The organism is Brevundimonas sp. (genome assembly GCF_035935935.1).
Lineage (GTDB): Bacteria > Pseudomonadota > Alphaproteobacteria > Caulobacterales > Caulobacteraceae > Brevundimonas.
In genome coordinates this window covers 1-171,057 of the sequence record NZ_DASYWO010000011.1, presented here as the reverse complement: position 1 = coordinate 171,057, position 171,057 = coordinate 1, and the positions used below count along the sequence as shown (strand labels likewise).

The following is a 171,057-nucleotide window of genomic DNA, read 5'->3' as shown; positions in this document are numbered from 1 at the left end:
CGTCCGACCGCCGACGGCGTCCGCGAGCCGCTGAACCGTCGCGCCACCATCGACATCAACTTCTAAGCGCAAGCACAGAAGCCAAGTCGAAAGACCGAATGCAGGGGCCCGCCGGATCACTCCGGCGGGCCCTTCGCTTTGGTTGCCGACGTTGAGCCGCGGGTGGCATGGCGGCGGCCTGGGTCAGGCCTGAAGCCGACCCCGCTGAAGCAGGACCTTAACGACCCGCTCCGCCGCGTCTTCCGCCGACACCGCATCGGCGCGCAGGTGCACTTCCGGCGCCTCGGGACGTTCATAAGGGCTGTCGATGCCGGTGAAGTTGGCCAGCTGGCCCGCCCGCGCCTTGCGATACAGGCCCTTGACGTCGCGGGCCTCGGCCACCGCCAGGGGCACGTCCACGAACACCTCGACGAAGCGGCCGTCGCCCATCAGGTCGCGCGCCATGCGGCGTTCCGCGGCGAAGGGCGAGATCAGCGACACCAGCACGATGAGGCCGGCGTCGGCCATCAGGCGGGCCGTCTCGGCCGCGCGGCGGATGTTCTCGACCCGGTCCGCGTCGGTGAACCCGAGATCGCGCGTCAAGCCATGCCGCAGGTTGTCGCCGTCGATCAGATAGGTGTGGCGGCCCATGTCGTGCAGCCGCCGCTCGACCGCGTCCGCGATCGTCGACTTTCCGGCGCCGGACAGCCCCGTGAACCAGAGCACGGTCGGCTTCTGGCCCTTGGCGGCCGCGCGCGCCGTGGCATCGACGGTCAGCGCCTGACGATGGACGTTGTGCGCCCGACGCAGCGCGAACCGGATCATCCCGGCGCCGACGGTGTCGAGCGTCGCCCGGTCGATCAGAATGAAGCCGCCCAGCGTCCGGTCCTCGGCATAGGGCGCGAAGGCGATCTCCGCGCCCAGCGAAAGATTGCAGACCCCGACGTCGTTGAGTTCCAGCGTGCGGGCCGCCAGCGGCGCCAAGTCCTCGACCGACACGCGGCGACGGATTTCCGTGACCTGAGCCGCCACCGTCCGGGCGCCGATCTTGAGATCGTAGACGCGGCCCGGCAGCAGCGGGTCGTCGCCCATCCACACCAGATCGATCTCGAACTGATCGGCGACCTCCAGCGGAGCGTCCGCGGCGGTCAGCACATCGCCGCGCGCCACGTCGACGGCCCGGTCGAGGGTGAGGGAACAGGTCAGTCCGGCCTGGCCGACGCGCTCAGGGCCGTCAGGGCCGGCCACCTCGACGACGGTCGCCGTACGACCCGACGGCTGGACGCGGAGGACGTCGCCCGCCTGAACCCGCCCGGCCGCGACCTTGCCGACGTAGGCCCTGTCGACGCCGTCGCGTCGAACCCACTGCACGGGCATGCGGAAGGGAACGTCCGCAGCGGCTTCGCTCCCGACCGCTTCCAGCCGGTCCAGCAGGGTCCCACCCTCGACCCAGTCCGCGCCGGCCGATCGCGCGACGTTCTCGCCCGTCACGCCGGACACCGGCAAGATCTGCATCGCCGGAAGCTCGAGCGCCGACGCGAAGGCGGCGGCCTCCCCGGCCAGCTCGTCGAAGCGCTGCCGGTCCCAACCCATGGCGTCCATCTTGGTCACCACGAAAATGACCGTCGGCACGCGCGTCAGGGCCGCGATGAGGGCGTGGCGGCGGGTCTGGGCGGTCGTGCCGCGCACCGCGTCGATCAGCACCAGGGCCACGTCGGCCTGGCTGGCCCCGGTGACCATGTTGCGCGTGTACTGTTCGTGCCCCGGCGCGTCGATCAGGTGCAACTCGCGACGGGACGTGGAGACGTAGCGGTGCGCCACGTCGATGGTTATGCCCTGCTCCTTCTCCGCCATGAGCCCGTCCACCAGAGCGGCGAAATCGAGGGCGCCGTCGGGACGGGCGGCGGCGGCGGCGACGTCTTCGGGCACAGCACCGACGTCGTGCATCAGCCGTCCCATCAGGGTGGACTTGCCGTCGTCGACGGAACCGCAGGTCAGGACGCGGAGGCGATCCCCGGGCGCGCGGGCCATCAGAAATAGCCCTCCTGTTTCTTCCGCTCCATCGATCCGGGCCGGTCGCTGTCGATCAGGCGTCCGGCGCGTTCGGAGGTCCGGGCGGCGCGCGCCTCGGCGGCCACGGCCTCAAGCGTGTCGGCGTCGCTCTCGACCGCGGCGGTCAGGGGCCAGCACCCGAGGGTGCGGAAGCGGATGCGGCGCATGACCGGGGTCTCGCCCGGCAGCAGGCGCATGCGGTCGTCGTCGATCATCAGAAGCTTGCCCTCCCTGACGACCGTCGGCCGTTCCGCGGCGAGGTAGAGCGGCACCACCGGGATGTTTTCGGCGACGACGTAGTCCCAGACGTCCGCCTCGGTCCAGTTGGACAGGGGGAAGACGCGCAAGGTCTCTCCGGGCTTCAGCCGCGCATTGTAGAGATCCCACAGCTCCGGCCGCTGGCGGCGCGGATCCCAGCCATGGCCCGGGCTGCGCACGGAGAAGACGCGCTCCTTGGCGCGGCTGGCGTCCTCGTCGCGCCGGGCGCCGCCGAACGCGGCGTCGAAGCCGCCCGCGTCCAGCGCCTGCTTCAGGCCCTGGGTCTTCCACAGGTCGGTGTGCGTCGAGGAGCCGTGATCGAAGGGGTTGACGCCTCGCGCCTCGGCCTCGGGATTCCGGTGGACGATCAGGCGCAGGTCGGGATCGGCGGCCACACGGTCGCGCAGCGCATACATGTCCCGGAACTTCCAGGTCGTGTCGACGTGCAGCAGGGGAAACGGCAGAGGTCCCGGCCCGAAGGCCTTTCTGGCCAGATGCAACAGAACGGCGGAGTCCTTGCCGATCGAGTAGAGCAGCACGGGACGTGCGCACTCCGCCGCCGTCTCGCGCAGGATGTGCAGGCTTTCGGCCTCCAGCGCCCGCAACAGGGGCGACAGACCGCGTGCGGGCGTCGTCATTCGCCCTGCGTGGCATCCCGCGTCGTGCGCCACAAGGGGCGGCGGCTCAGTGCGAGGTCAGGATGATCCGGGGTTCGGCCCGGACGGTCGCGTCGTTCCGGACGGCGGACCCGATCTGGATGACCAAGGTCGCGGCAACGACGGCGCTGACGACGGCGACAAGCGTCAGCCTTGCGCCTTCGATCCAGCCCCGGTCGTCCCCGTTCACGCGAAAAAGCCCCCGACTCCACGCCCGTCAGGTGCAGACAGCATGGCCGGCGTCCGGCCGCAAGCGTGACATCACGGCGATCGACCAGAAACCGGCCGGAGCGGGCTCCGGCCGGTTCGATCGTGCGTCAGTCGTCGATCAGCCCGTGAAGGGACGGATCATGATCTCGACGCGGCGGTTCTGGGCCTTGCCGTCGGCCGTGGCGTTGGAGGCGATCGGCTGGCTCTCGCCGCGGCCTTCGACATACATCCGCGCCGGGAGGACGCCGCGGTCGATCAGATAGCGCGCGACGTTCGAGGCCCGACGCTGCGACAGGTCGAGGTTGTAGGCGTCGGCGCCGTCGGAGTCGGCGTGGCCGATGATGTCGATGGTCGAGCGGTCGTACTGCTGCAGCACCCCGGCGACGTCGTCGAGCACGGCGTAGAAGCTGCGGTTCACGGCGTCCTGGTTCGAGCCGAAGGTGACGTCCGACGGCATGCGCAGGACAAGCACGTCACCCTGACGGACCACGCCGACGCCGGTGCCGGAGAGCTGCTCGCGCATGGCCTGTTCCTGACGGTCCATGTACTGGCCGACGGCCGCGCCGGCCAGGGCGCCGACGCCGGCGCCGATCAGGGCGTTCTTGCGGCCCTGTTCGCTGTTGGAGGTGTTGGTCAGGTAACCGACCAGTGCGCCCCCGACGGCGCCGACGATGGCGCCCGTGCCGGTGTTGTTGCGGTTCGGGGTGGAGCTGTACGGATCGGTGGTCGTGCAGGCCGCGGCGGCGAGCGAGGCGACGCAGACGCCGGCGACGAGGAGTTTGGAGCGCATGGGAGAACGCCTTTCCTGAGGTGATGCGGATACCGCCGCAGAACGTCCCCTTATGGTGACGGTTCCGCTGTACCGGGGATGAACGGTCACGCCGAGCCCGTTTGCGGGTACGCCGAGAGGGGCGTATGGCGGTCGGCGATCGACAACGCAGGATCGCGTCCGTGCCCGACACAGCCTCTCCCGCCCCCGGCATCCGCCCCGTCTCCATGACCGGCTACGACGCGGACTTCGACCGGTTCGCCCATGATCTGGGCGCCTCGTTCGAGCGCTACGGCTTCGCCGTGGTGTCGGATCACGGGCTGGATGCGGCCCTGATCGACGCGGCGGTGGCCGACGCGAAGGCCTTCTTCGCCCTGCCCGAAGACGTGAAGCGCCGGTATCACCGCCCCGGAACCGGCGGCGCGCGCGGTCTGACGCCCTTCGGCATCGAGGCGGCCAAGGACGCCAAGGCGGCGGACCTGAAGGAGTTCTGGCACACGGGCCGCGAGTTGCCCGACGGCCATGCCTACACCGCGACCATGCCGCAGAACCTGTGGCCGACCGAGGTCGCGGGCTTCCGCGAGCACGTTTACGGCATGTATCAGGCGCTGGACGCGCTGGGGCGCAAGCTGCTGAGGGCGATCGCGCGGCATCTGGGGCTGGCCGACGACTACTTCGACGACAAGGTCCAGCTGGGCAACAGCGTGCTGCGGCTGCTTCACTACCCGCCCGTGCCGGCGGACGCGCCGGGCGTGCGAGCGGGCGCGCACGAGGACATCAACGTGATCACCCTGCTGCTGGGCGCCGAGGAGGCGGGCTTGCAGCTGAAGGAGAAGGACGGCAGCTGGCTGGACGTCGCGCCGCCGCCGGGCGCGCTGGTGGTCAACATCGGCGACATGCTTCAGCGGCTGACGAACCACCGGCTGCCGTCGACGACGCACCGGGTGGTCAATCCGGCGCCGGAGCGCCGCGGCTTCGCGCGCTACTCGACGCCCTTCTTCCTGCACTTCAACCCGGACTTCCGGATCGAGACGCTGCCGTCCACAATCACCGCGGACGATCCGGACCGCTACGCTGGCAAGGCGATCACCGCCGACGACTATCTGGCCGAACGCCTGCGCGAGATCCGGCTGCTCTGAGGCCTATTTCGAGATCCGAAGGCGGGTGATGTCGCGTCCGATGGCGGCGAACGCCTCCGTCAGCGCCGTGCCCGAGTTGGCCATGTGCACGTGGCGGCTGGAGGTGGCGCAGTCGTTGACCATGGTCCGCGCCCGCTCGTCGTCCACGACCTGGAAGCCGACCGTGTAGACGATGATCCCGGCCTGCTTCATCGCCGCGCACAGCGCCAGCGTCTGGTCGAACGGGTGGCCGTTCGGGGAGTCGCAGTTGATGTGATAGCTGGTAGAGCCCGAGCCGGACGTCGAGTTCCGGGCGATGACGCCCTTGCAGTACCCGCTGTTGTATTCGCCGTCGGTCATGATGACCGCGGCCTTCAGGGTGCGCGTCGCATCGTAGGCCCCACCCGCGGACGAGCCGAACAGGCCGCTGAAGTTGGGCGACAGCGTGTACCAGCCCCAGGCCACGCCGATGTGGCCGCCGGTCGAGCCGGACGCCGTCAGGGCGTCGATGTCCGTCTTGATCGCGGACTTGTTGCTGGAGAGCGGCCGCAGGGTGTTGGTCAGGCAGGGGTTCGAAGAGTTCGGGTAGTTGCGCCCCACCTTATGCAGGGTCGGAGACGCGTCGGTCCAGGCGTTGGACCCGGTGCGTTCCGTCACACAGGTCGAGATCTTCTGGGTGACCAGATCGTCGTAGACGTTCTCGAACGCGAAGTAGGTGCAGCCTTCCTGGGCGCACCACGCCTTGCCGCCCGAGGTGTAGAGATCGAGGGTGGATGAGGCCTGCATGTCGATGGTGAACGTGTTCGTCGTCACGTTGCCGACGAGGAAGGTCTCGCCGTTGAGCTCCGTCATGCCCCCGACGTCGGTGAAGTAAACGTAGTCGTTGTTCGCCAGGCCGTGGTTGGCCGAGGTGATGACCACCGAACAGTCGCTGGTCTGGCACTTCTGGATCTTGCCGCCGCTGGAGTACGAGTTGTACTCGCGCCCGTCGACGCGGCTGCCGTTCCGATACAGCTCGAAGGTGTTGTCGGACCGATTGGTGACGACGAAGGCCTTCTTGTTCAGCTGGGTCATGCCGCTGACGCCGGTGATCCAGACCACGTCGCCGTTCTGGAACCCGTGGCCGTTGGACGTGATGACCACGGGGCGCGACTTGCTGGCGCCGCTGATGTCCTTGGTGGCGCCGGTGGTCCAGCTGGCGTTGGTGACGTTTGTGGAGCCGCGGATGTCCCCACGCGCGGACCCGGCATAGGAATCGACGTTCACGGCCATGGAATAGGGGATGACCGCGACCTTGGAGTACCAGGGCGACTGCTGGTCCTGCACCACGATGTCGACCAGCTCCTTGGCCGCGGCGCGAAGGTCGATGATGCGCTGTCCGGCCATGGAGCCGGTGGTGTCCAGCACCATGGCCACCTCGACGTTGCGGGCCGAGCGGTTGACCTCCGAATGGGCGCCCACCGGCAGGTAGTCGTCCATGAACTGGCCGTACGGCGGCAGGAAGATGTTGGCGACCAGCGTCTTCACGTTGGCGCGGGCGTCCGCGACGACGATCTTTTCCTCGCTGAGCCGGAACGTCGTGCCGGCGGTCAGGAGGGTGACCTGCGGATAGGCGGCGAGGTTGGCCCGCAAGGCGGCCATGCCCACCCGCTGGATGTCGGCGTCGGCGGTGTAGGTGCTGCGGGCCGCGGCCAGGGCGGCGGCGTCCAGCGCGTCCTGCAGGTTGATGCGCACGGTCGAGGCGCGGTGAATGTCCACCCCCCCCAGCGTCATCAGGATCAGGCCCGGCAGCGCCAGGCCGAACAGCATGGCCGCGTTGCCGCGCGCGTCGGCGGCCATGCGCCGCACGAAGTGGTTGAGCCGGATCCAGATCTTGTCCACGAGCGCGCGCCCCTGACGCGCGGGCGCGGATCGCCCACCGTCATCGGGCTGAAAGATCGCCGGTCGCGGTTAAGGCTTCGACCAACGCCGAGGGTTAACGCCTACCAGCCGCAGGACTTGCCGCGGTTCTGCTCCGTCAGCCAGGTGTTCAGCGGCGCGAAGTAGTCCGCCACGGCCGAGGCGTCGTTGCCGCGCTCGCCGGTGAAGGCGAACATCGCCTCCTGCCACGGGCGGCTCTGGCCCATCTCCATCATGGCGTTGAAGCGGGCGCCGACCTCCTTGTTCCCGTAGATCGAGCACCGGTGCAGCGGCCCGGTCCAGCCCGCCTGCTTGCAGGCCGCGCGGTGGAACTGGAACTGGTAGATGTGGGCCAGGAAGTAACGCGTGTACGGCGTGTTGCCGGGAATGTGGTATTTGGCGCCCGGGTCGAAGGCGTCCGCCGGCCGCGGCCCCGGAGGCGTCAAGCCCTGATACTTCAGCATGTTGGCCGTCCAGGCGTCGTTGTATTCCGCCGGGCTGGTCTCGCCGGAGAAGACGTCCCAGCGCCAGCGGTCGACCATCAGGCCGAAGGGCAGGAAGGCGATCTTGTCCAGCGCCATCTGCAGCAGGAAGGGGATGTCGCCCTCCTCGCCCGGGACGCGGTCCAGGAGGCCAATCTGGTTCAGATAGGTCGGCGTGAGCGCGGACAGGCCGACGAAGTCGCCGATGGCTTCGTGGAAGCCGTCGTTCGCCCCGTTCTTGAACAGGAACGGCTGGTCCTTGTAGGCGCGCTGATAGACGTTGTGCCCCAGCTCGTGGTGGACCGTGTAGAAGTCGTCGGCGTTCACCTGGGTGCACATCTTGATGCGCACGTCTTCAAGGTTGTCGAGGTCCCAGGCCGAGGCGTGACAGACCACCTCGCGGCCTTCCGGCCGGGTGATCTGGCTGCGTTCCCAGAACGACTGCGGCAGGGGCGCCAGGCCGAGCGAAGTGTAGAAGCCTTCGCCCGTGCGGACCATCTTCTCCGCGTCGTAGCCCTTGGCCTTCAGGAGCTCCGTCATGTCGTAGCCGGCCTGACCGCCCGACTTCGGCGCGACGACGTCGTAGATGTTGCCCCACTGCTGCGACCACATGTTGCCGAGCAGGTCGGCGCGGATCGGGCCCGCGTCAGGCTGGACGGCGTCGCCGTATTTTTCGTGCAGGCGCGATCGAACGTAGCAGTGCAGGTTCTCGTAGAAGGGCTTCACCTGGTTCCAGAGACGGTCCGTCTCGGCGGCGAAGGCGTCGGCCTCCATGTCGTAGCCAGAGCGCCACAGGGCGCCGACGTCGGCGTAGCCCAGGTCGCGCGCGCCCTCGTTGGCGATCGTGACCATGTTGGCGTAGTCGTCCTTCATCTGCGGCGAGACGGTGCGCCAGCCCTCATACAGGGCCTTGGTCTGGGCCGGGTCGCGACTTTCGGCCATCAGGATCGACGCCTCGTCCAGCGTGATCTGCTTGCCCTGATAGTCGAACTTGCCGGTGGCGTAGGTGGAGTCCAGCCGGGTGGTGATGTCCGACAGCTGACCGGCGGCGCCCGGCCGGTTCGGGGCCGGCAGGACGATGCCGAGGCGAAGCAGGTCCAGCTTGCGCGCCACGTCGGGGGCCAGGCCCGAGACGTTCGTGAATTTCGCCGCCTCGTTGGCCAGCGCCACCTGAAGCTCGGTGTACTGGGCGTTGGCGCGGCTCTCCAGCCACATGGTGTCGTAGGTGATGTAGGTCGCGCGGGTCCACTGGGTGCGGGAGACGAACTCGCTGAGCTCCGCCAGACGCTTCTCGGCGTCGGCCACGAAGTCGGCGGCGCCCTGGGCCGTCACGGGCCACTGGGTGGCCGCCGAGGCGGAGGCCGCGGGCGCCGCGCCGGTGGTCGTCGTCGGACGGTCCATGCTCATGGCGGCGCAGCCGGCCAGCAGGGCGCCCGATGCGATCAGGGCGGCGGAGTTCAGAAGCGTGCGTTTCACTGGTCGTCTCCCGGGGCGCGCGGCTGTCCCGCGTCGTTTCGGCGCGCAGGGGACGCCCGCCGCGTCGCGTCGTCAAGACCGCGGATCAGTCGAGCACGCACCCCGCCAGACCGTCGCTGCGCACCGTTCCCATCGCGGCCTGGATGCGCGACGCCCGGCGCCGGACGTAGGGGCCGGGCGACGCCGCCTGATACCGTCGTGGACTGGGCAGGATCGCCGCGAGACGCGCCGCCTCGCGCGGGCTCAGGTCGGCCGCCGACTTGCCGAACCACTTCTGCGACGCCGCCTCGGCGCCGTAGACGCCGGGCGCCCATTCGGCGACGTTCAGATAGACCTCGACGATGCGCCGCTTGGACCAGAAGGCCTCGATCAGGACGGTGTAACCGGCCTCCATCCCCTTTCGCAGCCAGTTGCGGCCGGACCAGAGGAAGACGTTCTTGGCCGTCTGCTGGCTGATGGTCGAGCCGCCGCGCACGCGCCGGCCCCGGGCGTTGGACTCCAGCGCCTTCTCGATCGCCTTCATGTCGAAGCCGCGATGGCTGCAGAAGGTGGCGTCCTCAGCCGCGATGACGGCCTCGACCAGACGTGGCGATATGTCGTTCAGGCCACGCCAGCGATAGTCGGCCCCCTGCCCCTTCAGGCCCTGCTCAACCATGAGGAAGGTCGTCAACGGCGGCACGAGGCCGTGGATCGCCACGCCGCCGACGGGCAGCAGCACCAGAACCAGAATGAGGAGGCCGACGGCGCCGAGGCAGCCGGGGCGACGGGGCGCGCTCATGTGGCCATGATGGTCAGGCTGCGCCGAGGATCAAGCGATCTCGTTCACGCCGGCCTGACCGTCCTGGTCCGCCCAGGCCACCCGCGTGGCGTCGGGGCTCAGCGACAGGGCGGCGACGGGCGCGGCCTTGTCTGCGCGGACGAAGTTGAGGCCCTGCGCCGCCGGGTCCGCGGTCCAGACGCGGCCGTCGTTCAGGCCGGCGGCGAGGACGCCCTTGCCCGGGCGGGCGGCGACCAGGGCCACGAGCGCATTCTGATCGAAGCCGATCTCCGTCGCCTCCTTGCCCATCGGACCGTCGGCCCCGACGAAGGGCCACAGCACGGCGCCCTGCGCCCCGGACGTCGCCATCAGGCGGCCGTTGGACAGGAATGCGAAGGACCGCACCTTGGACGGATAACCGCCCATGCGCAGGTTGCGCTGATCCTTCACGCGCCAGCCGTGCAACTGGGCGTCCTGCATGGCGGTGACGACGAAGGCGCCGTCGGGCGACCAGCCGACCGCGGTGTGCGATCCGGCCCATTTCATCATGGTGGGCTTCTGGTCGGCGATCCGCGCGAACCACAGGGCGGCCCCGCCGTAGGTGGAACAGGCGATGCGTCGGCCCTTCGGCTCGAAGGCCACGCCCGACACCGTTCGCTCGTGCTGGAATTCGCGGCGGAAGGCCGGGTCCTTCGCGTCGATCACCGACAGGGCGCGGCCATGGGAGAAGGCGATCAGGCCGCTGTCGGCTGAGGCGTCGATGGCGTCGATCCACTTGCCGCTCGCGTCTGCGAGGACGACCGCCTCGTCGCGGCGTGTCCACACGACCTTGCCGTCGTCGCCGCCGGTGACGATCCCGTCGCCCGAGGGGTGCACGGCCGCGCACAGCACGGCGCCGTCATGGGCGTCGGTCCGCTCCCCGCCCTCGAACCGGATCGACCCGTCGCCCAGGGCGAAGACCGCGCCGGTGCGATCGAACAGGGCGGCGGTGGGCTGGGCGTCGAAGGTCAGCTGCATGGGCGCGGTTTAGGGCGCCGTGAAGAAGGCGTCGACCGCCTCACCCGTGCTCGCGGACGACCGAGGCCCAGAGTTTCTCGATCTCGCCGAGACCGTCCTCGAAGGCCTGGCGCTCGGCGCGGAGCCGCGCCGCCTCGATGGCGTTCTCGGTGCCCCAGACGTTGGTGCGCTGGTCCTGCATCGCCGTGGTCTCGCCGGTGCCGTAGATGAAGCCCGTCCGCACGTCGACGATCATGAAGGCGCAGGTCGCGGTGACGATCGCCTTCCTGGACGGCAGGAAGCCGAGGGCGATGGTCTGCAGCGGACCCAGTTCGGCGCTCTCGGTCCGGAAGCGGGTGTCGATGGTGTAGATCAGGATGACGTCCGCGCGCAGCTGGGCGGCCGAGGCGCGCAGGTCGGCGACGTTGTTGAGGGTCGCGGGGACCAGCAGACGGCTGACGGGCGCCACGGCAGCGATCTGCGGCATGCGGCCCAGACGCTCGAAATTCTCGTCCGTCTCGATGTCGCGCGTGGTGACGACGCTGAAGGCGCCCGCGCCGACGGCCGAGTTGGAATAGCTCTGGTAGCCCGGCGCGGCGACGCGGACGACGGCCATGCGCGAGGGGAAGACGGCCGCGGGCTCGCGCGCCATGGCCTCGGCCACGTCCGTGCCGACGATGGACCCGAGCGGCACGCCGGCGCCGGGCGTGGTGTAGGTCGAACAGGCGGCCAGCAGGCTCGCAGCCAGGGCGATCAGAGCAAGGCGTTTCATGCGGTTGAGTCCTCCCGGGCGGAAGCTGGGCGGCCAATGCGGGCGCGATTGTGGCGGGGAAAGCCTGCGTCAGAAGCCGTCAGGCCCTGTTGACTCATTTCGATGATTGGCTAAACATCAAATCATGAGTTCGGTGTTCAAGGCCCTGTCCGATCCGACCCGCCGCCGCGTGCTGCAGCTGTTGCGCGCGGGATCGATGAGCGCGGGGGAGATCAGCGACCGGTTCGATGTGTCGAAGCCGACCATGTCGGCGCACTTCGCCGTGTTGAAGGAGGCCGACCTGGTCCACGCGGAGAAGGCCGGGAAGTCCGTGATCTATCACCTGAAGCTGTCGGTGCTGGAAGACGCGCTGCTGGGCTTCGTCAATTCGTTCGAGGGCGGCGTCGCAGCGTCGGCCGCCAAAGAGGAGCCTGCGAAATGAACAAGGATCTGATCGGAGCCCTGATGTGGGGCGGCGGCATCGTGGCGCTGGCGCTGATCGCCAGCTGGGCACGAAGCCGGGGGATGATCGACGCCGACATGACCACCCGGCTCGTTCTGGTCGCGACCGGGCTGATGATCGCCTGGTTCGGCAACCGCATGCCCAAGGCCTTCGTGCCCGGCGACCGGGCGCGCTCGGCGAAACGGGTCGGCGGCTGGTCGCTGGCGATCAGCGGCCTGATCTACGCCGGAGCCTTCGCCTTCGCGCCGCTGGATGTGGCGGTCATGGTGGGCTGCGCCGCGGTGTTGCTTGGGATCGCCGTGACGTTCGGCTGGTGCCTGTCGCTGAGACAGCGGGCGGCGGTCTGACGCTCAGGCCGCGCAGGCCTCGAAACCGGCCTTCAGCGCCGCCTCGTCGAGGTCCCGTCCGATGAAGACGGCGCGCGACCAGCGTCGCTCGGCCTCGCCCCACGGCTTCTGCAGGTCGCCCTCCAGGATCATGTGCACGGCCTGAAACACCAGACGGCGATCCTCGCCCTTCACGTCGATGATGCCCTTGGCGCGAAGGATGTTCTGGCCCTGCTCGCCCAGCAGCCGGTCCAGCCACTGGGTGAACCGCTGGCCGTCCATGGGGCGATCCAGCGACAGGGCGATGCCCTTGATGTCGTCCTCATGCGCGTGGCCGCGCGGGCCGTGGTCGTGCGAGTCGTCGTGGGCGTGGGCGTGGGCGTGGGCGTGGTCGTGGTGGTGGTGATCGTGCCCGCAGTGCTCGTCGTGAACGTGGCCGTCGGCGCCGTGGGGCGGGTTGAGGAACTCGGGCCGCACCTCATTGATGCGCTCCAGGTCAAAGCCGTGGCGGCCCAGCACCTGATCCAGCGGCACGTCGGCGCGCCGGGCGTGGAGGATGGGGGCCAGCGGGTTCAAACCGCGCAGTCGGGCCTCGACGACGGTGAGCTCGTCGTCCGTGACGAGGTCGGTCTTGTTGAGGATGATCTGGTCGGCGAAGGCGACCTGCTCGCGCGCCTCCTTCGAGTCGTCCAGCCGGGCCATGACGTGCTTGGCGTCGACCAGGGCCGTGACGCTGTCGAGCACGGTCTTGGCCTTCACCTCCTCGTCGACGAAGAAGGTCTGGGCGACGGGGCCGGGGTCGGCGAGGCCGGTCGTCTCCACGATGATGGCGTCGAACGCCGGCTTGCCCGGACGCTGGCGCTTCATCAGGCCGGAGACGACGCGTATCAGGTCGCCACGCACGGTGCAGCAGACGCAACCGTTGTTCATCTCGAACACGTCCTCGTCGGCGCCGACCACCAGGTCGTTGTCGATGCCGATCTCGCCGAACTCGTTGACGATGACGGCGTAGCGCTTGCCGTGATCCTCGGTGAGGATGCGGTTCAGAAGCGTGGTCTTGCCGGCGCCGAGATAGCCGGTGAGGACGGTGACAGGGGTCTTTTCCATGGCGGTCATCTAGGGCGCGCGGCAGCGGCGCGAAAGGGCGTCAGCAGCCGTCGCAGTCCAGCGCGGCGCCCGGCTCCAGCTGCAGGGTGACATGGTCGATGCCGAAGCGGTCGCGCGCGAGTGTGCGGGCGCTCGTCAGCAGGGCCGCCGGGTCGACCGCGTCGTGGACGAGGTGCGCGGTCAAAGCCGTCTTCGTCGTCGACAGGCCCCAGACGTGCAGGTCATGGACGGCCGCGACGCCGGGCAGGCCGGACAGGGCCGCCCGGATGGCGGCGACGTCCTTTCCGCGCGGGGCGGCGTCGAGCGCGAGGTTCACCGAGTCCTTCAGCAGCCCCCAGGTGCCCCACAGGATGACCGCGACGATGATCAGGCTGACCAGCGGGTCGATCGCGGCCATGCCGGTCAGAAGGATCAGGCCGCCTGCGACCACGACGCCGAGCGACACGGCGGCGTCGGCCATCATGTGCAGATAGGCGCCGCGCGCGTTCAGGTCGTGCTGCTGGTTCATGAACAGCAGGGCCGTGCCGAAGTTGATGACGATGCCGACGCCGGCGACGATCATGACGGTGGTCGATTCCACCGGAGCGGGCTCGGCGAAGCGGCGCACGGCCTCCACCGCAATGGCGCCGCACGCGAAGATCAGCAGCAGGGCGTTCCCAAGGGCGGCCAGGACGGTGGCCTTGCCGTAGCCGTAGGTTTTGTCCGGAGACCCCGTCCGGCGCGCCAGCCAGGCCGCGCCGCCCGCCATGGCCAGGCCCAGCACGTCGGACAGGTTGTGCCCCGCGTCGGCCATCAGAGCGGTGGAGTTGGAAAGGAAGCCCGCCGTGAATTCCACCACCACGAAGGCCAGGTTGACGATCAGGCCCAGCGCATAGCGCCAGTCGCCCGTGTCCACGGGACCATGGTGGTGATGGCCGTGACCGTGATCGTGCCCATGACCGTGATGGTCATGCCCGTGTTCATGGGAATGGGCGGCGTCGTGAGCCATGGCCAAGCCTTAGTGGACGCGGGTCGCCACGAGAAGGCCGACCGCGATCAGGGCGACGCCCAGCACGGCGCCCTCGAACCGGGCCCAGCGCTCCAGCCGCAGGATCGAGGCGCCGGCGCGGGCCAGCACGGTGAACAGGCTCATGCCCAGAACGGTGCCCGCGGCGAACGCGACCGTCAGGGCGGTCAGGGCGCCGAGACCCTGCTCGGCCGACGACAGGTAGAAGGGCAGCAGCACCTCGCCGGGAGAAATCGCCATCATGGCGACCAGGCCGAGGAAGGCCGTGCGATCCGACACGCCGGGCTCGGGCGCGTGAACCTGCGGCCCGCCCGCCAGCACGGGCCGGCGGATCGCCGCGCGGACCAGATAGAACAGACCGAAGGCGAACAGCAGGGCGGCGGACAACCAGGGCAGCAGGCCCGCGACCCAGCCCTCGAGCGCCAGACCGGCCATGGCGATCAAGCCGCCGACCACGGCCGTCGAGGCGATGTGCGCAAGACCCGCGGCGACCACGGCGGCGATGGTCATGCTGGCGTTCCAGCGCTGGGCCCGGCCCACCAGAACGAAGGGCAGCCAGTGGGTGGGAAGCACGGCGTGCAGGAAGGCCACGCCGAAGCCGCTGGCCAGCAGGGAAAGCAGCAGGGGCTGGGCGGCGGCGTCGACCATGGCCCGGCTATATAGTGTTACTTTGTAACGCGCGAGAGGGCTCCCGCACTTTTTGTGCGGTCACCGGAAGATCGGCCCGTGGCGCCCCGGCCTGTGCCGCCGGGCGAGGGTTTGATGCACGCTGACCACGCCCCGTTCGAAGCCGCGCGCGAACAGGGCGAAGTAGGCCAGCCACAGCTGCACGCGCGGGGCGCCGATCAGGCGTTCGGCCTCGGCGCGGTTCGCATGGAGACGCCGCGACCATTCACGCAGCGTGCGCTCGAAGGAGGGACGCAGGGTCTCGACGTCCAGCACCTCGAACCTGTGGCGGGCCAGGCCGTCCACGGTCATGGCCAAGGTGTCCAGCTCTCCGCCGGGGAAGATGAAGCGGGTGATGGCGCGGGCGGGGCGTCCGGGCCGGCCGGGCCGCACGCCGCCGCGACGGATCGACGCCTGATGCAGATAAAGGCCGCCGGACTTCAGCAGCCGGTGCACGGTCTTGAAATGAAGGTCGTGATTGCGGAAGCCGAGGTGTTCGAACATCTCGATCTGGCTGACGGCGTCATACTGCTCCGCCAGGTCGCGGTAGTCCTTGAGCTCGAGCGTGATCCGGTCCGTCAGGCCGAGCGCGGCGACGCGGCCTTGCGCGAACGCCAGTTGTGCAGGCGACAGGGTGACGCCGTGGACGAAGGCGCCGAAGCGCGTCGCGGCATGGATGGCCAGGGCGCCCCAGCCGCAGCCCACGTCCAGCAGGCGGTCGCCGGGCTTCAGGTTCAGCTTGCGGCAGATGCGGTCGAGCTTGCGGATCTGGGCGGCGTCCAGCTCGTCGGCCTCGGGCGCGAAGGCGGCGCTGGAGTAGACGTGCTCCGGGTCGAGGAACAGGGCGTAGAAATCGTTGCCGACGTCGTAGTGGAAGCGGATGAAGTCGGCGTCGGCGCGGCCGTCGCGGTCGCGGCCCCTGCCGGCGGCCGGATCGGCCGACGGGGCCGATTCGCCGGGTCGCGACGGCACGAACAGCAGAGGCCATGCGTCCGCCAGCAGCGCGTTCACATTCAGGGACCTGCGCAGATGCACGAGGCGGCCGTGATCGATCCGGTCCAGCGCTTCCAGCGGCGAGCCGCCTTCGACCCGCAGCCGGCCCTCGGCGATCAGGCGGAACGCCGTCTCGGCGCCGGGCTTCAGCAGGAAGCGCTTGAGCACGTCGGGGCCGGCGATCACGATCAGCAGATCGTCGCGCGCCCCCGGGATCAGCGGCTGCACGCTGCCGTCCCACAGGCGCACCGAAAGGTCGGCGTCCAGCGCGGCGCCCATGCGGGCGATGACCTTGCGGGCGGCGGACACTGCGGTCATTCGTCGGCGGCCCCCTGCCCGACCTGAAGCTGCGGGCCCAAAAATCGGCCGCGTCGGACGTCCTGCGGCCCGTTTCGCCTTGACTCAAGAGGGGCGGTCCGCATATGTCGCCGCTCTTCGCCCGCGGGGGTCCCCCGGCGGGCGCAAACATTTTTGCGTTACGCTGAGGCTCCAAGATGTACGCGGTGATCAAGACCGGCGGCAAGCAGTACCGGGTTCAACCGGGCGACGTGATCGTGGTCGAGAAGCTCGACGGCGACGCCGGTTCGGACGTGAAGTTCGGCGAAGTCCTGATGCTGGGCGGCGACAAGGGCGTGACCCTTGGCGCTCCGCTGATCGACGGCGCCTTCGTCGGCGCGACGCTGGTGGAAACCCGCAAGGGCGAGAAGGTCAAGATCTTCAAGAAGATCCGCCGCCAGGGCTATCGTCGCACCAAGGGCCATCGCCAGATGGAATCGGTGCTGCGCATCACCGGCATCGAAGGCGCCGGCGAAAAGGCCAAGTGGGACGGCGAGACCTCGCTGATGACCAAGGCCGAGATGAACGCCCGCGCCCGCGGCCTGGCTCCGCGCGTCGAGACGACCGAAGCCAAGCCGGCCAAGGCTCCGAAGGCCGCCGCGCCGAAGGCCGAGGCCGCCGCCGAAAAGCCGGCCGCCGCCAAGAAGGCCCCGGCGAAGAAGGCCGCGCCGAAGACGACCGAAACCGCCGCCTCGACCGACGAAGCGTAAGACTGAAGACGAGTAAGGGAGCACCACCATGGCTCACAAGAAATCCGGCGGTTCGTCGCGCAACGGTCGCGACTCCGAGTCGAAGCGCCTCGGCGTGAAGAAGTTCGGCGGCGAGCGCGTCGTGCCGGGCAACATCATCATTCGTCAGCGCGGGACCAAGTGGCACCCGGGGTCGAACGTCGGCATGGGCCGCGATCACACCCTGTTCGCCCTGACCGACGGCGCCGTGACGTTCACCACCAAGCGTGGCGGCCGTTGTTACGTGTCGGTGGCCGCTCCGGCCAACGACCTGCAGGCCGAGAAACTGGCCGCCGAGTAAGCGATCCCGAAACAGGTTTCCGGATCGCGCAGGCCGAAAAGGCCCCGATCCGGACCAGGGAAATATTCCGCGGGGAGTCCGGATCACCGGGCTCCCCGTTTTCGTTTCCCCGCCTCTCGCCGTCCGAGCCCTGAACCCAAGGGGACGGCAGATCGACCGAGGCGACCATGTGCGTGATCGAAAAGACTCCCGTCATCGAGACGCGGCGGCTGGCCCTGCGGGCGCCCGAGGCGCGCGACGCCGCCCGCCTGTCCGAGCTGGCGTCCGACTATGACGTGGCGAAGATGACGCTGCGCATGCCGCACCCCTACCAGGTCGCCGACGGACTGGCCTTCGTCGGCGCGGTGCAGGCGCAGGACCCCCGACGGGCCGCGACCTTCGTCATCGATCACGAAGAAGCCGGCCCGATCGGCGTGATCGGCCTGTTCGAAGACGCCGATCCCGCGCCCGAGGTCGGCTACTGGATCGGACGTCCGTTCTGGGGGCGGGGTCTGGCGACCGAGGCGCTGGAAGGCGCCTTGGTGTGGGCGAAGAAGGCGTGGAAGCGGCGCGCCCTGACGGCCGGCCACTTCACCGACAATCCGGCGTCCGGCCGCGTGCTGGAAAAGGCGGGATTCCTCTACACCGGCGAGGTGCGGCGGGGCTTCTCAAAGGCGCGCGGCGAGTGGACCGACACGCGCCGGATGGTCTGGCTGGCCTGACGCCGGATCAGCCGCCCATGGCCGGCATGAAGACGGCGGCGGCGGCCACGACGCCGCCGATCACGGTGACGGCCACGCCCAGCCCGAACGCCAGGGCGGTGCGCGCGCGCACGCGCCGCACGCCGCCGGACTTCACCGAGCGCAGATAGACCTGCGGTCGCTTCTGGAAGGCTTCCGAGCCGACGATGTTGTGCTGGGACATGAACGCGCTCCCACGACTGGTCCTGAAGCGTCCATGGACCGGGTGCGGAAGGCCGAAAGATGGCGAACGCGGTTAGACTTCAGCCGCACCAGACCAGACGGCCGGAGTACGCCCGGTAATAGCCGCTGTAGGGATCGTAGGAGCGATAGTTGCGCAGGCACCAGTCGATGCGGCGCGGATCGCGGCCGCCTTGGCCATAGCCGTGGCCCGAGCCCCCGTAGACGAGGTCCGGACGGCCATAGGCCGCGGGATAGGCCGTGGCCGGGGCCTGATGGCTGTAGCCGTGACCATACTGGTGACCTTGGCCCCGCCAGCGGTCATGGCGACCGTGGCCGTACCCATAGGACGAACGCCCGTAGTCGTAGCCTTGGCCGTAACGGTCGCCGTAGCCGTAGTTCCGGTCCTGCCCCCGGTAGTCGTAACGGCTTCCGCCGCGCGGCGTGCGCCAGGCGGCGTCGCAGTCGGTGCGGTTCGCGTCCCAGTAGGCGTCGCAGCGATAATCGCCGCCGCGGTCCCACTGCCCTGCGGTGTTCCAGCCGGCGATGACTTGCGCCTCGGAAGCGGAGGCCGCCGCCATCACGAAGCCGGCGGCGGCGAAGGCGGCGGCGAACGGCTTCATGGACGGACTCCCGGAGATCTAGTTGAGGGACACGCTGATGGGGCCGCCGCGGGTCACGACGCGGCGCATCAGCACCATGCGGCCGCCGTCGGCGCCCGACACGGGGACGATCAGGAACCAGCTGCCGTCGGGCAGGCCGGCGAAGTCGAAGCGATTGTCGGAACAGGCGTCGGAACGCGTGAAGGCGCGGTAGTCGGCGTTCGGGTCCGGCACGTTGCGGGCGCGCACGACCTCTTCCGGCACGGCGGCGCGGTCGGTCGAGCCGTACAGGACCCGAAACCGCGCCCGGGTGTAGGGCGTGTCCGGCACCAGGCCGACCGACCCGGAGCAGCGATAGGCGACGCCGCCCGGCCGATAGTCGATCCGCCCGTCGATCGAGGCCGATCCGGAATGGGTCGACCACGCGAAATCCGAGGCGTCGAAGGCGCCGTCCTCGACCGGTATGGGCAGGCCGGGGCTGCCCGTCGTCGGGGCGCAGGCGGCGGCCGCCAGCGCCGCCGCGGCCACGGCCGGCAGAAGAAGGGCGGGCGAACGACGGGACATGACGGAACTCCGGGCAGACGGGGGACTGCCGACACAGTGCCAACGCGATCCCCAAGGTCAAGGTTGCGGCGCGATCCCCCCCGCGTCAAAAGGCGGTGAACGACCGGGGACGAACCCCGGCGGAAACGCGCCCGCGGGAGCCCATGCAGGTCACCTTTCAAGACGTTCTGGACGCCCGCGACCGCATCGCGGGACAGGTGGACCGCACGCCGGTCCGGCATTCGCGAAAGCTGTCGAAACTGACCGGCGCCGAGGTCTGGCTGAAGTTCGACAACCTGCACTGGACCGGCAGCTTCAAGGAGCGGGGCGCGCTCAATCGCCTGTCGCTCCTGACTCCCGAAGAGCGCAAGCGCGGCGTGGTCGCGGCCAGCGCCGGCAATCATGCGCAGGCGCTGGCGTATCACGGCGCGCGTCTTGGCGTGCCGGTGACCATCGTGATGCCGGAGGGCACGCCCTTCGTGAAGACCGAGGGCACGCGGCGTCACGGAGCGACGGTGGTCATCAAGGGGCTGGACTTCTCGGGGTCCACGGAAGAGGCGCACCGCCTGCGCGACGAGCAGGGCATGATCTTCGTCTCAGCCTTCGACGACGCCGGGATCGTGGCGGGTCAGGGCGTGTGCGGGCTGGAGTTTCTGGAGGACGCGCCGCTGCTGGACGATCTGGTGATCCCGATCGGCGGCGGCGGCCTGATCGCCGGATCGGCCCTGGCGGCCAAGACGCTGAAGCCCGACCTGCGCGTGATCGGCGTCGAGGCCGCCATGTATCCGTCCTTCACCGCCCGTCGGGCGGGCCTGCCGCCCGTCTGCGGCGGCCAGACGATCGCGGAAGGCATCGCCATCAAGGCCGTGGGCGAGGTGCCGTTCGCGGTCGCCGATCCCCTGGTGGACGAGGTGGTGGTGTGCGAGGAAGCCGACTTCGAGCGCGCCGTCGCCTTCCTCGCGACGCTGGAAAAGACCGTGGTCGAGGGCGCGGGCGGGGGCGCCCTGGCCGCCATGCTGGCGCGGCCGGAGATGTTCCGGGGACGCAAGGTCGGCCTTGAACTGACAGGCGGCAACATCGACGCCCGCATGCTGGCCGTGGTGCTGAACCGGGAACTGGTCCGCGAGCGCCGCCTGGTCACCTACCGGATCATCGGCGACGACCGTCCGGGGATGATGTCCCGCATGGCGGGCGTCATCGGCGACATGGGCGGCAACATCATCGAGATCGTCCACGACCGGCTGTCGCTGGACGTGCCGGCCAAGGGCGCGGAATTCGACATCCTGGTGGAAACGCGCGACGGGACCCATGCCGAGGAGATCGGCGATTCCCTTATGGAGCACGGCTATGCGCTTCGGCGGTAAGGTTCTTGCGGCGGCCGCGGTGGCGCTGACGCTGGCGGGCTGCGGCGCGGGCGCCGAGGACGCGGCGGGCGGGGACGCCGAAGCCCTGCGCGCCGCCGAGTTCTTCCTGAAGTCCAACGCGCGGGCCGAAGGCGTGGTCAGCCTGCCGTCGGGCCTGCAATACAAGGTGCTGCAAAGCGGTCCGAACTCCGGCCGTCAGCCCGACCGCAACGACCTCGTCCGGGTGCATTACGAAGGGGCGCTGACCACCGGCGAGGTGTTCGACAGCAGCTTCAATCGCGACCTGCCGTTCGTGACGACGCCGGAGGGCCAGCCCGCCGGCAACATCATCCCGGCGTGGACCGAGGCGCTGCAGCTGATGCGCCCGGGCGACGAGTGGATCGTCTATGCCCCGCCGGCGCTGGGCTATGGCGAGCGCGGCGCCCCTCCGGTCATTCCGGCCAATGCCGTCCTGGTGTTCCGCATCCGCATGCTGGACGTGGCGGAAACCCCGGGCGGCGAACGGGCCGCCGCGGTGGCGACGGGCTGAGGCTCAGTCGGCCGCAAGCCTTTCCAGCGCCCACGCCGCCGCATCGGCCACGACCGGATCGACGTCCGTCAGGAGGGCCCGCGCCGGCTCGACCAGAGCGGAGTCGCCGCTGTTTCCGGCCGCGTACAGCACGTTGCGGACAAAACGGTTCCGGCCGATGCGCTTCACCGGGCTTTTCGCGAACAGGGCGCGGAAGCCTGCGTCGTCCAGCGCGAGCAGGTCTACGATCCGCGGCGACTCGAGCTCCGACCGTGGCCGCAGCCGCATCTCCGAGGCGGACCTGGCGAACTTGTTCCAGGGACAGACCGCCAGGCAGTCGTCGCATCCGTAGATCCGGCTGCCGGTCGCGCGCCGGAACTCCTCCGGCCAGGGGCCGGCGAACTCGACGGTCAGGTAGGAAAGGCAGCGACGGGCGTCGAGCTGAAACGGCGCGGGAAAGGCCTGGGTCGGGCAGGCGTGGAGACAGGCGGTGCAGGTGCCGCAATGCTCGGCCTCGGCCGCGTCCGGCGCGATCTCCGCAGCCGTCAGGATCACGCCGAGGAACAGCCAGTTGCCGTGCTCGCGGCTGAGCAGGTTGGTGTGCTTGCCCTGCCATCCCAGGCCGGCGCGCTGGGCCAGGGGCTTTTCCATCAGGGGCGCGGTGTCGACGAAGACCTTCACCTCCTGCCCGGTCCGCGCGGCGATCTGGCCGGCCAGGGTCTTGAGCCGGCCCTTGATGACCTCGTGATAGTCGTCGCCGCGGGCGTAGACGGAAACGTATCCCGCGGAGGCATCGGCCATCTCGGGCAGCGGGTCGGCGTCGGGGCCGTAGTTCAGACCCAGCACGACCGCGGTGCGCGCGTCCGGCCACATGGCCGTGGGATGGGCGCGACGTTCGATCGTCGTTTCCATCCACCCCATCTCGCCATGGCGCCCCGCCTCGACGAAATGGGCCAGCCTCTCGCCGGCCGACCACGGCTCGGACGCCGAGGCGAAGCGGCAGGCGTCGAAGCCCAGCGCCGTCGCGCGGTCACGGATGAAGGCGCGGAGGTCGGCCATGCGCGGGCCGTACCCCCGGCGGGGGTCAGAAGTCGAGGTCGGCGTAATGCGGAGCGGCCTGAAGGCCGGCCAGGCGGTCGCTCAGCAGCGGGCGGAACGCAGGGCGGGACTTGATCCGCATGTACCAGGTCTTCAGCGTCGGCCAGTTCGACCAGGACACCTCGCCGAAGAAATCCAGCACCGACAGGTGCGCCGCGGCGACGAGATCCGCCTGCGTCAGGCGACGACCGGCCAGACAGTCGCGCTGGGCCAGCATGACTTCCAGTTGGCTCAGATGGGCCTTCAGACTTTCTCGTCCCTCGCGCAGGGCGCGGGCTTCCGGAGGGCCGAGGCGCAGGAGGGGCTTCTCCAGCCGCTCGTGCAGCAGCACGGCGTCGACCTCGTCGTTGAAGCGGCGGGCGAACCACTGGATCAACCTGCGCGCCTCAGCCCGCTCGACCGGATCGGTCGGCAGCAGGGCGCCCGGGGACTGGTCCTCGATCCAGCCGAGGATGGCGGGCAGCTCGCACAGCGTCAGGGGCCGCTCGCGCTCCTGCGTGACGAAGACCGGCGGCATGCCCGACGGGTTCAGCGTCCCGACAATGCAGTCGGGCTCCCAGGGGCGAACCGGATTTTCCTCGAACGCGACCTTCGCTTCGCCCAGCGCCAGCCGCGCGGCGCGGGACGCGGGATCGAAGGCGAAGTGGTGCAGGACGCCGCTCATCCGGCGAGCGATGACACGGGGCCGTTAAGGGCGCGTTTACCGCGGCCGGTCCGCCCGCAACTCGTCGATTCCGCCCCACACCAGCCACAGGGCGACGATCAGGGCCGCCGCGCCGTCCAGCGCCGGCGATCCGAGGAAGGCGGCGCCGCTCAGACCGACGGCGGCCACCAGCAGGACGGAGGGATCGGCCGCGGCCTCCGGATCTTCGGACCCCACGCCGCGTCGCAGGCCGGGGACCGAGGTTCCGGCGAGCGCCAGGGCCGAAGCCGCCACCAGAGCAAGCGCCCCCGCGGCGCCGGCCGTGATCGCCTGCGGCGAAAGGATGCGCGCGACCGCGACCGCGGCCAGCAGGCCCGCGCCGGCCATGGCCATGCCCGCGAGAAAGGCGCGGCCGCCGCCCTGACCCGGCCGCTCGCGGGAAATCAGCAGGCTGACGAAGCCGGCCAGGTGCAGGGCCGTCGCCACCAGCGCCGCCGCCGCCGCGATCGAGCCGGTCGCGGCGAGGGCGAACGCTTGCAGCGCGGCGATCAGAATCGCCAGAACGGCGACGAGCGGCCGGAGGCGGGGATGGCTTTCGACGGAAACGGCATCGGAGGTCATGTGCCGGTTGTAGCGGCCTGACCGCCCGTTCCAAGGCCCCCGCTCCGGCCCGTGTTAGGGATAACGTCATCAAACGCCGTCATGCCGGGCGGCGGCGGATGCGGAGAGCCTCCGGATGGACGGCGGAACGGGATGGATCGGTCGCGCTGACGCGCTGGCGCGGCTGGGGGTCAAGACCCAGACGCTGTACGCCTACGTCTCGCGAGGGCGCATCACCGCCCGCCCCGACCCCGCCGATCCGCGACGCAGCCAGTACGCTTCCAGCGACATCGAGCGCCTGATCCGCGGCGAGACGGCGCCGCACGTCGAAAAGGCGGCCGCACGCGGCGAGGCGGAGCTTCTGACCAGCCTCGGCGCCGAGGCCGACGGTCGTCCCCACTATCGCGGCCATGACGTCGTGACGCTTGCCGAAACCGCGACGCTCGAACAGACCGCGCGCCTTCTGTGGGGGGCGGAAGGCCTGCAGCCCTTCGCCGAGCTGAGGCCCCGGGTCGACCTGTTCACCGCCGGCACGATCCGGTCGAGGGTCTTCGCCACCCTGGCGCGTCGCGCCGGGGAGGCCGGGCCGCGCGCCGGCGACGATCCAGCCGCCATGGTCGCGGAGGCCGCCGTCGCCCTGAACGAGGCGGTGGACGCGGCGTCGGGCCCGGGACCGCGCTCGCATTTCCACCAGCGGCTGGCGCGCGGGTGGAAGATGGTGGAGCGGGACGCGCATCTGCTGCGCCGCGCCCTGGTCCTCTGCGCCGACGGCCGCATGAGCGCGGCCATTCTGGCGACGCGCACGGCGGCTTCGGGTGGAGCCTGCATGGCCGGCGCCGCGCTGGCCGGCCTGACCACGCTGGGGACGGCGGAGCTCATGCGCCGCACGCAGGCGGCCACCGCCTTCGTCGTGGCGGCGCGCCGCGACCCGCAGACGCGGCTGGACGACGGCGCCTCGACGGACGATCCGCGCGGCCCGTCCCTGCTGGCGGCCCTGTCGCTGCCCGCCGACCTCGAGGCCGTCCGGCGACGCGTCGAAGACGACTCCGGCCGCGCCGCGGACCTGCCGCTGGCGCTGGCGCTGACCGCCCGGGCGCTGGACCTGCCGCGGGAAGCGGCGGTCGATCTGGTGCTGATCGGACGGCTGACGGGTCTTCTGGGCCATGCGCTGGACCAGCGCCGTTCGGGCTCGCCCATCCGGGCGCGGGTGCGCTATGTGGGACCGCGGCCGGGCGCGAACTGACCCGGCCATCCGGACATCGAGGGCTTCATGACGGACTGGCTGGCGGCGATCCTTCTCGGCCTGATCGAGGGGCTGACCGAGTTCATTCCGGTGTCTTCGACCGGACACCTGCTGCTGCTGCGCGAGGCGCTGGGGCTGCAGGGCCGGAACTGGAACACCTTCGTGGTGATGATCCAGCTGGGCGCCATTCTGGCGGTGATCAGCGTCTATTTCGCCAAGCTGTGGAAGGTGCTGATGGGCCTGCCGACGCGGCCTGAGGCGCGGCATTTCGCCATCAGCGTCCTGATCGCCTTCCTGCCGTCGCTGGTCGCGGGCGTGTTCCTGTACGACTTCATCACCCGCATCCTGTTCGAGACGCCGCAGGTGATCTGCATCATGCTGATCGTCGGCGGCTTCCTGCTGATGGCCGTGGAACGGTTCGCCCCGCAGCCGCAGCATTTCGACGCGATGAAGCTGACGTGGAAGACGTCGCTGCTGATCGGCCTGTTCCAGTGCCTGGCCCTGGTGCCCGGCGTGTCGCGATCGGGCGCGACCATCTCGGGCTCCATCCTGCTGAAGCTGGAGAAGCCGGCGGCCGCGGAGTTCAGCTTCTTCCTCGCCATCCCCACGATGGTCGGCGCCTTCGCCTATGCGCTGCTCAAAGAGTACGAGACGATGGACTTCAGCTTCGGCTGGGTGATCGGCCTCGGGTTCCTGACCGCCTTCGTCGCCGGGCTGGCCGTCGTGCGGTTCCTCGTGAACTTCGTCGGACAGTATGGCTTCACGCCGTTCGCCATGTGGCGGATCGTCGTGGGAACCGTGGGTCTGCTGGCGATCTGGCTCTACTGAGCGGTCAGAAGGTCGCCTTCTCCGCGAACTGGCCGCCGCGGCGGTAGCGCCAGAGGTAGGACGGCACGACCGCTTCCATGCCGGTCGGCTGGACGCCGAGCGCCGCGAGACCCTCGGCCCCCTCGGCGACGACGTTGTCGGTCTCCAGCGACAGGACCTGATCGCGGGTCAGGAGCGGCGGAATGCCGAGGAAGGCGCTGAGCTGCGCCACCGAACCGATGGCGCGGGCGACCGGGAAGGGCAGCGGCGCCAGCAGGCGGCGGCGGCCCGTCTCGCGCAGCACGAGCTGCAGCACCTCCTCGAAGGTCAGCACCGCCGGCCCGCCCAGTTCGAAGGTGCGGCCCGCGAGGGAGGCGTCCTCGACCGACCGGGCGACGGCTTCGGCGACGTCGCCCACGTAGACCGGCTGGAACTTCGTCTTGCCGAAGCCGACCAGCGGCAGGGCCGGCGCGTAGCTGGCCATGCCGGCGAAGCGGTTCAGGAAGCCGTCGCCGGGCCCGAAAACCACCGACGGACGCAGGACGACCGCGTCGGGGAAGATGTCGCGCACCGCGGCCTCGCCAGCGGCTTTGGTGCGGGCGTACTGCGACTTGCCGTCGGCGTCGGCGCCGATGGCGGACATCTGGACGAACCGGCCCACGCCGGCGGCCCGGGCCTGCTCGGCGATGCGGCGCGCGGCGTCGACGTGCATGGCGTCGAAGCCGCGCTTGCCCGATTCGAACAGGACGCCGATCAGGTTCACGACGGCTTGGGCGCCGCGGCAGGCCTCGGCCACCTGCGCCGCGTCGGACACGTCGCAGCGCACCAGCTGGATCTGGCCGGGGTCGCCCGCGGGGCGCAGTTCGACCGCGAGATTGGGATTGCGCACGGCCACGCGCACCCGCCAGCCGCGCCTGGCCAGCACGCGGACGGCCTGGGTTCCGACGAAGCCCGAACCGCCGAAGACGGTGACCAGACCTTTCGTGGTCGCGACCATGGAATGCTCCGCAGACGTCGGCCGGCGCACCTGCGCACGGCCTTCGGGGGCGGGATAGACGAGGACCGCGCGGCGGGCAAACGCACGGCGAGAAAAAGGCCGTTGACCCGCATGGGCCCCTGCCTTAAGGGTCCGCGCCTTCCGGACGGGAAGCCCACGCGGCGGCCCGGCCCGAATGCCCAGGTGGCGGAATTGGTAGACGCGCTGGCTTCAGGTGCCAGTGACTGAAAGGTCGTGGAGGTTCGAGTCCTCTCCTGGGCACCAATTCTTCAAACGGCGTCGCGAGCGATCGCGACGCCGTTTTGATTCCTGACGCTCGCCCTGGCGCTCGACGCGCGGCTTCTCGCTGCTTGAGGGCGGGTGATGCGCGCCGGGGGACTTGTCGTGTATGAGCACCCCATGACCGTGCATTTCCATCAGGGCGACCTGCCCGACGGCCTCGACCTGGGCCCTATCGTCGCCGTGGATTCCGAGACCATGGGTCTGCGCTATCGCCGCGACGCCCTGTGCGTGGTGCAGCTGTCGGCCGGCGACGGCGACGCGCACGTGGTGCGGTTGAACCGCCGCGACTACGACTGTCCCAACCTGAAGCGGGTGCTGACCGACCCCGGCGTGATAAAGATCTTTCACTACGGCCGGTTCGACGTGGCGATGTTCCAGTTGCATCTCGGCGTGGACACCGCCCCGCTGTTCTGCACCAAGATCGCGTCGAAGCTGGCGCGCACCTACACCGACCGTCACGGGCTGAAGGACGTGGTCCGCGAACTGGCGGGCGTGGACCTGTCCAAGGCGCAGCAGTCCAGCGACTGGGGCGCCGCTCAGCTGAGTCCCGAACAGCTGGCCTATGCGGCGTCGGACGTGCTGCACCTGCATGCGGTGCGCGAACGGCTGATCGCCATGCTCGAACGCGAAGGCCGGATGGCTCTCGCGCAGGCCTGCTTCGACTTCCTGAACACGCGCGCCAGGCTGGATCTCGCCGGCTGGGACGAGATCGACGTCTTCGCCCACAGCTGAGCAGAACGTGAGAGACGCGCCCCCTCCCCTGCCCGACGACGACGGCCGGCTCGGCCGGGAGGCCGCGCGATGGCGCGCCCGCTCCGGGCGCGTGCGGCTGGCGCGTCGCCTGCTGCCGATCCTGATCGTGGTGCTGGCCGGCGGCGTGATCGCCTGGGTGGCGCTGCGCACCGTGATCTCCGGCGCCGAGCGGGAGGCCGAGACCCGTCAGGAGCAGGCGCTGGTCAACGCCGTCTTCCACGGACAGGACGATCAGGGCCGGTCCTTCATGATCGGCGCAAAGGGCGCGACCCGGGACCCGTCGACCGGCCGCTACCGGCTGATCGGGCCGGTGCTGAGGCTGAACCTCGGCGGCCGCAAGGTGACGGAGATGACCGCCGACGGCGGCGAGTACGACCAGGCCGCGAAGACGGTGACGATCGGCCCGAACGTTCGCATCGCCGACGGCGAAAGCGGCTTCACCCTGGTGACGCCGGAGGCCGTCATGGACACCGAGTCCGGCACGGTGAGGGGCGACAAGGGCGTGGAGGGCTCCGGCCCGCTTGGAACGCTGAAGGCTTCGGCCTATGTGATCGAGGACCAGGGCGAACGGATCCGCTTCCGCGGCCTTGGCGATCAGAAGGTGCGCGGGGTCATCAACCCCGCCGGATCGGACCGATGAGAATGAGCACGCGCAAGACCCTCGGCCTTCTGGCCGCCGCCGCCGTTCTGGCCCTGCCGGCGGCCGGCGGCGCGCAGTCCCCCGGGAACTCCGCCGACGCGCCCATCGCCTGGGGCGGGGATGATCTGGAAATCACGCCGGCCGGCTTCTCGCTGATCGGTCGGGCCGAGATCACCCAAGGCGGCAATCGCCTGCGCGCCGGCCGCGTCAACCTGACCACCGACGACCGCGGCGGCGTGACCCGGGTCGAGGCGATCGGCGAAGTCTTCTTCGTCACGCCGACCCAGACCGCGCGCGGCGACCGCGCCACCTATGACCTGAACACCGACGAGGTGGTGGTGACCGGCGAGGTGATCCTGGCCCAGGGCGAGAACGTCATGCGCGGCGGCCGGCTGGTCTACAACGTCCGGACCGAGACCGGCCGCATGGCCGGCGCGCCGACGGCCGGCGGCGACCGCGTGCAGGGCGTGTTCTATCCGGAAGGGAACGACTGAGGCGTTCGCCCGGTCGTTGAGCGCGTGGCCCGCAAGGAACTGTCCGCCCTCAATCTGGAACCCGAGGTCGCGTCCGACGCGGCCCCCGAGCGCCTGCGCGGCGAACGCGGCCTGCGGGTGGAAAGCCTCGCGCGCAGCTTCGGTCCGCGGCAGGTCGTCCGCGACGTCTCGCTGAGTCTGGACCGCGGCGAGGTGGCGGGCCTGCTGGGGCCGAACGGGGCGGGCAAGACGACCTGCTTCTACATGATCACCGGCCTGATCCCGCCCGACAGCGGCCGCATCCTGCTGGACGGGCAGGACGTCACGGCCCAGCCGATGTATCAGCGCGCCCGCATGGGTCTTGGCTATCTGGCGCAGGAGGCCAGCATCTTCCGCGGCATGACGGTGGAGGAGAACGTCCGCGCCGTGGTCGAACTGCACGAGGCCGGCAGGACGGCCGTGAAGGTGGAGACCGAGCGCCTGATGGAAGAGCTGGGCGTGTCGCATCTGGCGCAGGCGTCGGCGGCGGGCCTGTCTGGCGGCGAGCGGCGGCGGGTGGAAATCGCGCGGGCGCTGGCAGGGAAACCGGCCTTCATGCTGCTGGACGAACCCTTCGCCGGCATCGACCCGCTGGCCATCGCCGACATCCGGCAGGTCATCCGCTATCTGGCCGACCAGGGCATCGGCGTTCTGATCACCGACCACAACGTGCGCGAGACGCTGGACATCATCGACCGCGCCGCGATCATCTCGTCAGGCGCGGTGCTGTTCGAAGGCACGGCGGCGGAGATCGTGGCCGACCCGGAAGTGCGCCGCGTCTATCTGGGCGACAGCTATCGCTGAGGGGCTTGCGTTTCATCGCGGTGTAACACATCTGTCTGCGCATGAACGCCCCGCTGCCTGATCTCGCCGTCGTCTATGAACATCCCGAGTGGTTCGAACCCCTGTTCAGGGCGCTGGAGCGGCATGGGGTCAGCCACGTGAAAGTCCCCTTGGCGGGCGCCAGTTTCGACCCGGCCGGCTCGCCCGCGCCGGCCACGGTGGTGTTCAGCCGCGTGGCGATGAGCGCCTTCCTGCGCGAGCCGGAGCATCCGATCTTCTATGCGCAAAGCCTCTTCGAGCACTGGCAGGGGCTGGGGACGCGGGTGGTCAATGCGTCCGCGCTGAACATCGACACCTCCAAGGCGCGGCAGATGAGCCTGATCGCCCGACTGGGCCTGAAGGGTCCGGCGACGCGGGTCGCGCACCGGCAGGCGGACATCCCGGCCGCCGCGGAGGGTTTGCGGTTCCCTGTGCTGGTCAAGGCCGACATCGGGGGCGCCGGCGCCGGCATCACCCGCTATGAGACGCCCGAGACGCTGGCCGAGGCCGCGGCCGAGAACTGGTGCCCGGTCGGCGTCAACGGCATCTCGCTGATCCAGGAGTACGCGCCGCGGCGCGACGGAAAGATCACGCGCGTCGAGACGCTGAACGGCAAATACCTCTACGCCATCGACATCGAGAGCCCGGGCGACGCCTTCGACCTGTGCCCGGCCGACGCCTGTCTGGTCCGGCCCGGCGCGCCCGTTCTGAAGATGACCAGGGCCGAACCCTCGGCCGAGATCATCGCGGCGGCCGAGCGCATCGCCGTCGAAGGTGGGCTGGAGGTCGGCGGGATCGAGTATCTGATCGACGACCGCACGGGGGAAGCCCTCTTCTACGACATCAACGGCCTGTCGAATTTCGTGGCCGATCCGGTCCAGGTGCTGGGCTTCGATCCGCACGACGACCTGGTCGAATGGCTGAAGGGCATCATCGCGGCAGAGAAGGCCGGGCGCGGCGGAGACTTGGCGGCATGAGATACGGCTACTGGGCCCCCGTCTTCGGCGGCTGGTTGAGGAACGTCGACGACGAGCGCGAGGCGTCGTGGGAGAACCTGTCGCGTCTGGTGCGGCGGTCCGAGGAGATCGGCTGGGATCTGACCCTGATCGCCGAGCTGAACCTGAACGACATCAAGGGAATCCAGGCGCCGGCGCTGGACGCCTGGTCTTCGACCGCGGCGCTGGCGGCCGTGACCCGCAAGATCGAGTTGATGACGGCCGTGCGGCCGAACTTTCATCAGCCGGCGCTGTTCGCCAAACAGGCGGCGAACATCGATCGCATCTCCGGCGGCCGGCTGGCGCTGAACGTCGTGTCGTCGTGGTGGGCGAAGGAGGCCGAGAGCTATGGCCTGCAGTTCGACCAGCATGACGACCGCTATGCCCGGACGACGGAATGGCTGCAGGTGCTGGACCGCCTCTGGACCGAGGACCGGGTCGACTTCGACGGCCGACTGTACGCGATGAAGGACGCCATCGTGGAGCCGAAGCCGATCTCGACGCCGCAGCGCCGGCGGCCGACGATCTACGCCGGCGGCGAATCCGAGGCGGCCAAGACGCTGATCGCGCGGCTGTGCGACGCCTACGTGATGCACGGCGACGATCCGGAGCACATCGCGGCCAAGATCGCGGACATGAAGGCGCGGCGGGAAGCGTTCGGCCTGCCGCCCATGAAGTTCGGCATGGCCGGATACGCCATCGTCAGGGACAGCCCGGCCGAGGCGGACCGCGAGCTGGAGCGGATCACCACCATCCCCGGCCTGGCCGAAGGCAGGCCGCCCGCCGGATTCGCCAACTTCGACCAGTGGCTGTCGGGCACCGAGCTGGAGCGCGAGCTCAAGATCCGCGAATACAGCGTCTCAAACCGGGGCCTGAGGCCCGGCTTCGTCGGGACACCGGAGCAGGTTCGCGAGCGCATCGCAGAGTTCGAGGCTGCGGGTCTGGACCTGCTCCTGCTGCAGATGTCGCCGCAGGAGGAGGAGATGGAGCGGTTCGCCGCGCAGGTGATCCGCGCCTGATCCGTGGCGGGCTGAAGGACTTCAATCGCCGTTAACCGCTTCGGCCCGATTGTGGCCCCAGCAAGTTCCGGGCCATCCGGAGGCGGGAGCGACGACGTGCTGGGTCAGAGGCTTGAGGTCAGGCAGGGGCAGGGGCTGGTCGTCACGCCCCAGCTGCAGCAGGCCATCAAGCTGTTGCAGCTGTCGAACCAGGAGCTGGAGGCCTTCGTCGAGGCGGAGCTGGAGCGCAATCCGCTTCTGCAGCGCGACGAGCCCGACGCGCCGAGCGAGGTGGAGGCAGCGCCCGCCGAGGCCGCCGCGAGCTCGGAGAGCGAGCTGAGCTTCGAGGACGGGCGGTCGTCCGCGGCCGACGAGGCCATGGACGTGCGCGCCGACGACGGCTGGAACGACGCGTCCGAAACCGCCGCCGCCCCGACGGCCGAGGCCCAGGCCGGGCTGAACGACTGGAGCCGCGTCGGCGCCGGCGGCTCCGCCCCAGATGGCGAGCTGGAACGGCCGGACACGCGCGAGGCCACGCTGTGGGAGCATCTGCAGGCGCAGGCCTCGGCCGCGCGGCTGTCGCCGGCCGATCTGGCCGTCGCTTCGGTTCTCATCGACATGGTCGACGAGGGCGGATACCTGCGCGGCGAACTGGACGAGGTCGCCGACCGGCTGGGCTGCGGGCTGGATCGGGTCGAGGCCGTGCTGAAGGTCTGTCACGGCTTCGAGCCGACGGGCATCATGGCGCGCTCGGTGCCGGAGTGCCTGGGGCTGCAACTGGCGGAGCGGAACCGGCTGGACCCGGCGATGCAGGCGCTGCTGGACAACCTCGACCTGCTGGCGAAGCGCGACCTGCCCGGCCTGAAGAAGGCCTGCGGCGTCGACGGTGAGGATCTGGCCGAGATGATCGGCGAACTGAAGGCCCTGACGCCCCGGCCCGGCGCGGGCTTCGGCGGCGAGCCGGCGCAGACGGTGGTCGCCGACGTGATCGTCAAGCCGGACCCGGCCGGAGGCTGGCGCGTGGAGCTGAACGCCGACACCCTGCCCCGACTGCTGGTCGACAAGCGCTATCACGGCGTCGTGGCGTCGGGCGCGCGCTCGGACCAGGAAAAGACCTTCGTCGCGGAATGCGCGGCCCAGGCCAGCTGGCTGGTGAAGTCGCTGGACCAGAGGGCGAAGACCATCCTCAAGGTTTCCAGCGAGATCGTGCGACAGCAGGACGCCTTCCTGGCCTTCGGCGTGGAGTGCCTGCGGCCTCTGAACCTCAAGACGGTGGCCGACGCGATCGGCATGCACGAGTCGACCGTCAGCCGGGTCACGTCCAACAAGTGGATCGCGACGCCACGCGGCCTGTTCGAGCTGAAATTCTTCTTCACCGCGGCCATCGCCTCGGTCGACGGACAGGCGTCGCATTCGGCCGAGGCGGTGCGTCACCGGATCAAGTCGATGATCGACGCGGAAACGGCGGAGCGGGACGTGCTGTCGGACGACGCCATCGTCGACATCCTCAAGGAGGCCGGCATCGACATCGCCCGCCGCACGGTCGCCAAGTACCGGGAAGCCCTGCGCATTCCTTCATCGATGCAGCGGCGACGGATGCTCCGCGCCGGTTGATGCGGCGAACTGAAGCTTGACCACAAATTTGTGAGGTCCGTTGACACCGAACGCGCCCGGTCGCGTTCTATGGACATGCAAGTCCAGGTCAGCGGAAAGCACGTGGATGTCGGCGAAGCGTTGAGCTCGCGCATCTCCCAGGAACTCAATGACGGGGTCGGAAAATACTTCGAACGCGGCGGCCAGGACGCCGAGGTCGTGGTGTCCAAGGACGGCCCCGGGTTCAAGGTCGATTGCTGGGTCAGACTGGCCTCCGGCCAGTCGCTGGTGACCACCGGACTGGGCGGCGACGCCCACGCCGCCTTTTCGGATTCCCTCGACAAGCTCGAGAAGCGGGTGCGGCGTTACAAGCGCCGACTGAAGAACCACCACGCCGGTCCGGCCGGCCTTTCGCCCGAAAAGACCGAGATGGCGGCAGCCCGCGTCACGGTCTTCCGCGATCCCGAGAGCGTCGAGGATGAGGAGTTCGGGGAGGCCGGCGCTCCCGGCGACGCGCCAGCCGGCATGGTCATCGCCGAAAGCCAGTCGCAGGTGAAGCTGATGACCGTCGGTCAGGCCGTCCTCGAACTCGACATGACCGGCTATCCGGTCCTGATGTTCAGGAACGCCGGCCATGGCGGGCTGTCGGTGGTCTACCGACGACCCGACGGCAACATCGGCTGGATCGATCCGGCCAGAACGGCGGCGAACGGGCACGGCTGAGCCGCCACTTCAGGGTTTCGTCTTCATTCGGTGACGGTTCGCGGCTAAAGGGCCGCGGACCGGCCCGGCAGTGAGCGTTAGGGCGTTCGGGGACCATCATGCACATCGGCGCGTTGCTGCCCGTTGAAGGCGTTCACCTTCGCGGCGGCGTGACCTCAAAACGGCAGGCCCTGCACGCGCTGGCCGAGGCCGCCGCCCACGCCTACGGGCTGGAGGCGCAGACCGTCTATGACGCTCTGAACGAGCGCGAAGCGCTGGGATCGACGGCCCTGGGCGCCGGCGTGGCGGTGCCGCATGCGCGTATCCCCGGCCTGCGCGGGGTCAGTGCCGTCTTCCTGCGACTGGAACAGCCCGTGGCTTTCGGCGCCCTGGACGAACGCCCCGTCGATCTATTGCTGGGACTGTTCGCCGCGCCCGAGGACGGGGCAGGCCACCTGCGCGCGCTGGCGGCCGCGTCGCGCGCGCTGCGGGCGCCCGAGCTGCGCGAACAGCTGCGACGCGCGGAGCATCCCGACGCAGTGCTGGCGCTGTTGCTGCGGCAGTCGGAGGCCGAAGCGGCCTGAGCCGTCAGTGGACGGACACGGGCTCCAGCTCGTGCGCCACGGCGGCCGCGAACGCCGCCTCGCGGTCGATGAGAACCGCCAGACGCTCACCATCGGCGCTGTGGACGGCGTACAGGATCTGGTCCGGATCGATGTCCAGACCCTTGAGCGCCGCCTTGGGCGCATCACCCAGGATTTCGGCCGCCGCCACCTCCCGCACGTAGACCATGTCCGGAGCGCCGAGTTCGGCAAGGGCGCGCTTGGTCATGGAAGGGGTCATGGCGGTGTTTCCTGAAGCTCCACAGGGCTTTGAAGTCATGGCGTTATGATGGGAATGCGACGGACGGAGGGTCGTTCCTCCGGCCGGATAAGATCGACGTGAAGCAGGCCGTGTTCGAGCGTCGCGGCCCGCACTTCCAGACCATCCGCCAGAACGAAGGCGCGCGTGAAGCCGCGCGCGGCGATGCCGCGGTGCAGATAGGCGGCGCTTTCTCCCTCCGGCGCCTCGCGCTTGCCGGCAACGGTCAGCTGTCGACCTTCGACGGTCACGCTCAGCTCGTCCGGCGTGAAGCCGGCCACAGCCAGCGTGATGCGCACGGCGTCGCCGCCGCGCTGTTCGACGTTGTATGGGGGATAGCCTTCGCCGGCGGCGCGCTGGGCGCGGTCGATCAGGGCGCGGGTCTGGTCGAAGCCGAGCAGGAAAGGGCTGTCGAACAGGAGGGTGCGGGTCGTCATCGTCTCAAGCCCCCGAAGCAGGCCGTCCGCCTCAAGACCCCCCGCGATCGGCGGGGCCCGGCGAGCCTTGCACATGGGGATCGGACGCCTCGCCTTCAACCGAAAGGGGCCGCGTCATCGGAAGCGCTTGCGGGCGACGCTCTTCTCCCCTCTCATTCCGCCGACCCGCGCGGCGGAAGTCGAAGGAGCCTCTCATGCGTTTGTCGGTCGCGGTCTCGATCCTGTTCCTGGCAACGGCGACCCCCGCCGTCGTGGCCGCCCAGACGCCGCCCGACGCCGCGTCGACCTATCGCGATTTCCGGACGCGCGCGGAGGCGGGTGACGCCGCCGCCCAGTGGGAAGTCGGCATGATGCTGCTGAACGGTCACGGCGTGGCCCGCAACGACGCCGAGGCCTATCGCTGGGTGCGAAAGTCCGGCGAGCAGGGGAACGAAAGCGGGATGATCTCCACCGCCGTCATGCTGGCCATGGGTCAGGGCGTCGGGCGCGACCCCGGCGCGGCTCGCGACTGGTACCGGCGGGCGGCGGAGACACATGGATCGGCGCACGCCCTTCGCGGCCTGGCGGGCATGCTTCTGATGGGCGACGGCGGCGCCCCCGAACCGGAGCGCGGGCTGGCCTACCTCGAACTGGCGGCGGAGGGAGGCGACGCCCCCGCCGCACAGATCCTGGAGGCTGTCGCCCCCCAAGCGGCGGGCAAGCTCGATCGGGCGCAGGTGGACGCCTTCAAGACCGAATGGATCGCCGCGCACGGCCGGCCGGACTGAGCCGCCACGCCTCCCTGAAATGGCCACGAGGTCGCGGCATGCAGGCCGCGTCCTGACGTAGTTGAGGTCGCCCATGCCCCGGTTCAGCCCCCTCCCCCTGATCGCAGCAGCCGCGGTCGCCCTGGCGACGGGCAACGCCGTCGCGCACGCCCATCTCGCCTCGGCGACGCCGGCGCCGAACAGCGTCGTCGCGCCGACGCGGACCGTCAGCCTCACCTTCAGCGGGCGTATCGTCTCCACATTTTCGGACTTCGACGTCGTCGACGCCGCGGGCGCCAAGGCCGAGTTGCGGATCGCGCACGGCGAAGACGGGAAGTCGATGACGGCGACGCTGGCGCGGCCCCTCACGGCCGGCACCCATAGGGTGAACTGGCGGATCGCCTCCAGCGACGGCCATCGCATGACGGGATCCTATTCCTTCACCGTCCGGTGAGCGGCGAAGATGTCCTGATCGGCCTGAGGCTGATCCAGTACGCCGGGGCATGCCTGTTTCTCGGCGTGCCGCTGTTTCTCCTGGGCGCAGGGCGGGGGATGCGCGCGCCGCGGGCGCGGCCGGCTGTGATCGCCGCGGCGGCCGCGACCGCAGGGGCCGCTCTCCTTGCCCTCGTGGCGCAGACCGCCGTGATGGCCGGATCGTGGACGAAGGCCCTGGACGGGGAAGCGCTGTCGATGGTGGCGCTGAACACGGGGCTCGGCCTGTCGATGCTGGTGCGCGCGGGCGCCGCGCTTGCGGTCGGCCTGATCGCCGCCGCCGTGCGGCCGGCACGGACGAGGTGGGGGCTCGCAAGCCTGGCGGGCGTCGTCGCGGCGGCGAGTTTCGCATGGAGCGGTCACGCCGGAACGGCGGAAGGCGCAGGGGCTCTTCTGCATCCCGTCGCGGACGCCGCACATGCGGTCGCGGGCGCGACGTGGCTGGGCGCCCTCGCCTGTCTGGCGACCATCGGTGGGAGCCGGGCCGCGCATGACCCGGCCACGCCCCGCGCTTTCGCCGCCTTTTCGACCGTCGGGACCGGCAGCGTCGGCGTGCTGGCCGTGACCGGCGCCGTCAACGCCGTCTTCCTCGTCGGCCCGGAGCGGCTCGGCCAGCTGGCGACAGGCCTTTGGGGCCAGCTGTTGCTGGCCAAGCTCGCGCTCTTCGTGCTGATGCTGGCTCTGGCTGCGTCGAACCGATGGCGCCTGACGCCGGCCCTCGCGGCCGCCCAGGTCTCGGGCGATCCGGGCCCGGCCCTCGCCCGCCTGCGCCGCAGCGTGGCTCTCGAACTGCTGGCGGGCTTGGCCCTGCTGGCCGTCGTCGCGGCGCTGGGCGTCCAGCCCCCGCCGGCGCGGCTCTGAGCCGGAATTGGAAACGGCCGCTCCCCTTCAGGAAGCGGCCGTTATGGTGGAGCTAAGCGGAGTCGAACCGCTGACCTCTTGAATGCCATTCAAGCGCTCTACCAACTGAGCTATAGCCCCGAACCTTCACAGGTCGGATCGCCGGGGATCAGTGTCGCCCCCCGGCGAGGCGGCGGAACCTATGTCAGGGCTTTTTGAGGATCAAGCCCGGTCCCGCCTTTTATTTTCGACCTGGATTCAGTCCTCGTCGTCGCCCGGTTTGACGATCTCGTCCTCGAAGGAATCGTCGTCGTCCTCGTCCTCGATGAAGGGCACGGAATCGTCGTCGTCGTCGGCCAGATCGTCTTCGCCGGCCTCACCCATGCCGGGCTCCTCCGTCGGGTCCTTGGCGTCGTCGTCCTCGTCGTCGGGCGTCAGGATCGGCTCATGGCCCTCCTGGTCGATCTCGGGGGTGGCGACGGCCTCTTCCTCGTCCTCGTCGGCGTCGGCCGACTTGTCCTTGACCTGATCCTCCGCCTCGTCGTCCGTGTCCGGCACGCCGGCGGGGCGTCCGCGACGGTTGCGCAGCTTCAGCGCCTCTTCGGGATCGAAGTCCGTGGCGCACTTGGGGCAGTGCGCCGGGCGGCGGTTGAGATCGTAGAATTTGGCCTGGCAGTTCGGACAGACCTGCTTGGCGCCCAGTTCGGGATTGGCCACGGGGAGACCTTGAAAGGAGTTGCCGGAAAGCGGGGCGCTCCCTTGCCACCGCGCGGGGCCGCTGTCAAAACCCGCGTCCCGCAAAGCCTGAGGTTCCGCCCTTTGGCCCCTTCGCCCGAGACCCTGACCGCACGCCCCGGACGGCCCCTCAACGGGGTCGTGACGGCGCCCGGCGACAAGTCCATCAGCCACCGCGCGCTGATCCTCGGGGCAATGGCGACGGGGACGACCCGGATCGACGGCCTGCTGGAAGGCGACGACGTGCGGGCCACGGCGCGGGCGGTCGAGGCGTTCGGCGCGGGCGTGGAGCGGCTGGGTCCGGGGCGTTGGCGCGTGACGGGGAATGCCGGCTTCTCGCGGCCGGCCGGCGCGATCGACTGCGGCAACGCCGGCACCGGCGTACGGCTGCTGATGGGCGCGGCGGCCGGCTATCCGGTCTCGGCGACCTTCGACGGCGACGCGTCCCTGCGGAAGCGGCCGATGAAGCGGGTGACCGGACCGTTGACGGCGATGGGCGCGCGGTTCGACTGGACCGGGGCGGAAGACCGTCTGCCGGCCACCCTGACCGGGGGCGGACTGGCGGGGCTCGAGTTCACGCAGAAGGTCGCCTCCGCCCAGGTGAAGTCGGCGATCCTGCTGGCGGGGTTGAACGCGACGGGACGCACCGTCGTGGTCGAGCCGGAAAAGAGCCGGGACCACACAGAGCGGATGCTGGCCGCATTCGGCGCGCACGTGCAGGTGAACGAGGAGGGCGCGGGCTGGCGGGTCACGCTGGAGGGCGGACAGGCGTTTAGGGCGACCGAGGTCTGCGTGCCCGGGGATCCCTCCTCCGCCGCCTTCCCGCTGGCGGCCGGGCTGATCGTGCCGGGGGCGGAGGTGACGGTCAGGAACGTCATGCTGAACCCGCTGCGGACCGGCCTGTTCGAGACATGGCTGGAGATGGGGGCGGACCTGACCGTCTCGAACCGCCGCGCGGCGGGCGGCGAGGAGGTCGGCGACCTGACGGCGCGGCATTCGCGACTTGCGGGGGTGGTCGTGCCGCCGGAGCGGGCGGCCTCGATGATCGACGAGTACCCGATCCTGGCCGCCACGGCCGCCTTCGCGCGCGGGGATACCGTGATGCGCGGCATCGGCGAGATGCGGGTCAAGGAGAGCGACCGCATCGCCCTGATGGCCGCCGGGCTGCAGGCGTGCGGCGTGCGGGTGGAAGAGGAGCCGGAGGGCTTCGTCGTCACCGGCGGGTCGGTCCGCGGCGGCGGGGCCGTGACCACCCACGGCGACCACCGCATCGCCATGAGCCACCTTATCCTCGGTCTGGCCGCGGAGCGGGCGGTGACGGTCGACGAGCCAGGCATGATCGCCACGAGCTTTCCAACGTTCGTGCAGATGATGCGCGACCTGGGAGCCGACTTCGCATGAGCCGCGACCTGATCATCGCCGTCGACGGCCCGGCCGCCTCGGGCAAGGGCACCGTCGCAGCCCGCCTCGCCCGCCACTACGGCCTGCCCTACCTCGACACTGGCCTGCTGTACCGCGCGGTGGGCCTGGCCGTGCTGGACGCCGGCGGGGACCTGGACGACGCGGCGGCGGCGGAAGCCGCGGCACGCACCATCGACGCGGCGCATCTGGAGGACGTCGAGCGACTGACCGGGCGCGAGGCCGGAGAGGCGGCCAGCCGCGTGGCGGGGCATCCCGCAGTGCGGGCGGCGCTGCTGGACTATCAGCGCGCGTTCGCGGCGCAGGCGGGCGGCGCGGTTCTGGACGGGCGCGACATCGGCACGGTGATCGCGCCGGACGCGCCGGCCAAGCTGTTCGTCACCGCCACGCCGGAGGTGCGGGCGATGCGTCGCTGGAAGCAGCTGACCGGGCGCGGCGAGGTCATCGGGTTCGAGGACATGCTGGCGGACATCCTGCGCCGCGACGAGCGCGACGCCGGGCGAGGCGCGGCGCCCATGGTGCAGGCCGACGACGCGGTCTTGCTGGACACCACCGAAATGGATATAGACGCCGCCTTCGATGCGGCCCGCCGCATCATCGAGGCCGCGCGCGTCCGATAAGGACAAATCCACCGCCCGGTCTTCGATCTCCGCGGGCGCTCTGGCCACCGGCCTCGCATCCTGACGACCTGACTTCAGAAATCCCAACCCGCGCGGGACCGTCCGGTCGCGCGCCCCAACCTTTCATTCAACCCCAGAGCTTCATTTGACCGACACCCTCACCCCCACCCGCGACGATTTCGCCGCGCTTCTGAACGACACGCTCGGCGAGCGCGATCTCGGCGAAGGCCAGGTCGTCCATGGCCGCGTCGTCGGCGTCGAGAAGGACATCATCATCATCGACGTCGGTCTGAAGACCGAAGGCCGCATCGCCGCCCGTGAGTTCGGCATCGGCGAAGGCGCCGTGATCCCGAAGGTCGGCGACGACGTCGAGGTGTATCTGGAGCGCGTCGAGAACGCGCTGGGCGAGGCCGTCATCAGCCGCGACAAGGCTCGCCGCGAAGAAGCCTGGACCCGTCTGGAAGTCGTGTTCGCCGACGGCCAGCCGGTCAACGGCGTGATCGTGGGCCGCGTGAAGGGCGGCTTCACCGTCGATCTGGGCGGCGCCTCGGCCTTCCTGCCGGGCTCGCAGGTGGACATCCGTCCGGTCCGCGACGTCGGTCCGCTGATGGGCAAGGAGCAGCCGTTCGCGATCCTGAAGATGGACCGCCCGCGCGGCAACATCGTCGTCTCGCGTCGCGCCATTCTGGAAGAGGCCCGCGCCGAACAGCGCACCGAGCTGGTCGGCCAGCTGCAAGAGGGCGAAGTCCGCGAAGGCGTCGTCAAGAACATCACCGACTACGGCGCGTTCGTGGATCTGGGCGGCATCGACGGCCTGCTGCACGTCACCGACATGTCGTGGAAGCGCGTCTCGCATCCGTCGCAGGTCCTGGCGGTCGGCGACACCGTCAAGGTGCAGATCGTCAAGATCAACCCGGACACCCAGCGCATCAGCCTGGGCATGAAGCAGCTGCAGGCCGACCCGTGGGACGGCGTGGAAGCCAAGTATCCGGTCGGCGCCAAGATGACGGGCCGCATCACCAACATCACCGACTACGGCGCCTTCGTGGAGCTGGAAGCCGGCGTCGAGGGTCTGGTGCACGTCTCGGAGATGTCGTGGACCAAGAAGAACGTCCACCCCGGCAAGATCGTGTCGACCTCGCAGGAAGTCGACGTGGTCGTGCTGGACGTCGACGCCTCCAAGCGCCGCATCTCGCTGGGTCTGAAGCAGGCCCAGGACAATCCGTGGGACGCCTTCGTGGCCAACAACCCGATCGGCTCGACCGTCGAGGGCGAGGTCAAGAACGCCACCGAGTTCGGCCTGTTCATCGGCCTGGACAACGACATCGACGGCATGGTGCACCTGTCGGACCTGGACTGGAACGTCTCGGGCGAGGAAGCCATCCAGCGCTACCGCAAGGGCGAGATGGTCAAGGCCAAGGTGCTGGACGTCGACGTCGAGAAGGAACGCGTCTCGCTGGGCATCAAGCAGCTGGGCGGCGACCCGATCGGCGAGGGCGACACCTACAAGCGCGGCCAGCAGGTCACGGTCACCGTTTCGTCGATCGAGACGGGCGGCATTGAGGTGAAGTTCGGTGAGGACGACGCACCGGTTTCGGCCTTCATCCGCAAGTCCGACCTGTCGCGCGACCGCAACGAGCAGCGCCCCGAGCGCTTCGCCGTCGGCGACCGCGTCGACGCCATGATCACCGCCGTGGACAAGGCTTCGCGCCGCATCTCGGTGTCGATCAAGGCGCTGGAGATGAAGGACGAACAGGAGGCCATCGAGCAGTTCGGGTCGTCGGACTCGGGCGCGTCGCTGGGCGACATCCTGGGCGCCGCGCTGCGCGAAAAGGCCGGCTCGAAAGACTGATCGAGATTGGTCGCCCCAAGCCGCAAGCGACCGCGTCGCGCGCGTCAGGGCACGAATGATGAAGGGCGGCGGGAGCGATCCTGCCGCCCTTTTTCGCGCCCCCGACCCGGGGTTCACCACGATGACGGCGTTATTCGGCGCCCCGGGGGTTTTCTCGCCCCGCACGCGAGGTCTAGGGTGGCGTCGGAACCGGTCGGCCACGTACGGTTCCGGACACGGGAGTCACGGGCGGGGGCCTGCATGATCAAGTCCGAACTGATCGAGAAGCTTGCGGCGGAGAACCGCCACCTCACGCACGGCGAGGTCGAACGCGTCGTCAACGTCATTCTGAGCGGCATGACGGACGCCCTGTCGGCCGGCGGTCGTGTGGAAATCCGCGGCTTCGGCGCCTTTTCCGTCCGCGATCGTCCGGCGCGGGCCGGGCGCAATCCGCGCACGGGCGAGGCCGTGGACGTGCCGGCCAAGTCGGTGCCTTTCTTCAAGAGCGGCAAGGAGCTGCGCGAGCGGCTGAACGCCAGCGGCGATGCCTGACGAGACGCTGCGGTTCGGCGCGGCCGATCTGGCCGATGCTTCCGTGCTGGCGCTGATCGACCTGCACATGGACGGGATGCGGCGGTCTTCACCGCCCGAAAGCGTGCATGCGCTCGACCGATCCGGCCTGACCGCCGCCGACGTCGATCTGCGGGTGGCGCATCAGGCCGGCCACGCCGTGGCCATGGGCGCCCTGCGCGCGCTGCCGGACGGGACCGTCGAGCTGAAATCCATGCGCGTGCGCCCGGATCGCCTCGGGCAGGGGCTGGGGCGGGCGATGCTGGAGCATCTGATCCATCGGGCGCTGGCCCGGGGGCATCCCCGCATCAGCCTTGAAACGGGATCCGGCGAGGCCTTCGAACCGGCGCTGGCGCTGTATCGCGCGCGCGGCTTCCGCGACGGGCCGGCCTTCGGCGGCTATGAGGCCACGCCTTTCAACCAGTTCCTGCATCTGGACCTGCCGCCACAGGAGACGCCGGCATGAGCCTGTTCGCCGAGTTCAAGGAGTTCATCAGCCGGGGCAACGTCGTCGATCTGGCGGTGGGGGTCATCATCGGCGCCGCCTTCGGCAAGATCGTCACCAGCCTGGTCGAGCAGGTGGTCATGCCGCCGATCGGCCTGGCGCTGGGGCGGGTCGACTTTTCCCGGCTGAAGTGGGTGTTGTCGCCGGAGGATCCGACCACCGAGGCGGTGGAAGAAGTCGCGATCCAGTACGGCGCCTTCATCAACACCCTGATCCAGTTCGTGATCGTGGCGGCGGTGATCTTCCTGATGGTCAAGGCCATCAACAGGCTGCGCCGGGAAAAGGCGTCCGAACCCGACGCCGCACCGGCGGCGCCGACGCCGACCGAGGCCCTGCTGGCCGAAATCCGGGACGAGCTGAAGGCCCGGCCGCGGGCCTAGGCGGCGCGGCGGCGCTCGCCGCCCGGGGCCGGCCGCAGACAGATTTCATAGTCGCCGTCGAACGGCGTGGGGTCCCACGGCAGACCCGGGGGGGGCGTCGGTCCAGCGCAGCTTGCAATGGCCCCATCCGCCCTCGCGTCGCGCGCGCTCGCCCCATGACCCCAACGCCGCCAGAACGCGCCCCGACACGACCTGCAGCCGCAACTTGGCCACGCCGCGCGAGCGCGCCATGTCGAACAGAGCCGCCACAAGCTCCGGCACGTGGCGGTCATGGCCCTCGACCCAATCGAGATCGAGGATCTCGAGCGCCGTGACTTCCAGGGAGTTGCCCTTGGCCAGTCTCGCGCGGGCATGCGCGACCAGTTCACGTCCTTCGAACCGGCCCAGCGTGACCGCCGGCCAGGTCGCCTGCGGATCGGCGTCGCGCCAGGCCATGACCTCCGGCGATCTGTCGGGCCGGAGGCGCATCTCCCGCGCGAGCCGCAGGCGGTAGGCGTCCCAGGCCGAGCCGGGCCCGAAGTCGACGAGCGCCTCGACGCCCCCGTCCGCACCCACCGCATGCCAGTCCCCGTCGAGCCGGCGGCTGACCAGCCGCTCGCCCAGGAGATCGGAGACGCGGCGATCGTGCGCGGCGAGCCGGAGGGCGCGGCCCATGGCGCAAGCGACCGGATCGACGATCCATGCGAGCTTCAACGCATGGGTGGTTCCCGGCCACGGCGCCATGCCCAGCCGCCCATACAGCGGCGCGCCCGCGGGATTGGCGTTGAAGGTCCAGACCGCGAAAACCTCGTCCTGTTGAACGAAGGTCCGGACCAGTCGCGTCCCCGAGCCGCGGCCATGCTCGGCCGTCACGACGGAATAGCCGGTGGCTCCGGTCAGCGCCTGTCCGGCGCCGACGCAGCGGAGCCGGAGATTGCCGAGCACGCCGACCGGCCGGTCGTCTCCATCGACGGCGACCCAGGCGACGGGCGCCTCCCCGGCCGCCGGGTTGGCCGCCAGCCAGCGCCAGCCGGCGAAGGTCCGCACCGGCCAGCCGACGCCCGCGTGCAGGCCTGCGACGAGGGCCACCTCATCCGGATCGTGAGGTCGGAAGGGTCGAATCGGGGTGGTCATGTCTCATTCCGGGTGGAACAGAAGCCTTCCGCGAGACATGAGCAAAGGTTGTGCCGGTCAGGTGTGCCGGCGGGACCCAGATGATGGTGAACGCCCCCTTTACCCATCTGGCGGGACGCGTGCGGCGGAGGCCTCGGCCCAGGTTCTCGCTAAAGTTGCATACCACGTCCGGCAGCTTGGGCGGCCGGCGCCATGTGAGCGCGGGCGCTCACGCCATGTTGCGGCTTGTAATGAAGGTTTTGCGATGGCCTTATCCGGCCCGACGAGGGGCGGACGCGCGGGAGGCGGGTTCGCGAGGGTTCAACACGGGCGAAGGCCCGACAATCCGTAGGTACGCATGAACGTCGTAATCCTGTTGGGGATCGTGGTGACGCTGGTCACCGGGCTTCCCGTCCTGATGCAGATCCTGAAGGGACACCCCAAGGGGCTGATCATCTGCTTCTTCGCCGAGATGTGGGAGCGCTTCTCCTACTACGGCATGCGAGGCCTGCTGATCTTCTACCTGACCCAGCACTTCCTGTTCGACGACGACTTCGCCGCCGGCCAGTACGGGACCTACGGCTCGCTGGTCTACCTGCTCCCGCTGGTCGGGGGCATCGTGGCCGACCGCTGGATCGGCACGCGCAAGGCCATCATGTTCGGCGCGGTCCTGCTGGTGATGGGTCACGGGCTGATGGCGTATGAAGGCCTGCCGGCAACCCAGACGCTGACCTACGGCGGTCAGGAGTATTCGGTCCAGATCGAGGGCCGCGGCGAGGCGCGCGAGACGCGGCTGATGGTCGACGGCCGGGGCTATGAGTACACCTCCGGCGAGACCGGTCTGACGGTCGAGGGGCTGCCCCCCGGCGGGACCCTGCCCAACGTCCTGCCCACCGGCAGCTATGAACTGAGCGCCGAGCGCGACGCATCCGGCGTGATGGCTTTCTACGTCGCCCTGTCGCTGATCATCATGGGCGTGGGCTTCCTGAAGCCGAACATCTCGACCCTGGTCGGCCAGCTTTACCGGCAGGGCGATCCGCGACGGGATTCCGGCTTCACCCTCTACTACTACGGCATCAATCTGGGGGCCTTCTGGGCGGCCGTGCTGTGCGGCTATCTGGGCCAGAACTTCGGCTGGAGCTGGGGCTTCGGACTGGCCGGCATCGGCATGTTCCTGGGGCTGCTTGTCTTCTGGCTGGGCAAGCCGCTGCTGCAGGGCAAGGGCGAGAGCCCGTACCCCGAGCTCATCAAGAAGCCTGTGCTGGGCCCGATCAACCGCGAATGGCTGATCTATCTGGCGGGCTTCGCGGGGGTGGCGGCTCTGTACTTCATCGTGCCCAACCACGGCCTCGTCGGACAGGGCCTGACCCTGTCGACCGTCGCGGCCCTGGCCTTCATCGGCTGGTTCATCGTCTTCAAGCTGCGCGGCGACAAGGTGGCGCGTGAGCGGATGATGCTGGCCATGGTGCTGATCTTCGGCTCGGCGGTGTTCTTCACCCTGTTCGAGCAGGCCGGCTCCTCGCTGAACCTGTTCGCCGACCGCAACGTCGATCTGTCGATCACCAGTTCCGCGGGCACCCTGCTGGGCATTCCCTACGGGACCCCGGCCCAGATGGCGGCCGCGGGACTGCCGACGGACGGCGTCTGGATCGACACCTCGATGACGGCGTCGCAGACCCAGTCGTTCAACGCCGGCTTCATCCTGATCTTCGCGCCGATCTTCGCGGCCTTGTGGGCCTTCCTGGCCTCGCGCCGCATGGACCCCAACCCGGTCATGAAGTTCGGCCTCGGCATCATCCAGGTCGGCCTGGGCTTCCTGGTGGTGGTCTGGGGCGCCAACTCCGGACTGGTGGACGAGGCGTTCCGCACGCCCCTGATCCTGCTGGCCATCCTCTACATGCTGCACACGACGGGTGAGCTGTTCCTTTCGCCGGTCGGGCTGTCGGAGATCACTAAGCTCTCCGTCGCCTCGATCGTCAGCTTCATGATGGCCGTGTGGTTCATGGCCTCGTCCATCGCCCACTTCATCGGGGGTGAGATCGCCAAGCTGGCCGGCACGGAAACGGTCGGGGGCCAGGTGACGAACCCGGAGGCGGCGCTGCAGACCTCGCTCGACACGTTCAACGCCATCGGTCTGTGGGGCGTGGGCATCGGCGTCGGCTTCATCGTGATCAGCTTCGTGATCTCGAAGTGGTCGAACGGCGTCAACGACCCCGACAACCACCCCGGACCGACGCTGAACGACCGCGGCCAGGAGGACGGCAACGTCGCCCGCCCGCAGACCACGACGCTGTGACCGCGAACCACCGCTGAAAGGAGAAGGGCGGCCCCGGTGACGGAGCCGCCCTTTTTCTTGCCCGCTCCGCCGCCCGTCAGAACGTCCGGCGGACCTGCACGAACAGCCAGGGGCTCATCTTGGTGCGACGCACCTCGCGGTAGGCGACGGGGCTGACGTCGCGCGGGCCGGTGTAGATGTCCCGGTCATAGCCGTTCTGCCGGTCGGTGGCGTTGCCGACGTCGAGACGCACGGTGGTGCGGTCGTCGGGCTTCCACTGGCCCCACAGGGTGACGAAGGGCTCGGCATAGCCCTCGCGCACCTCGCGGATGCGATAGCTGGTGCCGCGGTCGACGTTGCAGCCGTGCTGCAGGCCCCACGACCAGCGCCCGCCGGCCAGCGTCTGGTCGAAGTCGACGCCGCAGCCGAAGTACTGGTTGCCCTGGAAGCGGCGCGGCTCGCCCGTCAGGGGGTCGGTGACCTCGGTCCACGACCAGCTGCCGCGTGCCACGAGCCGCCCGCCGGGCACGCCCAGGCGATCTGTGGGCAGGGTCAGGCGCATCTGGAAGAAATCCGACGTGCCGTCGCCGATGTTGCCCACGCCCTCGAAGCCGCCCACCAGGGGGATGATGTCGATCACGTCCTCGACCTCGGCGTGCTGGTAGGTGACGTCGAAGACGCCCTTGTCCCAGAAGCGCCGCTCATACACGGCCTCGAACTCCCAGGCCTTGTGCGGCTCGAGGTCCGGGTTGCCCGCCTCGACCTGGCCGATGTCGATGTCGGCGGAGGCGACGAAGTCGCCGAAGTCCAGCTGCCCCACTTCGCGTTCGACGCGGAAGCGGAACTGGTGCCCCGTGGCGGGCGTGAACGTCATCTGCAGGCGGGGCTTGGGATAGACGAAGGACTTCGACAGGTCAGTGTCGCCGGACTGGCTGATCTCCGACACCTCGACGCGCATGCCCGCCTCGATGGTCCAGCGTTCCGAAGGACGCCACGTCGCCTGGCCGAAGACCTCTCCGCGCAGCTCCTCGACCTTGACCGAAGCGTTGCCCAGCGGGATCGGCACGCCGTTTTCGGAATAGGCGGTGTCGCTGTCCAGGAAGTTGTAGGCCACCTCGCCGCCGGTCTCGTAGGCCCAGCGGTCGTTGGGACGGAAGCGCAGGACGCCGCGCCCGATCGACTCCCCGCGGCTGGCGTCGGCCGTGAAGGTGGAGGCGCCGCCCGCGCCCAGCGAGTCGCCGACGTACTCCTCCTGCCCGTAACGCTGCAGCGCCGTCAGTTCCAGCGACGTGCGCGGGCTGAGGTCGCGCGACCAGTTGACGCCGAGTTCGCCGTCCAGCTGCTCGTTGTCCTCGACGTTGAAGCTGTCGGCGCCGGGGCCCGAGCGGATCAGCAGGTCCTGCTCGAACTCGTGCGTGCCCCAGCCCAGCAGGGCGTTCACACGCAGGCGCCCCCCGGCCACGGTCCGCTGGATCGCGCCGGTTCCGCGGATGTTGCGGAAGCGGTCCCACAGGACCAGGTCCGCGTCCTGGATCAGGTTTCCGTTGACGTCGTAGCGGCGGCGGAAGCCGTCGCCCGTTCCGTCGGTGCGGTCGGTGGTGGCCGAGAAGCTGGCCTCGGTCTGGTTCTCTCCTTCGCGACGCGACCACTGACCCGCCAGGATGGGGCCGATGTAGCCGTCGGGATAGAAGTAGGCGTTGGTTTCCAGCACGCGCTCGGTCGTGACCGTACGCTTCAGCACGACGTTGGCGACGACGGTCTGGCCCTGCATGTCGATGCCGGGCGCGCCGCCGCGGATCAGCTCGATCCGCTCGACGCTGTCGGCTGAGATGCGGCGCAGAACGCCTTCCAGGCCGTCGGACTTGGACGAGGGCCGATCGCCGTCGATCAGCACGTTGCCCGCCGCGCCCGCGAAGCCCCGCGTGCCGTTGTTGCCCGGGTTGAACTGGAAGCCCGGCAGGCGAGCGATCATGTCCAGCGCCGTGTTGGGCGACGCATTGGCGAAAAAGTCCGGGGTGAAGACCAGCACGCCGGTCTGATCGGCGGCCGAGCTGGGATCGGCCGTCGGCGTCTGGATGACCTGCGCCTGCGCCGTGCCGGACATGAGCGCACAGAAGGCGGCGCCGGCGGTCAGAATGGTCTTCATGGGTCCCTCTCCCTGTCGCAGCCTGAGTGGACCGACCGCTTCGCGCCCTCCAGTTACAAGGCGGCAAGGTGGGTGAATTCGCCGAAAGGTTCGGGGCGGAAGCGCGACCGTCCGACCTGCGCGCCTTGACCCGGCCGCATTCAGGGCCCATCTGCCGCCCGTCGCAGCATCGCGACGACCGGCGCTCCGGCGCGTGTGGGCCCTTTCCGGGCTTTTCCGTAGCAGCGGCCGGTTCCTCAAGATCATTCGTCGCCACGACACGCGGGGCGACGCCCGCACTGAAGCCCCCCCGAGGGCCGAAGGCGTGCGTCGATGCCCGACATGATCGGCCGCGCGCGTCTTCGCACATGAAAGACGACACGTGACGCAATCGAACTTCGAGACGTTCGGCCTGAACCCCCAGCTGCTCAGCGCGCTGAAGGCCGCGGGCTATGAGACGCCCACCCCCATCCAGACCAAGGCCATCCCCGACGTGATGGCGGGCAAGGACCTGCTGGGCATCGCCCAGACCGGCACCGGCAAGACCGCCGCCTTCGCCCTGCCGATCCTGCACCGACTGGCCGCCAACCGCACCCCGCCGGTTCCGCGCACCACGCGCTGCCTGGTGCTGTCGCCCACGCGCGAGCTGGCGACGCAGATCGCCGAAAGCTTCAAGACCTACGGCAAGAACCTGGGCTTCCGCGTCGCCGTCGTGTTCGGCGGCGTCAAGTACGGCGCCCAGGAACGCGCCCTGCAGCAGGGACTGGACGTTCTGGTCGCTGCGCCCGGCCGTCTGCTGGATCACATCCAGCAGAAGAACGTCGACCTGTCGCAGACCGAGATCTTCGTCCTGGACGAGGCCGACCAGATGCTGGACCTGGGCTTCATCAAGCCCATCCGTCAGATCACGGCGAAGCTGCCGGCGCGGCGCCAGAACCTGTTCTTCTCGGCCACCATGCCGTCTGAGATCGGCAAGCTGGCGTCCGAGCTGCTGAAGGACCCGGTCCGCGTGCAGGTGACCCCGCAGGCGACCACGGTGGAGCGCATCAAGCAATCGGTGATCTGGGTCGAACAGGGCAGGAAGCGCGCCCTGCTGACCGAACTGTTCAGCGATCCCGCCTATACGCGCTGCCTGGTCTTCACCAAAACCAAGCACGGCGCCGACAAGGTCGCGGCCTATCTGGAGGCGGGCGGCGTCGAGGCCGGCGCCATCCACGGCAACAAGAGCCAGCCGCAGCGCGAGCGGGCCCTGCAAGCCTTCAAGGACGGCAAGCTGCGCGTGCTGGTCGCCACCGACATCGCCGCGCGCGGCATCGACGTCGACAAGGTCACCCACGTGGTCAACTTCGAACTGCCGCACGTGCCGGAGAGCTACGTCCACCGCATCGGTCGCACGGCCCGCGCAGGCAAGGACGGCACGGCGGTCAGCTTCGTCGCCGGCGACGAGATGAAACTGCTGCGCGACGTCGAGAAGACGACGCGCCAGAAGATCCCGGCCGTCGACCGACGCAACGACAAGCAACTGGCCCAGCTGGACGCGACCATCATGGCCGCTGGCGTCGGCAAGAAGGCGAGCATCGACTCGGCCGGCGTCTCGGAGCGCCAGGAGCAGCAGAACCGTGGCCGCGGCCGCGGTCGTCGTCAGGGCGAACGCCCCGAGGGCGGCGGCCAGCCGCACCGCGCCCGTAAACCCGGCGGGCAGCGCGACCGCACCCACCACGCCGAGCGCCCGGCGGCGGTGAAGACCTTCGACCCCTTGGCCGGCGAACGCACGACGCCGTCGCCCAAGCCCGAGGGCGAACTGAAGCGCCGTCCCCGTCGCCGCAAGCCGTCGAACGGCGGCAAGGGGTACGCCGGTCAGAAGGCGGGCTGAGGTCTAGACGGGGGTCGCTTCGATCCCCGCCGCCGCCAGATCGGACTGAAGTCGAGAGGCCGCCGCATCGACGGCGGCCTCTTCGCGTCCGCGCACGACCAACTGCGTGCCGATCTCTCCCACAGTGCCGTGGCCGAAGGGATAGCTGCCGAAGCTCAAGTCGCGGTCGGCCCGGGCTGCGGCCGCAAGAAGGTCGGCGATCGCCCCTTCGCCCACGCCGACGACGCGCAGGGTGCGCGAACGCACCACCGCGCCGGTGCGCAGGCGAGGCGCAACGTCCTCCAGCATCGCCCGCATGATCTTCGGCACGCCGGCCATGACGAAGACGTTTTCGATCTGGAATCCCGGGGCGTCGGTGACGGGATTGGCGATCAGGCTGCCGCCCTCCGGGATGCGGGCCATCCGCCGCCGCGCCGCGTTGAACTCGTCGCCATAGCGCCGCCCCAGGATCGCCAGCGCCTCGGGATGCTCCGGCAGGGCGACGCCGAACGCCTGCGCCACCCCGTCGGCCGTGACGTCGTCGTGCGTCGGCCCGATGCCGCCGGTGGTGAAGACGTAGTCGTGCGTGGCGCGCAACTCGCTCAGCGCCGCGACGATACGATCGATCTCATCGCCGACGACCCGCGCCTCGAGAAGGTCGATTCCGAGCGCCGACAGGAAGCGCGCGATCGTGTTGGTATTGGTGTCCTGCGTCCGTCCGGACAGGACCTCATCACCGATCACGAGGACGGCGGCGGTGGGGGAGCTCTGCGTCATGCCTCGACCCTTAGCGCACCTGCGGCGCTTGCGGCGATGTGCTATGATCGCCACCTGCACCCTCCGCCGCACTGACGAAGACCGACTGAATGTACGAGACGCCCGAGCTGGACGACGACGTCCTGGTCCGCACCCACGAGATCCGCGTCCACGACGCCGAAGCGTTCGAGGGCATGCGCGCGGCCGGGCGGCTGGTGGCGCAGGCGCTGGACATGATCACCGAGTTCGCGGTTCCCGGCGTGACCACCCAGGAGATCGACGACCGCATCCGCGAGTTCACGCTGGATCACGGCGCCCTGCCCGCCTGCCTGGGCTACAAGGGCTATGAGAAGACCGTCTGCACCTCGATCAACCACGTCGTCTGCCACGGCATTCCGGGCGACAAGGTTCTTAAGGACGGCGACGTGGTCAACATCGACCACACCGTGATCGTCGACGGCTGGCATGGCGATTCCAGCCGAATGTACGCCATCGGCGAGATCGCCACGCGGGCGAAGAAGCTGATCGACGTGACCTACGACTCGCTGGACGCGGGTCTCGCGGTGATCAAGCCCGGCGCGACGTTCGGGGACATCGGCTACGCCATTCAGCAGGTGGTCGAGGCCAACCGCATGAGCGTGGTGCGCGACTTCTGCGGCCACGGCATCGGCCGGCTGTTCCACGACAGCCCCAACGTCCTGCACTATGGCCGGCGGGGCGAGGGCGCGGTCCTGAAGGAAGGCATGTTCTTCACCGTCGAGCCGATGGTGAACCTGGGCAAGCCGCACGTGAAGGTGCTGTCCGACGGCTGGACGGCCGTGACGCGCGACAAGTCGCTGTCCGCCCAGTGCGAGCACACCATCGGCGTCACCGCCGACGGCTGCGAGCTGTTCACCGCCAGCCCGGCGGGCCTGTTCCGACCGAAATTCTGAGCGGTTGACGCCCGGCCGGGCGACGGGTCACCGTCGCGGACGCTGGAGGACGTCGATCATGCGCAGATTGTGGATTCCGATGCTGGCGGCCGCGACGCTGGCGGGGTGCGCCGGCGCGCCGCCGCTGGATGCCCGCACGGCCGTGTGGTGGAAAACGACACAGGACCTGTCTTCCGACGTGATGGAGGGGCGCGACACGGGATCGCCGGGCTATGACCGCGCCGCCGATCTGGTGGCCGCGCAGTTCATGTCGGCGGGGCTGAGCCCGGCCGGGGACGACGGCGGCTGGATGCAGATCATCGCCTTCAAGGACGTCGAGATCACGCCCGAAGGCACGCAGCTGACCATCCTGCACGACGACGGACGGCGTCGGCCGCTGAGGTTCCTGCATGAGGTCTCCGTAGGGCCTCAGTGGGGTCTGGCGCCGACCGTCGACGCGCCCATGGTATGGCGGGGCTGGTGCCGGCCGGAGGACATGACCGACGTCGCTGGCCGGATCGTGGTCTGCCTCGGTGCGAGGCGCGAAGGCCAGACGACCGGCGGCGAGCGCCTGCGCGCGGCGACGCAGGCGGGCGCGGTCGCCCTGATCAACGTCGACGACATGAGCTTCACGGTCGAGCCGCCGCGGTGGCCGGTGGCCTATGCCCGTACCGTGATCCTCGCCGAGACGACGCCGGGCGCCGCGGCCATCCCGGTTCTGCGTCTGGCCGCGCCGACGTTTGAAGGCCTCGCCGAAGCCGCGGGGCACGACGGTGCGGCCGTGCTGGCGGCCGGGGGGCGCAACGCGGCCTTGCCGCCGTTCGACCTGAAGGCAAGGCTGCAGGGCGCATTCGCGACGCGGGAGCGCGCCTACACCTCGGCCAACGTCCTGGGCGTCCTGCCCGGCACGGATCCGGCGCTGGCCGACCAGCCGGTCCTGCTGATCGCGCACCTCGACGGCTATGGCTACGGCACGCCGGTGGACGGCGACGACCTGTACAACGGCACGTTCGACGACGCCGCCTACGTCGCGACCCTGACGACGCTGGCCGCCGAGCGCGCCGGGCGAGGCTGGCGCCGGCCGGTGATCTTCGCGGCCGTGACCGGCGAGGAAAAGGGCCTGTGGGGCAGTCGCTGGCTGGCTGAGCACCCGACGCCCGGCGCCCCGACGCCGGTCGCGGTGCTGAACCTGGACCAACTGCGCCCGCTCTATCCGCTCACCATCCTGACGACGCTGGCGCTGGACGACTCCACCCTGGGCCAGACCGTGCGCGACGTCGCCGGGCCCATGGGCATCGAGGTGCGCCCGGACCGGGAGCCGGAACGCGGACTGCTGCGCCGCTCCGACCACTGGCCATTCATGCAGAAGGGCGTTCCGGCGGTCAGCTTCCTGTTCGGCTTCGACTACGGCACCCCGGCCCACGACGCCTATCTGGACTGGTACCGCCGCCGCTATCACGCGCCCCAGGACGACGTGACCACGCCCATCGACTTCCAGGCGCAGGCGGATTTTCATGCGTTCTGGTTCGCGCTGGTCGACGCCGTAGCGAACGCCGACGCTCCCCCTCAGTGGCTGCCGGACAGCCCGAACCGACCGCGCGGAAACTGACGTGAACGGCGGCGCGCGCCCTGCCACCGCCAAGCCCCACCACGCCGGCCATCGCGAGCGGCTGCGCGAGCGAGCGCGCGGCGCGGGCATCCACCACTGCCCGACTATGAGCTGCTGGAGCTGTTCCTGTTCCGCAGTCAGCCGCAGGGCGACGTGAAGCCGATCGCCAAGGCGCTGCTGGCGCGCTTCGGCTCGCTGGCGGCGGTGCTGGCCGCTTCGGTCGAGGATCTGATGACCGTGCGGTCCGAGGACGCCCGGGGGCGAACCAGGGGCGTGGGCGCGGAGACGGCGCTGGATCTCGCGGCGCTGCAAGAGGTCACGCTGCGAGTGGCCAGGGAGCAGGCGAACCAGCGCACGGTCATCTCCAGCTGGACGTCCCTGCTGGCCTACGTCCGCCTGTCGCTGCAGCACGAGCCGCGCGAGCAGTTCCGTGTGCTGTATCTGGACAGCCGCAACCAGCTGATCCTCGACGAGGTCCAGAACCGGGGCACGGTCGATCACGCCCCCGTCTATCCGCGCGAGGTGGTGCGCCGCGCGCTGGAGCTGTCGGCCAAGAACATCATCATCGTGCACAACCATCCATCGGGCGATCCGACGCCATCGCGCGCCGACATCGACATGACGAAGCAGGTGATCGAGGCGGCGCGGGCGCTGGCCATCACCGTGCACGACCATCTGATCGTCGGCCGCGAGGGCGTGGCCAGCTTCAAGCAACTGGGACTGATGTGATGCCGACCCGACGAGATGCCCTGACCGCCGCCGGACTGGTCCCCCTGGGCGCCGCGCGTCTGCCGGACCCCCCGCCTGCCGTGATGGTCTCGACCTGGGATTTCGGACGGCAGGCCAATGCGGCGGGCGTCGCGCGCCGGCGGGCCGGCGGCAGCGCCCTGGACATGGTCGAGGCGGGCGGTCGCGTCGTCGAGGCCGAGGGCGGGAACGGGTCGGTCGGCCTGGGCGGCATGCCGGACCGGGACGGACGCGTCACGCTGGACGCCTGCGTCATGGACTGGGAGGGCGGAATCGGCGCGGTCGCGGCGCTGGAAGACGTGGTGCATGCCGTGTCGGTCGCCCGCGCCGTGATGGAAAAGACCCCTCACTGGATGCTGGTCGGCGGCGGCGCGCGGGAATTCGCCGTGGCGCAGGGCTTCCCGACGCAAGACCTGCTGACCCCGGCGGCCGAGGCGGCCTGGCGCGAATGGCTGAAGACCAGCGAGTACGCGCCCCGCCCCAACAGCGAGAACGAGGGATGGGCTTCCATGCCCGGCGGGCCGAACAATCACGACACCATCGGTCTGCTGGCGATCGACGCGCAGAGCCGCATGGCCGGGGCCTGCACGACTTCGGGCATGGCCTTCAAGATGCGCGGGCGCGTGGGCGACAGCCCCATCGTCGGCTGCGGCCTGTACGTCGACGACGCGGTCGGCGGCGCGACGGCCACGGGGGTCGGCGAGGACGTGGTGCGCGTCGCGGGCAGCCATGCGGTCGTCGAAGCCATGCGCCACGGCATGGACCCGACCGCAGCGTGTCGGTCCGTGATCGAGCGGCTGGCCACGGTGCGCGGCACGAAGGTGGCCGGCCACCAGGTGGCGCTGCTGGCGCTGGACAAGCGGGGCCGGGCCGGGGGCTTCGCGCTGCAGCCCGGCTTCACCTACGCCGTCACCGACGCGGACGGCGGGACGCGCATGGAGCGGGCCGGGGCCTTGTTCGCATGACCGTGCTGACGACGGCGCGCCTGACGCTCAGTCCCATGACCGAGGCCGAATGGCCGGAGCTGTGCGACCTCTGGTCGGACCCGGAGTTCGTGCGCCACATCTTCCCGGCCGGGCTCAGTTCCGAGGACGTCTGGACCCGCCTGCTGCGGGACGTCGGACACTGGGCGACCGTCGGGTACGGCAACTGGGCGGTGCGGCTGACGGACACCGGCGCGTACGTCGGCAGTGTCGGCATCCTGGACTATCGCCGCATCGTCGATCCGCCCATCGACGTGCCGGAGCTGGGCTGGGGCGTGGCGCCGCGATTTCAGGGGCAAGGTCTGGCGGCCGAGGCGGTGCGCGCCGCGCTGGCCTGGGCCGACTCGGTCCTGAGGGCGCCGCGGACCGTCTGCATGATCTCGCCGGACAACGCCCCTTCCCTGACGCTGGCGGAGCGGCTGGGATACGTCGAATACGTGCGCACGACCTATCGCGGCGATCCGGTCGTCCTGCTGGAGCGAGCCGCCCCGTAGCCGCCCGTTAAGGTTTACGCGGCACGCTTGGCGGCGAAGTCCGGAGACCGCCCGCCGCATGCCCATGTCCGCCGAAACCCTGCGCGCGCACATCGCCGAGGCGTTTCCCGACGCCGACATCCAGATCGTCGATCTGGCCGGCGACGGCGACCACTACCGCGCTCGTGTGGTTTCGTCGGCCTTCGCCGGCATGGCGCGCGTCCGGCGGCATCAGGCGGTCTATGCCGCGCTGAAGGGCCAGATGGGCGGCGAGCTTCACGCGCTGGCGCTGGAAACCCTGACGCCCGAGGAGGTCTGACGATGCGCTATCGGCCTTTCGGACACGGCGGGCAGGCGGTCTCGGCTCTGACGCTCAGCTTGTCGCAGCGGGATCTCGCGCGGGGCCCCACGGCCGGCTGCGAGCTGATCTACACCGCGCTGGAAGCGGGCATAAACTCCTACCGGCTCGAGAACGCCGACCCTGTTCTGGCGGAGGTGCTGGGCGAGGCCCTGCGCCACGTGGACCGCAAACTGGTGCAGGTCGCCATCACCCTGGGCGCCGGGGACGGCCGCCGGGGAACCGAGCGCGACTTCTCGGGAGACGGCATGACCGAGGCCATGGACCGGGCGCTGCGCGTGTCCGGGCTCGGCTGGTTCGACGTGGCCATGCTGGACCAACCGGCAGAGCATGAGCTGCCGCAGACCGCGCTGAACGCCCTGAAGTCGCTGCGGGCGAACCAGCGCGTTCGCTTGCTGGGCGTCAGCGGGGACGGCGAGGTGATGGACGCCTATGTGTCGACCGGCGCCTTCGACGTGCTGTCGACGCCGTATCACGTGAACTCCGAGTGGAAGGTCCGCAACCGGCTTCGTACCGCGCGCGAACAGGACATGTCCGTCTTCGTGCACGGATGGTTCCCCGAGGAGTTCCAGTCGGCCAAGAAGGCGGCGCAGGTGAACCAGCCGAAGAAGAGCGGTCTTTTCGGATTCGGCGGCGGCCGCAGGTCGCACGATCCGCTGGCGGGCGCGGGAACCTTCGCCTTCCTCCACCAGACGGCCAACTGGCCTGCGGAGACGATCTGCCTGGCCTACGTTCTGACGGATCCCGGCGTATCCAGCGCCGTGATCAGCCCCGGCAGCGCGGAACGTCTGGCGGTCGTCGCCGAGGTGCCCGACCGCGACATGCCGCCGGGACTGGCCGCCCAGATCGAGATGGCGCGCGTGGCGGGCGCCAAGGCGGCCTGAAGCCTACTTCTGCCGGGGGCTTTCCAGCCCTTCCGAGGTCGACACCAGCTTGCCGTCGCGCCGCGCCCGGCAGGCCCGCGCGAGCTCCAGTGCGGCGATCCTGACCTCCGCCCTGATGGCGTGATCGCGGTCCAGCGCCTCGTGGCTGGTGGCGTAAGGCTCCCAGTAGCCGATGTAGCGGTCCAGCTCCGCCTCCGGGCCAGCGGGGATCAGCTTCATGAACCGCAGCCAGTCCGAGAGCGACCGGCGCACGTTTTCGGCGCCCTCGACGTCGCCATGCACCACCACCGAAAAGATGCGGCCCGCGAGGTGGCGGGGATAGTCCCAGCCCTTGAGCTCCTCTTCCTTGGCCTTCTTCGCGTCCTTGCCGTGGGTCAGGGTCGGATCAGGATTGCCGCCGTCGGCGCACACCAGCCGGTCCATCATCAGCTTCACCGGCGAAGAGGCCATGTACCAGTTGACCGGCGTGATCAGGAACACCCCCTGCGCCTCGACCCACATCGGGTAGATGTCGTTCATCCAGTCGTGGACCTGCCCGAGGCTGTAGTTGGGATAGCAGCTGCACGGCCAGTGGCAGAGCGCCGCCGCGGTGGAGAAGCACGCCTTGCAGGGGTGGATCTCGCGTCCGTACTCGCTGGTCAGCCGCGACAGGTCGAGGATCTCGACCTCGAACCCCTCCTCCTCCAGCGCGGTGCGCGCCACTTCGGCCAGACGGAAGCTTTTGGACATCTCGCCGGGACAGGTGTGTTCGGAGCGGGAGGAGCCGTTGACGACCAGCACCTTCGGCTTGCCCGAGATGTGGTCATGCCGTTCCTGCGCCTCGTCGATGCGCCGCCTGGCCTCGATCCAGTCGACGGCAAGGTCGTAGTCGGGATCTGCGTAGCCCGGGCCGGCCTTGCGGGTCACCGGCGACTTCCGGCCGTCCTGATAGGCGTCCCAGGCAACGTCGGCGATCTTCTCCAGCTCGACCGACAGGGCGCCGAAAGCCGGGTCGGCGAAGCGGCTCAGGAAGCGCGCGGTGAAGTCTTCGCGGTTCAGCTTCGGGGAGGGCATGCCCTTGCGGGGATCCGGCGTGGTCATATGTCGGCTCCTGGACGCGGGACCACGGCAACGCTGCGGCGAGCGTCGCCGTTCCGCGCCGGGCGGCGATACGTCGATTTCCGGACCGTCGATCACGAGAGCGTCAATCCCTTGGCCGACCATCACAGGTGAAGGCCGGCCGGCGGCGAACGCGCGAAGTTCCGTGGAGGAAGGACGCCATGGACAGCCGACAGCTGCATCATTACGCCCGCCGTTGGCGGGACCGCGCGGATCAGGCGCGTGACGAGGCCGAACGGGCGGACTGCCGACGCCTGGCCGAACGCTATGAGCGGGTCATCGCGCTGCTGGACATGTCGGAAGCGCCCATCCTGCGGCTCGATGGTGGCTGCTGAAGCGCCCGATCGCTTGACCCGGGACCTTGCGGCGCCTAGCTGACGGCCTTGCACGAAAGGCCTGCACCGTGACCGACGTCGCCGCCAATCCCGTCCACGACTTCATCGCGAAGACCGTGGCCGACCACGACGTGGTCCTGTTCATGAAGGGCACGCCGGACGCGCCGCGATGCGGCTTCTCGGCCCAGGCCGTGCAGATCCTCGACCACGTCGGGGCGCCGTTCGTCGGCGTCGACGTGCTGCAGGACGAGGCGCTGCGCGAGGGCATCAAGGTCTTCACCGACTGGCCGACCATCCCGCAGCTGTACGTGAAGGGCGAGTTCGTCGGCGGCTCGGACATCGTGCGGGAGATGTTCCAGGCGGGAGAGCTGGCGGCGCTGCTGAACGACAAGGGCGTGCCCCTCGGCGAGGCCTGACGCCGGATGCCGCGCGCCCAGCTGGAGCCCCGTGCGGATCGCGAGATATTCGAGCTGCCGCTGGACGTCCGGCCGGAGCACATCGACGAGAACGGCCATGTGAACAACGTGGTCTACGTCGGCTGGCTTCAGGATGCGGGCACTGCCCACTGGAACGCTCGCTTCGACGCAGACACACGCGCTCGGTGGTCCTGGGTCGGCACCCGGCACGAGGTGGACTACTTCCGCCCCCTGCCCCCCGACGCCAAGGGCGTGAAGGCCCGAACCTGGGTGGGCGAGCCGCAGGGGCCGCGCTTCAACCGCTATGTCCGCATCGAGGACGGCGAGGGCCGGCTGTGCGCCCAGGGCGTGACGGAATGGGTTCTCGTCGATGCAGCGACGATGCGCCCGCATCGCATCCCGGCCGACATGCTGCCGGCCTTCGAACGCGGCTGAGGGTTCAGCGGGCTGCGGTCGTGATGGCGTCCGGCGGCTGGCGATAGGGATTTGCCACGGTCAGGCTCTCGCCGGACTTCAGCCCCAGCTCCTCGAAGGTCCACGTCATCTCGACCGATTGCGGCCGGCCGCAGTCGTCGGGGCGTAGCCTCGACAGCACCAGCTGCGGCCCATCATGCCGGCGCCGGACGACGGCGCTCAGGCTGTCCTTGTCGGTGCAGCCGTTGGACGCCACCCACACCACTGCGCGGTCGCCAGACACGGCCGCCGCGTGGACGGCCGGATCGAGTTCCGTGGTCGGCGTCGGCTCGCCGCGATCCAGCAGACGCGTCAGGCCGCAACCCGACAGAGCGAGGGCGGAAACGGCCACAAGGGCGAAGCTGGCGACGCGCATGGCGATCTCCCCGACGAGACGCTGACGTGGCGGCAACATGCCCGGATTCCGGACGCGACGGAACCGCCGGAAACGAAAAAGGCCCCGGATTGCTCCGGAGCCTTCTGCGTTCTTCGACCGGCTGGCCGCCTTACGAAGCGTAGTATTCCACGACCAGGTTCGGCTCCATCTTCACCGGGAACGGCACGTCGGCCAGTTCCGGCACGCGGACGTAGCGGACCGAGAAGCCGCGGTCGCCGATTTCCAGATAGTCCGGAACGTCCCGTTCCGACGACTGCTGGGCTTCCAGGACCAGGGCCATGTTGCGGCTCTTTTCCTTGACCTCGACGACGTCGCCGACCTTCACGGAGTAGGAGGCGATGTTCACCTTCTTGCCGTTCACCGTGACGTGCCCGTGGTTGACGAACTGACGGGCGGCCCAGGGGGTGGGGACGAACTTGGCGCGGTAGACGATGGCGTCCAGGCGCGATTCCAGCAGGCCGATCAGGGCCTCGGCGGTGTTGCCCTTCTTGCGGGCCGCCGACTCGTAGGTCTTGGCGAACTGCTTTTCGGTGATGTTGGCGTAGTAGCCCTTCAGCTTCTGCTTGGCCTTCAGCTGCAGGCCGAAGTCCGAGACCTTCGACTTGCGGCGCTGGCCATGCTGGCCGGGGCCGTAGCTGCGCTTGTTGACCGGGGACTTCGAGCGGCCCCACAGGTTTTCACCCATGGCGCGGTCGATCTTGTACTTGGCGCTGTGGCGCTTCGACATACGTCGTCTCTCTATGCTGATGCGGCCCGGCATCCCCGAAAGTGGGAATGCGATCTCAACGGCGGTCCACGCATCGTCCGTAGTGATTTCGCGCCGCCGACGGGGTCGGTGGCGTGAAGGCGGGGCTTATGACGGCCCCGCCCCCTTTCGTCAAGGCTGGGCGGGCGTTTCCGGAACCCAGACGAAGCCGTCGCCCTCACGACGCACGCGGCCCAGCCCCGGGAAGGGGAAGTGGACGGCGTAGAGACGCAGGTTGGCGTCGGCGGCCCGGCCGAACACGGCCTTGCGGCTGGCCTGGGCGGTCGCGGCGTCGCCGTCGAACTGGATGCGCCAGTCGGGGCGCTGGACCGAGATGACGTGATGGTGCGCCATGTCGCCGATATAGAGCAGTCGCTCGTCGCCGGAGGTGATCTCGTAGCCGGTGTGGCCGGCCGTGTGGCCGTCTATGGCGTAGGCCTTGATGGACGGGGTGACCTGCGCGTTCGCCGCGAAGGTCTCCACCTTCGGCGTGATGGCGGTGACGACGGCGGCCATCGACGCGTCCGCCTTCAGCGCGGTCCACTCGGCTTCGGTCATGCGGATGGTGGCGTTGGGGAAGGTCAGGGCTCCGTCGGCCGTGACCAGGCCGCCGACGTGGTCCCCGTGGCCGTGCGAGATCAGGACGTCGGTGACCTGGCCCGGCTGCACGCCCGCCGAAGCCAGCGAGGCCGGCAGCTTGCCCGCGCCCGCGCCCATTCCCGAGCCCGCCCCCGCGTCGATCAGAACCACGGCGTCGCCATCGCGCACCAGCAGCGGCTGGATCGACAGGTCGAAGCTGTCGCCCGGCAGCCCTGCGGCGGTCAGGACGGCCGCGACCTCCTCCGGCGTGCGGCCGACGCCCAGGATCTTGTTGTCGTTCGGGACGCCGGTCATGCCGCCGTCGCGCAGGGCGACGACGTCCAGCGCGCCGACCTTGAACGGCTGGACGTCGGCGCTGGCCTGAACGGTCGTCGCCGTCGCGTCGGAAGCTTCCGTCTTCTCGGCGGCGGGGGAACAGGCGGCCAGCAGGGCCGAGAGCGCCGCGGCGGCGGCGGCGAGCTTGAAGTGCGCGGTCATGGGCAGCCTCCCTTGAGTTCGGGAGACGATATGGTCAGGCCGGCGTCGCGCGCCAGACCGCCGCGGTGAAGTTTCCGCGACGGCCCCGTCGGCGACGTCAGGCCGCGGCGAACAGCGCGTTGACCTTGTTCCAGTTCACCACCGACCAGAAGGCCTTCAGATAGTCGGCGCGGCGGTTCTGGTACTTGAGGTAATAGGCGTGCTCCCACACGTCGGCGCCCAGGATCACAGTCCCCTTCTCGTCCGCGACGTCCATCAGCGGATTGTCCTGGTTGGGAGTGGAGGTGACCTTCAGCTTGCCGTCCTGAACGATCAGCCACGCCCAGCCCGAGCCGAACTGGCCGGCGCCGGCGGCGTTGAAATCTTCCTTGAACTTGTCGAAGCCGCCCAGGTCGCGGTCGATCGCGGCCTTCAGCTCCGCCGACGGCTCGCCGGTCTGCCCCTCGGGGGCCAGCAGCTCCCAGAACAGGCTGTGGTTCCAGTGCCCGCCGCCGTTGTTGCGCACCGCCTTGGGCAGTTTCGACATGCCGGCGAACAGCTCCTCCAGCGACTTGCCCTGCAGCGCCGGATCCGCGTCGACCGCCTTGTTCAGGTTGTCGACGTAGGTCTGGTGATGCTTGTCGTGGTGGAAGGTCATCGTCTCCTTGTCGATGGCCGGTTCCAGCGCGTCGTAGGCGTACGGCAGGGGCGGCAGGGTGAAGGCCATGGGGAGGCTCCGGGCTTGAGGTTTCGGGCCCCTGATCTAGGGGCGGCGGTCCGGAACCCCAAGCTTCCTTGCGCGCCCGAAGTTCCCTTCACGCCAGCTTAGGCACGGTCTGCGGGAACTGCGCCCGGCAGGCACCTTAGAGATGCATGGAGGTCGAAGAGATGACGGTTCATGTCGTGGCGCCGAAACGGCTCGGCGACGCCCGGTTCGACGCCCTGTGCCTTCGCGTCGGCGAGGCGGCGGAGATGATGACGGACGACCAGATCCTGTGTCTGGCGGACGTCCTGCACGAGGCTCTGCGGGTCCGTCGGCGTCTTCGTCACGAGGTGCAAGAGCGGGTCGAGCGCCGTCTGTGCGCGTCGGAGGGGCTGGCCTTCCCGTTCTAGCGCGGCAGGTTGGCCTTCAGACAGTCCCGGATGGCGCGCTTGAGATCGCCGGGTGCGTTAGGCTCGTCGACGCCCTCTGCGGCCAGCACCGCTCTGACGGCGGCGTCCAGACCGTTCGGAAGGGCGGCGATCACGCGCTGCTCCCCCTTCTCATGCAGGCAGAAGCCCACCTCCCGGCACAGGGCCGCGAACATTTCGGAGTGATCGGGGGCGGTCATGCCTGAGCTTTAAGCCTGCGCGCATGAAACGCCACATGGTCGGCGATGAAGCTTGCCATGAAGAAGTAGGAGTGGTCGTAGCCGGGCTGCATGCGAAGGGTCAGCTTCCGGCCCGAGGCTTCCGCCGCCGCGACCAGGAGGTCCGGCTTCAGCTGCTCGTCCAGAAAGGGATCGGCGTCGCCCTGATCGACCAGAATGTCGTCGAAAACGCCCTTCGCCGCGCCCGCCCCGATCAGCAGCGCCGCATCGTGTCGCGCCCATGCGGCGCGGTCCGGGCCGAGGTAGGCCGTCAGGGCTTTTTCCCCCCAGGGACAGCGCGTGGGCGATGAGATCGGCGCGAAGGCCGAGACCGACCGGAACAGCTCCGGATGTTTGAGCGCCAGCGTCAGGGCCCCGTGCCCGCCCATGGAATGACCGGAGATCGACCGCTTCCCGCTGGTTGGAAACTCCGCGTCGATCAGCGCGATCAGTTCGTCTACGACGTACGTCTCCATGCGGAAGTGCGGCGCCCACGGAGCTTCCGTCGCGTCGACGTAGAAGCCCGCTCCCTGCCCCAGGTCGTAGGACGCGTCGTCGGCCACGCCCTCGCCCCGAGGCGAGGTGTCCGGAGCCACGATGATCATGCCGTGCTCGGCCGCCGGGCCGTACGCGCCGGCCTTGGTGGTGAAGTTGTCCTCTGTGCAGGTCAGGCCCGAAAGCCAGATCAGCACCGGGAAGGGGCCGTCGCCCGGGGGCACGAAGACCGACAGGCTCATGGGCGTGCCGGTCACGGTGCTGTCGTGCTTCAGATAGCGCAGCGTTCCGCCGTGGACGGCGTGGATTTTCAGCGTCTCCATGAGCCGCTCTTCCCATCCGGGGCGCGGCTTGTCATCCCGGAAGCCGCGTCGCGCCCGTCAGGGACGATGCACGGCGCAAATCTTGTTGCCCGACGGATCACGCAGATAGCCGAGGATCAGGGTGCCGAAGGCTCCGTTGCGCTCGCCCGGTGGGTCCTCGATCGCCGTGCCGCCCGCCGCAACGCCGGCGTCATGGAAGGCCTGGACCATGGCCGCCTCTTTCGCCCCGAAACCGATCGTGCCGCCGTTGGCGTGACAGGCGGGGTCGCCGTCGATCGGCTTGCCGACGGCGAAGGCGCCCATGCGCGTGCGCCACCAGTATCGACCCTTGGGATCCGGCCCCTGCGCCGGCTCGTGTCCCAGGGCGCCCAGCACGGCGTCGTAGAAGCGGCGCGACGCTTCTACGTCGTTGGCCCCGACGGTGACGTGGGTGAACATGCGATCTCCTCCCTCTCCCGGACGAGACCTAGCTCAGTCCGTTTCTTTAGGCAACCAACCTCAGAACACCACGACGCTGCGAATGCTTTTGCCTCCGTGCATCAGGTCGAAGGCTTCGTTGATGCGGTCCAGCGGAAGGACATGGGTGATCATGGGGTCGATCTCGATCTTGCCGTCCATGTACCAGTCGACGATCTTCGGCGTGTCCGTGCGGCCGCGCGCGCCGCCGAAGGCGGAGCCGCGCCACACGCGGCCGGTGACCAGCTGGAACGGCCGCGTGGCGATCTCCTTGCCCGCCTCGGCCACGCCGATGACGACGCTCTCACCCCAGCCCCGGTGACAGGCCTCCAGAGCCTGGCGCATCACCGTGGTGTTGCCGGTGCAGTCGAAGGTGTAGTCCGCGCCGCCGCCGGTCAGCTCGACCAGATGGGCGACGACGTCCGCATGGTCCCCGGGCTTCACGAAGTGGGTCATGCCGAAGCGGCGCCCCCACGCCTCCTTGTCGGGATTGACGTCCACGCCGATGACCATGTCGGCCCCGACCATCTTCAGGCCCTGGATGACGTTCAGCCCGATGCCGCCCAGGCCGAAGACGACGCAGTTGGCACCCGGTTCGACCTTCGCCGTGTTCACCACCGCGCCGACGCCCGTCGTCACGCCGCACCCGACGTAGCAGGCCTTGTCGAAGGGGGCGTCCTTGCGAATTTTCGCCACCGCGATCTCGGGCAGGACCGTGTAGTTCGAGAAGGTCGAGCAGCCCATGTAGTGGGCGATGGTCTGGCCCTTGTACGAGAAGCGGCTGGTCCCGTCGGGCATCAGGCCCTTGCCCTGCGTGCCGCGGATGGCGGTGCACAGGTTGGTCTTGCGGCTGAGGCACGACTTACACTGGCGGCATTCCGGCGTGTACAGCGGGATCACGTGGTCGCCGACCTCGACCGAGGTCACACCGGGCCCGACCTCCACCACGACGCCCGCGCCCTCATGGCCGAGAATGCTCGGGAAGATGCCCTCGCTGTCCAGACCGTCTAGCGTATAGGCGTCCGTGTGACAGATGCCCGTCGCCTTGATCTCGACCAGCACTTCGCCCGCGCGCGGACCCTCCAGGTCGACCTCCACGATCTCCAGCGGACGTTTGGCCTCGAAGGCGACGGCGGCGCGGGTCTTCATCGGCGGGGGCTCCCTGATCGTCGAACGCGCGACGATTAGGGAGCTTGGTCCGCTTGCGCCAGTCCTAGCTCAGGACGACGATCGCCACGCGCCGGTTCTGGGCGCGACCCTCGCGGGTCGTGTTGTCCGCGACCGGATTGGCCTCGCCGTAGGAGATGGTCGCCATCCGGTTCAGCGGCACGCCCTGCTGGCTCAGGAAGCGACGAACCGCCTCGGCGCGCTGCTCGCCCAACTGCATGTTGTAGGCCTCGTCGCCGGCGGCGTCGGTGAAGCCCTGGATCTCCAGGTAGACGTTGCGGTTCTCGGCGCGCAGGCGTTGGGCCAGTTCACCGAGTCGGGCCTCGGCTTCCGGCGACAGGTCGCTGGCGTCGTTCGGGAACTTCACCGAGTCGTCCGACAGCACGACCTCGTAGAGGAACTTGCCCTCAGCGAGTTTGTGGGCAGCGTCGGCGCGGGCCAGAGCCTCGCCGGCGGTGCCTTCCACCCGGGTCACGCGGCCGTCGACCTCGGTGACGCGCTGATCCACAACGGCGACGTTGTCGCGCACGAAGCGGTGGCTGGCGCAGCCGCTGACGACCAGGCCGAGGGACAAGAGGGCGCCGCCCATCAAGGCCGTGCGCATATTGGATCGGGTCAAGGGGAGAACTCCATCATCGCCGGCGCGCCACCTCGGCCCCTAGGCGCAAGCGGGGCAGGTATCTTGGCGCGCAGGGCGAGCTAATGGCGCGCTTCGGGCAATGTTTTGGCGCTCCGAACGCCGGTATGTCGTGTTTTCGGCACGATTCGTGTCGGTTTGGAACAAAACGTTTTCACCAAGGGTTGTCGCGGGCGGCGCTGACGGGACGCGGGGGGACGGGAAGGGTCCGGCCACGTTCCTGACACGCGGCGCCGCTTCATCCACAGGCATGAGACGCTCCCGGAAATCGTCGGGCGAGGGATCCGGCACGGCCCGCTGGTCGGCGGCGCTGGCCGTCGCGGCGGGTCTGCAGACGGCGATGATCCTGGGCCTGTCGTTGCGGACGCCGGACGCGCCGCCGCCGGAACCACCCGTGACCCTGGTCGAGCTGATTGCGCCCCAGCTGCCGCCTCCGCCGCCCGCGCCCGAGCCCGATCCCGAGGCGGCGGCCGAGGGACCGGCGGCGGAAAGCCGCGTCGCGGGGCCCGAGCCGGAGCCCGCCCGGGCGCCGTCCCCCGCTCCCCGCCCCCGTGTCATGGCCCGGAACACGCCGCGCCCCCCGCCCGACGTGCCGACCCGCCCGGCGGCGCCGGAGGCCGAACGCTCGGTCCCCGACCTGCCCCTGGTCGGCGGGGCGCGGCTGGCCGGGGCCTTGCGCGCCGGCGGAGGTGGTTCGGGCGTGGGCGCGGGAGGTGGGGGTGCGGGCGGTGACGGCGCGGGCGGCTCTTGCGACATGATCGGCCGCCTGGAGCGGGCGCTGGGCGACGACCTCGAACTTCGCCGGGCCGTGGCCGCCACCCTCGGCGCGCGCGGCGCGACGGGGCAGGCCGTGCTGGTCTGGGACGGCGACTGGCTGCAGAGCCCCGGGCAGGCCGGCAAGGGCCTGGCCGGCATCCGCCAGGCCGTGGCGGTCGAGGTAGGCTTCGCGCCACGCCATTGCCGGGACGAGCAGGTGCGCGGCCTGGCCGTCGTCTCGCTGGACGGCACGGCGAACGGGCCAAAGGTGGCGCTGGGCGCCGGGACTTGGCGCTGGCGCGATCTGCTCGGGCTCTGATAGGCCGGACGGATGAGCCTTCGGAACATCGTCGTCCTGACCGGCGCCGGGATTTCTGCCGAGAGCGGCGTGGCGACCTTTCGCGACGCGGGCGGTCTGTGGGAGGGGCACAGGTTCGAGGACGTCGCGACGCCGGAGGCGTTCGACCGCGACCCCGTGCTGGTCCAGCGCTTCTACGACCTGCGCCGTGCGGCCCTGCCGACGGTCGAGCCCAATGCTGCGCATCGTGCCTTGGCCGACCTGGCGACGCGATGGCCCGGGCGGCTTACGCTGGTGACGCAGAACGTCGACGACCTGCACGACCGGGCGCATGCGGAGACGCCGCCGCGGGACGGCTTCGCGCTGATCCACATGCACGGCGAGATCATGAAGGCGCGCTGCACGGCCTCTGGCGCCGTCACGGACTGGGCCGGCCCCATGGCTCCGCATGAGCCGTCGCCGCACCACCCGACTGGCCGGATGCGCCCGCATGTCGTCTGGTTCGGCGAAATGCCGCTGGAGATGGACCGGATCGAGGCGGCGCTTGCGGCGTGCGACCTGTTCGTCTCCATCGGCACTTCGGGCGCGGTCTGGCCGGCGGCGGGCTTCGTGCGTCAGGCGAGGGCGGCGGGCGCCCGGACGCTGGAGATCAACCTCGAACCCTCACTGGGCTCCGGTCTGTTCGACGAGACTCGCCACGGCCCGGCGTCCGTGGAAGTTCCACGATGGGTCGACGAGATGCTCAATCCGCCGCCGGCGGCGCCGGCATGAGGTTTCCGTAGGGGGCCGCGTCTGCGAGCGCACGCTGAAACGACGGTCGCGCCGTCAGCCGGGCGTGCCACGCGCGCAGCCGGGGCCTGTCGCCGAACGGGACCAGACGGCGAGCATAGGTCGTCAACGGCGCGGCGGCGCAGTCCGCGAGGGTGAAAGTTTCGCCCGCGCCCCACGTCCGGCCGTCGGACAGGCGGTTCTCCAGCCAGTCCCAGGCTCGCGCCAGCTCGGCCTCATCCTGCTCCATGGCCACCGGGTTGGGCGTCCCGGCGCGGCCGAGGCGATTGAAGACGATCCGGTTCATCGGCCCGCCGACGTAGGTGTCGACGATCCGGTCGATCAGTCGCGTCTCCAGCGCCGCGTCGGGATCGGCGGGGATCAGGCGTCCGCCGCCGGCATGGCGGTCCATCCATTCGACGACGATGCTGGATTCGAACACGGTGCGGCCCTCCGCGTCCACCAGCACCGGCATCTTGCCGAAAGGCGACAGGCGTCCGAACTCGGCCATCAGCTCCGCGTCGGCGTGGTCCAGCACCTGCAGGGTGAAGGGCGTGCCCAGTTCATACGCCGCGGTCGAGGCCTTCTGGCCGTAGCCGGCGTAAGGGTGAAGCCAGAGGGTGAAGCTCATCTGGGGTCTTTCCTCACGATCTTCAGATGGGTTGCGCGTTCGCCGGCGGTGCTTTCGACGACGTCATAGCCGAGCGCGGGCAGGTCCAGTCCCGCCCACAGGGGTTCGCCAACGCCCAAGACCACCGGGGACACCGCGACGTGCATCTCGTCGATCGCCCGCATGCGCAGATACTGGCGTATGGTCGCCGCGCCGCCGCCGATGCGGACGTCCAGATCCCCTGCCGCCGCACGTGCTCGCTCCAGCGCCGCCGCGGCGCCGTTCGTGACGAAGTGGAAGGTCGTGCCCCCCTTCATGGCGAACGACGGCCGCGGGTGGTGCGTCAGCACGAAGACGTCGCAGCGATAGGGCGGCTCGTCGCCCCACCAGCCTTTCCAGGCGTCGTCCTCAGCCCAGGGCCCGCGGGAATGGGCGAACATGTTGCGGCCGAGGATCCACGCGCCCAGCCCCTGCATGCTGCGCTTGCCGAATTCGTCGTCGACGCCCGTCTCGCCGGGCTGGCCGAGATGCTGCGTGCGGAAGGCGTCGGTCGGGAAGAACCAGTGATGCAGCAACGGCCCGCCCCGGCCGAGCGGATTCTCCAAGCTCTGGTCAGGCCCGGCGCCGAAGCCGTCGACCGAAACGCCGAAGGCGGATACGCGCACCTTGCCGGTCATCGGGATTGCTCAAGTTCGCGGGCCAGATTTTCCAGCATTTCGGCGCAGCCTTCCTTGCGCAGCGGCAGGTGGTCACCGCCGTCGTCGCCGTAGTAGGCCCCCTGCTCGGTGTAGATCAGCCGGGTGCCCTCGCCGTCGGGCAGCAATTCGATGGTCGCGAGCGAGGCCGACTCGCGACGCGCCCCGCCTTCCAGCTCGCGGCCCATGACATAGGCCAGAACGATGCGCCGGTTCTCGACCAGATCCAGAAACACCGTCTCGTTGAAGCCGACCGGCGTTTCGGGCCCGCCGAAACGGTAGCGCCCGCCGCCGTGCGCACCGATCGTCAGATCGTGCCGCCAGTCGAGGACGGTCGCCCCCGGGCTTTCCACGAACCATCGCCGAAAGGCGGCCGGGTCGGCCCACGCTCGAAAGACGCGCGGCGGCGAAGCGTCGTAGCGACGCTCAAGGGTGAACATGCCATGGGCCAGACGACCGGTCATTTGCGGGGCTCCGTTTCGGATTTCGTCTCCTCGAGGAAGACGCCGAGGCGATCCAGCCGGGCCTCCATCGACAGGCGGCGCTCGGCGATCCAGCGCTCGGCGGCCGACAGGGCGTGCAGGTCGATGCGGCAGGTCCTGATGCGGCCGGACTTCTCCGACGTCACCAGTCCGGCCTCCTGCAGCACCTTCAGATGCTGGACCACCGCGGACATCGACATTGGCAGGGGCGCCGCGAGGTCGCTGACCGAGGCCGCGCCGCGGGTCAGCCGCTCCACCATGGCGCGGCGGGTCGGGTCGGACAGGGCGTGGAACGCCAGATCAAGCGGGCGATGTTGAAGCATTCACTTAAGTATCAGGGCGCGCCCGGAGCCGCAACCCCCCGTTAAGCGACGCGGCGCAGCCTTCGCCTCACAGGCAACGCCGGATGGCCGTCATGTCCACAATCCAGACCCAGAGCTATCGCCGCACCCGCGACCACTTCGAGCCGCAGGACATCGATCCGCAAGAGCAGCGGCGGCTGCGCGGCCAGTTGGAGCAGATCGACTATGCGGCCTTCGTCGCCAACCGCGAGGTCGTCGGCCAGGCCCTGCAGGGGGTCGAGCCCGCCACGTTCCAGCGACTGGCCGTGCTGACCGCTACGGCGCGCGCCCGCTGGGTCGCCGAAGCGTTGCGGCAGTCGGAGTCCGGCGCGCCGTCGACGCCGGACCAGATCGCCCGCCTGACGTCCGCCCGCGCGGCCTATGAAGAGCTGGCCGAGGCGTATGAGGGTCTGCGCCGCATGGTCGAGCGCGGCTACGTCACACTGAAAGCCTGACGCCGATCAGCGCGGCCGCGTGACGATGGTCTCGCCGTCCGTGCGCGGGGTCGGGTCGGCGGGCGGAGACTCCACCGGCGGCTGACGCGTCGGCTCGATCAGGGGCGCCGTGTCGATGGCCGGAGCGGGTGGCTCAGCGACGGTCGCGGTCTGCGGTTCCGGCGCGGCCGGAGCGGGCTCGGGTCGGGTGACCGCGGGCGGCGGCGCGACCGTCCGCTCTGTGTTCGCGACGCGGGGCCCAGTGACCGAAGCGGCCGTCGACGCGGGAGCGGACCCCACGGCGGGCGCCGCCGTTTCGATAGGCGTCCCGACGGGCGTCGACTCCACCGCCGTCGGGGCCGCGGCGGCCATGGCGGAGGGCGGCGCTTCGGTCGGCCCGGGCCCGGGCACGCGCGGGATCAGCAGCCACACGGCCACGCCGGCGGCCAGCACGGCCGCAGCCGCGCCTCCGATCAGGACAGGCCGTGCCGGCCCCTTGCCCTCGGTCGACCGGGCGAATGCCGGCACGACGACGGGTTCGGCGGGGTCGGACGGAAGAGGCGAGGGGCCGACGGGGGCGGGGCCGGGCCTGACCGTCGTCACCGGCGTCGCAGCCGCAGCCGGGACGGTCGCCGGCGTGGAAGGCAGCGGCCTGACCGTCATGTCCGGCGCCGGCGCAGGCGGTGGAGCGGTCGTCGGCGTCGTCGGCGGCGCGGACGTGGGTCGCGCCTGCGGCACCAGGGAGTCCCGAAACAGGTTCACAGGCCGCGACGGGGCCGGGGTCGCGCTCCGTGGCGGTTGAGGGATCGGGTCAAGCCGTTCACCCGTGGGCAGCGGTCCGGCGCGAAACACCGGCGCGGCCGAACGGCGCCAGTCTATGGAGGCGGGGGACGGCGGGCGACGGTCGTCGGACATGGGGGATCACTCGGCGGTACGCGTACTGAAGCGCACGACCGTGGCGCTTGATCCCGACCATTTCTTGGCGGGCGGCGGGTCAGGCCTTGAGGCGCCAACCCGTCCGGAATATCCAGCCGACGAAGGTCAGCAGGACCAGGAAGAACACCAGCGTCGCGCCCAGGCTGATGGCCACGGGAACGTCGCCGACGCCGAAGAAGGCCCAGCGGAAGCCGCTGATCAGATAGACGACGGGATTGAACAGGCTGACCGTCTGCCAGGCCGGCGGCAGCATGTCGATCGAGTAGAAGGCGCCGCCGAGGAAGGTCAGCGGCGTCACCACCAGCATCGGAATGAAGTTCAGCTGCTCGAAGCTCTGGGCCCAGACTCCGATGATGAAGCCGAACAGGCTGAAGGTCGCGGAGATCAGGATCAGGAAGGCGATCATCCAGACCGGATGCAGGATCTGCAACGGCACGAACAGCGCCGCCGTGGCCAGGATCACCAGCCCCAGGATGACCGACTTCGTCGCCGCGGCGCCGACGTAGGCCAGAACCGTCTCAAGGGGCGAGATGGGCGCCGAAAGCAGTTCGTAGATCGTGCCGGTGAACTTCGGGAAATAGATGCCGAAGCTGCCGTTGAAGATGGAGTTGGTGAACAGGCTGAGCATGATCAGGCCCGGCACGATGAAGGCGCCGTAGGGCACCTCCGACACGCCGCCCATGCGGCTGCCGATGGCCGAGCCGAACACGACGAAGTACAGCGCCGTCGTCACCACCGGGGTGATGATAGACTGCCAGAGGGTGCGGAAGGTCCGCGCCATCTCGAAGCGGTAGATGGCCCAGACGCCGTGACCGTTGAAGCCCATCACGCGGCCTCCCTCGACTGATGGACCAGACCGACGAAGATGTCCTCCAGACTGGACTGCTTGGTCGACAGGTCCTTGAAGCCGACGCCGAGATCCGACAGGCGGCGCATCAGCGACGGTACGCCCGTCTTTTCGGCGGTGGAGTCGAAGACGTATTCCAGTTCCGTCCCGTCGGCGTTCAGCGCCAGCTTCCATTCTGCCAGCTCCGGCGGCAGCGCGGCCAGCGGTTCCTGAAGCTGAAGCGTCAGGGTCTTGCGGCCCAGCTTCTTCATCAGGGCGGTCTTCTCCTCGACCAGCACCAGCCGGCCCTTCAGGATCACGCCCACCCGGTCGGCCATCTCCTCGGCCTCCTCGATGTAGTGGGTCGTCAGGATGATGGTCACGCCGCGCTCGCGCAGGCGGCGCACCATGGCCCACATGTCCTTGCGCAACTCCACGTCCACGCCCGCCGTCGGCTCGTCCAGGAACAGGATGTCGGGCTCGTGGCTCAGCGCCTTGGCGATCATGACCCGGCGTTTCATGCCGCCGGACAGCGTCATGATCTTCGCGTCCTTCTTGTCCCACAGGGACAGATCCTTGAGCAGCTGTTCGATGAAGGCCGCGTTGGGCGCCTTGCCGAACAGGCCCCGGCTCAGCGTGACCGTGGCGAGAACCGTCTCGAAGGCGTCGGTCGTCAGTTCCTGGGGCACGAGGCCGATCGCCGACCGCGCCTTGCGATAGTCCTTGCGGATGTCGTGGCCGTCCGCGGTGACGGCGCCTTCGGTCGCGGTGACGATTCCGCAGACGATGGAGATCATGGTCGTCTTGCCGGCGCCGTTCGGGCCAAGCAGGGCGAAGATTTCACCCTTCTCGATCGAGAGGTCGACGGCGTCCAGCGCCTTCAGCCCGGATTTGTAGGTCTTGGTCAGACCCTGGATTTCGATGACGCCGGCCATGGCCCCTCCCCGCGCGGTCAGGCGAAGTTAGGCCGCGACCGGCGTTCCGCAAGGGCAAGCGGAGCGGTTGGGCCCGGCGGGCGTTCACGACCGGCCATGACGATGATCCCCCTGCCCGTCCGCTCGCGTCTCGCTCGCCTCGGCGCGTGGTCGCGCCGACGCATTCCGCTTCTTTCACGCACGCCGGAACTGAAGCACTGGATCGAGTGGGCCGCGCGGGTCGGCTTCGGCGCCCGCGGGTTCGTCTATCTTTCCGTGGGAGCGCTGACGCTGCTGGGCGTTTTCGGCGTGGGAGAGGCGGTCGGAACGGGCGGGGCTCTGGCCTGGCTGGTGACGCGGCCGTTCGGCCGGGTGTGGCTGGCGCTGGTGATCCTCGGCCTGGCCGCCTTCGTCATGTGGCGGCTGATGCAGGCGCTGTTCGACGCGGACCACGAGGGCAAGGACCGCGAGGGCCTGATGGCGCGGATGGGTCAGCTTTTCAGCGCCCTCGGCTATTCGGCGATGGCCTTCGGCGCCTTGGGCCTCCTGTTCGACAAGCCCGAGAACGCGGAACGGGAGGCCGTGGTCGCCAGTCGCCAGACGGCGGAGACTGTGACTTCGCTGCCTTGGGGCGACTGGCTTCTGGCCCTCGGAGGTCTGGCCATCATCGGCATCGGCATCGCCAACGTCACACGGGCGTGGCGCGAAGATTTCACGCAGCACCTCGCATGCTCCGAACAGCTGTGCCGCAGGGTCGCGCCTCTGGCGCGCTGGGGCTACGTCGCGCGGGGACTTGCCTATCTGCCGCTGGGCGCGATCGTGGTTCTCGCCGGCCTGCACTCCCAGCCGTCGGACGTGACCAGCCTCGGGGCAGCTCTGGAAGCGGTCGAGCGCCAGCCGGCGGGTCCATGGGCGCTGATCGCCATGGCGTCGGGTCTCATCGCCTTCGGCGTCTTTTCCTTCGTCGAGGCGCGCTGGCGCCGGATCCGTCCGCCGAGGGAAGTGCTCTGACGCGTCCGGATCACGGCCTGCGACGTAGCTCGAGCCGTCCGCGACCGGAGTTGCCCATCATGCGCCTGACCGCCCTCACCCTCGCCGTAGCGCTGACGCTGGCAGGCTGCGTCTCGGCTCCCCCGCCGTCGCAATGGCGCGCGCCCGCTCCGGCGAAAGTCGTCGACGCCGAACGCCTGTGGTCCGGGCGCTGGCTGGAGATCGCGCGGACGCCGATGTCGCTGACCGACGGCTGCGTCGCGGGAGCGTCGAACTATCGCCTGACCTCGCCCACACAGGTGGAGGTCCGCGACACCTGTCAGGTCGGAACGCCCGACGGCCGTGAGAAGGCGGTGGAGGGCTCGGGCCGGATCCTCGATCCCGGCACGAATGCCAAGCTGCGGGTGAAATACTTCTGGGGCTTCGTGACGTGGGACTACTGGGTCCTGGACCGCGCCGACGACTACTCATGGTTCATCGCCGCCAGCCCCACGCTGGACAAGGCCTTCATCTACGCGCGGGAAGTTCCGTCGATCGCGGAACGCGACGCACTGGTGAGGCGACTGGGTCAGCTCGGCTACGACGTCGCGCGACTGGAGTTCCCGGCCGTCGCCGACTGAGGCGCGCGAAAAAGCCCCGGCGAGACGCCGGGGCTTTCACGATCAACCGTGTCGGGTCTTCACTGACCCGGAAAGGGCTGCACCTCGATGGCGGGGGCACGCGGCTCAGCGGTCGGCGTCGACGTGACGACCGGCGCCTGTGAAGGCGTCGTAGTCCGCGCGGCCTGGGCGCGGTTCAGTTCGGCCGTGGCGTCGTCTCCGGAATCGACGGCGATGCCCGGCTCCACAGCAGCTGCCGCGGGCGCCGCGCGACGCTGGACCGGCGCGGCGCGGCGAGCCGGCGCAGGAGCGGCCGACCGTTCGACCGCAACCGGCGCGGGGGCCGCCTCAACCGGGCGCATGGCCGTCAAGGCGGCGGCGCCGCCAGCGGCGGGCGCAGCCATCATGTCGGTCAGGGGCGCGACGGCAGGAGCAGGAGCGGCCGGCGCCGCGGTGGGCTCGGCTTCGCCGCCGTTCATCATCATGGCGGCCGCCGCGCCGCCGACGACCAGCACGCCGAGCGGCGCCAGGATCATCCACGTCTTAACGCCGCCCCTCGACCCCATGCGTCCGCGGGCCGCCCGCTTGCGGGCATAGACGGGCACGTAGGCCTCCTCGACGACGTCATCGCGATGCGTGTAATCGCGGTCGGTGTAGGTGACGCTCATGGTCTTCCTCCTTGCGTTGGTTGACTGAACCCCGATATCGCAGCGCCGTTCCGCTTCCGCCAGTCGAGCCCCCAAGATACCTTGCCCTCGCCACAGTTATGGCGACGCTGGCGACTGCTCCGTTTCTATGGCTGTTCTTTGAACTGCCGACGCGCGGCCGCGGCTGTGCTGCGAGCAGGACGGCGAAAGTACGGCGAAGTTTACCTTGCGTCGTGCCTGAGGGGTCACATCATGCCGGCGAACGCCACGCGCGTTCGCCTGACGGTTGACCGCGCGGGGCGGCGCGGCCATCACCGGAGACGGGGCAGCCTTGGCACGAAGGAATCACCGATCCATGGGCCTGATCGCCGACATCCGACGCGACGTCCGGTTCGCGAAGGGGCTCAGCCGTCTGCTGAAGCGCATCAAGCCCGTGTCGCTCGACAGCCTCGATCTGGTCTGCGACGACCTCGAAGAGGCGGTCGACAAGTTCGGCGACCACGTCGCGGTCGAGGACGAGCGGCGCAGTCTGACCTATCGCGAGTTCGATCAGCTGGCGAACCGCTTCGGCCACTGGGCGCGGGGCCGCAATCTGAAGCGCGGCGATGTGGTCGCCCTGATGATGTGCAACCGGGTGGAATACCTGGCGGCCTGGGTCGGCTTTTCCAAGGTCGGCGTCACCACGGCGCTGATCAACACCAACCTGACGGGACAGGCGCTGGCCCACTGCATCGCCATCGCCAACACCAGCCAGATCGTGGCCGACGAAGGCTGCTGGAAGCAGGTGGAGGAAGCCCGCCCCCATATCGACCGGCATCTGATGCTGTGGGTGCTGGGCCTGCAGGACGCGGACGAGACCAGCGACCGTCGAGATCTGGACAAGCCGGTGCGCGGCGCCAGCTCGGTGCGCCCGCCGCGCAACCTGCGCCAGGGCCTGACGAACCGCTCGACCGCCTTGCTGATCTACACCTCGGGCACCACCGGCCTGCCCAAGGCAGCGCGCATCACGCATGCCCGGGCCCGCACCTACATGCGCGCCTTCGCCGGGTGCACGGAGGCGACGGACAAGGACGTGATCTTCAACGTCCTGCCTCTCTACCATTCCACGGGAGGTCTGGTCGGCATCGGCCCCGCCCTCCTCAACGGCGGGCGGCTGGTGCTGCGCAAGCGGTTTTCCAGCACGGCCTTCTGGTCTGACGTCAAGGCCTCCGGGGCCACACTGTTCGTCTATATCGGCGAGCTGTGCCGCTACCTGATCAATGCGCCGGAAGGGCCGGCCGAGCGGGACCACAAGCTGCGCCTCGCCTACGGCAACGGCATGCGCCCCGACGTGTGGGAAGAGTTCCAGCCGCGCTTCAACATTCCCAAGGTCCTGGAGTTCTACGGGTCGACCGAGGGCAACGTCTCGGTCTTCAACTTCGACGGCAAGATGGGCGCGATCGGCCGGGTGCCGGGCTTCCTGAAGAAGCAGATCAACATCCGTCTGGTCGAGTTCGACGTCGACAGCGAGGCGCCGGTGCGCGGATCCGACGGTCTGTGCCGGATCGCGCGGCCTGGCGAGGTGGGCGAGGCGATCGGCCTGATCGCCGACGACAACCGCCACGACTTTTCGGGCTACGCCGACAAGGCCGCCAGTCAGAAGAAGGTGCTGACCGACGTCTTCAAGAAGGGCGACCGCTGGTTCCGCACTGGCGACCTGATGCGTCAGGACCGCGCCGGATACCTCTACTTCGTCGACCGCATCGGAGACACCTTCCGCTGGAAGGGCGAAAACGTCTCGACCGCCGAGGTCGAGCAGAGGCTCGCCGACGCGCCGGGCGTGAAGGAGGTCGTGGCCTATGGCGTCCCCGTGCCGGGTCAGGAAGGCAAGGCCGGCATGGTCGCCCTCGTCACCGACGGCAAGTTCGACGCCGCAGGCTTCGCCGAGTGGGTCGATCGCGAACTGCCGACCTATGCTCGCCCCTGTTTCGTGCGCCAGCTGAAGTCGGCCGACACCACCGGCACCTTCAAGTACCGCAAGGCCGACCTCGTCGCCGACGGGTTCGACCCGGACGCCGTGGCGGGCGGCGTGTGGGTGAAGGGGGGCAAGAGCGGCTACACCAGGCTGTCCGCCAAGGCACGAGACTCCATCCTGACCGGACAGACGCGACTGTAAGCGCTTACGGCAACTCCGGATTAAGCATTAACGGGCCAATGTCCGGCGGACGTCCCTCTCCCCGCCGAAGGCTTTTCCGCGCCCATGTTCCAGATCATCGGCATCGTCCTGCTGTTCGGCATGGTGTTCGGCAGCTACATCCTGGCCGGCGGCAAGATGGAGGTGATCCTCCATTCCCTGCCCTATGAGCTGATGGCCATCCTCGGCGCCGGGGTGTCGGCCTTCCTGATCGGCAACTCGGTCGGGACCATCAAGGCGACGCTGGGCGGCTTCGGCAAGGTCTTCGCCGGGCCCAAATGGAAGCGACAGGACTACAAGGACCTGTTGTCCCTGCTGTTCCAGCTGACCAAGACGATGAAGTCCAAGGGCGTGATCGCCCTAGAGAGCCACATCGAGAAGCCCGCGGAATCCACGATCTTCCAGAAGTATCCGAAGATCCTGAAGGACCACTTCGCCACCGATTTCATCTGCGACACCCTGCGCATGATGACCATGAACCTCGAGGATCCGCATCAGATCGAGGACGCCATGGAGAAGCAGCTGGAGAAGCATCACCACGAGGGTCTGGCCGGCGCCCACGCCCTGCAGACCATGGCCGATGGCCTGCCGGCGCTGGGCATCGTCGCGGCCGTGCTGGGCGTCATCAAGACCATGGGCTCGATCACCGAGCCGCCCGAGGTGCTGGGCGGCATGATCGGAGGCGCCCTGGTCGGCACCTTCCTCGGCGTGTTCCTCGCCTACGGGCTGGTGGGGCCGATGGCGGCGCGCCTGAAGGAGATCGTCGACGGCGACGGCGCCTTCTACAAGATCATCCAGTCGGTGCTGGTGGCGCACCTGCACGGCAATGCGGCACAGATCTCGTGCGAGATCGGCCGCGGCGACATTCCGTCCGGCGCCCAGCCCAGCTTCGCCGAGATGGAAGAGACGCTGTCGAACGCCCCCGTCGAGGCCTGACCGCTCACGCTCCGATCACGGAACGCGGCGCGGCGACCGGGGTTATCTCCGGCAAGGCTTGGCGTCGCGCCGGCCCGATTGGAGGATTTCATGACCGTACGCACCCTGATGCTCGCCGCCGCAGGCGTGGCCGCCCTGAGCCTCGCCGCCTGCAACCGTCCCGCCGAGGAGACCGCCACGACCGGTGACGCCGCGATGGACGCCGAAGCGACCACCGCCACCGGGGACGCCGCCGCGGGCGGGACCGCCGGAGGCGCCGCCGCTTCCGGCTCGACGGCCGGCGGTTCCAACTCAGGTGGAGGCCGATCGGCCTCTTCGGGCGGCTCCGGATCGACGGCTTCGTCGGGTGCGGGCTCGACGTCGTCCACGTCCGGCTCGGTCGCGGTGACGGGACAGGTCGACAGCGCGATCCCCGCGGACGCCCCGTCGCGCAACACGCGCGAAACGCAGGCGGCCGCCGGCACGAACACCGGCGAGACGGCGCCCTACGCCTATTCGCCGACCAATCCGCGCGTCGATCCTAAGCGGTAAACCCGACGGAACACGCACCGATCACGGGGATTGTCCTTCGGTCACGAGGACGTGACGCGGCGTCATTCCGGCGTCGCCTCACGTCCGGACCGGAGGAAACGATGATGAAAACCGCACTGACCCTCGCCGGCGTCGCGGCCGCCGCCCTGGCGATGGCCGCCTGCTCGCCCGCTCAGGAAGAAGACGCCAACACCCAGGAAGGCATGGCGACGAACGCAGACACCATGCCGCCTGCCGAAACGATGCCGCCCGCCAGCGACGGCACGGCCGGCGCGGGAACGACCGGGACGACCGGCACGACCGGAACCACCGGCACAACGACGGGAACGATGCCGGACGGAACCACCGGCGCCGGCACGCCCCCGACGTTGCCGCCGGAGACGCCGCCGACCCAGTGACGACTGCGCGAGCGCTCGCCGCCCTAGGCGGCGAGCGCCTCGTGAAAGTGATCACGAACCCGTGAGAATTCGCTTGCGGTGCGCCTCACGATTCCGTTATTGCGGGGGTGCGGGGATTCATGACCCCGTGATCCTCCTTAAGGAACATCAAAATGCGCATCGTTGCCCTGATCGCCGCTTCGGCCGCCGCCCTGACCCTGGCCGCCTGCCAGCCCGCCGCCGAAGACAAGGCCGCTGAAGCCGAAGCCGCCGCCGGCGAAGCCACTGAAGCCGCCGCCACGGCCGAAACCGCCGCTGCTGAAGCCGGCGCCGCCGCCGCCACCGCCGAGACCGCCGCTGCCGACGCCGCGACGACCGCTCCGGCCGCCGACGCCGCTGCCGCTCCGGCCGCGACGACGGAAGCCCCGGCTGCCGCTCACTAAGTCGAGCTGACGAGGCCCTCGGGCCTCTGACGGAAAGGGCCGCTCCTCACGGGGCGGCCCTTTTTCGTTGCGCGGCGCCCGCCGCCGATGGCACCGCGTCGGAATGACCGACGACCGCTCGCCGCGACTGGACTGGACTGAGGACGGCGCGCCCGTCTCCGGCCGCTTCGGGGACGTCTACTTTTCGCGTGAAGACGGACTGGCAGAAAGCCGCGCGGTGTTTCTGGCCGGTTGCGGCCTGCCGGACGCGTGGAAGGCGCGCAACCGCTTCACCGTCGCCGAGCTCGGCTTCGGCACCGGCCTCAACGTCGCCGCCCTGATCGCCCTCTGGCTGCGCCAGCGCCCCGTCGGCGGGCGTTTGCACGTGTTCTCCGTCGAGGCCTTTCCGCTGACGCGCAACGAGGCGGCGCGGGCCCTTTCGGCTTGGCCGGAGCTGGCCGACATCGTCGAGGGGCTGATCGCCGCGTGGCCCCCCGGCACTCCCGGCTTCCACCGGTTCGCGCTTCCGGCCGACTGGGGCGTCAGTCTCGACCTGGCCGTCGCGCCGGTCGAGGACGCCCTGACCGACTGGATGGGCGCGGCCGACGCCTGGTTCCTCGACGGCTTCGCCCCGGCCGCCAATCCGGAGATGTGGAGCGACGCGGTGCTCGACCTCGTCGCGGCCCGATCAGCCCCGGCAGCACGCTTGGCGACCTTCACCGTCGCCGGGGCCGTGCGCCGCGGTCTTCAACGTCGCGGCTTCACGGTCGACAAGCGACCCGGACACGGACGCAAGCGCGAGCGGCTGGAAGCGAGGGCCGCCGGCGAGGCCGGGCCGACCTCCCCGGCCCCGCGGGTCGCGGTCATCGGCGCCGGCATCGCGGGCATGTCGGCGGTCCGCGCCCTTCGCGCGCTGGGAGCCGACCCGGTGCTGATCGACGGCGACGGTCCGGGCGCGGGCGCCTCGGGTTTTCCCGCCGCCCTCGTCACGCCCCGACTGGACGTTGGCGACCGGGATCTGGCCGCCCTGTACGCCCAGGCGCTGGACCGTGCCGGCGCCCTGTACCGCCAGGTCGACGGGGCCGTGCTGACGCATGGCGTCGTTCAGCTGGAGCAGGCGCCCCGGGACGCCCGGCGATACGACCATATCCCGAAGCAGTCGATCTGGCCCGACGGCGCGATGGTCCGTCTGTCGGCCGAAGCCGCCGCCGAACGGCTCCACGAGCCTCAGGCGACGGGCGGCCTGCTGATGACGGAGGCCATGGTCGTTCGTCCCGCGGCGATCCTCTCGGCATGGGCCGACGGCGTGGCGACGGCGCCCATGCGGGTGGCGAAGATCGACGCGTCCGACACGGGCGTCCTGATCCTGGGCCAGGACGGCGAAAGGCTGAACGTGGACGCCGTCGTGCTGGCGGCCGGCTGGGGCGTCGACGCCCTGCGTCCCGAACTGGGGCTCCGCCCCGTTCGCGGACAAGCCGACTGGGTGGAAGGCCCGACGGGGCCCGCCGTCGCCTGGGGCGGGTACGTGGCGCCGACGACGAACGGTCTGCTGTTCGGCGCCACCCACGACCGGGATCGCACGGACGTCGAGGTGGACCCGGCGGACACCGCCCGAAACATCGACGCCCTCGCGTCCCGTCTGCCGGGCCTGGCCCGGCGACTTCCGGCGGCGGAAGCGCGCGGGGCCCGGGCGGCAGTCCGGGCCACCACGCCCGACCGGCTGCCGGCGGCGGGCGCCCTGTCCGAACGCGTTTTCCTGATCGGCGGCTTGGGATCCCGCGGCTTCTGCCTCGCCCCCCTGCTGGGCGAACACGTCGGCGCCATGGTCGTCGGTGCACTGAGCCCGTTGCCGCGTCGGCTGGCCGCGCGGCTGTCGCCTTCCCGACTTGCGGAACGCAGCGGTCCACGGGATCGTTGACCGTCCAAATCGGAGGTTTCTCATGCGCGCCGCCCTGTTCGTCGCGGCCACGTCGGCCGCCCTGGCCACGTCGGCCTGCGCGCCCACCACGGACGGAATGGCCGACGACGGGGCGGCACCCCGCGCCGAAACCCGCTGCTTCAGCAGCGATCAGGTCCGCAACTTCCGTCAGGGCCGCACCGGCCAGGTGTTCGTCCGCGCGGCCGGCGGCGACGTGTTCGAGATCGAGGCGTACGGCTGCAACGATCTGGACTTCGCGCAAAGACTGGCGTTCCTGCCCGACGTCGGCGGCGTCGGCGGCGGTCGCGTCTGCACCTCGGATTCTTTGAGGATCGCCACGCCGGGCGCCACTTCCGCGACCGACGTCTGTCGGGCGCGGGTGACGCGAGTTCTGACCGACGAAGAGGTCGCCGCCCTTCCCAGCCGCCAGCGTCCGTGACCCGATGAAGCCGATCTCGCGCGTTCTCCTGCTCTCCTTCGGTCTGGCGCTGACCGCCTGCAACGCAGGGGACGTGCCCCGCGCCACGATCGACGGACCGTCGCCGGAGCGAGCCTGCTTCATTCCCGACACCGTCCGGAACTTCCGACCCGAGGGTGACGCCCGGGTCTACGTCCGCGCCGGCCGCAATGAAGTCTATGAGCTGGGCAGCGGTTTCTGCCGGGGGCTGTCGTCCGCGCGCAGTCTGGCGCTGAGCGCCGGCGCGGGTGGTGGAAGGTCCTGCGTCGGCGACTCCGTGGAGATCGCCGTGTCCGGCCCCGGCCTGCAGGGCGAAAACGACAGCCGCTGCCGCGCCCGCGTCGTGCGCCGCCTCACCGAAGCCGAGATCGCCGCGCTGGAACCCCGCCTGCGGCCGTGAGGCCTCAGACGCCCGGCCTCGGCTGGGCGTAACCCAGACGCTGGTTCAGCTTCTCGATCAGATCCACCGCGGTGTCGGCGATGACCGAACCGGGCGGATAGACGGCGGCAACGCCCGCATCCAGCAGCGGCTGCACATCTGCCGGCGGGATCACTCCGCCGACCACCACCATGATGTCTTCGCGGCCCAGCTTCTTCAGCTCGGCGATCAGCTCCGGGGCCAGCGTCAGGTGACCGGCGGCCAGCGACGAGGCGCCGACCGCGTGAACGCCCTTCTGCACCGCCGCCTTCGCCGCCTCGGCCGGGGTCTGGAACAGGCTGCCGGCCGTCACGTCGAAGCCCAGGTCGCCATAGGCCGTGGCGACGACCTTCTGGCCCCGGTCGTGGCCGTCCTGTCCCAGCTTGGCGATCAGTATCTTCGGGGGGCCGCCGTCGTTCTCCACAAAGGCGGCGACCATGTCGCGGGCGCGGCTGAAGCGGGCGTCCTTCCTGGCCTCCGTCTCATAGACGCCGGACACGGTCTGCACCGTCGCCACGTGCCGCCCGAAGGCCGCCTCAAGCGCATCGGAAATCTCACCCACAGTCGCCTTGGCGCGCGCCGCGTCGATGGCCAGGGCCAGCAGGTTGGCGCCTCCGTTCGCTCCCTCCGTCAGGGCCGCCAGCGCCGCCTGCGTCGCCGCATCGTCGCGTTCGCCCCGCAGGCGCTTAAGCTTCTCGATCTGCGCGGCCAGCACGGCGGCGTTGTCGACCTTCAGCACGGGGATGTCGTCGATCTGGTCGGACAGGTAGCGGTTCACGCCGACGACGGTTTGCTGGCCGGTGTCGATTCGGGCCTGTGTCCGCGCAGCCGACTCCTCGATCCGAAGCTTCGGCACCCCGGCCTCGATGGCCCTCGCCATGCCGCCCAAGGCCTCGACCTCGGCCATGTGCGCCCGCGCCCGCTCCGCCAGTTCGTGCGTCAGCCGCTCGACGTAGAAGCTGCCGCCCCACGGATCGATCACCCGCGTCAGGCCGGTCTCCATCTGGAGCAACAGCTGGGTGTTGCGTGCGATGCGGGCCGAAAAGTCCGTCGGCAGAGCCAGCGCCTCGTCCAGCGAGTTGGTGTGCAGGCTTTGCGTCTGGCCGCCCGCCGCGGCCATGGCCTCGATCATGGTGCGCGACACGTTGTTGAACACGTCCTGCGCCGCCAGCGACCAGCCCGAAGTCTGGCAGTGGGCGCGCAGGGCCAGGGACTTCGGATTCTTCGCTCCGAACGCCTGAACCGCCTCGGCCCAGAGCAGGCGGCCGGCGCGCATCTTCGCCACCTCCATGAAGTAGTTCATGCCGATGGCCCAGAAGAAGCTCAGACGCGGCGCGAAGGCGTCCACGTCCATCCCCGCGCCGACGCCCGCCTTCAGATATTCGATGCCGTCCGCCAGCGTGTAGGCCAGCTCCAGGTCGGCCGACGCGCCGGCCTCCTGCATGTGATAGCCGCTGATCGAGATGGAGTTGAACTTCGGCGCGTGGGCCGCCGTCCAGGCGAAGATGTCCGCGATGATCCGCATGCTGGGCGCCGGCGGATAGATGTAGGTGTTGCGGACCATGAACTCCTTGAGGATGTCGTTCTGGATGGTCCCGGTCAGCTTGTCGGGGCCGACCCCCTGCTCCTCGGCGGCCACGACATAGAGCGCAAGGATCGGCAGGACCGCGCCGTTCATGGTCATCGACACCGACATCTGGTCCAGCGGGATGCCGTCGAACAGGGTGCGCATGTCGTAGATGCTGTCGATGGCGACGCCCGCCATGCCGACGTCGCCCTTCACTCGCGGATGGTCGCTGTCGTAGCCGCGGTGCGTGGCCAGATCGAAGGCGATCGACAACCCCTTTTGACCCGCTGCGAGGTTGCGCCGGTAAAAGGCGTTCGACTCTTCCGCCGTGGAGAAGCCCGCATACTGCCGGACCGTCCAGGGGTTCTGCGCGTACATCGTCGGATAGGGTCCGCGGTGATACGGCGCGATGCCGGGCAGGCCGTGGATGAATTCCAGACCGTCGCGATCCGGCTCCCCATAGGCCGTGGCGACCTCGATGCCTTCCGGCGTCGACCAGGCCGCGCGGGCGGGACCGGCGTCAAGGGGCGACAGGTCGAGCGTCAGAGCGGAAAAGTCGGGACGGGTCATCGGGCATCTCCCGCATCTTCCAGCGCCGAGGAAAGGCGCACCGGCGCCAACGGCGCGCAGGCGTCGCCGCCGCCTTGCGCCGCCGCCCCGGGACGCGGCGTCGCGGCCGCGGGTCTCGGTTCCGCATCGATGAATTTCGTCACGCCCACCAGATGCGCCGCGCCATCGGCCAGCGCCGCCTCCTGCGCCTGACGCGCGCGCGCCACGCGGGACTGGATCAGGCCCGCGCGCAGGCACTCCACCAGACCGCCCTCCGACTGGATCCACTGAAACTCGGCCCACCCCGTCTCGGCCAGCTCGCGCGTTCGCTGGTCGAGGTACCAGCTGCCGGCCGCCGGGTCGTCGACGCGGCCGAGGTTCGCCTCCTCCATCAGTACCAGCTGCGTGTTGCGCGCCTGGCGAAGGGCGAAATCGTCCGGAAGCCCGGCGGCGGCGGTGAAGGCGTCCAGCACCACCGCGTCCGCCCCGCCGACGGCGCCCGCGAACCCGGCCGCCGTCAGGCGCAGCAGGTTGGGCCAGGGATCGCGCGCCGACAGCATGCGCCGCGACGAGCGCGCCTCGATCGCAGCCTCCGCATCCACTCCGTAGGCGGCGCCGATGGACCGCCAGATGAGCCGCAGCGCCCGCACTTTCGCCAACCCGTCGAAGTACGCCTGATCGACCGCCACGCCGAGCACCGTGCCCTTCAGCGCCCGCTCGGCCGGCATGCCCGCCGCGACCGCGGCCTCGACAAGCAGGACCGCGTTCGCCGCCGCAAAGGCCAGCTCCTGACCGATCGATCCGCCCGCCTCATGTACGACGCGGCCCGAGGCGAGAAAGAAGCGGGCCTCCGGATAGGCCCCGGCGTGGCGGGCCGCCGTGTTCGCCGCCAGCGACAGATGCTCCTCCATCGACCGCGGGGCCGCGCCCGTCGCCGCGAAGGTCGACGCCGGGTCCATGTGGAACATCAACCGCGCGCGGGGAGCGCCCTTGGCCGCCACCGCCAGCGCGTTGGCGGCGTCCGGACCGTCCAGACCCGCATCCAGCGCCACGGACGCCAGCTCCAGGGCGACGCCGTCCAGCACCCGCGCCAAGGGCTCGCTGTCCGCCAGCACGGCGCCCGACAGGATCACCGAAGCCGCCCCGCCCTGCAGCTCGGCCAGCACCCGCCGGTTCGCCTCAGACGGGTCGTCCGCCTCAACCTGCGACCGCAGGTCCCAGGCCCGCCCGTCCGCGTCGGATGGGCGCGGCGCGAACAGCGGCGTCACGCCGGTCGCCGCGGCATAGAGCGGCCGCACCGCCAGGCCGTCGGCGTCGAGATGAACCAGACTTTCGACCGCCCGGTCCTTCAGGGCCTTCTCGGCGAGCTGACGCCAGTCGGCGGGCGTGGGGATCGGAAAGGCGACGTTCGACATGGCGGCTTAATGCGTCTCGCCGCCCACCGGGTCAAACCGCCTTGACCCGGCGCGACCCGCGCCGCACCTGACCCGCATGGCCGCCGCCTTCACGACCGACGATTTCGCCCGTCCCGTCGACGAGGTCGCACGCCTTCTGATCGGCGCGACCCTGACGGTGAACGGCGTCGGCGGCCGCATCGTCGAGACCGAGGCCTATGACGTGGGCGATCCGGCCTCGCACAGCTTCCGCGGTCCCACGCCCCGCAACGCCGCCATGTTCGGCCCGGTGGGGCGGGCCTACGTCTACCGCATCTACGGCCTGCACTGGTGCCTGAACCTCGTCTGCGGCGACCACCCGGGCGGCGCCGTCCTGATCCGCGCACTGGAGCCGACGCACGGGCTGGAGATCATGTGGGCCCGGCGCGGCGTCGATCGCGCCGGCCTGCTGTGTTCCGGCCCCGCGCGTCTGTGTCAGGCGCTGGGCGTCGACGGCGCGCTGGACGGCGCCCCCATGCTGTCGCCTCCCTTCGCCCTCACGCCCGGACCGGCCACGCCTGAGCTCCTGTGCGGGCCGCGCATCGGCATCACGAAGGCGGCCGACCTGCCCCGTCGCTGGGGCGAGTCCGGGGCCTGGCTCAGCCGCCCCTTTCCGCGCGCCTGAAATTCCGCTCGCCCCTCAGGGGAATGTGGGAACGAACGATTGACGACGGGCTTGACCGTATGCTCGTTAACCCTGTCCCGGATACCGGGGTTCGGCTGGAGGGGATGTCCATGATCGAGTTGCTTTCCACGGCGCTTACGTTTTCGCTGACCGCGGGCATGGCCATGCCGGATCCGCACGGCTGCCCCGAGCGGCCGCACACCGACCACGAATACTGCGAGTGCACCCGCGTGGTGGACTTCTATCGCCCGGTCGCGCCCGGCGGCCCGATCCGGATCACGCCTCCGGGCATCCGCGTCATCGGCCGCCCGGTCGACGTCGCCGGACCCGTGATCCACATCGCCGGCCCCCCGGTCTACGTCGACGCCCCGCCCGTGCGCGTGCGTCCGGCGCAGATCTTCATCGAGCGTCCGGAAGTCATCGTCCGTCCGTCCGAGGTCATCATCGACCCGCCGGAAGTGCGCTTCGCCGACTGCCGGGACCGCACGGACTGCGTCGCGCCGGAGTGATCCATCGCTGAACGGAAAGGGGCGTCGGGCGACCGGCGCCCTTTTTCATGCCCGCAACGTCACCGTCCGCAGAAGGCGCGGGCTTCGCGGGCGAGGTTCAGATGGCCGGCTTCCAGCGCAGCGGCCACGGCCGCGTCGCACCGCCCCTGTGCCAGCAACGACGCCACCTCGCGCCGTTTGACGTCATAGGCCGCCGCGGAGTCCCGCAAGGCGCGCGCGCGCCGACGGTCGCCGGGCAGGCACAGGGAAAGCCAGCCCGCGTCGGCGCAGCGACCGACAAGCGCGCGCTCCGCCTCGTCCAGGACGCCCTCGTCCGACGGTCCGTCCGCGACCACGGCCGCCGGTTCGACGCCGAGGCTGCGGGGCGGCTCCTCCACCACGCGGATTTCCGGCATCTGATAGCGGCAGACCCACCGCTCTCCCTCCATCGCGCATCCCTGCAGGGTGGCGACCGCCGCGTCGTCGGGCCGCGACGTCGGCGGCGGCGCTCCGGGCGGAGGATCCTGGGCGAGCGCGGCGAAGGCGCCACCCGGGGGCGGGTCCTGCGTCGGCACGGCGATCAGAAGGCTCAGCGCCAGGACGAGCATCGCGGCCGGCTCCGTTCAGGACGCCCGACCGTGCCCCTTCCCGCGCCGCGTGACAAGGCGCGCCGCCAGGCAGCGACCGAAACCTGATGGTCACCTGAAGCCCACGCCGCCGAACTGTAAGCTAATTTGAGGAGAGACGAGCAGGGTTTGGCGCCCTGCTCGTCTCCCGTCAGAACTTACGGCTCACAAGCATGCGGAACTGGCCCATCAGCTCGTCGCCGCGCGTCCGGCCCTCGGCTTCGCCACGAACAGACCAGCCGTGCTCGCCCGTCAGGCCCAGGCTAACGCCGACCATGCCTTGAGTGCGGCTCCAGCCATCTTGCACGAAGCCATAGCTGGGGCCGTCCAGCCAGTCCGCATAGCGGAGCGTCTGGGCGTCGGCGTCGGCGAACTCGTTGGACAGCTCGAACCGCAGACCAGGCGACCAGACGTTGGGCGAGCCGACACCGAAGTCGCGTTCCCACCGCACGCCCACGACGCCCTGCAGCGACTGCACCGAACGATCGTCATAGCTGAGCGCCCAGAGCGGAGAGCCCGTTTCGGTGAAGGCTTCGAGATCGGCCGTCATGCCCTCGGCGCGCCCGTAGACGCTCCAGCGGGTCGGGCCGGCCGCGTGGTCGATGCCGCCGGTGACCGCGGCGAAGACGATTTCGCCCTCACGCTGTCCAAATACCAGCGACTGATCCACCGGCGTGCGGCGTCGCGTGTCGTAGGACAAGCTGCCGTAGCCGAGGATGCCGTCCACGAACACGCGGTCGTCCGGACGCCATGTCAGGTAGCCGACGCCGACCCAGGTTTCGGCTTCCAGGCGCGTGCCCGTTGATCCGACGTCGGTGTCTTCCTGACCGAAGCCGACGCCTAGCCCGACGTCGAGCTGGTCGGACACGCTCATGTCCGCGCCGACGCTGAGCCCGCCCGTGCGGATGTCGAGCTCGGCCCGACGCGTCGTGGCGTCGCGCTCACCCAGGCTGATGGCGCCGCCCGCCCAGACGCGCACTCCGCCGGGACCGGCCTGCGCCGCCGCGGTCGGCACGGCTGACGCCGCGTCGAGGCGTTGGCGGTCCGGCGCGCCCGCGGTCAGCAGTCCGCGCAGGGCCTCGCGGTCGTCGAACCGCCCGCTCACGCCGAATCGGTCGCCGGCCGTGCGGCCTTGGCCACCCTGAGCTTGGGCCAGGGGACCGCGCACCGCCTCGTCGTCAGACAGCGACATGAAGGCCGAACCGTCCAGACTGACGTTGAAGGCGCCGCTCGCGCCGCCGCCGCGACGGATCTGCTCGAGACGACGGGTGAAGTTGCCGATCTGGCTCTGCGAGAAGCGGCGCGCCGCGTCCGCCTCGGCCGCGGTGAGGCCCTGCACGTCCGGGTCTGCGGCCGGATCCGGGCGCGCGGTGACCGTGAGGGTCAGGGCCGCCCCGCCCGTGTTGCCGAAGCTGTCCGTCGCCGTGATCGTGAAGGCGAACGTCCCCCCGCTGGACGGGCGACCGCTGAGCAGGCCGCCGGTCGTCAGCGTCAGGCCGGACGGCAGCGCGCCGCCGGTGACGGCATAGCTGTAGGTCCCGCGCCCGCCTGTCGCCGACATCTGCTGGCTGAAGGCGGTGCCGGCCAGAACTGGCGGCAGGGCCGTCGGCGTGACCGTCAGGGTCAGGGCCGAGATCGTGACCGTGTAGGTGGCCGATCCCGTGTAGGGGCCCGCGCCCCCGGCGCTGTCGCGTGCCGTCACCGTGAAGGTGAACGAGCCGACCGCCGTCGGCGTGCCCGACAGGACGCCCGCGGTCGACAGCGTCAGCCCCGTCGGCGGAGCGCCGGCGCTGACGGCGTAGGCATACGGCGCCACGCCGCCGGTCGCGCCGACGCCGGCCGAATAGGGCGTGCCGCGCGTGCCGGCCGGCAGGCTGGCGGGCGAGACGACGATGGTCGAGGCCGCAACGGTCAGGGCGTAGCTCTGCGACACCGTGAACGGCCCGGTCCCCGTGGAGGAGTCCGTCGCCGTGACGGTGAAGTTGAACGTGCCGCCCGCCGTCGGCGCGCCCGACAGTTGGCCCGCGCCGGACAGGGTCAGACCCGCGGGAAGCGCCCCGCCGGTCACCGCATAGGTATAGGGCGCGGTGCCGCCGGAGGCCGAGACCGTCTGGCTGTAGGCCACCGCCACGCGGCCCGCCGGCAGCGTGGACGGCGAGAGGACCAGCGTCGGCGCAGCCAGAGTCACCGTCACGGTCGCCGGAGCCGACGCGACGCCCGCCTGACCGCCGTCGGCATAACCGACGGAGCGATAGGTGAAGGTCACCGTTCCATAGAAGCCCGGCTGAGGCGTGTAGCGGATGCTCATGCCGTCGACCGTGGCGCTGCCATGGGCGGGCGGCGTCACGATCTCGATGCGGGCGGCGTTGGCGGTCTGCGCAGACAGATCGATGGTGGTCGGTCCCGTCGTGGAGGTGGCGGGAACCGTGACGACCGTCGGCCGGGCGTCCGGAACGACCGGGGCTTCGACGACCAGCGTCTGGGCCCCGTCGGCCGACACGCCGCCCGCGTCCATGACCCTGACGGTGAAGCCGAACGTTCCGCTGGCGGTTGGCGTGCCCGACAGGGCGCCGCTCGTGGACAGAACGACGCCATTGGGCAAGGCGCCGCCGACCACGCTGAACGCATAGGGCGCGGTCCCGCCCGTGGCGGTCACCGACGTCGCATAGGCGACGCCGACGCGCGCGTTGGGCAGGGCCGCGGTATTCACGCTGATCGGGTTGTAGGTGAAGCGTACGGTCGACGAGGCGGCCGAGACGTTGCCCGCCGCGTCCGTGGCGGTGGCGACGACGACGTGCGGGCCGATCGCCAGGCCGGTCGAGGGCGTGAAGGACCACGCGCCGCCGGTCGCCGTCACGGTTCCCAGGCCCGTACCGTCCACGGCGATCGAGACTCGGGCGTCCGCTTCGGCCGTGCCGCTGAAGGTCGGCGTGGCGATCAGGACGCGCGCGCCGTCGACCGGAGCCGTGACCACGGGCGCCGCCGGAGCGACGGTGTCGATGGTCCAGGCGTGGCTGACCTCGCCGCTGACGCCGCCGGCGTTGGCCGACCGGAACCGCACGACGTGCGGGCCGTCGGTCAGGCCGGTGAAGATGACCGGCTGGGCCGCGATGGGGGTGAAGGCCGCGCCGTCCAGCGACGCCTCGATCGACACGCCCGAGAGCGTGAACTGCGCGGTCGAGCTGGCGCTGAGGCTGGGCGGGGCCTGGACGATCTGCGGCGTGTTCGGCGCGGACAGATAGCTGAAGCTCTGGGCCGGAACGGCCCCGTAGGTCCAGGTCAGGACAATCGGCTGGACGCCCGTTCCCGCCGGCGTGTCGAAGGCGACGCTGGTGGCGCCGGCCACGACGTTGGTCGCCGCGACGCCGCCCACGGTGACGCCCGTGACCGTTCCCAGCCGCTGGCCGGTGACCGTGACCCGCGTTCCGCCGGCCACGGGGCCTTCGGTGACGTCGAGCATGGCGGCCGAGGGCTGACCCACGAAGGTGTAGTCGTCCTGCGGGCCGGCCTGCGGATTGTCCTCGCCCGAGGGATTGGCGACGACGATTTCGGCGACGCCGCCGTTGGGCGCGATCCCCGCCACGTTCGGCGTGACGACCGTCAGGGTCGCGTCGTCCACGACCACGAAGCTGCTGGCCGAGACCACGTTCGACGCGCCTCCGGCCGCCGGGACGCTGAAGACCACCGAGGTCGCGCCGGTGAAGTTCTGGCCCGACACCGTCAGCGACGCGCCACCCGGCGTGCCGCCGGTCGACGGCGAAACCGACGTCACCAGCGGTCGGCCGATGAAGCGGAAGTCGTCGGTCGCGCCGGCGTCCGCGCTCGTGCCGCCCGGCGTGGCAACGCTGACGTTCACGACGCCTGCGGGGACGAAGACGGGCACGACCGCGTCGATGCGCGTGTCGGAGACGACGGTGAACGACGCGGCGGGCGCTGTTCCGAACAGGACCGACGTGGCGCCGGTGAACTCGGAGCCGGTTATGGTCACCGGCGTGGTCTGGAACTGGTGGCTGGCTGCGACCGAGAGGCCGGTGATCACCGGCGCGCCCTGGCCCACGTTCAGGCTGTAGGCGCGCGATCCGGAGTACGGGCCGGAGCCCGTGGACTGGTCCGTCGCCGCGATGGTGAAGTTGTAGACCCCCGTCGTCGAAGGAATGCCGGACAGAACGCCCGACGGCGACAGCGTCAGTCCGCCCGGCAGGGCGCCTGCGGTGACGGCGAAGCCAAGGGGGCCCACGCCACCCGAGGCGGCGATCGGTTGCGAATAGGCCACGCCGCGCGTCGCGCCAGGCAGCGTGTTCGGCGACACGACGATGGTGGGCGCCTGGACCGTGAGGCTGTAGACGCGCGTCGCGGTGAACGGCGCGGCGCCGCCCGTGCTCGAGTCCGTGGCCGTGACGCTGAAGGTGAAGGCGCCGCCTGCGGTCGGCGTGCCGGACAGGACGCCGCCCGTCGACAGGCTGAGGCCCGCGGGCAAGGCCCCGGCCGTGACGGCGTAGGCATAGGGCGCCGCGCCGCCGCTGGCGGTCAGGGTCTGGGAATAGGCGATCCCCGCGGTCGCGTCCGGCACGGTCGTCGGCGTCAGGGTGATCGTCGGCGCGCCGACGTTCAGCGTGACGGTCGCCGGCGACGACGTGGCGCCGCCGTTGCTGGCGACGAAAGTGAAGGAGTCCGCGCCGCTGCGCCCGGCCAGGGGGGTGTAGGTGTAGTTGGGCCCGGCGCCGCTCAGCACGCCGTTCGAGGGCGGATTTGCGATGCTGTAGGTCAGCGGCTGAGGCGGCGTGTTGGGATCAGAGCCCGTCACGGTGATGCCGGTCGCCGTGCCGTAGGGGACCGCGACCGTCTGCGCGTTGGCCGTCGGACGATTGACGTAGGTCAGTTGCGCGGTGGCGGAGCCGCCGCCCGTCGTGACGATGACGTTCACCGTGCCGGCGGCGTGGGCCGGCGCCGTGAACGAGCGCAGGCTGCCCGTGTTCTGGACTGTGCCCACCGGCGCGCCGTCGACGGTGACCGTCGAGCTGCCCAGGCCGGAGCCGTTCAGCGTGATCGTCCCGCCTCCGGCCGTGGAGGTCACCGCGGGCGAGATCGTCGTGATCACTGGCGGCGCGATGTAGGCGAAGGCGCTGGTGAGGGTGCCCGTGCCGACGCTGTTGGTGGCCGAGATGGAGGCGGCGCCTGCCGTGGGTGCGGCGGCCGTCGTGAAGGTGACCTGGGTGTCGCTGACGACGGTGACGTTGGTCGCTGCCACGCCGCCGACCGTGACCGCGGTCGTGCCGGTCAGGTTCGAGCCGGTCAGCGTGACGTTCGTGCCGCCGGACTGCGGTCCGGTGGCCGGCGACACGCCGGTGATCGACGGCCTCGCGCGCTGGACCGTGAGGGTGTTCGACGTCGCCGCCGCCCCGGTCAAGGTGAAGGTCGTGGTCGCCGTGCCCGTGGCCGTCGGCGGGGCGGTGACGAATTGGAAGCTTCCGCTGGCCGTCGGTTGCTGGGTCGACGTGGCCGTGCAGGATCCGTTGGCGGCCAGATCCACGCCGCTGAGGACGAAGGCCGAGCTGGCGTTGTAATTGCCTGAACCGCCACAGAACGTCCCGAATGCGGTCAGGAAGAATGGCGTGTTGGCCCCGTTCGAGGCCACGCGCGCCCCCCGGATGGCGACGGGGTTGGGATTGGTCAGGGTGACCGAGAAGCCGGTCGTCCCCGAAGTGCCCACGATCGACGACGTGCCGAAGCTGACGGTCACGACCGGCGGCAGGACGTAGCGATAGGCATCGACGGCGGTGCCGGACCTGTAGCTGGCGTCGAACACGGTGACGTTCACGAGCCCGCCGGTCCCATTGGCGGGGGGCGTCACGACGATGCTGGACGCGCTTTCGCTGACGATCGTGCCGGGCGTGCCGCCGAACTGCACCATGTTGCCGCTGGCCGAGAAGTTGGAGCCGGTGATGGTGACGTCGGCGGGACGGGTCGTCGCGCTGGCGGGGCCCTCCGCCGGGCTCACCGCGCTGATCGTCGGCGCCAGCACGTAGGTGTAGGTCGCGCCCGAAGAGGTGCCGCCGGGCGTCGTCACCGTCACGTTCACCGGGCCCACGGCGCCGGCAGGGCTGGTCGCGATGATCTGCGTGGCGCCCTGGACCGCGAAATTCGTGGCCGGCGTTCCGCCGAAGCTGACGCCCGTGGCCCCCGTGAAGTTGGTGCCGAAGATCGTGACCGGCGTCCCGCCGGCAAAGCTGCCGGAGTTCGGCCCCAGGAAGCTGATGGTCGGCGCAGGCGGCGCCGACACCGCGATGGTGACGCCAGCCGGGGCCGCATAGGCGAGCGCATCCGTGCCCGAACGGACGAAGTTGAGCGTCACGTTGCCGGCAGGGGCCGTCGCGGTGAAGGTGAACGTCTGCGGAGCCGCGCTGGTGAAGGTCAGGGACGAGGTGCTCAACGTCCCCGACAGACCGGACTTGGACAGGGTCACGACCAGGTTGCCGTTCGGCGGCGCCATGGAAGGCGTGACCGTGATGGTCGCCACGTCCCCCGCCGCCATGCTGGCCGGAACGCCGGTGACGCTGATCGTCCCGCTGGTGACGGTGAAGCCGGTGGAAGCTGGCGCAGCATAGGCGGCGCCGCTGGCCCCGCTCAGCGAGTACGAGATCGTCTTAAGACCCGACGGCGCGCCCGCCGTGAAGGTGAACGTCTGGGGGTTGGCGTTGGTGAAGGTGAGCGTGCTGGTGCTCAACGTCCCGCCGGCGGAACCCGACGCGTTCAGGGTAACCACCAACGAGCCGCTGGGCGGCGCGAACGACGGCGTGACCGTGACCGTGGCGCTGTTGCCGGACGCCAGGTTGGTCGCCGTCGGCACGACCGATATCGTGCCCGTCTGATAGGTGAATTGATCAGCCGCGCTGGTCGCGCTGGTGCCGCCGGCGGTGGTCACGCGCACATCGACGGTTCCGGAGCCGGCGGGCGCCGTCGCCACGATCTGGGTGTTGCTGTTCACAGTGAATGCGGTGGCGGCCGTCGCGCCGAAGCTGACGGCGGTCGTGCCGGCGAAGTTGGTGCCGCTGATGGTCACCGAGGTGCCGCCGACGGTCGGCCCCGACGTCGGCGCCAGCGCCGTCACTGTCGGAGCGGCCCGGTAAGTGAACTCATTCGCCGCGCCGGTCGCGCTGGTGCCGCTCGCCGTGGTCACCGTGACGTTGACCGTGCCTGTGCCCGCCGGCGCCGTGGCGGTGATCTGGGTCGCGCTGTTGACGGTGAACCCGGTGGCGGGGTTTGCGCCGAAGGCCACCGCGGTGGCGCCCGAGAGGTTCGTTCCGGTGATGGTGACGATCGTGCCGCCCACGGTCGGGCCCGCGGTCGGGGCTATGGAGGTGACGACCGGCGCCGCCACGTCGTCGTTGACGATTGTGCCGACGCCTTGCCCATCGACCACGATCGCGTTCACGACGTTGGTCACGTTGACGAAGAAGGTTTCGCTCGGCTCAAGCGTCGTATTGCCATAGACCGAGACCGTGAAGGTGTACGTCGACGATCCCGCCGGGATGGTTTGGCCGGTCAGATTGCTGCCGACATAGTCGGCTCCCACAGTCGCGGTGCCGTCGGCCGTGCCGATGTCGAAGGTCACGCCGCCGGGGCCCGCGGGCGCGCTCAGCGAGACGGTGAACGTGAAGTTGGTGGTCCCCGCACTGCCCTCGTTCGCCGTGACGTCGTTGATCGTCAGATTGGGCAGATCGTCGTTCAGGATCGTGCCGGTGGCGGCATTGGGGACGCCCACCGTGTAGCCCGCGCCCGCGCCCAGCGTCAGGGTGACGGTCTCGTTGGCCTCGATGGTGGCGTCGGCGGTCGGATTGACCGTGATCGTGCCGGTCAGATTCCCCGCCGGGATGACCAGCGGGCTGGCGATCGTGGCGTAGTCCGTGCCGTTCGTCGCCGTGCCGGTAATGGTGTAGCCGACGCTGGTCGAACTGAGCGCCGCCTGGTTCAGGGTGATCGTGTAGACCAGGTTCGGCGCCCCGTCCTCGGCCACCGAGGCCGGGCTGACGGCGATGGTCGCCGACGGCACGTCGTCGTTCAGGATGGTCCCGGTGGCGGACGCGGGCGAGCCGACCGTGTATCCGGCGCCCGACGCGACCGTCAGCGTGACCGTCTCGTTCGCTTCGACCGCGCCATCGACTGTGGGGTCGATCGTGACCGTGGCGGTCGTCGCGTTGGCGGGTATCGTCACGCTCGCGACGCCGCCGGTGTAGTCGGTGCCGGAAGTGGCCGTTCCGGTCGTCGTCAGGTTGACGGTCAGGGCGGACGTCGACGTCACGCTGCGGGTGACGGTGTAGGTCAGGTTGGTCGCACCGTCTTCCGACACGCTGGCCGGGCCGACCGTGATCGACACCGAGGGCGTCGCCTGGGTGCAGCTGGCCGTGAACGAGATGTCGGCCGAGGCGAGGCCGCCCTCGCGCCAGGTGCGGATGCCGAAATAGGTCTCGCTGCCCGTGGCCGTGTAGGTCGAGGACGAGGAGCCGTTGCCATTGATCGAGAAGGCGTTCGACGTGCCCCGCAGGGTCACGCCGACGATGTCGCCGGGGCTGGCGAAGTTGGTCGTGGTCGCGGTGACGACGATCTGCTCGCCCGCAGACAGGGGGGTCGCCGAGTAACCGCTGCCGAAGGGCGTGGTCCCGTACGTGGGGTCGGTCCCGCCGGATTGGGTCTGAATGTTGTGAACCGACTCCTGGCCCGCGAAGTAGTTGGCCGTGGTGCCGCTGGCCGACACGTTGGCGCTGACGCGCCGCACGGTGTGGTTCAGAGCGCCGTTGTTGATGGCGGTGCATCCAGCGGACTGCGCCAGCGCAGGTCCGCCCCACGCGGTCAGCAGGATCGTCATAGTCGCCAGCGCGGCGCCCAGGCCGCGGCGGGTCGGTCGTTCACGGCGCGCGCCCACACGAACGCGCGCGCTCAGGCCGCACGCGGCCAGGATCGATCCAAACATCAAAAAAGCCCCCCGACGGCACACGGCCGACGCTCACCGACACCCGCCCCACGCGTCCGGTTAACGGATCATTAGTGATGCGGACGAGCGCGATAACACGGGTTCACGCGGATCGACTTGAACGTCGGTCGCCGAAAAATTGAATGTCGTCCGGGGGTAATGGTTAAGCTGTTCCGTCGTCCCCCCGCCCCGCCGCGGCGCGGCGGTCGCTGCGGTAGTCCCTCGGGGAGACGCCGAAGCGTTTGCGGAATGCACGGCTGAGGTGTGCCGCGTCACTGAACCCCAGGCGGTGGGCGATGTCGCCGATCGGCTCCTGTCGGCCGCGATCGGCCAAGGCCGACCGCGCCTCCTCCAGCCGCCGGGACAACAGGTAGGCCGCCAGGCCGCCGTCGCCGCGAAACGCGGACACGATCTGCTCGACCGGCACGGCCAGGATCCGGGCCAGTTTCGCGACGGTCGTCGCGCTCAGACCCAGACTGTGGTCGATCTCGGCGATCGCCGCGTCGCGAAGCGCGTCGCGTCTTGCCCGCGCGGGCGCGCCGGGGAGGGCTTGGTGAATGCCGGCGACGAGAAGCTCCAGCATGGCCGCCTCCGCCCGCGCGGCGCCGTCGGTCGTCATGTCCGGAAGCCAGCTCCAGACCGTCCCGGCAAGGTTCAGGAGCGCGCCTGCCGCGGGACCGTCGACGACCAGACCGTGCAGATCGTCGATCGGCACGCCCATGCCCTCGACGACGTCGCGCGGCAGCATCAGGCCGTACGTCAGACTGGCCGTCGAGGTGTGAAGCGAGGGGCGGCTCAGATCGTGGAAGTGATAGGTTCCGGCAGGTTCCAGAAACGGCCTGCCGTCCAGATCGCCGTGCGCCCGTCCGCGGACCATCATGCTGACGATGATGGCGTTCATGTCGGAGGCCCGGATGTCGTCCGGATGCCGCTCCCAGATCATCGCCGAGATTTCGGTTCGAACCAGCACGGTCCGGGCGAGGGCCGCGTGCTCCATGACCACGTCGAACGGCTCCAGCGGCACGGTTCGGTAGACCCGGTCGACCCTCGGCCAATCCCGCTCCAGCCACGCCTGAAGCCGGGCCTCTTCTGGAAGATGGGTCGTCGAGAAACGCTTCAGGGGAATCACAGAACGACCGAACGCTGAGGAACGAAGTCAGATCGCGCCCGCGAACAGTGTTGTCAACGACAACCAGTGGTGGCCAGACCAAAAGCCCACGTCACTGTCGTCCGCTGCGGAAGCCACGCAGGGGGCCGGCCATCGACGGGAAGCCGCACTGACGCCCGCACCGACGTGGAATGCAAAGCCGAACTGATTTCTTGGGGGTTTTTGGGCGGCGGCGGAGGTGGCCAGCCCCCAGGTCATTCAAAGAGAATGGTGGACGCGACAGGGATTGAACCTGTGACCCCTACGATGTCAACGTAGTGCTCTCCCGCTGAGCTACGCGTCCGCCGAAACGGCCCCGGAATGCCCCGGGGCGGGAAGGCGGGGTGCATAACCCGGCCCGTGGCGGCCCGCAAGGGCCGAGGACGGCGGAAACGAAAAAGGCCGGGGCGAACCCCGGCCTTTTCGTTCCGACGGTCGCGTCAGCCCGCCGCGAGGTTGCGCAGCACGTAGGGCATGACGCCGCCGGCGCGGAAGTAGTCGAGCTCGGTCTGGTTGTCGATGCGGCAGCGGACCGGGAACCGGGCCATCTTGCCGTCCGAGGCGCGGAACAGCTCCACCCACAGGTCCTGACGGGGCTTCAGCTTGCCGACGTTGGCGTCGCTGAGGCCGCGGATGGTGACGATCTCCTCGCCCGTCAGGCCAAGCCGGGTCCAGCCCTCCTGTTTGAACTGCAGCGGCACCACGCCCATGCCGATCAGGTTGGAGCGGTGGATGCGCTCATAGCTCTCGGCGATGACGGCGCGGACGCCCAGCAGACGCGTGCCCTTGGCCGCCCAGTCGCGCGACGAGCCGGTGCCGTATTCCTTGCCGGCGAAGACCACCAGCGGACGGCCCTCTGCCTGATAGCGCATGGCCGCGTCGTAGATCGACATGACCTCGCCGGAGGGGAAGTGCTTCGTCACGCCGCCCTCGATCTCGGGCGTGATCCGGTTGCGGATGCGGATGTTGGCGAAGGTTCCGCGCATCATGACTTCATGATTGCCGCGGCGCGCGCCGTAGCTGTTGAAGTCCAGCGGCTCGACGCCGTGCTCGACCAGATACTTGCCGGCCGGCGACGACGCCTTGATCGAGCCCGCGGGGCTGATGTGATCGGTGGTGATGCTGTCGCCGAAGATGCCCAGAATGCGGGCCTCGACCACGTCCTTCACCGGCGCGGCCTCCATCGACATGCCCTCGAAATAGGGCGGGTTCTGCACGTAGGTGGAGCCCGCGTCCCAGTCGTAGGTCTGGCCGCCCTCGACCGAAATGGACTGCCAGTGCCGATCGCCCTTGAAGACGTCGGCGTAGCGCTTGGCGAACATCTTCGGCGTCACCGACTTCTTCTGGATGTCGGCGATCTCCTGGCTGGTCGGCCAGACGTCCTTCAGGAAGACGTCCTTGCCCTTCTTGTCCTGGCCGATCGGCTGGGTGGCCAGGTCGATGCGCATCGAGCCGGCGAGCGCATAGGCGACCACCAGCGGCGGCGAGGCCAGATAGTTGGCCTGCACGTCCGGATTCACCCGGCCTTCGAAATTGCGGTTGCCCGACAGCACCGACGTGGCGACCAGCCCGTTTTCGTTGATCGCCTTCGAGATCGCGGGGTCGAGCGGACCGGAGTTGCCGATGCAGGTGGTGCAGCCGTAGCCGACCAAGTTGAAGCCGATCGCGTCCAGATCCTTCGTCAGGCCGGCGTCGGTCAGATAATCCGTGACGACCTGCGAGCCGGGAGCCAGCGACGTCTTGACCCAAGGCTTGGGCTTCAGGCCAAGGGCGTTGGCCTTGCGCGCCACCAGACCGGCGGCGATCAGGACGGAGGGGTTGGACGTGTTGGTGCAGCTGGTGATGGCGGCGATCACCACGTCGCCGTCGCCCACGGTGAATTTCTCGCCGTCGACGGCCGCGCGGGCGGCGTCGGCCGGACGGTTGAAGGTTCCGGTCAGGTGGCCTTCGAACTCGGCGGCGGCGCTGGTCAGCTCGACCTTGTCCTGCGGGCGCTTCGGACCGGCCAGCGACGGCACGACGGTGCCCAGGTCCAGTTCCAGCACGTCGGTGAAGACCGGCTCTTCCGAGCCCGGCTCGATCCACAGCCCCTGCGCTCTGGCATAAGCCTCGACCAGCGCGACCCGCGCCTTGTCGCGGCCGGTGGCCAGCAGATAGTCGATCGTCGCCTGCGAGGTCGGGAAGAATCCGCAGGTGGCGCCGTATTCCGGGGCCATGTTTGCGATGGTCGCCTGATCTTCCAGCGTCAGGCCCGACAGGGCGTCGCCGAAGAACTCCACGAATTTGCCGACCACGCCCTTCTTGCGCAGCATCTGCGTGACCGTCAGCACCAGATCGGTGGCGGTGGCGCCTTCCGGCAGGCGGCCGGTCAGGCGGAAACCGACGACCTCCGGGATCAGCATCGGGATCGGCTGGCCCAGCATGGCGGCTTCAGCCTCGATGCCGCCGACGCCCCAGCCCAGCACGGCCAGACCGTTGATCATGGTCGTGTGGCTGTCGGTGCCGACGACGGTGTCGGGGTAGGCCACGGTCGCCTTGCCCTCGGCGTCGATCCACACGGTCTGGGCCAGGTTCTCCAGATTGACCTGATGGCAGATGCCGGTGCCGGGCGGGACGACGCGGAAGTTGTTGAAGGCCGACGAACCCCAGCGCAGGAATTTGTAGCGTTCGATGTTGCGCTCGTATTCGCGCTCGACGTTGCGCTCGAAGGCCTTGGAGTCGCCGAAGTGGTCGACCATGACCGAGTGGTCGATGACCAGGTCGACGGGGTTCAGCGGGTTGATCTTCGATGCGTCGGCGCCCAGGCCGGTCATGGCGTCGCGCATGGCGGCCAGATCGACCACCGCCGGCACGCCGGTGAAGTCCTGCATCAGGACGCGTGCGGGACGAAAGGCGATCTCGTGTTCGACGGCGCCCTTGTTCTCGATCCACGCGGCCACGGCCTTGAGGTCGGCCTCGGTCACCGACACGCCGTCCTCGTTGCGCAGCAGGTTTTCCAGCAGCACCTTCATGGATCGCGGCAGGCGCGAGATGCCGGTCAGACCGGCTTCCTCGGCGGCGGGAAGGCTGTAATAGGCGTATTTCTTGCGCCCGACGGTGAGGTCCCGGCGGGTTTTCAGGCTGTCGACTGACGGCATGGGAGGCTTCCTCTGGTCATCGCCGCCCGAACATCCGGTCGCTCCCTGCCGCGCCTTTCGACGGGGCGCACAGGTCCCCGCCGCGCGCGCTCAGGGCCTGCTGCGGCTGGGGCGGTCATAATGTGCGCGGGCGCGCCCGTCCATGAGTCCACAACGCCGACGTGGACATTGAGAACCGGTCGCAGATGATCGCCGCGCTGACCGTTTTCGATCTTTCGGTTTCCCGGGGCGAGCGCCGCCTTTTCGACGGCCTGTCGTTCGCCTTGCGCGCCGGTGAGGCGGCTCAGCTCACCGGGGCGAACGGGGCTGGGAAGACGTCGCTGCTGCGCGCCGTCGCGGGCCTGCTGCGGCCCGACGGGGGAGAGGTGCGGTTCGAAGGGGCCGGCGGTCCGCTGGACGCGGGCACGGCGCGCGCCGCCGGGGTGCAGTTGCTGGCGCATCAGGAGGGTTTTCGGCCGGGCCGAACAGCGCGCGCCGAGCTGACGTTCCAGGCGCGATGGTTCGGGGCGTCGGCCGAGGCGGTGGCGGCGGCGGCGAAGCGGCTGGATCTGACGCCCCTGCTGGATCTGGAGGTGCGCGTCCTGTCGGCAGGACAGAAGCGGCGGCTGGCGCTGGCTTCGCTGGTCGCGGCCGAACGCCCGATGTGGCTGCTGGATGAGCCGCTGGCCCCTCTCGACGCCCGACGACGCGCCCAGGCGGCGGAGATCATGGCTGAACACCTGAACCGCGGCGGCATGATCCTGGCCGCCGTGCACGATCCGTTGCCGGTCGCGGCGCGCGAGATCGTCGTGGGGGCGCCGGCATGAGCGCGCTGATGCTGCTCTTTCGGCGCGAGCTTGCGCTGCTCTGGTCCGGAGGGGGCGGGCCGCTGCTGGCCTGCGGCTTCGCGCTGGCCGCGACCGCCGCCCTGCCGCTGGCGATCGGCTCCGAGCCGGTGCGGCTGGTTCCCATCGCCGCCGGCGCCACGTGGATCGTGCTGGCGCTGGCGTCGCTGCTGTCTCTGGAGCGCCTGTTCGAGCGGGACCACGAGGACGGGGCGCTGGATCTGCTGGCGCTCGGGCCGTTGACGCTGGAGGCCGTGTTCGCCGTCAAGGCGGCGGCGCAGTGGACGGCGGTGGGCCTGCCGCTGGCGCTGGCGGCGCCCGTCGCCGCCCTGGCTTTGGGCCTGGACCCGGCGCTGGCCCCGCTGACGGCCGGCGTCGCGGCGCTGGCCGGGCTGGGCTTCGCGGCGGTGGGCGCGCTGGCCGCCGCGCTGTCGCTGGGGTCGAAGCGGGGGGGACTGCTGGTCGCGGTCATCGCCCTGCCCCTGTACGCGCCTCCCGTCATCTTCGGCGCGGGCGCGATCGCGGCGGCGCAGGAGGGGACGTCGCCGGCTCCGGCGTTGGCGCTTCTGACCGCCTACGCCCTGTTCGCCTGCGCCCTGTCGCCCTTCGCCGGCGGCGCGGCGATCCGGAACGCGCAGGGGTGACGGACGCGCGCGTCAGCACGTCGCTTGTCGCCCGAGCAAGCGAGGGGTAGAGCGCGCGCCATGTTCGGTCTGGCCAATCCCGAGCGCTTCATGCGCTTTTCGGCGCCGCTGGTCGGGCCGCTGTGGATCGCGGCCGGCCTGTTGCTGGCCGTGGGCGCCTGGTTCTCACTGAACACGCCGCCGGACTATCAGCAGGGCGACAGCGTGCGGATCATGTTCGTGCACGTGCCGGCCGCGTCCCTCGGGCTCATGGCCTATGCAGCCTTGGGCTTCAGCTGCCTGTTCTCGCTGGTGTGGCGGCACCCGCTGGCCGACGCCGCGGCCCGCGCCGCGGCCGTGCCCGGCGCCGCCTTCACGGGACTGGCGCTCGTCACGGGCGCGATCTGGGGCAAGCCGATGTGGGGCGTGTGGTGGACCTGGGGCGACGCGCGTCTGGTGTCGGTGCTGGTGCTGTTCCTGTTCTACCTCGCATGGCTGGCGCTCAGGGCCGCCATCGAGGACGAGGCCAAGGCCGCCCGCGCCAGCGCCGTGCTCGGTCTGGTCGGGTTGATCAACCTGCCGATCGTGAAGTTCTCCGTCGACTGGTGGAACACCCTGCACCAGCCGGCCAGCCTGCTGCGTGCCGACGGGCCGTCGATGACCGCCGCCTATCTGACGCCCCTCCTGACCATGATGGCCGCCTACGCCGTGCTGTTCGCGGCGGTCTGGATCACAGGCATACGCACGGAAGTGCTGGACCGGCGCCTGCGCACCCTGCGTGCGCGCCGGGCGATGGAGGCCTGATGGACCAGATCCCCCGCAGCTACGTCGAATACGTCGCCGCCGCGTGGGGTCTGAGCGCGCTGGTGCTGGCCGTCGTCGCCGGCCGCGCCCTGCTGACCGCGCGGCGGGTGCGCGCACGCCTGCAGGAACTGGAGGACGGGAAATGAGGCGCTGGATCCTGCCGGCGATCCCGATCGTCGTCCTGCTCGCCCTGTTCGTTCTCTTCGCCGGCTGGTCGCTGAAGCGCGATCCGGACGTGAAGCCGGCGGCGCTGGTCGGGCGGCCGGTCCCCGAGACGGTGCTGCCGATGTTGCAGGGCTCAGGGACCGGGGCCGTTCTGGATCTGAAGACGGCCGGCCGCGGACGCCCGATGCTCATCAACGTGTTCGCCAGCTGGTGCGCCCCCTGCAAGATCGAGCACCCGAAGTTGATGGCGCTGAAGGCGCAGGGCGTCACCATCGTCGGCGTCGCCTACAAGGACCGGCCCGAGGACACCCGCGCCTTTCTGACCGAACTTGGCGATCCCTTCGCCTTCGTGCTGGTCGACGCGGACGGGCAGGCCGGGCTGGACCTCGGGATCACCGGCGCGCCCGAGACGTTCGCCGTCAACGCCATGGGCACGGTCACGGCCAAGCATTCCGGCGTGCTTCTGGACGACGCCGACGTGGCGCGGCTGGTCGCGGCGGCGCAAGAAGTGGGGCCGCGAAACCCGCGTTAACCGTTCCGCGACGGATTTCGTTAACCCTGCGGCCATGACCGCCATCGGCCCCGGCCTCGCTCCCTCCATCGCCGCCGCCCAGACGGGCGCGCCTCCCGGCGCGCGCGCGGCGCAGGCGGCCTTCTTCCGCACGGCTATGGCCGCGGCCCAGACCATCCAGCCGGTCGCGCCCGTGGCCGCCCCGACCGCCCAGACGCCGACGATCGCCGTGGACGAAACGGGAGCCGCGCGCCCGAGCCGTCCGGGTGCGTTGCTGGACATCCGCGCCTAGGGCCTTTCCCGCCATCCGGACGCGTGATTTGAAGACGCCGTGACCGTGCTCCGCATAATGCCTGATCGACAGACCCTGCGCGGCTTGGGCGTGGCGCTGGCCGGAGGCGTGCTTCTGGCGTTGACGGGCGCGTTCAACACGGGTGAGGCGCCCCTGTGGCTCCGGCTGGCCTACTGGACCTTCGTCATGTTCGTCGGAGCGATCTGGGGAACGGTGGCCTCCCTGCTGGCCGAGCGTCTGGTCGATTTCGACGAGCGGCCCTGGCTGGCGGCGATCGTCCTGACGGCGGTGATCACCCTGCCGATGACGGGCTTCGTGTGGTTGGTGACCGGGCTGATCTTCGTTCGGGAAGTCTATCCCGCGGAGGCCTTCGTGCACCTGCTGGGGCCCGTGGCGCTGGTGACGGCCACGGTCAGCGTCCTGAACGTCTTCCTTGGGCGCAAACCGCGCCAGACCCATGTCTCGGAAGGAGTGTCGCCGGCGCCGGCGCGATTCCTTGACCGGCTTCCCGCACGGCTTCGCGGTTCGCGGCTGATCGCGGTCCAGGCCGAGGACCACTATCTGCGCCTGCACACCGATCGTGGTTCGGATCTGATCCTGATGCGGTTGTCGGACGCCGTCACCGAGCTTGAGGGGCTGGAAGGCGCCCAGACGCACCGGAGCTGGTGGGTGGCCCGCGACGCGGTACGCGACGTCGAACGCGGCGACGGCAGGGCGCTGCTCACGCTGGACGGCGGCATCTCCGTCCCCGTCAGCCGGCGCCACGCCAAGGCTCTGCGCGCCGCCGGCTGGTGGTGATTCCTACCCTTTCCACGTGCCGTGAAAGCCGGCGGGCAGGGCGACGTCGGCGCGCCAGCTGACGACCGGACCGTCCGATACGCGCGCGGCGTCCAGCACGTGCAGTTCGGTGCGGGCGGCGGTGAGGTTGATGGAGGGCACGACCAGCCAGGCGTCGCGCTCGGCGGACCGCCCCGGCTTCGGCACGAACAGGGCTTCCTCGACCACGTGCCCGTCGCCGAAGTCGAACACGTCGGAGCGTCCGGCGTCCCAGTCGTGCACAGCCAGTCCGGTCGCCAGCGGCCGGTCGCCGCGCTCGCCGGTGACGTGTACGGTCAGGCTGCGGCGCAGACCCCGACGGCGGGGGTCGGCGCCGACGAACTCGGCGGTGACCTCGGTGCGCGACAGGTCGGCGCGTCCGTCGGGACGCAGGGTCACCATCGACAGGCGGCTGGGCGCGCCAGGAACCTGTCCCCTGCCCTCGACCAGCACGCGCGCGCCGTCGACGGCGAACTGCACGTCCTCGCCCGCCGGCAGGTCGAAGCGGATCGTGCCGTCGGCCTCCTCCCAGGCGTCGCCCAGATGGAAATGACTGAAGGTCGGCAGCTCATAGGTCCGCATCCTCGTCAGATCGTCCTTGTCGACCACGGCGACGAGCGTCCCCATCTCCGGCCGCCAGTCCAGGCGGGCAGAGAAGGGCATGGTGTTCCGCGCGAACACCCACGGCTGAAGCACGAACACAAGATGCCGGTCGGTGGCCGTGAAGTCGTGCATGTAGCTGGCGCGCGGCAGCTTCAGCATGCGCGCGTCGATCAGACCGCCATCGGGCTCCAGGGCCCAGACCACGGCCATGTCGCCATTCGTTCCGACGTTCCAGATCGTGCCTCGGGGGTCCACGCGCGGATGCGCCTGAAACGGCATGCCCTTGAGATCGTCGCGCAGCGTCACGAAGCCTTCGGTGGCCAGCGTATCCGTGTCCATGGCCAGCGGCGAGCCGCCTTCCCACAGCGCCCAGACCTTGCCGCCCACGGCCATGACCGAGGTGTTGGCCGCGTTGGCGTCGTCGCTCGATCCGACCTGGGCGCGCGCGTCTCCGGCCGTTCCGAACCCCGGTGTGACGACGGCATCGAGTGCGGTTTCGTGCCGGCGCTTCGGCGTGTCGGCGAAGCGCGCCTGGAGCGACGCCTGTCCGTCATGGATGCGGAAGGCGCGCATCAGGCCGTCGCCGTCGAACCAGTGGGTGGCGCTGCCGCCCGGTCTGCGGAATTTCGCCGGTCCATTCCGAAACAGCGTGCCTTCCAGTGCGCGCGGCGCCCGGCCGTGGAAGCGGGTCATGGCATGGCGGGCGACGTCGGCCTCGACGTCGCGCGTGGCAAGGCTCCAGTCATGGGCGACGCGGTCCAGCGCGGCGGCGCGGACCAGTTCAGGGGTGGCGACCGCGGCCGACAGGGCGGCGCAGCCGGCGAGGAACGACCGTCGGCTGGTCATCACTTCAGCTCGATCACTTGCGTGACGGCGCCGTCGACGCGGAAGCTGGCGCGATCCCAGCTCGCAGGGCCCATGTTGCCGACCGCATTGTTGGAAAAGGCATAGGGCTCGGTCGGCATGCCGAAGGGATTGGTGTTCATCTGGCCGTCGCCGTTCACGTCGTGGAAGGCGCGCATCGCGTAGTCGCCGGCCGGCAGATCCTCAAAGGTCACCGAGGCTCCGTCGGCGCCGACGGGGACCATGCGGTTGGCCACGGGCGCGCCGCGACCGGCGTAGGCGTCGGCCGAGTCGAACAGGGCCAGCATCACGGCGCCCTCGGCCCGGGCGGTTGCGAACTCGAACGTGATCCTGCCGGAGTCCTGGGCGTATGCTGCGGCGGGCGCGGCCAGCAACAGGGCGGCGGCGATCAGGGTCTTCATGGCGTGTCCTCCGTGGCCGGCGCCGGGGCGGCGTCCGTCGACGAAGCGACCGTGTCCCCGCCCCCGGCCCGCCGCCACAGGACATGCGCCGTCGGCCGCCGGCATTTCGCCAACGACCACGCCCGCCGTTGGCGCTTCGCGAATGGACGCCTCAGTCCGCCTCGATGTGATCGATGTCGTCGTCGGTCAGGCCGAAGTGATGGCCGATCTCGTGGATCAACACGTGGGCGATCATCTCGCCCAGCGTCACCTCGCCGTGCTCCGCCCATTCGTCGAGGATGGGACGGCGGTACAGGAAGATGCGGGACGGCTCCGCCGCAGGTCCCATGGAGTCGCGCGCGCCCACGTCGACGCCGTGATACAGGCCGGTCAGCTCGAACGGATCCTCCATCTCCATCGTCGCCAGCGTTTCTTCGTCCGCGAAGTCGTCGACGCGGAGGACGACCTCGCCGGCCAGCCCGCGGAAAGGTTCGGGCAGGGCGTCGAACGCCGCGCGCGCCAGGGCCGCGAAGTCGTCGAGGGAAGGGGCGGCGAGGTTCGTCCAGTCTGTGCGCATGTCGCAGGGATAGGGGCGCGACCCGAGGGAAGAAAGACGGCGGAGCGTCGCGCGCCTCGTCCCTGATCCCTAGTCCCTGGTCGCCGATGAGGTATGGTTACCGAATCAGGACGCCGGGAGCTGATCGAGGGGCATGGCCGACGCCGACATGGCCTATTGGGCGACCGCGGGCGCGGCGGGGCTGGCGCTGGCCGTGGGGGCGTGGGCCTGGCGCTTTACAGCCCGCAGCCGAGCTCGGCTGGAGACCCTGACCGGCGCCGTCGAGGAGGAGAAGCGCAAGGGCGACCTGTGGCGGGCCGCCTTCACGGCCGGCGGCGACCTGAGACTGGGTCCGCTCGGCGCGTTCGACGGCCCTCGCCTGCTGGGGTCGGACGCCGTGGCCCGGGACCTGACGGGCGGCGAGAGCGCGGAGGCGGAGGCGGTTCTGTCGCGCCTGCGCGTGGAGCTCGGCGGGGCCATTGATCTACTGGAGTCGGAAGGCCGCCCGTTCGAGGCCCGCGTCGCCGCCGGCGACAGGGCCTGGCGGGTCAGCGGACACGTGGAGGCGGGCGAGGCGTGGCTGGCCGTCGCCGACGCCCCGGCCGTCCGCGGCGGCGACGGCGCGGCCGCGGGCTTCGTCGCCGAGGCGTCTCCGGTTCCGACCTGGGCACTGGACGGCGCCGGGCGACTGGTCTGGGCCAACCGCGCCTGGCTCGACGCCGTCAGGGCCGCCAGCGTCGAGGAGGCCGTGCGCCGCGACGTCAGCTTCGACCGCGGCGCGGATGCGCTAGCGATGGAGGCCGCCCGTCTGGGGCAGCGTCAGGAAGGGTTTCGCTGGACGGCCGCCGACGGCCGTCGGCGCGCGTGGCGCATCGTCGCCGAGCCCGCGCCCGGCGGCGCCTCCACGGTCTATGCCCTCGAAGTGACCGAAGCGGAGGAGACGCGCGACACCCTGCGTCGGCACGTCGAGGCGCACGACGAGACGCTGAACCACCTTGCCGACGCGGTCGCGATCTTCGGACCTTCGCGCCGGCTGGCCTTCCACAACGTGGCCTTCCAGCAGCTGTTCGGACTGGACCCGGCGTGGCTGGACGAGCGCCCGACGCACGCCGAACTGCTGGACCGCCTGCGTCAGCGCCGGCTGCTCCCCGAGGTCGTGGACTACGCCGGCTGGAAGGCGGCCGAACTCGAGTTCTACGGGGCGGCCGAGGCGGGACCCGACGACGGCTGGTCCCTGCCCGACGGCCGAACGCTGCGGGTCGTGCGTCAGCCGCACCCGCTGGGCGGACTGCTGCTGCTGTTCACCGACATCACCGACGAACTGAAGCTGCGCAGCCGGTTCAACGCGCAACTGCAGGTGCAGACCGCAACGCTGGACAAGCTGAACGACGCGGTCGCCGTGTTCGGCTCAGACGGCCGCCTGCGCCTGCACAACGAGGCGTTCGAAAGCTTTTGGAAGCTGGGGGGCGACGAGTTGCGCGCCGCCTCGGACTTCGACGCCGTGGCCGAGCTGTGCCGCCGGATCATGCCCGAGCCCGGCCTGTGGCTGGGGCTGAAGGCGCGCATCGCCGACCCCGATCCCGAGAGCCGGGTGGCCGTGTCCGGAGAAGCCGCCACGGCCGACGGACGACTGGCTGCATGGCAGACGCGCCCCCTGCCCGACGGGGCCACTCTGGTCGCCTTTTCGGACGTCACGGCCCGGCGCGGTCTCGAGCGGGCCTTGCAGGACCGGGAGGCGGCGCTGGAGGCCAGTCAGGCCCTCAAGCGGGAGTTCGTGGGCAGCGTCAGCTACGAGCTGCGCACGCCGCTGACGACCATCGTCGGTTACTCCGAGCTGCTGGAGATCGCGGGTGACCTGCCCGAGCGGGCCCGGCAGCACGCCGGCGCGATCCGGACCGCCGCCCAGCAGCTGGCGCGCTCCATCGACGACGTGCTCGACATGTCCCAGATCGACGCCGGGGAGATGGAGCTGGTGCACGCCGAGACCTCCATCCCGGTCCTGATCGAGGATGCAGCCGAACGCGTGCGGGCGCGGGTCGAGGGTCGCGGCGCCGCGCTGGTGGTCGCGGTCGATGCGGGCGTGGGGGCGATCCAGGCCGACGGCCGCCGTGTGGCGCAGGCGCTGGACCATCTGCTGGAGAACGCCGCCCGTGCGGTCGGCGAGGGCGGTCAGGTGACGCTGGAGGCCCGCTCGGGCCCCGAAGAGGTCCGCCTGCGCGTTTCGGACACCGGGCGCGGCATCCCCTATCACCTGCAGGCCCACGTTTTCGACCGCTTCGTCCGGCGTGAACGCGGCGGGCCCGGGGTCGGCCTGGCCCTGGTCAAGGCCCTGGTCGAACTGCACGGCGGCTGGGCCGAGGTGGAGAGCGAGCCGGGCAAGGGCGCGACCTTCGTCCTGCATCTGCCGCGCCGCGCCGCGGGCAAGGTGTCGGCGCCGGAACTGGAACTGCGGGCCTAGTCCGGACGGTAGCGCAACGCCTCCACCAGCAGGGCGAAGGCCGGCGTCGGCTGCCTGCGGCTGGGATAGTAGAGGTGGTATCCCGGGAACGGCGGGGACCAGTCCGCCAGCACCTCGATCAGCCGGCCGTCGGCGAGGGCTTCGGCGGCCTGGTCCTCCATCACGCGGGCGATGCCGAGGCCGGACATCGCGGCGTCCATGATCAGATTCATGTCGTTCAGGACCAGCGGCCCCTCGACCCGCACGTTCAGCTCGCGCCCGTCCTTCTCGAACTCCCACGGATAGATGGCGCCGCGCGTCGGCAGGCGCAGGTTGACGCAGCGATGGGCGGCCAGATCGTCGGGGTGGCGCGGGATCGGCCGATGGGCGAAGTACCCCGGCGTGGCCACGGCCACCAACCGCACTTCCGGACCGATCGGCACCGCGATCATGTCCTTGCCGAGATGCTCACCGAGGCGGACGCCCGCGTCGAACCGCCCTTCAGCCAGATCGACCATGCGGTAGTCGGTGGCCAGCTCGACGCAGACGTCCGGGTTTTCGTGCAGCAGGCGCTCGACCACGGGCCAAAGGGCGGTTCGCGCCGCATGGTCGCCGCACGTGATCCTGATGGTGCCGGACGGCCGGTCCCGCAGATCGCTGAGGGCGTCGATCCGCGCCTCGATGCCGTCGAAGGCCGGGCGCAGCGTCTGCATCAGGCGCTCGCCAGCCTCGGTCGGCGCAACGCTGCGCGTCGTGCGCACCAGAAGACGCAGGCCCAGACGGGCCTCCAGTCGCCGCACGGTGTGGCTCAAGGCGGACTGCGACACTCCAAGCTGGGCCGCGGCCCGGGTGAAATTGCGCGCTTCGGCCACCGCCAGGAACGCCGCCAGATCGCCCAGCTCGTCGCGCCGCATTCATGAGCTCCATTCACGGGTTCATGCAGGTTCTAGCGGGTAATCGCAGAAGGCGTCGCGGCCTATCTTCCCGCCATCGACGGAGGACCTTCCCATGCAGACCATCGGCTATGCCGCCCATTCGACGACGTCCCCGCTGGAGCCGTGGACGTTCCAGCGCCGCGAGCTGCGGCCCAACGACGTGCAGATGCGCATCAATTACTGCGGCGTCTGTCACTCGGACCTGCACCAGGCGCGCAACGACTGGGGCTGGTCGTCCTATCCCGTGGTGCCGGGGCACGAGATCGTCGGCGTGGTCACCGCCGTGGGCTCCGACGTCACTAGGTACCGCGAGGGCGACCGCGTCGCCGTCGGCTGCCTGGTCGACAGCTGCCAGCACTGCGACGAGTGCGAAAAAGGCGAGGAGCAGCTTTGCCGCGAGGGCAACACCCAGACCTACAACGGCCGCGACCGGGTCACCGGCGAGCCGACCTATGGCGGCTATTCCAAAGATCTGGTCGTGCGCGAGGAATTCGTCCTGCGCATGCCGGACGGTCTGGACATGGCCAAGGCCGCGCCCCTCCTGTGCGCCGGCATCACGACCTGGTCGCCGCTGAAAACCTGGGGCGTGACGGAGGGGACGCGCGTTGGCGTCGTCGGGCTGGGCGGACTGGGCCACATGGCGGTCAAGCTGGCCGTCGGTCTGGGTGCGCACGTGACGGTGCTCAGCCGCACCGCCGACAAGGAGGCCGACGCCAAGGCCTTGGGCGCGCACGCCCTGCTGGTCTCGTCGGATCGTGAGGCGATGAAGGCGGCGGCGAACAGCCTGGACCTGATCATCGACACCGTGCCGGTCGAGCACGACCTGAACCCCTATCTGCCGCTGCTGGACGTGGACGGAACCCTGGTGCTGGTCGGCCAGCTGGGTCCGATCCCGAACATGTCCAGCCTGCCGCTGCTGCTGGCCCGTCGCCGCGTCTCCGGCTCGCCCATCGGCGGCATCAGGGAGACGCAGGAGATGCTCGATTTCTGCGCCGAGAAGGGCATCCTTCCCGACGTCGAGATGATCCGGATGGACGAGATCAACCACGCCTTCGAGCGGCTGGAGAAATCCGACGTGCGCTATCGCTTCGTCATCGACATGAGCACGCTGGACGCAGCGGCCTGATCTCCCGTTTTTGACAGCCGCCATGCGCGGGCCTAACGGCTCGCGCATGGCCCTGCTCAAGACCGCCCTGATCTACGACTTCGACGGGACGCTGGCCCGCGGCAACATGCAGGAGGTGACCTTCATCCCCTCCGTCGGCATGGGCATCGGCGATTTCTGGGGCGAGGCCGACCGCCTGACGCGCGAGGCCGACGGCGACAACATCCTGATGTACATGCAGCTGATGCTGCAGCGGGCGCGCGAGAACGGCGCGCCGATCACCCGCGCGACCCTGCGCGAGCACGGCCACGACGTTAAGCTGTTCGACGGGCTGAAGACCGACCTGACCGGTCCGGGCTGGTTCGACCGGATCAACGCTTTGGGCGCCGAGTGGGGGCTGGAGATCGAGCACTACATCGTCTCCGCCGGACTGGAGGAGATGATCGAGGGCTGTCCGATCCGGGACGCCTTCGCCCACGTCTTCGCCAGCCACTTCGTCTATGACGCCGATGGCGTGGCGGTCTGGCCCGCGGTGGGGGTGAATTACACCACCAAGACCCAGTACCTGTTCCGCATCAACAAGGGCGTGCAGAATCACTACGAACACGAGGCCATCAACCGCTTCATGCCCGACGAAGCGCGGCCGATCCCGTTCGAGCGGATGATCTTCCTGGGCGACGGCGACACCGATGTGCCGACCATGAAGATGATGCACACCAAGGGCGGCTTCTCGATCGCCGTCTACGACCCTCGAAACTCCGAGCGGGACCAGCAGAAGATCTATTCCCTGATCTCGGAGGACCGGGTGAACTTCGTCGCTGCGGCGGACTATCGCGAAGGCCGCCCGCTGGACCTGATCGTCAAGGGCCTTCTGGGTCGCATCGCCATCAACGCCGGGACGATGCCGGCGGGTGTCTGAACTCTTCCCGGCACGCCGCCGGCCGCGCTAAAGCGGACGCACGGGAGACAACGACGCATGACGACGCTAACCAATGCGCCCGGCTGGATGACCGGCTTCGGCAACCACTTCGCCACGGAAGCCGTGCCCGGCGCGTTGCCCGAAGGCCGAAACTCGCCCCAGCGCCACGCCCTGGGCCTGTATGCGGAACAGCTGTCGGGCACCGCCTTCACCGCGCCGCGCGCCGAGAACCGCCGCAGCTGGCTGTACCGGCTGCGGCCCTCGGCCCAGCACCCGGCCTACCAACCGTTCGCACAGGGCCATGTCCGGTCCGGCCCGTTCACGGACGCGCCGCCCAGCCCCAACCGAATGCGGTGGGATCCGCTGCCGATGCCGACCGCGCCGACCGACTGGGTCGAGGGCCTGGTCACCTACGGCGGAAACGGCGATCCGGAAGCCGGCGTCGGCACGGGCATCCACCTGTACGCGGCCAACAGATCCATGACGGATCGCGTGTTCTACTGCGCCGACGGCGAGCTGCTGATCGTGCCGCAGTCGGGCGACCAGACCTTCGTCACCGAGATGGGCCGCATCGACGCCCGCCCCGGCGAGATCGTGCTGATCCCGCGGGGCGTGCGCTTCCGCGTCGAGTGCGGAGGCCCGATCCGCGGCTACGTCTGCGAGAACTACGGCGCCCCGTTCCGCCTGCCGGACCTCGGCCCCATCGGCTCCAACGGGCTGGCCAATCCCCGTGACTTCCGCACGCCCGTCGCCTGGCATGAGGACGTCGACCGCCCGACCGAATGCGTGCAGAAGTTCGGCGGCCGCCTGTGGACCACGACCTTCGACCACAGTCCGCTGGACGTGGTCGGCTGGCACGGCACCTACGCGCCCTGCAAATACGACACGGCGCATTTCAACACGATCGGCACGGTCAGCTTCGACCATCCGGACCCGTCGATCTTCACGGTCCTGACGTCGCCCAGCGACACGCCCGGCACGGCCAACTGCGACTTCGTCATCTTCCCGCCCCGCTGGATGGTGGCCGAGGACACCTTCCGTCCCCCCTGGTTCCACCGGAACGTCATGAGCGAGTTCATGGGCCTGGTGTTCGGCGAGTACGACGCAAAGGAAGGCGGCTTCGCGCCCGGCGGGGCCAGCTTGCACAACTGCATGAGCGGGCACGGCCCGGACCAGGCCAGCTACGAAAAGGCGGTGAAGGCCGACCTCAAGCCGGTCAAGATCGAGAACACCCTGGCCTTCATGTTCGAAACCCGCATGCCGATCCGCACCACGGAATGGGCGCAATCCACGCCGACGATGCAGCTGGACTACGACGACGTCTGGACCGGGTTCGACAAAGGCACCGCATGACGAAAGCCGCCCGGCTCGCCGCCTGCGTCCTCTTCGCCGCCGCATGCCAGCCCGTGCCGTCCACGGGTCCAGTGCCGGATGAAGGTCGTCCGGCAGTCCCCGTCACCGCCGCGGCCTGCAAGACCGCAGGCGGATCCTGGGGGCGTCAGGGCCTGCTGGGAACCGAGCAGTGCGTGATGCCCATGCCCGACGCCGGCAAGACCTGCCGCGACGGCGACGACTGCGTCGGCGACTGCCGCGGCGACCCGTCCAGCGGCGGCGCCGCGCCCGGCGACCGCATGACCGGCAGATGTCAGGCCACCACCAGCCCCTTCGGGTGTTACACGCGGGTCGAGGACGGCAAGGCCGAAGGCATGCTGTGCGTCGACTGATCTGATCGCGAGGAGTTTCCCATGCGCGTCCTGCTGACCCTCAGCGCGTCCCTCGCCCTGCTCGCCGCGGGCGCCTGCACCCCGTCGATGTCTCCGCAACAGCTGGCCGAGCGCGACTGCGCGGCGCAGGGCGGACAGATGCAGAGGGTCGGCCGGGCCCAGACGCTGCAGTGCGTCATCGCTTACCCGGACGCCGCCAAGACCTGCCGCGACGGCGACGACTGTCTGGGCGACTGTCGCGTGCCGGGCGGCGTGATCGTCGAGGACGGCCGTCCCGTGGCCGGACAGTGCGCCGCCACCAGCGACAGGTTCGGCTGTTACACCCGCGTCGAGGACGGCCGGGCCACGGCGGCGATCTGCGTCGACTGATCGGACGTCCGGCGCATCCGCAAGCGGGGCCGTGACGTTTCTGGGCCATGACCGACGTCCTGATCCTGCTCGCGATGAACCTCGCGCTCGTGCTTGCCGTCATGGCGGCGCTCTGGACCGTGGCGCTTCGGCTGAAGGACGTCAGCTTCATCGACGCGGTCTGGCCGATGGCCATGCTGCTGCTCGCCGTGGCCACCTGGCCGCGAGCCGACGGCGACGCCACCCGGAAGATCCTGCTTGTCGGGCTGTGCGCCGCCTGGGCCCTGCGGCTCGGCGGCCATCTGTATCTGCGCTGGCGGGGCCACGGCGAGGACCGCCGCTACAAGGCGCTGCTTGAAGGCCAGGCGGAAAAGGGCCGCGGTTTCGCGGTCGCCAGCCTGCTGTTCGTCTTTCTGCCGCAGGGCGCTTTCGCCTGGCTGAACAGCCTGCCCGTTCAGCTGGGCCAGATCGACCCGACGCCGCCGGTCGGCTGGATCGGCTGGGCAGGGGCGGCCTTGGCGGCGTTCGGCATCGTCTTCGAGGCGGTCGCGGACGCGCAGTTGTCCGCCTTCCGCAAGGACGCCGCGAACAAGGGTCAGGTCATGGACCGCGGACTGTGGCGCTGGTCCCGCCACCCGAACTATTTCGGTGAGGCGTGCACATGGTGGGGGCTGTACGTGCTGGCCGCCGAAACCGCGACCGGCGCCTGGGCGGTCGCCGGGCCGATCTTCCTGACCTTCACCCTCACGCGCTGGTCGGGCATCGGCCTGACGGAGAAAGGCATGAGCGAGTCCAGACCCGGTTACGCTGACTACGTGTGCCGCACGTCGGCCTTCATCCCCCTGCCCCCAAGGAAGGCCTGAGCTCAAAGAGAAACCCCCGCCGCTGTCGCGACGGGGGTCGATCCTCCGATCCTGTCCCGGGGTTCATGAGACCCCGGGTTCGGGATCACATGGCCTTGTCGGCTTCCTGCGTCGCCGTGGTCGGCGAGGTGTTCGGCGTGTTGGCCGTGGTCGCGCCGCCGTCGGCGTTGCCGGCCTGCTGCTCGATCATGTCGGCCTTTTCGTTCAGGGCCTGCTCCTGGGCCTCGTTCGGCGTGGCGGCGGCCTGTTCTTCCAGGGCGTCGGCCTGCTTCTCGGCGGCGGCGTCCTGCGGGCTTTCGCAGGCGGCCAGACCGGCCAGGGCGAAGGTGGCGGCGGCGGCGACGATCAGTTTACGCATAGTGGGATGCTCCCTTCCACAGTGGAGCCTGTTGAATGCGCCGTCGGACGTTAGGTTCACGCCCACGTGAGAATTATGTGAGTTCCCTCACGTTAGCGCGAAGGCGACCCGCGCCGCGCCCAGCAGGGCGGCATGTTCGTGGGTGATCACCCGCGTCGGGATCGCCTTCATGTAGTCGGTGAACCGCCCCTTGCGCTCAAACCGCTCACGGAACGGGCTGGCTTGAAGAAAGGGCAGGATGCGCTTGGCGATGCCGCCTCCGACGTACACCCCGCCGCGGGCTCCGCACGTCAGGGCGATGTCGCCGGCGACCGAGCCGAGAATGGCGCAAAAACGCGCCAGCGTGTGGCCGCAGGGGCCGTTCGGCTCGGCGAGGGCTTCGCGCGTGATCTCGGCCGGGTCCTCGACGCGGGTCTCCCGCCCTTCGATCTCGGCCAGGGCGCGGTGCATGTTGAGAAGGCCCGGACCGCAGATCAGCCGCTCTATGGAGACGCGATCGTAGCGCCGGCGCAGGATGCGCAGGATCTCGTCCTCGACCGCGTCGCCCGGCGCGAAGCAGGCGTGACCGCCTTCGCTGGGCATGGCGACCTCTCCGCCATGGCCGTCGCGGACCAGGGCCGACATGCCGAAGCCGGTGCCGGGCCCGAGAACGGCCACGGTCGCGCCTGGTTCGCCCGCGACCGGCGCGCCCAGCCAAGCTAGGTCCGCCTCAGGAACGACAGGAGCGCCCCACGCCAGCGCCTCGAAGTCGTTGATCAGCCGCACGGGGTCGAGCCCCAGCGTCGCCAGTTCGCGTTCCGACACCCGCCATGGCGAGTTGGTCAGGTCGATGGCGCCGTTCGTCACCGGGCCGGCCACGGCGATGACGCCGCCCGACGGCTTTTCCTCGCAGTCGTCGACGAACGCCTTCACGCCGTCGAGGAACGTCGGATGGTCGGCGCCCTTGAAGCTTTGAAAATGCTCAAGCACCGGCCGGCCTTCGATCATGTGGGCCAGGGCGAAGCGGGCGTTCGTGCCGCCAACGTCGCCGACCAGCAGGGTGCGGTCCCAATGCAGCGTCATGCGGTTTCCTCAGGCGTCCACGGCGCGGTCGACGACGTTGGGATCGGGCGGCGCGTCCACGTGGCTGCGCGCGTGGGTCGGTGCGGCGAAGCAGACGCTGGCCCCCTCCTCGGCCGTCGACACGACGTCGCGGAAAGCGCCGAACAGCTCGCGGCCGTAACCCCAGGCCGATCCTTCGGCATGCGCCTGCGAGCGGGTCGCGGCAGGGCGCTGCGACAGGTCCCCGGCACCCAGGGTCGAAAGTTTGCCGGTCACGGCGTCCAGCCGGATCACGTCGCCGTCCCGAACGTGCGCCAGCGGCCCGCCGGCCAGGGCCTCTGGGCTGACGTGGATGGCCGCGGGCGTCTTGCCGCTGGCGCCCGACATCCGGCCGTCCGTAACGAAGGCCACCTTGAAGCCCTTGTCCTGCAAGACCGACAGGGCGGGCGACAGGCTGTGCAGCTCCGGCATGCCGTTGGCCCGCGGTCCCTGGAAACGCAGGACGACCACGACGTCGCGGTCGAGCCGGCCGTCACGGAACGCCTGAAGCGCGTCCTCCTGCGTTTCGAACACGGCGGCCGGCGCCTCGATGACGCGATGCTCCGGCTTGACCGCCGACACCTTGATGACGGCACGACCCAGATCCCCCTGGAGGAGGCGCAGACCCCCGTCCGGCTGGAACGGGTCGGACGCGGGGCGAAGAATCTCGAGGTCGAGGCTCTCGTTCACCCCGTCGACCCACGTCAGTTCGCCGTCCTGCATCACGGGCTCCCGGTAGTGGGCTTCCAGCCCCTCGCCCATGATCGTGGTCACATCGGCGTGCAGGTGGCCGTTCTCGGCAAGCTCGCGCGTGACGAAGGCCACGCCGCCGGCGGCCTGAAAGGCGTTCACGTCGGCCGAGCCGTTGGGGTAGACCCGCGCCAGCAGCGGCGTCACCGAGCTGAGCCGGTCCATGTCGGTCCAGTCGATGAGCACGCCCGCCGCCCGCGCCATCGCCACCAGATGGATGGCGTGGTTGGTCGAGCCCCCGGTGGCCAGCAGGGCCACGATCATGTTCACGATGGTGCGCTCGTCCACGACCTCAGCCATCCGGCCGCGCCCCTCGTTCGCCAGCGTCACCGCCTGCTTCGCCGCCGCCGCCGTCAGGGCGTCCCGCAGGCCGGTCTCGGGGTGCACGAAGGCCGTCGACGGCATGTGCAGTCCGGCGATCTCCATCATCATCTGATTGGAGTTGGCGGTGCCGTAGAAGGTGCATGTGCCCGGCGAGTGGTAGCTGCCGATCTCGCTTTCCAGCAGCGTCCGCCGATCGACCTTGCCCTGGGCGTAGTCGGCCCGGACCCGCGCCTTTTCGGCGTTCGGGATGCCGCTGGGCATCGGTCCGGCCGGCGCGAAGACGACCGGCAGGTGGCCGAAGGCCAGCGATCCCATGAACAGGCCCGGCACGATCTTGTCGCACACGCCCAGCATCAGGGCCGCGTCGAATGCGTCGTGGGTCAGGGCGACGCCGGTCGACATGGCGATGACGTCCCGGCTGAACAGGCTCAGCTCCATGCCGGGCCGCCCCTGCGTGACCCCATCGCACATGGCCGGCGTGCCGCCGGCCACCTGCGCCGTGGCGCCCATCTCGCGCGCCGCCTTGCGGATGATCTCGGGGAAGCGCTCGAACGGCTGATGCGCCGACAGCATGTCGTTGTACGCCGTGACGACGCCGACGTTCGGAGCTTTTCCGCCCATCATGGTCAGCTTGTCGGCCGTGGTCTGGCCCGCGAAGGCATGGGCCCAGTTGGCGCAGGACAGCTTGGCCCTGCCGGGCCGACGCCCGGAGGCGGCGTCCATGCGGCGCAGGTAGTCGGCGCGCGTGACCGCGCTGCGCTCGCGAATGCGGTCGGTGACCTCGGCGACGACAGGATTCAGCGGCTTCACGCGGCGCCCTCCGTCCAGAGCACCTCGAGCGCCACGTTCGCGGCGATCAGGGCGGCGATGGGCGTCACCTTCGGGTCGCCTTGCGCATCCCGCTCGAAGACGGCCCGCTTCTGTCTGCCGGTGATGGCCAGGACGACGCGGCGCGCCGTCATCAGCCACGGAAGGTTCATCGACAGCCGCTCGCGGGTCGGGGCCAGGCCGTCGCGGCCTTGGGGCACGCCCAGGATCGCGGGCTTCAACGTGGGGGTCAGCAGGGTCTTCAGCGTCGGGCTTTCGGGGAACATGGAACAGATATGGCCATCCTCACCCATGCCGAGAAGAACTGCGTCCAGCGGCCGACCGTCCAGTTCGATCGCCAGTCGTCGCGTCGCGACGGCGGCGGCGCGATCGACCGTCACTTCCGGGCTGAACAGCGGCACGAACCCGGCCCCCGTCGCCGCCCCCGTCATCAGGGTGCGCTTGACGAGCGCCGCGTTGGACTCCGGGTGGTCCTCGGGAACGTAGCGCTCGTCGATCAGCGTGACGGTGGTGTGCTGCCAATCCTGCGTGGCTCGCAGGCCGGACAGGTGGCGGTATATGGGTTCCGGCGTCGATCCGCCCGAGCAGGCCAGGGACGATGCGCCCCGGTTCTCACGCGCGCCCGCGGCCAGCGCTTCCGCCAGCCGTTCCGCGCAGGCGGCCGTCCAGTCGTCGGCCGTCGGGAAGGTGCGGATCTCACTCATCGCCCACGTTCCAGCTGCGCCCCGTGCGGCCCAGCAGGTAGGACGCCTCGCGCGGGCCCCACGTTCCCGCGGCATAGTCGATCGGCCTGACATGCCTCTCGGCCCAGGCGTCGGAAACCTCGTCGACCCACTTCCACGCCTGCTCCGCCTCGTCCCTGCGCACGAACAGGGTCGAGTCGCCGTTCAGGGCGTCCAGCAGCAGCCGCTCGTAGGCGATGCGCCGCCGCGGCGGCCGCGCGCCGCGGTCCTCCTGCCCCCATGACAGGGACATGCGTATCGGCTGCAGCTGCATCTTCTGATCCAGCCCCGGCCGCTTGTTCATGACAGACAGGCTGATGTCCTCGTCGGGCTGCAGCTCGATCACCAACCGATTGGCCTGGATGACCCCGCGCCCGCCGTCGAAGATGCTGTGCGGCACCTCCTTGAACTGGATGACGATCTCGGTCCGCTTCTCGGGCAGACGTTTGCCGGTGCGCATGAAGAAGGGCACGCCGGCCCAGCGCCAGTTGTCGACGTCCGCACGGATGGCGACGAAAGTCTCGGTGTCGCTGTCCTGCCCGCGCTCATCGTCATAGCCGGGGACGGCCTTGCCCTCCGACGTGCCCGCTCCGTACTGGCCCCGCACCGTCACCCGCTCCGCCTCTTCCGGCGTGATGCGGCGCAGCGACCGCAGCACCTTCACCTTCTCGTTGCGCACCGAGTCCGGTTCCAGATCGCTGGGCGGCTCCATGGCGACCAGGCAGAGCAACTGCAGCATGTGGTTCTGCAGCATGTCCCTCAGCGCGCCGTACTCGTCGTAATAGGGCCAGCGGTCGCCGACCCCGACGGTCTCGCCGACGGTGATCTGGACGTGGTCGATGTTCTGGCTGTTCCACAGCGGCTCGAACACGGTGTTGCCGAAACGCAGGGCAATCAGGTTCTGGACCGTCTCCTTGCCGAGATAGTGATCGATGCGGAAGACCTGCTGTTCGGAGAAGGCGTCCGACACGGCGTCGTCGATCTCGCGGAAGGTCTCCAGATCGCGGCCCACCGGCTTCTCCAGCACGACCCGGTCTCCGGCTTCGGCCAGCCCGGCCGCGCGCATGGCCGTGACGATGCGGGCGTACAGCGACGGCGAAACGGCCAGGAAGCTGGTCACCTCCCCGGGGCCCACCTTGTCCTTGAGCGGCCTCAGGCTCTCGGCCGACGTGGCGTCGACCGCCAGGTAGTCCAGCCGCGATGCGAACCTGTCCCAGATTTCCACGGACCACGCTTCGTCGGCCTTCGCCTTTCCTTCGACCGCAGTCTTCACCTTGGCGGCGTACTCGGCGGCGCTTTCTTCCGAGCGGGCGGCGCCGATGATCTTCAGTCCGTCGGGCAGCAGGCCGTCGTGCTCCAGGAAGTAGAGCGAGGGCAGCAGCATCCGCATGGCCAGATCGCCGCCGCCGCCGAACAGCACCAAGGCCGGCATGCGTGCTCCTTTCCTTCCTCGTTCCATCGCCTGTTAGGCTGCCGGTCGCCGTCCCGCCAAGCTTTCGCCGGGGGGTGAAACAGCAAGTGACGGCCTGCGCATGCCTCACCCAACGTGGCGGCCCCGCGTCCGTTGCGGCGCGGGACGCTTGGCGCGGTCAGCCACGGCGCCCTATGTGCGCTGCATGAGCAAGGTTCTGATCGTCGGCGCCGGACATGCGGGCGGCACGGCCGCGGCGCTGCTACGCCAGTACGGCTTTGAGGGCGAGATCGTTCTGACCGGAACCGAGCCCAGCGCGCCGTATCAGCGCCCGCCCCTGTCCAAGGCCTGGCTGAAGGGCGAGGCGGGAGAGGAGGAGCTTCTGCTTCGCCCCGAAAGCTTCTACGCCGAACAGGCCATCGACCTTCGGCGCGGCGCGACCGCCGTCCACATCGACCGGGCGGCGAAGACGGTCGCCTTCGCCGACGGCAAGACTCTCGATTACGATTGGCTGATCCTGGCCCAGGGCGCCGAGGCCCGCCGACTGGAAGGGCCGGGCTGGGACGATCAGCGCGTGCTCGTGCTGCGCGACATGGCGGACGCGGAGGCGCTGAAGGCCGCGCTGGCCCCCGGCCGGCGGCTGGTGGTGGTGGGAGCCGGCTACGTCGGGCTCGAGGCCGCGGCGTCCGCGCGATCGCTGGGCGCGCAAGCCGTCGTGCTGGAGCGTGAGGGACGCGCCCTGTCGCGCGTCGCGTCGGACGTGGTCGGCGACTTCCTCGCGGCCTATCACCACAAACGGGGCGTCGAAGTTCGGCCGGGCACGGATGTGCGGGGCGTACAGGCGACGGCCGAGGGGGCCGCTGTTCTGGGCGGCGGCGCAGCGGTCTTCCCGGGCGACGCGGTGCTGGTCGGCGTCGGCGCGCGGCCCGTCACGGGGCTGGCCGAGGCGGCCGGCCTGACCTGCCGGGACGGCGTCCTCGTCGACGACCAGGCCCGCACTGACGATCCCGCCGTCTTCGCCATCGGCGACATGACCTGTCGACCGGTGCCCGTCCTCGATCTCGCCGACGTGCGTCTGGAGAGTGTGCCCAGCGCGCTGGAGCAGGCACGACAGGCGGCCTCGGCCATCTGCGGACGGTCGCCGCCGCCGCCGGAAGTTCCGTGGTTCTGGTCCGATCAGTACGACCTGAAGATCCAGATCGCCGGCCTGCCTGCGGGCGCCGACGCGCGCGTGGTGCGGGGCGATGTGGACGCGGACCGCCCGGGCGGGTTCGCCGTGTTCCATCTGAAGGGTGACCGCATCGTCTGCGTGGAGGCCGTCAATGCGCCGGCCGAGTTCATGGGCGGGCGACTGCTGATCCAGAAGGGGCAGGCCGTGGATCCGGCAAGACTGGCCGACCCGTCCGTACCGATGAAGGCCGTCGCCACGGGTCAGGCCACCGCGACGGCGTCCTGATCGCCGTGGCCCGCGTCGCCGTTGAGCTTGGCGATCAGTTCCTCGAGCGGGACCGGGCGGCCGATGAAATAGCCCTGCGCCATGTCGCAGCCCATGCCGCTGAGCAGGGCCAGGGAGGTTTCGGTCTCGACGCCCTCGGCCGTCACCTTCATGCCCAGACCGTGGGCGAGATCGATGGTCGACTTGACCAGCAGGGCGTCGCGGGAGGACTGGTCCAGTCCCATGACGAAGGCCTTGTCGATCTTCAGCTCGTCGGCCGGGATGCGCTTCAGATAGGCCAGAGACGACAGACCTGACCCATAGTCGTCCAGCGACACGGAGATGCCGCCCGCGGCGAGCCGGTCGATGATGCGCAGCGCCGCCTCGGGATCCTGCATGGCGGCCGTTTCGGTGATCTCGACTCGCAGCCGGCCGGCCGCGCCCCGCGACGCGGCGATCAGCGTGTCGGCGAACGCTTCGTCGGCCAGCAGACGGCCCGAAAGATTGACCGACATGCACACCTGATGCCCGGCGTCGGCCAGCCGCCGCTGATCGTCGATGGCGCGACGCACTGTCCATTCCGTCAGGGCGCGGATGTGGCCCGTCTCTTCGGCCATGCCGATGAACAGGTCGGGCGGAACGGCCCCGCGGCGCGGGTGGGTCCACCGCATCAGGGCCTCGACCCCGGTCACGCGGCGCGCGCGACAGTCCCACTTGGGCTGATAGGCGACGCCGACCTGATCGTGCGACAGGGCCGACATCAGCTCGCTGATCAGCGACAGGGCGCCGGCGGGATCGCCGTAGGCCTCCTCGTCGAAACGACCCCACGGCCGATGCGCAGCGCGGGCCTGTTCCACCGCCACGGCGGCGCGGTCGATCGGGGAATCGAGTTTGGCGCCCGGCCCGCCGCGCCCGGCCACGCCCACGCGCAGCGACACGTCGATGGGGGCGCCGGCGACGACGATGGGGCTTTCGGACGCGTGCAGCAGACGCGCCACCATCTCCTCGACCGCGTCGGCGTCCCGGCCCGGGATGGCCAGGCCCAGCGCGTCCGCGCCGATGCGGGCGATCGCGGCGCCGCCCGACAGCACCGCCAGCCGCGCGCCGAGCGTCCGCAGCAGGGCGATCATGGCGTCGTGGCCGATGGCGCCACGGACCACCTCGTGGCGGTCGAGCCCGACCACGACGACGCGGACGTCCGGCGTCCGCGCGCACTGGCGTTCCAGAAAGCGACGGTTCGGCAGGCCGGTCTCGTGATCGTGAAGGGCCAGATGAGTCAGCTTGTCCTCGCGGTCGCGCAGGACGGACACCATGGCGTTGAAGCCTTTCGACAGGCGGCCGATCTCGTCGTCCGAGGACACCTCGACCTCGACGTGCTCGCCCCGTTGAAGCGCCAGCACGGCGTCGTTGAGACGATCTATGGGCCGGGTCACCGTGCCGGAGGCGGCCAGACTGCCCAGCGTCAGCATCGCCGCGCCGACCAGACCCGCCAGGGCCAGCCAGACCAGGAACAAGTCCTCGCCCAGAGTCATGCCCAGGGACGCGCCGACGACGGCAAGCACCGAGGCGACCAGCAGCGCCTGGATCAGAAGCATGCGCACGCCCAGCGTCGACAGGGCAGACAGCCGCATGGGACCGCGCGCGGCGCGGGTCTGCGAGGTCTGCCGGGGCGCCGGGTCCATGGCCATCGTCCCTGGTCTAGGGCCGCCCGCTGAAGACGGGGTGTTCAGGCGTGGTTTCGCGAAAGTGAACGGATCAGGCCGCCCGGCGCCGACCTGTGGACGGTTCCTGCTCGAACAGGGCCGCCAGATTCTCGACCATGGCCCCGCCCAGCTGCTCGACGTCGGCAAGGGTCACCGCGCGGCGGTACCAGCGGGTCACGTCATGTCCGATGCCGATGGCCAGCAGCTCGACCGGCGAGCGGGTCTCGATCTCGGCGATCACCTCGCGCAGGTGCCGGTCCAGATACAGCGGCTGATTGGCCGACTGGGTCGAATCGTCCACGGGGCTGCCGTCGGAGATGACCATCAGGATTTTGCGTTGCTCAGTCCGCGCCATCAGGCGGTCGTGGGCCCACAGCAGGGCCTCCCCGTCGATGTTTTCCTTCAACAGACCCTCGCGCATCATCAGGCCGAGGTTCTTCTTGGCGCGCCGCCAAGGGGCGTCCGCGGCCTTGTAGATGATGTGGCGCAGGTCGTTCAGACGCCCGGGGTTGGCCGGCTTGCCCGCCGTGATCCACGCCTCTCGCGCCTGTCCGCCCTTCCATGCCCGCGTGGTGAAGCCCAGAATTTCCACCTTGACGCCACAACGCTCCAGCGTCCGCGCCAGGATGTCGGCGCACACAGCCGCCACCATGATCGGCCGTCCGCGCATGGAGCCCGAGTTGTCGAGCAGCAGGGTCACCACCGTATCCCGGAACGGGCTGTCGCTCTCGGCCTTGAACAGCAGCGGGCTGGTCGGATCGACGATGACGCGGCTCAGGCGCGCGGCGTCCAGCACCCCCTCCTCCAGGTCGAAGGTCCAGCTGCGGTTCTGCTGCGCCATCAGTCTTCGCTGGAGCCGATTGGCCAGCCGCGCCACGATCGAGGACAGGGCTGTGAGCTGCTGGTCCAGCAGGGCGCGCAGCCGGCCCAGTTCGACCGGGTCGCACAGGTCGGCCGCATCGACGGTCTCGTCGTGGGCCGTGGTGAACACGCGATAGGCCGCCGGGTCCGCGCCCGTCGCCGCCTTGCCGGAGCGTTGCGGCGGCGCGTCGGGCATCTCCTCGCCCATCTCGGCGGCGTCGCCGTCGCTTTCGACGGGACTGCCGTCGGGACGGGACTGGCGCTCCTGATCGGACTGGTCGTCGTCGGCCGTGCCTTCCATCGACTGGCCGTCGCCGCCCCCCGGATCTTCCTCCTCCTCGTCCTGATCGTCGGCCGCGTCGGGCTCTTGGGGGTCCGGCTGGTCGTCGCCGACGTCGTTCGACGCGTCGTCGCCCTCGCCGTCGCCCGGGTCGAGGTCCAGCGCGCGCAGCACGGCCTTCATCCGCTCCGTGAAGGCGGCCTGGTCGTCGGCCGCTTCGACCAGCGCGTCGATCTCGCGCCCCGCGCGCGTCTCCAGCCCGCCGCGCACCAGATCCAGCAGCGCCCCCGCCCCGTCCGGAGCCCGCGTTCCCGTCAGGCGCTCACGCACCATAAGCGCCACCGCCTCGTGCACCGGAACGCGATCGGCGTCGGTGACGCGCAGGGCGCCCGTCCGCTCCAGCCGGGTCAGCGTGGCGGCGTCCAGGTTCGCCCTCACGCCGGCCATGACCCGCGCGCCCAGCCCCTCGACGCGCGACTGTTCGAGCGCGTCATAGACCTCGGCGGCCTGCGGATCGGACGGGCGCGACCGGCCGTGCAGGGCCTCGTCGTGGTTGGCCAGCCTCAGCGCCATGCGGTCCGCCTGACCGCGCAGGTTCGCCGCCTCCGGCCCCGACGGATTGCGCGGCGGATGCGGCAGGACCAGTCCGTCGGTGGTCAGCCGCGGACCGTCGGAGCCGTAGGTGACCTCCAGCTCCGCCCGCTCGGCCAGGGCGCGGGCCGCATGGGCCAGCGCGCGCTTGAACACCTCCTGCGGGCTGTCGTCGGCCATGCGGTCTAGGCTGCCTTCTGCGAGTCCAGCCACCGCACGGCGTCGGCGTCGCGGGCGCTGAGCTCGGGATAGTCTGGATCGGATCCGACGTCGGGCACGCGCCGCCACGAGCGGGCGCATTTGGCGTGTTCGGCCATCTGCACCTCGACCGACGGGCTTTCCCCACCGACGCGAAGCTCCGCGCCCGAGGTGCGGAACACCTCCGCGGCGTCCAATCCCTCGAACGGCGCGAAGGCGTCTGCCGGCCCCGTCACGATCGGCCATGCGTCCAGCGCGCCACCGATGCGCTTGTCGCGGCGCGCCGCCTCGAGGGCGTCATTGACCACTTCCAGCACGGCCTGGACCCCGGCCCAACGATCGGCCTCCGTCGCGTTTTCCCACGCCGCCGGCGTCTCCGGGATCACCCGCGCGCAGTTCGACCCCGCGTCCGGGTACAACGTCCCCCACGCCTCCTCCATGGTGAAGGGCGTCAGCGGGGCCAGCCAGGCGGTCAGGCGCAGGAAGACCTCGTGCATCACTGTGCGGGCCGCGCGCCGGCGGATCGCGTCGGGGCGGTCGCAGTAAAGGCTGTCCTTGCGAACGTCGAAATACAGGGCCGAAAGGTCACCGGAACAGAACTCCAGCACCGGCCGCACCACGTCCTGGAAGCGGTATTCGGCGTAGGCGTCGCGCACCTGCCCATCCAGCTCCCACAGGCGGTGCAGAATGAACCTCTCCAGCGGCGGGAACTGGTCGTAGTCGGTGATCCGCTCGGCCTCGTCGAAGCCGTTCAGCGCGCCCAGCAGGTAGCGGACGGTGTTCCTCAGCTTGCGATAGGCGTCGACCGTGGTCTGCAGGATCTGCTTCCCGATCCGCTGGTCCTCGGCATAGTCCACCAGCGCCACCCACAGGCGCAGGATGTCGGCGCCCGACTCCTTGATGACCACCGCGGGGTCGGTCGTGTTGCCCCGCGACTTGGACATCTTCTCCCCGTTCTCGTCCTGGGTGAAGCCGTGGGTCAGGATGGCACGGTAGGGCGCGCCACCGCGCGTACCGCAGCCCTCCAGCAGGTTGGACTGGAACCACCCGCGATGCTGGTCCGAACCTTCCAGATAAAGGTCCGCGGGCCAATGGCTGTCGGCACGGCCCTCGATCGTGAAAGCGTGGGTGCAGCCGCTGTCGAACCAGACATCCAGGATGTCGGTGATCTTCTCGTAGTTCGCCGGGTCGTGAACGCCGAGAAAGTCGGCGTCGGGCCGGTCGAACCAGGCGTCAGCGCCACCTTCGGTCACCGCCTTCAGGATCCGCGCGTCCACCTCCGGGTCGTTCAGCGGCTGTCCGGTGTGCTTGTCCACGAACATGGCCAGCGGCGTGCCCCAGGCCCGCTGGCGGCTGACCAGCCAGTCGGGGCGGCCCTCGACCATGGAACGGATGCGGTTGCGCCCGCCCGCCGGATGAAATGCGGTGTCGTCGATCGCCTTCAGCGCCAGTTCGCGCAGCGTCTCGCCGGCCTTCAGGGGCTTGTCCATGCGGATGAACCACTGCGGCGTGTTGCGGAAGATCACCGGCGCCTTGGACCGCCAGCTGTGCGGATAGGAATGCTCCAGCCGCCCGCGCGCCAGCAGGTTGCCGGTCTGGATCAGGGCCTCGGTCACCGCCTTGTTGGCCGGGCCGAACTTGCCGATCCTGTCCTTCTTGCCCTCGGTCTCGATGACCTTCAGGCCGGCGAAAAGGGGCACCGACGGATAGTAGGCGCCGTCCGGATCGACCGTGTCGGGCACCTCGTGGTGGCCGTGCGCCTTCCACACCTCATAGTCGTCGGCGCCGTGGCCCGGCGCCGTGTGCACGAAGCCCGTGCCCGCGTCGTCGGTCACGTGGTCGCCGGCCAGCAGGGGCACGGAGAAGCCGTAGCCGGAATGCAGCTCCGCCAGAGGATGCGCGCATTCCAGACCCGACGGATTCAGGTCGCCGACGCGGGTCCAGCTCGCGATCTTGGCCGCCTTGAACACCTCCCCGGCCAGCTTGTCGGCCAGGATCAGCCGATCGCCCGGTTTGGCCCAGGGCTCGAACTCAAGCCCCGTCTCCATCGCCGTGACCTCGTAAAGGCCATAGGCGATCTCCGGACCATAGCTGATGGCCCGGTTGGCCGGGATGGTCCACGGCGTCGTCGTCCAGATCACGACCGACGGCGTGGCGTGGCGGAAAGCCAGCAGGTCGTCGTCGTGGTCGTCGCTCATGCCCGTCACCGGGAACTTGACCCAGACGGTCGGCGAGACGTGATCGTGGTATTCGATCTCGGCGTCGGCCAAGGCCGTGCGCTCGACCGGCGACCACATCACCGGCTTGGAGCCACGATACAGCTGGCCGGAGTTCTTGAAGCGGTGGAACTCCGCGACGATCGCCGCCTCGGTCGAGAAATCCATGGTGGCGTAGCGGTTCGCCCAGTCGCCCAGCACGCCCAGCCGCTTGAACTGCGCCATCTGCACGTCGATCCATCCCGACGCATATTCGCGGCAGGCGGCGCGGAAGGCCGCCTTGGACACCTCTTCCTTGCGCTTGCCCTCGGACCGGAACCGCTCCTCGATCTTCCACTCGATCGGCAGGCCGTGGCAGTCCCAGCCGGGCACGTAGTCGACGTCCCTGCCCAGCAGGAACTGCGACCGGACCACGAAGTCCTTCAGCGTCTTGTTCAGCGCGTGGCCGATGTGGATGTCGCCGTTGGCGTAGGGCGGGCCGTCGTGCAGCACGAACAGGGGCGCGCCCTGCGACTGGCGTAGCCGGCGCAGGTCCCCGTACAGGTCGCCCCACTTCGCCAGGATTTCCGGTTCCTTCTGGGGCAGGCCCCCGCGCATGGGAAAGGGCGTCTCCGGCAGGAAGACGGTCTCGCGCCAGTCGCGCGTGGAGGGGGCAGCAGTTTCGCCGGCGTCGGCCATGAGTCTCTCGTCGTTCGATCGTTCGCGTGAAGTTCGAAATGATCCCGGCGTGCGCGGGGAAAGCCCCTGCGGCGCTACGCCGGGCGGCTAATCGAAATCACACGGATCACGCGGACGGTCATGGTGTCTGCGGTCTATCAGCCGCGCGGGGCGTTCGCCAGTGCTTCGCGGGCCGCCCCGGCGTCGGCCTCGATCTGCGCCTTCAGGGCGTCCAGTCCGTCGAGGCTCATTTCCGGCCGCAGGAAGGCGACCAGCTCCGTCTCGATCGTCCGGCCGTACAGATCGCCGTCGAAGTCGAACAGCCAGACCTCGAGCAGCGGCGCCTCAAGACGCCACATCGGCCGCAGCCCGAGGCTCGCCACCCCGTCGATCACCCTGCCGTCGTCCAGGCGCGTCTGCGTGGCGTAGACCCCGAAGGCCGGCCGCATGTAGTCGCCCAGCGCGACGTTGGCGGTCGGCACGCCGATCGTGCGCCCGCGCTTGTCGCCGTGAATGACCTCGCCCTCGATGGCGAAGGGTCGGCCCAGAATGGCCGCGGCGCGGGCCATGTCGCCGGCGTGCAGCGCCTCGCGCACGGCGCTGGACGACAGCTTCAGCCCGCCGGCGTCGTCGATCCTTTCCGTGGTCGATACGGTGAAGCCGAGCCCTCCGCCCAGTTCCCGCAGCGCTTCAGGCGAGCCGGTCCGGCCCTTGCCGAAGGTGAAGTCGAAGCCGACGGCCGCGTGCCGGATGCCAAGACCGCCGGCCAGCACGTCTTCGGCGAACTGCACATGGCTCATGGCCGCCATCCCGGCGTCGAACGGCAGCAGGAACAACGTCTCCACGCCCAGTTCGCCCAGCGCCCGCGCCATCTGATCGGCCGTCATCAGGCGAAAGGGCGCCGCGTCCGGCTGGAACCAGCGGCGGGGATGCGGATCGAAGCTGACGACGGCCAAGGGCGCGTCAATCGCCCGGGCAGCCTCGCGGGCCTCGCCGATCACCGCCTGATGCCCGCGGTGAACGCCGTCGAAGGCGCCCACGGCCACCGCCGCGCCCCTCAGCTCCGGCGGCAGGTCGCGCCAGGCCCGAACGATGCGGGCGGCCATGCTCAATCCCGGGCCGGACGCCGGCGCCGGGGCACCCGCACGGTCGCCTCGCCGTCCAGCACCACGTCGTCGCCCACCAACCCCTCGCAGCGCAGCACCACCCGCGCGCTCTCCAGGTCGATGGAGGCCACGGTGACGCGCGCGATCACCACGTCGCCGATCCTCACCGGCTTGTGGAAGGCGGTGTTCTGGCTGAGGAAGATCGATCCCGCGCCGGGCAGGATCATCCCCACCACCGCCGAGCCGAACGACGCCGACAGCAGGCCGTGGGCGATGCGCCCGCGATAGGCCGTCTTCGACGCGAACGCCTCGTCCACGTGCAAAGGATTGAAGTCGTCCGAGGCTTCGGCGAACTGCTGGATGCGCGCCTCGTCGACCGGCACCGCCTTCTCGGCGGTCATCCCGACCTGAAGTTCCTCAAGGATGTAGCCGCCCGAGGGGTGGGCCTGAACGCTTTGGGTCATGCGGGCGGGATTAGACCCGTCCGCCGGCTTTGACCACACTCACCAGGCCAGTTCCAGCGCCGCGTATTCCGCCGTCAGCCCCTCGGCGTCCAGCAGGGCTTTCGCGGCCTGCGGATCCAGCCGACCTGCGGCGTCCGCCGCCGCCTCGTGGATGCCGGCGGCCACGAATAGGCAGTCCAGCCCCTGATCGTTCGCGCCCTTCACGTCGGTGACGACGCCGTCGCCGACGCACAGCACCCGCGCACGATCGACCGGCCGGCCCAGCAAACGCTCGGCCTCGATCATCGACAGGTCGTAGATCGGCGCGAACGGTTTGCCCGCCAGCGTCACCGGCCCGCCCAGTTCGGCATAGAGGTCGGCCAGCGCGCCGCCGCAATAGATCAGGTCGTCGCCGCGCCGCACCACCTTGTCCGGATTCGCGCAGATCATCTCGATGCCGCGCGCCGCGGCGGGCAGGAACCGCTCGCGGTAGTCCTCGGGCGCCTCGGTCGCGTCGTCATAGGGGCCGGTCACGGAGATGAAAGCGGCGTCCTCCGCCCCGTGGGCCGTCCGCAGACCCAGCCCTTCATAGAGCGGCCAGTCGCGATCCGGACCGATGACCCAGGCGGGGCCCGGCGCGCGCTCGGCCAGGACCATCCGTGTGGCGTCGCCCGAGGTGACGAAGGCGTCCCAGCTCTCGCGAGCCACGCCCAGCCGGTCAAGCTGGGCGATGACGTCCGACGACGGCCGCGGCGAGTTTGAGACCAGCACCACGCGGCCGCCGCGTTCGCGGAACCGCGTCAGCGCCGCCACCGGTCCCGGCCAGCTCTCGCGGCCGTTGTGGATCACGCCCCAGACGTCGCAGAACAGGACGTCATAGTCGCCCGCGACCGCTTCCAGATGAGGCAAAGGCGCGGGCGTCGTGCTCATGGGTCAGGCCGCGTTGGCCGCGCCGGACTTGCCGTCGGCCTTCAGCTTTTCCTGATGCGCGCGGATGCCCTGGGCGATCAGCTCGGCCGCCTCGCCGGCGTCGCCCCAGCGCTTGACCACGGTCTCCTTGTTCTTCTCCAGATCCTTGTAGCGGGTGAAGAAGTGCTGGATCTGCTCGATCATGATGGCCGGCAGCTGCCGATAGCTGGCCACGTCGGTGTAGTAGGGATGCAGGGCGTCGACCGGCACGGCAAGGATCTTCTCGTCCATGCCCTTCTCGTCCTCCATGATCAGCACGCCGATGGGGCGCGAGCGGATCACGCAGCCGGGCACCACTGGCGTGGGGTTCAGGACCAGCACGTCGCAGGGGTCGCCGTCGGCCGACAGGGTGTGCGGAACGAAGCCGTAGTTGGCCGGATAATACATGGCCGTGTGCAGAAAGCGGTCGACGAACAGGGCGCCGGACGCCTTGTCCATCTCATATTTGACCGGCAGACCCCCTTGCGGGATCTCGATGATGACGTTCAGGTCCCAGGGCGGATTGGGGCCGACGGGAATGGCGTCGATGTTCATGACGGACCTGATTGTGCGACTGCGAAACGGGGAGGCGGGCGTGATAGTCTCCGGTCGTGGCGGAGGCAAGGCGGCCCCGGCCATGGCGGAGCGTGACGCATGACCTTTCTGGACGGCCTCGCCCTTGGCCTCTTCGCCCTGTGCTGGCTGGGGTACGGCCCCCTGCTCGACGTCCTGGCGCACAGGACGGGCACCCTGAACGACGACATGATGATCATCCGCCGCGTCTGGATGACGGCCATGAGCCACCGGGAGGCGCCGCGGCTGGTGGACAGCCAGCTGATGGGCCACACCATCAACTCCGGCGGCTTCTTCGCCTCGACCAACCTGCTGCTGATCGCGGCCGTGGCCGGCATCCTGTTCGGCGGCCAGCAGGCGCTGGACGGCTTCGCCGCGGTCGGGGCGGAGGGCGTGCCCCGCCGCCTGCTGGAGGTGAAGCTGGGGCTCATCCTGCTGTGCCTCGTGCGAGGCCTCCTCGACTTCATCTGGTCGATCCGGCAGATGAACTACGCCCTCGCGCTGATCGGGGCCTCGCCCGAGGCGCACACCGAGGCCGATCGCGTGGCCCTCGGAGCCGCGGCGGCAGACCTGCTCAACCCCGCCCTGTCGGCCTTCAGCCAAGGCGTCCGCGCCTACTATTTCGCCCTCGCGGCGGCGGCGTGGCTCTTCGGACCATGGTGGCTGGCGGGCGGCGTCATCCTCGCCTTCGGGCTCCTGCTGTGGCGTCAGGCAGGCTCGCCCGCGGCCCGCGCCATCCGCGCGGCGCGGCGCCTTCTCGACCCCGACCTGAACCACTGACGCCGCGCCGGCGGTTCACACGACCGATTTTTGCCCTCTGAAATCGGTTACACGACAGATTGACGCACCGATTTTTCGAAACACGTCGTGAAGCGGGCCCGCTGTTTGCGCCTTGACGGATTGTGCACTGCAACCTAACTTCACCGTGACGCCTTCGGGCGTCATGCCCTTCCTGGGCGTTTCCTCCCTATAGACTTTCAAGGCCGCGCCTCCGGGCGCGGCCCTTTTTTCATCCGGCCAGCAAGGCGGCGATCACCCTTTCCACGCCGGCCGTGCACCGCGCCCAGCCCGCACCGGGTCGCAAGGCGCCCGCGTCCAGATAGAGGCCCCGATCGAGCTCGATCTGGACGGCGTGAAAGCCCTCGGACGGCCGCCCCCACCGCTGTGTCGACCACCCTCCGGCGTAGGGGACGTTCAGCGCCGTCCGCCAGCCTTCCGCCTCGAACAGCCCCTGGACACGCCGGCTGAGCTCCGGCGCGCACGACTCCCCGTGCCGATCTCCCACGACCACCCGCGGAGCGCCGGCGTCCCGCGTGGCCGGCATGGAATGCCAGTCGATCAGGATGGCCCGGCCGTGCGCCGCGCGGGCCGACTGCATCAGTTCCGTCAGGCGCGCGTGATACGGCGCATGCCAGGCCGCGACGCGGGCGTCCGCTTCGGCCCGCGTCAACCTCGCCGCGTTCAGCGCATGGCCGTCGCCCGACAGCCGGGGGATGACGCCGTAGCCCGCCGCGGCCCGGGGCGACACCGGCGCCCCTGCGTCAACCCCGTCGATCAGGTCCGGGTCCAGCTCGTCCGGCGCGCGGTTGAGGTCGACGTAGGCCCGGCTGACGTCGCCCAGAAGGAGGGCGGCCCCGCGCGACGCGCCCGACGCGATGAGCCGGTCGACAAGGGCATCCTCCGCGCTCCTGAGGCTGCGCCTGGACAACCCGGGGGCCGGGCGCATGTCAGGTGGGACGGTCGTGCCCGAGTGCGGCGAGGCGAAAACCCACGGCGTCGGCGGTCGCGCATCCTCCCTTCGCCCCGCCACGTCCTGCATCGCGCCGCCGCTCCAAACCCCTGCGAATCCGCCGGTTTTCATGGCCGGTTTACGGATGCGGGGCTAGTGTGCCCGCTCACTCGGGGATCACGGACGGCACATGGCGCGCATTCTTCTGGCGGAAGACGACTCCTCGCTGCGCGGCTTCCTGACGCGCGCGCTGGAGCGAGCCGGTCATTCGGTCGTGGACTGCGAGAACGGCGACGACGCCATCGACGCGCTGGATCACGGCCCCTACGACCTGCTGCTGACCGACATCGTCATGCCGGGAGCGGACGGCATCGAGGTCGCCCGCGTGGCGGCCCAGCGTCAGCCGGGCCTGCGCATCATGTTCATCACCGGCTTCGCCGCGGTCGCGCTCAGCGCCGCCCAGGCCACGCCGCAGGCCAAGGTCCTGTCCAAGCCCGTTCACCTGCGCGACCTCGTGGGCGAGGTCGAGAAGATGATCGCGGCCTGAGGCCCGTCAGCGGGCTCCCAGCTCCGTGCAGATGCTCTGGCCGAACAGGTCGCCGGCCGCCCGCCGGCGCGCCTCGACGTCGCCTGCGGTCGGCAGGTCGACCGCAACCGGAAACCGGGCCAGGACCCGACCGCGCGCGTCCTTCACCTCCACGCTTGCCGACAGTCGACCGTCCGACAGGTCGGACCCCCTGTCCAGCGCATGCACGAAGACGACGGCCGTCGCGCCCGCCGGCCCAGACAGACAGACGTCGGTCCGGGCCTTGAGGGCGGGCACGAAGGCGCGGGAGAAGGCGTCAGGCGGGTCGTAGTAGCTGCTGCGCACCTCGACGCGATCGATGCGGAGCGTCGCGGCCGTGCCCGGCTCTATCGCGATCTGCGTGGACGGAGTCATGTCCCAGAACTCCGCCGAGCAGCCCGTGACGAACAGGGCCGCGATCCAGATCAGCCCGCGCATCAGCCCGGCGTGGCGTTGTGCGGGCCCGGGCGGCGGGGATTGCGGGCGAAGGCGGCGTCGCACAGCGCGCGGCCGAACGCTTCCGCCGCGATCATCTGGCGGTCGCCGAACACGCCCGCCAGCCGGCCGCCGGCGTCGACCTCGACGATCAGCGGGTAGCGGCCGACGATCAGATTGTCCCGGCGCGGATCGACCAGCTCTGCGACGGCGCGGATCTCGTGCGTGCCCTCTCCCGTGACGGCGGTCTGGAACCGGCCGGCGCGGCGGACGTCCTCGACGTGCAGGCGCAGATCCAGAGGATAGGTGCCGTAGGCGCACATCTGCATCTCCTCGTCGACCTCCTCCACGAAGGTGTCCGAGAAGTCTTCCTCGACCTGCAGCCACTCGCTGGACATGTAGACCGTACCGATCTGGGCCGTCTCCGCCAGGCCGGGCGGCAGGTCCAGCGGCGGTCCGCCCTGAACCACGGGGGCGCAGGCGACCGTGCCCAGCAGGGCGGCGACGATCAGGGCGGCGGCGGTTTTCATGGCGGTGGTCCCGGAGAACGAGGTTTCCCTAGGCATGCCGTGCGCATCGGCCACAGCCTAGTGACATTTCCGCAATGCAGGTGACTTCGCCGTAAGGTCAGTCCAGCCGCAGCTCATCCGCCAGCAGGCGCGCCTCCGCGGCGCGGCTGGACCCCTTTCGCCACGCCACCACGATCTCGCGACTCGGGCCGCCGCCGGGACCACCGGCCAGCGGTCGCACCACGACGCCGGGGGCGTCGGCCAGACCGGCCTTGATGGCCATCTCGGGCAGGAAGCTGACGCCCAGACCCGACGAAATCATCTGCACGAGCGTGTGCAGACTGGTGGCGGCGAAGACGTCCTCGCCCTTGGGCGCGTCCAGCGACAAGGCGGCCAGCGCCTGATCCCGCAGACAGTGGCCGTCTTCCAGCAGGATCAGGTCGTCGGACTTCAGCTGACCCGATTTCACCGACGCCGCTCCGGCCAGTCGGTGGTCGGCGGGCGCCACGGCCAGGATGGCGTCGTCGCCGATCCGCGCGTGGTCCAGCCCTGCGGCGGAATACGGCAGGGCGATCACGGCCGCATCCAGCCGTCCGGCCTTCAGCTCCCCCACCAGCCGCGGCGTCAGGTCCTCGCGGATGAAGAGTTTGAGACCGGGATGCGCCGTCTTCAGTCGCGGCAGGCGGGACGGCAGCAGGAAGGGCGCGATCGTGGGAATGACGCCCAGCCGGAACCGTCCCGACAGCGGCTTGCCGGCGTTGCGGGCGGCCTCGACCAGGTCCTCGGTGCGCGCCAGAACATCCTCCGCGCGCCTCACCGCCTCGGCCCCGACGGCCGTCAGGGTGATCTGCCCCCGGGTCCGCTCCACCACCGGCGCGCCGAGGATGCGCTCAAGCTCCTGAACGCCGCTGGACAGCGCCGGCTGGCTGACGTGCGCGGCCTCGGCGGCCCGGCTGAAGGAGCCGTGCTCGGCGAGCAGCTTGAGGTACTGCAGCTGTCGGAGGGTGGGTAACATGGCGCCGGACATAAGAGGTTCCTATGCCCGGCGCCACGCCGATATGATCAGCCTCAGTCCTGGCCCACCGCGTGCGCCCTCTTTCGGGCCCGCGGCAGGTCGTAGCGATCATTCTCCATGACCTTCACCCACGCCGAAACGAAGTCGCGCACGAACTTCTCCCCGGCGTCGGCCGACGCATAGACCTCGGCCAAGGCCCGCAGCTGCGAGTTGGAGCCGAACACCAGGTCGGTCCGCGTCGCGGTCCATCGCTTCTCGCCGGTGATGCGGTCCGAGCCGACGAAGGTCTCGTCGCCGGAGTCGTCGACCTGTTTCCAGCCCGTCCTCATGTCCAGCAGGTTGACGAAGAAGTCGTTGGTCAGCTGGCCCTTGCGATCGGTGAAGACGCCGTGGGCGCTGTCGCCATGATTGACGCCGAGCACCCGCAGACCGCCGACCAGCACCGTCATCTGCGGCGCCGTCAGACCCAGCAGCTGCGCCCGGTCGACCAGCAGCTCCTCCGTGGGCACGTTGAAGCGCACCTGAAGATAGTTGCGGAAGCCGTCGACGCGCGGTTCCAGCACCTTGAAGCCGTCGACGTCGGTCTGGTCCTGCGTCGCGTCGGTGCGGCCCGGCGCGAACGGCACGGTGATCGCGTGCCCCGCCGCCTTCGCCGCCTGCTCCACGCCCACGCCGCCGCCCAGCACGATCAGGTCGGCGATGGAGACGTTCAGGCCCGACGACGCCTTGATGTCCTCATACACGGCCAGGACCTTCGACAACTTCGCCGGCTCGTTGACGTCCCAGTCCTTCTGCGGCGCCAGGCGGATCCGCGCGCCGTTGGCGCCGCCGCGATGGTCCGAGCCGCGCCAGGTGGCCGCCGAGGCCCAGGCCGTGCGCACCAGCTCCGCGATCGACAGTCCCGAGGCGGCGATGCGGTCCTTCAGCGAGGCCACGTCGGCGTCGGTCAGCTTCGGCCCCGTGTGCGCCGGAATCGGATCCTGCCAGATCAGGTCCTCCTGCGGCACTTCCGGCCCGAGGTAGCGGACCTTAGGTCCCATGTCGCGATGACACAGCTTGAACCAGGCGCGGGCGAAGGCGTCGCCGAAGTAGGCGGGGTCCGCCCGGAACTTCTCCATGACGGCGCGATAGGACGGGTCGACCTTCATCGCCATGTCGGCGGTGGTCATCATGGTCGGCACGCGCTTGCCCGGCGTGTGCGCGGCGGGAGCCAGGGTCTCTTCCGGATTGCCGACCGGCTGCCACTGCTTGGCCCCCGCCGGGCTGCGGACCAGCTCGTACTCGTGATCCAGCAACATGTCGAAATAGGTCATGTCCCAGGTGATCGGCGTCGGCGTCCACGCGCCCTCGATGCCCGAGGTGATGGTGTGGTCTCCCATGCCGCTCTCGTGCCCGGAGACCCAGCCCAGACCCTGCTGGGCGATGTCCGCGCCCTCGGGGCTGACGCCGACCTTCTTGGCGTCGCCGGCGCCGTGGGCCTTGCCGAAGGTGTGGCCGCCGACCGTCAGGGCCACGGTCTCCTCGTCGTTCATGCCCATGCGGGCGAAGGTCTCGCGGATGTCGCGCGCCGACTGCAGGGCGTCGGGATGTCCGCCGGGACCTTCCGGATTGACGTAGATCAGGCCCATCTGGATCGCGGCCAGCGGCTCTTCCAGCGCCATCTGCTTGTCGGGCTGGATGCGGGTCTCATTGCCCTCGTCGCCGACCCATTGTTCCTCGGTGCCCCAGTAGACGTCCTTCTCCGGCTCCCAGACGTCGGCTCGTCCTCCTCCGAAGCCGAACACGGGCCCGCCCATCGACTCGATGGCGACGTTGCCGGCCAGGATCATCAGGTCGGCCCACGACAGGTTGGCGCCGTACTTCTGCTTGATCGGCCACAGCAGACGGCGCGCCTTGTCGAGGTTGCCGTTGTCCGGCCAGCTGTTCAGCGGGGCGAACCGCTGCTGGCCCGCGCCGGCGCCGCCGCGCCCGTCGCCGGTGCGATAAGTGCCGGCCGAGTGCCACGCCATGCGGATGAAGAACGGCCCATAGTGGCCATAGTCGGCCGGCCACCACGGCTGGCTGTCGGTCATCAGGGCGATCAGGTCGCGCTTCACCGCCGCATAGTCGAGCGCCTTGAACGCCTCGGCATAGTCGAAGTCGTCGCCCATGGGATCGCCCGACTTGCCCTGCTGGTGCAGGATTTCGGTCGAGAGATGATTGGGCCACCAGTCGCGGTTGGTGCGGCCCAGAAGACTGCGGAGCGCGGCGGGCTCCTTCCTGGGGTCGCTGAGCGGGCTGCGGTCGTTTCCGTCCATGACTGGCCTCTTGCGGCTGAGGGTTGAGGCGCCACGCTGGGCGGCCGAGCCGTCAAAGCCAAATCGATAGTTCTCATGCCAAGGGAAGGCTCAGCTTATAGATCACCCATAAGCGCAGCTTTTGTGCAGACGCGAAATGATCCATTTGACTTCGCACTCGCAGCAATCCATCTACGCGCCGACGGCGGCCTCCCCCGCCGAACCTCTTCATCGAAAACGGAGTTCACCATGCTGGGCGTCGGCCAGACCCTGCCTGATTTCAAGATCATCGGCGTGAAGCCGGGGTTCAACAGCCACGAAGAGAACGGCGTCTCGGCCTTCGAGCCGATCACGAAGGACTCCTTCGAAGGCAAGTGGAAGGTCATCTTCTTCTATCCGAAGGACTTCACCTTCGTGTGCCCGACCGAGATCGCCGAGTTCGCCTCGCTGGCCCGCGATTTCGACGACCGCGACACCGTCGTCCTGGGCGGCTCTACGGACAATGAGTTCGTCAAGCTGGCCTGGCGGCGCGACCATGCCGACCTGTCGAAGCTGCCGATCTGGCAGTTCGCCGACAACGGCGGCGTCTTCGCCCGCGCCCTGGGCGTGCTCGACGAGTCTGAAGGCGTCGCCTTGCGCGCCACCTTCGTGGTCGATCCGCACAACGTCGTGCAGCACGTCTACGTCACCAACCTGAACGTCGGCCGCGCGCCCGCCGACACCCTGCGCGTCGTCGACGCCCTGCAGACCGACGAGCTGTGCGCCTGCAACCGTCCCGTCGGCGGCGAGACCTTGGCGGCCTGAGCCGTCCGTCAGGACTGAAATGAAGGGCGGCGGCGGTCACCGTCGCCGCCCTTTCTCATTGCACTTGAAGGAACACCCCATGTCGCTGGACGCCCTGCGCGATCTGATCCCGGCCTACGCCAAGGACATCTCCCTGAACCTGTCGTCGCTCGCCAATGAGACGACGCTGAACGACCAGCAGAAGTGGGGCTGCTTCCTGGCTTCCGCCCATTCTCTCGGCGTGGCCCCGCTGGTGAAGCTGATCGAGGCCCAGGCCGCGACCGTTCTGACCCCGGAGGCGATGAACGCGGCCAAGTCCGCCGCCGCCGTCATGGGCATGAACAACATCTACTACCGCGCCCTGCACCTGATGAAGAACCAGGAGTACGCGACGATCCCGGCTCGGCTGCGCATGAACGTCATCGCCAACCCGGGCGTAGTGAAGGTCGACTTCGAGCTGTGGTGCACGGCCGTGTCGGCCATCAACGGCTGCGGCGCCTGCCTGGACGCGCACGAGGCGGAACTGCGCAAGCACGGGGTCCCGGCGGCGCAGGTGCAGGCGGCGCTGCGCATCGGCGCGGTCGTTCACGCGGCCGGCCGGATCGTGGCGTCGGAAGCGGCGCTGGCGGCCTAGGCCGGCTCGAACGTCAGCGGGGCGCCCCAGAACTGCGACACGCGTTCGCTCTGGGGCCCCGCCTTGCCGGTGGTCAGGAAAAGCCGCCCGGCCCCCGCACCGAGGTCATACTCGGGATGGCGCGACACGTAGCGTTCCAGCGCATCCGCGACCGCCGAAGGCTGGTGAATCAGCGGCGTCCCCTGGGGCAGTTCGCGCGCGAACACGTCGGCGACGATCTCATAGTGGGTGCAGCCGAGGATGGCCTTGTCCGGGTGGCGGCCGACGCGGCGGCGCAGGCTGTCGACGTGGTCGCGGACGACCACCTCCAGCTCCTCGTCCGGCGCGCCCAGCTCGATCAGGCCGGCCAGTCCCGGGCAGGGCTCGGAGAAGACGGCCAGATCGTCGCGGCGCTTGTCGATCTCGATCTCGTACACCCGGCTCATGGCCGTCGCGGCGGTGCAGAAGACGCCGGTGATCTCCAGCGACTCCCGCTTCTCGCCCTCCTCGCGCAGACGATCGGACTCATAGGTCCAGGGCAGGCCCGTGGCCGCTTCGATGGTCGGCACGATGATGCCCAGCACGTTGACCGGTCGGCCGGTCCGCGCGCGCACCTCGGGAACCCACGTCTGCTGCAGCCGGCGCAGGGCGATGGCCGAGGCGGTATTGCAGGCCAGCACGATCAGGCTGGCTCCGGCCTCGACCAGACGCTCGCAACCGGCACGGGTCAGGTCGACGATCTCCTCGCCCCCGCGGCCTCCGTAGGGCGCCATGGCCTGATCGGCCAGATAGACGAAATCGGCGGCCGGAAACCGCCGTGTCAGCTCGCGGTGGACCGTCAGTCCGCCCACGCCGGAATCGAAAACGCCCATGGCCATGCCGCGGCCTTTAGCGACGAAGGGCCGCGCACGCCATGGCCGAACATTACGGCCCGTTCAGGTGACAGTCAGGCGCGCGCCGCCCTAAGGTCCGCAACCGAATAAGATGCGGAGACCTTTCGTCATGCAACGACGCCATTTCCTGATCGCCGGAGGCAGCCTGCTGGCCCTGACCGGATGCGCCACCGCCGGCGCCGGCCCCACCGGCACGCCCACGGCCACGCTGCAGGCCGACGCCGCCGAGGCGCGGGCCGTCCTGCCGGTCCAGACGCCGCGCGCCGAGCTGCTTCAGGAATGGACGGGACCCTACGAGGGCGTGCCCCCGTGGGACAAGGTCACGGCCGACAAACTCAAGGCCGCCATCGTCGAAGGCATCGAGCTGCAGCGCGCCGAGTACGCCGCGATCGCCGACAACCCCGCCCCACCGACCTTCGCCAACACCCTGGTCGCCAACCAGATGGCGGGCGAGCCGCTTGGCCGCGCGCTGTCGCTGTTCGGCGTCATGACCGGCAACATCGGCACCGCCGACTATCAGGCGCTGCAGCGCGAGGTGTCGCCGCTGCTGACGCAGGCGTCGAACGAGATCACCTTCAACGAGAAGCTGTTCGCCCGCTTCAAGGCGGTCGCCGACAATGCCGACGCCATGGGCCTGACGGCCGAGCAGAAGCGGCTGGCCGAGCGCACGCGCGATCAGTACGTGCGCAGCGGCGCGGCCCTGAGCACCGCGCAGAAGGCTGAGCTGGGGCGCATCAACACGGCCCTCTCGGCCGCCTTCACCAGCTTCAGCCAGAAGGTGGTGGCCGACGAGAACGCCTGGACGCACATCCCGAACGAGGCCGGCGTCGCCGGTCTGCCGGCGTCGGACAAGGCCGGGGCGGCCGCGGCGGCCCGGGCCCGGAACCTCGACGGCTGGGCCATCGTCAACACGCGGTCCAGCGTCGACCCCTTCCTGACCACGGCCGACGACCGCGCGATGCGCGAGACGGTCTGGCGCAAGTTCGTCAACCGCGGCGACAACGGCGACGCCAACGACACCAATGCGACGATCGCCGAGATCGTGAGCCTGCGCCACCAGCGCGCCCGCCTGCTCGGTTACGCGAACCACGCCGAGTGGCGCATGCAGGACACCATGGCCAAGACGCCCGAGGCGGCGATGGACCTGATGATGCGCGTCTGGCGTCCGGCCGTCGCACGGGTGGCGGAGGAGGTGGCGGACATGCGCGCCATCGCCGGCCACGACATCGAGCCGTGGGACTACCTCTACTTCGCCGAGAAGGTGCGTAAGGCGAAGTACGACCTCGATCAGAACGAGATCAAGCCGTACTTCGAGCTGAACGCCGTCAAGCAGGGCGCCTTCTACATGGCCGGCCGGCTGTACGGCTTCGACTTCGTCAAGCTGCCGAGGGGCGCGGTTCCGGTCTTCCATCCGGACGTCGAGGTGTTCGAGGTCAAGAACCGGTCCGACGGCAGCCACGTCGGCTTGTTCTATTCCGACGACTTCAACCGCACCGGCAAGCGCTCGGGCGCTTGGGCCACCAGCTATCGCGGCTACTCGACGTACGACGGCGTGAAGAACGTCCTCTCGTCGAACAACAACAACTTCAACAAGGCCGAAGGCGGCGCCCCGCTGCTGATCTCGCTGGACGACGCCGAGACCCTGTTCCACGAGTTCGGCCACGCCCTGCACAGCCTGTCGTCGAAGGTGACCTATCCGTCGCTGGCCGGCACGCCGCGCGACTACGTGGAGTATCCGTCGCAGGTGCACGAGCACTGGGTGCTCAGCCGCCCGATCCTCGACGGCTACATGAAGCACGTCGAAACCGGCCAGCCGATGCCGCAGTCGCTGGTCGACAAGATCGAGGCCGCGGCCACATTCAACCAGGGCTATGCGACGGTCAGCTATCTGTCGTCGGCGCTGGTCGACATGGACCTGCACACCCAGGCCGTGCCGCCGACGGATCCGGACGCCTTCGAACGGGAAAGCCTGGCGCGCTACGGCATGCCCAAGGAGATCGTGATGCGGCACCGCCTGCCGCAGTTCAATCACCTGTTCACGTCCGACGCCTACTCGGCCGGCTACTACAGCTATCTGTGGTCCGAGGTCATGGACGCCGACACCTGGGCGTACTTCGAGGAATCGGGCGACGTGTTCAATCCGGACATCGGCCGCCGCTACAAGGAGATCATCCTGGCGGAGGGCAACACCACGGACCGCGCCGAGGCCTATCGCCGCTTCCGGGGCCGCGATCCGGACGTGGCCGCCCTGCTCAGGGTCCGCGGCTTCCCGACTTCCTGAGTGGCCCAGCCGTTCGCGACGCGGTCGCTCGCCGCTTGAGGGCGCCCGGCTGAACGCGCTCAACCAGCAAGGCTCCGCGAGCCGCGCGGTAGCGCAAACCAAAAAAGGCCCCGGCGGTTTCCCGTCGGGGCCTTTCTTGATTTCCTCAGGGGATCACCGCTCCGATGCGGGAACCTGAGCGGACAGCAGGTCGGTGGCGCGCACATAGTCCGCACGGGCGCGCAGCGGCAGGGCGGCCATCACCTCTTCCCGCACGCCGGCCTCGCAGTACGCGCGGTCCGACAGCCGACTGCCCGGACGACGGGCGTCGTGGCACAGGGCGTCGGCGGCGGCGTCGATGCGCGCGTCCAGCAGAGCCGCGCCGGAGGCCGTGCCGAGGTCCAGGTCGGCCAGGGAGATGCGCAGCGGGTCGGCGGCCATGGCGGGAGCGGTCAGGGTCAGGGCCGCCGCGGCGGCCAGGATCAGCGTCTTCATCGGGGTCTCCTGAGAGGATGCGTCGCTCTTGCCGGCGACCCCGCTTCAATGGCGACGCTTCATTGCGGCATGTTGCGAATCCCAGGGCGGAATGGTGACGCCGGGTGAATTCGGCGAAAGCTGAACGTCGATCAGCCACGTCGTCGCCCTCGCCTTGTCTTGGCGCGGCTTTTCCGCCATAAGCCGCCGCTTCCGGCGCAATTTCCCTCGCGCCTCCCCCATCACGACCCCCGATCATCACCGGGACGAGGATGGGGAGGACCCCAGTCGACGTCATACGTCCACTGGGGCTGAGGTCGTTTTGCGCCCTGAAAGGGTTTGGATGTTCGAGGCTCTGAACGAGCGGCTGACAGGCGTCTTCGACCGGATCACCGGCCGCGGCGCCCTGTCCGATAAGGACGTGGCCGAGGCGATGCGCGAGGTGCGCGTCGCCCTGCTCGAGGCCGACGTCGCCCTGCCCGTCGTCAAGGACTTCATCGCCTTCGCCACCCAGCGCGCCACTGGCGAGGAAGTCATCCGCTCGGTCAAGCCGGCCGATCAGGTGGTCAAGATCGTCTACGACGGCCTGATCGAGATGCTGGGCGGCGAGGCGCCGGTTCCCCTCAACACGAACGCGACGCCCCCCGCCGTCGTGCTGATGGCCGGCCTGCAGGGCTCGGGCAAGACGACGACCTCGGCCAAGCTGGCGCTGCGGCTGACGAAGTTCGATCGCAAGAAGGTCATGATGGCCTCGCTGGACACCCGGCGCCCGGCGGCGATGGAGCAGCTGGCCACGCTCGGCAAGCAGATCGAAGTCGCCACCCTGCCGATCGTGGCGGGCGAGAGCGCGGTCCAGATCACCAAACGCGCCCTGCAGTCGGCGAAGCTGCAGGGCTTCGACGTCCTGATCCTCGACACCGCCGGTCGCATCACGCTGGACGAAGGCCTGATGGCCGAGGTGGCCGAGGTCGCCGCCGTGTCGAAGCCGGTCGAGACCCTGCTGGTGGCCGACAGCCTGACCGGTCAGGACGCCGTGCGCACCGCCAAGGCCTTCCACGAGCGCCTGCCGCTGACCGGTCTGGTCCTGACGCGCGCGGACGGCGACGGCCGCGGCGGCGCCATGCTGTCGATGCGCGCCGTCACCGGCCTGCCGATCAAGTACCTGGGCGCCGGGGAGAAGGTCGACGCGCTGGACGTGTTCGACGCCCGCCGCGTCGCCGGCCGCATCCTGGGTCAGGGCGACATCGTCGCCCTGGTCGAAAAGGCCAGTCAGGAGCTGGATCAGGCCAAGGCCGAGAAGATGGCCAGGAAGCTGGCCAAGGGCCAGTTCGATCTGGACGACCTGATGGGCCAGCTTCAGCAGATGAAGCGTATGGGCGGGCTTCAGGGCATCATGGGCATGCTGCCCGGCGTGGCGAAGATGAAGGCCCAGATGGCCGACAGCGGCGTCGACGACCGCATGATCGCGCGTCAGGAAGCCATCATCTCCTCGATGACGAAGCTGGAGCGCAAGAAACCCGACCTGCTGAACGCCAGCCGCAAGCGCCGCATCGCGGCCGGCGCCGGCGTCGAGGTGCAGGAGGTCAACCGCGTGCTGAAGCAGCACCGTCAGATGGCCGACATGGTGAAGTCCCTGTCGCGCGGCGGGCCGAAAAAGATGCAGCAGATGGCCGCCATGCTGGGCGGCCTCGGCGGCGGCCCCGGCGGCATGGGCGGCCCCGACATGGCGCGCCTCAAGGCGATGGGCGGCGGCAAGATGCCCGAACCCTCGGCCGACGAACTGAAAGCCATCCAGGACCGGCTCGCCGGGCTGGGCGGCGGACAACTTCCGGGGGGCCTTCCGGGTCTGCCGGGCTTCCCTCCCAAGAAATAAGACCGACTAGAGAAAGAGACCGAAAATGCTGAAGATCCGTCTGGCCCGCGGCGGCGCCAAGAAGCGCCCCTACTACTACATCGTCGTCGCCGACTCCCACTCGCCGCGCGACGGCAAGTTCATCGAGCGCGTCGGCACCTACAACCCGATGCTGCCGCGCGACGGCGAGCAGAAGCGCGTCAACCTGAAGACCGACCGCATCGCCGAATGGCTGGGCAAGGGCGCCCAGCCGACCGACCGCGTCGCGCGCTTCCTGTCTCAGGACGAGGCCCTGGCCGGTAAGGTCAAGTGGACGCAGGGCCAGAACATGAAGAAGGCCGAGCCGGGCAAGAAGGCTCAGGAGCGCGCCGCCGAGCGCGCCCAGCGTGAAGCCGACCGACTGGAAGCCGAAGCCCAGGCCAAGGCCGACGCCGCCGAAGCCGCCGCCCGCGCCAAGGAAGAGGCCGCCGCCGCCGCCGAGGCCGCCAAGAACGCTCCGGCGCCCGAGCCCGAGCCTGAAGTGACCGAGGAGGCTCCGGCCACCGAAGCCGCCGCGGAAGAAACCCCGGCCGAAGCCGCCGCCGAGGAAGCTCCGGCTGCGGAAGCGACCGAAGAAGCCCCGGCCGCCGAGGCGAACGAGGAAGAGAAGACCGAGGCCTGATCGCCTCATCTCTCCGGAGATTGAAGGGGCGGCGTCGTTTGGCGTCGCCCTTTCTGCTATCCGGCGCGTCGCATGACCGATCAGAACCTCATCCTCGTCGCCCAGGTCGCCGGCGGATTCGGCGTGAAGGGCGAGGTGCGCGTCACCGCCTGGACGGCGGATCCCATGGCGCTGGTCGCCTATGGTCCCCTGCTGCGCGCCGACGGCTCCGTCGGCCTGACCCTGACCTCCGGCCGGCCCGAGAAGACGGCGATCGTGGGCCGGGCCAAGGAGATCGCCACCAAGGAACAGGCCGACGCCCTGCGCGGGCTGAAGCTGTTCGTCCCGCGCGACCGACTGCCCCCGCCCGAGGACGAGGACGAGTTCTATCTGACCGACCTGATCGGCCTGTCCGCCCGCGACGCCGACGACCGCGTGATCGGCACGGTCAAGTCGGTGCCCAATTTCGGCGCCGGCGACATGCTGGAGATCGCGCCGGCGGAGGGCGGCCCGACCTGGTACCTGCCCTTCACCCGCGACGCCGTGCCCGAGGTCCGCGTGGCCGACCGCTGGCTGCGCGCGATCCGCCCGGAAGAGGTGGACGAACGGGAGCCGGAGTGAGCCTTGCGGGTCGCCCGCACGGGGTCTAGACCCGCGCGCATCCTCCCCATCGAACCTTCGGAGACTTCCCTGATGGCACGCGCCAAGATCGCCCTCATCGGCGCCGGCATGATCGGCGGCACCCTGGCCCACGTCTGCGCGCGCGAGGCGCTGGGCGACGTGATCCTGTTCGACATCGCCGAGGGCACCCCGCAGGGCAAGGCGCTGGACATCTTCCAGGGCTCGGCCGTGTTCGGTCAGGACGTGTCGCTGAAGGGCGCCAACGACTATGCCGACATCGCCAGCGCCGACGTCTGCATCGTCACCGCCGGCGTGCCGCGCAAGCCGGGCATGAGCCGCGACGATCTGATCGGCATCAATCTGAAGGTCATGAAGGCGGTCGGCGAGGGCATCAGGGCGCACGCCCCGAACGCCTTCGTCATCTGCATCACCAACCCGCTGGACGCGATGGTGTGGGCCCTGCAGAAATTCTCGGGCCTGCCCAAGGAGAAGGTCGTCGGCATGGCCGGCGTGCTGGACAGCGCCCGCTTCGCCGCCTTCCTGGCGGAGAAGACCGGCGTGTCGATCCAGGACGTGCACGCCTGGACCCTGGGCGGTCACGGCGACGACATGGTGCCGATGGTGCGCCACTCGACCGTCGGCGGTCTGCCCCTGCCCGACGCGGTCAAGGCCGGGTTCCTGTCGCAGGCCGATCTGGACGCGATCGTCGAGCGCACCCGCAAGGGCGGCGGCGAGATCGTGGCCTTGCTGAAGACCGGCTCGGCCTTCTACGCCCCGGCGGAATCGGCGGTCGCCATGGCCCGCTCCTACCTGCTGGACCAGAAGCGCGTTCTGCCCTGCGCCGTCTGGGCGTCGGGCGAATACGGCCTGAACGACCTCTACGTCGGCCTGCCGGCCCTGATCGGCGCCGGCGGCGTCGAGAAGATCGTGGAGTTTACCACCGACGACGCCGAGAAGGAGATGCTGGCGAAGTCCGTCGCCTCGGTTCAGGGCCTGATCGAGGCCTGCAAGCAGGCCGACCCCTCGCTGGCCTGACGGAACCCCGAGTCGCGGAAAGACGCTGGAGAGGCATGCCCTCCAGCGTCATCCGCAGCTTTCGCTATGACCCGGACGCCCGCCGCCTGAGGATCCTCTTCACCTCCGGCGACGTCTATGACTATGAGCGAGTCCCGCCGGAGCTGGTCGAGGACTTCCGCGCGTCGAAGTCCAAGGGCCGCTTCTTCGGCCCGCACATCCGGGACTCGTTTCCGTATCGGCGGGTGGGGCGGGGCGAAGGCCGGGCCTGAGCCTCAGCCCTCCTCGTCCGCAGCCATGCCCATCATGTGGAAGCCGGCGTCGACGTGGATGACCTCGCCGGTGGTGGAGAAGCCCAGGTCGGAGCACAGCCACAGGGCGCAGCCGGCGACGCCCTCCATGCTGGTGTCCTCCTTCATGGCGCTCATCTCGCGGCCCTTGCTGAGCATGCCGCGGCCGCCGGAGATGCCAGCCAGCGACAGGGTCCGCATGGCCCCTGCCGAGATGGCGTTCACGCGGATGCCCTTGGGCCCCAGGTCGCGCGCGACGTAGCGGGTCGCGGCCTCCAGCCCGGCCTTGGCCACGCCCATGGTGTTGTAGTTCGGAATGGCGCGCTCCGACCCCAGATAGGTCATGGTCACGATCGACCCGCCGTTCGGCATCAGCTTCGCCGCCCGCTTCGACACGTCCACGAAGCTGAACACCGAGATGTTCATGGCCAGCAGGAAGCTGTCGCGCGTGGTGTTGTCGACGAACGATCCCTGAAGCTCGTTCTTGTTGGCGAAGGCGACGGAGTGGACCACGAAGTCCAGCGTGCCGAAGGTCGTTTCCAGCTCGGCGAACAGGGCGTCCATCGAGGCGTCGTCGGTGACGTCGGCGGGGACCAGCAGCTTGGCGCCGACGCTTTCGGCCAAGGGGCGCACGCGGCGCTCCAGACCCTCGCCCAGATAGGTGAAGGCCAGCTCCGCCCCTTGCGCGGCCAGCTGCTGGGCGATGCCCCAGGCGATGGAGTTGGCGTTCGCCACCCCCATGATCAGGCCCTTCTTGCCCTTCATCAGCTCGCCGGTCGGCATGTTCCAGCTGGATTCGGCCATGAGAGTCTCCTTTGTCGGCCTGCCGCTCGCGACGCGGTCGCTCGCTGCGTGAGGCCGCATATGTGCGGTGTGTGCGGGGTAGCAGCCCGCGCCGCGCCGCGAAAGTCAGCCCGCCCTAGACGTCCGCCACTTCGTGAGCCGCTCCAGCAGCGGCGTCGCGGTGACCCCGTGAACGATGATCGACGCCAGAATGATGAAGCCGATCACCGCCCACAACCGCTCGCTGTCGCCGAAGCGGCCGTGGTTCAGCGCGTAGGCGACGTAGTAGATCGTGCCCACGCCGCGGATCCCGAGGAAGGCCAGCAGCACCTTCTCGCGAAACGGCTGCGGCGCGCCGATCAGCGACAGCAAGCCGGCCACAGGCCGCACGACGAACAGGATCACCAGGCCGACCGCCGCGTCGATCCAGGTCAGACCGGCCAGCAGCCCGTTGGCGATCGCCCCGCCGAACAGCACAAGGAGCAGCATCATCAGCAGCCGCTCGATCTGGTCCGACAGGTCGTGCATCTCCTCGTGGAAGTCATGGTCCCGTTCCCAGTTGCGCATGGTCACGGCGGCGGCGAACACGGCCAGGAAGCCATAGCCGTGCGCCAGTTCCGTCGCGGCGTAGGCGATGAAGGTCGCGGCCAGCGCGATCAGCCCGTCGCCGAGATGCGACAGCTTCCGCTTCGAATCCCGGAACAGCATCCAGCCGAACGCGGCCCCGACCAGCCAACCCGCGCCGACGCCCGCCAGGATCTTCCACCCCAGCTTGACCAGACCCCAGTCCAGCAGCGCCTGTTGCGACGCCAGACCGCCCAGCGACGCCAGGATGGCCAGATGCACGAAGGGAAAGGCCAGGGCGTCGTTCAGACCCGCCTCGGACGTCAGCCCGAACCGCACCTCGTCCTCCTCGCCCGAGCCGGGCGGGCCTACCTGCACGTCGGACGCCAGCACCGGATCGGTGGGGGCCAGGGCCGCGCCGAACAGCAGCGCCATCGGCAAGGCGAAACCCAGCCCCCATATGCCGAGGGCCGTTCCCGCCGCGATCGTCACGGGCATGGCCACCGCCAGCAGCCGCCACGTCACGCCCCAGCGCTTCCACCCGATCTTGCGATCCAGCTTCAGTCCGCAGCCCATCAGGCTGATGATCACCACCGCCTCGGTCAGCTTTTCGGTGACCGTGTCCCATGTCCGGGGATCGGGATCGAAGGCCAGAAGCCCGGACGAGAAGATCGCCACACCCAGCGCCACGCAGACGATGGCCAGCGTCAGCGGCAGCCGCTTCAGCCCCACCGGTGCCCAGCTGACGAGCAGGATCACCAGTCCGAGCCCCAGCAGGAACAGGATGTAGGGATCGGCGGTCAGCGCGCGCTCCATCAAGGTCGGCTTGAAGGCGTAGGATCACATCGGGTTCCCCACAAGGTCCCTCAGACGGTCCGGGATTGTGACGATCGCTCCGTAAGCTGATCTACTTTGCTGTTTTCATTGAAAAACTTTCACGCTGCGCCAACTGCTTGTTAAGCGGCCGGGCCTAACCCTCCGCAAGGGCCGCGTCTCGGGCCCGGGAGGCTTCATGGCGCGCATCGGCGACTACATCGAAGCGGCGGAGCCGGTCGGGCCGGATACGCGCGGGGCCGAGGTGTACGAGCGGTTTCTGGCCGAGCCCAACACCCTGGTCATCGCCGTGGTCGATCCGGAGCGGCGACCGCTGGGGCTGATCGAGCGCAACGCCTTCACCCTGACCATGGCCGGCGCCTTCGGCCGGGAGCTCTACGCACGGCGCCCGGTGTCGGCGCTGATGAACGACCGGCCCTCGATCGCGCGCGCCGAGGACGGCGCCGAGGCCTTCTTCTCGACCGTCGATTCCGGCGAAGCGGCGTCGCTGCTGGGCGGGTTCATCGCCGTGGACGGTCACGGCCGTTACGTCGGGGTCGGCGCCATCCTTCAGGTGCTTCGCGCCGGCAGCGCCCTGTATCGCCGCCGCGCGGAGGAAATGGGCGAACTGGCGCGCGGCCTGGCGGCCGCCGAGGCCCGCGCACGGGCCTCCAGCCGCGCCAAGTCGGAATTCCTGGCGGTCATGAGTCACGAAATCCGGACGCCGTTGAACGGCGTGCTGGGCGTCGCCGCGCTGATGCAGCGCCTGCTGACGCAGGAGGAGCTGCGGCCGCACGTCGAGACCATCGTCTCGTCCGGCCAGGGCCTGCTGCGCCTGCTGACCGACGCCCTGGACATGTCGCGCGCCGAGGCCGGACTGCTCGCGCTCGAACCCGCGCCGCTCAGCCTGTCCGAGCTGGCCGGCGACCTGGACCGGCTGTGGCGCCCCCGTGCCGAGGAGAAGGGGCTTTCGCTGGACGTCGACGCCCAGGTCGACGTGCGCGACGGAATGCAGGCTGACGGCGTCAGGCTGAAGCAGCTGTTCAACAACCTGATCGGCAACGCGATCAAATTCACCGAAGCGGGCAGCGTGCGGGTGACCCTTGTGGCCGAGCCGGTCGGCGACGACGTACGCCTGACCGCCACGGTCGACGACAGCGGGCCCGGCGTTCCGGAAACCGCCGCGGCGACCATCTTCGAGCCGTTCAACACAGGCAATGCGGGTCGATCCAGCGCCGGCGCCGGCCTTGGGCTGGCCATCTGCCGCCAGATCGTGGATCGGATGGGCGGATCGATCGCGCTGGCGACCAGTCCCTCGGGCGGGGCCCGCTTCGTCTTCTCGGTCTCTGCCCCTGCGGTGGAGGTGGAGGCGGCCAGCGAATCCACCATGGCCGCGCCGACCCCGCACGAGACGATTCACGTGCTGGTCGCCGACGACAACGCCACCAACCGCTTCCTCGCCGTCAGGCTGCTGGAGATGTTCGGCTGCACCGCCGACGTGGTCGAAGACGGCGCAGCCGCGCTGCAGGCCGTTCAGGTCCGGCCGTACGACCTCGTCCTCATGGACATCAAGATGCCGGTCATGGACGGGGTGGAGGCCACGCGCGCCGTCCGCGCCCTGTCGGGGCCCGCGGGCCTTCTGCCCATCCTCGCCCTGACCGCCAATGCCGACGACCGTGACGCCGAGACCTATCTGGCCGCCGGCATGGACGGCGTCGTGCAGAAACCGATCCAGCCGGACGTCCTGCTGGACGCCATCCGCCGTGTGCTGACGCCGCCCGAACAGGCCGGCCGCGCCGCGGCGTGAGGAGTCAGATCTTCGACAGGATCAGCGTGCCGTTCGTGCCGCCGAAGCCGAAGCTGTTCGACATCACGTGCGTCAGCGGCCCGTCCTTGCGGGCGCGCAGGATCGGCATGCCCTCGAACTCGGGGTCCAGGTTCTCGATGTGCGCGCTCTCGGCGGCGAAGCCGTGCTTCATCATCAGCAGACAGTAGATCGACTCCTGCACGCCCGCCGCGCCGAGGCTGTGGCCCGTCAGCGATTTGGTCGAGGAGATCATGGGCAGGTCGTCGCCGAAGACCTCGCGCACCGCGCCCATCTCCTTGCTGTCGCCGACGGGCGTCGAGGTGCCGTGCGGGTTCAGGTAGTCGATCTTCGGATTGCCGGCCATCTCCAGCGCGATGCGCATGCAGCGCGCCGCGCCCTCGCCCGAGGGGGCGACCATGTCGTAGCCGTCGGAGTTGGCGCCGTAGCCGGCGACCTCGGCATAGATGGTCGCGCCGCGCGCCTTCGCCCGCTCGTATTCCTCCAGCACGACGATGCCCGCCCCGCCGGCGATGACGAAGCCGTCGCGGTCCTTGTCGTAGGCGCGGCTGGCCTTCTCGGGCGTGTCGTTGAAGTTCGAAGACATGGCGCCCATCGCGTCGAACATGTTCGACATGGACCAATCGATGTCCTCGCAGCCGCCGGCGAAGACGACGTCCTGCTTGCCCCAGGCGATCTGTTCGGCCGCCGCGCCGATGCAGTGGGCGCTGGTCGCACAGGCCGAGCTGATCGAATAGTTGATGCCCTTCAGCTCGAACCACGTCGCCAGGACGGCCGAGGGGCCCGACGCCATGGCCTTGGGCACGGCGAACGGGCCGATGCGTTTCGGCGAGCCCTTCTCCCTGGTCGTCTCGGCCGCCTGCAGGATGACCTGCGTCGAGGGACCGCCCTCGCCGACGATCAGGCCGATGCGCTCGTCCTTGATCTCGTCGGGCGTCATGCCCGCGTCCTTCAGCGCCTCCTCGAAGGCGATGTGGCCCCATGCCGTGCCGTTTGCCAGGAAGCGGGCGGCGCGGCGATCGACCAGCGGCGCCCAGTCCTCTGCCGTGTGCCCCAGGGCAGGCGGCGCCCAGACCTGCGACCGAAAGCCGTGCTCGGCGTGGTCGGGCGCGAACTTCACGCCGGACTTCGCCTCCCGCAGCGAAGCCGCGACCTCGTCCTGGCCGGTGCCGATGGAGGAGACGATGCCCAGTCCGGTGACGACGACGCGCCGCATGTTTCAGTCCCTTCGGTCTTCGATCGAGCCGTCGCTCTGCGGCGACTGGCCCCTTAACGCGCTCAGTCCTGCCCGGTCGCGCCGAACAGGCCCACCCGCATGTCGGTGGCGGTATAGATGGGGACGCCGTCGGCTTCGAGAACCCCGTCGGCGATGCCCATGACCAGCTTGCGGTTGATCACGCGCTTGAGCTCGATCTTGTAGGTGACCTTCTTCACGTCGGGCAGCACCTGCCCCGTGAATTTCACCTCGCCCACGCCGAGTGCCCGGCCCTTCCCGGGACCGCCGATCCAGCCGAGGTAGAATCCGACCAGCTGCCACATGGCGTCCAGGCCCAGGCAGCCCGGCATCACCGGATCGCCGATGAAGTGGCACTGGAAGAACCAGAGGTCCGGACGGACGTCCAATTCAGCCTCGATGCGGCCCTTGCCGTGCGCGCCGCCCACGTCGTCGATGTGGACGATGCGGTCGAACATCAGCATCGGCGGCGCCGGCAGCTGGGCGTTGCCGGGCCCGAAAAGCTCGCCGCGGCCCGAGGCCAGAAGCTCGTCGTAGGTGTAGCTGGACCGGCGGTTCGCCGGGTCCGACATCGGGGTCGCGGTGCTCATGCGGCGGGTTTGCGCCGCCGGGCGGGCGCGGTCAACCGGCGGCGGGGCCCGCCGGGCGGCGCCAATCGCACTGGGCGCGGGGCGCGGTGCCGAACACCGCACTCTCCTGAACCCAGCCCTTCAGCCGGCCGTCGCGGACCTTGCACCAGCCGTCCTGGCAGTCGTCGGCCGAGATCAGGCTGCGTGGACCCAGCCGTGCCTTGACGGAGGATCCCGCGTCGCGCCCCGCGTGGATCGGGACGGACTCTGCGCCCATGTTGAACACGCGCCGCCGCCCGCTGGTGACGGTGCGATGGATCCACACCACGGATCCCTCCGGATCACAGACCTTCCGCCACTCGCGCGTCTCGGCGATGACCTGCACGGGCAGGCCACGCGCCGTGTATTTCCATAGGATCGGATGGTCCGTTCCCGGGCCGCGGCGGCCATAGACCTCCTTGGAACTCAGGGCGATCCAGCGGGGCACTTCGAAGCCCGTCGGGGTCGGCCGTCCGTCAGGCATGGTCGTCGCCGCCCCCGCCAGCAGCGCGCAGCCGAGCAGCAGCGTCGGACGTTTGATCGCGCCGAGGGCTTTGCTAAGCGTCACGAGCGTCACGTAGCGCTCTCCGGGAAGGGAATCAGCCGCCAGATGTCCGCCCGCAGCCTTAAGGTCACCTTAACCCGCCGGCTGCCGGACGCGGTCGAGACGCGAATGCGCGAACTTTTCGACGCCCGGCTGAACCTGACCGACCGGCCCATGTCGCGGCAGGAGCTGGCGCAGGCCATGGCCTCGTCCGACGTGCTGGTGCCGACCATCACCGACCGCGTGGACGCGGAGCTGATCGACGGCGCGCCCGACACGCTGAAGATGATCGCCAACTTCGGCGCGGGCACGGAACACGTCGACGTGGCGGCGGCCCAGGCGCGCGGCATCCTGGTGACCAACACACCCGGCGTGCTGACCGAGGACACCGCCGATCTGGCCATGACGTTGATCCTCGCCGTCTCCCGCCGCGTGGTCGAAGGCGCTGAAGCGCTGAGGGAAGGCCGGTTCGAGGGCTGGACCCCGACCTGGATGATGGGCCGCAAGTTATGGGGCAAGCGGCTGGGGATCGTCGGCATGGGCCGCATCGGTCAGGCGCTGGCCCGCCGGGCCCGGGCCTTCGGCCTGCAGGTGCACTATCACAACCGTCGCCAGCTCAGCGCGATGATCGAAGAGGAGCTGGGCGTCACCTGGTGGGACGATCTGGACGCCATGCTGCCGCGCATGGACGTGATTTCGCTGAACACGCCCGCCACGGCGGAAACCCGGCACATCGTATCCGCCGAGCGCCTGTCGCGGCTGCAGCCCCACGCCATTCTGGTGAACACCGCCCGGGGAGAGCTGATCGACGAGGCGGCGCTGGCGCGGGCCCTGATCGAAAACCGCCTCGGCGGCGCCGGGCTGGACGTGTTCGAGCACGAACCTGCCGTCCACCCCGACCTGTTGCGCCACCCCCGCGCCGTGCTCCTGCCCCACCTGGGCTCCGCAACCGTCGAGTCGCGCCAGGACATGGGCGACCGCGTGATCCTGAACGTCATGACGTTCGCCAACGGCCACCGCCCCCCGGATCGTGTGCTGACCTAGGCTCCGCAGACCTGGCAGTGCGGGTCCGCCGCGATCCGCACCGTCCGCGCCGTGCCCGTCAGCCCGTCGAACACCAGCAGCCGCCCGGTCAGCGGCTCGCCCGCGCCGGCGATCAGCTTGACGGCTTCCAGCGCGCTCAGGCTGCCGACCACCCCGGCCAACGCCCCGATCACCCCGACGCGGGCGCAGGTCTCAGCCTCGGGCGGCGCTGCGGGCACAAGGCAGGCCCAGCAGGGCCTACCGGTGAAAACTCCGACCTGACCGCCCCACCGGCCGATGGCCCCGGACACGAGCGGCACGTCAAGCGACAGACAGACGGCGTTGACGGCCCGACGAACCTCGAAGTCGTCGGTCCCGTCGATCACCACGTCGCAGCCATGCAGCAGGCCCTCGGCCGTTTCCGGCGTCAGCGCCTCGCGCCGCGGCTCGATCGTCACGTGAGGATTGAGCGCCACCAGCCGCTCCGCGGCCGCCGCGACCTTGCTCCGGCCCACGTCGGCGGTGGCGAACTGCACCTGACGTTGCAGGTTGGAAAGCGACACGGCGTCGGGATCGATAAGCCTCAGCGCGCCCACGCCAGCCGCGGCCAGATCCATCGCAGCCGGACCGCCGACACCGCCGACGCCGACGACCGCGATCCTCGCGGCTTTCAGCCGGCGCTGTCCCACGCCGCCGACCTCGGCCAGCATCAGGTGCCGCGCGTAGCGCTCGATCTCGTCGTCGTTGAGGCTCACCGCTCCGACATAGGGCGCGGGACCGGCGCCGTCACGCAGCCAGACGTCGTTCCACGAAGGCCTCCGCGACCTCGGCGGTCATCAGGGACAGGCACGGCAGGCTCACGGCCCTCAGGAAAGCCTCAGGGTCGTCGCACAGGGCGATCGCCTCGCCGGTCACGCGGCGCGTCGTCGTCGTGTCGACGAGGATCTCCACATCGGTGTGCCGGGGATCGGCCTGCACGCGGGCCAGCGTCCGGCCGACTTCGTTAGCCGGCCCCTCCAGCGCCTGCAGAATGCGATCGCCGTGCACCACCAGACCGCTGGTGATCTGGTCTCGGCGGTTGTTGCGCTCACCCGCGCCCAGGATATGCGCCAGCGACACGGTGCTGAGCCCGGCTCCGCCGATCGATCGGCTCGTGTAGACGACGCGTCGCAGCATTCCATTTCCCTGAAGGGGATATTCTTGGGTGGAATGTGTCCGTGTAACGGGTTACAGTGGTCGAAATATGACTTATACGTGACGCTGAAATCGCACAGCTTTCGCTTGATGCGCCGCATTTCTGTCGCCATCTGCGGCGGATGACGAGTTCCACAATCTTCCCCGACTGGCACGGCACCACCATTCTGGCGGTGCGCAGGGACGGGCGCACCGTGATCGCCGGGGACGGTCAGGTCTCCATGGGCCCCACCATCGTCAAGGGATCGGCGCGCAAGGTGCGGGTGCTGGCCGGTGGCAAGGTGCTGGCCGGATTCGCCGGGGCCACGGCCGACGCCCTCACCCTGATCGAGCGACTGGAGGCCAAGCTGGAGCAATTTCCCGACCAGCTTGCTCGCGCCTGCGTCGACCTGGCCAAGGATTGGCGGACCGACCGGTACCTGCGGCGGCTGGAGGCGATGCTCCTGGTCGCCGACCGGACCTCCATCTACACCGTGACGGGCGTGGGCGACGTCCTGGAGCCCGAGCACGGCGTCGCCGCGGTCGGATCCGGCGGGAATTATGCCCTCGCCGCCGCACGGGCCCTCCTGGACAACTCCGACCTCGACGCCGAAACCATCGCCCGCAAGTCCATGGCGATCGCGGCGGAGGTCTGCGTCTACACCAACGGCAACCTGACGGTGGAGACGCTGGAGGGCTGAGTCCTACGACGAATTCACCTGACAGTGGGCTCATTTCGCGCCTTCATGGAGGCATGCGCGTCCTCGTCCTGACCCTCGCACTGTCTCTGCCGTCCATGGCGGCCGCTCAGATGCCCGACGCCGCCCCCGTCATCGCGGCCGAACGCGCCTTCGCGGCCGACGGCCGTGCCTTGGGCATCGCGGGCAGCTTCAACAAATGGGCCGAGCCCGACGGGATCGTAATCGCCGCTGGTCGGGCCCAGCGCGTGTCGGCCGTCTATCCGCCGGAGGCGGTGCGCGACCCGCAGGAGCCGCTGCTGGAATGGTGGCCCAACTTCGCGGGGATCGCCGCGTCCGGCGACCTCGGCTTCACCACGGGCGGCGTGGCGGTGAACGGCCAGCGCGCCGGCCACTACTTCACGGTCTGGCGTCGACAGGCCGACGGCTCGTGGCGCTGGGTCTACGACGGCGGCCCCGCCTCTCCGTCCTCGGACGTGGCCGGGCCGGACGCCGATCCCGTCGTTCTGCCGGCATCGCCGGTCGCCCCGATGCCGGCCGACATGGCGGTCCGGTCGGTGCGGGTGAACGAGGAGATGCTGCACATGGGCGCTTCCATGGCCCAGAAGGAGGTCCACCTGACCTGGCTGGCGCCGGACGCGCGCCTCTACGTCGCAAGGCTGCCGCCGGCCACGGATCCGCAGGCGCAGGCCGCGGCTCTGGACGCCTGGCCTCACGGCTTCCAGTTCGGTCCGGCCGAGAACGGCGGCGTCTCCGCCCATGGCGATCTGGTCTGGGGATACGGCCCGGCGCGTTGGGAAGCTGATGGGCTGGCCCGCACCGGTCACTGGGTCCGTCTGTGGCAGCGCCGGCCGTCGGAGCCGGGCGACCGGGTGGGCGAGTGGCGGATCGTGGTCGCCTACCTGATCCCGGCGCCGCCCCCTCCCGCGACGCAGTGAGCGCCCCCATCTGGGGCCCATGACCGACCTTTCCCCCCGCGAGATCGTCTCCGAACTGGATCGCCACATCGTCGGACAGGCCGACGCCAAGCGCGCCGTGGCCGTGGCGCTGCGAAACCGCTGGCGGCGCAAGCGCGTGGATCCCGCCCTGCGCGACGAGGTGACCCCCAAGAACATCCTGATGATCGGCCCCACCGGCGTGGGCAAGACCGAGATCGCGCGCCGTCTGGCGAAGCTTTCGGGCGCGCCATTCCTGAAGGTCGAGGCCACCAAATTCACCGAGGTCGGCTACGTCGGCCGCGACGTGGACCAGATCATCCGCGACCTCGTCGAGGCCGCGCTGGTGATGGTCCGCGATCGCCGCCGTGCCGACGTGCGGGCCAGGGCCGAGGCCGCGGCGGAAGAGCGCATTCTCGACGCCCTCGTCGGCCCCGGCGCCCAGCCGGCCACCCGCGACAGCTTCCGCGCGAAATTGCGCGCCGGCCAGATGGACGACAAGGAGATCGAGATCGCTCTGGCCGACACCGCCTCCCCGCTGCAGGGCATGGACCTGCCGGGCGGCAACGTGGGCATGCTCAACCTGTCGGAGATGCTGGGCAAGCTGGGCGGCGGGCGCACCAGGACCGTGCGCACCACGGTGCGCGACGCCGTCGCCCCCCTGACGTCCGAAGAAGCGGACAAGCTGCTGGATCAGGACAGCCTGACCCGTGAGGCCGTCGCCCTGGCCGAGCAGGAGGGCATCGTCTTCCTGGACGAGATCGACAAGGTCGCCGCCCGGTCCGAGGCCCGGGGCGCCGACGTGTCGCGCGAAGGGGTGCAGCGCGACCTGCTGCCGCTGATCGAAGGCACGACGGTGTCCACCAAATACGGGCCCGTGAAGTCCGACCACGTGCTGTTCATCGCCTCGGGCGCCTTCCACGTCGCCAAGCCGTCGGACCTGCTGCCGGAGCTTCAGGGCCGGCTGCCGATCCGGGTCGAGCTCAAGGCGCTGACGCGCGAGGACTTCGCCCGCATTCTGACGGAACCGGAGGCCAACCTGATCCGCCAGAACGAGGCCCTCATGGCGACCGAGGGCGTCGAACTGAGCTTCACACCGGAAGCGGTGCAGGCCTTGGCCGACGCGGCCGTGGCCGCCAACACGGCGGTCGAGAACATCGGCGCGCGCCGCCTCCAGACCGTGGTGGAGCGCGTGCTCGAGGACCTCAGCTTCACCGCCCCCGACCGATCCGGTCCATTCGTCGTCGACGCCGACCTCGTCCGCTCGCGGGTCGCCGATCTGGCGAAGGACGCCGATCTGGGCCGCTACATCCTCTAGGCGGTCGGCGGCGGCGTGGTCCGCCACCAGCCGGTGACGGCCAGGCGCGGGTCCGGCGCGAAGTCGGCCACCTGCGTCACCAGATGCGGCTGGGGCACGCGGAACACGTTCAGCGTTCCGAATGCGGGAACGAAGGTTTCGGACACCCGGACCCAGTCGTCGAGGAAAGCCAGCAGACCGCCCCACTCCACGCGCCAGCGCGGCGTCAGGTTCAGGACGTAGGCGTACAGCCGCCCGGCGTCCTCGTGGCGGTCGTCGTGCCCGTTCAGGAAGTGACCGGGGAGATAGCGGGTCGCTTGGGCGTCGACGTAGGCGATGCGGTCGTCGCCGGTCAACGACCGGGCCCAATCCAGCCACTCCGGCGCGTTGAACAGGGCGTGCAGGCCGTCCAGCGGCGGCGGCAGCGGCAGCCCCATCGCCCGAGCCTGACCGAGTCGCAGCCGGTCGTAGATGAACTGGAAGCCTTCGCCGGCCTCTTCATGAACCATGGCGATCAGGCGCGCCTTCTCGACCGGATCCTGGGCGTCGAACACCGTGGCCGGAACGTCCGTGCCGAAGGGCGTGCGGATCGCCCGGTTCCAGACCATCTCCGGGGAGGCCAGGGCGTGATGCAGACCCTGCGTCAGCTCCGTCCCCAGCGGCATGTCCACCCGCACGCGACCCGTCTGCGCCAGCCGCGTGATCGCCTCCGCCGGAGGCGGCGTCATTCCACCGTCACCACGATCTTGCCCAGGGCCGACCGGTCGCCCAGCGCCTGGATGGCGTCGGCGGCGCGCTCCAGCGGGAAGGTCCGGCTGACGCGCGGCTTGATCTTTCCCTCGCTCCAGAAGCGCATCAGGTCGGCGACGTTGGCCGCATGACCCGCCGGATCGCGCATCACAGCCGCGCCCCAGAACACACCCACCACCGACACCGACTTCAGCAGCGTGAGGTTCAGCGGCAGGCTCGGTATCCCCGCCGGGAAGCCGACCACCAGGTACCGGCCGCCCCAGTCCATCGCCCGCAGCGCCGGTTCGGCGTAGTCGCCCCCGACGGCGTCGTAGACCACGTCGGCCCCGTCGCGCCCGCTGGCCAGCTTCAGCTCGCCCGACAGTTCCTTCTGCGCGGCCTTGTCCATCGGTCCCGAGGGATAGATCAGGCCGTTGTCGGCGCCGGCCTCCAGGGCGAACTGGACCTTGTCGTTGGTTGAGGCCGCAGCGATGACGTGCGCGCCCATGGCCTTGCCCAGCTCGACCGCCGCCACGCCCACGCCCCCGGCGGCGCCCAGCACCAGCAGGCTCTCTCCCGCCTTCAGCTCCGCGCGGTCCTTCAGCGCGTAATAGCTGGTGCCGTAGGTCATCAGCAGGGCCGCGCCCTCTTCGAAGGACATGCCCGCCGGCATCTTGACCACCGCATCGGCGCGCACCGCGATGCGCTCGACCAGTCCGCCCCAGCCGGGCACGGCGATCACGCGATCTCCGCGCTGCAGCCCCTTCACGCCTTCCCCTACCGCGTCGATGACTCCGGCCACCTCGGCGCCCGGCGAGAAGGGTCGCGGAGGCTTGAACTGATATTTGTCCTCGATGATCAGGGTGTCGGGAAAGTTGATCCCCACCGCCTTAACCTCGATCACCACCTCGCCCTTCAGCGGCGTGGGATCCAGCGCCTCCTCAACGACCAGGGTCTCGGGTCCGCCGGGGGCTTTGGACAGGACGGCGCGCATGGTGATCCTTTGGCTTGCGTCGGGGAGGACGCCGACGCTAACGGTCGCGCACGCTTCCGCATAGGCCCGCTTCCGATGAGGCACGCATGACCCGCCCGGCCCTGATCCTGCACGGAGGCGCCGGCGCGCGACGCAGCAAGGACTATTCGGCCGAGCGCGCCCACATGGGCGAGGTGGTGGCCCGCATGGCCGAGCGGCTGAACGCCTGCGCCGCCGCCCTGGACGTCGCGGTCGAGGCCACCGTGCTGCTCGAGGACTCCGGCCTGTACGTCGCCGGGCGCGGCGGCTCGCCGAACCTCGCCGGGGCCTTCGAACTGGACGCCAGCCTGATGGACGGGGCCACCGGACGCGTCGGCGCCGTCGCCGCCCTGCAGGGATTTCGCAATCCGGTCGTCGCGGCCCGCGCGGTCATGGATCACACACCGCATGTCCTGCTGGCCGGCGAAGGGGCCGCCCGGTTCGCCGGCGAATGCGGTCTGGACCGGATTGAGGACGTCAACGCCTGGTTCACCCGCGCCGGTCAAGGCGAGGACAATCATCCGCCGGGCACGCTGGCGCACGGCACGGTCGGCTGCTGCGTGCTGGACGCGCAGGGTCGCCTTGCAGCTGCCACCTCGACCGCCGGCGTCTTCGGCAAGGCGCCCGGACGCGTCGGCGACAGCCCGGTCGTGGGCTGCGGCGTCTGGGCCGACGCCCGGGTGGCCGTGTCGTGCACGGGTCAGGGGGAATACTTCATGCGCACCGTCGCGGCGGCCCGCGTGGGCTGGTCGGTCGCGGGCGGCGCATCGGTCGACGACGCCGCGCGCGCGGCGATCGACGCCGTGGGGGCCCTCGGCGGCGACGGCGGCCTGATCGCGCTGGACGCCTCCGGCCGCGTGTCCCACCCCTTCAACAGCCAGGGCATGAAGCGCGCCTGGCTGGCGCCGGACGGCCAGATCCACGTGGCCGTCTTCGACGAGGACATGGCCTAGGCGGACAGACAGATCACCTGCGCCACGCGCAGGTCGCGGCGCAGGGCGTCGGCCACGCGCCCGTAGTTGTCGGGCGTGACGGGCTCGCCCAAGGCGGGTTCGTCGGCGTGCTGGATGCCGCGAACGGCCGGCAGGAAGGTGTCGGGGGCGGTCGTGTACACCCGGCCCCGCCGCGGCGCCTCGGCGATGGTCACGCCCACCACATTGCCGAACCGATCCAGCGCCGGCGCGCCGGACAGGCCCGAAAGCGTTCCGCGAAGGCCGTCGGTGCGCGCGATCTCCGCCCACGCCAGGACCGGCTCGTCGCGGGCCCCGCGGCCGCGCACCTTGAACGTCTCGCGCCCCAGCAGGCGGGTCGTCACCTCGCCCGGCCGGCCCTGCGGAAACCCGGGATGAAACCCCCGTTGACCCACCCTCAGCGGCAGGTCGACCGGGACGTGCAGCGCGGGGGGGCCGCCGTCGGTCAGCAACAGCGCCACGTCCGCCCGGGGAGCCAGGCGGACGTCGGCGGCCACGGCGCGCCCGCCGCCGACCACAATGGCCGGCCTCCGGCAGCCCTCGACCACGTGGCGCGCCGTCACCCAGCGCCCCTCGCCGGCAATGGAGAATGCCGTTCCGGCCGCCGGCTGAAAGGGAATGTCCGGCGCGTTTACCGTCACCGCCGCGTCGAACGGCGTGACGGGCCCCAGCAAGGCGCCTTCCGCCTCTCCGGGGGGCGGCGGCGCGGGCGGCGTGTAGACGTCCTCGCGCACGGAGGCCGCGGCCACGGCCAAGGCGCCTATGACCGAGGCGTAGACCAACCAGTCGGGAAGCTTCATCGGTTCAGGCGGACAGCGCGGCGGCCAGGATCAAGGCCGTCGCCAACTTCGCGCCCACCAGCAGCACGGCGGCCGAGACCTCTCCCTCGCGAATCCGCTGCGGCAGGCCGGTCAGGATCATGTCCACGACCCGGAAGGCGAGCAGCTGAATCACCACCGTGGCCAGTCCCCACAGGCCGATTTCGCGCAGGGAGGTCGACGCCGTCAGCGACACCGCAAGCGGCACGGCCAGGCCCACGAGCACACCGGCGAAAGCCACCGCCGCCGCGGCGTTGCCCTCGCGGATCAGCTCGATTTCCTTCCACGGCGTAAGGGCGACGTAGATGATCGCGCCCAGCACCAGCAGCCCCAAGGTCGCCGCGAGATGTAGCAGCATGGTCGGGAACCCGCTCGCGAAGGCCTGAACCTCGGCGCTTGCGAGCAGATCGGAGAGGAAGGATTCCATCAGGACGCGAGCCGGCGGCGCCCCATGCGCCTGGTCCGGACATGCCTCAATCGCGCCCCAATCCGCAAGCGCAGGGGGGACACACCCGGTGACGGATGATTACAGGGGGCGGACGATCAGGCCGCCTCGGCGCCCGCGTCCCGCTCCGCCTGCCTGAGCGCGCTGGCCCGGACCTTTTCGCTCTCGCTCTTCAGCTGCCCGCAGGCGGCCAAGATGTCGCGGCCGCGCGGCGTGCGGATGGGGCTGGCGTAGCCGGCGCGGTTGAGGATGGCGGCGAACGCCTCGATCGTCTTCCAGTCAGAGCACTGGTAGTCCGTCCCCGGCCACGGATTGAACGGGATCAGGTTCACCTTGGCCGGGATGCCCTGGATCAGCTTGACCAGCGCCCGCGCCTCCTCGGGGCTGTCGTTGACGCCTTTCAGCATCACGTATTCGAACGTCACCCGACGCGCGTTGCCCAGACCCGGATAGGCGCGGATGCCGGCCATCAGTTGGTCCAGCGGATATTTCCTGTTCAGCGGCACAAGCACGTCGCGCAGGGCATCGTTGGTGGCATGCAAGCTGATCGCCAGCATGGTCTGGGTCCGCTCACCCAGCGCCTGAAGCTGCGGCACCACGCCGGACGTGGAAACCGTGATCCGGCGCCGCGACAGGGCGATGCCCTCGTTGTCCGAAATGATGTCGACCGCATCGGCGACGTGGTCGAGATTGTAGAGCGGCTCGCCCATGCCCATGAAGACGATGTTCGACAGGCGACGGTCTTCCTTGGGCGACGGCCATTCGTCCAGGTCGTCGCGCGCCACCTGCACCTGGGCCACGATCTCGGCCGCCGTCAGGTTGCGGACGAGCTTCTGCGTGCCGGTGTGGCAGAAGCTGCAGTTCAGCGTGCAGCCTACCTGCGAGGACACGCACAGGGCGCCGGCGCGCCCCACGTCGGGGATGTAGACGGTTTCGATCTCGATCCCGGGCGCGGTGCGGATCAGCCACTTGCGGGTGCCGTCCTTCGACACCTGCCGCTCCACGATCTCGGGCCGCGCCAAGGTGAAGGCTTCGGTCAGCTTCGCCCGCGTTTCCTTGGCGACGTCGCTCATCTGGGCGAAGTCGGTCACGCCGTAGTGGTGGATCCAGCGCCACACCTGCGACGCCCGCATCTTCGCCTTCTCGGGCGGACAGATGTCCGCGTCGATCAGCGCCTGACGCAGGCCCTCGCGCGTCAGACCGGTCAGGTTGACGGGGGCGGCGGGCGCAGGCGACGCGCGCGTCAGGTCGAGGGTCAGGCTCAAGAGAGATCGATCCGCGTTCGGAAAGGCGTGGGGAATGTCGGGGTTATAGCACGAAAGGCGGCGAACGCGTGGCCTCAGCCGTCGAGGCGCTTCAGCGCGTCTTTGGCAAGTTCGTGGTGCCTCTTGCGGACGTTTGCGCCCAGCGTCGCCAGCAGGGCGGCGATCACCGCCGCGTCGTCCGTGAAGCCGATGCCGGCGAAAATGTCCGGAATGGCGTCGATCGGCATGACGAAATAGGCCAGCGCGGCCAGCATGATCCCCTTGGCCGCCGCCGGCGTCTCCGGATCGCGGGCTGCGTACCAGACCGACAGGGCGCGATCGGCGAAGGGGACGCGGGTGGCCACGCGCCGCATCTTGGGCCAGAAGCCCCGCGTCACGCGACGCTCGTTGACCTTCTGCACCGAGGGCACCAGCGCCCGCCTGGGGTCCAGCACCTCATCCGGATCGATCGGTTTGGCATCGGCGGGCATGGCCGCTAAACCCTCGCGCAACTCAACGGTTCAGCCAACATAGGGACTGCCTCCATGAAACTCGACGGGTCGATCGCGGCGGTGGTGACGGGCGGAGCTTCCGGTCTGGGCGAAGGCACGGCGCGGGCGCTGGCGGACAAGGGCGTGAAGGTGGCCATCTTCGACCTGAACGCAGAGCGCGGCGAGCAGGTCGCGTTCGAGATCGGCGGCGTCTTCTGCGAGGTGAACGTGACCAGCGACGAGAGCGTCGCCGCCGGCTTCGCCAAGGCCCGCGCCGCGCACGGTCAGGAGCGCCTGACCGTCAACTGCGCCGGCATCGCCACCGGCCAGAAGACGGTGTCGCGCAATCGCGAGACGCAGGAGCCGCGGGCCCACGACATGGCGCAGTTCGAGCGGACCGTCTCGATCAACCTGTTCGGCACCTTCCGCGTGCTGTCGCAGTCGGCGGCAGGCATGGTGACGCTGGACCCGCTGGAGGACGGCGAGCGTGGGGCCATCGTCAACACGGCCTCGGTCGCGGCGCAGGACGGCCAGATCGGACAGGCGGCCTATTCGGCCTCCAAGGGCGGCGTCTACGCCATGACGCTGCCGGTCGCGCGGGACCTGATGAACGAGGGCGTGCGGGTCAACACGATCCTGCCGGGCATCATGTGGACGCCGATGATGGCCGGCATGGACCAGAAGGTTCAGGACGCCCTGGCGGCCATGATCCCCTTCCCCAAGCGGCTGGGCACGCCGGCGGACTATGCGGCGCTGGCGATCCATCTGGCCGAAAACGTCTACATCAACGGCGAGTGCGTGCGGCTGGACGGCGCGATCCGGCTGGCGCCGCGCTGATCAGTCGACGACGGTGAAGCGCCGGGCGTCGAAGACGCGCAGGACGGGCTCAAGCTCGCGGCCCCGCTTCAGCACCTGACCGCCCGAGCCGTAGACGGCCCACTGGCCTTGCCGGCGCTGCAGGGAGGGGCGCTTCTCGATGCGATACAGCGGCGCGTCGCCCGACCGATGGAAGATGGCGAACTCCGCCGCGTCCTCGTGGCCGAGCACCGAATAGTCGCGCCACTGCCCGGCGGCGACGCCGCGCCCGTAGACCCGCAGGATGCGCTCAAGTTCGCGGCGGTCGAAGAAGACCGGACCGGCCTTCGGATCGGGCAGGGCCTCGAAGCTCATGCAGGGAGAGTGGGGACGATTCCGCCCCGGCGCCAGCCCTTCTCCCGAGACACGAAATGGCCCCGTTTCGGACTTTCACGCGCCGCGTTGGCCGATGAAGGTCCTCTCATCGGCTCGCCGGGGTTCGGAGTGAACCTGGATCCTGAACAGCCCCCCCAGCCCCCCGGTTCATTCCGCTACGGGCTCCGGCGGGCCGATGCTTCCTCCAAGCGAGACGTCCGCCCCGCCACCCCTCCCCCTCTAGGCGGCGGCGGGCGTCTTCGTTTCGGGCTCCTTCAGATCGTGATCTGGACGTCCTCGCCGCCGCGCCGGACCGTGAGGGCGTGCGTGCCGTCGGCTTCCAGCCGGGACGCGGACGACAGATCGGCGACCGGCGTGCCGTCGACGGCGACGATCACGTCCCCGGCGCGCAGCGCGCCTGCCGCGGCGGCCGATCCGCTCTCGACCGACTCCACCAGCAGGCCGGCGACGTCGCCGGACGCGACGGCCAGGGTGGCGCCGCGCGCGACCACCCGGTCGGCGCCGACGACGATCGCGCCCGGCGCGGACATGCGCACCTGCACCTGACCCGACATCTCGACCCCGTCGCGCAGCCACACGACCGACAGACGGGCGTCGGGGGCGGCGACGCCGACGGTGGCCAGCACGGAACCGGCGTTGGCGACGGGGCGGGAGTGGATGCGCGTGATCACGTCGCCGGCGCGCAGACCCGCTTGCTCGGCCGGCGAGCCCGGCGCCACGTCCAGCACCACGGCGCCGCGGACGATGCCCAGACCCAGTTCCCGCGCCCGTTCGGCCGTCAGCGAGCCGAGCACGGCGCCGATCTCGCCGCGGCGCACCTCGCCGAATGCACGCAGCTGGCCGACCACGACCATCATGATGCGCGTGGGCACGGCGAAGGCGATGCCGTCGTTGCCGCCGCCCCCGCCGGACAGGATCGAGGTGTTGATGCCGATCAGCCGGCCGCGGCTGTCCAGCAGCGGTCCGCCGGAGTTGCCGGAGTTCACCGCCGCGTCGGTCTGGATGTAGTCCTCGACCGCGTCGCCGAGGCCGGACCGGTTCAGGCCGGAGATGACCCCCATGGTGACCGTCTGGTCCAGACCCAGCGGATAGCCCACGGCGAAGGCCACGTCCCCGGTGCGCAGGGTGTCGCTGTCCACGATCTCGACCTGCATCAGGTTCGGCGCGTCGATCCTGAGCACGGCGATGTCCGTGGACTTGTCGGCGCCGATCAGGGTGGCGTCCACCAGACGGCCGTCCAGCATGTCGACGGTGAATTTGGTGCCGTTCTCCACCACGTGCTGGTTGGTGACGACGATGCCCTGACGGGCGTCGATGATGACGCCGGACCCGGTCGCGATGATCTTGGGATCCCGACTGCCGGAAGACGGGCCTTCGGACTGTCCCAGCGTCGTCACCTGCACCACGGCCGGGAGCGACTTCTCGAGCCCCGCGGCGAAGGTGAACACCCCCCGTTGGGCGTCGTACGGCGCGGGCGCCGACTGGGCGTGGGCCGCCGCGGCGGGCAGGGCGGCGCCCAGGGTCAGGGCCATGCCAAGCGAAAGGCGGACGGTGCGACGCATGCGGAATCCTCTGTTCGCCCCCACGCTAGCGCGAGAAAGTCGCCGTGACGACCGTGCCCGGATCGGCGGAGCCGACGTCCAGGGTCGCCCCGTGCCGCCGCATCACCGCCCGCACGAAGGGCAGGCCCATGCCATGGCTTTCGGCGCCGCCGGCGGCCTGCGCGCCGAAGCCGGGGCCCTGATCGGCGACCGTCAGGACCACGCCGTCGCCCTGCGTCCTCGCCGCCAGCGTCACCACGCCGCCGTCGGGCGAGAACTTCACCGCATTGTCGGTCAGGTTCACCAGGGCCCGCTGGATGAGGGAGCGGACGCCGAGGATGGCGCAGGGCCCGGCGTCGACGACGACGGCGACGCCGCGGGCATCGGCGAGCGGCTCGTAGAGCTCCGCGACGGCCCGCAGCAGCTGGGCCACATCGATCCGTTCGAACGCCCAGGCCTGGCCGTCGCGCAGCATCAGGGTTTCGGCCATGGCCTGGCTCAGCCGATCGAGGTCGGCGCGGGCCTCGGCCAGCAGACGGCGACGCTCGGCGGCGGTCGACGCCTCCTCCAGCGACTCCAGCCGCGCCGTCGCCCGGGCCAGCGGGGTGCGGAAGTCGTGGGCCAGCTGGTCGGAGGAGTCACGAAGCCACGACATCAGGTCGTCGAGCCGGTCCAACGTGCGGTTCACGTGGCGGGTCAGCTCGTCGAGCTCCGGCGCGACCCCCTCCTCCGGCGCGCGCCGCGACAGGTCGCCGACGGCGGCGCCTTCAAGAGCCTGACTGACGGCGTCGAGGCCGACGGACAGGCGGCCCCGGGCGATCACGGCGCCGGCGAGGGCGGTGATCAGGATCAGACCGGCGGCCCCGGCGACGCTGACGACCGCCCAGATCCAGGCCTCGCCCATGGGGGCCACGACCCGTCCCACGCGGATGTCGAGAGCGCCGACGGACTTGGCCACGACCACGACGTCCACGGCCCGCCGCGGACACAGCTCTCCGGGCGCCAAATGGACGGCCCAGACGTCGTCCCCGAGCGCCGGCAGACGGGTGGCGGGAGCCTGCTCCAGCGCCGCCAGCCCGGCCGGCTTGCCGACCGGGGCGCGGATCAGGCGCACGCCGGCGCCGCCGCGACCGGTGCGGCAGGTCTCCTCCAGCGTGACGTCGTTCTGGGCGGCGGCGGGGCCGTCCTGAAAGGCGGCGAGCCAGGTCGAGAAATAGGCCGCGTCCGCCGCCGTCACGGAGCCTTCGGCGAGGCCGGCGTCGGCGCCCAGCTTGGACGCCATGGCGGCGTAGTCGGCCAGGGCGGACAGTGCGGCCTGCTTGCGCTGCTCGGCCCGGACCGCCAGACCCGTGACGATCAGGGAGCCGGTCAGGGCCAGCGCCGCCAGCACGCCGACCGCCACCGACAGCTGCGCGAGCGTGCGACGGCCCAGCCAGGCCCGGAAGCGCGTGCCGATCACCTAGGATGCGGGCCCCAGGTCGCGGAACACGAGGCTCTGGCTGCGGGCGGAGACGATCAGGGGGTGCATCTCGTCCGGCACCTCCGGGCACTGCTCCTTGAGCCGCTTGCGCAGGGCCGAGATGCGGGCGTCGATGATGTTGACGAAATTGTCGGGCAGGAAGTTCCACTCCACCCAGCAGCGGTCCCACAGCATGGTCTTGGTGACCGGCTGGCCGCGGGCGCCCATCAGTTCCGAGACGATGGCGAACTCCAGCGGGGACAGGTCGATCACGCGGTCGCGGCACTTGAGGGTGCGGGCGCCCGGCGAGAGGCGGAACGGGCCGTTGACCAGCTCGGACGGCGCCGCGGGCGCGGCCTTCGACGAGCGGCGCAGCTGTGCGGCGATGCGGGCCAGCAGCTCCTCGTCGCCCACCGGCTTGGCCAGGTAGTCGTCGGCGCCGGACAGCAGGCCGTCGACCTTCTGCCGCTCGCCGCCCAGCGCGGTCAGCATGAGGGCCGGAGCCTGGGCCGAGGGTCCCGACGAGGCGCGCAGGCGCTTCAGCGTCTCCAGCCCGTCCAGCCCGGCCGTCAGGCGGTCGAGGATCATGACGTCGTAGGCGTGGTCCGCCGCGGCGCCCAGCGCGCCCTCGCCGGCGTCGAAGCGGTCGACGCGCGCGAACCCCGCGCGCCGCAGCCGCGCCTCGACGTGCTCGGCCAGCGCGGGGTCGTCCTCCAGCAACAGGGCCGAGCGGCCCGCGAAGACAGCGCCCAGCTGGGCGAAGGCGTCGTCCTCGATCGCGGCGTCGGTCATCACGGCACTCCCCTGCGCCGGCCGACGATGGCGCGGGATGGCCACACGGGCAAGCCGACGGTTCCTGACACGGGTCGGCGCCCCGTCGCTTTCGCGCGGAGTTGGAGGGCGGGCGGAGCGCCGGGCGCGAAGCCCGGATGCAGAAAGAAAATACCGTTTCGGCTTCGCGTGACGCTCCGCGCGCGTGGTTTTCCGGAAGCCCGCGTCGGGTGGCGCTGT

General features: G+C 70.0%; 177 protein-coding genes, 3 tRNA genes and 1 pseudogene. 89 read left to right on the top strand and 92 right to left on the bottom strand.

All coding sequences use genetic code 11. The features are described 5' to 3' along the window. Positions 1-183: 183 nt before the first annotated feature. The 4 genes from cysC to VGR32_RS12180 form a co-directional block, all read right to left on the bottom strand. Complete coding sequence (gene cysC, locus VGR32_RS12195; RefSeq protein WP_327451010.1) at positions 184-2,010, bottom strand: adenylyl-sulfate kinase; 1,827 nt, start codon at positions 2,008-2,010, stop codon at positions 184-186. Continuing rightward, positions 2,010-2,927, bottom strand: a complete 918-nt coding sequence (gene cysD, locus VGR32_RS12190; protein WP_327451008.1) for a sulfate adenylyltransferase subunit CysD — start codon at positions 2,925-2,927, stop codon at positions 2,010-2,012. The genes cysC and cysD overlap by 1 nt, the downstream gene beginning before the upstream one ends. Positions 2,928-2,973: 46 nt before the next feature. Next, complete coding sequence (locus VGR32_RS12185) at positions 2,974-3,135, bottom strand: hypothetical protein (protein ID WP_327451006.1); 162 nt, start codon at positions 3,133-3,135, stop codon at positions 2,974-2,976. 138 nt (positions 3,136-3,273) lie between these two features. Next, positions 3,274-3,945 (bottom strand): OmpA family protein, encoded by a 672-nt coding sequence (locus VGR32_RS12180; RefSeq protein ID WP_327451004.1) that lies wholly within the window; start codon positions 3,943-3,945, stop codon positions 3,274-3,276. Between the two features lie 206 nt (positions 3,946-4,151). Here VGR32_RS12180 and VGR32_RS12175 point away from each other — a divergent pair, with 206 nt between their 5' ends. Next, positions 4,152-5,063 (top strand): isopenicillin N synthase family dioxygenase, encoded by a 912-nt coding sequence (locus VGR32_RS12175; RefSeq protein WP_327451026.1) that lies wholly within the window; start codon positions 4,152-4,154, stop codon positions 5,061-5,063. A gap of 3 nt (positions 5,064-5,066) precedes the next feature. On the opposite strand, the gene VGR32_RS12170 is transcribed toward VGR32_RS12175, so the two are convergent. The 5 genes from VGR32_RS12170 to VGR32_RS12150 form a co-directional block, all read right to left on the bottom strand. Continuing rightward, positions 5,067-6,923, bottom strand: coding sequence for a ubiquitin-activating E1 FCCH domain-containing protein (locus VGR32_RS12170; RefSeq protein WP_327451002.1), 1,857 nt, complete (start codon positions 6,921-6,923; stop codon positions 5,067-5,069). Between the two features lie 101 nt (positions 6,924-7,024). Continuing rightward, the gene (locus VGR32_RS12165; protein ID WP_327451000.1) at positions 7,025-8,899 is read right to left on the bottom strand and encodes a M2 family metallopeptidase; all 1,875 of its coding nucleotides are present in this window, start codon (positions 8,897-8,899) and stop codon (positions 7,025-7,027) included. An 85-nt stretch (positions 8,900-8,984) separates the two neighbouring features. Continuing rightward, positions 8,985-9,677 carry a monofunctional biosynthetic peptidoglycan transglycosylase gene (gene mtgA / locus VGR32_RS12160; RefSeq protein ID WP_327450998.1) on the bottom strand — a complete coding sequence of 231 codons (693 nt, stop codon included), beginning with the start codon at positions 9,675-9,677 and terminating at the stop codon, positions 8,985-8,987. Between the two features lie 30 nt (positions 9,678-9,707). Then, positions 9,708-10,673 carry a WD40 repeat domain-containing protein gene (locus tag VGR32_RS12155; protein ID WP_327450997.1) on the bottom strand — a complete coding sequence of 322 codons (966 nt, stop codon included), beginning with the start codon at positions 10,671-10,673 and terminating at the stop codon, positions 9,708-9,710. 40 nt (positions 10,674-10,713) lie between these two features. Beyond that, on the bottom strand, positions 10,714-11,424 hold the full coding sequence (locus VGR32_RS12150; RefSeq protein ID WP_327450996.1) for a hypothetical protein: 711 nt from the start codon (positions 11,422-11,424) through the stop codon (positions 10,714-10,716). A gap of 124 nt (positions 11,425-11,548) precedes the next feature. Here VGR32_RS12150 and VGR32_RS12145 point away from each other — a divergent pair, with 124 nt between their 5' ends. Both VGR32_RS12145 and VGR32_RS12140 read left to right on the top strand, forming a co-directional pair. Continuing rightward, positions 11,549-11,845: an autorepressor SdpR family transcription factor gene (locus tag VGR32_RS12145; protein WP_327450995.1), complete on the top strand. Its 297-nt coding sequence runs from the start codon at positions 11,549-11,551 to the stop codon at positions 11,843-11,845. Next, the gene (locus tag VGR32_RS12140; protein WP_327450993.1) at positions 11,842-12,213 is read left to right on the top strand and encodes an ammonium transporter; all 372 of its coding nucleotides are present in this window, start codon (positions 11,842-11,844) and stop codon (positions 12,211-12,213) included. The genes VGR32_RS12145 and VGR32_RS12140 overlap by 4 nt, the downstream gene beginning before the upstream one ends. Before the next feature lie 3 nt (positions 12,214-12,216). On the opposite strand, the gene VGR32_RS12135 is transcribed toward VGR32_RS12140, so the two are convergent. The 4 genes from VGR32_RS12135 to VGR32_RS12120 are packed head-to-tail and all read right to left on the bottom strand — an operon-like array spanning position 12,217 to position 16,282. Further along, positions 12,217-13,299, bottom strand: a complete 1,083-nt coding sequence (locus tag VGR32_RS12135; protein WP_327450991.1) for a GTP-binding protein — start codon at positions 13,297-13,299, stop codon at positions 12,217-12,219. Between the two features lie 40 nt (positions 13,300-13,339). Beyond that, positions 13,340-14,287, bottom strand: a complete 948-nt coding sequence (locus VGR32_RS12130) for a cation diffusion facilitator family transporter (RefSeq protein WP_327450989.1) — start codon at positions 14,285-14,287, stop codon at positions 13,340-13,342. 9 nt (positions 14,288-14,296) lie between these two features. Beyond that, positions 14,297-14,953: a hypothetical protein gene (locus VGR32_RS12125; RefSeq protein WP_327450988.1), complete on the bottom strand. Its 657-nt coding sequence runs from the start codon at positions 14,951-14,953 to the stop codon at positions 14,297-14,299. A gap of 60 nt (positions 14,954-15,013) precedes the next feature. Next, on the bottom strand, positions 15,014-16,282 hold the full coding sequence (locus VGR32_RS12120; protein ID WP_327450986.1) for a cyclopropane-fatty-acyl-phospholipid synthase family protein: 1,269 nt from the start codon (positions 16,280-16,282) through the stop codon (positions 15,014-15,016). 176 nt (positions 16,283-16,458) lie between these two features. Between VGR32_RS12120 and rplU the strand changes: the two genes are divergently transcribed. The 3 genes from rplU (at position 16,459) to VGR32_RS12105 (ending at position 18,030) form a co-directional block, all read left to right on the top strand. Continuing rightward, a complete protein-coding gene (gene rplU, locus VGR32_RS12115) occupies positions 16,459-17,010 on the top strand; it encodes a 50S ribosomal protein L21 (protein WP_327450984.1) in 552 nt (183 codons plus the stop codon). Between the two features lie 28 nt (positions 17,011-17,038). After that, positions 17,039-17,329 (top strand): 50S ribosomal protein L27, encoded by a 291-nt coding sequence (rpmA, locus tag VGR32_RS12110; RefSeq protein ID WP_327450982.1) that lies wholly within the window; start codon positions 17,039-17,041, stop codon positions 17,327-17,329. 167 nt (positions 17,330-17,496) lie between these two features. Beyond that, positions 17,497-18,030: a GNAT family N-acetyltransferase gene (locus tag VGR32_RS12105; RefSeq protein WP_327450981.1), complete on the top strand. Its 534-nt coding sequence runs from the start codon at positions 17,497-17,499 to the stop codon at positions 18,028-18,030. A gap of 7 nt (positions 18,031-18,037) precedes the next feature. On the opposite strand, the gene VGR32_RS12100 is transcribed toward VGR32_RS12105, so the two are convergent. The 3 genes from VGR32_RS12100 to VGR32_RS12090 all read right to left on the bottom strand — a co-directional run bounded on the left by VGR32_RS12100 (position 18,038) and on the right by VGR32_RS12090 (position 19,394). Next, positions 18,038-18,232, bottom strand: a complete 195-nt coding sequence (locus VGR32_RS12100) for a hypothetical protein (RefSeq protein ID WP_327450979.1) — start codon at positions 18,230-18,232, stop codon at positions 18,038-18,040. 79 nt (positions 18,233-18,311) lie between these two features. After that, positions 18,312-18,851 (bottom strand): BA14K family protein, encoded by a 540-nt coding sequence (locus VGR32_RS12095; protein ID WP_327450977.1) that lies wholly within the window; start codon positions 18,849-18,851, stop codon positions 18,312-18,314. Between the two features lie 18 nt (positions 18,852-18,869). Then, entirely contained in the window at positions 18,870-19,394 is a 525-nt protein-coding gene (locus VGR32_RS12090; RefSeq protein WP_327450976.1) for a hypothetical protein, read from the bottom strand. A gap of 143 nt (positions 19,395-19,537) precedes the next feature. Between VGR32_RS12090 and VGR32_RS12085 the strand changes: the two genes are divergently transcribed. After that, positions 19,538-20,737, top strand: coding sequence for a threonine ammonia-lyase (locus VGR32_RS12085; protein WP_327450975.1), 1,200 nt, complete (start codon positions 19,538-19,540; stop codon positions 20,735-20,737). Then, positions 20,721-21,266, top strand: coding sequence for an FKBP-type peptidyl-prolyl cis-trans isomerase (locus VGR32_RS12080; protein ID WP_327450974.1), 546 nt, complete (start codon positions 20,721-20,723; stop codon positions 21,264-21,266). Before VGR32_RS12085 ends, VGR32_RS12080 begins: the two co-directional genes overlap by 17 nt. A 3-nt stretch (positions 21,267-21,269) precedes the next feature. Here the strand turns inward: VGR32_RS12080 and queG are convergent, their stop codons facing one another. From queG to VGR32_RS12065, 3 genes are read right to left on the bottom strand one after another with little or no spacing between them, the layout of a single operon-like run. After that, positions 21,270-22,304: a tRNA epoxyqueuosine(34) reductase QueG gene (gene queG, locus VGR32_RS12075; RefSeq protein ID WP_327450972.1), complete on the bottom strand. Its 1,035-nt coding sequence runs from the start codon at positions 22,302-22,304 to the stop codon at positions 21,270-21,272. Positions 22,305-22,329: 25 nt separating this feature from the next. Next, positions 22,330-23,007 carry a glutathione S-transferase family protein gene (locus VGR32_RS12070; protein ID WP_327450970.1) on the bottom strand — a complete coding sequence of 226 codons (678 nt, stop codon included), beginning with the start codon at positions 23,005-23,007 and terminating at the stop codon, positions 22,330-22,332. Positions 23,008-23,043: 36 nt separating this feature from the next. Further along, entirely contained in the window at positions 23,044-23,607 is a 564-nt protein-coding gene (locus VGR32_RS12065) for a hypothetical protein (RefSeq protein ID WP_327450968.1), read from the bottom strand. 115 nt (positions 23,608-23,722) lie between these two features. Here VGR32_RS12065 and VGR32_RS12060 point away from each other — a divergent pair, with 115 nt between their 5' ends. Next, positions 23,723-24,829 (top strand): citrate/2-methylcitrate synthase, encoded by a 1,107-nt coding sequence (locus tag VGR32_RS12060; RefSeq protein WP_327450966.1) that lies wholly within the window; start codon positions 23,723-23,725, stop codon positions 24,827-24,829. 27 nt (positions 24,830-24,856) lie between these two features. Next, a complete protein-coding gene (locus VGR32_RS12055; protein WP_327450964.1) occupies positions 24,857-25,657 on the top strand; it encodes an undecaprenyl-diphosphate phosphatase in 801 nt (266 codons plus the stop codon). Between the two features lie 4 nt (positions 25,658-25,661). On the opposite strand, the gene VGR32_RS12050 is transcribed toward VGR32_RS12055, so the two are convergent. Then, the gene (locus tag VGR32_RS12050) at positions 25,662-26,633 is read right to left on the bottom strand and encodes a complex I NDUFA9 subunit family protein (RefSeq protein WP_327450962.1); all 972 of its coding nucleotides are present in this window, start codon (positions 26,631-26,633) and stop codon (positions 25,662-25,664) included. Positions 26,634-26,810: 177 nt separating this feature from the next. Here VGR32_RS12050 and VGR32_RS12045 point away from each other — a divergent pair. From VGR32_RS12045 to VGR32_RS12000, 10 genes are all read left to right on the top strand, one after another. Next, positions 26,811-26,897 (top strand) — tRNA-Leu (locus VGR32_RS12045). A 135-nt stretch (positions 26,898-27,032) separates the two neighbouring features. Continuing rightward, positions 27,033-27,647, top strand: a complete 615-nt coding sequence (locus VGR32_RS12040) for a ribonuclease D (RefSeq protein WP_327450960.1) — start codon at positions 27,033-27,035, stop codon at positions 27,645-27,647. Between the two features lie 7 nt (positions 27,648-27,654). Beyond that, complete coding sequence (lptC, locus tag VGR32_RS12035) at positions 27,655-28,308, top strand: LPS export ABC transporter periplasmic protein LptC (RefSeq protein ID WP_327450958.1); 654 nt, start codon at positions 27,655-27,657, stop codon at positions 28,306-28,308. A gap of 2 nt (positions 28,309-28,310) precedes the next feature. Beyond that, positions 28,311-28,802, top strand: a complete 492-nt coding sequence (locus VGR32_RS12030; protein ID WP_327450956.1) for an LptA/OstA family protein — start codon at positions 28,311-28,313, stop codon at positions 28,800-28,802. A gap of 24 nt (positions 28,803-28,826) precedes the next feature. Next, positions 28,827-29,624, top strand: coding sequence for an LPS export ABC transporter ATP-binding protein (lptB, locus tag VGR32_RS12025; protein WP_327450954.1), 798 nt, complete (start codon positions 28,827-28,829; stop codon positions 29,622-29,624). A gap of 41 nt (positions 29,625-29,665) precedes the next feature. Next, the gene (locus VGR32_RS12020) at positions 29,666-30,619 is read left to right on the top strand and encodes an alpha-L-glutamate ligase (protein WP_327450952.1); all 954 of its coding nucleotides are present in this window, start codon (positions 29,666-29,668) and stop codon (positions 30,617-30,619) included. Next, positions 30,616-31,656, top strand: a complete 1,041-nt coding sequence (locus VGR32_RS12015; RefSeq protein WP_327450950.1) for an LLM class flavin-dependent oxidoreductase — start codon at positions 30,616-30,618, stop codon at positions 31,654-31,656. The genes VGR32_RS12020 and VGR32_RS12015 overlap by 4 nt, the downstream gene beginning before the upstream one ends. Before the next feature lie 96 nt (positions 31,657-31,752). Continuing rightward, positions 31,753-33,249 (top strand): RNA polymerase factor sigma-54, encoded by a 1,497-nt coding sequence (gene rpoN, locus VGR32_RS12010; protein WP_327450948.1) that lies wholly within the window; start codon positions 31,753-31,755, stop codon positions 33,247-33,249. 75 nt (positions 33,250-33,324) lie between these two features. Further along, positions 33,325-33,951: a ribosome hibernation-promoting factor, HPF/YfiA family gene (hpf, locus tag VGR32_RS12005; protein WP_327451024.1), complete on the top strand. Its 627-nt coding sequence runs from the start codon at positions 33,325-33,327 to the stop codon at positions 33,949-33,951. A 98-nt stretch (positions 33,952-34,049) separates the two neighbouring features. Further along, the gene (locus VGR32_RS12000; protein WP_327450946.1) at positions 34,050-34,514 is read left to right on the top strand and encodes a PTS sugar transporter subunit IIA; all 465 of its coding nucleotides are present in this window, start codon (positions 34,050-34,052) and stop codon (positions 34,512-34,514) included. A 4-nt stretch (positions 34,515-34,518) separates the two neighbouring features. Here the strand turns inward: VGR32_RS12000 and VGR32_RS11995 are convergent, their stop codons facing one another. Then, the gene (locus VGR32_RS11995) at positions 34,519-34,773 is read right to left on the bottom strand and encodes a DUF1150 family protein (protein ID WP_327450944.1); all 255 of its coding nucleotides are present in this window, start codon (positions 34,771-34,773) and stop codon (positions 34,519-34,521) included. Positions 34,774-34,808: 35 nt separating this feature from the next. Beyond that, positions 34,809-35,228, bottom strand: a complete 420-nt coding sequence (locus tag VGR32_RS11990) for an Hsp20 family protein (protein ID WP_327450941.1) — start codon at positions 35,226-35,228, stop codon at positions 34,809-34,811. A 194-nt stretch (positions 35,229-35,422) separates the two neighbouring features. Between VGR32_RS11990 and VGR32_RS11985 the strand changes: the two genes are divergently transcribed. The 3 genes from VGR32_RS11985 to copD all read left to right on the top strand — a co-directional run bounded on the left by VGR32_RS11985 (position 35,423) and on the right by copD (position 37,327). Further along, positions 35,423-35,995, top strand: coding sequence for a tetratricopeptide repeat protein (locus VGR32_RS11985; protein ID WP_327450939.1), 573 nt, complete (start codon positions 35,423-35,425; stop codon positions 35,993-35,995). 73 nt (positions 35,996-36,068) lie between these two features. Next, positions 36,069-36,428 (top strand): copper homeostasis periplasmic binding protein CopC, encoded by a 360-nt coding sequence (gene copC, locus VGR32_RS11980; RefSeq protein ID WP_327450937.1) that lies wholly within the window; start codon positions 36,069-36,071, stop codon positions 36,426-36,428. Further along, the gene (gene copD / locus VGR32_RS11975; RefSeq protein ID WP_327450936.1) at positions 36,425-37,327 is read left to right on the top strand and encodes a copper homeostasis membrane protein CopD; all 903 of its coding nucleotides are present in this window, start codon (positions 36,425-36,427) and stop codon (positions 37,325-37,327) included. Before copC ends, copD begins: the two co-directional genes overlap by 4 nt. Positions 37,328-37,371: 44 nt before the next feature. Here copD and VGR32_RS11970 read toward each other — a convergent pair. Together VGR32_RS11970 and VGR32_RS11965 are read right to left on the bottom strand one after the other, a co-directional pair. Then, positions 37,372-37,447, bottom strand: a tRNA-Ala gene (locus VGR32_RS11970). Between the two features lie 117 nt (positions 37,448-37,564). Next, on the bottom strand, positions 37,565-38,023 hold the full coding sequence (locus VGR32_RS11965) for a TIGR02300 family protein (protein ID WP_327450935.1): 459 nt from the start codon (positions 38,021-38,023) through the stop codon (positions 37,565-37,567). A gap of 102 nt (positions 38,024-38,125) precedes the next feature. On the opposite strand from VGR32_RS11965, the gene aroA reads away from it, so the two are divergent. The 6 genes from aroA (at position 38,126) to mscL (ending at position 43,366) form a co-directional block, all read left to right on the top strand. Further along, positions 38,126-39,442, top strand: a complete 1,317-nt coding sequence (gene aroA, locus VGR32_RS11960; protein ID WP_414642918.1) for a 3-phosphoshikimate 1-carboxyvinyltransferase — start codon at positions 38,126-38,128, stop codon at positions 39,440-39,442. Next, positions 39,439-40,080 (top strand): (d)CMP kinase, encoded by a 642-nt coding sequence (cmk, locus tag VGR32_RS11955; RefSeq protein ID WP_327450934.1) that lies wholly within the window; start codon positions 39,439-39,441, stop codon positions 40,078-40,080. Before aroA ends, cmk begins: the two co-directional genes overlap by 4 nt. A 145-nt stretch (positions 40,081-40,225) precedes the next feature. Continuing rightward, a complete protein-coding gene (gene rpsA, locus VGR32_RS11950) occupies positions 40,226-41,932 on the top strand; it encodes a 30S ribosomal protein S1 (protein ID WP_327450933.1) in 1,707 nt (568 codons plus the stop codon). 240 nt (positions 41,933-42,172) lie between these two features. Beyond that, positions 42,173-42,463, top strand: a complete 291-nt coding sequence (locus VGR32_RS11945) for an integration host factor subunit beta (RefSeq protein ID WP_327450931.1) — start codon at positions 42,173-42,175, stop codon at positions 42,461-42,463. Continuing rightward, complete coding sequence (locus VGR32_RS11940) at positions 42,456-42,947, top strand: GNAT family N-acetyltransferase (RefSeq protein ID WP_327450929.1); 492 nt, start codon at positions 42,456-42,458, stop codon at positions 42,945-42,947. Before VGR32_RS11945 ends, VGR32_RS11940 begins: the two co-directional genes overlap by 8 nt. Then, the gene (gene mscL, locus VGR32_RS11935; protein WP_327450927.1) at positions 42,944-43,366 is read left to right on the top strand and encodes a large-conductance mechanosensitive channel protein MscL; all 423 of its coding nucleotides are present in this window, start codon (positions 42,944-42,946) and stop codon (positions 43,364-43,366) included. Before VGR32_RS11940 ends, mscL begins: the two co-directional genes overlap by 4 nt. A gap of 45 nt (positions 43,367-43,411) precedes the next feature. On the opposite strand, the gene VGR32_RS11930 is transcribed toward mscL, so the two are convergent. Next, positions 43,412-44,479 carry an N-acetyltransferase gene (locus VGR32_RS11930; protein WP_327450924.1) on the bottom strand — a complete coding sequence of 356 codons (1,068 nt, stop codon included), beginning with the start codon at positions 44,477-44,479 and terminating at the stop codon, positions 43,412-43,414. Between the two features lie 337 nt (positions 44,480-44,816). Here VGR32_RS11930 and VGR32_RS11925 point away from each other — a divergent pair, with 337 nt between their 5' ends. After that, positions 44,817-46,754, top strand: coding sequence for an oligopeptide:H+ symporter (locus tag VGR32_RS11925; protein WP_327450922.1), 1,938 nt, complete (start codon positions 44,817-44,819; stop codon positions 46,752-46,754). A 76-nt stretch (positions 46,755-46,830) separates the two neighbouring features. On the opposite strand, the gene VGR32_RS11920 is transcribed toward VGR32_RS11925, so the two are convergent. Beyond that, complete coding sequence (locus VGR32_RS11920; protein WP_327450920.1) at positions 46,831-48,879, bottom strand: TonB-dependent receptor plug domain-containing protein; 2,049 nt, start codon at positions 48,877-48,879, stop codon at positions 46,831-46,833. A 361-nt stretch (positions 48,880-49,240) separates the two neighbouring features. On the opposite strand from VGR32_RS11920, the gene VGR32_RS11915 reads away from it, so the two are divergent. Continuing rightward, positions 49,241-50,731, top strand: a complete 1,491-nt coding sequence (locus VGR32_RS11915) for a DEAD/DEAH box helicase (RefSeq protein ID WP_327450918.1) — start codon at positions 49,241-49,243, stop codon at positions 50,729-50,731. Positions 50,732-50,734: 3 nt separating this feature from the next. Here VGR32_RS11915 and VGR32_RS11910 read toward each other — a convergent pair whose 3' ends face one another. Next, the gene (locus tag VGR32_RS11910; RefSeq protein WP_327450916.1) at positions 50,735-51,487 is read right to left on the bottom strand and encodes a competence/damage-inducible protein A; all 753 of its coding nucleotides are present in this window, start codon (positions 51,485-51,487) and stop codon (positions 50,735-50,737) included. An 89-nt stretch (positions 51,488-51,576) separates the two neighbouring features. On the opposite strand from VGR32_RS11910, the gene map reads away from it, so the two are divergent. The 7 genes and pseudogenes from map (at position 51,577) to VGR32_RS11875 (ending at position 57,431) form a co-directional block, all read left to right on the top strand. Then, positions 51,577-52,398 carry a type I methionyl aminopeptidase gene (gene map / locus VGR32_RS11905; RefSeq protein WP_327450914.1) on the top strand — a complete coding sequence of 274 codons (822 nt, stop codon included), beginning with the start codon at positions 51,577-51,579 and terminating at the stop codon, positions 52,396-52,398. Positions 52,399-52,456: 58 nt separating this feature from the next. After that, complete coding sequence (locus VGR32_RS11900; protein WP_327450912.1) at positions 52,457-53,986, top strand: M28 family peptidase; 1,530 nt, start codon at positions 52,457-52,459, stop codon at positions 53,984-53,986. A 1-nt stretch (position 53,987) separates the two neighbouring features. Then, positions 53,988-54,715, top strand: a pseudogene (gene radC, locus VGR32_RS11895) (RadC family protein). After that, complete coding sequence (locus VGR32_RS11890; RefSeq protein WP_327450910.1) at positions 54,715-55,698, top strand: N(4)-(beta-N-acetylglucosaminyl)-L-asparaginase; 984 nt, start codon at positions 54,715-54,717, stop codon at positions 55,696-55,698. Before radC ends, VGR32_RS11890 begins: the two are co-directional and overlap by 1 nt. After that, positions 55,695-56,210 (top strand): GNAT family N-acetyltransferase, encoded by a 516-nt coding sequence (locus tag VGR32_RS11885; protein ID WP_327450908.1) that lies wholly within the window; start codon positions 55,695-55,697, stop codon positions 56,208-56,210. Before VGR32_RS11890 ends, VGR32_RS11885 begins: the two co-directional genes overlap by 4 nt. 58 nt (positions 56,211-56,268) lie before the next feature. Then, positions 56,269-56,508, top strand: a complete 240-nt coding sequence (locus tag VGR32_RS11880) for a BolA family transcriptional regulator (RefSeq protein WP_327450906.1) — start codon at positions 56,269-56,271, stop codon at positions 56,506-56,508. 2 nt (positions 56,509-56,510) lie between these two features. After that, positions 56,511-57,431 (top strand): aldo/keto reductase, encoded by a 921-nt coding sequence (locus VGR32_RS11875; RefSeq protein WP_327450904.1) that lies wholly within the window; start codon positions 56,511-56,513, stop codon positions 57,429-57,431. Positions 57,432-57,434: 3 nt separating this feature from the next. Here the strand turns inward: VGR32_RS11875 and VGR32_RS11870 are convergent, their stop codons facing one another. Then, complete coding sequence (locus VGR32_RS11870) at positions 57,435-58,511, bottom strand: flavodoxin family protein (RefSeq protein ID WP_327450902.1); 1,077 nt, start codon at positions 58,509-58,511, stop codon at positions 57,435-57,437. Between the two features lie 179 nt (positions 58,512-58,690). On the opposite strand from VGR32_RS11870, the gene VGR32_RS11865 reads away from it, so the two are divergent. The 3 genes from VGR32_RS11865 to VGR32_RS11855 all read left to right on the top strand — a co-directional run bounded on the left by VGR32_RS11865 (position 58,691) and on the right by VGR32_RS11855 (position 59,715). Next, on the top strand, positions 58,691-58,864 hold the full coding sequence (locus VGR32_RS11865; protein ID WP_327450900.1) for a hypothetical protein: 174 nt from the start codon (positions 58,691-58,693) through the stop codon (positions 58,862-58,864). A 68-nt stretch (positions 58,865-58,932) separates the two neighbouring features. After that, positions 58,933-59,280, top strand: coding sequence for a Grx4 family monothiol glutaredoxin (gene grxD, locus VGR32_RS11860; RefSeq protein WP_327450898.1), 348 nt, complete (start codon positions 58,933-58,935; stop codon positions 59,278-59,280). Between the two features lie 6 nt (positions 59,281-59,286). Continuing rightward, positions 59,287-59,715: an acyl-CoA thioesterase gene (locus VGR32_RS11855; RefSeq protein ID WP_327450896.1), complete on the top strand. Its 429-nt coding sequence runs from the start codon at positions 59,287-59,289 to the stop codon at positions 59,713-59,715. 4 nt (positions 59,716-59,719) lie between these two features. Here VGR32_RS11855 and VGR32_RS11850 read toward each other — a convergent pair whose 3' ends face one another. The 4 genes from VGR32_RS11850 to VGR32_RS11835 all read right to left on the bottom strand — a co-directional run bounded on the left by VGR32_RS11850 (position 59,720) and on the right by VGR32_RS11835 (position 62,658). Further along, positions 59,720-60,148 carry a hypothetical protein gene (locus tag VGR32_RS11850; RefSeq protein ID WP_327450894.1) on the bottom strand — a complete coding sequence of 143 codons (429 nt, stop codon included), beginning with the start codon at positions 60,146-60,148 and terminating at the stop codon, positions 59,720-59,722. 91 nt (positions 60,149-60,239) lie between these two features. Continuing rightward, the gene (gene rpsD / locus VGR32_RS11845) at positions 60,240-60,857 is read right to left on the bottom strand and encodes a 30S ribosomal protein S4 (protein ID WP_327450892.1); all 618 of its coding nucleotides are present in this window, start codon (positions 60,855-60,857) and stop codon (positions 60,240-60,242) included. 150 nt (positions 60,858-61,007) lie between these two features. After that, positions 61,008-61,952 carry an MBL fold metallo-hydrolase gene (locus tag VGR32_RS11840; RefSeq protein WP_327450890.1) on the bottom strand — a complete coding sequence of 315 codons (945 nt, stop codon included), beginning with the start codon at positions 61,950-61,952 and terminating at the stop codon, positions 61,008-61,010. 97 nt (positions 61,953-62,049) lie between these two features. After that, positions 62,050-62,658, bottom strand: a complete 609-nt coding sequence (locus VGR32_RS11835) for a superoxide dismutase (RefSeq protein ID WP_327450888.1) — start codon at positions 62,656-62,658, stop codon at positions 62,050-62,052. A gap of 161 nt (positions 62,659-62,819) precedes the next feature. Here VGR32_RS11835 and VGR32_RS11830 point away from each other — a divergent pair, with 161 nt between their 5' ends. Then, complete coding sequence (locus tag VGR32_RS11830; protein ID WP_327450886.1) at positions 62,820-63,044, top strand: hypothetical protein; 225 nt, start codon at positions 62,820-62,822, stop codon at positions 63,042-63,044. Here VGR32_RS11830 and VGR32_RS11825 read toward each other — a convergent pair. The 5 genes from VGR32_RS11825 to VGR32_RS11805 all read right to left on the bottom strand — a co-directional run bounded on the left by VGR32_RS11825 (position 63,041) and on the right by VGR32_RS11805 (position 66,340). Then, entirely contained in the window at positions 63,041-63,262 is a 222-nt protein-coding gene (locus VGR32_RS11825; protein ID WP_327450884.1) for a hypothetical protein, read from the bottom strand. The genes VGR32_RS11830 and VGR32_RS11825 overlap by 4 nt on opposite strands. Next, the gene (gene fghA / locus VGR32_RS11820; protein ID WP_327450882.1) at positions 63,259-64,098 is read right to left on the bottom strand and encodes an S-formylglutathione hydrolase; all 840 of its coding nucleotides are present in this window, start codon (positions 64,096-64,098) and stop codon (positions 63,259-63,261) included. The genes VGR32_RS11825 and fghA overlap by 4 nt, the downstream gene beginning before the upstream one ends. Before the next feature lie 57 nt (positions 64,099-64,155). Further along, the gene (locus VGR32_RS11815) at positions 64,156-64,536 is read right to left on the bottom strand and encodes a VOC family protein (RefSeq protein ID WP_327450880.1); all 381 of its coding nucleotides are present in this window, start codon (positions 64,534-64,536) and stop codon (positions 64,156-64,158) included. 60 nt (positions 64,537-64,596) lie between these two features. Next, entirely contained in the window at positions 64,597-65,703 is a 1,107-nt protein-coding gene (locus VGR32_RS11810) for an S-(hydroxymethyl)glutathione dehydrogenase/class III alcohol dehydrogenase (protein ID WP_327450879.1), read from the bottom strand. A gap of 64 nt (positions 65,704-65,767) precedes the next feature. Continuing rightward, entirely contained in the window at positions 65,768-66,340 is a 573-nt protein-coding gene (locus tag VGR32_RS11805; protein WP_414642917.1) for an OmpA family protein, read from the bottom strand. Positions 66,341-66,608: 268 nt separating this feature from the next. On the opposite strand from VGR32_RS11805, the gene VGR32_RS11800 reads away from it, so the two are divergent. Together VGR32_RS11800 and VGR32_RS11795 are read left to right on the top strand one after the other, a co-directional pair. After that, positions 66,609-67,433, top strand: coding sequence for a hypothetical protein (locus VGR32_RS11800; protein ID WP_327450877.1), 825 nt, complete (start codon positions 66,609-66,611; stop codon positions 67,431-67,433). Between the two features lie 12 nt (positions 67,434-67,445). Beyond that, positions 67,446-68,183 carry an NAD-dependent deacylase gene (locus tag VGR32_RS11795; RefSeq protein ID WP_327450875.1) on the top strand — a complete coding sequence of 246 codons (738 nt, stop codon included), beginning with the start codon at positions 67,446-67,448 and terminating at the stop codon, positions 68,181-68,183. Here VGR32_RS11795 and VGR32_RS11790 read toward each other — a convergent pair. The 4 genes from VGR32_RS11790 to VGR32_RS11775 are packed head-to-tail and all read right to left on the bottom strand — an operon-like array spanning position 68,155 to position 70,290. Beyond that, a complete protein-coding gene (locus tag VGR32_RS11790) occupies positions 68,155-68,811 on the bottom strand; it encodes a glutathione S-transferase family protein (protein ID WP_327450873.1) in 657 nt (218 codons plus the stop codon). The genes VGR32_RS11795 and VGR32_RS11790 overlap by 29 nt on opposite strands. Then, complete coding sequence (locus tag VGR32_RS11785) at positions 68,808-69,467, bottom strand: dihydrofolate reductase family protein (protein WP_327450871.1); 660 nt, start codon at positions 69,465-69,467, stop codon at positions 68,808-68,810. Before VGR32_RS11785 ends, VGR32_RS11790 begins: the two co-directional genes overlap by 4 nt. Then, the gene (locus tag VGR32_RS11780; protein ID WP_327450869.1) at positions 69,464-69,949 is read right to left on the bottom strand and encodes an SRPBCC domain-containing protein; all 486 of its coding nucleotides are present in this window, start codon (positions 69,947-69,949) and stop codon (positions 69,464-69,466) included. The genes VGR32_RS11785 and VGR32_RS11780 overlap by 4 nt, the downstream gene beginning before the upstream one ends. Next, positions 69,946-70,290 (bottom strand): metalloregulator ArsR/SmtB family transcription factor, encoded by a 345-nt coding sequence (locus tag VGR32_RS11775; protein WP_327450867.1) that lies wholly within the window; start codon positions 70,288-70,290, stop codon positions 69,946-69,948. The genes VGR32_RS11780 and VGR32_RS11775 overlap by 4 nt, the downstream gene beginning before the upstream one ends. A 92-nt stretch (positions 70,291-70,382) precedes the next feature. Here VGR32_RS11775 and VGR32_RS11770 point away from each other — a divergent pair, with 92 nt between their 5' ends. Further along, positions 70,383-70,763: a hypothetical protein gene (locus VGR32_RS11770; RefSeq protein ID WP_327450865.1), complete on the top strand. Its 381-nt coding sequence runs from the start codon at positions 70,383-70,385 to the stop codon at positions 70,761-70,763. A 6-nt stretch (positions 70,764-70,769) separates the two neighbouring features. On the opposite strand, the gene VGR32_RS11765 is transcribed toward VGR32_RS11770, so the two are convergent. From VGR32_RS11765 to VGR32_RS11755, 3 genes are all read right to left on the bottom strand, one after another. Then, on the bottom strand, positions 70,770-71,270 hold the full coding sequence (locus VGR32_RS11765) for a hypothetical protein (RefSeq protein WP_327450863.1): 501 nt from the start codon (positions 71,268-71,270) through the stop codon (positions 70,770-70,772). Between the two features lie 466 nt (positions 71,271-71,736). Continuing rightward, the gene (locus VGR32_RS11760; protein WP_327451018.1) at positions 71,737-72,504 is read right to left on the bottom strand and encodes an ABC transporter permease; all 768 of its coding nucleotides are present in this window, start codon (positions 72,502-72,504) and stop codon (positions 71,737-71,739) included. Then, positions 72,504-73,439 carry an ABC transporter ATP-binding protein gene (locus VGR32_RS11755; RefSeq protein ID WP_327450861.1) on the bottom strand — a complete coding sequence of 312 codons (936 nt, stop codon included), beginning with the start codon at positions 73,437-73,439 and terminating at the stop codon, positions 72,504-72,506. Before VGR32_RS11755 ends, VGR32_RS11760 begins: the two co-directional genes overlap by 1 nt. 96 nt (positions 73,440-73,535) lie before the next feature. On the opposite strand from VGR32_RS11755, the gene VGR32_RS11750 reads away from it, so the two are divergent. Together VGR32_RS11750 and VGR32_RS11745 are read left to right on the top strand one after the other, a co-directional pair. Next, on the top strand, positions 73,536-74,429 hold the full coding sequence (locus tag VGR32_RS11750; protein ID WP_327450859.1) for a DUF1206 domain-containing protein: 894 nt from the start codon (positions 73,536-73,538) through the stop codon (positions 74,427-74,429). A 59-nt stretch (positions 74,430-74,488) separates the two neighbouring features. Further along, on the top strand, positions 74,489-75,028 hold the full coding sequence (locus VGR32_RS11745) for a lipocalin family protein (protein ID WP_327450857.1): 540 nt from the start codon (positions 74,489-74,491) through the stop codon (positions 75,026-75,028). Between the two features lie 59 nt (positions 75,029-75,087). On the opposite strand, the gene VGR32_RS11740 is transcribed toward VGR32_RS11745, so the two are convergent. Then, positions 75,088-75,675 (bottom strand): hypothetical protein, encoded by a 588-nt coding sequence (locus VGR32_RS11740; protein WP_327450855.1) that lies wholly within the window; start codon positions 75,673-75,675, stop codon positions 75,088-75,090. A 334-nt stretch (positions 75,676-76,009) separates the two neighbouring features. Between VGR32_RS11740 and VGR32_RS11735 the strand changes: the two genes are divergently transcribed. The 8 genes from VGR32_RS11735 (at position 76,010) to VGR32_RS11700 (ending at position 82,868) form a co-directional block, all read left to right on the top strand. Beyond that, on the top strand, positions 76,010-77,809 hold the full coding sequence (locus tag VGR32_RS11735; protein WP_327450853.1) for a long-chain-acyl-CoA synthetase: 1,800 nt from the start codon (positions 76,010-76,012) through the stop codon (positions 77,807-77,809). An 84-nt stretch (positions 77,810-77,893) separates the two neighbouring features. Beyond that, positions 77,894-78,763, top strand: coding sequence for a flagellar motor stator protein MotA (gene motA / locus VGR32_RS11730; RefSeq protein ID WP_327450852.1), 870 nt, complete (start codon positions 77,894-77,896; stop codon positions 78,761-78,763). A gap of 90 nt (positions 78,764-78,853) precedes the next feature. Next, on the top strand, positions 78,854-79,294 hold the full coding sequence (locus VGR32_RS11725) for a hypothetical protein (protein ID WP_327450851.1): 441 nt from the start codon (positions 78,854-78,856) through the stop codon (positions 79,292-79,294). Between the two features lie 101 nt (positions 79,295-79,395). After that, positions 79,396-79,692: a hypothetical protein gene (locus tag VGR32_RS11720; RefSeq protein ID WP_327450850.1), complete on the top strand. Its 297-nt coding sequence runs from the start codon at positions 79,396-79,398 to the stop codon at positions 79,690-79,692. A 152-nt stretch (positions 79,693-79,844) separates the two neighbouring features. Beyond that, positions 79,845-80,114 (top strand): hypothetical protein, encoded by a 270-nt coding sequence (locus tag VGR32_RS11715; RefSeq protein ID WP_327450849.1) that lies wholly within the window; start codon positions 79,845-79,847, stop codon positions 80,112-80,114. Positions 80,115-80,217: 103 nt separating this feature from the next. Next, a complete protein-coding gene (gene mnmD, locus VGR32_RS11710) occupies positions 80,218-82,011 on the top strand; it encodes a tRNA (5-methylaminomethyl-2-thiouridine)(34)-methyltransferase MnmD (protein WP_327450848.1) in 1,794 nt (597 codons plus the stop codon). Between the two features lie 22 nt (positions 82,012-82,033). After that, a complete protein-coding gene (locus VGR32_RS11705) occupies positions 82,034-82,450 on the top strand; it encodes a hypothetical protein (protein ID WP_327450846.1) in 417 nt (138 codons plus the stop codon). A 4-nt stretch (positions 82,451-82,454) separates the two neighbouring features. Next, positions 82,455-82,868: a DUF6491 family protein gene (locus VGR32_RS11700; protein WP_327450844.1), complete on the top strand. Its 414-nt coding sequence runs from the start codon at positions 82,455-82,457 to the stop codon at positions 82,866-82,868. A gap of 4 nt (positions 82,869-82,872) precedes the next feature. On the opposite strand, the gene scpA is transcribed toward VGR32_RS11700, so the two are convergent. Both scpA and VGR32_RS11690 read right to left on the bottom strand, forming a co-directional pair. Then, positions 82,873-85,023, bottom strand: a complete 2,151-nt coding sequence (gene scpA / locus VGR32_RS11695) for a methylmalonyl-CoA mutase (protein ID WP_327450842.1) — start codon at positions 85,021-85,023, stop codon at positions 82,873-82,875. Next, positions 85,020-86,417 carry a methylmalonyl-CoA mutase family protein gene (locus VGR32_RS11690; protein WP_327450840.1) on the bottom strand — a complete coding sequence of 466 codons (1,398 nt, stop codon included), beginning with the start codon at positions 86,415-86,417 and terminating at the stop codon, positions 85,020-85,022. Before VGR32_RS11690 ends, scpA begins: the two co-directional genes overlap by 4 nt. A 76-nt stretch (positions 86,418-86,493) precedes the next feature. On the opposite strand from VGR32_RS11690, the gene VGR32_RS11685 reads away from it, so the two are divergent. Both VGR32_RS11685 and VGR32_RS11680 read left to right on the top strand, forming a co-directional pair. After that, entirely contained in the window at positions 86,494-87,060 is a 567-nt protein-coding gene (locus tag VGR32_RS11685; RefSeq protein WP_327450838.1) for a DNA-3-methyladenine glycosylase, read from the top strand. A 110-nt stretch (positions 87,061-87,170) separates the two neighbouring features. Beyond that, positions 87,171-87,569: a hypothetical protein gene (locus VGR32_RS11680; protein WP_327450836.1), complete on the top strand. Its 399-nt coding sequence runs from the start codon at positions 87,171-87,173 to the stop codon at positions 87,567-87,569. A 59-nt stretch (positions 87,570-87,628) separates the two neighbouring features. On the opposite strand, the gene VGR32_RS11675 is transcribed toward VGR32_RS11680, so the two are convergent. The 5 genes from VGR32_RS11675 to acnA form a co-directional block, all read right to left on the bottom strand. Next, entirely contained in the window at positions 87,629-88,156 is a 528-nt protein-coding gene (locus VGR32_RS11675; RefSeq protein WP_327450834.1) for a hypothetical protein, read from the bottom strand. Positions 88,157-88,325: 169 nt separating this feature from the next. Next, positions 88,326-97,142: an IPT/TIG domain-containing protein gene (locus VGR32_RS11670; RefSeq protein ID WP_327450832.1), complete on the bottom strand. Its 8,817-nt coding sequence runs from the start codon at positions 97,140-97,142 to the stop codon at positions 88,326-88,328. Between the two features lie 163 nt (positions 97,143-97,305). Beyond that, positions 97,306-98,271 carry a helix-turn-helix transcriptional regulator gene (locus VGR32_RS11665; RefSeq protein ID WP_327450830.1) on the bottom strand — a complete coding sequence of 322 codons (966 nt, stop codon included), beginning with the start codon at positions 98,269-98,271 and terminating at the stop codon, positions 97,306-97,308. Between the two features lie 247 nt (positions 98,272-98,518). Next, positions 98,519-98,593: transfer RNA gene (locus tag VGR32_RS11660), tRNA-Val, on the bottom strand. Between the two features lie 136 nt (positions 98,594-98,729). Continuing rightward, positions 98,730-101,426: an aconitate hydratase AcnA gene (gene acnA, locus VGR32_RS11655; protein WP_327450828.1), complete on the bottom strand. Its 2,697-nt coding sequence runs from the start codon at positions 101,424-101,426 to the stop codon at positions 98,730-98,732. Between the two features lie 185 nt (positions 101,427-101,611). On the opposite strand from acnA, the gene ccmA reads away from it, so the two are divergent. From ccmA to VGR32_RS11620, 7 genes are read left to right on the top strand one after another with little or no spacing between them, the layout of a single operon-like run. Further along, positions 101,612-102,232 (top strand): heme ABC exporter ATP-binding protein CcmA, encoded by a 621-nt coding sequence (gene ccmA / locus VGR32_RS11650; RefSeq protein ID WP_327451016.1) that lies wholly within the window; start codon positions 101,612-101,614, stop codon positions 102,230-102,232. Beyond that, entirely contained in the window at positions 102,229-102,894 is a 666-nt protein-coding gene (locus VGR32_RS11645) for a heme exporter protein CcmB (protein ID WP_327450826.1), read from the top strand. The genes ccmA and VGR32_RS11645 overlap by 4 nt, the downstream gene beginning before the upstream one ends. Before the next feature lie 60 nt (positions 102,895-102,954). Further along, positions 102,955-103,677, top strand: a complete 723-nt coding sequence (gene ccmC, locus VGR32_RS11640) for a heme ABC transporter permease CcmC (protein ID WP_327450824.1) — start codon at positions 102,955-102,957, stop codon at positions 103,675-103,677. Next, a complete protein-coding gene (gene ccmD, locus VGR32_RS11635; protein ID WP_327450822.1) occupies positions 103,677-103,823 on the top strand; it encodes a heme exporter protein CcmD in 147 nt (48 codons plus the stop codon). Before ccmC ends, ccmD begins: the two co-directional genes overlap by 1 nt. Then, entirely contained in the window at positions 103,820-104,374 is a 555-nt protein-coding gene (locus tag VGR32_RS11630) for a DsbE family thiol:disulfide interchange protein (protein ID WP_327450820.1), read from the top strand. Before ccmD ends, VGR32_RS11630 begins: the two co-directional genes overlap by 4 nt. A gap of 34 nt (positions 104,375-104,408) precedes the next feature. Further along, positions 104,409-104,645: a hypothetical protein gene (locus tag VGR32_RS11625; protein WP_327450818.1), complete on the top strand. Its 237-nt coding sequence runs from the start codon at positions 104,409-104,411 to the stop codon at positions 104,643-104,645. Positions 104,646-104,702: 57 nt separating this feature from the next. Next, positions 104,703-105,443, top strand: coding sequence for a LytTR family DNA-binding domain-containing protein (locus VGR32_RS11620; RefSeq protein WP_327450816.1), 741 nt, complete (start codon positions 104,703-104,705; stop codon positions 105,441-105,443). A gap of 3 nt (positions 105,444-105,446) precedes the next feature. On the opposite strand, the gene VGR32_RS11615 is transcribed toward VGR32_RS11620, so the two are convergent. The 3 genes from VGR32_RS11615 to VGR32_RS11605 form a co-directional block, all read right to left on the bottom strand. Continuing rightward, positions 105,447-106,910 (bottom strand): carotenoid oxygenase family protein, encoded by a 1,464-nt coding sequence (locus tag VGR32_RS11615; protein ID WP_327450814.1) that lies wholly within the window; start codon positions 106,908-106,910, stop codon positions 105,447-105,449. After that, a complete protein-coding gene (locus VGR32_RS11610; RefSeq protein ID WP_327450812.1) occupies positions 106,910-107,329 on the bottom strand; it encodes a DUF2141 domain-containing protein in 420 nt (139 codons plus the stop codon). The genes VGR32_RS11615 and VGR32_RS11610 overlap by 1 nt, the downstream gene beginning before the upstream one ends. A gap of 151 nt (positions 107,330-107,480) precedes the next feature. Further along, positions 107,481-107,885 (bottom strand): metallopeptidase family protein, encoded by a 405-nt coding sequence (locus tag VGR32_RS11605; protein ID WP_327450810.1) that lies wholly within the window; start codon positions 107,883-107,885, stop codon positions 107,481-107,483. 133 nt (positions 107,886-108,018) lie between these two features. On the opposite strand from VGR32_RS11605, the gene VGR32_RS11600 reads away from it, so the two are divergent. After that, a complete protein-coding gene (locus VGR32_RS11600) occupies positions 108,019-110,322 on the top strand; it encodes a PAS domain-containing sensor histidine kinase (protein WP_327450808.1) in 2,304 nt (767 codons plus the stop codon). On the opposite strand, the gene VGR32_RS11595 is transcribed toward VGR32_RS11600, so the two are convergent. Further along, entirely contained in the window at positions 110,319-111,215 is an 897-nt protein-coding gene (locus tag VGR32_RS11595) for a LysR family transcriptional regulator (RefSeq protein ID WP_327450806.1), read from the bottom strand. The genes VGR32_RS11600 and VGR32_RS11595 overlap by 4 nt on opposite strands. A gap of 94 nt (positions 111,216-111,309) precedes the next feature. Here VGR32_RS11595 and VGR32_RS11590 point away from each other — a divergent pair, with 94 nt between their 5' ends. From VGR32_RS11590 to VGR32_RS11565, 6 genes are read left to right on the top strand one after another with little or no spacing between them, the layout of a single operon-like run. After that, positions 111,310-112,362: an NAD(P)-dependent alcohol dehydrogenase gene (locus VGR32_RS11590; protein ID WP_327450804.1), complete on the top strand. Its 1,053-nt coding sequence runs from the start codon at positions 111,310-111,312 to the stop codon at positions 112,360-112,362. Between the two features lie 46 nt (positions 112,363-112,408). Further along, positions 112,409-113,260, top strand: a complete 852-nt coding sequence (locus tag VGR32_RS11585) for an HAD family hydrolase (RefSeq protein ID WP_327450802.1) — start codon at positions 112,409-112,411, stop codon at positions 113,258-113,260. Positions 113,261-113,317: 57 nt separating this feature from the next. Next, a complete protein-coding gene (gene hmgA / locus VGR32_RS11580) occupies positions 113,318-114,613 on the top strand; it encodes a homogentisate 1,2-dioxygenase (RefSeq protein ID WP_327450800.1) in 1,296 nt (431 codons plus the stop codon). Next, a complete protein-coding gene (locus VGR32_RS11575; protein ID WP_327450798.1) occupies positions 114,610-114,984 on the top strand; it encodes a hypothetical protein in 375 nt (124 codons plus the stop codon). The genes hmgA and VGR32_RS11575 overlap by 4 nt, the downstream gene beginning before the upstream one ends. A gap of 21 nt (positions 114,985-115,005) precedes the next feature. Next, entirely contained in the window at positions 115,006-115,353 is a 348-nt protein-coding gene (locus VGR32_RS11570; protein ID WP_327450796.1) for a hypothetical protein, read from the top strand. 47 nt (positions 115,354-115,400) lie between these two features. After that, a complete protein-coding gene (locus tag VGR32_RS11565) occupies positions 115,401-116,195 on the top strand; it encodes a DUF1295 domain-containing protein (protein ID WP_327450794.1) in 795 nt (264 codons plus the stop codon). An 85-nt stretch (positions 116,196-116,280) separates the two neighbouring features. Here the strand turns inward: VGR32_RS11565 and VGR32_RS11560 are convergent, their stop codons facing one another. The 5 genes from VGR32_RS11560 to zwf all read right to left on the bottom strand — a co-directional run bounded on the left by VGR32_RS11560 (position 116,281) and on the right by zwf (position 121,689). Beyond that, complete coding sequence (locus VGR32_RS11560; protein WP_327450792.1) at positions 116,281-116,553, bottom strand: hypothetical protein; 273 nt, start codon at positions 116,551-116,553, stop codon at positions 116,281-116,283. Positions 116,554-116,640: 87 nt separating this feature from the next. After that, a complete protein-coding gene (gene glk, locus VGR32_RS11555) occupies positions 116,641-117,615 on the bottom strand; it encodes a glucokinase (RefSeq protein ID WP_327450790.1) in 975 nt (324 codons plus the stop codon). Positions 117,616-117,624: 9 nt separating this feature from the next. Then, on the bottom strand, positions 117,625-119,517 hold the full coding sequence (gene edd / locus VGR32_RS11550) for a phosphogluconate dehydratase (RefSeq protein ID WP_327450787.1): 1,893 nt from the start codon (positions 119,515-119,517) through the stop codon (positions 117,625-117,627). After that, the gene (gene pgl / locus VGR32_RS11545; RefSeq protein WP_327450785.1) at positions 119,514-120,239 is read right to left on the bottom strand and encodes a 6-phosphogluconolactonase; all 726 of its coding nucleotides are present in this window, start codon (positions 120,237-120,239) and stop codon (positions 119,514-119,516) included. Before pgl ends, edd begins: the two co-directional genes overlap by 4 nt. Then, positions 120,232-121,689: a glucose-6-phosphate dehydrogenase gene (gene zwf, locus VGR32_RS11540; RefSeq protein WP_327450783.1), complete on the bottom strand. Its 1,458-nt coding sequence runs from the start codon at positions 121,687-121,689 to the stop codon at positions 120,232-120,234. Before zwf ends, pgl begins: the two co-directional genes overlap by 8 nt. A 184-nt stretch (positions 121,690-121,873) precedes the next feature. Between zwf and VGR32_RS11535 the strand changes: the two genes are divergently transcribed. Beyond that, entirely contained in the window at positions 121,874-123,124 is a 1,251-nt protein-coding gene (locus tag VGR32_RS11535) for an NAD(P)/FAD-dependent oxidoreductase (protein WP_327450781.1), read from the top strand. Here the strand turns inward: VGR32_RS11535 and VGR32_RS11530 are convergent. The 7 genes from VGR32_RS11530 to ppa all read right to left on the bottom strand — a co-directional run bounded on the left by VGR32_RS11530 (position 123,100) and on the right by ppa (position 132,661). Then, entirely contained in the window at positions 123,100-124,785 is a 1,686-nt protein-coding gene (locus tag VGR32_RS11530; RefSeq protein ID WP_327450779.1) for a putative bifunctional diguanylate cyclase/phosphodiesterase, read from the bottom strand. The genes VGR32_RS11535 and VGR32_RS11530 overlap by 25 nt on opposite strands. 73 nt (positions 124,786-124,858) lie before the next feature. Beyond that, positions 124,859-126,718, bottom strand: a complete 1,860-nt coding sequence (cobT, locus tag VGR32_RS11525; RefSeq protein ID WP_327450777.1) for a cobaltochelatase subunit CobT — start codon at positions 126,716-126,718, stop codon at positions 124,859-124,861. A gap of 5 nt (positions 126,719-126,723) precedes the next feature. Then, a complete protein-coding gene (gene ileS, locus VGR32_RS11520) occupies positions 126,724-129,630 on the bottom strand; it encodes an isoleucine--tRNA ligase (protein WP_327450776.1) in 2,907 nt (968 codons plus the stop codon). A gap of 137 nt (positions 129,631-129,767) precedes the next feature. Beyond that, complete coding sequence (locus VGR32_RS11515; RefSeq protein ID WP_327450775.1) at positions 129,768-130,715, bottom strand: bifunctional riboflavin kinase/FAD synthetase; 948 nt, start codon at positions 130,713-130,715, stop codon at positions 129,768-129,770. A gap of 2 nt (positions 130,716-130,717) precedes the next feature. Next, positions 130,718-131,179 (bottom strand): MaoC family dehydratase, encoded by a 462-nt coding sequence (locus VGR32_RS11510; protein WP_327450774.1) that lies wholly within the window; start codon positions 131,177-131,179, stop codon positions 130,718-130,720. A 39-nt stretch (positions 131,180-131,218) separates the two neighbouring features. After that, a complete protein-coding gene (locus VGR32_RS11505) occupies positions 131,219-132,088 on the bottom strand; it encodes a TIGR01459 family HAD-type hydrolase (protein WP_327450773.1) in 870 nt (289 codons plus the stop codon). Positions 132,089-132,091: 3 nt separating this feature from the next. Next, positions 132,092-132,661: an inorganic diphosphatase gene (gene ppa / locus VGR32_RS11500; RefSeq protein WP_327450772.1), complete on the bottom strand. Its 570-nt coding sequence runs from the start codon at positions 132,659-132,661 to the stop codon at positions 132,092-132,094. Positions 132,662-132,760: 99 nt separating this feature from the next. On the opposite strand from ppa, the gene VGR32_RS11495 reads away from it, so the two are divergent. Continuing rightward, positions 132,761-133,459 (top strand): DUF599 domain-containing protein, encoded by a 699-nt coding sequence (locus VGR32_RS11495; protein WP_327450771.1) that lies wholly within the window; start codon positions 132,761-132,763, stop codon positions 133,457-133,459. 229 nt (positions 133,460-133,688) lie between these two features. Here the strand turns inward: VGR32_RS11495 and VGR32_RS11490 are convergent, their stop codons facing one another. Beyond that, entirely contained in the window at positions 133,689-134,498 is an 810-nt protein-coding gene (locus tag VGR32_RS11490) for an N-formylglutamate amidohydrolase (protein ID WP_327451014.1), read from the bottom strand. Positions 134,499-134,598: 100 nt separating this feature from the next. Here VGR32_RS11490 and cpdR point away from each other — a divergent pair, with 100 nt between their 5' ends. Then, positions 134,599-134,955, top strand: coding sequence for a cell cycle two-component system response regulator CpdR (gene cpdR, locus VGR32_RS11485; RefSeq protein WP_125255850.1), 357 nt, complete (start codon positions 134,599-134,601; stop codon positions 134,953-134,955). A 6-nt stretch (positions 134,956-134,961) separates the two neighbouring features. Here the strand turns inward: cpdR and VGR32_RS11480 are convergent, their stop codons facing one another. The 4 genes from VGR32_RS11480 to katG form a co-directional block, all read right to left on the bottom strand. Beyond that, entirely contained in the window at positions 134,962-135,411 is a 450-nt protein-coding gene (locus tag VGR32_RS11480) for a hypothetical protein (protein ID WP_327450769.1), read from the bottom strand. Further along, the gene (locus tag VGR32_RS11475; RefSeq protein ID WP_327450767.1) at positions 135,411-135,938 is read right to left on the bottom strand and encodes a hypothetical protein; all 528 of its coding nucleotides are present in this window, start codon (positions 135,936-135,938) and stop codon (positions 135,411-135,413) included. The genes VGR32_RS11480 and VGR32_RS11475 overlap by 1 nt, the downstream gene beginning before the upstream one ends. A gap of 97 nt (positions 135,939-136,035) precedes the next feature. Beyond that, complete coding sequence (locus VGR32_RS11470; RefSeq protein WP_327450765.1) at positions 136,036-136,932, bottom strand: hydrogen peroxide-inducible genes activator; 897 nt, start codon at positions 136,930-136,932, stop codon at positions 136,036-136,038. A gap of 53 nt (positions 136,933-136,985) precedes the next feature. After that, a complete protein-coding gene (gene katG / locus VGR32_RS11465) occupies positions 136,986-139,229 on the bottom strand; it encodes a catalase/peroxidase HPI (RefSeq protein WP_327450763.1) in 2,244 nt (747 codons plus the stop codon). A gap of 228 nt (positions 139,230-139,457) precedes the next feature. On the opposite strand from katG, the gene VGR32_RS11460 reads away from it, so the two are divergent. Continuing rightward, positions 139,458-140,012, top strand: a complete 555-nt coding sequence (locus VGR32_RS11460) for a peroxiredoxin (RefSeq protein WP_327450761.1) — start codon at positions 139,458-139,460, stop codon at positions 140,010-140,012. A 79-nt stretch (positions 140,013-140,091) separates the two neighbouring features. Then, entirely contained in the window at positions 140,092-140,625 is a 534-nt protein-coding gene (locus tag VGR32_RS11455) for a carboxymuconolactone decarboxylase family protein (protein WP_327450759.1), read from the top strand. Here VGR32_RS11455 and VGR32_RS11450 read toward each other — a convergent pair. Next, positions 140,622-141,482 carry a glutamate racemase gene (locus VGR32_RS11450; protein WP_327450757.1) on the bottom strand — a complete coding sequence of 287 codons (861 nt, stop codon included), beginning with the start codon at positions 141,480-141,482 and terminating at the stop codon, positions 140,622-140,624. The two genes, VGR32_RS11455 and VGR32_RS11450, sit on opposite strands and share 4 nt — an antisense overlap. 124 nt (positions 141,483-141,606) lie before the next feature. Between VGR32_RS11450 and VGR32_RS11445 the strand changes: the two genes are divergently transcribed. Further along, positions 141,607-143,778, top strand: a complete 2,172-nt coding sequence (locus tag VGR32_RS11445; protein ID WP_327450755.1) for a M3 family metallopeptidase — start codon at positions 141,607-141,609, stop codon at positions 143,776-143,778. A gap of 153 nt (positions 143,779-143,931) precedes the next feature. On the opposite strand, the gene VGR32_RS11440 is transcribed toward VGR32_RS11445, so the two are convergent. Continuing rightward, positions 143,932-144,252: a UrcA family protein gene (locus VGR32_RS11440; protein WP_327450753.1), complete on the bottom strand. Its 321-nt coding sequence runs from the start codon at positions 144,250-144,252 to the stop codon at positions 143,932-143,934. Positions 144,253-144,574: 322 nt separating this feature from the next. On the opposite strand from VGR32_RS11440, the gene ffh reads away from it, so the two are divergent. The 5 genes from ffh (at position 144,575) to VGR32_RS11415 (ending at position 148,630) form a co-directional block, all read left to right on the top strand. Next, entirely contained in the window at positions 144,575-146,104 is a 1,530-nt protein-coding gene (gene ffh / locus VGR32_RS11435) for a signal recognition particle protein (protein ID WP_327450751.1), read from the top strand. Positions 146,105-146,129: 25 nt separating this feature from the next. Then, complete coding sequence (rpsP, locus tag VGR32_RS11430) at positions 146,130-146,744, top strand: 30S ribosomal protein S16 (RefSeq protein ID WP_327450749.1); 615 nt, start codon at positions 146,130-146,132, stop codon at positions 146,742-146,744. Between the two features lie 72 nt (positions 146,745-146,816). Then, complete coding sequence (gene rimM, locus VGR32_RS11425) at positions 146,817-147,344, top strand: ribosome maturation factor RimM (protein WP_327450747.1); 528 nt, start codon at positions 146,817-146,819, stop codon at positions 147,342-147,344. A 72-nt stretch (positions 147,345-147,416) separates the two neighbouring features. Next, positions 147,417-148,379, top strand: a complete 963-nt coding sequence (gene mdh / locus VGR32_RS11420; protein WP_327450745.1) for a malate dehydrogenase — start codon at positions 147,417-147,419, stop codon at positions 148,377-148,379. A 35-nt stretch (positions 148,380-148,414) separates the two neighbouring features. Then, positions 148,415-148,630, top strand: a complete 216-nt coding sequence (locus VGR32_RS11415; RefSeq protein ID WP_327450743.1) for a KTSC domain-containing protein — start codon at positions 148,415-148,417, stop codon at positions 148,628-148,630. Between the two features lie 3 nt (positions 148,631-148,633). On the opposite strand, the gene VGR32_RS11410 is transcribed toward VGR32_RS11415, so the two are convergent. Both VGR32_RS11410 and VGR32_RS11405 read right to left on the bottom strand, forming a co-directional pair. Then, positions 148,634-149,431, bottom strand: coding sequence for an enoyl-ACP reductase FabI (locus VGR32_RS11410; protein ID WP_414642919.1), 798 nt, complete (start codon positions 149,429-149,431; stop codon positions 148,634-148,636). Between the two features lie 126 nt (positions 149,432-149,557). Continuing rightward, entirely contained in the window at positions 149,558-150,811 is a 1,254-nt protein-coding gene (locus VGR32_RS11405; protein WP_327450739.1) for a cation:proton antiporter, read from the bottom strand. 196 nt (positions 150,812-151,007) lie between these two features. On the opposite strand from VGR32_RS11405, the gene VGR32_RS11400 reads away from it, so the two are divergent. Beyond that, on the top strand, positions 151,008-152,615 hold the full coding sequence (locus VGR32_RS11400; protein ID WP_327450737.1) for an ATP-binding protein: 1,608 nt from the start codon (positions 151,008-151,010) through the stop codon (positions 152,613-152,615). Positions 152,616-152,619: 4 nt separating this feature from the next. Here VGR32_RS11400 and fabB read toward each other — a convergent pair whose 3' ends face one another. From fabB to VGR32_RS11385, 3 genes are all read right to left on the bottom strand, one after another. Then, a complete protein-coding gene (fabB, locus tag VGR32_RS11395; RefSeq protein WP_327450735.1) occupies positions 152,620-153,849 on the bottom strand; it encodes a beta-ketoacyl-ACP synthase I in 1,230 nt (409 codons plus the stop codon). Between the two features lie 62 nt (positions 153,850-153,911). After that, the gene (gene fabA / locus VGR32_RS11390) at positions 153,912-154,439 is read right to left on the bottom strand and encodes a 3-hydroxyacyl-[acyl-carrier-protein] dehydratase FabA (protein WP_327451011.1); all 528 of its coding nucleotides are present in this window, start codon (positions 154,437-154,439) and stop codon (positions 153,912-153,914) included. 49 nt (positions 154,440-154,488) lie between these two features. After that, the gene (locus VGR32_RS11385) at positions 154,489-155,043 is read right to left on the bottom strand and encodes an SH3 domain-containing protein (RefSeq protein WP_327450733.1); all 555 of its coding nucleotides are present in this window, start codon (positions 155,041-155,043) and stop codon (positions 154,489-154,491) included. 42 nt (positions 155,044-155,085) lie between these two features. Here VGR32_RS11385 and VGR32_RS11380 point away from each other — a divergent pair, with 42 nt between their 5' ends. Then, a complete protein-coding gene (locus VGR32_RS11380; protein ID WP_327450731.1) occupies positions 155,086-156,063 on the top strand; it encodes a D-glycerate dehydrogenase in 978 nt (325 codons plus the stop codon). Here VGR32_RS11380 and VGR32_RS11375 read toward each other — a convergent pair. Both VGR32_RS11375 and VGR32_RS11370 read right to left on the bottom strand, forming a co-directional pair. Continuing rightward, a complete protein-coding gene (locus VGR32_RS11375; RefSeq protein WP_327450729.1) occupies positions 156,060-156,797 on the bottom strand; it encodes a HesA/MoeB/ThiF family protein in 738 nt (245 codons plus the stop codon). The two genes, VGR32_RS11380 and VGR32_RS11375, sit on opposite strands and share 4 nt — an antisense overlap. A gap of 31 nt (positions 156,798-156,828) precedes the next feature. Then, on the bottom strand, positions 156,829-157,218 hold the full coding sequence (locus tag VGR32_RS11370; RefSeq protein ID WP_327450727.1) for a BLUF domain-containing protein: 390 nt from the start codon (positions 157,216-157,218) through the stop codon (positions 156,829-156,831). A 140-nt stretch (positions 157,219-157,358) separates the two neighbouring features. Between VGR32_RS11370 and hslV the strand changes: the two genes are divergently transcribed. Genes hslV through hslU form a run of 3 tightly spaced genes read left to right on the top strand, consistent with a single transcriptional unit; the run spans position 157,359 to position 160,166 of the window. Continuing rightward, positions 157,359-157,916, top strand: coding sequence for an ATP-dependent protease subunit HslV (hslV, locus tag VGR32_RS11365; protein WP_327450725.1), 558 nt, complete (start codon positions 157,359-157,361; stop codon positions 157,914-157,916). A gap of 53 nt (positions 157,917-157,969) precedes the next feature. Next, entirely contained in the window at positions 157,970-158,851 is an 882-nt protein-coding gene (locus VGR32_RS11360; protein WP_327450723.1) for a hypothetical protein, read from the top strand. A 19-nt stretch (positions 158,852-158,870) separates the two neighbouring features. Next, the gene (gene hslU, locus VGR32_RS11355) at positions 158,871-160,166 is read left to right on the top strand and encodes an ATP-dependent protease ATPase subunit HslU (RefSeq protein ID WP_327450721.1); all 1,296 of its coding nucleotides are present in this window, start codon (positions 158,871-158,873) and stop codon (positions 160,164-160,166) included. On the opposite strand, the gene VGR32_RS11350 is transcribed toward hslU, so the two are convergent. After that, positions 160,163-160,873, bottom strand: coding sequence for a 2OG-Fe(II) oxygenase (locus tag VGR32_RS11350; protein ID WP_327450719.1), 711 nt, complete (start codon positions 160,871-160,873; stop codon positions 160,163-160,165). The genes hslU and VGR32_RS11350 overlap by 4 nt on opposite strands. Next, a complete protein-coding gene (locus tag VGR32_RS11345; protein ID WP_327450717.1) occupies positions 160,870-161,868 on the bottom strand; it encodes an NADPH:quinone oxidoreductase family protein in 999 nt (332 codons plus the stop codon). Before VGR32_RS11345 ends, VGR32_RS11350 begins: the two co-directional genes overlap by 4 nt. Positions 161,869-161,954: 86 nt before the next feature. On the opposite strand from VGR32_RS11345, the gene VGR32_RS11340 reads away from it, so the two are divergent. Continuing rightward, complete coding sequence (locus VGR32_RS11340; protein ID WP_327450715.1) at positions 161,955-162,839, top strand: isoaspartyl peptidase/L-asparaginase family protein; 885 nt, start codon at positions 161,955-161,957, stop codon at positions 162,837-162,839. Here VGR32_RS11340 and VGR32_RS11335 read toward each other — a convergent pair. The 4 genes from VGR32_RS11335 to VGR32_RS11320 form a co-directional block, all read right to left on the bottom strand. Further along, positions 162,836-163,657, bottom strand: a complete 822-nt coding sequence (locus tag VGR32_RS11335) for a serine protease (protein WP_327450713.1) — start codon at positions 163,655-163,657, stop codon at positions 162,836-162,838. The genes VGR32_RS11340 and VGR32_RS11335 overlap by 4 nt on opposite strands. Before the next feature lie 4 nt (positions 163,658-163,661). Then, positions 163,662-164,102, bottom strand: coding sequence for a DUF350 domain-containing protein (locus VGR32_RS11330; RefSeq protein WP_327450711.1), 441 nt, complete (start codon positions 164,100-164,102; stop codon positions 163,662-163,664). 116 nt (positions 164,103-164,218) lie between these two features. Continuing rightward, positions 164,219-165,385 (bottom strand): 23S rRNA (adenine(2503)-C(2))-methyltransferase RlmN, encoded by a 1,167-nt coding sequence (gene rlmN, locus VGR32_RS11325; RefSeq protein ID WP_327450709.1) that lies wholly within the window; start codon positions 165,383-165,385, stop codon positions 164,219-164,221. Positions 165,386-165,459: 74 nt separating this feature from the next. Next, positions 165,460-165,855: a YkvA family protein gene (locus tag VGR32_RS11320; RefSeq protein ID WP_327450707.1), complete on the bottom strand. Its 396-nt coding sequence runs from the start codon at positions 165,853-165,855 to the stop codon at positions 165,460-165,462. 54 nt (positions 165,856-165,909) lie between these two features. Between VGR32_RS11320 and VGR32_RS11315 the strand changes: the two genes are divergently transcribed. Continuing rightward, a complete protein-coding gene (locus VGR32_RS11315) occupies positions 165,910-166,692 on the top strand; it encodes an SDR family oxidoreductase (protein ID WP_327450705.1) in 783 nt (260 codons plus the stop codon). Here the strand turns inward: VGR32_RS11315 and VGR32_RS11310 are convergent, their stop codons facing one another. The 4 genes from VGR32_RS11310 to VGR32_RS11295 all read right to left on the bottom strand — a co-directional run bounded on the left by VGR32_RS11310 (position 166,693) and on the right by VGR32_RS11295 (position 170,838). Continuing rightward, positions 166,693-167,025, bottom strand: a complete 333-nt coding sequence (locus VGR32_RS11310) for a DUF2794 domain-containing protein (RefSeq protein ID WP_327450704.1) — start codon at positions 167,023-167,025, stop codon at positions 166,693-166,695. It abuts the gene before it with no gap. Positions 167,026-167,300: 275 nt separating this feature from the next. Continuing rightward, a complete protein-coding gene (locus tag VGR32_RS11305) occupies positions 167,301-168,608 on the bottom strand; it encodes a trypsin-like peptidase domain-containing protein (protein WP_327450702.1) in 1,308 nt (435 codons plus the stop codon). A gap of 25 nt (positions 168,609-168,633) precedes the next feature. Continuing rightward, entirely contained in the window at positions 168,634-170,046 is a 1,413-nt protein-coding gene (locus VGR32_RS11300) for a sensor histidine kinase (RefSeq protein ID WP_327450700.1), read from the bottom strand. After that, on the bottom strand, positions 170,047-170,838 hold the full coding sequence (locus tag VGR32_RS11295; RefSeq protein WP_327450698.1) for a response regulator transcription factor: 792 nt from the start codon (positions 170,836-170,838) through the stop codon (positions 170,047-170,049). Between the last annotated feature and the right edge of the window lie 219 nt (positions 170,839-171,057).

Bases quoted from the DNA above. Each gene is read 5' to 3' on its own strand.
- cysC (WP_327451010.1), bottom strand. From the start codon at position 2,010: ATGGCCCGCGCGCCCGGGGATCGCCTCCGCGTCCTGACCTGCGGTTCC.
- cysD (WP_327451008.1), bottom strand. From the start codon at position 2,927: ATGACGACGCCCGCACGCGGTCTGTCGCCCCTGTTGCGGGCGCTGGAG.
- VGR32_RS12180 (WP_327451004.1), bottom strand. From the start codon at position 3,945: ATGCGCTCCAAACTCCTCGTCGCCGGCGTCTGCGTCGCCTCGCTCGCC.
- VGR32_RS12175 (WP_327451026.1), top strand. From the start codon at position 4,152: ATGACCGGCTACGACGCGGACTTCGACCGGTTCGCCCATGATCTGGGC.
- mtgA (WP_327450998.1), bottom strand. From the start codon at position 9,677: ATGAGCGCGCCCCGTCGCCCCGGCTGCCTCGGCGCCGTCGGCCTCCTC.
- VGR32_RS12155 (WP_327450997.1), bottom strand. From the start codon at position 10,673: ATGCAGCTGACCTTCGACGCCCAGCCCACCGCCGCCCTGTTCGATCGC.
- VGR32_RS12150 (WP_327450996.1), bottom strand. From the start codon at position 11,424: ATGAAACGCCTTGCTCTGATCGCCCTGGCTGCGAGCCTGCTGGCCGCC.
- VGR32_RS12145 (WP_327450995.1), top strand. From the start codon at position 11,549: ATGAGTTCGGTGTTCAAGGCCCTGTCCGATCCGACCCGCCGCCGCGTG.
- VGR32_RS12140 (WP_327450993.1), top strand. From the start codon at position 11,842: ATGAACAAGGATCTGATCGGAGCCCTGATGTGGGGCGGCGGCATCGTG.
- VGR32_RS12135 (WP_327450991.1), bottom strand. From the start codon at position 13,299: ATGGAAAAGACCCCTGTCACCGTCCTCACCGGCTATCTCGGCGCCGGC.
- VGR32_RS12130 (WP_327450989.1), bottom strand. From the start codon at position 14,287: ATGGCTCACGACGCCGCCCATTCCCATGAACACGGGCATGACCATCAC.
- VGR32_RS12125 (WP_327450988.1), bottom strand. From the start codon at position 14,953: ATGGTCGACGCCGCCGCCCAGCCCCTGCTGCTTTCCCTGCTGGCCAGC.
- VGR32_RS12120 (WP_327450986.1), bottom strand. From the start codon at position 16,282: ATGACCGCAGTGTCCGCCGCCCGCAAGGTCATCGCCCGCATGGGCGCC.
- rplU (WP_327450984.1), top strand. From the start codon at position 16,459: ATGTACGCGGTGATCAAGACCGGCGGCAAGCAGTACCGGGTTCAACCG.
- rpmA (WP_327450982.1), top strand. From the start codon at position 17,039: ATGGCTCACAAGAAATCCGGCGGTTCGTCGCGCAACGGTCGCGACTCC.
- VGR32_RS12105 (WP_327450981.1), top strand. From the start codon at position 17,497: ATGTGCGTGATCGAAAAGACTCCCGTCATCGAGACGCGGCGGCTGGCC.
- VGR32_RS12100 (WP_327450979.1), bottom strand. From the start codon at position 18,232: ATGTCCCAGCACAACATCGTCGGCTCGGAAGCCTTCCAGAAGCGACCG.
- VGR32_RS12095 (WP_327450977.1), bottom strand. From the start codon at position 18,851: ATGAAGCCGTTCGCCGCCGCCTTCGCCGCCGCCGGCTTCGTGATGGCG.
- VGR32_RS12090 (WP_327450976.1), bottom strand. From the start codon at position 19,394: ATGTCCCGTCGTTCGCCCGCCCTTCTTCTGCCGGCCGTGGCCGCGGCG.
- VGR32_RS12085 (WP_327450975.1), top strand. From the start codon at position 19,538: ATGCAGGTCACCTTTCAAGACGTTCTGGACGCCCGCGACCGCATCGCG.
- VGR32_RS12080 (WP_327450974.1), top strand. From the start codon at position 20,721: ATGCGCTTCGGCGGTAAGGTTCTTGCGGCGGCCGCGGTGGCGCTGACG.
- queG (WP_327450972.1), bottom strand. From the start codon at position 22,304: ATGGCCGACCTCCGCGCCTTCATCCGTGACCGCGCGACGGCGCTGGGC.
- VGR32_RS12070 (WP_327450970.1), bottom strand. From the start codon at position 23,007: ATGAGCGGCGTCCTGCACCACTTCGCCTTCGATCCCGCGTCCCGCGCC.
- VGR32_RS12065 (WP_327450968.1), bottom strand. From the start codon at position 23,607: ATGACCTCCGATGCCGTTTCCGTCGAAAGCCATCCCCGCCTCCGGCCG.
- VGR32_RS12060 (WP_327450966.1), top strand. From the start codon at position 23,723: ATGGACGGCGGAACGGGATGGATCGGTCGCGCTGACGCGCTGGCGCGG.
- VGR32_RS12055 (WP_327450964.1), top strand. From the start codon at position 24,857: ATGACGGACTGGCTGGCGGCGATCCTTCTCGGCCTGATCGAGGGGCTG.
- VGR32_RS12050 (WP_327450962.1), bottom strand. From the start codon at position 26,633: ATGGTCGCGACCACGAAAGGTCTGGTCACCGTCTTCGGCGGTTCGGGC.
- VGR32_RS12040 (WP_327450960.1), top strand. From the start codon at position 27,033: ATGACCGTGCATTTCCATCAGGGCGACCTGCCCGACGGCCTCGACCTG.
- VGR32_RS12030 (WP_327450956.1), top strand. From the start codon at position 28,311: ATGAGCACGCGCAAGACCCTCGGCCTTCTGGCCGCCGCCGCCGTTCTG.
- VGR32_RS12020 (WP_327450952.1), top strand. From the start codon at position 29,666: ATGAACGCCCCGCTGCCTGATCTCGCCGTCGTCTATGAACATCCCGAG.
- VGR32_RS12015 (WP_327450950.1), top strand. From the start codon at position 30,616: ATGAGATACGGCTACTGGGCCCCCGTCTTCGGCGGCTGGTTGAGGAAC.
- hpf (WP_327451024.1), top strand. From the start codon at position 33,325: ATGCAAGTCCAGGTCAGCGGAAAGCACGTGGATGTCGGCGAAGCGTTG.
- VGR32_RS12000 (WP_327450946.1), top strand. From the start codon at position 34,050: ATGCACATCGGCGCGTTGCTGCCCGTTGAAGGCGTTCACCTTCGCGGC.
- VGR32_RS11995 (WP_327450944.1), bottom strand. From the start codon at position 34,773: ATGACCCCTTCCATGACCAAGCGCGCCCTTGCCGAACTCGGCGCTCCG.
- VGR32_RS11990 (WP_327450941.1), bottom strand. From the start codon at position 35,228: ATGACGACCCGCACCCTCCTGTTCGACAGCCCTTTCCTGCTCGGCTTC.
- VGR32_RS11985 (WP_327450939.1), top strand. From the start codon at position 35,423: ATGCGTTTGTCGGTCGCGGTCTCGATCCTGTTCCTGGCAACGGCGACC.
- copC (WP_327450937.1), top strand. From the start codon at position 36,069: ATGCCCCGGTTCAGCCCCCTCCCCCTGATCGCAGCAGCCGCGGTCGCC.
- cmk (WP_327450934.1), top strand. From the start codon at position 39,439: ATGAGCCGCGACCTGATCATCGCCGTCGACGGCCCGGCCGCCTCGGGC.
- VGR32_RS11945 (WP_327450931.1), top strand. From the start codon at position 42,173: ATGATCAAGTCCGAACTGATCGAGAAGCTTGCGGCGGAGAACCGCCAC.
- VGR32_RS11940 (WP_327450929.1), top strand. From the start codon at position 42,456: ATGCCTGACGAGACGCTGCGGTTCGGCGCGGCCGATCTGGCCGATGCT.
- mscL (WP_327450927.1), top strand. From the start codon at position 42,944: ATGAGCCTGTTCGCCGAGTTCAAGGAGTTCATCAGCCGGGGCAACGTC.
- VGR32_RS11930 (WP_327450924.1), bottom strand. From the start codon at position 44,479: ATGACCACCCCGATTCGACCCTTCCGACCTCACGATCCGGATGAGGTG.
- VGR32_RS11925 (WP_327450922.1), top strand. From the start codon at position 44,817: ATGAACGTCGTAATCCTGTTGGGGATCGTGGTGACGCTGGTCACCGGG.
- VGR32_RS11920 (WP_327450920.1), bottom strand. From the start codon at position 48,879: ATGAAGACCATTCTGACCGCCGGCGCCGCCTTCTGTGCGCTCATGTCC.
- VGR32_RS11910 (WP_327450916.1), bottom strand. From the start codon at position 51,487: ATGACGCAGAGCTCCCCCACCGCCGCCGTCCTCGTGATCGGTGATGAG.
- map (WP_327450914.1), top strand. From the start codon at position 51,577: ATGTACGAGACGCCCGAGCTGGACGACGACGTCCTGGTCCGCACCCAC.
- VGR32_RS11900 (WP_327450912.1), top strand. From the start codon at position 52,457: ATGCGCAGATTGTGGATTCCGATGCTGGCGGCCGCGACGCTGGCGGGG.
- VGR32_RS11890 (WP_327450910.1), top strand. From the start codon at position 54,715: ATGCCGACCCGACGAGATGCCCTGACCGCCGCCGGACTGGTCCCCCTG.
- VGR32_RS11885 (WP_327450908.1), top strand. From the start codon at position 55,695: ATGACCGTGCTGACGACGGCGCGCCTGACGCTCAGTCCCATGACCGAG.
- VGR32_RS11880 (WP_327450906.1), top strand. From the start codon at position 56,269: ATGCCCATGTCCGCCGAAACCCTGCGCGCGCACATCGCCGAGGCGTTT.
- VGR32_RS11875 (WP_327450904.1), top strand. From the start codon at position 56,511: ATGCGCTATCGGCCTTTCGGACACGGCGGGCAGGCGGTCTCGGCTCTG.
- VGR32_RS11870 (WP_327450902.1), bottom strand. From the start codon at position 58,511: ATGACCACGCCGGATCCCCGCAAGGGCATGCCCTCCCCGAAGCTGAAC.
- VGR32_RS11865 (WP_327450900.1), top strand. From the start codon at position 58,691: ATGGACAGCCGACAGCTGCATCATTACGCCCGCCGTTGGCGGGACCGC.
- VGR32_RS11855 (WP_327450896.1), top strand. From the start codon at position 59,287: ATGCCGCGCGCCCAGCTGGAGCCCCGTGCGGATCGCGAGATATTCGAG.
- VGR32_RS11850 (WP_327450894.1), bottom strand. From the start codon at position 60,148: ATGTTGCCGCCACGTCAGCGTCTCGTCGGGGAGATCGCCATGCGCGTC.
- rpsD (WP_327450892.1), bottom strand. From the start codon at position 60,857: ATGTCGAAGCGCCACAGCGCCAAGTACAAGATCGACCGCGCCATGGGT.
- VGR32_RS11840 (WP_327450890.1), bottom strand. From the start codon at position 61,952: ATGACCGCGCACTTCAAGCTCGCCGCCGCCGCCGCGGCGCTCTCGGCC.
- VGR32_RS11835 (WP_327450888.1), bottom strand. From the start codon at position 62,658: ATGGCCTTCACCCTGCCGCCCCTGCCGTACGCCTACGACGCGCTGGAA.
- VGR32_RS11830 (WP_327450886.1), top strand. From the start codon at position 62,820: ATGACGGTTCATGTCGTGGCGCCGAAACGGCTCGGCGACGCCCGGTTC.
- VGR32_RS11825 (WP_327450884.1), bottom strand. From the start codon at position 63,262: ATGACCGCCCCCGATCACTCCGAAATGTTCGCGGCCCTGTGCCGGGAG.
- fghA (WP_327450882.1), bottom strand. From the start codon at position 64,098: ATGGAGACGCTGAAAATCCACGCCGTCCACGGCGGAACGCTGCGCTAT.
- VGR32_RS11815 (WP_327450880.1), bottom strand. From the start codon at position 64,536: ATGTTCACCCACGTCACCGTCGGGGCCAACGACGTAGAAGCGTCGCGC.
- VGR32_RS11810 (WP_327450879.1), bottom strand. From the start codon at position 65,703: ATGAAGACCCGCGCCGCCGTCGCCTTCGAGGCCAAACGTCCGCTGGAG.
- VGR32_RS11800 (WP_327450877.1), top strand. From the start codon at position 66,609: ATGAGACGCTCCCGGAAATCGTCGGGCGAGGGATCCGGCACGGCCCGC.
- VGR32_RS11795 (WP_327450875.1), top strand. From the start codon at position 67,446: ATGAGCCTTCGGAACATCGTCGTCCTGACCGGCGCCGGGATTTCTGCC.
- VGR32_RS11790 (WP_327450873.1), bottom strand. From the start codon at position 68,811: ATGAGCTTCACCCTCTGGCTTCACCCTTACGCCGGCTACGGCCAGAAG.
- VGR32_RS11785 (WP_327450871.1), bottom strand. From the start codon at position 69,467: ATGACCGGCAAGGTGCGCGTATCCGCCTTCGGCGTTTCGGTCGACGGC.
- VGR32_RS11780 (WP_327450869.1), bottom strand. From the start codon at position 69,949: ATGACCGGTCGTCTGGCCCATGGCATGTTCACCCTTGAGCGTCGCTAC.
- VGR32_RS11775 (WP_327450867.1), bottom strand. From the start codon at position 70,290: ATGCTTCAACATCGCCCGCTTGATCTGGCGTTCCACGCCCTGTCCGAC.
- VGR32_RS11770 (WP_327450865.1), top strand. From the start codon at position 70,383: ATGTCCACAATCCAGACCCAGAGCTATCGCCGCACCCGCGACCACTTC.
- VGR32_RS11760 (WP_327451018.1), bottom strand. From the start codon at position 72,504: ATGGGCTTCAACGGTCACGGCGTCTGGGCCATCTACCGCTTCGAGATG.
- VGR32_RS11755 (WP_327450861.1), bottom strand. From the start codon at position 73,439: ATGGCCGGCGTCATCGAAATCCAGGGTCTGACCAAGACCTACAAATCC.
- VGR32_RS11750 (WP_327450859.1), top strand. From the start codon at position 73,536: ATGACGATGATCCCCCTGCCCGTCCGCTCGCGTCTCGCTCGCCTCGGC.
- VGR32_RS11745 (WP_327450857.1), top strand. From the start codon at position 74,489: ATGCGCCTGACCGCCCTCACCCTCGCCGTAGCGCTGACGCTGGCAGGC.
- VGR32_RS11740 (WP_327450855.1), bottom strand. From the start codon at position 75,675: ATGAGCGTCACCTACACCGACCGCGATTACACGCATCGCGATGACGTC.
- VGR32_RS11735 (WP_327450853.1), top strand. From the start codon at position 76,010: ATGGGCCTGATCGCCGACATCCGACGCGACGTCCGGTTCGCGAAGGGG.
- motA (WP_327450852.1), top strand. From the start codon at position 77,894: ATGTTCCAGATCATCGGCATCGTCCTGCTGTTCGGCATGGTGTTCGGC.
- VGR32_RS11725 (WP_327450851.1), top strand. From the start codon at position 78,854: ATGACCGTACGCACCCTGATGCTCGCCGCCGCAGGCGTGGCCGCCCTG.
- VGR32_RS11720 (WP_327450850.1), top strand. From the start codon at position 79,396: ATGATGAAAACCGCACTGACCCTCGCCGGCGTCGCGGCCGCCGCCCTG.
- VGR32_RS11715 (WP_327450849.1), top strand. From the start codon at position 79,845: ATGCGCATCGTTGCCCTGATCGCCGCTTCGGCCGCCGCCCTGACCCTG.
- mnmD (WP_327450848.1), top strand. From the start codon at position 80,218: ATGACCGACGACCGCTCGCCGCGACTGGACTGGACTGAGGACGGCGCG.
- VGR32_RS11705 (WP_327450846.1), top strand. From the start codon at position 82,034: ATGCGCGCCGCCCTGTTCGTCGCGGCCACGTCGGCCGCCCTGGCCACG.
- VGR32_RS11700 (WP_327450844.1), top strand. From the start codon at position 82,455: ATGAAGCCGATCTCGCGCGTTCTCCTGCTCTCCTTCGGTCTGGCGCTG.
- scpA (WP_327450842.1), bottom strand. From the start codon at position 85,023: ATGACCCGTCCCGACTTTTCCGCTCTGACGCTCGACCTGTCGCCCCTT.
- VGR32_RS11690 (WP_327450840.1), bottom strand. From the start codon at position 86,417: ATGTCGAACGTCGCCTTTCCGATCCCCACGCCCGCCGACTGGCGTCAG.
- VGR32_RS11685 (WP_327450838.1), top strand. From the start codon at position 86,494: ATGGCCGCCGCCTTCACGACCGACGATTTCGCCCGTCCCGTCGACGAG.
- VGR32_RS11680 (WP_327450836.1), top strand. From the start codon at position 87,171: ATGATCGAGTTGCTTTCCACGGCGCTTACGTTTTCGCTGACCGCGGGC.
- VGR32_RS11675 (WP_327450834.1), bottom strand. From the start codon at position 88,156: ATGCTCGTCCTGGCGCTGAGCCTTCTGATCGCCGTGCCGACGCAGGAC.
- VGR32_RS11670 (WP_327450832.1), bottom strand. From the start codon at position 97,142: ATGTTTGGATCGATCCTGGCCGCGTGCGGCCTGAGCGCGCGCGTTCGT.
- acnA (WP_327450828.1), bottom strand. From the start codon at position 101,426: ATGCCGTCAGTCGACAGCCTGAAAACCCGCCGGGACCTCACCGTCGGG.
- ccmA (WP_327451016.1), top strand. From the start codon at position 101,612: ATGATCGCCGCGCTGACCGTTTTCGATCTTTCGGTTTCCCGGGGCGAG.
- VGR32_RS11645 (WP_327450826.1), top strand. From the start codon at position 102,229: ATGAGCGCGCTGATGCTGCTCTTTCGGCGCGAGCTTGCGCTGCTCTGG.
- ccmC (WP_327450824.1), top strand. From the start codon at position 102,955: ATGTTCGGTCTGGCCAATCCCGAGCGCTTCATGCGCTTTTCGGCGCCG.
- ccmD (WP_327450822.1), top strand. From the start codon at position 103,677: ATGGACCAGATCCCCCGCAGCTACGTCGAATACGTCGCCGCCGCGTGG.
- VGR32_RS11630 (WP_327450820.1), top strand. From the start codon at position 103,820: ATGAGGCGCTGGATCCTGCCGGCGATCCCGATCGTCGTCCTGCTCGCC.
- VGR32_RS11625 (WP_327450818.1), top strand. From the start codon at position 104,409: ATGACCGCCATCGGCCCCGGCCTCGCTCCCTCCATCGCCGCCGCCCAG.
- VGR32_RS11620 (WP_327450816.1), top strand. From the start codon at position 104,703: ATGCCTGATCGACAGACCCTGCGCGGCTTGGGCGTGGCGCTGGCCGGA.
- VGR32_RS11615 (WP_327450814.1), bottom strand. From the start codon at position 106,910: ATGACCAGCCGACGGTCGTTCCTCGCCGGCTGCGCCGCCCTGTCGGCC.
- VGR32_RS11610 (WP_327450812.1), bottom strand. From the start codon at position 107,329: ATGAAGACCCTGATCGCCGCCGCCCTGTTGCTGGCCGCGCCCGCCGCA.
- VGR32_RS11605 (WP_327450810.1), bottom strand. From the start codon at position 107,885: ATGCGCACAGACTGGACGAACCTCGCCGCCCCTTCCCTCGACGACTTC.
- VGR32_RS11600 (WP_327450808.1), top strand. From the start codon at position 108,019: ATGGCCGACGCCGACATGGCCTATTGGGCGACCGCGGGCGCGGCGGGG.
- VGR32_RS11595 (WP_327450806.1), bottom strand. From the start codon at position 111,215: ATGCGGCGCGACGAGCTGGGCGATCTGGCGGCGTTCCTGGCGGTGGCC.
- VGR32_RS11590 (WP_327450804.1), top strand. From the start codon at position 111,310: ATGCAGACCATCGGCTATGCCGCCCATTCGACGACGTCCCCGCTGGAG.
- VGR32_RS11585 (WP_327450802.1), top strand. From the start codon at position 112,409: ATGGCCCTGCTCAAGACCGCCCTGATCTACGACTTCGACGGGACGCTG.
- hmgA (WP_327450800.1), top strand. From the start codon at position 113,318: ATGACGACGCTAACCAATGCGCCCGGCTGGATGACCGGCTTCGGCAAC.
- VGR32_RS11575 (WP_327450798.1), top strand. From the start codon at position 114,610: ATGACGAAAGCCGCCCGGCTCGCCGCCTGCGTCCTCTTCGCCGCCGCA.
- VGR32_RS11570 (WP_327450796.1), top strand. From the start codon at position 115,006: ATGCGCGTCCTGCTGACCCTCAGCGCGTCCCTCGCCCTGCTCGCCGCG.
- VGR32_RS11565 (WP_327450794.1), top strand. From the start codon at position 115,401: ATGACCGACGTCCTGATCCTGCTCGCGATGAACCTCGCGCTCGTGCTT.
- VGR32_RS11560 (WP_327450792.1), bottom strand. From the start codon at position 116,553: ATGCGTAAACTGATCGTCGCCGCCGCCGCCACCTTCGCCCTGGCCGGT.
- glk (WP_327450790.1), bottom strand. From the start codon at position 117,615: ATGACGCTGCATTGGGACCGCACCCTGCTGGTCGGCGACGTTGGCGGC.
- pgl (WP_327450785.1), bottom strand. From the start codon at position 120,239: ATGAGTGAGATCCGCACCTTCCCGACGGCCGACGACTGGACGGCCGCC.
- zwf (WP_327450783.1), bottom strand. From the start codon at position 121,689: ATGCCGGCCTTGGTGCTGTTCGGCGGCGGCGGCGATCTGGCCATGCGG.
- VGR32_RS11535 (WP_327450781.1), top strand. From the start codon at position 121,874: ATGAGCAAGGTTCTGATCGTCGGCGCCGGACATGCGGGCGGCACGGCC.
- VGR32_RS11530 (WP_327450779.1), bottom strand. From the start codon at position 124,785: ATGGACCCGGCGCCCCGGCAGACCTCGCAGACCCGCGCCGCGCGCGGT.
- cobT (WP_327450777.1), bottom strand. From the start codon at position 126,718: ATGGCCGACGACAGCCCGCAGGAGGTGTTCAAGCGCGCGCTGGCCCAT.
- ileS (WP_327450776.1), bottom strand. From the start codon at position 129,630: ATGGCCGACGCCGGCGAAACTGCTGCCCCCTCCACGCGCGACTGGCGC.
- VGR32_RS11515 (WP_327450775.1), bottom strand. From the start codon at position 130,715: ATGGCCGCCCGCATCGTTCGGGCCTGGCGCGACCTGCCGCCGGAGCTG.
- VGR32_RS11510 (WP_327450774.1), bottom strand. From the start codon at position 131,179: ATGACCCAAAGCGTTCAGGCCCACCCCTCGGGCGGCTACATCCTTGAG.
- VGR32_RS11505 (WP_327450773.1), bottom strand. From the start codon at position 132,088: ATGAGCACGACGCCCGCGCCTTTGCCTCATCTGGAAGCGGTCGCGGGC.
- ppa (WP_327450772.1), bottom strand. From the start codon at position 132,661: ATGAACATCGACGCCATTCCCGTCGGCCCCAATCCGCCCTGGGACCTG.
- VGR32_RS11495 (WP_327450771.1), top strand. From the start codon at position 132,761: ATGACCTTTCTGGACGGCCTCGCCCTTGGCCTCTTCGCCCTGTGCTGG.
- VGR32_RS11490 (WP_327451014.1), bottom strand. From the start codon at position 134,498: ATGCAGGACGTGGCGGGGCGAAGGGAGGATGCGCGACCGCCGACGCCG.
- cpdR (WP_125255850.1), top strand. From the start codon at position 134,599: ATGGCGCGCATTCTTCTGGCGGAAGACGACTCCTCGCTGCGCGGCTTC.
- VGR32_RS11480 (WP_327450769.1), bottom strand. From the start codon at position 135,411: ATGCGCGGGCTGATCTGGATCGCGGCCCTGTTCGTCACGGGCTGCTCG.
- VGR32_RS11475 (WP_327450767.1), bottom strand. From the start codon at position 135,938: ATGAAAACCGCCGCCGCCCTGATCGTCGCCGCCCTGCTGGGCACGGTC.
- VGR32_RS11470 (WP_327450765.1), bottom strand. From the start codon at position 136,932: ATGTTACCCACCCTCCGACAGCTGCAGTACCTCAAGCTGCTCGCCGAG.
- katG (WP_327450763.1), bottom strand. From the start codon at position 139,229: ATGGACGGAAACGACCGCAGCCCGCTCAGCGACCCCAGGAAGGAGCCC.
- VGR32_RS11460 (WP_327450761.1), top strand. From the start codon at position 139,458: ATGCTGGGCGTCGGCCAGACCCTGCCTGATTTCAAGATCATCGGCGTG.
- VGR32_RS11455 (WP_327450759.1), top strand. From the start codon at position 140,092: ATGTCGCTGGACGCCCTGCGCGATCTGATCCCGGCCTACGCCAAGGAC.
- VGR32_RS11450 (WP_327450757.1), bottom strand. From the start codon at position 141,482: ATGGCCATGGGCGTTTTCGATTCCGGCGTGGGCGGACTGACGGTCCAC.
- VGR32_RS11445 (WP_327450755.1), top strand. From the start codon at position 141,607: ATGCAACGACGCCATTTCCTGATCGCCGGAGGCAGCCTGCTGGCCCTG.
- VGR32_RS11440 (WP_327450753.1), bottom strand. From the start codon at position 144,252: ATGAAGACGCTGATCCTGGCCGCCGCGGCGGCCCTGACCCTGACCGCT.
- ffh (WP_327450751.1), top strand. From the start codon at position 144,575: ATGTTCGAGGCTCTGAACGAGCGGCTGACAGGCGTCTTCGACCGGATC.
- rpsP (WP_327450749.1), top strand. From the start codon at position 146,130: ATGCTGAAGATCCGTCTGGCCCGCGGCGGCGCCAAGAAGCGCCCCTAC.
- rimM (WP_327450747.1), top strand. From the start codon at position 146,817: ATGACCGATCAGAACCTCATCCTCGTCGCCCAGGTCGCCGGCGGATTC.
- mdh (WP_327450745.1), top strand. From the start codon at position 147,417: ATGGCACGCGCCAAGATCGCCCTCATCGGCGCCGGCATGATCGGCGGC.
- VGR32_RS11415 (WP_327450743.1), top strand. From the start codon at position 148,415: ATGCCCTCCAGCGTCATCCGCAGCTTTCGCTATGACCCGGACGCCCGC.
- VGR32_RS11410 (WP_414642919.1), bottom strand. From the start codon at position 149,431: ATGCCGACCGGCGAGCTGATGAAGGGCAAGAAGGGCCTGATCATGGGG.
- VGR32_RS11405 (WP_327450739.1), bottom strand. From the start codon at position 150,811: ATGGAGCGCGCGCTGACCGCCGATCCCTACATCCTGTTCCTGCTGGGG.
- VGR32_RS11400 (WP_327450737.1), top strand. From the start codon at position 151,008: ATGGCGCGCATCGGCGACTACATCGAAGCGGCGGAGCCGGTCGGGCCG.
- fabB (WP_327450735.1), bottom strand. From the start codon at position 153,849: ATGCGGCGCGTCGTCGTCACCGGACTGGGCATCGTCTCCTCCATCGGC.
- fabA (WP_327451011.1), bottom strand. From the start codon at position 154,439: ATGTCGGACCCGGCGAACCGCCGGTCCAGCTACACCTACGACGAGCTT.
- VGR32_RS11380 (WP_327450731.1), top strand. From the start codon at position 155,086: ATGTCCGCCCGCAGCCTTAAGGTCACCTTAACCCGCCGGCTGCCGGAC.
- VGR32_RS11370 (WP_327450727.1), bottom strand. From the start codon at position 157,218: ATGCTGCGACGCGTCGTCTACACGAGCCGATCGATCGGCGGAGCCGGG.
- hslV (WP_327450725.1), top strand. From the start codon at position 157,359: ATGACGAGTTCCACAATCTTCCCCGACTGGCACGGCACCACCATTCTG.
- VGR32_RS11360 (WP_327450723.1), top strand. From the start codon at position 157,970: ATGCGCGTCCTCGTCCTGACCCTCGCACTGTCTCTGCCGTCCATGGCG.
- hslU (WP_327450721.1), top strand. From the start codon at position 158,871: ATGACCGACCTTTCCCCCCGCGAGATCGTCTCCGAACTGGATCGCCAC.
- VGR32_RS11350 (WP_327450719.1), bottom strand. From the start codon at position 160,873: ATGACGCCGCCTCCGGCGGAGGCGATCACGCGGCTGGCGCAGACGGGT.
- VGR32_RS11345 (WP_327450717.1), bottom strand. From the start codon at position 161,868: ATGCGCGCCGTCCTGTCCAAAGCCCCCGGCGGACCCGAGACCCTGGTC.
- VGR32_RS11340 (WP_327450715.1), top strand. From the start codon at position 161,955: ATGACCCGCCCGGCCCTGATCCTGCACGGAGGCGCCGGCGCGCGACGC.
- VGR32_RS11335 (WP_327450713.1), bottom strand. From the start codon at position 163,657: ATGAAGCTTCCCGACTGGTTGGTCTACGCCTCGGTCATAGGCGCCTTG.
- VGR32_RS11330 (WP_327450711.1), bottom strand. From the start codon at position 164,102: ATGGAATCCTTCCTCTCCGATCTGCTCGCAAGCGCCGAGGTTCAGGCC.
- VGR32_RS11320 (WP_327450707.1), bottom strand. From the start codon at position 165,855: ATGCCCGCCGATGCCAAACCGATCGATCCGGATGAGGTGCTGGACCCC.
- VGR32_RS11315 (WP_327450705.1), top strand. From the start codon at position 165,910: ATGAAACTCGACGGGTCGATCGCGGCGGTGGTGACGGGCGGAGCTTCC.
- VGR32_RS11310 (WP_327450704.1), bottom strand. From the start codon at position 167,025: ATGAGCTTCGAGGCCCTGCCCGATCCGAAGGCCGGTCCGGTCTTCTTC.
- VGR32_RS11305 (WP_327450702.1), bottom strand. From the start codon at position 168,608: ATGCGTCGCACCGTCCGCCTTTCGCTTGGCATGGCCCTGACCCTGGGC.
- VGR32_RS11295 (WP_327450698.1), bottom strand. From the start codon at position 170,838: ATGACCGACGCCGCGATCGAGGACGACGCCTTCGCCCAGCTGGGCGCT.